Below are 205659 nucleotides of genomic sequence, written 5' to 3'. Positions count from 1 at the left end.
TTAACGTTGACGTTTACTATTTCGTTCAGTTTTCAAAGAACTCTTGTCTTAAAGCGACTCCTATATAATAACACTTTATAAGAATCATTGTCAACACTTTTATATAACTTTTTTTAAAACTACTAAAAAACTTATATGTGTTTTGCTGACTTTTTATATATTACCAAAATAAAAAGCCTATGGCAAGTTTTTTTACATAAAAAAAAGCCCCTGCTTTTTCAGGGGCTTTTTTTATTCTTCCGTTTCTTCAGCTTCAATTATTATATCTGTCTCTTCATGTTCATCTAATTCATCTAATACTTCGTCTTCATCTTCTGAAGTTTGTACTTTTGCAACCGTTGAAACAAACTCTTCGTCTCCTAAACGGATGACTTTGACACCTTGTGTGTTACGGCCCATTTGTGAAATATCTGAAACAGAAACACGGATAAGAACGCCGCTTACTGTGATAAGCATAATATCTTCTTCTTGAGATACGCATTTCAGTGCGACAACATCACCATTTTTATCAGTGATATTACATGTTCTTAAACCTTTACCGCCTCTTGTTTGTACACGATATTCCTCAATCGGCGTACGTTTTCCGTAACCATTTTTCGTAATGATCAAGATATCTGATTGTTCTTCGAGAATCTCCATACCGATTACTTCATCTTCTGAATCGAGAGTAATCCCTTTAACTCCAGTAGCTGTACGTCCCATTGAACGAACATCATTTTCATTAAAACGAATTAACATACCCTTCTTCGTTCCAATAACCATATCGCGCTTACCATCTGTCAATTTAACAGAAATCAATTCATCTTCTTCTCTTAAATTCAAGGCGATAAGTCCGCTATTTCGAATGTTCTCAAAAGAAGATAAAGGTGTACGCTTAGAAATTCCTTGTTTTGTAGTAAAGAATAGATACCAATCGTCTACAAATTCATCGACGCGAATGATGGCATTTACCCATTCACCTTTGTCTACTTCTAATAAGTTAATAATAGGTATCCCTTTAGCTGTTCTTCCATACTCTGGAATTTCGTATCCTTTCGTACGGTAAACTTTTCCCTTATTTGTAAAGAAGAGAATCGTATCATGAGTAGACGTTGTTAGAAGATGTTCAACGAAATCATCTTCGTTTGTATTCATTCCTTGAATACCTCTTCCGCCTCTTCGCTGACTCTTATACGTAGAAACAGGCAAACGTTTAATATAGCCGTTGTGCGTTAAGCTAATAACAATATCTTGGCGAGGAATCAGATCCTCGTCTTCGATAATTTCAGCTCCTCCGCTTACGATTTCTGTTCGACGGCCGTCATTGAATCTTTCTTTTACTTCTATTAGTTCTTCTCTAATAATTTCTAATACTTTTTCTTCATCTGCTAAAATAGCTTTTAATTCAGCAATTAGCGCTAATAAAGATTGATATTCCGCTTCAATCTTCTCTCGCTCTAATCCTGTTAAACGCTGCAGGCGCATATCCAAAATAGCTTGCGCTTGTTTTTCAGATAACGAAAACTGCGTCATTAATCCTTCACGTGCAATATCTGTTGTTTGAGAACCTCTAATTAAAGCAATAACAGCATCTAAATTATCAAGAGCAATCTTTAAACCTTCTAAAATATGCGCACGTGCTTCGGCTTTTCGAAGTTCAAATTCAGTACGACGACGAATCACCACTACCTGATGGTCTAAATAGTACTGTAGACATTGCTTTAAGTTCAATACTTTTGGCTGTCCATCTACTAATGCAAGAGTATTAATACCAAAACTTGTTTGAAGAGATGTCTGCTTATATAAGTTATTTAATAAAACATTTGCATTTGCATCACGTCTTACTTCAATAACAATACGCATACCCGAACGGTCAGACTCATCTCGTAAGTCCGTAATTCCATCAATCTTCTTATCACGAGCTAGCTCGGCAATTTTTTCAATTAGCTTTGCTTTATTTACTTGGTATGGAAGTTCATGAACAATAATAGTTTGTTTACCATTGTTTTGTTCTTCAATTTCTACTTTTGCGCGAACAATAATAGAACCTTTCCCAGTTTCATAAGCTTTACGAATCCCGCTGCGGCCAAGAATTTGTCCTGCAGTTGGGAAATCCGGTCCTGGAATAATCTCCATTAACTCTGCAATTGTGATATCAGGGTCTTGACTTACAGCTAAAACGCCGTCAATGACTTCCCCTAACTGATGCGGAGGAATATTTGTCGCCATACCTACCGCAATTCCGGCTGAACCGTTTACAAGTAAATTTGGAAATCTAGCAGGTAATACAATTGGTTCACGTTCAGAACCGTCATAGTTATCTTGATAATCAATTGTATCTTTATTGATGTCACGTAACAGTTCCATCGAAACTTTTGACATTCTTGCTTCTGTATAACGCATAGCTGCTGCTGCATCTCCATCAACAGATCCAAAGTTTCCATGACCGTCAATTAGCATATAACGATAGCTAAAATCTTGTGCCATACGAACCATTGTTTCATATACAGCTGAGTCACCGTGTGGGTGATACTTACCAATTACTTCTCCTACGATACGAGCTGATTTTTTATATGGCTTATCCGATCCCATACCTAAATCATTCATTGCATATAAAATACGACGGTGCACGGGCTTAAGTCCGTCTCTTACATCTGGTAAAGCACGCGATACAATTACGCTCATTGCATAATCTAAAAAGGATGCGCGCATTTCTTGACTAATATTTACTTCTCTTATTTGAGAGTTTGGTTTATCTGACATCGATAAGAACCTCCTTCGCGAAGTTCAGTATAGTAATTCATATATATGTAAACGCAGGATAGAACCTATCTCTATCCTGACGTTTATATACCCTTTATAAAAAATATAAAGGGTATTACCGTTCATTTAAATATCGAGATTTTTTACGTACTGAGCATTTTCTTCAATGAAATTACGGCGCGGTTCTACTTTGTCGCCCATTAAAATTTCAAATGTCTCATCAGCTTCAATTGCATCTTGCAAGTTCACCTGAAGAAGGGTACGGAATTCTGGATCCATTGTTGTTTCCCATAATTGTTCAGGATTCATCTCTCCTAAACCTTTGTAACGCTGAAGGTTTGGTTTTGCGCCTTCAGGGAAAGATGCTAATACCTCTTCTAATTGACGATCGTTGTACGCGTACTCTACTTTTTTACCTTGTGAAACTTTGTAAAGCGGCGGCTGGGCAATGTACACATATCCGTGCTCAATAATCTGTCTCATATAGCGATAGAAGAACGTTAGAAGAAGCGTACGAATATGCGCACCATCTACGTCTGCATCTGTCATAATCACAATTTTATGGTAGCGGGCTTTCGAAATATCAAAATCGTCACCAATACCCGTTCCTAGAGCGGTAATGATTGTACGAATTTCGTTATTAGATAAAATTTTATCTAAACGCGCTTTCTCTACATTGATAATTTTACCGCGCAAAGGCAAAATAGCTTGGAAATGGCGGCTTCTTCCCTGCTTAGCTGAACCTCCGGCAGAGTCACCCTCTACTACATAGAGTTCGCTAATAGAAGGATCTTTTGATGAACAATCTGCTAATTTACCCGGTAAGTTTGAAATTTCAAGCGCGCTTTTACGTCTTGTAAGCTCACGAGCTTTTTTAGCTGCCATTCTTGCTCTTGCAGCCATTAAACCTTTTTCAATTACCTTTTTCGCCACAATAGGGTTCTCTAGCAAGTAAGTTTCTAAGTGTTCTGCAAACACAGAGTCAGTAATTGTTCTTGCTTCACTATTTCCCAGCTTTGTTTTTGTTTGTCCTTCAAACTGCGGATCTGGGTGCTTAATAGAGATAATAGCTGTAATTCCTTCACGAACATCTTCACCCGTTAAATTGGCGTCACTATCTTTAAATACGCTGTTTTTACGTGCATAGTCGTTAATTACACGCGTTAACGCTGTTTTAAATCCTGCTTCGTGCGTTCCACCTTCATATGTGTGAATGTTGTTTGCGAAAGAATATAAATTACTTGTGTAGCTATCGTTATATTGAATAGCAATTTCTACAGAAATGTTGTCTCGATTACCTTCAATATAGATCGGCTCTTCGTGAATCACTTCTTTCGAACGGTTTAAGTGTTCAACGTAAGACTTAATTCCGCCTTCGTAATGGTATTCACGTCTTTTATCTTCTTCACGTTTGTCTTCAATCGTAATTTTAATGCCGCGGTTTAAGAAAGCTAACTCACGCAGACGATTAGCTAACGTATCAAAATCGTATTCAAGCGTTTCTGTAAAAATTTCACCGTCTGGATGGAATTGAATAACAGTACCTGTTTTATCTGTTTCTCCAACTACTTTTAAGTCAGCAGCCGGTACACCTCGTTCATATTTTTGATAATGAACTTTACCGTCACGATGTACGTGTACTTCCAAAGAGGTAGAAAGTGCGTTAACAACTGAGGCACCTACACCGTGTAATCCACCAGATACTTTATAGCCGCCGCCGCCAAATTTACCTCCGGCATGAAGAACCGTTAAGATAACTTCAACAGCAGGTCTGCCCATTTTTTCTTGAATACCAACTGGAATTCCACGACCGTTATCTTTGACTGTAATACTATTATCCTTTTCGATAATAACATTAATTTCATCGCAATAGCCGGCCAGCGCTTCATCAATACTATTATCTACAATTTCCCATACAAGATGATGTAAACCCTTTGCGCTCGTCGATCCAATATACATCCCCGGACGTTTACGAACAGCTTCTAATCCTTCTAATACTTGTATCTGATCAGCTTCATATGCTTGTACTTCTTTTTGTTCCATCGTCAAATGTATCACCTACACTTTTTTTTAACAGCAAACTGCTGTATTTATCATTTTGTATTATGTTTTTCGAATATTATGTGGAAATAATACGGAGCCTTTAATGTATTTGCCATTTGTTTACTTATGCACAAAATTTTCATAATCGAGGGTACGAGTTGAAATATATAGACTTAAAACTATAATGATATCATATTTCAGTTAGATTGCCTTGTGAAAAGTTTTTAGACAGATCAATTGCTATTTGACCTTTTGAATTTGGCCAGCTTCTACATGATATGTAGCGGCTTTTTCTAAGGTCTCGTGATGAATTCCTTCAATGCTCGTTGTCGTTACAAACGTCTGAACTTTTCCTTGGATGGTATTGAGCAAGTGTGATTGACGAAAATCATCTAATTCAGACAATACGTCATCTAAAAGCAAAATTGGATATTCACCTACTTCTTGATGAATTAACTCAATTTCAGCAAGCTTTAACGATAAAGCAGTCGTCCGTTGTTGCCCTTGTGAACCAAATGTTTGAACGTCTTTTTCATTAACGTAGAAAAGAAGATCATCACGGTGTGGTCCTGCTAAGGTGACACCTCTATCAATTTCTCTACTTTTTATTTTATCAAACTTTTGATGATATGCTTCTAACATTTTCGACAAATCTGCATCTTCTGATACATCAATTGAATTCTTATACTCAATTTTTAATGTTTCTAAGTCTCGACTGATCCCTTTATGAATAGGCTCTGCCCACTGTTGGAGTAACTGTAAAAACTCAAAACGTTTTTTTAAGATTTTCGCTGCCATTTCACTTAACTGTAACGTAAGTACGTCTAAAAGTGAAAGATCCGTTTGTTTTTTTGTCTGCAGCTGCTTCAAATATTGATTTCTTTGCTGCAAAATCTTTTGATACCTGCTTAGATCATGCATGTAAACAGGCGAAACTTGACCAATTTCCATATCGATAAATTTGCGCCTTACTTGCGGACTCCCTTTAACTAGGTTCAAATCCTCCGGAGCAAACATGACAGTGTTAATTGACCCTATATATTGACTGAGTTTTTTCTGCTCAATGTGATTATATTTTGCTTTTTTCCCTTTTGTTGAGATGACTAAATCCAGTGTAACGGGCCCTCTATGCTTTTCTACAATGCCCGATAGCTTTGCATACTCACAGTCCCATTTAATTAATTCTTTATCGTTGGACGTACGATGAGATTTAGCCATAGATAATACGAAGATCGATTCCATCACATTTGTTTTACCCTGTGCGTTTTCACCCAAAATGACGTTTACTTTATTTTCAAAGGGAATCGTTGTCTTCGTATAGTTTCGGTAATTTGTTAAAGTAATTTCTTTAATATACAAACGTTTCACCAACTTTAAGTAATAACAACAAATGATCCTGCAGCCGGTATATCTACTTCGTCATTTGCATATAATTTACGTCCGCGGCGCTCTTCTAGCTCCCCGTTCACATATACTTCGTGCTCACTTAAAAACCATTTTACCATTCCACCTGTTTGAATGACGTCTGCTAGTTTTAAAAACTGGCCAAGCGTAATGTATTCAGTTGAAATTTTAACCTCTGTTTTCATGCGACTCTCTCACTTTCTAATGATGTATCTCTATTTTACTAAATAATTCTTCTTGAGAAAAGAAAGCTACTAGTACGGCATGCTAGTAGCTTTCTGAGATTTAATATGTTCGCACTGGTAAAATCAGCTGCAGCATTGAATCATCCTCTAATGTTCGAATGACAAATGGACGCATCGCACCAGTGAAGTTAATTTTGATATCTGTTCCTTCGAGCGCTTTTAATGCGTCTAACATATATTTTGCGCTAAAAGAAATTTTTAATTCTTCTCCTGAGATAGACTGACTTTGTACCTCTTCAATGACTTTTCCGATTTCAGGAGAGTTAGAAGAAATTTCAACAATTCCTTCATCTAGCGTAGATAGTTTTACTACGTTGTTTCTTCCTTCACGAGCTAATAAAGAAGCACGGTCAATCGATTGTAAAAATTCTTTTACGTTCAATATAACATCCGTTTTACTATCGGCTGGGATCAATCTTGAAGTGTCAGGATAATTTCCGTCCAGTAATCTTGAGAAAAATAGTAAGTGTTTTGTTTTGAATAATACTTGATTTTCCGTGATAACGATGTCTACTAATTCATGAGAATCATCAAGGATCTTACTGAATTCACTTAAACTTTTACCTGGAATAACCACATTATACGTTGCTTCATTTCCAGTTTCAATGGTCGCTTTTCGCAAAGCTAGACGATGACTGTCAGTGGCAATACACGTTAATTCTTTGCCGTCGACTTTCCAGTTTACACCTGTCAAGATAGGTCGTGTTTCTGAGGTGGACACTGCAAAGACAGTTTGTCGAATCATGTTTTTTAATAAGTCTGTCGGTAATCTAAACATGTTGTTTTCTTCGATCTGTGGCAAATGAGGATACTCTTCTGCATCTAAACCATTTAAGTTAAATTCAGCTTTTCCTGAACGAATGATTGTTAAAAAGTGACTTTGGACGTCCAATTCTACGATGTCTTTAGGAAGCTTTTTGACGATTTCACTAAAGAAACGAGCTGGGAGAACAACGCTTCCTGGTTTTTGGATATCAACAATCTCTTTTCCTTCTTCCTCGTTTGGAATAAACGATTCAATAGAGATATCAGAATCACTTCCGGTTAAAGTAACACCTTCTTCAGTCGCTACAATTTTAATCCCTGTTAAAATTGGAATTGTTGTTCTAGAAGATACAGCTTTCATAACGTCTTGAACGCTTTGAACTAGGTAGTCTTTCTGTATGATAAATTTCATAATAATTAATCCTCCTTAAAAGTAGGTTTAAAAGCTTATTATTTATTATATTTTAAGATAGTAGTAGTAATAGGGGCTGTGGAAATGTGGATAACCCCTAAAAACGTGAGAACACAGCCTATCCACATGTGGACAGACTGTGTACAATCCTAACTCACTTATACACAAAATACAAGTAAAAAAAGCCTATATTTTTAGTGATTCACTTATTTCTTTAATTTGTTTTTGTAGGTCAGTATCTGTTTGAACAAGTTTTGAGATTTTTTCATGAGCATGGATGACCGTAGTATGGTCTCGCCCGCCAAACTCTTCTCCAATTTTAGGAAGCGAAAAATCCGTTAGTTCGCGAGAAAGGTACATGGCAATTTGTCGAGGAAACGCTACTGACTTTGTACGTTTCTTCGCTTTGAAATCATCTAATTTTATATTAAATTCTTGTCCAACAATCTGTTGAATATCTTGAATCGTAATAACCCTAGGTTTTGAACTAGGAATGATATCTTTTAATGCTTCTGCTGCTAAATCAGCGTTTATATCTTTATTAATTAGTGAAGAATAAGCTACTACGCGAATAAGTGCTCCTTCTAATTCTCTGATATTTGAATCAATCTGATTGGCGATATAAAGCATAACTTCATTTGGAATAACTAAGCCGTCCGCTTTTGCTTTTTTACGCAAAATAGCAATTCGTGTTTCCAAATCTGGTGGTGTGATGTCTGTAATAAGGCCCCATTCAAAGCGAGAACGAAGTCGATCTTCAAGTGTAGGAATTTCTTTCGGCGGTCGATCACTTGAGATGACAATCTGTTTGCTTTCTTCATGAAGCGTATTAAACGTATGGAAAAATTCTTCTTGTGTCTGCTCTTTACCCGCTAAGAATTGAATATCATCAATCAGTAAAACATCTACATTGCGGTATTTGTTGCGGAATTCTACTGCTTTATTGTCACGAATAGAGTTAATAAACTCATTTGTGAATTTTTCAGATGATAAGTACACGACTTTAGCAGCAGGATTATGATCTAACACATAGTGGCCTATTGCGTGCATTAAGTGTGTTTTACCTAATCCTACTCCCCCGTAAATAAAAAGCGGATTATACGCTTTAGCCGGCGCCTCTGCTACTGCTAAAGAAGCTGCATGGGCAAAACGATTCCCAGATCCGATAACAAATGTATCAAAGGTATACTTCGAATTTAGCATACTTTGAGGGAATTCTGCTCCTTCGTCTTTATTGACTTTCTTTTTAGGAGTTTGAATATCGAATTCTTCCTCGGCCTGGTTAGGAGGAATAATAAATTTCACATCTAACTCTTCCCCCGTAAGGTCGTAAAGTGTTTCAGCAATTAAATTAGAATACCTAGATTCTAACCAGTCCCGTGCAAAATCATTAGGCGCAGTAATAATGAGTGTGTCTCCTTGCAAAGCATGAGCTTTTGTCGATTTGAGCCAGGTTTCAAAACTAGGTTTGCTTAATTTTTTTTCAATTTGATCTAAAGCTCTGTTCCATAAATCATGAATGTTTTCCAACGAGTAACCCCTCCTTTTTCTAGTTTTCATGCGCTTTGTACAACCCTTGTACAACCTGTACAAAACCTTATGCATAAAAAATTTATATTTATACAATTGCTATTATGTGGGTAAATATATATTATAGAAGAAAGCCGACTATTCGACAGATTCCACATGGTGTGGATAACTTTATACAGTGATAGTGGAAATGATGTCCACAAGTTGTCCACAGTTTGTGGATAAAAACCAACTGTGGAAAAGTAATTAAGAGTGAAAACAAAAATATAATATCAAAGAATTCGGCATGATGCAATGAATTTTCGAAACTTATCCACAATCACTACACCTTGTGGAGAAAAGTTTTCCACAACACAAGATAGTGTGCATGAGTTGTCAATAAGAAATGGAAAAGTAGAAAAATGTCGAAAAAACTTATCCACAAAGGTTTAAGAGAAGAATTTGAATAAAAAAGAGGCTTTTTATAACATTTATTGTTGTAGTTTTGTTCAGTAACGATGCGATCGCAGCTGGTAGAGAAAGAAAAAGAGATGAAAAGGAAAAATTTTTTCTTTAATAAATCAATGAATTTTATTGATTAGGTATAGACAATTGGGTTATAAAGATATTAGAATGAAGAAGATTGAGTAAAACAGATAATGAAACCAAGAGATTGAAAATTTTATTTTTTAAATAACATTGACATCTTCTTAGTCTTTTCATTATAATTGCAAGGACTGTCTTTTTCAGTTATTCCTCGAGGAGGTGTTTATAGATGAAAAGAACTTACCAACCAAACAAACGTAAGCACAGTAAAGTACACGGTTTCCGCGCTCGTATGAGCTCAGCGAATGGACGTAAAGTTTTAGCTCGTCGTCGTCGTAAAGGAAGAAAAGTATTATCAGCATAATAGACCACTGACGCCAGTGGTCTTTTTTCGCTTTCTAAGGCTAAAATCACCTCTGTTCCTGTAGGGACTACATAAAAGCATGACCTGAAAAAGGGCAGGAGTTGTTAAAAATGAAAAAAAGATATCGTATAAAAAAGAATGATGAATTTCAAACCGTTTTTAAAAAGGGCAAGTCCGTAGCGAATCGCCAATTTGTCTTGTATGTTCTAGACAAACCGGATCAAGAACATTTCCGCGTAGGATTCTCCGTGGGCAAAAAGATTGGAAATGCCGTGACTCGTAATCGAGTTAAGCGCCTTGCTAAACAAATTATGTTTGAATTCACACCGTATTTAAAGCAAGACAAAGATTATATTGTAATTGCAAGGCAGCCTGCTGCAACAATGAGCTATGAAGAAATTAAAAGCAGTTTGCAGCATGTCTTTAAGCGTGGCAAATTACTTACACATAGACAAAACGATTAATAAACAATAGAAGAAAAGCCTTTAATAGCTGTTGTTTTTCTACCGCATCCTTATATAATGGATTTTGACGCACTTTCAGAATTGAAAGGTGAACATGTAGAAGGAGGAAAAACAGGTGAAGAAGAAGTTGTTTTTAGGGATAACGCTTATCTTTCTATTAACTGTTTTAGCGGGTTGTACGGAAATGAACCAACCTATTACAGATGATAGTAAAGGTTTTTGGAATGAGTATGTTGTGTATCCGCTGTCATTAGTCATTACGTATCTGGCGGAGGTATTTAAAAGCTATGGAGTTGCGATCATCGTTGTCACGATCCTGATTCGCTTACTTATTCTACCGCTTATGATCAAACAGATGAGAAACACGAAAGCAATGCAGATGCTTCAGCCCGAAATGCAGAAGTTAAAGGAGAAGTACAGTTCAAAAGATGCCCAGACGCAGCAGCAATTGCAGAAAGAAACGATGGCATTATTCCAAACTTACGGAGTAAATCCTTTAGCTGGGTGCTTCCCAATTCTAATTCAAATGCCCATTCTTATTGGGATTTTCCACGCGATTACACGAACTTCGGAAATCGCAAACAACAGCTTTTTATGGTTTGATTTAGGTGCGCGTGATCCGCTATTTATCTTACCAATTGTCGCAGGAATCACAACGTTTATTCAGCAAAAGATGATGATGGCCGGAAATGCAAATCAAAATCCTCAAATGGCTATGATGCTTTGGATTATGCCGATCATGATTGTGGTTTTTGCAATCAATTTTCCAGCCGCCTTATCTCTTTATTGGGTAGTGGGAAATCTATTTATGATTATTCAAACCTACTTCATTAAAGGGCCAGACTTAAAACAAGCGAATATTGAAGGGGTTAAAAAATGAACGAAATCACAATTACGGCCCAGACGATTGAAGCTGCTGTTCAAGAAGCATTAAATGCTTTAGAAGTAGAGCGAAATCAAACAAATGTAGAAATAATTGAACCAGGTAAAAAAGGATTTTTAGGAATCTTTAAGGGAAAACCCGCAGTTGTAAAAGTTACAAAAATAGTTGACCCTGTAGAGGAAGCGGTTCATTTTATTACAAATGTTAGCCGTGAAATGGGGATTTCGATTCATACGAACGTCAAAAAAACCTCCAGAAACTGCATAATTGAGATTAGTAGCGATTCAGCGGGAATGTTGATTGGAAAACATGGACAAACCCTCAATGCGCTCCAGCTTCTCACACAATTGGTAGCTAATCGATACAGTCAGCAATTTTTAAATGTTGTCTTAAATCCAGAAGGCTACCGAGAAAAACGAAAAGAAATGGTCGAAAAACTGGCATTAAAAATAGCTAATCAGGCGATTAAAACGAATCGATCTGTTCAACTAGAACCAATGCCTTCCCATGAAAGAAAAATGATTCACCAAGCGTTAGCTAAAAATTCTTTAGTTGAGACACAATCCGTTGGCAAAGAACCCAAAAGAAGTATTTTGGTTCAGCCAGTTGCCAAAAAGCACTAGCAAAATAAGCTAGTGCTTTTTTATATGCTTATTTTTATCGATCCAGCGTTCAAAAAAATCAAGATGCATACGTTGTTATTCACATGTGGATAAGTTAAAATAGTACATACTGCCTGTTTTTCTTGCTGTGCATAACAGAAGAACGTTAGAGATGTTCCAAATCGGTGAATTGTGGTATTCTATTTATTTGGTTCATACAAATCACGGGCCTTAAAATAGATGTTTTTGTTCGTAGAAAATTGTTAACGATGATAGTATATAACATCGTTTAAAATAAAAGGTTTATAAAATGAAATGAGGTGAAGTTGGTGCTAGATTTTGATACAATTGCGGCCATTTCTACACCAATGGGAGAAGGAGCTATTGCCATCGTCCGCCTGAGTGGTGAAGAAGCAATTACGATTGCAGATCGTATCTTTAAAAGCGTTTCGAATAAACGATTAACAGACGTAGCTTCTCATACCATTCACTACGGTCATATCGTAGATCCCAAGACGGAGCAAGTCGTTGAAGAAGTGATGCTTTCCATTATGAAAGGTCCCAAGACATTTACTAGAGAAGACATTATTGAAATTAACTGTCACGGAGGAATTGTATCCGTTAATCGTGTGCTGCAGTTAGTTATTGCAAATGGTGCCCGTTTAGCCGAGCCAGGTGAGTTTACAAAACGAGCATTTTTAAATGGTCGAGTAGACTTATCACAAGCAGAAGCTGTAATGGATTTAATTCGTGCCAAAACGGATAAAGCGATGAATATGGCAATTGGCCAAATGGAAGGGCGTTTGTCCAAGCTAGTACGTCATTTACGCCAGGAAATTCTCGAAACACTTGCCCATGTAGAGGTGAACATTGACTATCCAGAATACGACGATGTAGAGGAAATGACTCACCAAGTGTTGATCGAAAAAGCTTCAAATGTACGCCAAGAAATTGATAAGCTTCTTCAAACCTCTCATCAAGGGAAAATTTTAAGAGAAGGATTAGCTACGGTTATTATTGGACGTCCTAATGTAGGGAAATCTTCTCTTCTAAATAGTTTAGTGCAAGATGCAAAGGCTATTGTCACAGACATTCCTGGAACGACGCGAGATGTGATCGAAGAGTACGTTAATGTGCGAGGAGTTCCTCTACGATTAGTTGATACAGCTGGAATTCGTGAAACAGAAGATATTGTAGAACGAATTGGTGTGGAACGCTCCCGTCAGTATTTGAAAGAAGCGGATTTAATTTTGCTTGTGTTGAATTTCAATGAAGAATTAACGGACGAAGATAAAAAGCTATTTGAAGCTGTAGAAGGCATGGACGTTATTGTCATTGTGAATAAAACAGATCTTGAGCAAAAAATTAATCTAGAGGAAGTGCAGCAATTTGCTGGTGATCATCCAGTAGTGACGACTTCGCTTCTTCAAGAACAAGGAGTGGATCAGCTTGAAGAAGCAATCGCAGCTCTTTTCTTTGAAGGAACAATTGAATCTCAAGATTTAACATATTTATCTAATACGAGACATATTGCGCTTTTAACGCAAGCAAGAGGAGCTATCGATGAGGCCATCACAGGTATTGAAAGTGGTGTTCCAATCGATATTGTCCAAATTGATTTAACAAGAACGTGGGAACTATTAGGTGAAATTATTGGTGATGCTGTTCACGAAAGCTTAATTGATCAGTTGTTCTCTCAATTCTGTTTAGGAAAATAGATTATTAAAGGAGGCTACTATTATGCAATATGAAGGTGGACAATATGATGTTATTGTCATTGGAGCAGGTCATGCAGGATGTGAAGCGGCGCTTGCTTCTGCGCGTATGGGTGCTAAAACGTTAACATTGACCATCAACTTAGACATGGTGGCGTTTATGCCCTGCAATCCTTCTGTAGGTGGTCCTGCAAAAGGTATTGTCGTACGTGAAATTGATGCTCTTGGCGGAGAAATGGGTAGAAATATCGATAAAACTCATATTCAAATGAGAATGTTAAACACAGGAAAAGGTCCGGCTGTTCGAGCACTTAGAGCTCAAGCAGATAAATTTGCTTATCAGCATGAAATGAAAAAAACGTTAGAAAATGAAGAAAACCTAACCCTTATGCAAGGCATGGTAGAACAGTTAATCGTAGAAGACGGTGTATGTACAGGTGTTGTCACTCAAACGGGAGCTGTGTATAAAGCTAAAACAGTTGTTATTACGACAGGAACATTCTTACGCGGGGAAATTATTTTAGGTGAACTAAAATACTCAAGCGGTCCTAACAATCAACAACCGGCTATTAAGCTTTCTGAACACTTAGAGGAGTTAGGACTGGACATGGTCCGTTTTAAAACAGGAACTCCACCTCGTGTTAATAGCTCAACTATCGATTACAGCAAAACGGAGATTCAGCCTGGGGATGATGTGCCTCGTGCTTTCTCATATGAAACAACACAGTACATTACAGATCAATTGCCTTGCTGGTTAACATATACAAGTGAACAAACGCATCAAATTATTGATGACAACCTCCACTTATCCCCTATGTATTCTGGGATGATCAAAGGTACTGGACCACGCTACTGTCCATCTATTGAAGATAAGGTTGTGCGCTTTAATGATAAACCGCGTCACCAAATTTTCTTAGAGCCAGAAGGACGAAATACGCAAGAAGTATATGTTCAAGGACTATCAACAAGCCTTCCTGAGCACGTACAGCGTCAAATGCTTGCAACAATTCCTGGCCTTGAAAAAGTCCAAATGATGCGTGCGGGCTATGCTATTGAATATGATGCAATTGTTCCGACTCAGTTATGGCCAACGCTGGAAACGAAGAAAATTAAAAATCTTTATACGGCTGGACAAATTAACGGAACGTCTGGTTATGAAGAAGCTGCAGGCCAAGGTCTTCTTGCCGGAATTAACGCGGGAAGAAGAGCGCTGGAACAAGAAGAAGTCATCTTAGGACGTTCTGATGCTTACATCGGTGTATTGGTGGATGATTTAGTAACAAAAGGAACAAATGAACCGTATCGTCTGCTAACATCGCGTGCAGAATATCGTTTATTGCTTCGTCACGACAACGCTGATTTACGCCTCACTGAAATTGGTCGTGAACTAGGATTAATCAGCGATGAGCGCTATGCTAAATTTGAACAAAAGAAAGCGGAAATCGAGCAAGAGAAGAAACGTCTTTTCTCTTTTATTATTAAGCCGAATGAAGCTGTTCAACAACTGATTAAAGAAGCTGGCGGCAGCGAATTAAAAGATGGCATTCGTGCGACAGATTTACTTCGCCGCCCTGAAATGACGTATACTCATATTCATCAATTGGCACCAGCGGATGAGACGGTAGATCCTGAAGTAGCTGAACAAGTAGAAATTCAGGTGAAATACGAAGGATATATTCAGAAATCACTTCAACAAGTTGAACGCTTGAAGAAGTTAGAAAACAAAAAGATTCCTGATTATATCGATTATGATGCAATTAACGGTTTAGCTACAGAAGCCCGTCAAAAATTAAACCAAGTGCGTCCACTAACGGTAGCGCAAGCTTCACGTATTTCTGGAGTCAACCCAGCTGATATTTCAATCTTGCTTGTTTATATTGAACAAGGGCGCATCGCTAAAGTATCAAATGATTAAAACTCTTAGGCGCGAAGAAAGGGAAACTCAATGAATATTCAACAGTTTCAACAGCTATTAGAAGAAAAGGGAATTTCTCTTTCTTCTAAACAGCTGAATCAATTTGAAAAGTATTATCAAGTTTTAGTGGAATGGAACGAAAAAATGAATTTAACTGCTATCACTGATCACGGTGAAGTGTATGAAAAGCATTTTTACGATTCTATTTCAGCTGCTTTTTTTCAAGACTTTACAGAAATTGAATCCATGTGTGATGTAGGGGCAGGAGCAGGATTTCCAAGTATTCCGATCAAAATTTGTTTCCCGCATTTGCATGTAACCATTGTTGATTCGTTACAAAAGCGTATTACGTTTTTGACGCATCTTGTAAATGAGCTTGAACTAGACAATGTCACACTATGTCATGATCGAGCTGAAACATTTGGTAAAAAAGAAACGATTCGCGAGTCATTCGATCTTGTAACAGCAAGAGCCGTGGCACGTATCTCCGTTCTTAATGAATTTTGCTTACCGCTTGTTAAAGAACAAGGACGCTTTTTAGCAATGAAAGGTGCTTCTGCCCCTGAGGAATTAAAAAATGGGGAAAAATCATTTCAAGTATTAGGTGGAAAAGTGAAGTCGATTGAACATTTCCAATTGCCTTTGGAGCAAAGTGAACGTTACATTATTTTAATAGATAAAATAAAGAAAACGCCTAAAAAATATCCTAGAAAACCTGGTACCCCAGTTAAGCTTCCATTAGAGTAGGCGGTAAATAGATAGAGAAGAAAATGTTTCATATGAAACATTTTCTTCTCTATATTTTCTGTTTAGAAAGCAGGATATGATTAAAAAACATCGAATTAGTTTAAGGCGGGATTTTCCTGAAGGTGGTGTGGGACTATGAAATCTGCTTTTTCACGTTTTTTTAATTTAAAAGAAAAAGATGAGGATATTCATGTAGAGATTGAAACTGTCCAAGATGAAAATGTCGAAAAAGTTTTAAGAGATGAAGTAAAACAAATTAGGGTTTCAAGTATTATTCCGAATCGTTATCAGCCGCGTACTGTGTTTAATGAAGCAAAAATTGAAGAGCTAGCTCTTACTATTCATACACACGGTATTATTCAACCTATTGTGGTTCGACCGACTGAGGGCGAAGAATACGAATTAATTGCTGGAGAACGCCGGTGGAGAGCTGTACAAAGCTTAGGATGGGATACGGTTCCTGCAATTGTGAAACATTTTAACGATACAGAAACGGCCTCTGTGGCTTTAATAGAAAACTTACAACGTGAAGAGCTAACGGCTGTCGAAGAAGCACTAGCCTACGCAAAGTTAATTGAGTTACATAATCTTACCCAAGAGGCATTAGCTCAACGTTTAGGAAAAGGCCAATCCACAATTGCAAACAAGCTTCGTTTGTTAAAGCTTCCTGTTGAAATACAAGAAGCAATCAAACAAAAATTGATTACAGAGCGACATGCGAGAGCGCTCATTCCCCTCAAAAATCAAGAAAAACAACTTCAAGTATTAGCTGAGATTATTGAAAAACAATTAAATGTAAAACAAACGGAAGATCGAGTAGTTAAATTGTTAGAAACGCAGGTTAAAAAGCCAAAAGCAAAAAGAAAAGCGTTTAGTAAAGATACGCGTATCGCAATGAATACAATCCGTCAATCGTTGACAATGGTTAGTGACAGCGGTATTTCATTAAACACAGAAGAAGAAGAGTTTGATGAATATTTTCAGTTTACTATTAAGATTCCGAAAAAATAAAGAAATAGCCCTCATCTTTTTTTGATGAGGCTTTTTTATCAAAGTTTTTCGTCAGAAAATTCAATGAACAATAAAACTGTCTGGACAAATGGGATGGAAATGAAAGTAGGTGACAACATGGGGAAAATTGTGGCAGTTGCGAATCAAAAAGGCGGGGTTGGAAAAACAACAACCGCTGTTAATTTAGGCGCTTGTTTAGCTGAACAAGGAAAAAAGGTTCTACTTGTAGACGGAGATCCACAGGGTAACGCTACGAGTGGAGTTGGCATAGATAAAGCAGATGTAGATGAATGTATTTACAATGTAGTAGTGGAAGATATGGAAGCCAAAAACGTTGTGCGTTCAACAGCCGTCGAAAATTTATCAATCATTCCCGCGACCATTCAATTAGCTGGTGCAGAAATTGAATTAGTGTCGACTATTTCACGTGAAGTTCGACTTAAGAGAGCTTTAGAAACGGTGAAAGATCACTTTGATTATGTTATTATTGATTGTCCCCCTTCTCTTGGTTTACTGACATTAAATGCGTTAACTGCAGCTGATTCTGTTTTAATACCTGTACAGTGTGAATATTATGCGCTTGAAGGATTAAGTCAATTGCTAAATACCGTTAGATTAGTCCAAAAACATTTGAATAATCAACTGCGTATCGAAGGTGTATTGCTTACTATGCTTGACGCACGCACAAATTTGGGACTCCAGGTAACAGCAGAAGTGAAGAAGTACTTTCAGGATCGGGTTTATCAAACGATTATTCCTCGAAATGTTCGTTTGAGCGAAGCACCTAGTCATGGTGAACCAATTATCTTATATGATGCAAGATCTAGAGGGGCCGCAGTTTATACGGAACTTGCAAAGGAAGTGATTTATAATGGCGAAAGGATTAGGGAAAGGAATTAATGCCTTATTTTCAGGCTTAGATGCACAGGCTGATGATTCAATTCAGGAAGTTGCTATTCACGAACTTAGACCCAACCCCTATCAACCACGTAAAACGTTTAATAAAGAAGCAATTAATGAGTTAAAGCAATCCATTTTACATCATGGCATCTTACAGCCTATTGTAGCTCGCAAAAGCATTAAAGGCTATGAAATCTTAGCGGGTGAAAGACGATTTAGAGCTGCTAAAGAAGCTGACCTTGCTACTGTTCCTGTCATTATAAAAGACTTTTCAGAAAAGCAAATGATGGAACTAGCTTTGTTGGAGAATTTACAGCGTGAAGATTTGACGCCAATTGAAGAAGCAACGGCTTATCAATTGCTTATGGATAAGCTCGATATGACACAGGAGCAACTTGCTACACGACTAGGAAAAAGCCGACCTCATATTGCTAACTATGTTCGCCTCTTGCAACTGCCTGAGGAAATTCAAACCCTCATTTCTACTAATGAATTGTCTATGGGACACGGGCGTACGCTAGTCGGTTTAAAAAATAAAGCTCTTCTACCTAAAGTAGTTGAAAAAATACGCAAGGAACAATTAAATGTCAGACAGCTAGAGGCTTATATTGCTCACTTAAATAAAGCCGTTCCACGTGAAACATCAAAAACCAAAAAAGATAAAGATTTATTCATAAAACAAAGTGAAACACAGCTCCGTGAGCGCTTTGGTACCTCCGTTCATATTACACAAAGCAAGAAAAAAGGAAAAATTGAAATCGAATTTTTCTCTAAAGAAGATTTAAACCGTCTTCTTGAATTATTTAATGATCTTTCTCAGACCAATAAATCTTCTGTATAAAAAAGGTTGTCCTAGTTTTAGGACAACCTTTTTTATTGTTTATAGTGTCTTACAGTTTGGTAAACCGGAGAAGCATTAAACTCTTTCTCTCGTTCGTTGTGTACAGTCTCAATGCTTTTCGCAATTAAATCGGCAATGCACATAACAAGATGAAGCCTCGTATTTTGCAAGACGAAAAACTCCATAAATCCGCTCACGTTGACAACCCCTGTTATATGAATATCCCCGACTGGCGGCAATTCTTTATTAACCCCTGCTCCTGGTTTAACGGGTCCTATTCCAAGTGATGCAGAGCCTACGCTTTTCATACGACCTAAACAAGCATCAATTCCAATAATAAAAGGATTCGGGAAAAGCTTTTGAATATGTTTTAACGTTTCTTTCAAATTAACAGCATGAACAGGCTCTTCTAACGTTCCAAAAATATGAAAAGATGAAACCTTTTTTTCATTCAGTTTCGTTCCGACTAATGGACCCAATGAGTCCCCAGTTGAACGGTCCGTTCCAATACATACAAAAACAATTGGTCTGTCTTTCTGTGCTGGAAGTAAAGATAGTAACTGTGTACTCAGCTTCTTTATAGCAGATTCTTCATCATGAAATACGCGGGTTGAATGTTGTGTCTTCTCAAAGAAGGGAGATTTTAAATTCATAGGGTCCACTCCTTATACATAATAGTAACAGTATACGAAGATTTTGAAGATTCTATACATATATTTCATAGATTGGGGGAAAATCGATGTGGAGAGCAGGATGTAAATGGATATTCTTAATTATGGGAACCATGATAGGCGCTGGATATGCTTCAGGGAGAGAGCTATGGCAGTTTTTTGGCGAAGAAAGCGGACTTGCTATTTTTCTATTTTCTATTATTTTTGCGATTTCTTGCAATGTGATTATGCAAATCAGCTATCGCTATCGAACCAATCAATTTTACCCAGTACTAATTGAATTAATAGGAAAGAAATGGGCTGCAGCCTACGACGTTTTAATCGTTTTTTATTTGTTTACGACGACGGTGATTATGATCGCAGGCGGCGGGGCGACATTGGAAGTGTGGCATGTTCCTTACTGGTGGGGAATTGGTGCTCTTAGTGCGTTGATTGTCTTTGTTTTTTCAAGAGGATTAAGTGGACTGCTTTCTATCAATTCTTTCGTTATGCCAATCTTAATGATTGGACTAGCTGGCGTACTTCTTACATTTGTTTTACGTCATCCTGGAGTAACTAATTGGCATCTTCAGCATAATTGGCCTGCTGCTTTTACCTTTACGGCTTTGAATATTCTTCCTCTCGTCGCGGTATTATCTACAATTGGAAAGGAAATTAAAAGCAAAAAAGAGATTTATATTGCAAGTGTTGGCAGTGGTTTTTTATTAGGAGGTCTCTCCTTTATTTATAATGAATCACTTATTCAAGTTTCAGGGCTTCTTTCCTCTTATGAAATTCCATTATTCGCTATTCTTAAAGATTTTCCTTATATGATGACGTTTTTAATGAGCATTGTTTTGCTTATCGCAATTTATACGACAGCCGTTTCGGGAATTTTAGGATTGACCGCGCGTTTTCATACTGAAAAGGTGCAATCTCTTTGGAAACTGGCAGCCTGCTGGCTACTTTTAATGATTCCCTTTACAAAGGTAGGGTTTTCTACTTTGATTGCCGTTTTGTATCCAATGTATGGAATCGTCAATTTATTTCTAGTAACAGCCGTTCTGTTGTATCCATTTCGAAATCGCTACAAAAGTTCGTAGAAACTTGCTACAATAGGTTAAAACTTTCTCATATGCAGATTATGTTACGTTAGGAGCTACATGTAGTATGAATTCGTTGAAGTCGGTTTTTAAGAACGTGTTTGAGCCATTTTTTCAAGAAGAAACGTGGGCACATATTGGAGAGGGATTTATAAAAATTCTGTTGATTCTACTTATTTCCATGTTTTTAATTCGAATTGGAAAGAAAGCGTTAAATAAATTCGTAGAGGTTCGCACAAATAGCCCTCTGCGTATTTCTGAGCGACGAGAAGCTACGATGGTCCGTTTGCTTCAAAATATTTTTTCTTATGCCATTTATTTCGTTGCGGGAGTTATGATTTTAGAAACGTTATCGGTAGATGTCCGTGGATTGCTAGCGGGGGCTGGAATCGTAGGGCTCGCGGTAGGGTTTGGTGCTCAAAACTTAGTGAAAGACATCATCACGGGGTTTTTTATTATCTTTGAAGATCAGTTCTCCGTTGGCGATTATGTTCGAGTAGGAACATTTGAGGGGAATGTGGAAGAAATTGGGTTGCGCACAACGAAGATTAAGAGTTGGACAGGCGAAATTAATATTTTACCCAATGGCAGTATTGTAGAGGTCACTAATTTTTCGTTACATAACAGCGTAGCTTTCGTTGATGTAAGCATTTCTTATGAAGAAAACATACAAAAAGCAGAACAAGTGATTTTAGACCTGTTAGAAGAATTGCCAAGTCGCTATGAAGATATGGTGAAAACGCCTGAACTGCTGGGGGTTCAAAATATCCATGCAACTGAAGTCACAATGAGAATTACAAGCGAAGTAAAACCAATGAGACATTTCCATATTTCTCGTATGATTCGTAAAGAAGTGCGTACAAGGCTAAATGAACATGGAATTGAAGTTCCATTTCCACGTATGGTTATGTATAATCGTACAGAAGAAGCACGGCATTCGTCGACGTTGAAAGGGACATAAGGAGGAGAGAGCTGATGACGGAAAAAGAATTTGGTTTAAATGACGTTGTGGAAATGAAAAAACCTCATCCTTGCGGTACAAATGAATGGAAAATCATTCGAATGGGAATGGATATCCGTATTAAATGTGAAGGCTGCGGCCATAGCGTAATGATTCCAAGACGTGATTTTGCACGTAAAATGAAAAAAATTCTTGTAAAGCATGAGGAATAACCTCATGCATTTTCTATGTTTATGCCTTATACTGTAAGGTGGGACAAAATGAGGCACCTTAACCCCATGCGGTTAAAGGTTCTTTATCAAACTTGTATTTCAAAAGTTGACTCACTATAATTGTGACAGGTTAACTTGTTTCGGATATATAAAGAGGAGTGAATAAATATATGGCTTTAACAGCTGGAATTGTTGGTCTTCCTAACGTTGGAAAATCAACATTATTTAATGCAATTACACAAGCGGGCGCAGAATCTGCGAACTACCCTTTCTGTACGATTGATCCTAACGTAGGTATCGTAGAAGTACCTGATCATCGTCTTCAAAAACTTACAGAGCTTGTAAAACCTAAAAAAACAATCCCAACAGCATTTGAATTCACAGATATCGCTGGAATCGTAAAAGGTGCTAGTAAAGGTGAAGGATTGGGAAATAAATTCTTATCTCATATTCGAGAAGTAGATGCGATTTGTCACGTTGTGCGTTGTTTTGAAGATGAAAACATCACGCACGTTTCAGGAAAAGTAGATCCTATCTCAGATATTGAAACAATTAATTTAGAGTTGATTTTAGCAGATTTAGAAACGGTAGAGAAACGTATTGGCCGTGTTCAAAAAATGGCTAAACAAAAAGACAAAGAAGCAATGTATGAATACGAAATTCTAGAGAAACTAAAGAATGCATTTGAAAGTGATCAGCCAGCTCGTGCTGTATCATTTACAGAAGAACAAATGAAATTAGTAAAACAATTTCACTTGCTAACGATTAAGCCTATTCTTTATGTAGCAAACGTTGCTGAAGATGAAGTAGCCGATGCATCTGCTAACGAATATGTAGCAAAAGTGCGTGAGTATGCGGCAAGCGAAGGTGCAGAAGTAATTGTTGTTTGCGCACGCATTGAATCTGAAATTGCTGAACTTGAAGGAGAAGAAAAAGCAATGTTCCTTGAAGAACTAGGCATTGAACAGTCAGGTCTAGATCAGCTTGTACGTGCAGCGTACGATTTACTTGGATTAGCTACGTACTTTACAGCTGGTGAGCAAGAAGTACGCGCGTGGACGTTTACACAAGGTATGAAAGCTCCTGGGTGTGCAGGTATTATTCATACAGATTTTGAACGTGGATTTATTCGTGCAGAAACGGTGTCATACGAGGATTTATTAGCTGCCAAAACAATGGGAGCAGCTCGTGAAGCTGGAAAAGTACGTTTAGAAGGAAAAGAATACATCGTAAAAGACGGAGACGTTATGCATTTCCGCTTTAACGTATAAGATTAAAAGCCGAAAGAAGATATCTTCTTTCGGCTTTTATCGTTGGCGAAAATATTAGCGTATATTTACGAAACAGCCCGCAATGCATATTGCTTTGCCTAGGGTAGTGTGCTATAATTTTAATTCGTGAGTAATATTTTATTGCTCCTTGCCCGTTTCGGGCCGTTAGACCAAAAGGAGGTGACAGTGATGAGAAAGTATGAAGTAATGTACATCATCCGTCCAAGCATTGATGACGAAGCAAAGAAAGCATTAGTTGAGCGCTTCAACGGCGTATTAACTGATAATGGTGCTGAAATCGCAAATGTTAAAGAATGGGGTAAACGTCGTTTAGCATACGAAATCAATGATTTCCGTGACGGTTACTACATGATTCTTGACGTGGCGGCTACTTCAGAAGCAGTTTCTGAATTTGATCGTCTTGCGAAAATCAACGAAGACATTATCCGTCATATCGTTGTTAAACAAGAAGCATAATTAAACGTTTAAATAAATGGGTTTTATTTCCTTAAGGAGTGGTTCTGATGATGAATCGCGTAATTCTCGTAGGACGCTTAACCAAAGATCCTGAATTACGTTATACCCCGAGTGGAGCAGCGGTTGCAACATTCACTTTAGCGGTAAACCGCACATTTACAAATCAGCAAGGTGAACGTGAAGCTGACTTCATCAACTGTGTTGTATGGCGTCGTCAGGCTGAAAATGCAGCCAATTTCCTTAAAAAAGGAAGTTTAGCTGGTGTTGATGGTCGACTACAATCTCGCAGTTACGAAGGACAAGACGGTCGTCGTGTATACGTAACGGAAGTTGTAGCGGAAAGTGTGCAATTTTTAGAGCCGAAAAGTGGCGGTGGGGATACGCAACGCAGTAACTTTGCTAACACTGGAGGATCTGGACAAGGCTCTCCATTTGGAGATAATCAGAACCGTAACTCAGGTAATCAAGGTTATACTCGCGTTGATGATGATCCATTTGCAAATAATGGCGAGACAATTGACATTTCTGATGACGATTTACCGTTTTAATTCGCAGTAGATTATCCGGAGTATAAAATTTTATAGAAACTTTTAAGCGGAAGGAGGCGTATCAAAATGGCAGGTGGACGTAAAGGTGGACGCAACAGACGTCGTAAAGTTTGTTTCTTCACAGCAAACGGCATCACTCACATCGATTACAAAGATGTAGATATGCTTAAAAAATTCGTTTCAGAGCGTGGTAAAATTTTACCTCGTCGTGTAACTGGAACAAGCGCTAAATACCAACGTAAATTAACGATCGCTATCAAACGCGCTCGTCAAATGGCATTATTACCATATGTTTCTGGTGAATAATGAACGGTATAAAAAGAGGCAGTAAGGATTCCCTTACTGCCTCTTTTTACATTACATAGGTGCTCTTTTGTCAAATAGTTGCTTCTTATGAACTGAATCGATAAAATAAATAATAGTCTATATCAACGAGGTGAAGTTGTGAAAGGAATTCGATATATTACAGAAGGAGCAGCTCTTTTAGCGCTGTTTGTAGCGCTGATGTTAGCGTCCCTCTATGTACCTCTTTTGGGAGTGGTTTTGGCTTTCGTATTAGGTGTACCCTTTATCGTTTTTACTATGAGACATGGATTCGGAAAATCTGTCCTCTTTTTTATCGTAGCCGTCTTACTGACTGTTTTGTTTGGAACGTTAAAAGCATTGCCTATTACCTTTATATTTGGAATAGGGGGAACAATGATAGGTGTACTTTATGCTAAAAAGCAGTCAAGGTATATTACTTTATTAGGAGGTACCATTGCCTTCGCATTTGGATTTTTATTATGGTTTGTGTTAACTATTTCGTTATTACATATAAATCTTTCGGCTGATCAATGGGCCACTACAGTGAATGAGTCTATAGATCGAAGTATAAAGTTATCGGAAAGCTTAGGTCGGAGTGTAAGTCAGCAGCAAATTGAAAGAACAAAAGACTCTATTTCCATGTTAAAATATATAATCCCAACATTTTTGGTAGTCGTAGGTGCAGTATTTTCACTAATTACTCAGGCTATAGCTGCACCTATATTAAAGCGTTTAGGTCATGAAGTGGAAAAATTTCCTCCTATTCGTACATTAAAATTACCTAAAAGTATTCTTTGGTATTATTTAATTGCATTAATACTGACTTTTCCTATGTTTAATTTTGAACAAGGATCTTTTATGTATATTGTAATTTTAAATATGCTTGCACTGTTGCAAATGCTAGTCGTGTTACAAGGGATCTCTTTTATTTTCTATTTCTCACATCAAAAAGGGTATGCCAAAGCAATTCCAATTGTTGTAACAATTTTAGCATTAATTATTCCAATTATCCTTCAAATTGTGCGCATCTTAGGTATAATTGATTTAGGATTTAATTTAAGAAAACAATTAGACACAAAAAAGTAGATATTGTGGAACTTAAAAAAGTAGGAGCTGAAATGGATGCCTGTCTTTACAAAAAAGAACGTCATTCGCTATCCATTTTACTCATTGTATAGTATAGCCCTGATTTTAGTAGGTATCGTGACCTATCATAATTGGATCATAGGAATGATAGGCTTTATATTACTATTAGCCTGTCTTTTTCTATACATGAGAATGGAGCGAATGCTGTCCGATGAGTTTGAAACCTATATTTCAATGCTGTCTCATCGGTTGAAAAAAGTAGGCGAAGAGGCATTAATGGAAATGCCGATTGGGATTATGCTATTTAATGATGAATATCAAATTGAATGGACCAATCCTTTTCTAGCATCTTGTCTCGGTGAAGACACACTGGTGGGAAGATCATTATACGATGTGGCAGAGAGTATTATTCCACTGATCAAACAAGAAGTGGAAACAGAAGTTGTCACGTTGCATGATCGGAAATTCAAAGTGGTGATTAAACGAGACGAGCGCTTACTGTACTTCTTTGATATTACAGAGCAAATAGAAATCGAAAAATTGTATGAGGAAGAACGAACAAGTTTAGGCATTATCTTTTTAGATAATTATGATGAACTAACGCAAGGAATGGATGATCAAGTTAAAAGTAACTTGAATAGCCAAGTAACTTCTATGTTAAATAGTTGGGCTCAAGAATACGGTATTTTTATTAAACGTACGTCTTCTGAGAAATTTATTGCGATTATGAATGAACAAATCTTAATTCATTTAGAGCGAAGCAAATTTTCTATCTTAGACCAAGTTCGAGAAGAGACGTCTAAACAAAATATACCGCTTACATTGAGCATTGGTATCGGAGCTGGTGCTGCTGATTTACCTGAGCTGGGTGCTTTAGCTCAATCTAGCTTGGATTTGGCCTTAGGCCGAGGTGGAGATCAAGTAGCGATTAAACAGCCGAATGGAAAAGTGAAATTCTTTGGCGGCAAGACTAATCCAATGGAAAAACGGACGCGTGTGCGTGCCAGAGTTATTTCTCACGCGTTAAAAGAGCTCATTACAGAGAGTGGAAAAGTGATTATCATGGGTCATAAGTATCCGGATATGGATGCTGTAGGAGCTGCTATTGGGATATTAAAAGTAGCGCAAGTAAATCAGAAAGACGGTTTTATCGTATTAGATCCTGATCATATTGATACAGGTGTTCAGCGAATGCTAGAAGAGATTAAAAAGAAAGAAGGCCTGTGGGAACGATTTATTACGCCTGAAGAAGCCTTAAATCTTGTGAGTGATGATACTCTTTTAGTAGTAGTAGATACGCATAAGCCGTCGCTCGTTATTGAAGAAAGGTTATTAAATCGTATTGAAAATGTCGTGGTCATTGATCATCATAGACGAGGAGAAGACTTTATCGAAGACCCTCTTCTTGTCTATATGGAGCCATATGCTTCCTCGACAGCAGAACTCGTTACTGAGCTTCTTGAATACCAGCCAAAACGATTTAAAATTGATATGCTAGAAGCAACAGCACTTTTAGCCGGTATTATTGTCGATACAAAAAGCTTTACATTACGCACGGGATCTCGTACGTTTGATGCAGCGTCCTTTTTACGTTCTCAAGGCGCAGATACGGTTCTTGTTCAAAAGTTTTTAAAAGAAGATATTACGCAATATGTACAGCGAGCACGCTTCATTGAACATGCAGAGATTTATACAGCGGGTATTGCCATTTCACGCGCTGAACCGAACAAAATGTATGATCAAGTGTTAATCGCGCAAGCTGCAGATACGCTGCTTTCAATCAGTGGAGTGGTTGCTTCGTTTGTTATTTCTAAGCGACGGGATAATCTAATTGGCATTAGTGCTAGATCGCTTGGAGATATCAATGTACAAGTTATTATGGAAAGTCTCCAAGGCGGAGGCCACTTAACGAATGCTGCTACTCAGCTTCAAGACATTAGTTTGGATGAAGCTGAAGAAAGGCTTAAACAAGCAATTGATGAGTACTTAGATGGAGGTAAAAAATCATGAAAGTAATTTTCTTAAAAGATGTAAAAGGAAAAGGTAAAAAAGGTGAAGTGAAAAATGTTTCAGATGGTTATGCACATAACTTCTTATTAAAAAATGGTTATGCTGTTGAAGCTACGGGCGGTAATGTGAAAGTATTAGAAGCACAAAAAAATAGAGAGCAAAAAGATGCAGCTGCAGAACTGCAAGCAAACAAAGAGTTAAAAGCAACTCTTGAAGAACTGACAGTTGAATTAACAGCAAAATCTGGTGAAGGCGGCCGTTTATTCGGTTCTATCACAAGCAAACAAATTGCTGAAGAATTAAAGAAAAAACACAAAATTAAAGTAGATAAGCGTAAAATTGAATTAAATGATGCCATTCGCGCATTAGGCTACACAAATGTACCGGTTAAATTACATCCGGAAGTAACGGCTACTGTAAAGGTACACGTGACTGAACAAAAATAAACGTACGATTGAGAAATAAGTAAATAATATAAAGGGTTGGCGCGGACTTGTATTTGTTCGCGCCAACATTTATGATGAAAGAAAATACTGAAAGAATATAAGAGGGGCATAGAAATATGAGTGATCTTTTTGCTGATCGTCTTCCGCCTCAGAATATTGAAGCAGAGCAAGCGCTATTAGGGGCCATTTTCTTAGAGCCTTCTTCTTTAACCTTAGCATCTGAACTGCTGATACCTGAAGATTTTTATCGGGCATCGCACCAGAAAATCTTTACATGTATGCTGAAACTTTCTGACCAAGGTGAACCGGTTGATTTGGTAACGGTAACGTCTGAATTAGCTGACCAAAAAATCCTAGAAGAAGTTGGCGGCGTATCGTATTTAAGTGATTTAGCTAACTCTGTTCCAACGGCTGCAAACGTAGAATATTACGGTAAAATTGTAGAAGAAAAGTCGATTTTACGCCGTCTAATTCGTACTGCAACGCATATTGCTTCAGAAGGATATGCAAGGGAAGACGAAGTGGAAGTTTTATTAAATGAAGCGGAAAAAAACATTTTAGAAGTAGCACAGCGTAAAAACAGCGGTGTGTTTCAAAATATCAAAGATGTACTTGTACAAACGTACGATGATATCGAAGTTCTTCACAATCGAAAAGGTGACATTACAGGTATCCCAACTGGGTTTAGTGATTTAGATAGAATGACAGCAGGGTTCCAGCGAAATGATTTAATCATTGTAGCGGCGCGTCCATCGGTAGGTAAAACGGCTTTTGCCTTAAATATTGCGCAAAACGTTGCAACGAAAACGGATGAGAACGTAGCAATATTCAGTTTAGAGATGGGTGCTCAGCAGCTTGTTATGAGGATGCTGTGTGCCGAAGGAAATATTGATGCACAAAGGCTGCGTACAGGCTCGCTTACAGCCGATGACTGGGGAAAGCTCACGATGGCAATGGGATCTTTGTCCAATGCAGGGATTTATATTGATGATACACCGGGTATTCGAGTAGGTGAAATTCGTTCTAAGTGTCGTCGCTTGAAACAAGAAGGCGGACTTGGGATGATTTTAATTGACTACTTACAGCTTATTCAAGGTAATGGACGAAGCGGAGAAAACCGACAGCAGGAAGTATCTGAAATTTCGCGTGCGTTAAAAGCTTTAGCCCGTGAATTAGAAGTTCCTGTTATCGCCTTATCACAGCTTTCCCGTGGCGTAGAGCAGAGACAAGATAAGCGACCGATGATGTCTGATATCCGTGAATCCGGAAGTATTGAGCAGGATGCCGATATCGTAGCTTTCTTATATCGTGAAGACTATTATGAAAAAGACACAGAAAATCAAAATATTATCGAGATTATTATAGCCAAGCAGCGTAACGGTCCAGTTGGAACCGTACAGCTTGCCTTTGTAAAAGAATACAATAAATTCGTTAATCTCGAGCGGCGCTTTGATGACGCAGGAGTGCCGCCTGGTGCATAAAACCTCTCAATATGAGAGGTTTTATTTTATTGTTATCGCATTCGTTCTGCAAAATACGATATATTTGTAATAACTTTTGTTAAATCGTTCGGATTTAATTGACTTTAGTGTGATAAATTGATACACTTATCCATGGTTAAATTATGTCGTAGTGAGCTGTTGCTTACTAAGCGGAGGTGCTTAAGATATGTCTTCAGTCGTTGTAGTAGGAACACAATGGGGAGATGAAGGAAAAGGGAAGATTACAGACTTCCTATCAGAAAATGCAGAAGTGATTGCACGTTACCAAGGTGGGAACAATGCAGGTCACACAATTAAGTTTAATGGTGAAACTTATAAGTTACATTTAATTCCTTCAGGTATTTTTTATAATGACAAAACGTGTGTAATTGGAAACGGTATGGTTGTTGATCCAAAAGCACTTGTTCAAGAATTAAAATACTTACATGATCGCGGTGTAACAACAGAAAACTTACGTATTAGTAACCGAGCTCATGTGATTCTTCCATATCATTTAAAATTAGATGAAGTTGAAGAAGAACGTAAAGGTGAAAATAAGATTGGTACAACGAAAAAAGGTATTGGACCAGCTTATATGGATAAAGCAGCACGTGTTGGTATTCGAATTGCCGATTTACTAGACCGTGAAGTATTTGAAGCAAAATTAACACAAAACTTAGCTGAAAAGAATCGCCTTCTTGAAAAAATGTATGAAGTAGAAGGCTTTACATTAGAAGAAATTTTAGATGAGTACTATGAGTACGGTCAACAAGTTGCAAAATATGTTGTTGATACATCAGTAGTATTAAATGATGCGTTAGACGAAGGACGTCGTGTACTATTTGAAGGCGCACAAGGTGTTATGTTAGATATCGACCAAGGAACATATCCATTTGTTACATCTTCAAACCCAGTAGCGGGTGGAGTAACAATTGGTTCTGGTGTAGGTCCATCTAAAATCAAACACGTTGTAGGTGTATCAAAAGCCTATACAACTCGTGTTGGTGACGGTCCTTTCCCAACTGAATTAACAAACGAAATCGGTGATCAAATCCGTGAAGTAGGACGTGAATATGGTACAACAACTGGTCGTCCTCGCCGTGTAGGTTGGTTTGACAGTGTAGTTGTACGTCATGCTCGCCGCGTTAGCGGAATCACAGACTTATCTTTAAACTCAATTGATGTATTAACGGGAATTGAGACATTAAAGATTTGTGTAGCTTACCGTTATAAAGGGGAAGTTATGGAAGAATTCCCTGCTAGCTTAAAAACACTTGCAGAATGCGAACCTGTATATGAAGAGCTTCCTGGTTGGACAGAAGATATTACGGGTGTGAAAACATTAGATGAGTTACCTGATAACGCTCGCCACTACTTAGAGCGCGTGTCTCAATTAACAGGTATTCCTTTATCTATTTTCTCTGTAGGTCCAGATCGTACACAAACAAATGTATTACGTGGTGTATATAGCTAAATAAAAAGAGTTAGCTCTTCGTGAGCTAACCTTTTTTATTTATAATTGGTGCTTTTTTAACAAGATTAAAAAAAAGCTCAATAATAAAAAGAAAGTTTTAAAAAAACTATTGCATTTATATGAAATATCATGTTATTATAATAAGCGTCGCTAAGAGATATAACATGAGCCATTAGCTCAGTTGGTAGAGCATCTGACTTTTAATCAGAGGGTCGAAGGTTCGAGTCCTTCATGGCTCACTTTTGTTACAACGTGGCCCGTTGGTCAAGCGGTTAAGACACCGCCCTTTCACGGCGGTAACACGGGTTCGAATCCCGTACGGGTCATTTTTAATATTTTTAATACATAGCATATAGACTGAGGTCCCGTGGTGTAGCGGTTAACATGCCTGCCTGTCACGCAGGAGATCGCGGGTTCGATTCCCGTCGGGACCGCCATTTTGGCTCGGTAGCTCAGTTGGTAGAGCAAAGGACTGAAAATCCTTGTGTCGGCGGTTCGATTCCGTCCCGAGCCATCAAAAAGCATGACTTTATTTAAAGTCATGCTTTTTTCTTTTATTTACATTTAAAAGAAAACGTTATTTGCTTTGCATCTCTTTTATGGTAATATATTACTTTTGTATTTAGAGATGGTTGAAAATCATATATCTTCATGTATAGTAGAGGATGAACTTGTGACGTTTCAAGGGTTATCAAGTATAATAAAACTACGGTATTCAAACAGTATGAATACTATCTTTTATATTTTGCTTCAACTAATAAAGGAGAACGATGATCATGGATAAACGTATTTTAGTCGTAGATGACGAAAAGCCGATTGCAGATATTTTAAAGTTTAATTTGCAAAAAGAAGGTTACGAAGTATTTTGTGCTTATGATGGCGTAGAAGCACTTGAAAAAGTGGAAGAAGTACAGCCTGAAATGATTTTATTAGATATTATGCTTCCTCAGAAAGATGGAATGGAAGTTTGCCGAGAAGTGCGCAAAAAATATGATATGCCCATTATCATGTTAACAGCAAAAGACTCTGAAATTGACAAGGTTTTAGGTCTAGAATTAGGTGCAGATGATTATGTAACTAAGCCGTTCAGTACGCGTGAATTATTAGCACGTGTAAAAGCTAATTTACGTAGACATCAGCAGGTAGCTGTTCCAACAGAAGAAAGTGAAACGAATGAAATTACGATTGGAGCACTTGTTATTCATCCAGATGCTTATATTGTGTCTAAGCGCGGAGAAACGATTGAACTGACTCATCGTGAATTTGAGCTGCTGCATTATTTAGCGAAGCACATTGGACAAGTCATGACGCGTGAACACTTGCTTCAAACTGTATGGGGTTATGACTATTTTGGTGATGTGCGTACGGTAGATGTAACAGTTCGAAGATTACGTGAAAAAATTGAAGATAATCCAAGCCATCCAATGTGGATTGTAACAAGACGTGGAGTAGGCTATTATTTACGCAGCCCAGAGCAGGAGTAATTTTAGATGAAGAAAGTAAGGCTCCTGCAATCTATTCATTTAAAGTTTGTATTGATTTATGTGCTGCTTATTTTAATTGCGATGCAAATTATTGGGGTCTATTTTGCTCGACAATTAGAAAAAGAATTAGTTAACAACTTTCGAACGTCTCTTCAAGAGCGGACAGACTTGCTGACGTATAACATTGGACAAGAAATGGTGAAAAATCGTGATGATGATTCACCGACTCTTGAGGAAGACTTAAAGACTATTTTACGAGATTTTGCTTCAAGACCCAATTTAGCTTCAAATGATATGAATGACATCTCTGAAGTAAGAGTCATTGACCAAAATAGAAGAATCATTGCTACATCGAACTCAAATCCTCAACAGATCATAGGTAAAAAGACTAATGATTTAGCGATTACAAATGCGTTGTTAGCAGGAACGAACTCTGATAATGTATTTGTTGATCAAAGCGGGCAGCGAATCAGAGTTATGATACAGCCTATCCGTTTACAGGATAAAGTAGGTGCCAGTCAATCAAGTTCAACTAATAAAAATGGAAAAGTTCAGTCTAGCGAAGAAATCTTAGGCGCTATTTACTTAACAGCTTCCATGGAGCCTGTTTACGATCAAATGAGTAATATCAATCAGATCTTTAAGGCAGGTACGGTGATTGCTCTTTTTATCACAGCTATTTTAGGCGTGTTTTTAGCTCAGACCATTACTCGTCCAATGTCTGAAATGAGAAAACAAGCACTTGAGATGGCCAAAGGGAATTTTACGAGAAAAGCTAAGGTGTACGGGTATGATGAAATTGGTCAGCTAGCTCTCACATTCAACAACTTAACAAGAAAGCTTCAAGAAGCACAGGCAACGACAGAAGGGGAGCGCCGTAAGCTTAGTTCGGTATTAGCTCATATGACGGACGGCGTTATTGCGACGGATCGAAAGGGAAGAGTAATTTTAATTAATGATCCAGCCGCAGCTATGCTAAATGTTTCACGTGAAACGGTTTTGTCTGATCCAGTTGTTTCCCTATTAGATCTTGAAGAAACGCATACGTTTGAAAGCTTGCTTGCCAATCAAGAGTCATTAATTTTGGACTTTAGTACAAAATCGGATCCCTTTATTTTACGAGCTACCATTTCCGCTATTCAAAAAGAGACCGGTTTTATCAATGGGATTATCATTGTCTTGCATGACATTACAGAGCAGGAAAAAATTGATCAAGATCGCCGAGAATTTGTAGCGAATGTTTCACATGAATTGCGTACGCCGTTAACAACGATGCGCAGTTATTTAGATGCGCTTGCAGATGGTGCTTGGCAAGATAAGGACTTAGCTCCAACATTTTTAAATGTAACGCAAACGGAGACAGAGCGAATGATTCGTCTCGTTAACGACTTGCTTCAATTATCTAAGCTAGATAGCCAAGACTACCGATTTAGTCGTGACCCAATCAATTTTGTAAAGTTTTATCATTACATCATTGATCGCTTTGAAATGACAATTGAACAAGGTATTTCGTTCGTGCGCGACTTGCCAAATGAAGCAATCTATGTCGCTATCGATCAAGATAAAATTACACAAGTATTAGATAACATTATTTCCAATGCAATAAAATATTCACCTGAAGGCGGAACCATTACATTTTCAATTGCTCAGCATACGCATGAAATTGTTGTGAGCATTAAAGACCAAGGTATGGGAATTCCAAAATCAAATTTAGCTAAAATTTTCGAACGCTTCTATCGTGTAGATAAAGCACGAACTCGTAAATTAGGCGGAACAGGATTAGGGCTTGCTATTGCCAAGGAAATTATTGAAGCACATGATGGACGCATTTGGGCAGATAGTCAGGAAGGAAAAGGAACAACGATTTACTTTACTCTTCCGATTGAAAGTGAGAATGATGACGAATGGGAATGAGATATGAACATATCAAAACGGCCATCTTAGTTGTTCTCGTCGCTTCCAGTTTAATTATGACGTATCATATATGGACGTATCAGCCTTCTTATAAGGTCATTTCAAAAAATCAACATTTGCAAGAAGTTGAAGTTAGTTCAAAAAGTAAAATAGAAGATCATATTCTTCCAACAGAAGTTCTCTATCATCGAAACGACAATCACTACATGTCTCACGATGAAGATGATGTAAACAAATGGGTAAATGAAATGAAAAAGTGGAAATTTTCGAATGTGACGGACGTTTCGGATGCTATTTCTCCTGATGGATTTTTAAATTATGTACATGGAAGTAATTCTATTGAAGTGCTGTATCCAGACGCACTACCTTTGAAAACATTTCAACAGCTTTTTTCATTTTCTCAAACGTCTTTGCCTAATCAAACATTTGACCGTGTACTCATTAAAATTAAGCGTACACCTTCCTTTTTCGTGAGCGTGTATCTTGTGAATTATGAGCAAAAAAAGATTTATTCGGTTACAGTCAAGAATTTGGCCAAAGATGATATCAAAGAATTAGAAGATAAAATGAAGCGTACGTATGCCCCGAGCCTTGTATATAAAGAAAACAAAAATCGGTATATTTTCCTTCCGGAAAATAATATTACGATGAATAGTGAAGTCTACTATACGAGCATGAGGCATTTAGATATTGAAAAATATAAAGAAGCGCTTTTTAACAACCCAGACTATGCACGGAAAGAAACGTCTACAAACCGAGATGTCTACACTGAAGGTACAAAAGTAATCAATGTCAATACGAAGACAGATGTGATGGAATATGTGAATCTTGTAAATTCCACGACCGAGGTAATGGAAGATTATAATTTAATAAATCGCAGCTTTAGCTTCGTTAATGACCACGGCGGCTGGACAGAATCTAATTACAGGTTCAACAGCTGGAATCGCATTACAAAAGAAATTAGCTATCGTTATTATAAAGATAACTATCCAGTGTACAGCAATCAGGGAATGACTGAAATATATCAGAGATGGGGAAATGCGGAGATTTTAAATTACCGTCGTCCTCTTTATCGTTTTGTAAGAGTACAGGACTCGAGTGTAGAAAAGCTGCAGTCATCTCAAAAGGTGATTCAATTAATTGAAAAACATCAAAACTTTGACCCGAATCTGTTAAAAGATATTTCAATAGGCTATCAGCTAGAAGAAGTGTCACAGCAGCCGAAAACCGGCGAAAAGACGGTTGAGTTTAATTCTAATTCTGTCAAACTCGTTCCTTCTTGGTTCTATTATTATAATAGCAAATGGTATCGAATTGCACCGCCGACCGAAGGAGGCGATAACGATGGATTGGAATAGAACAAAAACCATCTTTATTTTCACTTTCTTGATTCTTAATATTTACTTAGGCTATCAGATTTTTAAAACTCATCAAGAAGATCAGTACTCTCTATTTGTGGAGTCGAGCGTGGAAGAACAATTAACGAGTGAAGGCATTGAATATAAACATTTACCTGTAGATGTGAAAGAAGCTTCTTCGTTAAATGCTAAAAGTAAGCTGTTTAAAGAAGAAGACTTAAAAAAGCTGAAAGAGCAAAAAGCAGCGCTGCTTGAGGAAAAAACAATTCGAAGCGTATTGGACAAACCTTTTTCAGTGCCTGAAAAAAATACAAAAGCAAAGCTAAGTCAATTTTTGAAACGATATGTGCTCTCCGGTGAAGATTATGAGCTATGGAACGTTAATAAAGAGAAAAAAACAGTTACATTCTTTCAACAATATAAGAAGCACAAAATCTATGACAATGAAAATGGCATGATCATTGCTCATTTAAATGATAAAGGTGAAATTGTTTCATATGAACAAACGATGCTAGGTTCCGTGAAAACGTTGGATGATGAGCAGGATGTTTTGTCTCCTTTAAAAGCATTGGAAAATTTGTTTTTGAAGGATGAATTGAAAAAGAAAGATTCTGTAACAAACGTAGAGTTTGGATACTATACGTTTGATCTGCCGTTATTAAATTCTCAAGTTTTAGCACCAACTTGGCACATTGTTGTAAATGGAGATACAAGTTATTTTGTAAATGCCTTTGAAGGACAGATCATTAAAAAAGGAAATAAATAAGTATTTGGAGTGAGATAAATGAGCCTGCATTTCAGCGTGCTAGCGAGTGGAAGCACAGGAAATGCGATTTTAGTAAGTGATGGAGAACATTCCTTACTAGTTGATGCAGGGCTGAGCGGAAAACAAATGGAAGCTCTCTTTCAACAAGTAAATCGCAATATCCCGGATTTATCAGGAATTTTAGTGACTCACGAACATAGTGACCATATTAAAGGACTAGGTGTTCTGGCACGTAAATATAAGCTCCCTATTTTCGCGAATGAAAAAACGTGGAACGCAATGGACGGCTTGATCGGCAACATTGATACGGAACAGAAGTTTCACTTTGAAATTGGCCAAACGAAATCGTTTGGTCAATTGGAAGTGGAGTCTTTTGGCGTTTCGCATGATGCTGCAGAGCCTATGTTTTATGTCTTTCATCAAGGGTCTAAAAAATTGACCCTTATTACGGATACCGGCTATGTAAGTGACCGCATGAAAGGTACAATTAAAAATAGTGATATGTACGTATTTGAAAGCAATCATGATGTTGAAATGCTGAGAATGGGGCGCTACCCTTGGAGCATTAAAAGACGAATTTTAAGCGACGTAGGACATGTATCAAATGAAGACGCGGCGCTTGCAATGGCAGATGTGATCGGAGATCAAACCAAACGCATTTACTTGGCGCATTTGAGTCAAGACAATAACATGAAGGAAATTGCCCGCATGTCGGTTGCACAAGTGCTACAACAAAAAGACATCAATGTAGAGGACAATATTCTTCTATGTGATACTGATCCAAAAAGACCAACTGATATTGTTTATGTATAGTCTCTAGAAAGGAAGCGAAAAATAACTTCATTTAGTACGTGAATGCAGACATTCACGATGATAAATGAAGGGTTCGGTGATAGTGTGGAACATTATGATGAAGGCCAAGAGCCGAATAGTCGGCCGCCTAAACGCCGCAGAGGATATTTCGCTTCTGCTCTGATTGGAGCTATTATAGGTGCACTTATTGTACTGCTTCTTATGCCAGCCTTGGTGAGGAACGGGATTTTGCCATACGGATGGATGAATGATGAAAACGGAGATGAACAAACAGGGTCTACGATACAAAAGTCAGTATCTCTTGACGTCACTACGGCCGTCACAAAAGCTGTTTCCGGAGTCAATGCAGCAGTTGTAGGAGTTGTAAACATTCAGAACTCTGAAAGCTTTTGGAATGATGAACGAACTGATGCCGGGACGGGCTCAGGTGTTATTTACAAAAAGCAAGGCAATAAAGCTTATATTGTGACAAACTATCATGTCATTAAAGGTGCTAACGAAATTGAAGTGAGCTTCAGTAACGGTACAAGGGTATCAGCTAAAATTCTTGGCAGCGATGATTTAATGGACTTAGCAGTTCTTGAAATTGATGCAGGTCACGTGACAAAAGTGGCTACCTTCGGAAATTCTGATAAGCTTAAAGCTGGTGAACCAGTGATTGCTATCGGAAACCCGCTAGGCCTTCAATTTTCTGGATCCGTTACACAAGGAGTTGTCTCAGGAGTTAACCGTGTCATTCCTCAAGATTTGAATGGCGATGGAAATCCTGATTGGCAATCAGAAGTCATTCAAACAGATGCCGCAATTAACCCTGGCAATAGCGGGGGTGCTCTTGTTAATATTGATGGTGAATTAATAGGCATTAATTCCATGAAAATTGCCCAAGAAGCAGTAGAAGGCATTGGTCTTGCAATACCAATTAACATGGCTAGGCCCATTATTAATGACTTAGAACGATATGGTGAAGTTAGACGTCCGTATCTTGGAGTTAGTACACTATCATTAAGTGAGGTATCAGGGTATCATTTAAAAGAAACCCTTAAGTTACCGCATGATGTAGTAAACGGAGTCGCTGTTCTAAAAGTCGAGCCAGGTTCGCCAGCCGCTAAAGCTGGGTTGAAGGAATATGATGTGATTGTCGAGCTAGATCACAGCAAAGTAAGAGATATTGCGACACTTCGCAAACACCTCTACATTGAAAAAGAAATTGGCGATAAAATGAATGTAACGTTCTATCGTGATGGCAAAAAGAAATCCACAGAAGTAAAATTAACGCGTCAAATGAAGTAAAAGAAAAGTTATCCACAGGGGATAAACTCCTGTGGTTTTTTAATGAAAAGAATAGAGAAAGGAAGATAAATACATGAAGATATATTGCTGTTTAGAACACACGGAACTAGCGCTGGATGTAATGGTAGATGAGATTGAGCTAGCACCTGTTTTTGAAAAAATAGAAAATTCAACTGACAAAAAAAGCTGCGAATATTGTGACAATGAAGCTGTATATGTAGTAGGGAACTAATATTCTTATACAAAATGTGGATATGACATGTGGATATGTGGATAATATCTGTGGATAAGGGATAAAGGAGAGGAGAATAGCCTGTGAATATCTCTATTATAACCATTGGGAAGTTAAAAGAAAAATACTTAAAACAAGGCATTGAAGAATATTTAAAGCGTTTATCAAGCTATGCAAAAGTAGAAATTATTGAGCTTGCAGATGAAAAAGCGCCCGAAAACTTAAGTGAATCTGAAATGGAACAGGTGAAACAAAAAGAAGGAGAGCGTATCTTAGCGAAAATCTCAGATGATACTCACGTGATCGCATTAGCTATCAACGGAAAACAAAAATCTTCCGAGGAACTGGCAAAAGAAATCGATTCATTAGCTACTTACGGAAAAAGTAAAGTAGCGTTTGTCATTGGCGGATCGCTTGGCTTAAGCAGCGAAGTAATGAAACGTTCAAACGCAGCTCTTTCTTTTTCAAAAATGACCTTTCCTCATCAGCTTATGCGCCTAGTATTAGTAGAACAGATTTACCGAGCTTTTCGTATTATTCGAAATGAACCTTATCATAAATAGAATGTGTGGATATTTTTTCATCAAAAGCTGAGGCAGAAGGAAATGTAGAACCTTCTGCCTCAGCTTTTATCATATGTGGATAAATAGCAAACGTCTATAAAATAGAACAATTGAGTTTAAGCAAACGAGCTCTTATTTAAGAAACAGAAAAACCTTCGTCTTCTTTCACTCCAGCTCTGTCTTTAAACTCATCAAGCAATGCACGCACTTCATCAGTCGTTTCCGTGCTCATGAGTAGATTTCTTAATTCACTTGCACCGCGGAATCCACGAACGTAAATTTTGAAAAAGCGTCGAAGCGGTTTGAAAGGGCGCGGCTCTAGCTCTTCAGAATATTTGTCATGAAGGTCTAGCTGCAGGCGAAGAAGTTCTAATAGCTCTTCGCTTGTGTGCTCTTTCTTTTCTTTTTCAAACGCAAACGGATTATGGAAAATTCCGCGTCCAATCATAATTCCATCAACGCCGTACTTCTCCGCAAGTTCAAGACCTTTCTGGCGGTCAGGAATATCACCGTTAATTGTTAGTAGCGTATGAGGCGCGATTTCGTCACGAAGCTTCTTAATCTCCGGAATTAACTCCCAGTGCGCGTCAACATCGCTCATTTCTTTTTTCGTACGAAGGTGAATAGAAAGGTTCACGATATCTTGTTCTAGAATGTGCTTCAGCCAGTCGTACCACTCATCAACTTGCGTATAGCCAAGACGAGTCTTTACGCTTACTGGAAGCCCTCCAGCTTTGGCTGCCTGGATAATCTCAGCCGCAGTATCTGGACGACGAATCAAACCAGAACCTTTTCCGTTTCCTGCAACGTTCTGCACAGGACAGCCCATATTAATATCAATGCCGCGAAAGCCCATTTCGGCCATGCCGATACTCATTTGACGGAAGTATTCAGGCTTGTCTCCCCAAATGTGCGCAACGATTGGCTGTTCATCATCTGTAAACGTCAAACGTCCTTTTACGCTATCTTTTCCTTTCGGATGGCAATAGCTTTCCGTATTCGTAAACTCTGTAAAAAATACGTCAGGTCGTGCTGCTTCAGTCACAACATGGCGAAAAACGACATCCGTCACAGCTTCCATCGGTGCCAAAATAAAAAACGGACGCGGCAACTCATGCCAAAAATTATCTTTCATCTTATATCTAAACCCTTTCTTTTAGGGAAAACATCTTCCCAAAATTAAAAAGTGTAATTTCTTTTATAAGGTTGAATGCTAGTATAAACTTCAACCAATATATACTTTAATGGTATGGAACGAAAAGTGCAAGGGAACGAGACATTTTGTTTAGCTGGAAATACTTATTGAAACGAATTTTATATCTAGCATTAGTGGGGCATAAGGGAGCCTGAAGGGATATACCGGATACTTACCAATAAATATGCTAACGCGTTTGGGGCTAGGCACTTTCTTTAAGGATATTATAAAGTATTCACCATAATTGTGGTTGCGATAAGCGGTTTTATAAATAACTTCTACTATATAAAAACCACGTCTGTCACTCACAACAGACGTGGTTTCATTACGTATTAATGCTTTTTGTAAGGAGCGCCGTCCTTAGAAGGCAGTCCAGAAATGTATCCGACACCACCAGTTTCTTGAATGCCAATGCTTTCTTTCATTGCATTAGCTAACTCTTCTTTATCAACAGCGGTAATATTTTTGTCGCTGATGTCCTCGCCCGGGTGCTGATAGTTGCTTAGTACGTAGCGAGAGTTTTTAATGTTTTCTACTGCACGAAGTCCCGTTGCTTCTGCTCCCACTGGAACCGAAAGGATGCGTGATAGTTTTTTGGTTTTTACATTATAGGCCCATACAAAGTTGTTTGTGTGCAGTGAGCTGTCTTCTCCGATAAACAGTGTATTTAAGTCATTTGAATACGTAAGGTTATCAGGGTTGGCAATTTTATTTGGATCCGCTGTATTGCCGTATGCATCTGCTTTTTCTAGGTCTTGTCCAATCAATAGCCCTTCCATACTTGCAGGAACGTAGCGGCTGTTAATCTTGCCTTTTGCTTGGTCTTTTTGATGCGAGCCTAAGTTCAGCTGGTAGGTCACACCAGACTCTAATTTTGGAAGCTGAATATCATCTTGTACAGCACCAGGCTCTTTTAGCATGGCACTATTTTGGTAAGAAATAGCCATATACGCTTTTTTGTCTTTTTTATTAACCGTTAGTCCTTCCATCTTGTTGAATTCAGACGTGGCACCTAGAATCGCACCGTATCTGCGTGATTCTAAAAAGGCAGCTGCTTTTTCCATGCCAGGCTTTACTTTTAAATATTCAACTTTTTTACTTGCGGCGGTTTTGACTGCTTTAAATCCTTTTGTAGGCTGGTCGGCTGTTTCAAAAATATCACTAAATTTTGTGCCTTTGTCGATTATTGTTTTCACTTCATTGTCTGTTGCATGGCCAAGCTTAATCCACTGAAGGTCGCCTTTCCCTCCATTTTTTGTGCTCGTTTGTTTAAACTTTGCGGCATAAAGAGTTCCTGCTGAGAAGTCTTTTTCCTTATCTGCTACATACATAAACATCATGGTATTAGAACCATCGTCTCCAAAAAGAGCGGTTTTATTATCTGGAAGTACCTGCATCATTTCATGTGAAAAACGGCCTGTGCTGTAATGTTTTACGACAGACGCATCGCCGCTTTCATCCACTGAAATTTCTGGAATCCAGCCGTAGTAGTAAGGGTTTGCTTTTGACGTGTCACCGAAATAAAGCTTAGCGAAGTTCGTAACGTCTTTATAAGAGCTAGATGCAGGGTCTTCAAAAGCGCGTGCATCAGGCTCGTATTCTTCTGAACCGAGGTGAGTACCCCAATCCGTTGTAGAGCCATTACACGGCGTCCACAAACCATTTACATTAGAAAAATCAATTTTTTTAGCATGGTTGACGGTTAGTTTTCCTGTTTTATCATCTCGATCAACTTGTGTAAGCGTCATGGAAGCAGGAAGACCGGAAATCTCTTTTCCAGCATTATTAACAGATTCGTATTCATAATGTGAAATAATATAAGACTTACCGTTAATGGTAATAAAGCTGTTTGAATCCGGCGCGTCTGATACGTACGGTGATGGCTGATCAGGAACGCTTCGGTCAATAATTGGATCCCCGTTTGCATCGATTGGTGTACCTGCGGCGATTAATTCTCCTTTATTATCGACAATTTTATCTTTTGAAAGAAAGAGTTGGTTATAGTTAAGCGGCGTTTTTTCCACACTTCCATCTTTATACGTTACTTTTACAGAGGCCTCTGTATACGTTTTAATCATATTCTCAATCGTAGTAGGTGCTTTCATTGGCTGAAACTCGACGCTTTTGATTTGTTTTGGATGTTGAACTGGATGATGCTCTGCTGCAAAAGCAGAAGCGGCGCTAGAAGCTAAGAGAGTGAGAGATAGTCCAAGAGATACTCGTTTTTTCATGGTTGATAACCTCCAAATCGTATTCATACATTTATTAAATCATTTGATTGTTGAGGAAATATGAAGAGAAGCATTGGATTTGTTGAGCTGTTGTTAAGAACGTTGAACATTTAGATGACAAGTTTAACTAGAAGTTATTCAGCTATCTTTCAGAATTTGTTCAGATAGCATTCAGCTGGGCTTCATAGTGAATTCATGTTCCGCTCTTAAAATAAACACATAGCTAAAGAGGACAAGAAGCGCTTTGGCTCGTACAGCAAAAGTGAAAGGTATTTTAGCAGAAAAAAACGTTACTCCAATGGCGCTATTTTGATAAATGACCGCTGCTAAAACCTTTAGCTTGTGCTGTAAATACATTGGAAATTACGCGGAGGTATAATCATGATTGGAAAAGTATTAGCAGGAAAAGCAGTAGTAGCAAAAGCCGTGGGAGGTGCCACAATTGGAACAGCTATCGCTCTTGGTTCAATGACAAGTGCATTCGCTTCAGACGGCCAGCACATTACTTCAACAAAAGCGTCGGCTCATACCGAAGCGGCCACATATACACAAGCTCAAGCAAAAACAATTGCCTTAAAGAACTGCGGAGGAACGGTTCAATCGGTTTCTTTTGAAAATAACGCCTATACGTTTTTAATTCACGGAAAAGATAATCAAGACCATCATGTGAAAGTAAATGCACACAGCGGAAAAGTGGTAAAGGTTGAAAAACTATCTTTTTCTCAAAGTGAGGCACAAGCAGTAGCGGTGAAAAACTGTGGAGGAACGGTTAAGTCGGTAGGCTTCAACGATGGAGTGTATACGTTCTTAATTCATGGAAACGATAGCCGTGACCACCACGTAAGAGTCAATGCACAAAGTGGAAAAGTGATTCAAATTCAAAGCCCTGCATTTACAAAAGCACAGGTTCAATCAATTGCATTAAAAAATTGCAGTGGAACGATTCAATCGAGTTCATATGTAAATGATGTATACACATTTTTAATTCACGGAAAAGATAACAAAGATCACCATGTGAAAATAAACGCTGAAACAGGAAAAGTAATCAAAGTCGAAGCGGTAAAGTTTACGCAAGAACAAGCTAAACAAGCTGCTCTTCAACAGCACAAAGGAACGGTTCAATCTGTTTCATTCAGTGAACAAGCGTACACGTTTGTGATCAAAGGAACAGACAATATAAAACATACTGTAAAAATCAGCCCTCAAACAGGAAAAGTATGCTGATTTGATAAAAAAGACGATTGCTTCAAGGCAATCGTCTTTTTTATGTCAAGGGCAATACGATTTCAAAAGCAGTTCCTGCATTCAATTTGCTTTCTACATGTATTTTCCCCCCGTGCAGCTCTATAATAGATGCGCTAATGGCCAAGCCTAAGCCCGCTCCTCCATATGCCCGAGAGCGTGAAGCATCAGCTTTGTAAAATCGCTCAAATAAATGAGGAAGGTGTTCTTGAGGAATACCATGACCGTTATCTTGTATTATTAACGAAAGTTCTTTCTCATTTATTTTTCCTATCACTTGAATAACTCCTGTAGTTGGATTTGTATGCTGTACGGCGTTGGAAAATAAGTTTAAAACAACTTGTTTAAATTGATCTTTGTTAATGTCTGATGGTAAACGGCTTGGAAAGTCGAATAAAACCTTTCTGTTCCCCGCCAATAGTATGAGTTGAGGTTTCATATCTAAAATCAACTCATCTACAAAACAGTATTCTTTTTGAAACGGTGGAAGTTGATCAAGCTGAGCAAGAAGCAGAAGATCCTGAATAAGTTTGTGCAGTCTTTTGGACTCTCCATACATGCTTTTTAATGCGTCGTTTAATTGTTCTGGATTACTGCTAGCCCCTCTTAATAAAACTTCTAAAAAGCCGTGAATAGATGTAAGCGGCGTTCGCAGTTCATGCGAAGCATCCGCAACAAAACGCCGCATTTGTTCTTTGGCTTCTGTTTCTGCTTTAAATGCTTTTTCAAGACGTTCAAGCATTTCATTAATAGAAAGAGAAAGGCGATCCATTTCGATTTGTCCTTGATTAACAGGCAAGCGGTCATGTAAGCTTCCGGCATTAATATGCTCTACTTTTTTAGTAGTAGTAAACAAAGGGACTAACGTCTGTTTTAAAACAGAAGAAAAAACAAAAAAAGCAATGGTCATTGCGGTAAGTGAAAGCATTAAAAAGATGAGCATTTGTCTGATTAAGAGGTCTCTTAATGATTCTGTGGGAGTATTAATTTGAATAACTCCCTGTATTTCTCCATCAAAGATAATGGGTTTTAAAACAACGACTTGCTCTTGATGACCATCCATTTTTTTTATGAGGCTCGTCGTGTTGTTCGGCTGGTTGCTGTTTTTCATTACTTGTTTGTATGCAGATGCAGAAAGCTTAGGGAAGTAAGAATGATGTGGATCCTTAGCCAGCCGTAAAAAGGTGCTTTTTTGATTGATAAAGGTAATATTAACGCCCGGGAAATAAACCATTGGTCTCGATGATTGTTTTACATTCTGGCTTGTTTCAATATCGTGCTTCCAGACATCATCGGGAATCAAGTGAATTTGGTCTTCGATGCTTCTAATTTTATTTGTGTAAATAAATTGCTTCATAAATACGTATTGAAAAACGCCTATCAGCATCAGTAAGCTCAAAATAACGAGTAAACTTCTAGATAAAAGCTGAAGGCGAAGAGAATTCAGATGAAAGAAACGTTTGTGCTTCATGAAATATCAATCCGGTATCCTACACCGCGAAGCGTTCGAATAACGGTTCGGCTATGGTCCTGTAATTTTTCTCTCAGTGATCGAATGTATACTTCAACAATGTTTTCTTCTCCTCCAAAATCATATCCCCACACTCGATCTAAAATGGTGGATTTACTTAGTACAAGACCGTGATTAATAACCAAGAATTTCAAGAGTGCATATTCAGTAGGGGATAAATCAAGTATGTGATTAAGGTATTTAATTTCTTTGCGGCGGTCATCAATTTTAAATGGACCGATTGATACCTCGTCTAATAGGTTGGGAAATTGATTGCGGATTCTAGCTTGAATGCGCGCAAGAAGTTCTTCAAAACTGAAGGGTTTGACCATATAATCATCTGCTCCAATAGTCAGTCCCTTTACTCGATCGTCCACTTGATCTTTTGCTGTTAGCATGATGACAGCTATATTCCCCATTTTCTTTAACAAACGGCATACTTCAAATCCATCCATTCCCGGAAGCATAACATCTACAATAGCGATATGAGGCTTGAATTCTTTTGCTATATTAATGCCTTCCATTCCGTCTCGGGCAGCTTTGATATCAAATCCTTCATTCGTTAACCCTAAAGATAAAAACTGTAAAATAGTTGGTTCGTCATCTATAAGTAAGACTTTAATTCCTTTTAGTTGATCCATCATGGTGAAAACTCCTTTGCTCCTCTACTTTCTATTATGCTTTTTTATCTGAAACAGCCCTGAATAATAGCTGAAAGCAAGCTGAAAAATAGTAGCTATTCTTATATCTTCAGCTAACTTTAAGCTTCTATTCGTCTTATTCTCAGAAATCTTTTGCATAATGAACGGCGTACTAGATAAAACGCCATAGACGGAAAGTCTAATGGTGAAGGAGGAGGAAATGTAAGGATGATTAAATGGGCAAAAGTATTGTCTACATCTGCTTTAGGAGCTGCAGTTGCATTTAGCTCTATTACAACGAGTCGCGCTGCAGAGATGAAGACAGCGAAAGCAGAGACAACTGAACATGTGAGTATCTCGCAAGCTCAGGCAAATGGCATTGCGCTGCAAGATTGTAAAGGGACGGTCACATCTACGGAATTTAAGCAGGAATCAAGTGTGTATTTGATTACAATTGCAACGAATAACCTTGAGCAAAGAATCGTAGAAGTAAGCGCAAGCACTGGAAAAGTAGTAAAGAAGCAAGACGTGAAGTTATGGACACAAAATCAAGTGAAAGAATCCATTTCTAAGCAGTATACAGGAGCGATTCAATCTATTACATTTAACAAAGAAACGCATGAATATACGTTAACTGTAGTAGATGGCAAAGTAGAATATACGCTAACCGTGGATGGTCTAACGGGGAAAGTCATTCATGAGAATAAAAAAGAGCTGCAGCTAATATCAGAGCAAAAAATAAAAGAAGCAATTGTTAAACAATATAGTGGTTACGTATATAGTCTAGAGTTTAAAGAATCCGCTAGTCAGTATGTCGCAGTGATTCTTAAAGATAGCACTCAATATACGGTAAAGTTAGATGCTTTCACAGGAAAAGTAGTTAATACTTCTCAGCAAGAAGTGAAGCTATTAACGAGACAAGATGCAAAAGATCTTGCATTGGCTACATATGCAGGTAAGGTGAGAATGGTAGAATATGATCAAAACGCAGCGATTTTCACAGTAAAAATAATCAAAGATAATACGGAATCCACAGTTACAATCGATGCGGTTTCGGGTGAAATCACACATGTAAAACATGATAAGCTTCAGCCGTTAACGGAGACCGCTGTGAAAGTTCTTGCTTTAAAACATCAAGAAGGAAAAGTAGAGCATATTGAGCTTATAACAGAAAACTCAATAACTGTATACGTGGTGACTTTAGTGAGCGGAAGCAAGCAGCAGACGCTTAAGTTCGATGCATATACTGGACAAGAGTGCTCATAATTTTTTATCTTAAAACATAAAACATACATTTCATTTTTCATTCATATCAAGCAGAGGGTGCTTCAAGGCATCCTCTGCTTTTCTATTTTGTAACTGGAAACATTACCGGTTATCTATGTTAAGATAAATGTAGATTATTCTCGTAAAATGGATAAAACTAGAATGAACTAAATTAAATAGATAGGGTGTACACATGAGAAAAGAAGTACAAGTTATAGCCAAAGAAGCTTTTATTAAAAAAGTGAATAAAGGTTATCCACTCATTGAAAAAGATGCGCTTGTTGATGGTCATAAACTGCAAGAAGAAGGCGTTATTATTAACTTAGTCACTCCAAAGAATCAATTCTTAGCCAAAGGCTATTATGGAAAACAAAACAAAGGCTACGGATGGATTCTGACGAAGAAGAAAAGTGAACAAATTGACGCGGCGTTTTTTGTACGAAAAATTCAGCGAGCTATTGCCTCTCGTCACGATTTTTATGCGTCTGAAGATACAACTGCTTTTCGTGTATTTAATAGTGAAGGTGACGGAATTGGCGGCTTAATCATTGATTATTATGACGGATATTACGTCACGAGCTGGTATAGTGAAGGAATTTATCAATTTAAAGAATACGTTATTGAAGCTTTAAAATCTGCGCCTAACTTTAAAGGGCTGTACCAGAAAAAACGTTTCAACGTAAAAGGGCAGTATATTGAAGAAGATGATTTTGTCACAGGAAATAAAGGTGAATTCCCTTTAATTGTAAGAGAAAATGGTATTCGTTTTGCCGTTTATTTAAATGACGGAGCGATGGTTGGGGTCTTTTTAGATCAGCGAGACGTCCGTAAAACGATTCGAGATAAATATGCAAAAGGAAAGACCGTTCTAAACATGTTTTCGTATACAGGCGCATTTTCAGTGGCGGCCGCTCTTGGAGGAGCTACGAAAACAACAAGTGTCGACTTGGCCAATCGCAGCTTGGCAAAAACAATTGAGCAATTTAGTGTAAATGGAATTGATCACGAAGCACAGGACATTATTGTGGAAGATGTTTTTAAGTATTTTAAATATGCAGTTAAGAAGAATATGACGTTCGATCTTGTGGTGCTAGATCCGCCGAGCTTTGCTAAATCGAAAAAGCATACGTTCAGCGCGGCAAAAGACTACAAAGATTTATTAAAAGAAGCCATTGCTCTTACAAAGCCAAATGGTGTCATTGTAGCTTCGACGAATGCAAGTAATTTTGATATGAAAAGATTTCATTCGTTTATTGAAAAAGCTTTTAATGAAAAAGGGGAACGCTACAAAATGATGGAGCAGTTCTCTCTTCCAGCTGATTTTAAAACAATAAAAGAATTTAAGTCAGGTGATTATCTCAAAGTCGTGTTTATTCAAAAAGTAAATCGTTAAATGCAAGGCTGCATGATGAACTCATGCAGCTTATTTATTTTGATGAAATAACGCTTACAAGCTATTTTGAAGGGAATAAAATGAAGGTGAAAGATAAAAATTGTCAATATGTATGATAAAATAATAAAGGAATTATGCTCAACACTTCACAAATTTACAATATCATCCTTATGAAACGTATTTTTACAATTATTTTATTTTAAATGGGACAAGTATTGGGTACGAAGGGGAAAGAGCATACTACTATTATTATTTAAAAACATGAAAGGAGAAAGATTATGGCTGAAACAACTAAAAAGCCTGCCGGCGAAGTGAAGTTTATTCCTTTATTAATTTGTCTGGCAATCGGACTTATTTTATGGTTTATTACACCTCCGTCCGGACTTGATGTGAAGGCTTGGCACTTATTCGCTATTTTTGTGGCTACTATCGTAGGTCTTATCATTAAACCATTGCCATTAGGCAGTGTAGCTATTTTATCTTTAACCATTATTGTATTAACTAATACATTAACACTTGAACAATCGCTCAGCGGTTTTCAAAATACAACGATTTGGTTGATCGTTATTGCATTCTTTATTTCTAGAGGTTTTATTAAGACTGGTCTAGGAACAAGGGTTGCCTATATCTTTGTCCGTTTGTTCGGTAAAAAGACGTTGGGACTATCGTATTCTCTTATCGTAAGTGATTTACTTTTATCACCTGCAATGCCGTCTAATACAGCACGAGCTGGAGGAATTATTCTTCCAATCATTCGTTCTTTATCTGAAACATACGGATCGAGAACTGGAGACGGTACGGAGCGCAGAGTCGGTGCTTTCTTAACAAAAGTATCGTTTCAAGGAGATATGATTACATCGGCTATGTTCGTAACGGCAATGGCGGCCAATCCTCTTGCTGTTAAAATGACAGAACAAATTACAGGAAAGACTATTTCATGGGTTGGATGGGCAGCGGCTGCAATCGTGCCTGGAATTATTAGTTTAATTGTTATTCCGCTCGTTATTTATAAGCTGTATCCGCCAGAATTAAAAGAAACGCCGGAAGCATCTGAAATTGCAGCAAAAAAACTAAATGAAATGGGTCCGCTAAAGAAAGAAGAATGGTACATGATTGGCGTATTTTTACTTCTTCTTGTGCTGTGGATCTTTGGCGCTAATTTAAATATTAATGCAACAACAACTGCTTTTATTGGTCTATGTGCGCTGCTTTTAACGCAAGTGTTAAGCTGGTCGGACATCAAAAAAGAACAGGGAGCATGGGATACATTAGTCTGGTTTGCTGTTTTGGTTATGATGGCAACTTTCTTAAATGATCTAGGCATGATTCCTTGGTTCAGTGATCTGATGAAAGGCACTGTTAGTCATATGTCTTGGATGACGGCGTTGATTGTACTAGCTATTGCATATTTTTATTCTCACTACTTTTTTGCGAGTAACACGGCTCACGTCAGCGCTATGTACGCAGCATTTTTATCTGTCATCGTGGCCGCTGGTGCGCCTCCGTTACTGTCAGCATTAATTTTAGCGTTCTTTAGCAATTTATTTGGCTGTTTAACTCACTACGGCAGTGGACCGGCACCGGTGTTCTTCGGTAGTGGATATGTAACGCAGCAAAAATGGTGGTCGCTCGGCTTTTTAATTTCAATTATTCATATTATCATTTGGATTGGAATTGGCGGCTTGTGGTGGAAACTGCTAGGTCTATGGTAAAAAAACAGTGGCGCAGGCCACTGTTTTTTTATGCTTCAGCCCAAACGGATACAGAGCCGCCATTTACAGGGAAGTGTCCGTAGCCGTCTTCTTCAATCACAACTTGGTCTTCTCGGTTCTTTGTGAAGTCGATCCACGTTTGTCCGCTTCGGTGTTCGCCGACGAACATTCTCTTTTCGCCGTCTTCGCCGTTTGACATCACCACAGCGCATCCAGACTTCTCAAATTCCTCTACACCATGCCTTACCCATCCAATGGTATTCGGGTGATCAAAATAATCGTCTTGCTGTCCGTATGCTTTGTCATAGCGTACGTGCAAGAGAGCAGAAATATCTTTTTCTTTTCCCTCAATTGGATGCTCTCCACCTATCCCAAAATAGTCTCCGTAAAATACACAAGGATAGCCGTCTTCACGAAGTAAAATTAGAGCGTAAGCACTTTGTTTGAACCAATCTTCTACCCAAGATTCTAAAGATTCATTTGGCTGAGAGTCATGGTTATCTACAAATGTGACAACATTCAACGGATGAGTCTTAACCAATGTATCATCAAAAATTGTGGTTAAATCAAAATCTCTTCCTTGCTGAGAGGCTTCATGCAGTTTGTAATGCAGCGATACGTCAAACAAATCAATTTGATAATCAATAACGTCTAAAAATTCCTGACAGGTTGTTAATTCTGGATTCCAAAACTCTCCCACAAAATAAAATGGCTTTTCTTGAGAAGAGGACAATTCGTGAGCAAACTCTTTAATAAAATCATGGTTAATATGTTTAATGGCGTCTAATCGGTAACCGTCGCACTGCAGGGTGTCTGCTAACCATTTTCCCCATTTGATCATTTCTTCTCGAACTTCAGGGTGGTCGTAATCAATATTCGCAAACATTAAATAATCGTAGTTGCCAAACTCTTGATCAACATTTTCGTTCCAGCTTTTGTTTTCCCCGGCAATACGAAACACACCTTCTTTTCCATTTTTATCATCGTAATCAGTGCCATTAAAATGATTAAAGTTCCATTTGAAAGAAGAATATTGATCGCCGCGCCCTTCAAATGTAAACTTTGTCCACCCTTCAATTTCAAAGGGTTCAGAAATCTCTTCTGTTCGGTTCATGGGGTCTACTTCAATGACGTGGAAGGTTTCTTTTTCATCCGCTGCAGCTTTATGATTCATCACAATATCAACATAGACATTAATTCCGTGATTATGACAGGCATCAATTGCTTCATGCAGCTCTTGCTTGGTTCCATACTTTGTACGAACGGTTCCTTTTTGATCAAACTCGCCAAGATCATATAAGTCGTAAACGCCGTAGCCATTATCCTCTGATGAAACACCTTTTGTAACCGGGGGAATCCACACGGAATCAATTCCTTGTTCTTTTAGTTGAGGAGCGAGCTCTTTGAGGCGTTTCCAATGCTCGCCATCAGCTGGCACATGCCATTCGAAAAATTGCATAATTGTATGATTCCGTTCCAAGTTAAATCATCCTCCTTTTAAATAAAAAGATATAATCGCTCACGGATAGTTCTTTAGAATCAAATGAGGAATTGATTATATTTTTTCTTTTAACGTTCCTGTTATCCCTATTCCTTAAACCTTTTTCAATATATGATGCTTAAGAAAATCTTAAGATTCCCCCTTCTTTTTTCTTAAGAAATGCAGTTTACAATAAAACCCATAGACGAAATGACCCATGATATACTTTTGAAAGGAGTGTGAGAAATCAATGAACGAATATGTGGTTTTAGTTGTAGATGATGAGCAAGAAATCCGCAATGGTATTGCTATTTATTTAAAAAATGAAGGTATTAAAGTCTTTACGGCCAAAGATGGAATCGAAGCCATAGAGATACTAAATAAAGAAAAAGTTCACTTGATTATTCTGGATATTATGATGCCAAGGCAAGACGGCATTTCAACAACGTTTAAAATTCGAGAACAAAAAAATATCCCGATTATTATGCTGAGTGCTAAAAGCGAAGATGCCGATAAAGTGCTTGGTCTGCAGGTAGGAGCAGACGATTATGTGACAAAACCTTTTAATCCATTAGAGCTGATAGCAAGAGTTAAATCACAGTTAAGAAGATATGTGACATTAGGTACCTATGAAGAAACAAAGACGATTAATATCCGAGGTCTTGTACTTGATATTGAGGCTAAGTCCGTCACTCTTGATGGGGAATTCATTAAGCTCACTCCCATTGAGTATAAAATTGTAGAATTATTAATGAAAAATGCAGGAAGAGTTTTTTCCATACATGATATTTATGAGCGCGTATGGAATGAACCCGGCTACAACGCAGAAAATACGGTAGCAGTGCACATTAGAAAAATAAGAGAAAAAATTGAGATTGAACCAAAAAATCCGAGGTATGTAAAGGTTGTGTGGGGACTTGGATATAAAATGGAAAAATAGCGTTATTTCAGCTATAGGTATTATCTTGTTTTTATTTGGTTTAGGAGCAACCATTTCTTCTATTGGCGGCATGCATAACCTAGTAAAAGCAAACTACTTACAAAAAAGTACCTATGTAAAATCAGAAGACTTCCAAAAAGAAATAGATCGTTTTACAAATGATCTTTACCTCTTAGAATTGACATCCAAGAATAAAAATACCGTTAACGCAAATACGATAACAGAAGAAGACATTGAGTCGTATCGATATGCAGAAGGAAACTTAACGGAACAAATACAAAACGTACACGATAAATATGAAGAAAAAATAGAAGACGCTAAGCAAGCAAAGAGTAAAAAAGTTGAAGATGCCTATGTAAAGCAGCGGGATCTAGAAGTTAAAAACATTCAAAAAAAGTTTCAAGATGATCAATTTGTTCGAGAAGAAATAGCAAAAAATAAAGAATTCGAAATAACGAGAATTTATGATGAAGCTTTTGATCGGCAAAAACCATTATCTCAATATAAAAAAGACATCATGTATTATTTGAAAGATAGAAACACACAAAAAATATATACGAACATCCAAAATGCAAGCAAGGAAAACGTTAATCAATTAGTAAAACAAAAAAATATGTTGTATAAACATACCTATTCAGCTCAATCACCCCTTGTGTTTCAACTAGATGAATATAAAAATTCATTGTTAAGCAGTGAGACAGACTCAGAGATTCCAAACCGGTATTTAAAGCAGAAGTTTACGGGTATAATTGCTGTTCCTGAAAAAGAAGCTTTCAGTAGTTCTTTATTTGATGAGTATAACTATTTTCATCATCAAAATGTAGTATTTCTCGTGTATGTATTGTCAGGGATAATAGCTCTGTTAATAGTTTACTTCATTTATAAAAAAACAATAACCGGACATTTAAAAGAAATAACAAGACAAACTGCCGTACAGAGGATTTATAAAAAAGTACCTTTAGATATGTGTATAATTGTTTTTCTTTTGTACTCATTTTTCACATCAAGTCTAGTTCTGAACGGCTATCCAACTTCTTTATTAGAATCATATAAGCATGTTGCTACATTTTTCTTTTATATGATAGCTATATCCATAGCTATTTGCCTGTGGGTACTTCAAGTATTTTTACTGTTTCAGCGTATGCGCACACTAGATGATATAAAAGAAGAATATAACAGAACGTGTGTTTATCAAGTCATTTATTTTCTTCAATCTATTTTTATTATCAGACATATTGGCATGTATATAATGGTTGTAGTACTGCTTTTAGTTTTTGCGGTATTTGCTGTTGCAGCTTTATTGACCAGTGGATCTATGTTTGTAGAACAAGTGTCTATACTATACTTAGCTGTCGGCAGTGTTATAGGAGTGGTTACTTTGATACTGCTTATGCTACGAATTAATTATTTAAATAAAATTATTATTTCCATTAATCAAATCGCCACAGCTGAGTGGAAAGAGCCGTTACCTATCAAAGGAAAATCAGCTTTAACTCAAGCAGCGATAGATATAAATCATATTCAGCAGCAAATTCAAACATCTCAGCATGTTCAAGTTAAAAGTGAACGCTTGAAAACAGAGTTAATTACCAACGTCAGTCACGATTTAAGAACACCATTGACTTCTATTATGACATATACAGCGTTGCTAAAGTCCCAAGATCTTACTTCGGACGAACAACATGCTTACGTTGAAATTATTGACCGTAAATCAAAACGTTTACAGACACTTATTGATGATTTATTTGAAGTATCAAAAATGGCAAGTGGAAATGTAGAATTGCATAAAGACACAATTGATATTAATCAGCTTCTTCATCAGGCTTTAGCTGAATATGATGAAGCAATTAAAGATTCAACTCTGCAATTTCGTATTCAAACTATCCAAAAGCCGATATTTGCTACTGTAGATGGTCAAAAATTATGGAGAGTATTTGACAATTTGATAGAGAACATATTGAAATATTCACTTGAACAAACGCGTGTCTATATTTCTGTTCAAGAAATAAACGAACAAGTGAAACTAACGTTTAAAAATGTAAGTAAATATGAGTTAAATGAGCAGGCAGACGAGCTGTTTGAACGATTTAAAAGAGGGGACGCCTCAAGACAAACCGATGGCTCTGGACTTGGTTTAGCTATTGCTAAGTCAATTATTGATTTGCACAGAGGAGAATTGAATATTGAAATTGACGGAGATTTATTTAAAGTAACGATTACTCTTTAATGTGAGTGAATATAAACAGCATATCTAGTAAAGAAGAGAAGCAACCTCATTATGCTGGTTGCTTCTCTTTTTTTAGCGTTCGTAATTTTATTCCGCAACCGCAAAGTGTACTGTGCTTTAGTACTTTTATTTCTCTATGACACTGATTACATCTTATTTCTTGTCCAATCATTTCTTCATCCCTTCCTCTTTTTACAAGAATTTAAATAAGTATCCATAAAATATGGATACTTATTTAGTGATAAAATGTTAAATTAATTGAGAATAAACGAGAATCTAAAATGAGAAAAACACCTTTATTTTCTCATTGGGAAAACTGATCTCTTTATTTTACTTGCTGTGGAACAGACAATCCTAAACCGTCTGCAACGCGTGTTCCATACTCTGGATCCGCTTTGTAGAAGTGCTGAATTTGACGCAGTTTAATCTCTTCTTTTTCTACAGGCTTCATAGCTTCAACGATGTTTGCAACTAGTCGTGTACGCTCGTCTTCGCTTAGAAGGCGGTATAAGTCACCTGCTTGCGTGTAATGGTCGTTATGATCATATGAAACACTATCGGCAACGCCTGAAACAGGGTATGCCGCTTGTTTGTTTTCATGAGATTCTGTCGGACCGCCAAAGCTGTTTGGCTCATAGTAAACAGAACGGCCGCCGTTATCGTCAAAGCGCATTTGACCATCACGCTGATAGTTATTTACTTCATTGCGCGGACGGTTAATAGGTAGCGCTTGATGGTTAGCACCCACGCGGTAGCGATGTGCATCGCTGTATGCGAATAGTCGACCTTGCAGCATTTTATCAGGTGATACGTCAATTCCCGGTACAAGCGTTCCAGGTGAGAATGTAGCTTGCTCCACTTCGGCAAAATAATTTTCTGGATTTCGGTCCAAGACCATGCGACCTACTTCAATTAACGGATAGTCTTTTTGTGACCAAACCTTTGTTACGTCAAACGGATCAAAGCGATACGTATCAGCGTCTTCTAATGGCATAATTTGAACGTACAGCTTCCATGAAGGGAAATCGCCTTTTTCAATGGCATTAAATAGATCTTCAGTATGATAATCTGGATTTTCACCAGCTAGCTTTGCGGCTACGTCTGGAGACAGATTTTTCACGCCTTGCTCTGTTTTAAAGTGATATTTTACCCAAACGCCATCTCCTTCGGCATTAACCCATTTAAATGTATGGCTGCCAAATCCATGCATATGGCGTAACGTTGCCGGGATACCGCGATCAGACATTAAAATAGAAACTTGATGCAAAGATTCAGGAGATAAAGACCAGAAATCCCACACGGCCGTCGGGTTTTTCAAATGCGTGCGTGGATCGCGTTTTTGTGTATGAATAAAATCGGGAAATTTAATCGCATCTCGGATGAAAAATACAGGTGTATTATTTCCGACTAAGTCGTAGTTGCCTTCTTCTGTATAAAATTTAACAGCAAATCCGCGAGGGTCGCGAACGGTATCTGCTGAGCCGTTTTCACCAGCTACTGTTGAAAAGCGAACAAATAGAGGTGTTCGTTTTCCTACTTCAGAAAGGAAAGCTGCTTTTGTATAGGCTGAAACATTGTTTGTCACTTCAAAATAACCGTGGGCACCGGCGCCTTTTGCGTGTACGACGCGTTCAGGAACACGCTCTCGGTTAAAATGGGCTAATTTCTCTAAAAGGTGAACATCTTGAATTAAAGTAGGTCCGCGTGAACCAGCGGTCATCGAATTTTGATTATCTCCAACCGGAGATCCCCAACTAGTCGTTAAGTTATTCTTGTTTGTTGTCATCTTAGAACCACCTCTTATTTGAATTTTATTATGTTAGAAATAATAATAACATTTTTAAATAAAAAATCAATACTAAATTATAATTATTATAATTTAAAGTGTTAATTTTGAGATGTAGTCAGTGGGGGTTATAAGCATGTGAAGTGTACGAACTATTTTAAAAATTTTCTGTATAGTATATTTAGTTTAATAATAAAAATGCCTGGTGTGCAATTATTTTGACCGGCTATTACCATATCAAAAACACGCTTGCTTATATAAGCAAGCGTGTTCGTTTTATATATTTTGTGATAAGTTTGCTTTCGCCGCTAGTTCAGCCTGAGGCGTGCGCCAAAGCTGCGTCCATTTTTGAATCGCGGCAATCATAATAATGAGACCGAGTATAAGCATGATGATTGAAAGAGTCGCATTTAATATGCTGTAACCTGCCGCAGCTTCATTTAAATACACATTCTTAACCATCCAATAACCCGCGTAGTTAACCGTTACGTAAAGGTAGGCTAGTGGAATAAGACAAGTAAGCATATAGGAGCGCTTATCTGCAATTCTAAGAATAACGGTTGCACCAATAATTAAACCAATGGATGCCATTAACTGATTCGATACGCCGAACAGCGCCCAAACTGAGCCAATATCTCCTGAGAACAATAAGTATCCCCACATAAAACAGGCTAGGGCACTTGCAAAAATGGACCCAGGAAGCCAGTCTACTCGCTTCAATGGCTTATAAAATTCACCGAAAAAGTCTTGAATTAAATAGCGGGAAACGCGTGTACCCGCGTCGATAGCAGTCAAAATAAACACTGCTTCAAACATAATAACGAATTGAAAAAAGTAAGAAGACAGGTGGCTGAACCAAGGAATTTCCGTGAAAATATACGTCATTCCTACAGCCAGTGTAACAGCGCCGCCTGTACGGCCTTCTAAGTTTAGGCCAATTTCTTGGCTAAGCTGAGGAAGAGCCGTTACGTTCATGCCAAGCGTTTTGAATACTTCAGGTGTAGAGTTGATTGCAAAATAGTCTCCAGGATGTAAAGCAGTTGCGGCAATTAATGCCATAATTCCTACTAAGCATTCGACTAACATCGCGCCGAAGCCTACAACTTTAATGTCACTCCAACGATCGAGCATCTTAGGGGTTGTTCCTGAACCAACAAATGCATGGAAGCCAGAAATAGCACCGCAGGCGATCGTAATGGAAATAAACGGCCACACAGGTCCTGCTAAAATAGGGCCGCCTCCGTGAATAAATTCAGTAACTGCAGGAAATGGAATTGATGGATTTACGAAAAACACGCCTACAATCAGCGCGATAAAGACACCAATTTTCATAAAGCTGCTTAAGTAATCTCGAGGTGCTAAAAGCAGCCAAACGGGCAAGGCCGCTGCAAAAAATGCATAAACGGGAAGAATAATTGAAAGTGTTTTAATATCTAGCGTTAAAAAATCTCCTAAAGCTGTTCCTTGAATATAAGGACCGCTAAATACGGCAATTAAAATTAAAATGAAGCCGACGGTAGAAGCCGCTTTTAAATTACCTGTTTTTTTGTGGTAAATACCTACCCCCATTGCGATCGGAATGGTAATTCCAACAGCGAATGTACCCCAAGGATTTTTCTCAAGGGCGTGTAACACGACCATAGATAAACCGGCCATTGTAATGGTAATGATAAAAAGCATAGCTAAACCTGTACAAAAACCAGCGACGGGTCCTAGCTCTTTTTTAGCCACTTCTGAAAGCGACTGGCCTTTTTGGCGCATAGATGCAAATAACACAACTGCATCGTGAACGGCTCCTCCGATTACAGCTCCGATTAAAAGCCAGAGCAGTCCGGGCAAATAGCCAAACTGAGCTGCTAAAATAGGTCCAACAAGCGGACCCGCAGCTGCAATAGCTGCAAAGTGATGACCAAATGTTACCCATCGATTGGTTGGCACGTAATCTTTTCCATCTTCAAGCTCATGTGCCGGCGTTTTTTGCGCATCGTTTAGTTTCAAGACCTTAACAGCCATGAATGTTCCATAAAGCCGATACGCAATCATTAAAATACAGATAGATCCAATAACAATCGTAACCGCATTCATTACAAATCCCCCTATCCCTTAGTTGTCTGATGTTTGTACTACTACACAACGTTATGTAATTGTGTGTTCCCCTTACAACTTTCATTATAAAAGAAGAAAGCGCTTTTATCACCAGTTTTTCCCTTAATTATTTAAAAAATTAGAAAGTTCAAATTCCCTTTGAAAAACTATAAGACTTTTCACATAATCTCTGCTATAATTTTTAAAAAAATTAGTACGCATTTAGGTGTTTTTAGTTAGGGAGATGAAATGAGTGAAGCATCGTCAAGAGTTACAAAATAGCAAGCGTATCGTAGTCAAAGTAGGGACATCTACGTTGACCTATGATAACGGAGATATTAACTTAGCACGCATTGAAAAACTAGCGCGTGTTTTATCTGATTTAATGAATGCAGGAAAAGAAGTTGTGCTTGTTACATCAGGTGCCGTTCAAGTGGGAGTAAAAAAACTAAAGTTAAAAGAAAAACCAACTTCTATTCGAGAAAAACAAGCAGCAGCCTCTGTCGGGCAGTGTGAGCTTATGCATATCTATAGTAAATTCTTTGGTGAGTATAGTCACATTGTTGGTCAAGTACTGTTAACAAAAGATGTAATCGAAGATGAACATGTGCGCAATAACGTTGTGAACACGTTTGAAAAATTAATTGAAGACAAAGTGATTCCTATTGTGAATGAAAACGATACAGTTGCCATCGATGAGATTGAAAACATCGTGCGTTTTGGAGATAACGATAATTTATCCGCCATTGTTTCAGTTTTGATTCACGCAGATTTACTTGTTATTTTATCTGATATTGACGGTTTCTTTGATTCAGATCCCACAAAAAACCCTAACTCTAAATTAATGAAAGTAATAGATGGCATCACGCCGGAGCTTGAGAATTTTGCTGGAGATAGTGGAACTGACGTTGGAACAGGCGGAATGGTCACAAAACTGACCGCTGCTAAAACAGCTACAAGTGCAGGCGTGAGCTTAATCCTAGCAAATGGGAAAGAACCAAGTATTTTGCGAGATATTATTGAAGGCCAAGAAATTGGAACGTTATTCTTAAAACAAGCTGAAGGAGTAATGAAATGAGTGAATTGCAGCTTAAAGGAAAGCAGGCAAAAGAAGCCTCTTATTTCTTAGGAAATGTAACGAGCGAACAAAAACAGCAGGCACTTTATAAAATGGCGGCTGCTCTATTGGATCAACAAGAGACAATTTTAAAAGCAAATGAATTAGACGTAGAAAAAGCCGTTCAAAAAGGCACGTCAAAAGCGATGTTGGATCGCTTATCTTTAAATGAAGGGCGGATTCATGGAATGGCAGACGGCCTGCGCCAAGTAGCTGCGCTTGCAGATCCGGTAGGAGAAGTGCTGTCTATGGCTAAACGACCAAATGGCTTACAAATTGGGCAGCAGCGTGTACCTATTGGTGTCATAGGAATTATTTATGAAGCGCGTCCAAACGTTACATGTGATGCAGCAGGCTTATGCTTAAAAGCAGGAAATGCGGTTATTTTGCGCGGAGGCAGTGAGGCATTTCATTCGAATCAAGCGATTGTTTCTGTATTATCCCAAGCTGCGGCAAGTGCAGGATTTCCTGAGCATAGCGTACAGCTTATTGAAGATACGTCGAGAGAAACAGCACTGGAGTTAATGAAGCTAAATGAATATATCGATGTATTAATTCCTCGAGGCGGTGCTGGTTTAATTGAAGCGGTGGTAAAAAATGCAACGGTTCCTGTTATTGAGACAGGAACCGGGAACTGCCACATTTATGTTGATGAAGAATATGACCGTGACATGGCAGCCAGTATTGTCATTAATGCAAAAACATCTCGTCCAGCGGTGTGCAACTCAGCCGAAAAGCTGATTATTCATGAACGGGCGGCTCATGAATTTTTGCCGATTATTGTTCAAGCGCTACGAGAGAAAGATGTAGAAGTACGCGGTGATGAACGTGCGCTCACAATCGTTCCAGATCTTGTTCCAGCAGGGGATGAGGATTGGAAGAAAGAATATTTGGATTTCATCATGGCAGTTAAAATCGTAGATGATATCGATGAAGCGATTTCCCATATTAATGTTCATAGTTCACATCATTCTGAAGCGATTGTAACAACAAATTATGCTCATGCTCAGCGTTTTTTACAGCGCGTTAATTCAGCTGCTGTTTATGTGAATGCTTCGACGAGGTTTACGGACGGAGAAGAGTTTGGTTTCGGGGCAGAAATCGGAATTAGTACACAAAAGCTTCATGCGCGTGGACCAATGGGATTAAAGGAATTAACAACATTAAAATATATTATTTACGGAGATGGACAAATTCGATAAAAAGAAGAGGCTGGGACGAAAGTATTTTAGACAAAGTAAAACCGAACCATTGATCAAAATTTTTGATTAGTGGTTCGTTTTTTTTGTTAGGGTGAACATAGTTTTCATCTGTTTAAATTCTTCTAGTAGTTGATTGGAGGGCGAGATGAAGACTCCCGCGGAAAGCGAAGTCTTGCACGGAAATCAACTACGGTGTCATAAGCCGTTTAGCTCATGTATCCCATTTGTTTTTCTTTAGATTGGATTCATTTAGATATACCCCAACCTCTTCCCTTACTTCCATATATGTTCAATTTCTTCAAGTGACTTTCCTTTTGTTTCTGGAACCCACTTCCATATAAACAAAAATGAAGCGATACACATAATCATAAAAGATAAAAAGGTAAAAGATCCTCCAGCTTTGTTCCAAAGAATAGGAAAAAACTGAGACACAAACCAATTAGCTATCCACAAGAAAAAGGTAGAAATAGACATTGCATAGCCTCTCGCATGATTAGGAAAAATTTCAGAAATCACAACCCATACAACAGGCCCCATAGAAATATTAAAAAGAAATAAATAAAAAACAATAAGTAAACTAGTAGTCAAGCCTTCAGTACCCTGTGAATGAAATCCAAAAGAAACGAGAAGCTGCGTAACGGCCATACCGGCTGTGCCAATAAGTAATAAAGCTTTGCGGCCAATCCGGTCGATAAGCCACATGGAACAAAGAACGCCTAAAAAGGCAGCTACACCAATCATAGACGTAACAAGGAGCGATAAATCTCCTCTAGCTCCAGCTGCTTCAAAAACTTGCGGGGCGTAATAAATAATGGCATTGATTCCGACAAGCTGTTGAAAGGCTGCAAGTAGAATACCAATAAGCAACGCTTTTCGAAGGCCTGCCTCTTTAAAAAGCGAAAGAGAAGCCGGTTGATTTTCTTTTAACGATTGCTCAATATGATACAGCTCTTGGCGTGCAATGTGTGTACCATTGATTTTAATTAAAATGTCCATAGCTTCTACAGTGCGGTTTGCTTTTACTAGCCACCTCGGACTTTCAGGAACAGGAGAAAGGATAAGAAGAAATAAAAGAGCTGGAATCCCAGAAGCACCGATAATGTAGCGCCATCCTGTGGAATTCTGCCATGCGTCTTCCCCAATAGATAAAATGTAGTCATTTACAAAATAGACAGAAACAATCCCAACGGCAACAGCAAATTGATAAAGAGAGCCTAAGCGGCCGCGCATGTGCGGAGGGGCTATTTCAGAAATATAGGTAATAGAAAGAACGGAGGCCATACCAATGCCTAGCCCTCCAATAATTCGAGAAATAATCACAAAAGAGATGGTTGAAGATAGCGCTTGCATAATTGCGGATACGATAAATAAAGAAGCTGCTAAAAGCAAGATACCTTTTCTACCGAATCGATCACTCAGTTTTCCTGAAGAAAGTACCCCAACGGCACCCCCGAGCAGCAAACTGGATACAACAAAACCTACCATCGTTGGACTGAGATTAAAATGCACTTCCATCAATCCAATAGCCCCTGAAATGACGGCTGTGTCATAGCCGTAAAGTAACCCTCCAAAAGCAGCTGCACATGAAATGAAAATAACAAAAAATAGATTTCCTTTTTGCTCTTTATACTCGTCAGAAGTTACTTTTACTATCCCCATATAAATTCCTCCTTTGAATCGCGTTCACTATTTTAATTTAAAAAAACGTTATACGTAAAACGTTTTCATAAAAGATGTTTTTATGTTAAACTAAAAATTGTAAATAATCAAACTATTTTTTAACTTTTATATGAATTATGTACGTTTTGTTATCAATCAATAGGGAAGAAAAAGTAAGGGGGAAGAGAAATATGGCGTTTATTCAATGTGATTTTTTTTCAGAAGTATTGCAAATAAGTACTTCAATGAACGTTTTGATACCGCAGCAAACAAAATCTCAGATTGGTTTACAAACTAATACAAGAAGTGAGAAACACCCTACGCTCTATTTATTACACGGTCTTTCTGATGATCATACGATATGGATGAGAAGAACTTCGATTGAACGCTACGCATCAGAATTAGGACTTGCAGTTGTAATGCCAAATGTAGATCGTAGCTTTTATAGAGATATGGCTTATGGAAAGAAGTATTGGACGTTTGTAACAGAAGAACTTCCTCAATTGGCTAGGTCATTCTTTCCGTTATCGGAAAAAAGAGAAGATAATTTTGTGGCTGGTCTTTCTATGGGAGGGTACGGCGCTTTAAAATGGGCGTTTCGCAAACCACATCAATTTTCTGCAGCTGCCAGTTTATCAGGAGTGATGGACATTGAAGGGCTTGGAGAGCGAGGGGAAGTTCAGTTCCTAGATTATCCTTTGATTTTTGGCATGCCGCCTGTTATTAGACCTGAGGATGATCTTTTCTGGCTGCTTGAAAATCGCCGGCGCTATGGAGAAGTGACTCCGCGTATTTATCAATGCTGTGGAACGGAAGATTTTTTATATCAGGAAAATAAACGTTTTTCCGAGCGATGTAAGCAAGAGCCTATTTGTTTTACATATGAAGAAGGAAAAGGAAGTCACGACTGGGCATATTGGGATCAAAAAATTCAAGATGTGTTAAAGTGGCTGTTTAGTGAAAAGTAGGGAAGGTAGTTTTGGGTGGTTCCGACTTCTAGTAGTATAATAAAGAAAAATGTTTACTTGGTCGATAGACTAAAAGGAAATAGGAGTCGGTACGAATGGGGAGAAAAAAAGTCACGATTACAGAAGTAGCAAAAGAAGCGGGTGTTTCATTAGCTACGGTATCAAGAATCTTCAATAATAAAGACGGTAAAATTAAAATCAGTGAAAAAACAAAACAAAAAGTACTAAAAGCAGCAGCTCATTTAGGGTATCAGACAAATCCATTTGCGGCAGCTCTGCGGGCCCAAAAAACAGGGATTATCGGGATATTAATTAGAGATTTAAAAGACCCATTTTTAATCGAGCTGTTAAAAAAGGTACAGCAGCAAGTTCAAAGTCGAGGGATGGACGTTCTTATTGGCCATACGGATTACCAAGAAACAACGGCTGAGCGTCAATTAAATGTGATGATGAATCATTGGTTTGATGGAGTCATTTTATTAGATTATGTAGCCGCTCCGCATCCGTTTGTAGACGTATTAAAACAATATCAAACGCCTTACGTTTCTCTTACAGGAGACGGCTCTTCTGCACTTTGGCCAATTGTACATGTAGATGATGCGGTGGGAATGCAATTAGCTGTTGCTCACTTAACGGACCTTGGCCATAATAATATCGGGTTCGTTGGAAAAGCTGTAAGCGGAGTGGAGCACCGTCTGTCTCTTTTTTATCAATATGTACCGTCAGCAAACGCAAAGTTTGTGAAAGAAGATATGAATAACTCAGATGAACTATATCAGTTTATAAATGAGCTAGCTCATCATCCAGAGCCCCCAACTGCGCTTATTTGTGCTACGGATTACATTGCTCTGAAAGTGATACACTGTGCGTGGCAAAACGGACTTCACGTTCCAGCGGATTTGTCTGTTATAGGGTTTGATGATATTACAGAAGCTAGTGAAGCGCAACCTCCGCTAACAACCATCCGTCAACCGATGGAAAAAATGGCTGAAAAAGCAGTAAACCTCTTACTTCAGCAAATTCAGGATCAGCAAGAAATAGATCAGGTACAGTATAAAATGGCACCTGTATTAGTAGAGCGTGAGACCACAAAACGTATGAATTGATAAGGAATGTATATACTATTCCTGAAAGTGTGAGACAAAAAGTCCACACTTTTTTGCATTAACCATTGCGTCCACTTCCCTCTTTCTTATACACTGTATGCTGTAGGGGAAAAAACCAAGCTTTAATATGTTTGGAGCGATTTGATGACACAACAAAAATTAGATAAATATGAAATTATGGACGTTAGCTTACTAGCAGGTAAAATTATGTTAGAAAGCGGAGCAGAAACGTATCGAGTAGAAGACACAATGATGCGGATTGCAGCGTCTTACGGTATAAAAAAATCCCACAGCTATGTGACGCCAACAGGGATTATGTTTTCACTTGAAACGAAAGAACCGACGAAAACGAAGTTAATTCGTATTTCCGAACGAACGACCGATTTAAAAAAAGTAACTATGGTAAATAGCGTCTCAAGAACTATCAGTCAAGGAAACATCTCCTTGGAGGAAGCGTATGAAATGCTACAAGAAATTGAAGCAACGAACGTAGCTTTTCCACTATGGGTTCAACTTGCAGCTGCATCCATTTCTAGCGGATGCTTTTTAATCATGTTTCAAGGTTTATGGACGGACTTTATTCCAGCGATGTTTTCAGGAGGTCTCGGATTTTTAACCGTGGTGTATTTCCACCGTCTTATTCCGATTCGCTTTTTTGCTGAGTTTACCGCTTCGTTAGTTATTGGACTTTTATCAGCTCTTTTAGTCGCTTCAGGACTAGGAACGCAAATTGATAAAATTATTATTGGATCCGTTATGCCTCTCGTTCCTGGGTTATCGATTACCAATGCAGTGCGAGATTTAATGGCGGGACATTTACTGTCTGGATTATCAAAAGGAGCAGAAGCGTTTCTGACGGCATTTGCTATTGGTGCAGGTATTGCCATTGTATTTACGCTTCTATAGAAGGGAGGCATCATATGCATATCGTAGAGCAGATAATTACAAGTTTTATTGCTTCAGCAGCGTTTGGGATTATTTTTAATGTTCCACGTGAATCATTATTAAAAAGTGGCTTTGTCGGAATGATTGGCTGGCTCATTTACTATTTGCTAACGTTCTATGGTGTAGATGAAATTCCAAGCACTGTAGCATCGGCCTTTTTTATTGCTATTATTAGTCAAATTTACGCAAAAATTTATCGTACGCCGATCATTATTTTCACGGTAGCAGGTATTATTCCGCTCGTTCCAGGGGGAACAGCATACGATGCCATGCGTAACTTTGTAGAAAATAATTATAATGAAGCGATTAGTCTTGCAGCAAAAGCCTTTATGATTTCAGGTTCAATTGCCATTGGTATTGTATTTTCTGAAGTCATTAACCAAATCATTCGTCAATCTAAATTAAATGCGAAAGCAAAATATCGACCGTAGAGAAGCAAGCTCAAATCAGAGCGTGCTTTTTTTATGAAAAAATAAAGAGATCCTGCCCTTTTTTGTCACAAGAAAGTCACGTTTTAGTCTAAAAACGTTCAAAAAATGTACGTGCACAGCTAAAAAAATAGACTATACTATGTAAATAGAAAGAGAGACATTACATATGTTTGTGAAATGTTGAGCATATTTCTCGAATTGTTATGCTCAATGTTTCACAATATAAGTAAAAGATGCTCAGGAATGAGCAAAGTATCTATGGAAATGATGAATGTTCTTATATATGAAAGGAGAAAGAAGATGGATACAGTCATACTATCACGTATTCAATTTGCATCAACGACGCTGTTTCATTTTATCTTTGTACCGCTGTCTATCGGCCTTGTCTTTTTAGTAGCGATCATGGAAACGATGTACGTAGTAAAAAAAGATGAACAGTATAAAAAGATGGCAAAGTTTTGGGGGCACTTATTCCTGATTAACTTTGCTGTCGGAGTCGTAACAGGTATTTTACAAGAATTTCAGTTTGGCATGAACTGGTCAGAGTACTCAAGATTTGTAGGAGATGTATTTGGTGCGCCGCTTGCTATTGAAGCACTGCTAGCGTTTTTTATGGAGTCCACGTTCCTCGGGCTGTGGATTTTCGGGTGGGATCGTTTGCCTAAATGGCTGCACTGTCTATGTATTTGGCTTGTTAGTCTAGGTACTATCTTTTCAGCGTTCTTTATTTTAACGGCTAATTCTTTTATGCAGCATCCGGTCGGAATGGAGCTAAATAATGGCCGTTTGGAAATGAATGACTTCTTTAAATTATTAACGAACGGTCAGCTGTGGGTCGAATTCCCTCATACAATTTTAGGTTCGTTTGCAACAGGCGCCTTTTTTATCACGGGTGTCAGCGCTGTTATGCTCTTGAAGAAAAAACATGTGGTTTTTGCTAAAAAATCATTTCAAGTTGCTATCCTTGTAGGGCTAGTTTCAGGTGTAGGAATTGCACTATCTGGGCATGAACAGGCCGGATATTTAGTTAAAACACAGCCGATGAAAATGGCCGCAAGTGAAGGATTATGGGAAAACAGCGGAAGTCCAGGTGCTTGGACAGTAACAGCAAATATTCACCCTGATGAAAAGAAAAATACGAGTGAAATCAAAATACCTTACTTATTAAGCTTCTTATCATACGGTAAGTTTTCAGGCTCCGTTCCTGGAATGAATGAGCTGCAGCAGCAGTATACGGCGAAATATGGAGAAGGAAATTATATTCCACCCGTTCGAACAACGTTTTGGAGTTTCCGCATTATGGCTGGTCTAGGTGGCGTATTATGTGCATTAGGCATTTGGGGTACGTACTTGCTTTCTCGTAAAAAACTTCAAGAAAGCAAACTATTTTTACGTATTATGACGATTGCCATCGCCTTTCCGTTCCTTGGAAGCTCAGCAGGTTGGATTATGACAGAGATTGGCCGTCAGCCTTGGGTTGTATTTGGCTATATGAAAACCGAAGATGCCGTGTCTCCTGGTGTAACAGCAGGCGAATTGCTATTTTCTATTATCTCGTTTTCGTTCTTTTACTTAATTTTAGCTGTGATTATGGTGTTCTTGTTCGTTAAAGAAATTAAAAAAGGTCCAGATCACGATCACGAAGCACATACAAAAGTAACATCAACTGATCCGTTTACAAAGGAGGGATACAATGTTTTCTCTTAATGAATTCTGGTATTTGCTAGTATCCATTCTGTTTGTTGGTTTTATCTTTTTAGAAGGCTTTGATTTTGGGATTGGAATGGTGTCTCGCTTTTTAGGAAGAAACGACTTAGAGCGACGAGCTTTTATTAATACAATCGGTCCTTTTTGGGATGCAAATGAAGTTTGGTTAATTTCAGCAATCGGTGCTATGTTTGCCGCTTTTCCAAACTGGTATGCAACGCTATTAAGCGGGTCATATGTTCTTTTTGTTCTTCTGTTGCTTTCGCTTATCGGACGCGGTGTAGCATTTGAATTTCGAGGAAAAGTTGAAAAACAAGCGTGGAAAAATGCGTGGGATTGGGTTATCTTCTTTGGAAGTCTTTTTCCACCGCTCATTTTCGGCATCTTATTTTCAGCACTAATGAAAGGATTGCCTGTTGAGCGCAACATGCAAATGAATGCCGGCTTTTCGGATATTGTGAATCTATATACCATAACGGGCGGCGTGACGCTAACGATGCTTTGCTTATGGCACGGACTTATTTTTGCGACGATCCGTACGATGGATGACATTAGAGATCGTTCACGAAAAGTTGCCATGAAACTTTTGCCTGTTAATGCCTTGCTGCTTCTTATTTTTTCAGGCATGACGTTTTTTGAAACAAATTTATTCAGCAACCATAGCCGCTTGATGCTATACACATTTTTTATCGGTATTTTCGTGTATTTACTAGCAGGATTTTTCCTTACACGGAAAAAAGACGGATGGGCCTTTGCTATGTCTGGCTTAATTTTAATTTTATCAATTTCCTCTATATTTGCAGGATTGTTTCCAACCGTTTTGGTTAGTTCAGTCAATGAAAGCTATAGTTTAACGATTCATAATGCAGCATCAGGGAATTATTCCTTGAAAATTATGTCTTACGCTGCTATTGCGTTACTGCCTTTTGTGTTAGGTTATCAAATTTGGAGCTACTACGTTTTTAGAAAACGTGTAGATCATAAGGAGCATATGGAGTACTAATGGGTAGAAATTTAATGGTTTACAACGGAGTAAAAATGGTTCTTGCCGTGTTAATAGGGCTTATTACTATTCAAAGTGTAGCCATTATTTTTCAAGCTAAGTGGCTTGCCGAAGTAATTACTGCTCTTTTTCATGGTGAAAGTTTAACTTCGCAGACAAAAGCAATCGGATTGTTTTTGTCTGCCTTTATGGTTCGTCAGATCGTAAGTTTTATAGTGAAAAAAACAGCATATCAATTTGGAGTCAAAACGACTCAGGAACTTCGTTTGACGGTCATGAAAAGCATTTTTGCACTCGGACCGCGCTTTACCAAAAATGAAGGGACAGGAAACTTGGTGACGCTCATCACTACAGGCCTACAGAAGCTTCGCGCTTATCTTGAGCTGTTTTTGCCTAAACTGGCCGCCATCAGCGTTACACCTTGGCTAGTGCTCGCTTTCGTTTGGTATCAAGATCGGCTCTCAGGCATTATTTTGCTTGTAACTATGCCCATTTTAATTTTATTTATGATTTTACTTGGACTGGCTGCCCAGAAAAAAATAGATAGTCAATGGGAGACATATCATGTGCTGTCCAATCACTTTGTAGATTCGCTTCGAGGATTAGAAACGTTAACATTTCTCGGGAAAAGTAAGGAGCATGCTGAAACGATTGGAAGAGTCAGTGACCGCTATCGAAAAGCGACAATGGGAACGCTCCGAATTGCTTTTTTATCTACGTTTGCTTTAGATTTCTTTACGATGTTATCTGTAGCCATCGTGGCTGTTATGCTCGGTTTGCGGCTAGTGAACGGTTCGATGACGTTAGAGCCTGCACTTATGATTTTATTGCTGGCGCCTGAATACTTCCTGCCGATACGGGAAGTCGGAAACGATTATCATGCAACATTAGACGGAAAAGAATCCGGAGATGCATTAATTAAGATTGTAAAGCAGGCTGAAAAACCGTCGGCTAAAGAAGAAGATGTCCCTGATTGGACGGAAAACAGTGAAATTCAATTGCGTCATATCACCTTAAAATATGACGAAGAGCAGCCGCCTTCTCTTGAAGATGTGTCACTTCATGTTAAAGGAAGTAAAAAAATTGGGATTATAGGAAAAAGCGGAGCTGGAAAATCGACGCTTATTGATATACTGAGCGGCTTTGTACAATTTACAGAAGGGTCTGCTGAAGTAAACGGCGTGCCGGTTGATTTACGCTCAGATGCTTGGCAAAAGCAGATTACGTATATCCCTCAGCACCCATTTATTTTTAATGGAACAGTGAAAGAAAATATTGAATTTTATCAGGATAGAGGCGGTTCTTATGATTATGAAGATGCTTTAACGAAAGCAGGACTTTTATCTACGATTCAACAGATGCCTAAGAAGGAAAATGAAGTGATAGGAGATGGAGGACGGCAGCTTAGCGGCGGCCAAGCTCAAAGGATTGCCCTAGCTAGGGCGTTTCTGAGCGATCGCCCTATTATTATGCTTGATGAACCAACGGCGCAAGTAGATATTGAAACGGAATATGAATTAAAGCAAGATATCTTAACGATGTTTCAAGACAAGTTATTTATTTTAGCTACGCACCGTCTGCATTGGATGAAAGATATGGACCTCATTGTTGTAATAGAGAACGGAAAGGTTGCAGAAGTCGGCAATCATCAAGAACTGATTCGAAAAAAAGGAGCTTACTATCAATTTTTACATGAAGAGGAGGAGATATGATGAAATATAAAAGTTGGATATGGCCCTACTTTAAAACGTATAAATATCGTATCTTTTCTATCTTATTACTAAGCTTGTTAACGATTGGTTCTGCTTGTGCGCTAATGTTCACATCAGGTTACTTGATTTCAGCTTCTTCCTTACGCCCAGAAACAATCTTACTGGTGTACGTTCCCATTGTGCTTGTGCGTACATTTGGTTTAAGTCGAGCCGCCTTTCGTTATGCGGAGCGTCTTGTTAGTCACGATTTTATTCTTCGCATTTTAGCTAAGATGCGTACACGTCTTTATCATTTGATTGAACCGTTAGTTGCTACATCCCGCTATCGAACGGGAGATGTTTTAGCGGTTCTCGCTGAAGATATTGAAAGTTTACAAGACTTGTTCTTGCGTACCATTCTTCCAACAATCTCAGCTGTTATTTTATACGTTATTTCGATTGTAGCTTTAGGATTCTTTAGCCTAAAGTTTGCATGTTTGATTGCCATCTATTTATTTTTATTAGTAGTAGTGATGCCGCTTTTTTCCCTTTGGCATATGAAAGCGGCCAATCAGCGATATAAATCAAGCAAAGCACAGTTATATGCTAAGGTCACAGACGGGTTTTTAGGAGTTGCTGATTGGGTGTTAAGCGGTCAGCAGCAGTCATTTTTTCATTCGTATAACAAAACAGAAGATGAGCTAGACCGCATGGATCGTAAGCTTAAACTATGGACGTATTACCGAGAATTGATTGGCCAAGTTATTGTAGCAGGTTTAATTGTCACAATGATTTGGTTTGGGGCTTCTCTTTTTGCAGATAAAGAGCTTGCAGGTGTTTTTATTGCTGCTTTTATTTTAGTAGTATTTCCTTTATCTGAAGCACTGCTGCCGGTATCTAATGCAGTAGAAAAAATTCCTCAATTTGAAGAGTCATTAAATAGAGTGCAGGAAATGGAAAAGAACTGGGAATCTGTGAATGGAAAGAAAAAACATACTCTTTCCCTACCTTACAAAGGTTCATGGGACTCGGTTAGCTTAAAAGTCGAGCATGTAAGCTTTCGCTATAGCAATGAGGAAGAGTCAGTCATTCATGATCTTTCATTTCAAGTCGAGCAAGGGAAAAAAATTGCGATTCTTGGCAAGAGCGGAGCTGGAAAGTCGACTCTGTTAAAGCTGCTGCAAGGCTCCTTATTGCCTACAGAAGGTACAGTTCAACTAAACGGTCAGTCTGTTGCTGAAGTTCGTGAAGATGTACCAAAACTCATCTCTGTATTAAATCAAAATCCTTATTTATTTAATACAAGCGTAGCAAACAATTTATTACTAGCTAATGAAGAGGCTACAAAAGAAGAGGTAATTGAGGCAATGAAGCACGTCAATATGCACTCCCTTGTGGAAGGTTTGCATCAAGGATATCAAACGTCCATGCTCGAAACAGGTCAGCGCTTTTCAGGAGGAGAACGTCAGCGGATTGCGTTAGCACGTGTTCTACTTCAGCGTACGCCAATTGTTATGCTGGATGAGCCAACTGCAGGGTTGGATACCGTGACTGAAAAGCGTTTGTTATCCACTATCTTTGAAACTCTTCACGACAAAACTTTAATTTGGGTTACACATAATTTAGTTGGGATGGAAAAGATGGATGAAATCTTATTCCTACAAGATGGAAAGATAGCCATTCGCGGAACGCATGAGGAATTACTTGCTACGAACAGTCACTATCAAAAGCTATATGAATTGGATCATCCGGCAAAAAGCCTTTAGTAGCAGCTAAAGGCTTTTTACTATTTTATACTAAAATGAAATTCGACAAACATGAGTAAGATATGTGTCGAACGAAGGAAAGTAGCTTGGATTCAAAGAGGGGAGAGGCGTTTAGCATTTTTGAAAAAGTGGTAAAACAAGGTAGTGTTTGTTTCTTCCTGTATAACATCGGTTTATTTTAGGGAAAATATATACACATTATGCGAACGAGAGAAGGAAGATACAATGGAACCTATGCTTGTACATATCACACTTGTAGTGGGACTAGGAGTTCTATCTCAGTGGCTGGCTTGGAGATTTAAGCTACCAGCAATTGTCGTGATGTCGATTATCGGACTGCTAACAGGCCCTATTTCAGGTTTAATTGATCCTAAAGCACAGTTTGCTCAGCTTTTTGATCCTTTTGTATCGATTGCTGTAGCTGTTATTTTATTTGAAGGCAGCTTGAACTTAGACATGAGAGAGGTAAGAGGAATCGAAAAGCCCGTGTTTCGCATTGTGACACTGGGAGCCATGCTAGCTTGGATGTTAGGCTCTTTAGCTGCTCATTATATAGCGGATTTATCCTGGGCGGTGGCAATTGTTATCGGAGGGCTTTTTATTGTGACGGGTCCAACCGTAATTTTACCTCTTTTACGACAAGCTAAATTAAAACCAAAACCAGCAGCGATTTTAAAATGGGAAGGTATTATTGTCGATCCATTTGGTGCACTGTTGGCCGTTTTTTCGTTTGAAATTGTTCAATTTTTAGTGCTGAGAGAAGTGAGTGGAAAAACAATTCTCTTTTTCTTCGTAGCCTCTATTATTGCCATTTTAATAGGATGGATTCTTGGCCGCGGAATAGGATGGATGTTTCAAAAGGGGCATATTCCAGAGTATTTAAAATCTCCGGTCGTATTTATTGTCGTTATTGCCTGCTTTACAGTAGCTGATGAAATTAAGCATGAAACAGGTCTTCTAGCAGTAACAGCGATGGGGATTACCCTTGCTAATATGCATATTTCGTCTATTAGTGATATGCGACACTTTAAAGAGAACATTTCGGTTCTATTAACTTCTACTATTTTTATCATGTTAACGGCTGGACTGACGATGAAGACCATTACTGAAATTTTTCATTGGAATATTATTTTGTTTGTTTTACTTATGCTGTTTATTGTCAGACCTGTCTCCATCTTTTTATCAACGGTAGGCACAGATTTATCTATAAAAGAAAAAATACTGATTGGCTGGATTGCCCCGCGCGGAATTGTGGCGTTAACGGTCTCGAGCTACTTTGCGAAAGTACTAATTGATGAAGGATTTAAAGATGCTTCCATCCTAACAACGCTGACATTTGCTTTAGTGTTTGCTACGGTTTGTGCACACGGTTTTTCTCTTTCATGGCTAGCTAAGAAGCTTGATTTATCAATTGGAGAAGAACCTGGTATTTTGCTTGTAGGAAGCAATGATTTTACGGTTGCCTTTGCAACGAAGTTAAAACAGCTAGGCTATCCAGTATTAGTTGCTGATTCTTCGTGGGAGCGGTTAAGAGTTGCGCGCAGAGCGGAGGTAAATGTTTATCACGGAGAAGTACTAGCTGAGCAAACAGAATATCATCTAGACTTAACTCCTTATGAATATGTGATTGCTGCAACTGAGTTAGATGCATATAATGCGCTTGTTTGTACTGCCTTTCTTCAAGATATGGGACGGAACAATGTTTTTCAATTGAGCATTCGTGACCAAGAAGATTCAAGAGAAGATGTTGATGAAATTATGCATACAGTAAGAGGACGTATGCTCTTTAAGAAAGGCATTACGTGGGAGTTTCTGCATCATAAAATGGAGCATGGATATACGATTTACAATACAAAAATCACGGATGAATATACGTACGAAACATATCTTGAGGAGAAAAGCGATGATTCTCTTTTACTAGCAGTGAGTACGCAAGGAAAGGCATTGAGTTTTTTTGCTCATGATCAAGAAATAAACGTCAATGCGGGCGATACGGTGTTAAGCCTTCAGCCATTAAAAAGATAAAAAAACAGGCCGTTAATGGCCTGTTTTTTTATGCTTGTCTTTGTTTAAAATGAATGACGAACAGATAAGCAGCAGCTGCTGCAAAATAGATGGTAACGGCTGGTGCTGTAAAGACATGCCCAGCTACAAAAGCAATTCCAAGAGCTAATACAATTGCTGTACTATACATCATAAAGCTTTCATCAAGAAGCTGTGATGGCTCTTTAAATAATCGAACCAATACGGTTAAACCAACTACTAGAAGTGGAAGAACCCATAGTAAAAATCCAATGATACCTAAAGAGAAAAACAAATCATAAAAATCCATTTCAATCATCTTTGGCGGAAGCTGTTTTGTATAGTCACCAGAAAAGCCCATACCTATCATTTTTCGTGCAATAGGTGCTTTTGCATACTCTTCCTTATGATGAGCTAAGAATTGCTCACGGCTGCTTAGAATCAGATTTTGAATATCTTTATCATCTAAATTTGATTCCTTTTGTTTTTTCTTTTTAGCCGGCTTTTCTTTTTCTTTCTTTTCCGGCTTTTCTTGCTTTGTTTTCTCTTTTTTAGCCTCTAACATATCGATGTGCGTATATGTGTTTTTATAAGCTGGAGAAATCGGAGTAGTTGCTCCGGTTACAATTAAAAGCAGAATTGAGATTACTAAGTTGGCTTTAATTAAGCTGCGTTTATTCGTAAATAATTTAGCAAATAAGACAACTGTTGCTACAACTAAAGAAAGAATAACGGCACCTAAGCCTACTTTCGTTCCAAGCATGATGGACGAAACGGCTAACAAGATAAAGGGAATCCAGTAATAAGCTTTTGAAAACGAACGTACTTTATCTAAAGCTAAAAGCAGTGTGAGAGGAAGCAAAATAGCAATGGTTGCGCCTAGCTCATTCGCTGCATAAAACCAGCCTTTAAACCCAATTTTATTATACTGATAACTCTCTAGTGCTGTACCCGTTAGCATTGTACCGATAAAAACAATACTGATGATGAGTGAAGCAGTTAATAAGTTTTTGCTCAGTATTCTTTTTACATCCACAGATGATCGATAATGTGAAAACATCACAATCATTCCAAGCAGCGTAACGTTCATATAAACAACTTTATTGAAAAATTTAATTTCTTGCCCAATATAATAAGGATCTTTCCATTGATGATTTAAGTAGATGTTGAGTCCAAGAAAGAGTGCAAAAACAATAAGGTAGATAATCGAATATCTAGCCCATTTTGATTGTTTGGCAAACACTAAAAGTAGGACACCTGCAAAAATCATATATAGAAAGCGAATAACAACCCCAATTGAGAGACCACTATCCATGTTCAAAACCATGTACGTCGTTAGCATATCAATAATCGGCTGAATTGAAATAAAACCAACGAACAGAAAAAATAACCAGTATGTGTTCTTCATATAGTACTCTCCTGTTTTACGTGAATTAACGTTTTCTTTTAACTAAAAGCATAACACCTTCTACTCTGCATAATAGCGTCGACATTAAGTATACTAAACCACCTGCAATACAGACAATACCAAATCGTAAGATAACATGTAATGAATTCAAAAATGCGATGTCCTTTAAGAAGAACATGACGATCGCAACAGGTACGGAAGCTAAAAGAATTTTTCCTGTTTCTTTCACTAGATATCCGTAATGGAAGTGATTGATTTGTTTTGCCAGCATAACGAATACGATAGCCGTATAGAAAAAGGCAACTACTGACATGGAAAGTGCTAATCCTTGGTATCCCATAAATTTAGTGAAAATCATGTTAAAGATGATATTTAACACAATGGATAATAAGCCTGCTCTCATAATAAGATAACCTTTTTGAAGAGAATAAAATCCTTTTGCAAGAACAGCTTGCAGGGAATAGAAAAACACCGAACCTAGGTAATAATAAGATACATCTGTTGTTTTTAACGTCGAATGTGCGTCAAATGCACCGCGCTGGTAAGCAATCATTACAATGTCTTTCATATAAAAGATCATGATAACAATCGTCGGAATCAGCAGCATCAGCATAAACGTAATCCCTTTTTCAATTCCTGATTTAAAGCGCTCTTCATCTTTTTCAGAAATGGCTCTTGCAATCAGCGGATAAATAATGGTTGCGACCGTAACCCCGAATATTGCCTGGGGAATACTTACAAGTCTGAAAGCATAATTCAAGTATGAAATAACGCCTTCACCAAAGGAACCGGCAAAGAAGAAGTTGACAGTTAAATTAATTTGACCGACCATAATGGTTACACCAACAGGGATGAATACTTTATAAAAAGCCACCACTTCATCACGGTCAATTTTTTGCTTCCATAACAGCAGATGCTGCGGTTTAAAATAGACAACTTTAATTAAGAAAGAAGCAATAGTTCCTATAAAATAGCCAAGAGCAATTGCATAGCCGCCCATAATTGAATGTAATAGGATTGTACTTAAAATTGTAAATAATACAACAACTGTTTGAGAAAACACAGAGAAAGAATATTGACTTCGTGCATCAAATACACCTTCGTATACGGCATTCACTCCAACTAGTGAAAGAGATAAGAAGTACATAACGCCCGTATAAATTCCTAGTTCAATTGCTGCTTTAGAAAAATTAGAATACGAAGCGGGAAAGTAAAAGAAAGCCGCAATTGATCCGAGAACCGAAATAATGAAACAAATAAGAAAGGTTGATTTAACAATATTAGTCAAATGAACCTTTCCTTTATTTTCTTTTTCATAACGTAAATAACTAGGAATAAACGCATCCTTCATCCCCGTTAACATAAATAAAATAAAAGCATTTGGAATAATCATTGCTGCGTTGTATGAATCGACAATATAACTTGTACCGAAATAGTTAGCAATAACTAAATCACGAATCATACTAGAAAATTTCAAAAATAATGTTGATATGAGCAGTAAAATGCTCGCGAATTTTAAGTTTTTCATGCGAAACTCCTACCTTTTCAAGTTATCTCATCAACTATTAGCAATAAAGAAGCATCCAACAATTAGAAGAATACAGCCGATAACTTGTTTTGTTGTAACTTTTTCTTTAATTAAAAAGTAACCGAATGTTAATGTCCAAATATACGTAATAGACGTGAGCGGAAATACAATAGAATAAGGTAACAGCGTTAAAACATACACATTAAGCAGAGCTGCCGCCCCGTAAAAAAGGCCGCCACCCACAAAACAAATAAGCGCTAGCTTTATCTTTTTTTCATTTAAATACGTAGAAATATACTTGAAAAAGACAGCGCCAACTGAACCTAAAAGAGTCATAATAATTAAAAGTGGGATACTATTCATCTTGGCCACCTACTAAAATTACACCTACGATAATAATAAGAGTACCGACCAGCTTCATAGGGCTAATGGTTTCATTTAATAGAAAGAAACCAAGAGCGATGCTGATGACATATCCTAGGCTTAAAAATGGATGAAGCAAGGAAACTCTTTCAAATTTAAAAGCGGCAATCATAAACACCGCTCCTAATCCATAAAGGAAAAAACCAATAATTAAATTTAAGTTAAATGAAGCTTCGGACAACTTCCAAAAAAGTTGTCCAACAGCTGTAAACAGGGAAGCCACGATAATGAGTGTGATTCCTAGCTTTTTGTTATAATTGCTCTCCATCAGGAGGTCACATCCTTTTCTTTCTGATCAAATCGGATAAAAGGAAGACCAATAAAGAAGAAAGACACAAATACGCTTGCTAATAAATATCGAAAATCTTGAGCCGGCAGTGCCGCAAGAACAGAAAGCGTGTTAAGTGCCCAAGGAATGACAATAATAAGGGACGTAATTCCTCTTCGAATCACTAGCATTAATGAAAATAATAAAATGACACAGTGATAAAAAGCTGGTTTCCATAAGAATGTAAAAACAGGGTGCTTAAAAATAGCTAAGTAAGCATTGGCAGTATGTGTAATAAACGGCTCGATTACTTTATTTTTAAGACCTAAATCATTGCCGTAATAAATGTTGGTTACGTACGTATCCGTGTAGCCATCTTTAAAAGGATTGATTTGCCATACTAAAGCTGTTTGTTTGAGAAAGCCTTCCGTTGCTAGATAAGGATTTTTGATGACAATGCTAGCATAGTTCTTAAAGTAAAGGCCTAAATCATTAAAAATAAACTCGCGGTCGTAGTATTTCCACGTGAATTTAATTGGATCGCTTTTGTATGGATTATACTTTTCTTTCCACAATTCAATAGGGAGCACTTTATTAAAATATTCGCGCTCTTCTTTTGACATCTCTCCATCATTTGAAATGATGTTTGCAATTTGTTGAGTTGGAATAGACAAAGCTTCATTTGGATCTGAAGGTTTTACATCAAGCCACGTGAACACAGGGCCTGTAACAATCTTTTGTAAAATAAAGACGACTAAGAAAATCGTGACAAGAGGTTTCCAATTTTTTCTGAATAAGACAATCATTAAAAGGAAAGTCAAAACAAATACAGGAAAACCATTATGTCTAAAGAAAGCTACTCCAAATGCGGAAAGTAAAAGTAAGAAAAAGCTCGCTTTACTTTTAACCCAAGCGCCTTTTGACAGATAAATTTTTGCAATGTTAACCGTAAAAAACAGCAGAAAAGCACTGTATAAAATGTCTTTCCAAATAATAATTGAAAAGATTAAAAAGCTTGGAATAATGACAATAATAGCTGTTAAAAGTCCAATCATAACAGGATGTGCTTTGCGTTTAATGAAAAAGTCAAATGTATAGGCGTATATGCTCACTACAACAACAATTTGCGTGAACGCTACAATTCCTGGGTTATCCCATATTTTTGTCAGCAGCATAATAAGCCAAGTAATCATAATAGGGTGCCAATCGTTAAATTCTCCGTTATGTGCCTGTCTCCACTGTGCTAATGAATCAGGAGTCATGGCCGCTGGGAAAAAGGCGAACCAGTAATATAGACTAACAGTTAAAATAAGAATCGTAACAATTCCTAGATAACGCTTTGGGTGTGCAAATGTATAGTGAAAATCGTTTATCTGTTTGATAGCGCTGAGTACAGCGGCCGTCAGCAGCATTGCCAATAAAGTACGGCTGATGGCATACAAAACGAGTGAAAAAATAGTTGAGCTCGTCATATGTAAGTTATCTAAAAGTGAAAACTGTACGATAAACGAAAAAACAATCAGCAATAGCCATTCTAGCGGTTTAAATGAAGCATAAGCTCTATTTTTATAAATAAAAATAGAGCTTATGATGGTAAATACAAGTGCAGCAAAAAGGGAAAGATAGTGAACACCGTCTGGATTACCAATACTTAAACCGATAAGAATAATTAAAGCTGTTACTGTAAGCAGTAAAATACTTTTTTTATTCTTCATCATTGTTATTCTCCTACTTGTTCAATCTGTTCAATTTTTTTATTTAGTTCTAATTCATATTGCTTGCGATTCAATGAAGCGATTGTATCTAGAATTAATCCACAGACGAAAGATAAAACACCTAACACCATCAATCCAGTTGCTAAGATAGATGAAGGTACTTTGGTAATAAAGCCTGTATCAAAAAATTCATAAAGTACCGGAGCACCAACAGCTAATCCTGCGACAATAAACAACACTGTCCAAATGGAGAAGAACTGAAGCGGCTTGTACTCTTTAAATAACGTAAAAATCATTCGTAACACTTTAAATCCATCAGAGAACGTATTAAGTTTCGATTCGCTGCCTTCAGGTCGATCGCGATAATCGATCGCGATTTCTTTTAGGCGGAATCGTTTATCTAACGCGTGAAGACTCATTTCTGTTTCAATCTCAAATCCTGGGCTCATCACAGGAATTGATTTTACAAATAATTTATCGTACGCACGATAACCTGTCATGATATCTTTAATGTTACTTTTGTACAGGCCGTTAATTAAAGAACGTACTAAGTTGTTACCAAAATTATGGAAAGCACGTTTGTTTTCTTCGAGATACGTTCCGTTTGATAAACGATCTCCAATGACCATGTTAGCTTCTCGATTTCTAATAGGCTCAATTAATTGATGAACAAATTCTGCAGGATACGTATCATCCCCATCTACCATGACATAACAATCTGCATCAATTTCTTGAAACATTGAACGTACAACGTTTCCTTTTCCTTGCTTAAATTCTTTTTTGACGATTGCGCCGTGTTCAAGTGCAATTTCACTTGTACGATCTTTTGAATTGTTGTCGTATACATAAATATCTGCACTAGGCAGTTCGCGTTTGAAATCGTCAATTACTTTTCCAATTGTTACTTCCTCGTTATAACAAGGAATTAAAACTGCGACTTTCATTTTTCCACCTCATCAAAAAAAATTGTTGGGAGTTGTTCAGCAATTACATCTACTGTGTAGCGGTTTGCTGTTTGTAACGCCTGTTGAGACATTTGCTGTTTCACATCTTCAGGAAGATTAATAAAAGCCTGTAGCTGTGAAGCTAGTTCATCTACATTTTTAGGCTCAAAGAATAGACCATTCTTTCCGTCTATAATGTAATCTTTTAGACCACCAATCTGACTCCCAATCACGGGTGCTCCGCAAGCCATAGCTTCGAGGCCGACTAAGCCCAAACTTTCTCCTTTTCTTACGGTCGGAAACACGAATGCTTCAATCGCATTATATACGTAAGCAAGAGACGACTGAGGAAGCAGAGGAAAATGGATGACTTTTCCCTCTAGGCCCAGAGTCTTGATCAATTCCTTAAATGCAGCTTCGTCTTTTCCGCTTCCAACGTATAAGTATTTGTAAGAAGTGGGCGTTTGTTGTTCAGCTTTTGCAATTGCTTGAAGGTAGTATTCCCATCCTTTACCCACATCAATGCGGCTTACACATCCAATATAAAGGATAGTAGGGTCCAAGTTTAGTTCTTGATAAGCTTTGCTTTTATCTGCATAAGGATGAAACAGATCTTTATTCACTCCTCCGCTTGGAAAAATATAGATTGGATTATGAACCTTATATTTCTCTTCAACGAGCCCTTTATAGTAGGGAGAAGGAGTAATAATTTTAGTGGAATGGTGCAATAAGTCATTTACTCTAGGCTGATATTTTTCCTGTGAAGCTACTTCAGGTACAACATCTGAACCATGCACGTTTGTCACAATCTTCACATTCTTCTTTAGCTTTTTGAGAATCAGCAGCGGAAGAGCATTATGAGATGCATAATGTACGTAAAGATAGTCGTAATTTTTTGTTAAGCCCGTCACAATGACATTAGCATAATGAGAAGCATAGCTAAAAAGCTTGCTTAATTTGCTTGTCTTTTTTTGCATGACAATTTTATCAACTTGAATACCATGTTGAACTAAAATTTTTTCAGTGTTTTGAACAAATACACCATAGCTCGGGAATTGTTCAGAAGGATACATATTTGAAATCAACAAAATTTTCATGATTGTTTCACACCTATTTTTCTTTATTAGTTTATGATAATGACAACGGGTGTTCATTTAAATAGAGCTTACATGTATCATCTTACTATTAAGTTGAGCGATTTCATTGATAAACATGCAAAAATGGGTTGCATATCGTCAACATCACAATATTATAGCACACCTACTTTTTAAAATGCGAAAGTTTATCGGACACTTCTAAAACGATAGATAAAGCAGTAAAGAAGATGATTTTTACATAATCATAATCACAAGAAAAAAGCGAACGCTATTCGTTCGCTTTATGTCACTTATTTCACTTCAACGCTTACCCCAAAATGGTCAGAAACAACGGGATAATGTATGCCGTTAAAAACTACAGTCGATGATTGAATATCCTGCGCATGACTCGATAGAATGAGATCAAGGCGCAGCGCCCGTTCATTATCATCCCATCCAGCAATGTTCCCTTGAACTGTAATACCGCTATCTTTTTTGTTCGATAGAGTATACGTATCATAGAGGCCTTGGCTCAACAGGTAGTCGTAACCTTCATGTCGTCTATGAGCGTCATTATTAAAGTCTCCAAGTAAGAAAAATGGGTTATCTTTGTGTACATGAGCTAGCAGCGTATCAACTTGCTGCTTGAATGGCTCTTCCTCGTCATCCCACCAGCCAAGATGACAAGAATAAAAAGTAAGGAGTTCTTTTTCATATTCGATTGTTGCTCCAACAATTCTTCTCGTTTTCCAATAGTCAATATTTGACGTTTGTGAAACAAAAAATGAATGCTCTTCAATAATCGGGTGTTTCGTTAAAATGGCAATTCCTTCTTCATACACTTCATAGCCTATATGAGATAAATCCCATACCAATTGATAGTCTTCACCTTGCTTACCCAGTTCTTTTGCTAAAAGCCAAGCGTAATTATCGCTGCGAATGTAGTCATATACATAAGGCGCGTCTATTTTTTGGCTTACTTCCTGTAAAGCAATGACATCATATTTTTCTTTTTTAATTACTTCAGCTAGACAAGATAACTTGTCTAGCTGATTTTCCTCTTGCCAAGAGTGGCAATTTAACGTTAATAGCTTCATTATATTAAGCTCCTAACAAATCTTGAATGTCGGATTTTAAAACATCCGCTTTAGGTCCATAAATAGCTTGTACCCCTTTATCTTTCAAGATTAAACCAAGGGCTCCGTTTTGTTTCCATTCACTTTCTCCTGCAACGGCATGTATATCTTTTACCGTTACACGTAAGCGAGTCATACAAGCATCCACGTCTTCAATATTGTTTTCTCCGCCAAGCAGTCTAATAATGACTGGGGCAAGCGAATCATTTTTCACCTGCTTGCTGCTTGTTGCAGTTGTTTCTTCATCGATATAGTTTCCGTTACGTCCCGGTGTTGGGAAGTTAAAACGTTTAATTAAGAAGTTTGCCACTCCAAAATTTAAGCCAAAAAATACAAGGCAGGCGATGACAAAGTTCATTAAGTCAGCCCATAGTCCGGCTTTGATAATCATTGGTGTACGTGTTAATAGTTCAATTACGCCAAATGAGTGTACGCGAACATGAACAATATCAACAATGGCAAAAGCCAGTCCTGTCATAATGGCGTATACGACGTATAGAAGAGGCGCCGCGAACATGAACATAAATTCAATCGGCTCTGTTACGCCTGTTAAGAAAACAGCTAGTCCAGCTGAAAAGAACATTGAACGATATTTCGAACGTTTGTCAGGATCTACGTTGCGATACATTGCTAAAGCAATTCCAATTAATGACGCACAAGATAAAATCATCTGTCCTACTTTAAATCGTGCAGGTGTAACGTCATGTAAGAGCTGCTTGTAGCTGTCCATATCTCCTGCAGCACGGAAGTTATTTAAGTCTGCAATCCAAGCAAGCCACAAAGGATCTTGACCGGCAACAGTGGAACCTGCTCCAGAACCCGTTAAAATTTTGTACGTACCGCCTAGCTCCGTATAGTTCATAGGAACTGTCAGCATATGATGAAGACCAAACGGAAGAAGGAGACGCTCTAATGCTCCGAAAATAAATGGTGCCAGAATAGGAGCTGTATCTCTAGATGTTGCAATCCACTGTCCGAAGCTGTTTAGCGAACCTTGGATGAACGGCCACACAATGGATAAAAGCAGTGCCGTTACAACTGAACCACCGATGACTACAAACGGTACGAAGCGCTTGCCGTTAAAAAACGAAAGGGCTTCAGGCAATTTATCATAATTGTAATATTTGTTGAATAAATTTGCGCCTAAGAAACCAGCGATAATTCCTACGAATACTCCCATGTTAAGAGCGGGAGATCCTAAAATAGATGTGAAGTAGTCTTTTACAACTAATTCTTGTCCAAACAGTGATTGAACCGTTGCTTTTGAATCTGAGAGCATTTCTGCTTTAACTCCAAAAATGGCTCCTGTAATTCGATTAATAAGAATGAATGCAATGAGTGCAGCAAATGCACCGCCAGCACGTTCCTTTGCCCAAGATCCCCCGATGGCAACTGCGAACAAGATGTGAAGATTTGTAATGATACCCCATCCTATATCTTCCATCACTCGTGCAATTGTTTGTACAGCAGTGATGTCTCCCCCAGTCATTGCAACTAGTTTTCCAAGTGAAATCATAATACCAGCTGCGGGCATAACCGCTACTACTACTAATAAAGCCTTACCAAACTTCTGCCAAAAATCAAATGAAAAGAACTTCTTCATAGTTTTTCCCCTTCCCCTATGTATGGGTTTTCATTTTATTTTTTGATAAACTATATTTTTAAGACAGTGCAACCGTTTGCATAAACCTATTGTAATAAAAGGGCTTTCATAATGCAATACTGTAATTTCTCTTTTTTTGAAAAATTTATTCATAAATTATAAATGATGAAAAAATTTTTATGATAAAGTGAACAATATCAACGGTATTTTAACATGGTGGGATGTAATAAAAGCATTTAAGTAATGGCATAAAGATAGGTACAGAGGAGGATAATATGAAAAAAGAAGAGCTACAAGCGATTATTTTTGATTTAGACGGTGTTATTGCAGATACAATACATTTATATTATAGAGCAAATAAAAAAGTAGCAGATCAACTTAACGTTTCGTTTTCTGAAGAACTAAATCAACGGCTGCAGGGAATCAGCCGGATGAGAACTGTAGAGCTCATTGCTGCGCAAGGCAATGTACACCTGACAGTGGAACAAAAAGAAGAGCTTGCTTATGAAAAGAATAAGCATTATCAGGCTTTAATAAGAGAAATGACAGAAGATCATTTACTTCCAGGCATTAAAATGTTGTTAGAAGATTGTAAAAAACAAGGCATTAAAATGGGAATTGCTTCTTCTAGTTCGAATGCAAATACTGTAATAGATGCGCTAGGAATACGCTCTTTTTTTGATTGTATTGTGGATGTGAGGAAAATCAAGAAGGGAAAACCAGATCCAGAAATATTTTTGACAGCTGCCGATCAATTAAAAGTAAAACCCGATGCATGTGTGGCAATAGAAGATGGAGAGGCAGGTATAAAAGCTATTAATCAAACAGATATGGTTTCAATCGGCGTTGGTAAGCATCTGAGGGAAGAGGATGTGAATTTTCGCGTATATTCAACAGCTGATTTGCATGTAAAGACGATCAAAGAGGTTTTCGAAAAAGCAAGAAAAGGAACAGATTATAACAGCGCGTATACAAAAAATTAGTAAATCTTTTACATGCAAGTAGCAAAGCGCTAAAAAACATATGCTAGAATAAAATAAGAGAGCAAAGATACATAGGAAGGGGTACATCATGATTAAATGTATTGCGATCGATATGGATGGAACGCTAGTAAATAGTGAACAAGTTGTAAGTAAAGAAAATGCCCAAGCGATTAAGACAGCTCAAAAGGCAGGGGTGGAAGTTGTTGTTGCTACGGGACGTTCTTATGAAGAAGCGCGTTATGTTTTAGAAGAAGCAGGACTTCATACATATTTAATTTGTGCAAACGGAGCAGAGCTTCGCAATCCACAAGGGGAAAAACAATATTCAGTAGGCATGACGATGGAAGCTATTCGTGAAGTAGAAGATATTTTTAAGAAGTTTCAGCTGTACTTTGAAGTCTATACAAGTGAAGGTACGTATTCAAATGACTATGAAAAAGCTTTGTCCGTATTAATGGATATTTATTTAAGTGCTAGCTTAAAAGATAATTATGAAAAATCGTTAGAAGCGGCAAAAGAGCGTTTCAATAGCGGCAGAGTAAAGCTTATTGAAGAGTATGAAGCGCTGTTTCAAGATCCAAACAAAGACATTTATAAGCTGCTTGCTTTCTCTTTTGATGAAGAAAAGTTAGAGCAGGCAAAAGTAGAACTTGTGAAGTTAGATTCTATTGCAGTCAGTGCATCTGGTAAAGAAAATATTGAAATAAATGATGAAAATGCTCAAAAAGGAATTGCGGTTACATCATTTGTTCAAGAACGCCATATTTCTTTAGAAGAAACGATGGCTATTGGAGACAATTATAACGACGTATCGATGTTTCAGCGAGTTGGACGTGCCGTAGCGATGGGAAATGCCCCTCAAGAAATTAAAGAGTTTGCCCATATCGTAACAGGAACAAATGACGAGCACGGCGTAGCTCAAGCTATCTTAAATGCGCTTGAAACAGTCAAACAATAAGCAAAATAGAAAAGCATGCCTTTAGGCATGCTTTTAGTTTGTTACTTTTTCTTTGTTACGACGGTATGCACCGTGATTTGTTGGTCCGACATATTGATTTAAAGCAAATGAATGGCGAATTGCTTCTGTAATAAACTCTTTTGCTGTATAAATAGCTTGTTTGACGTCACTGCCTTTTGCCAATTCAGCAGCAATCGCAGCTGAGTATGTGCATCCAGCACCATGTGTAAATGTCGTTTCAATACGTTCAGACTCTAAGATCTCAAATGTCTTTCCATCATAAAGCAAATCGATTGCTTTTTCGTGTGCTAATTTACTTCCACCTTTAATCAATACATATTTGGCACCAAGTTCAGAAATTTTCACGGCTGCTTCTTTCATTTGATCAACCGTTTTGATAGGGCCAAGTCCGCTTAATTGACTAGCTTCAAATAAGTTAGGCGTTACGACTGTTGCTTTTGGAACTAGTACATCACGCAAGCTGACAGTTGTTTCCGGATGAAGCGCTTCGTCTTCTCCTTTACATACCATCACAGGATCTACTACAACATTTTTTAAATCGTATTCTTCAATTGTTTTTGCCGCTAGTTCAATAATTTCCACTGAGCCAAGCATACCCGTTTTTAGAGCTTGTACGCCTACGCCTTTTACAATTGTTTTCAGCTGCTGTTCAACAGTGGAAGGTTGTTGTGGAAATACGTTATGAGACCAGCTGTTATCGGGATCCATTGTTACAATTGTTGTTAAAGCTGTCATTCCGTAAACACCAAGTTCTTGGAATGTTTTTAAATCCGCTTGAATGCCAGCTCCGCCGCTGCTATCAGAACCAGCAATGGTTAATGCTTTATTCATTGTCATAAAAAATCCTCCCGTATTTTAAGTTCATAGAGAAAATAGAGTAAAATTTCTACCGGGCGGCTTTTAGTTGCCCAATGTGTTTTAGATAAATTTCTTCCATTCACTTTTTCTTCTATTTTATCGCTTTTAATGTAGATATTCAATTTCTAAAAACTGTATGAATCCTACGTGTAATTTAGAATTATCATGACTGACTGTGAAGCATGAGTTAAATGAACGTTAGCGAATGAGATATAAGGTGGTTTGAACATTTACTTTACATAAACTTAAGAGTAACCACCTTCACAAGTAATCGCATGCTAAAAAACCTCTTATTAAAAGGCTTTTTACCTTATTGTACAAGCACTCTTTTTCTTAATGAATAAAATGAATAGAAACTTAAGAAAGGGTGATTCACATAAAAAAACATTATAATCATGACAGTTATAAAGATGCCCCGGATTCTTCTAATCAATCACAACTTCAAAAGAGAAATCACAAAGACTGTTATATAAAATCGAATTTAATGAGCGATAACTTCAAAACTGTTAAGACAGGTACTTTAAATGTTTGTATAATCGTATTACCAGGAGCTAAAGTTGATCGAAACTCTAAAGATAATCCGTCTACAGTTCCCAACCGTGTAAAAAGAGACATAGCGGCTGCTAATAGGATATGGAAACAATATGAGAAAAACCAATTAATCCAGGGGGTTACATTTACTATTACACGTTCATTTGTTTTTTTGGAAAACATCAGTGGCATTGTAAGTAATGCGGAAAATTTTCCAATTAGAGGAGCTAGTCATCTTACAATGGTACAAGCAATGCTTGAAACTGGCCGAAAAGTTTGTCAAGACGCTGATGTATACGTATTTTATATGAATGGAAATAGATTTGGGCCTGTTAATTTTGACTATTCATCGACTCTTGCTGTAACTTATAACTCTTTTCCACTTGTGATTATGACAAATGCAAGTACAGATGAGTATCTTCTTGCACATGAATTAGGTCACTTTATGTTTATTACGAATCGGTTTAACGAGACAGATGATCCTGAACCATTTCATGAATTAGATGGTAATCATAATAGAACGCCTAGCAACCTTATGTTTCCTACTCCTGAATTCTGGCCAATGGTACCGGAGATTACCGGTGAACAGATACACAAAGCTTTAAATAGTCGTGTTTTTTACAGCTAATTGCTGTTTATTCAAAATAAAAACGCCCTTAACAGAGGGTTAAGGACGTTTTTTACTATCTATTAAATAGAAGCTAATTCTTTTTCAAGAGCTACGTCTACTGATACATAATCATAACCTAAATCATGTGCAACTGCTTCGTACGTAATAGCTCCGTTTGCAACGTTCACTCCTAATTTTAACGCTTCGTTTTGAGCGATTGCTTTGTGAACACCTTTAGAAGCAATTTGAAGTGCGTAAGGTACCGTTACATTTGTTAAAGCAATCGTTGATGTGCGTGGAACTGCTCCTGGCATGTTCGCAACTGCATAGTGTACAACACCGTGCTTTTCATAAGTAGGCTGATCGTGTGTTGTAATGTGGTCAATTGTTTCAACGATACCACCTTGGTCGATTGCTACGTCAACAATAACAGAACCTGGCTTCATGGTTTTCACCATTTCTTCTGTTACGAGTTTTGGAGCTTTTGCACCTGGGATTAATACTGCACCAATCACTAAATCTGACTCTGCTACTGCATCCGCAATGTTATAAGGATTTGACACTAGCGTATTGATTTGGTTGCCAAAGATATCGTCTAATTGACGTAGGCGTTCAGGACTTAAATCAATAATCGTTACATCAGCACCGAGGCCGATTGCGATTTTTGCAGCATTTGTACCAACACCGCCGCCTCCAATAATCGTTACTTTTCCGCGGCTAACTCCAGGAACACCCGCTAATAAAATTCCTTTTCCGCCGTTTGATTTTTGAAGGAATTGTGCACCAATTTGAGCAGCCATACGTCCTGCTACTTCGCTCATAGGTGTTAATAGAGGCAATGTACGATTGACTGCCACTGTTTCATAAGCAATAGCCGTTACACCGCTATCTTTTAATGCTTTTGCCAGTGCTGGTTCAGCTGCTAAGTGAAGGTAAGTGAATAAGATAAGACCTGGTCTAAAATAGTCGTATTCACTTGCTAATGGTTCTTTTACTTTCATGACCATTTCAGCTTGTGCCCACACGTCAGCTGCTGTCTCAACAATTTCAGCTCCGGCTTTTACATAATCTTCGTTTGTGAAGTTACTTCCAATACCCGCTTCATTTTCAATTAATACACGATGACCTGTACCAACAAATGATGCTACGCCTGCTGGTGTAATCGCTACTCGGTTTTCGTTGTTTTTGATTTCTTTTGGTACGCCAATAATCATGATTAATTTCCCCCTTGGTCGTTTGTGTATCTTTAGTATAAAGAAAGTTTTGTGAAATTTCTTTGTCTAGAAAGAAGAATTGAAGAAGCGGTTTTTGTTTAAACACACAAATGTAACCGCTTACTTATCAGAATTTTTAATTTTTATGTCAGGTTATCTAACATTGTTAAGGGAAGAAAACATAAAAAAAGAGCTATTTATTTATCGGAAAATAAATAAATAGCTTTCTGTTAAAAAATATAACATTATCTGTTATTTTTTATATTTCATTAACTTAATATCAATATAAAGAGTCATTTTTTGATTAACATCCTTTAAATTGATATCACCAATCTCTGAAATTCGCTTTAATCGATAGCTAAGTGTATTCATATGCACATTTAATTCTTTGGCTGCTTCATTAATATTGTTATCATTATTTAAAAATACTTCAAGAGTCTCCACCAAGTTACTATTATGACGAAGGTCATAATCAGTTAGCTTCTTTAAAGAATGGTTTTCAAATTGATCTTGAATGCGCTTGTCTAAAATAACATCTAGAAATTGATAAATACCTAATTCTTGATAGTTAATAATCTCTTTTGTTTCTTCTGGAAACTTACTTTTCATATCTAATACGTTCAAAGCTTCTTTATAGCTTTTTTCGATATGATCGTGCGATGAATAAATACTGCTGCAGCTGGCTTTAATTTGAGTAACATCAAAGCGTTCATGCATGTTTCCTCTAAAATAGTCTACAAAATCTCGCTGTTCATCAAGAGGATTTTCAACCGCATCCAAAGAAAGCAGTAAGATTAAATCATTGCAATCAATCGTATAAAGAACGATTTTTAAGCGGTGCATTGTTTTCAACATATACGAAATTTGGCGTTCAGCTTCAGGCGTAATATCTTCTTGGAAGCGGAAGATAGCAATGGAAAACGCTGATGGAGCCGTAATTTGAGCTTCATAAAACGCTTCTGAAATTTCTTGGCGAGACTTAATGTGGCCAGTTAATAATTTCCAGAAAAATTCCTGTGAGCGCTCTTCTCGTTTGTATTTTCGAATTTGAAGCTGCAGCAATTTGTTTTTTAATACATTCGCAGCTTTTTTTAATAGCTCCACTTCTTCATCGCCTAAGGCTTTCTCAATTTCCACAGCCCAAATGAATCCTAGAACTTCTTCATTTTTCCAGATAGAAATGGCTATACGATCTCCAAGCCCGATTTCATTTATATTTTTCACACGCACAGGTTCATTTGTCTCAAGCAGTTTCGGAATAATGCCTTCTTTCCATAAGTTGTTAATGACTTTTTCCGGAACTCTTCTTCCAATAATCGTAGCAATACGCGCTTGGTCCGTTCTTTCATCATGGGTGCTGTAAGCTAGTAAGCGATGATTAGCATCTTCAATCGTAATAGGGCAGTTCAATACCTCGCTAATGCGATCAGCAAATTCTTCAAGCGTATCAAAATTTTCTTTGAACGGATCTTTGATTGGTTTTGTCATATATAAAATCCCTCTTCATAAAACAAAATAAGTACTAGTGCAGCTTTTTTAGCTACAGTAAATATAGTAAAACGGTAACAACCGTGTTGATCATCAATTCATTGAAATGATTAACTGCTTAATATTTTAACAAAAGTAATTGTTTAAGAAAATGTTAAAATGCGTCTAAAGGTAGTTAAGAATGCACGGATGATTAGTAACTGCGTTCATTTCACTTATTTTATCGAAATTTTCTTCAAAATAATCAATGTTCGGTGAGCATGATTCTTTTCAAATGTGTATAATAAAACGTATGATTATGGTTATATCAAACTTGAATCTGTAACTTTCTTTATGATATGTTCAGTTACGATTAGGTTGACCAATTCATATTACACATGAAGGGAAGAATTTAACATGGCAAAACAACAAATCGGTGTTATCGGTTTAGCGGTTATGGGGAAAAACTTGGCGCTAAACATTGAGAGCAGAGGCTATTCTGTTTCAGTTTATAACCGCTCTCCTGAAAAGACAGAAGAGTTCCTAAAAACAGAAGCAGAAGGTAAAAATTTTGCAGGTACATACAGTGTGGAAGAGTTTATTAATTCTCTTGAAAAACCGCGTAAAATTTTATTAATGGTTAAAGCTGGTGCTGCTACAGATGCAACAATTGATTCGTTAAAACCATACTTAGAAAAAGGCGACATTTTAATCGATGGCGGAAATACATTCTTCCAGGATACAATTCGTCGTAACAAAGAGCTAGAAGAATTAGGTATCCATTTCATCGGTACAGGCGTATCCGGCGGAGAAGAAGGCGCATTAAAAGGACCTTCAATCATGCCTGGCGGACAAAAAGAAGCATATGAACTTGTAAAACCAATCTTAACAGCTATTTCAGCGAAAGTTAAAGGCGATGATTGCTGCACATACATTGGACCAAATGGTGCAGGTCACTACGTAAAAATGGTTCATAACGGCATCGAGTATGGCGATATGCAGTTAATTTGTGAAGCATACTTCATCATGAAAAACGTATTAGGCTTAGAAACAGATGAATTACATGAAGTATTTGCTGAATGGAATAAAGGCGAGCTAGATAGCTACTTAATTGAAATCACAGCTGATATCTTTACGAAAAAAGATGAAGAAACAGGTAAAGCACTTGTAGACGTTATTTTAGATACTGCAGGTCAAAAAGGTACAGGTAAATGGACAAGCCAAAGTGCGCTTGATTTAGGTGTACCACTACCAATCATTACGGAATCTGTATTTGCACGCTTTATTTCAGCTATGAAAGAAGAACGTGTAAAAGCAAGCAAAGTATTGAGCGGTCCAAATGCAGCTTCATTTGAAGGCGATAAAACCGAATTAGTAGAAGCAATTCGTAAAGCATTGTACATGAGTAAAATTTGTTCATATGCGCAAGGGTTTGCTCAAATGAAAGCAGCTTCTGAAGAATATGACTGGAATTTACAGTACGGTGATATTGCGATGATCTTCCGCGGTGGTTGTATCATCCGTGCACAATTCTTACAAAAAATCAAAGAAGCTTACGATCGCGATGCAGATCTAACAAACTTATTGTTAGACCCATACTTCAAGGATATCGTAGAAGGCTATCAGTCGGCTCTTCGTGAAGTTATTTCAATTGCGGTTAAACAAGGTATTCCTGTACCAAGTTTCTCAAGTGCATTAGCTTACTATGACAGCTACCGTACAGAAACGCTACCAGCGAACCTTTTACAAGCGCAACGTGACTACTTCGGAGCTCACACATATCAACGTGTTGATAAAGAGGGCGTATTCCATACTGAGTGGTTAAAATAAAAAACAAGAAAAGCAGCTGTATACTACAGCTGCTTTTTTTGTTTACTCTTTAGGTGAGAAGTTGTCTTCTCCGACTGGCCACCAGTGGAAACCGTCTTCAGCAAGCAATGCGTCTGATTCTTTTGGTCCCATTGAACCTGATTCGTAGTTCGGGAAGTTTTGTGCTTTTGTGCTTTCCCATGCTTCTGAGATAGTATCAACAAATTTCCAAGAAAGGGCTACTTCATCCCAGTGAGTAAAGTTCGTTGCATCTCCAAGCATGCAATCATAAATAAGGCGTTCATAAGCTTCCGGTGTATTCATTTTATCTCCACAGTTATTGCAATAGTTCAAGTTAATCGGTGTGGATGATGTGGCACCTGGCGTTTTACGCGCGTTCAAGTGAAGCGTAATGCCTTCTTCCGGTTGGATATGAATGACAAGCAAGTTTGGATGAATTTCTTTATCTTTATTGAAGTACAGGTTCATTGGTAAGTCTTTGAACTGTACAACAATTGTCGTTGCTTTTTCTTTCATGCGTTTACCTGTACGGATATAAATCGGTACGCCAGCCCATCTGAAGTTATCAATCATAAGCTTACCAGATACAAATGTAGCGGTATTAGACTCAGGATCAACCGAGTTTCCTTCGCGATAGCCGATAACTTCTTCTCCTTCAAGTACACCTTTGCCGTATTGACCTCGTACAAAATAATCATCTACTTCATCCACTGATAAAGAGCGAAGAGCACGCAATACTTTTACTTTTTCACTGCGAATTTCTTCCGGTGTTAATTTAATCGGCGGTTCCATTGCAAGTAGGGCCACCATTTGAAGCATATGGTTTTGTACCATATCTCGAAGGGCACCTGAAGATTCATAGTAACGGCCACGGTCTTCTACACCAAGCGTCTCACTAGACGTAATTTGGATGTTTGAAATGTATTGGTTGTTCCACATCGGTTCAAATAGAGCATTTGCAAAACGGATAACTTCGATATTTTGCACCATTTCTTTACCGAGATAGTGGTCGATACGATAAATTTGATCTTCCTTAAATGCATGGCGAATTTGTTCATTTAATTCTTTAGCAGAAGGATAATCATGGCCAAACGGCTTTTCAATGACTAGGCGGCTCCAGCCTTCTGTTTGTGTTAAACCTTCATTTTTTAAATTCGAAGCAATCGTTCCGAAAAATTCAGGTGCCATTGCTAGATAGAAAATACGATTTCCAGGCACGTTGTATTGCTCATCAAGGCTTTCTGTTAGGCTTTTTAATTCTTGATAAGAAGCGACATCTGTTACGTCAAACGGTTGGTAATAAAAATGTGAAGCAAACTTTTCAATGTCAGCGTCACTGTTTTTGAAACTGCTCACTGATTTTTTTACATTTTCGCGTAATTCGTCATTAGTCCAAGGTCTTCTTGCGACACCAACAACAGCGAAATCTTCCGATAGTTTGTTCGCTTTATATAAGCGGAAAATAGAGGGGAATAACTTACGTTTTGCTAAATCACCTGTAGCGCCAAAAATTACGATAATGGATTTTGGTTGTACATTTGTCATTACTTCTAGGACCTCACTTTGTCGTAGTTACGTTCAATTTTTTTCCGCTTTAACAGACAACACTTAAATGAAATCTGGGGATTCATTGCCCGTTAAACTCGGCCTTTATAAACAAACGAATGATTGCTTGTTTACCTTTTCCTTTATGTATAGAACTACTAATAAATTGTAACGATTTTAAAGGGTTAACGCAAATAGATTAAAACAATTTGTAGTTATTATTCCATGTTTTTAACAAGTTTAAAAGTATTTTGTTTCGAATACGGAGAAAAAGCTACCGTTATTTTAACAGTAGCTTTTCTCATTTATTTATATTGATACAGGGAACCGATAGATTTTTTTGTTGAAAATGGCAGCTCAGGGCTATCGGCAATGATAAAAATAGGACAGTGCATTAAAAGTGGATGTTTTTCGAAAAAGGAAGCATCAGCGTGATAGATAGACGATAGAATAACAGGGAGTTGTTCTAAAAAGTGAAGGTAGCGTGTAATGGTTTCATCTGTTGATGTATGCGCACCGATGTAATAATACACAGTAAGGGAATAAAAACCTTTATCGAAGACGAAGGATGCTAAATATTCGTTCCGCTCTTTTTGCATATGATCGTAGGCAAATTCAATGCCGATTTGAATGGAAGGAACAGAAGTGTGTTGACCTGGGAAAACGGTGTATTTTCTTGGTATCATTGGTTCAACGGGTGTAACACCCAGGCTGTAGGTTACGTCTATTTGGTGGGGATTGCTGATGATCATATGGAATCCCTCCTTTAATATAAAAATACACTCTTTATAAGTGTATACAAAGTTTCATTGAACATGACAATATTAAAATATGCCCAGGCTCTCAGCGTATTTAAAGCAGGCAACGTTTGAGCAGGCGGCAGAGTTTACGATAAAATAACAAAAAAGATTATTATGAGGTGATAAGCAATGAGTATTTTAAAAAATGACTGGGCTCCTTTATTAGAAGAAGAATTTCAAAAAGACTATTACATACAGCTTCGAGAATTTTTAGTGGATGAATATAATCACCACACCATTTATCCTGATAAATATGATATTTTTAACGCTTTACACTATACGGATTATAAAAATGTAAAAGTTGTCATATTGGGACAAGATCCTTATCATGGACCAAATCAAGCGCATGGACTGAGCTTCTCTGTTCAACCAGGAGTCAAAACACCGCCTTCTTTAGTGAATATTTACAAAGAGCTGAAAAATGAAATGGACTATCACATTCCGAATAACGGTTATTTAGTCAAATGGGCAGAACAAGGTGTTCTTTTGCTTAACACTGTTTTGACGGTTAGAAGAGGGGAAGCGAATTCTCACAAAGGAAAAGGATGGGAACAGCTGACGGACCGCATTATTGAATTAGTGGCACAAAAAGAGGAGCCGGTCGTGTTTTTGCTGTGGGGCAAACATGCACAAGCTAAAAAAGAGCTCATTCATCATTCACACCATTTAATTTTGGAAAGCCCGCATCCTAGCCCATTTTCAGCTAATCGAGGCTTTTTTGGCAATAATCATTTTCAACGAGCAAATGAGTTTTTGCTCCAACACGGACGTCAATCCATCGATTGGCAAATTGATGATGTGTAAAAGTGAGCATTTCATGAAGATTAGCTTCAGACATAGCCTCCTATTTCATCTTTTGATAAAATAGCTGTATAAAGTCATATTGAATGTAAGATGAGGTGTCTACATGGATATAAAAATGGCGCAGCTCCTTGATAAAATTAGTGCAGAAGTACAAAAAGCGAAGCACCATTCGAATAGTGGGAACGTTCGAGATCAATTGGTTGCTATCAAAGCACTGTGTGAGCTTGCATTAGATCAAAATGGAGAGGTTTCAGCATCGAAACCTGTCTCGGTTTCAAAACCTGTTGTCATGTCTTCACCGGAAATTATGCAATCGCCTGAGATTATGCAGCAACAGATTATTCAGTCATCCAAACCTAATTTTGAAGGAACGAAATTGAAATCAGATGATGCAAACGGCGATAGTTTGTTTGATTTCTAAAGTGAGGAGAAAAAAATGAAACTATTTTTAATAATCGGTGCAATCAATGCGATGTTAGCGGTTGCTCTTGGTGCTTTTGGAGCACACGGGTTAGAAGGGAAAATCTCAGAGAAGTATTTAGAGGTATGGAAAACAGGAGTGCAGTACCAGATGTTCCATGCAATAGGACTATTTGTCATTGCGTTTCTATTAAGCAAATTTCCTCAGTCTTCTTTGTTAACAGCTTCGGGCTGGATTATGTTTGCAGGGATTGTGCTGTTTTCAGGCAGTCTCTATGTATTAAGTACGTCCGGTATTAAAGTTCTTGGCGCGATTACTCCGCTAGGTGGAGTTGCATTTATTGTGGCTTGGATTTTAATTGTTGTTGCAGCTGTAAAATGGCTATAAAAAAACCCCTGAAAAGGGGTTTTTTTAACGCGGAGAATAATTGCTCAACTGCTGTCCTCCACCGCTAAACGGATAATTATATTTGATTGGACCCTCAAAAGTAATGTAATCGAGATAAACCATAAGCAGTAAATAGCGGGTGCCAGTTTGCGGATCACTTAAAATGATATGATCGCGTCCGGCTGCTTCAATTTCTCCTCTAAAGACCTTCGCGTTCCACTGCGTATTATTTTCAAACGTCATATATACAGTCGCTATTTTTCCTCGATTCAAACGTAAAATATTTTCAATATATGATTCTTCAATGGGCAGTTGATTTGGGTCTTGCGGGGCACCACTGCCTCCAGAAGAGGTAGGGGGCGGACCTCCTTGGCTTTGCCCTTGAACCTGCTGGCCGCCTGGCTGGGGCTGCTGCGGCTGAGGCATATAATAAGGGTAGTTTGGACTCATATACGGATTTTGCATATATTGCTGTTGCGGTTGATTAGACTTTGGTTTTTTCATAGGAACCTCCTTCAAACAAAAAGAAATTAGTAAACTCCTGGACAATCAGCTTGAGTTGGTGCAAAGAAACAGTGAGATTTAAATCGTCCTGTGTTATTTTGGTTATACCATTGAGCAGGACAGTCGCCGCTGGGCTTGAAAAACCACAGTGAGTTTTCCGCGGGGTTAAAACGTTCCCCTCTTAATACACGTCGTGCAAGTGTAATTTCAGACTGGCGGGCACGCTGATAAAAGTAGCCTTTTTGAGTTGCTTCAAATCCGCCTGGGTTTTGAAATACCATCTGACGAATGGTTCTTATATTTCTAAAATCCAAACAGGGAGCTTTAGCGCGGTTCACGCCTACATTTCCTACCAGTAACATCCCTTGTTTTCCTTCACTTTCAGCTTCAGCTCGAATGAGTCTGGCTAGGAGCTTAACATCTTCTTCGTTGTGTGCAACGACTGCCATTATCCCACCTCGCTTACTTGTGACACTGTTGTATATATATGGTCCTGTAGATGCGAATATGCCATGGGTAGAAAATAAAAAAACCTGTTTCCAAGTGGAAACAGGTTTTTTATATACTAAATTTTATAAAAGAGATGAACGCTTTTACAACTTAGTTTAAACGTGTAAAAAGCGTGCAATAGCTTCTTCTTTTAATAAATTTCCGACAAAGAAGCTGCCAAATTCCCCGTAGCGAGCACTTACTTCGTCAAAACGCATTTCGTATACTAATTTTTTAAATTGAAGAACGTCATCTGCAAAAAGAGTAACGCCCCACTCATAATCATCAAACCCAACAGAACCCGTAATGATTTGCTTTACTTTTCCAGCGTATTGACGTCCAATCATTCCGTGGCTGCGCATTAAGCTGCGTCGTTCTTCCATAGGAAGCATGTACCAATTGTCATTTCCTTGACGACGTTTATCCATTGGATAAAAGCAAACGTGACTCGCTTTTGGTAAAGTTGGATATAGTCTAGCTTGGATTTGAGGATTTTCATAAGGATCCTCCCCAGCAGGTAAGTAGTTGCTTAATTCAACTACTGATACATATGAATAAGTAGGAATGGTAAACTCAGCAAGCTTTGTTTTGTTAAATTCTGTTTCAATTTCATTTAGTTCTTCCATAGTAGGACGAACAAGCATTAGCATAAAATCTGCTTTTTGGCCGACAATGGTATATAAAGCATGACTGCCTTGCTTTTCAGCTTCAGTTCCTTTCCATTTCTCAATCAAACCTAAAAATTCATGGATGGCCGCTTGGCGATCGTCGCTTGATAACTGCTTCCAAGCGCCCCAATCGATTGAACGGAAATCATGAAGTGCATACCAACCGTCTAATGTTTGTGCTGCTTCTGCCATTTCGTTTCACTCCTATTGTCCGATTATGATAAATTCCAATTCTACTATATCATAGTTTGTCCGAAGAACTGGAATGAAAAACCTGTGATTTTGTGACTAAACTTTAAACAATTGTTGCAAAGTAAAAACAGGTTTTATTTTGAGTGTTAGCGGAAAATTAAGAATTAAAAGACTTTTTCGTAATCATGGATTCTTGAAGGACATGCCTTTGATTTTTAAAAAAAGTGGAGTATCCTATTATGAGAAAAGTTTTTTACATATCGAGGAGGATTTACTTTGAGTGATTTATTTACAGGTTTAAAACAAAAAGTATCAGCTAGCGATGTATCAATCGTATTCCCAGAGGGATTAGATGAGCGCGTATTAGGTGCTGTTTCTCGTTTAGCTGCCGACAATATCTTAAAGCCTATCGTTGTTGGAAATAAAGACGCGGTAGCATCAAAAGCAGCAGAATTAAACGTAAAATTAGACGGTGTTGAGGTTTTAGATCCTCAAAGCTACTCTGAATTTGATGAAATGGTGGCAGCATTTGTTGAGCGTCGTAAAGGCAAAGCAACAGAAGAAGATGCTCGCAAAATTTTATTAGATGAAAATTATTTTGGCACAATGCTTGTTCATATGAACAAAGCTGACGGTCTTGTAAGCGGAGCTGCTCATTCTACAGCAGACACAGTGCGACCTGCTCTACAAATTATCAAAACAAGACAAGGTGTTAAGAAAACATCTGGCGTATTTATCATGGTTCGCGGCGATCAAAAATACGTATTTGCTGACTGTGCAATCAATATTTCACCTGACAGCCAAGATTTAGCTGAAATTGCTATCGAAAGTGCTCGTACAGCTGAAATGTTCGATATCGATCCTCGTGTTGCTATGCTAAGCTTCTCAACAAAAGGATCAGCAAAATCTCCGGAAACAGAAAAGGTAGCAAACGCAGTAGAAATTGCAAAAGAATTAGCACCAAGCGTAACATTAGACGGCGAATTCCAATTCGACGCAGCATTTGTTCCTTCTGTAGCTGAAAAGAAAGCACCAGGTTCAGTGATCAAAGGAGATGCAAACGTATTTGTATTCCCAAGCCTTGAAGCAGGTAACATTGGTTACAAAATTGCACAGCGCTTAGGAAACTTCGAAGCAGTAGGTCCAATCTTACAAGGTCTAAACAAACCGGTAAACGATCTATCTCGCGGTTGTAACGAAGAAGATGTGTACAAGCTTGCTTTAATCACAGCTGCTCAAGCACTTTAATAAAAAAACTCCGTCCTAGGGCGGAGTTTTTTTATTCGGCTAATGAACCCAACGCTTTTTCATTGCGGTCATACATGCGCTGCAGCTGCGTCTCAAACAGCATTTGTTCGGTAGCATTTAAAGGCATATTTACAAGAGAAGAGCTCATGCTATTCAGTGTTTGCAATAAAAGCAGCATGACATCAGAAACGGTTAAATCAATCTGTAATAGTTCAGATAGAGAAGCCATTGTATGAGGCTCGATATTTGGGTATGAAAATTTAGTTTCTGTGTTTTGGAGCCCTTTTTTGTAAAACTCTTGAATGAGAGAAGCGCGTTTAGAGCCGCTTCCGTTAACGCATAAGTAAATTTGTACGGCCACACCGCCGCGAACGCGTCGCTGTGAAATGCCTGCAAATTTTTGATTGCGAATGCTCAAATCAAAGCTGCCGGGACAATAGGATCCTACGATTTCCTTCGCTTCAATTGCGGTACCGTAAGATGCAAACATGGCCTTAATCAAATCAAACATGGCTTCATAGCCACGATCAATATCAATTCCTTTTTCTGCATCTGGAAAAATTAAAGAAATGTTTAGAACATCTTGATCAAGTACGACAGCGAGGCCGCCTGAATTGCGGACGATTGTTTTATACCCTTGTTCATGTAAATAAGCTGCACCTTCAGCCAGGTGAGGGAGCTTTGTATCTTGAATGCCTAATACAATCGTATCGTGATGCACCCATGAGCGCATGACAGCTGGAGATTCACCTCTTCCAACGGTTGTACAAAGCGTGTCATCGATGGCAAAAGAATGACGGGCATCAAAATGAGGACCTAGACTGGATTGATCAATAATACGCCAAGCGGGCTGTGCTAAAAGTTTCAAACTATTCTGCTGCATATCTCAAACCCCTTTATAAACAGTAAACGAACATATTATAGCATAAAGGCGTCAGGTCATTGTCTGTAAAATAGAAAAAGAAGAAAGCAGAGCCAAGTTGGACATCCCTCTTTCTTCGTTCGTGTAGCTTATTCAGCCATTTTCTCAAGATTTCCGTTACGATCCATTTTAAACGTAGTAGAAGAACGCTCTTCTTCATCAAATAGAGCTAACTTTCGCGCACGGTTCATGATTTGCATTAATGTTTCATAGTCTTCTTGAATAGTAGTAGCATTAGCTTCGAGATGTTTAATTTGTTTTTCCAACTCTGTGTTTTTCTTAGCTAACTCTGCATTTTCTTGCATCAAGCGTTTGTTTTCGCTTTGCAATGCTTGTAAATTGCTCGCTTGATTTGGCATTGTTTGCAAGAAGCGAATAACATCAGCCATTGAAAGCTCCTCACTGCTGCTTCTTTCTACGTGTGTTTCAGGTAAGTTATATGTTGCTGTAGGCGCAGACATCATTTGTTCCACATGCTCTACAGATGCTGGTGGCGTATATAATAATTTCTTTTTGCCTTGCTCTTGTCCAAGTGCACGCATACGCTGTTTTCGCTGTTTTTTAGCTAGCTGCAGTGCTTTTTCATACTGATGGCGTACAACAGCATTCCATCTGAATCCACATGCTGCTGAAGTTCGATTTAATTCATCTCCAACTTCTTCAAACGCATTCAACTGCGTACTTCCTTCGCGGACATGGCGCAATACTGTTTCAGCTAATAATAAGTCGTTTTCTTCTGTCCAAGCATCTTGTCTATCTTTCACTTTGTTCACTCCTCTATTTTCCATGACTCATAGTAATCATGTTTTGTAGTATCATCATGTACAAAAAATCCATACTTTATACCATTTCTTCTAGGAGTATGATAGATTTTGCTTCCTTCTTTAACTTGCATCGGACTTCAAATAGGGGTAAAATACCCCTTAGACAAAATGATGAACCAATTTTGAAAGGATTGTGTCAACATGGCAAATGAATTTAGAATTTGTGATGATTGTCAGGCAACAAACGTCAAAACGTTGTTACCTCGACTTAAAAAAATAGATGAACAAGCTGAAGTACAAATCGGTTGCCAGTCTTACTGTGGACCCGGACGTAAAAAGTCATTTGCATTTGTAAATAACCGTCCTGTAGCAGCGCCAACAGAGGACGAATTAATCGAGAAGATTGAAAAAAAAGTAAAAAAATAGATAGTGAAACAATAAATAGCTGCTTTTCTGCTACTTATTTGTCGAACGAGCTTCTTACAAACAGAATCGCCTTGTTTGTTAGGTAAATCACCTTGGTTGCTTGACAAGGTGATTTTTTATTCTGAATAGGAAAATAGGAAGTGAGTGTCGAAAAATTATAGCAACAACAAAGTGAAGATAGAGAGGTATGTAAATGACATATCCTAATGAAAAACTCAGTGAAGAAAAAGTATTTAAAGATCCTGTTCACCGCTATATCCATGTAAGAGATCGTGTTATTTGGGAGCTAATTGGGACAGCCGAATTTCAAAGGCTGCGTCGTATTAGACAGCTAGGAACGACATACTTAACGTTTCATGGGGCTGAACACAGCCGTTTTAGTCATTCCTTAGGTGTTTATGAAATTGTGCGCCGTATTATTGACGACGGTTTTCAAGGACGCCCTGAATGGAATGAAGATGAGCGTCTTCTTTGTCTTTGTGCTGCTTTACTGCACGATTTAGGTCACGGTCCGTTTTCACATTCATTTGAGAAGGTTTTCCACTTAGATCATGAAGAATTTACACAAGCCATTATCGTAGGTGACACGGAGGTAAATCAAGTGTTGACGAAAGTGGGAAAGGATTTTCCTAAAAAAGTGGCCGAAGTAATCGCGAAAACATATGAAAATAAGCTTGTCGTTAGTTTAATTTCCAGTCAAATTGATGCAGATCGCATGGATTATTTGCAGCGTGATGCGTATTACACAGGAGTAAGCTACGGTCACTTTGATATGGAACGAATTCTTCGTGTTATGCGTCCTCGGGAAGACCAAGCCGTGATTAAACACAGCGGTATGCATGCGGTTGAAGATTATATTATGAGCCGCTACCAAATGTACTGGCAAGTGTATTTTCATCCTGTTACGAGAAGTGCTGAAGTTATTTTGACAAAAATTTTACATCGCGCGAAAGAGCTCCATCATCATTACTATGAGTTCAAGCAGGAGCCCACTCATTTTTATTCGATTTTTGAAGAAGAAATATCGCTAAAAGAGTATTTGAAATTAGATGAATCTGTTATTTTATTTTATTTTCAAGCATGGGAAGAAGAAGAGGATGAAATTTTATCTGATCTATGCCGAAGATTTATGAATCGTCAGCTTTTTAAATACATTGAGTTTAATCCAAATTCACAAATGAAAATGTGGATGGAGCTTACAACACTTTTTAAAAAAGCGGGCATTAACCCAGATTATTATTTAGTCGTCGATTCTTCAAGCGACCTACCATACGATTTTTATCGACCGGGTGAAGAGGAAGAACGTTTGCCGATTCATCTGTTGATGCCAAATAATGAAGTGCGTGAATTATCACGTCAGTCGGAGATTGTTGAAGCAATTTCAGGGAAAAAGAGAACCGATCATAAATTATATTTTCCACAAGATCTCATTGATCAATTGTCGTCTAAGCGAAAAGTTAAAGATCAGATTATAAACTTACTAAAAGGAGATCAGAGTTAAATAGTATAGGAGTTGAAGGGGCTGTGTTAAACGATCACGCAAAGATTGTGAAAGTATTTTCCGCGGCGGGAGAAGTTGTTGGCAGAAAAAAGTTACAAAAGATGATATTTATCGGAAAAAAACTGAAGTTTCCTTTTTATGAAAAGTATAATTTTCACTTTTTTGGACCTTATTCTGAGGAATTAACGCTTCGAATTGAGGAGCTGTGTAACTTGGGCTTTTTAAGTGAAATTAAAGAGAAAAAAGGCGGGTATATGCAGTATCGTTACGTATTAACAGAAGCGGGAGAAGGATTTTTAAGTCACTATGACTTAGAGCTTCCTCACTTGCAGGAATGTATGAAGGATATGAACGAGCAAAGCTCTAAATTTTTGGAGCTCGTCTCTACGATTTTATATTTTGATAACTTACCTAAAGAAGAAGTAAAAGAAAAAGTGTTTACGTTAAAGCGTAAGCAAAACTATACAGAAGAAGACATTGCAGAAGCATACGAATATATTGAAAAACTTCAGGCAACTCTGTCTGTACATTAAAAAGATGCCATAGGTCAACTCCTATGGCATTTTTTTTTATGTAGGCGTTATTGATCGCTCATGCGCTTGCCCGCTACAGCGTAATGGTTTTTAGACATTTCTTCGATGATAATCGATACTTTTTCAGGTGATGCACCTGTTGTTTCTACAACAGCATCCGTTACTTTTTCAACAAGAGCTCTTTTTTGATCATCTGTACGGCCCTCAAGCATCTTAACAGTTACAACTGGCATAATGTGTACACTCCTTTTTGGTCAGTATATGATTAGTGTACCCGTTTTCTGAATAAAATGACAGTATGAGGTAGTGATGCAGGTCATAATCTGTAGTATACTTTTTATCATAACATCGATGCTAAAAACCAGGTGGGGCCATAGGGAGCCCATGTCTGGTTTTTGAGACCTTTGAGGCCATATTCAAGAAGTCTTGTATCCTTCTTCGTAAGCAAACGGTTTATTTAGTAGATATGATGTGTAGAAATTATTTTAAAATAAAGGAGATAAAGAGTGGAACATTTTTTAGCTTTTTCATTGCAAGACCTTCCTTACGTGGTGATGACCCTTATTGTTGCATTCACACTGCATGAGTTTGCACATGCGTATGTAGCTTATTTATTTGGAGACCACACGGCTAAAAAGCAAGGAAGGCTAACGCTTTCTCCGCTGGCACATTTAGATCCATTTGGAACGCTTTTGTTAATTATCGCAGGTTTTGGGTGGGCGAAGCCGGTTCCTGTTAATCGCTATTTCTTTAAAAAGCCTCGTTTAGCTGGTATTCTAGTATCGATAGCGGGACCGTTTAGCAACTTGTTGTTGGCATTTATCGGCTTGCTTATTTACTATTTGATGAACAATGCCGCAGTGGACAACGATGCGCTTTATCGTTTTTTTACATTATTTATTCAAATAAACCTAACACTAGGTGTATTTAACTTGTTGCCTTTTCCGCCTTTAGACGGCTACCGCGTGATTGAAGATCTCGTTCCGCCGTCTACGCGAGCCAAAATGACGCAGTATGAGTCTTGGGGTATTTTTGTATTTTTGATTCTTGTGATTACACCTCTGGATCGAATTGTAATCTGGCCGCTTCTAAACGGAGCAGCAACGTTTGTGATGAATATCTTTCAGCAGATATTAGCACCACTGATTTACTAAATAGAGGAGGCTTACTATGACTCAGCCAAAAAAGAAAAGTATAGGATTTAATATCATAAAAGACGATTCAACCGACGGCCACGGCGGCTACGGGGTTGGAGCGTTAAGTTTAGAAAACATTTCACCGGTTTTTGTTTGCCCAAGCGATGAAGAAGTATTTGTCGATATTGGTGCGATGCATGCCAGAAGTGTAGTAGAAAAAGGAATTAAGTTCTTACCGAATAAAGACGAGGTGCCAAACGGCAAGTTATATTGGCTTGTATGGGTAACGATTGATCGCAAGCAAGAAGGACCTTACTACGCAGGTATGACAGCATGTGAAATGACCGTTGATCGTGAAATTCGCCGCGGCTATAAGTCACTTCCTGAACATGTAAACAAAATGGATAAATCCTTAAAACGACGCATTATGGTAGAAGAAATGGATAACAAGTCTAAGGCTTTGCTTCGTGAGTTTTTGAAGTCTCATAATGAAGAAATCTGGACGTTATCTAATGATGACTTAAAAGAAGCGCTTCAAACATCGTAATGCTAAAAAAAGCTTAAGGCCAAGGCCTTAAGCTTTTTTTAATCAAACCATTTTGGGAACCAGTGAAATTTTTTACCTTCTGTTTCACGCTCTTTTTTCTTCGTTTTTACTGCATGATCGATGTGATCAGTACAATATGTTTTAGGCTGTGTTCCAGTTAAATAATAAGCTTTATATTGAACAGGACATGATTTGGATGCTAACTTTCCATTTTGAGGATTAATGTTGACGCTCATTAATCCGTTTGGTGCTTTAAACTTTTCTTTTTTCTTCCCTTTTAAAGCATCTTCCATAAATAGCGCCCACATTTTTTTTGCGTATCCTTTTTCAGCTACATCATCCATTGTCCTTCCTTGATCATATCCAACCCAAACGCCTGAAACGAGCTGAGGAGAGTAGCCAATCATCCAGCTATCCGTAGAGGTTGTGCCGGATTTTCCCGCGTAAGGACGAGATACATATTTAGAAATAGGCTTTCCTGTGACGGTTGTATAGCCATTTAGCTTTTGATTAAACATGCCTGTCATTAAATGGGTAGTAAGAAAAGCATAGCGTTTATCAATGACTTGTTTCCGTTCAGAAGGAGCTTGATAAACAACTTCTCCGTCATGGGTTTCAATTCGTTTAATAAATGTTGGACGAATTTCTTTTCCGCCATTAGCAAAGATGCCGTACGCATTAACCATATCAATGACTTTGACAGGTGAAGTTCCAAGAGCTAAAGATGGAACTTTCTTTAAAGGTGATGATATACCAAGTGTTTTAGCGGTTTCGATCAAGCGATTTTCCCCAATGAACAAATGCGTTTTGACCGCATAAATATTGTCTGAAAGTGCGATGGCTTGAGCCATTGTAATAGGCGCATCTGCATAATAATTGTGATAGTTACTAGGCGTGTATGTCGAAACACCATCTTCTAATTTGAACGTCGTTTCTTCACTTTTCATTGGAGTGGATTCAGTAAAACCATCTTTTAATGCCGCATAGTATAAAAATGGCTTCATCGTTGAGCCAGGCTGTCTTACTGCTTGAGTAGCGCGGTTAAACGGGCTCTTTTCATAATCTCTTCCACCAATAAGAGCTTTCACTTGTCCATTTTGAGGATTCATCGCAACAAATGCACTTTGTACGTCTGAAGAGCTGCTGATAACATCTTTCATTTTTTCTTCTGCCGTTCGCTGCATCTTTTCGTCCAGCGTTGTATAAACGCGAAGTCCATTTGTATAAACCATGGTTTCATCAATGCCTAAATCTTGCTTTAATTCTGCTAGCGCTGCATCCATAAAGTAAGAAGCGTCTTCTTTGTTAGGATCTTTTTCAGCAGGCTTTGAAAATGCTAGGGGAGTTACCAGCGCTTTTGTTGCTTGCTTCGACGTAATAATTCCATCCTCTTTCATGAGAGATAAAATGATATTTTGTCGTTTTTTTGCATTTTCCTGATGAATAAGAGGAGAGTAGTAGCTAGGGCCTTTTGGAATACCGGCTAACATACTCGCTTCACTTAACGTCAAATTTTTGGCGTGCTTATCAAAGTACAGCCTAGCTGCCGCTTCAATTCCATAAGCTCCATGGCCGTAGTAAATCGTATTCATGTAGCCTTCTAGAATTTGGTCTTTGCTATAATTCATTTCTAACCGAATCGTATACAGAGCTTCTTGAAGCTTTCGAGTCCACGTTTTGTCGTGCTCTAAAAACAAGTTTCGTGCATACTGCTGAGTAATAGTACTCGCACCTTGTACTTTTCCCATAGCTTTTATATCAGCTACAATTGCTCCGGCGATTCGATGCATATCAAAGCCGTGATGCTCATAGAAGCGCTTATCTTCAACGGCTAAAGTCGCATCTTTTACGTAAGGTGAAATTTGATTAAGTGAAACCCAGTAGCGCTTTTGTCCATTGTGAACTTCATCAAGAACTTTACCGTTTGCTGAGTAGAAAACAGCTGTTTGAGAAACGTTTAGCGGAGGGGGGCCAGCGATTTTGGCGTAGAGAAAGATGCTTATGTAGGCAAACAACAATAAAGCCCCCGCTAATATACCAAGGACGAGAAGAATTCGGAAGATGCGTCTTGCCTTTTTTAAATGTTCGGTTAATACCGTTTCCATTTCTATTCACCACCAATATGTGTCACTATGCACCATACATGTTGCTTTCAACAAAACAAAATTCTATTAAAAGAGCGGTGCAAGTAGATTCTAAAGCTTGTATCTATCATCAGTATGAAATAGAAAAGGAGGTTTTAAACCTCCATTGCTAAAAATTTTACTTGCTTTTTTGCTGAATTCATCTATACTTTTTTCATGTTTGTATAAATTATGTTAGGGTAATCTATGCATAGGTTAATTCTCAAAATAGAAGGGAAGATTTTGAAATGGAATTATGGTTCACAGAAAAGCAAACAAAGAACTTTGGTATTACAGCTAAAATTAATCGCACTTTACATACAGAGCAAACGGAGTTTCAAAAATTAGACATGGTTGAAACAGAAGAGTTTGGTAACATGCTCCTACTTGACGGTATGGTTATGACAACAGAAAAAGATGAGTTCGTTTATCATGAAATGGTTGCACATGTACCGTTATTTACGCATCCAAATCCAGAAAACGTACTAGTTGTAGGTGGAGGAGACGGAGGCGTAATCCGTGAAATCTTAAAACACCCAAGCGTAAAAAAAGCGACGTTAGTTGATATCGATGGAAAAGTTATTGAGTACTCAAAAAAATTCTTACCTTCAATTGCGGGTAAACTAGAAGATCCTCGTGTTGATGTACAAGTAGATGACGGATTTATGCACATCGCTAAAAGCGAGAACGAATATGATGTCATTTTAGTGGATTCAACAGAGCCAGTAGGTCCAGCTGTGAATTTATTTACAAAAGGATTCTATGCAGGTATCTCAAAAGCACTTAAAGAAGATGGTATCTTTGTTGCTCAATCGGACAACCCTTGGTTCACACCAGAGCTTATCTCAAATGTTCAGCGTGATGTAAGAGAAATCTTCCCGATTACACGTCTATACGTAGCAAATATTCCAACATACCCAAGCGGTTTATGGACATTTACAATGGGCTCAAAGAAACATGATCCATTGGAAGTAAGCGAAGATCGTTTCTTTGATATTGATACAAAATATTACACAAAAGAATTGCACAAAGCGGCATTTGCCTTACCTAAATTTGTGCAAGATCTTATTAAATAAGTTATCACATACAAGTGAGATGCCAGAGGTTTAAGGCTGGCATCTTTTCTATGAGTAATGAAGGAGGAACAAAATATGCGTTTTGATGAAGCTTATTCAGGTAATGTATTTATTGGCAGTCACCCTGTTTTTGAAGAAAGTGAAGCGGTTCTTTACGGAATGCCAATGGACTGGACAGTTAGCTATCGTCCAGGTTCACGATTTGGCCCAACTCGTATTCGTGAAGTATCAATTGGATTAGAAGAATACAGCCCGTATTTAGATCGGGAGCTAGAAGAAGTGAAATATTTTGATGCAGGAGATATTCCACTTCCATTTGGGAATCCTCAGCGCAGCTTGAACATAATTGAAGAGTATATCGACCAGCTTTTAGCAGCGGACAAGTTCCCATTAGGCATGGGCGGAGAGCATTTGGTTTCTTGGCCTGTTATGAAAGCTATGTATAAAAAATACCCGGATTTAGCCATTATCCATATGGATGCTCACACAGACCTTCGTGAAGAGTATGAAGGAGAACCACTTTCTCATTCCACTCCAATTCGTAAAGTTGCTGAACTAATCGGACCGGAGAATGTTTATTCATTTGGTATTCGTTCAGGAATGAAAGAAGAATTTCAATGGGCAAAAGAAAACGGTATGCATATTTCAAAATTTGAAGTTCTAGAGCCGTTAAAAGAGATTCTACCAACACTTGCAGGTCGTCCTGTTTATGTAACAATTGATATCGATGTATTAGATCCAGCGCACGCTCCTGGTACAGGAACAGTAGATGCAGGCGGTATCACATCAAAAGAGCTTTTAGCTTCTATTCACGCAATTGCTAAATCAGATATTCGTATTGTCGGAGGAGATTTAGTCGAAGTAGCTCCAATTTATGATCCGTCTGAACAAACAGCTAATACAGCAAGCAAGCTTATTCGCGAAATGATCTTAGGCTGGGTTCAAAAGAAATAAATAAAGTAAAAAGGCGGCCGCCTACGGCCGCCTTTTTTGTTTGAAATATGTGAGTACGTCAAACACAGTGAAAAAAGGAATTCTCGGCTTATCTATCATATTTCCTTTGAAGTATTATTGAATTCTTTCTTTAGAATGTTTATACTATTTAAGTTATAACGTATTCATTTTAATAAGGAAGTGTCTTTTGTGAGTAACGCTTCAGAAGTCAAAAAACCCATTGAAGTTAAAATTGTGACGGATATCCGTGATGGTCACCGAAAAGAGACAACATCGGTAAATGCAAAAGGTATGTATTATGAAAAAGGATCGAAAATTTATCTTACATACACAGAGCGCCAAGAGGAAATCGGAGATATTAGAACAATGGTAAAAATTAGCGAAGACGAAGTATCAATTAACCGAACTGGTGCTGTTCAAATGAAGCAATCGTTTCGTAAAAAGGTACAGATCGAAGGAACTTATATAAGCCCTTATGGACGTATGGATTTACTAACATTCGCTCATAACATTGAATATAAACAAATGACTCAAAAGGGTCGGTTATTTTTAACGTATGATCTAGAAGTACAGGGTCAGCCTACCGGGAAATATGCGTTAACCATTACATTCAAGGAGGAGAAAAAATGAACATCGTCGAACAAGTGCAGCAAAAATTAAAAGCTGAAATTCAAGATGCTGTGGTCAAAGCAGGACTTGCTGAAAAAGCAGAACTTCCAGAAGTTCTATTAGAAACCCCAAAAGATAAAACACATGGTGATTATTCTACCAATATGGCTATGCAGCTAGCTCGTATTGCCAAAAAAGCACCGCGTGTTATCGCTGAAGAGCTTGTAGCAAACTTCGATAAATCAAAAGCATCTATCGAAAAAATTGACATTGCAGGCCCTGGATTCATCAACTTTTATATGAATAACTCTTATTTAACAGAGCTTATTCCAACGATTATAAAAGCTGGTGAAGCATACGGTGAGACAAACGTAGGGAACGGACAAAAAGTACAGGTTGAGTTTGTTTCAGCTAATCCGACAGGAGATTTACATTTAGGACATGCCCGCGGTGCTGCAGTTGGAGACTCATTATGTAATGTTCTTGAAAAAGCAGGTTACGATGTGTCACGTGAATACTATATCAATGATGCTGGTAACCAAATTAATAACCTGGCTTATTCAGTAGAAGCACGCTACATGCAGGCTCTTGGTTTAGAGAAAGAAATGCCTGCAGACGGCTATCATGGTGCTGATATTATAAACATCGGAAAAGAGTTAGCAAAAGAGCACGGAGACAAGTATGTAAACGCCTCTGAAGAAGAGCGTTTTGAATTCTTCCGTCAATACGGATTAGATTATGAGTTAGCTAAATTAAAGCGTGATCTTGAACAGTTCCGTGTGAAATTTGACGTATGGTATTCTGAAACGTCTCTTTATAAAAATGATAAAATTTCAGTTGCACTTGAAACGTTAAAAAAACAAGGCCACGTATATGAAGAAGAAGGTGCTACGTGGTTCCGCTCTACAACATTTGGTGATGATAAAGACCGTGTGTTAATTAAAAATGACGGTTCATTTACGTACTTAACGCCAGATATTGCGTATCACCAAGACAAAATTCAACGCGGATTTGATAAGCTAATTAATATTTGGGGAGCCGACCACCATGGATATATTCCTCGTATGAAAGCGGCGATTCAAGCGCTTGGTTATGAAAAAGATACGCTGGAAGTAGAAATTATTCAAATGGTTCAACTGTATCAAAATGGCGAAAAAATGAAGATGAGCAAACGTACAGGTAAAGCAGTAACAATGCGTGACCTAGTAGAAGAGGTAGGCCTTGATGCAACTCGCTACTTCTTTGCGATGAGAAGTGCGGATACACATTTAGACTTTGATTTAGATTTAGCTGTTTCTCAATCTAATGAAAATCCTGTATACTACGCGCAATATGCTCATGCCCGTATTTGCAGTATTCTTCGTCAAGGTGAAGAGATGGGGATTCAATCAACATCTGGCGCCGACCTTTCATTAATTAGTGCAGAAAAAGAAATGGAACTGCTGAAGAAAATCGGAGAGTTCCCTCAGGCCGTAGCGGAAGCAGCAACAAAACGTATTCCGCACCGCATTACGAACTATGTATTTGATCTTGCTTCTACGTTCCATAGCTTCTATAATGCAGAAAAAGTATTAGACAGCGATAATATAGAAACAAGTAAAGCGCGTATTGAACTAGTGAAAGCTGTTCAAGTAACGCTTCAAAACTCCTTAAAACTAATTGGTGTTTCAGCACCTGAAAAAATGTAAATAAAAAAAGAGCCTCTTGGCTCTTTTTTTATTTAAAAAACAAGCGTGGCGCCTCCCGTACGCTTTACTCCTCTCATTGATGCTAAATCTTCCACTAATTTTAGCAGCGCTTTATCTTTTAACTTTGCTTCAATCATTACGTCAAAATCTTGTCCCATATCTTTAGCTATTTGCAAAAAAGGTGCGATGAAATCAGTTGAGACATAATCAGAGTGACTTCTAAATTCTTTTTCAGATTTAGGAGAAGAGATATGTACTTTTGGTTTTAATCCGATATGTTTCCACGTGTCAAAGATACGAGGGAGCAATAGGTCAAGAGGTTCTTCTCCTTCATTTGCTTTATGGTGGTGATAATCAAAGAGGAGAGGGACTTTCTCTTTTTCGCATACGGCTAATGTTTCTTCAGTTGTGTATGTTTTATCATCGTTTTCAAGAGTCATGCGCTTTTTAATGGCAGGCGGCAGCGTTTGAATGTTTTCATGAAATCGACCAATCGCTTTTTCTTTATTGCCATAAGCTCCTCCTACATGAATATTAATAAGAGCTTGATCAGCTACTCCCATCGCTTCAAGCATTCTATAGTGATAATCCATATCTTTTACCGCATTTTCTGTAATGTGTTTTTTGTCGCTTGTAAATAATGTGAACTGATTGGGGTGAAAACTCACGCGCAGCTGATGATTCCGAATCAATTCTCCTATCTCTGACCAGTCTTCTTGGAACGCATCAATGTAATTCCAAGCTACTTCAGGATGAGTAGCTAAAGGGACAAGAGAAGATGACAATCGATACAGCATAATTTCGTGGGCAATATTAAAATGCAAAGCGCGCTTAGTATGATTCAAATTTTGTTTTGTGACGTGATGAAGCTTATCCAGCCTCTCATCTTTTTTCATTTTTCCCCATCTAGTAAACGTGAGGGTTTTAGCAGGTGAGCAGTCCCAAAGCGACAGGGCATGTGATACATAGCCAAATCTAATTTTCATGATAAATCTTCCTCTTTTCGTTCATTAAAGTAATGGAGAAATAAAGGTTGCAAATCCTTGCTTTAGTTTTTCACTCCATTTTCGGTTTTTGACATCTTCTAAAGACAAAATTGGGCATTCCCCCATACAAGCTTTAAAGCTGTTCTTTACTTCTTCAATATACGTTGCATCATAGATTAAACAGTTGATTTCAGCATTTAAGAACAAGCTTCTTTTATCAAAATTAGCCGTTCCTACATCGCAGATAACATTGTCTGCAATTAATACTTTGGCATGGTAAAAACCGTAATAATATTGATAAATCATACAACCTGCTTGAAGTAATGTGGGAAGATAAGCAAACGCAGCATGATGAACAAGCGGTTGATCTGCACGCATTGGAATTAAAATATGAACTTTTACTCCCCGTGCACGAGCTTGGAGTAAAGCATTCATCAAAGGTTCACTTGGAATAAAATAAGGAGTACCTATGTACAATTCCCTATTGGCTTGGTTGATAATCGATAAAAAGCTTTCTTCAAGTGAAAAACCTTCAGTCGACTTTAGCTGAATAACATAGTCTCCTTCAGATGTTGGTGGAAAGTATCTTTCCACTTTACGCAGGTCTAAGCCGGTAGCAGCATACCAGTCGCTCAATAGTTGCATTTGAAGGTCTTGTATACCTTCCCCTTCCATACGCAGGTGGTAATCTTTCCACACCCCAAGCTTGGCGTCGAGTCCTAAATATTCTCTTCCAATATTAAAACCGCCAATGTAGCCAACTTTCCCATCAATAACGGCCATTTTACGGTGATTGCGTGCGTTGAGTGTATAAAACAAATAAGGCCACCGTAGCGTTCGACTGTAAGCAAAATGAACACCTTGTTTCTTTAAGAATGCAATTTTGTTTTTCTTGATTTTATAGCTTCCTACACGGTCTACCAATAATCTGACTTCAACATTTTGCTGTGCTTTTTGGACTAGTAAATCTAAAAATTCTTGGCTAATTTCATCATTTTGTACAATGTAAAACGATAAATGGATAAATGAAGAGGCATTTTCTATTTCGTGAAATAAATCTTTATACAAGACATTCCCGTCTGCGAACAAAAAGAGAGAAGCACGGCGTTTTGGAAAAGTATTTTCAGCCTGGGAAAATACTTTCTTTCCAACACCAAGGTCAATTGCAAGCCAAGCAATAAAAATAATAAAAAGTAAAATCACAATCATGCCGCTCATCATGTCACCTCTTTTCCCGATGTAAATACATTTTATGTTGTTCTTAGTGTCACCTTGTTTAAATAGAATATGAACAAAAGAACGAAAAGATATTGACTGAATGCTCATTCATTATATACAATGAAAACAGATATATTATCAGAAAATTTAGTCGTCAGGAGGAAAGAAAGGTAACAAATTATTCAAGGAGGGGACGAGATGACAGGGTTGCTGTGGGTGAATTTTCTCTTTTTTATTATTGTAACCGCTTACGCTATCTCTTTGTTTGTATATTTAATTCGCACACGCATTGAGTACATTCAATTAGGAAAAAAAGTTGAATTTGATCAGCGGTTAAAAGAAAGGCTGCAAAAAATTTGGGTGAATGTGTTTGGACAAAAGAAACTGTTAAAAGATAAAAAAAGTGGAATTATGCACGTCATGTTTTTTTATGGGTTTATTTTAGTTCAGTTCGGCGCGTTAGACTTCATTATAAAAGGTTTGCTTCCAGGTAAACATTTGCCGCTTGGACCTTTATATCCCGGCTTTACATTTTTCCAAGAAATTGTGACGTTTTTGATTTTAGTAGCAGTTGTCTGGGCTTTTCACCGTCGCTATGTAGAAAAGCTTGTGCGTTTAAAAAGAGGATTTAAATCTGGTTTAGTACTGATTTTTATTGGAGCACTTATGCTGTCAGTGCTTGTTGGAAACGGCATGTCAATCATCTGGCATAATCATGAACCAGCATGGACAGAACCGATTGCGTCATCTATTGCCATCTTGTTTAAGGGAATCAATGATACTGCCGCTATCTCCATTTTTTATGTTTCATGGTGGATTCACTTAGCCGTATTATTGACGTTTTTAGTATATGTTCCTCAATCAAAACATGCTCATTTACTGGCTGGACCGGCTAACGTATTTTTTAACCGTGTTTCTAAGCCAGGTAAGCTTGAAAAGATTGATTTTGAAGATGAGACGCAGGAGACGTTTGGGGTTGGTAAGATTGAAGAATTCACGCAGCATCAGCTCATTGATTTATATGCCTGTGTAGAATGCGGTCGATGTACGAATATGTGTCCGGCAACGGGTACGGGGAAAATTTTGTCTCCAATGGATTTAATTTTGAAGATGCGCGATCACTTAACAGAAAAAGGAGCGGTTGTGACATCTAAGGCTCCTTGGGTTCCTACGTATGCATTCTCTAAAACAAAAGGAAATCAGCTGGCGATGATGGCGGCCAGCCAAGGCGGAGCAGAAGCCGCAGCAACAGCGGAATATAATCCCGCCCTAATTGGAGATGTCATTACGGAAGAAGAAATTTGGGCATGTACAACGTGCCGAAACTGTGAAGATCAATGTCCCGTAATGAACGAGCATGTAGATAAGATCATAGATTTACGACGTTTTTTAGTATTAACCGAAGGAAAGATGGACGCGGATGCTCAGCGTGCCATGACGAATATTGAGCGTCAAGGAAACCCTTGGGGATTAAACCGAAAAGAGCGTGAAGAATGGCGACATGTAAGAGAAGATGTTCACATTCCGACTGTTAAAGAAGTAAGTAAAGCGGGTGAAACGTTTGAGTATTTGTTCTGGGTAGGTTCGATGGGATCTTATGATAACCGCAGTCAAAAAATCGCTCTATCGTTTGCTAAGCTTCTCAATGAAGCTGGTGTTTCATTTGCGATTTTAGGAAATAAAGAAAAAAATTCTGGTGATACGCCCCGCAGGTTGGGCAATGAATTTTTATTCCAAGAGTTAGCTTCTAAAAATATCGCTGAATTTGAAAAAAATGAAATCAAAAAAATTGTTACGATTGATCCACATGCTTACAATATCTTCAAAAATGAATATCCAGATTTCGGTTTTGAAGGAGAAGTGTATCATCACACAGAATTATTAGCTATGTTGATGAAAGAAGGTAAGCTGACACCAAAACATGCGGTTAATGAAAAAATTACCTTCCATGATTCCTGTTATTTAGGAAGATATAACGAAGTATACAGTCCACCAAGAGAAATTTTGAAAGCGATTCCAGGTGTTAGTTTGATTGAAATGGATCGCAACCGTGAAAATGGTATGTGCTGTGGAGCAGGAGGAGGGTTAATGTGGACGGAAGAAACGACCGGCCAGCGCATTAACGTAGCGCGCACGGAACAAGCCTTAGCCGTTAATCCAAGCATTATCAGTTCAGGTTGTCCGTACTGCTTAACGATGCTAAGTGACGGAACAAAAGCAAAAGAAGTAGAAGAAAAGGTTCATACGTATGACGTAGCAGAACTGCTTGAAAAGTCAATTTATGGTGACGTGCAAGAACAGGTTTCATAAAGGAGAAGTAGAGATGGTATTCATCTCTACTTTTTAAAGAAAGGAAATTGAGCAAGCGTTCAATCGGCAAGGACAAAGAGTAGGAAAAAGGGGAGGAAACAATAGTGGGGAAAACAGTTATTGTGAGTGCAGTTCGAACACCTTTTGGAAAATTAGGTGGCAGCGTAAGCGGACTAAAAGCGGCAGAACTAGGGGGGAGAGCGATTCAAGCAGCATCAAAGGGACGTACAGAAATTGATTCCGTTATTATGGGGTGCGTGCTGCAAGGGGGCCAAGGACAGCTACCTTCTAGGCAAGCCATGCATTATGCAGGTTTACCGTGGCAAGTAGAGACGGAAACCATTAATAAAGTTTGTGCATCGGGTATGCGCAGTATTACAACTGCTGATCAGCTGATTCGATTAGGAGAAGCAAAAACAATCATTGCAGGTGGAATGGAATCGATGAGTAACGCGCCGTATCTTCTTCCAAAAGCAAGATGGGGATTCCGGATGGGAGATAGCGTGGTGACGGATTTGATGGTTCATGACGGTTTAACATGCAGCTTTACAGGGGTGCAAATGGGTACGTATGGAAATCAAATAGCTTCTGAAATGAATATTTCCCGAGAAAAGCAGGATGAATGGGCGCTTCGCAGTCATCAATTAGCGGTAGAGTCAGAAGAAAAAGGGAGATGGGATGCAGAAAGAATTTCAGTTGATATTCCGTCTAAAAAAGGAACGATAACGGTTCAAAAAGATGAAGGACCAAGAAAAGATACGTCGTTAGAAAAACTCTCGTCTCTTCGGCCTGTATTTGGCCACAGTGGAACCATTACAGCAGGAAATGCACCTAGCGTGAATGACGGAGCAGCTGCGCTCATGCTAATGGATGAAGATGTGGCGAAAGCAAATGGCTATGAGCCGTTGGCTACGATTATAAACCATACTTCTCTTGCGATGGAGCCAAGGGAATTTCCGAAAACGCCTGGGTTTGCTATTAACAAGCTACTGCAAAAAACAAAGAAGACAGTAGACGATATTGCGCTGTTTGAAATCAATGAAGCTTTTTCAGCAGTAGCATTAATGAGTATGGAGATTGCAGGGCTTCCGGCTGAAAGAGTAAATGTGAACGGCGGGGCAGTGGCACTTGGACATCCGATTGGAGCAAGCGGCGCCCGTATTGTTGTAACGCTCATTCATGAATTAAGACGACGAGGCGGCGGACTAGGCATTGCTTCTATTTGCAGCGGCGGCGGCCAAGGTGATGCCATCATGGTAGAAGTGTAAAAGGGGGAAATCAACTTGAATATTGAAACAGTTATGGTTATTGGAGCAGGTCAGATGGGAGCAGGCATTGCGCAAGTATTTGCTGCGAGCGGATATCAAGTTTCTTTGTATGACGTTGATCAAAAAAATACACAAAAAGGAATAGAAGGTATTGATAAACGTCTGAAAATACAGGTGGAAAAAGGTTCTCTCTCAGCTAAGGAATATGAAGGGATTATGGAGCGCCTTCACTTGGCAAATGAAATAACAGCAGCACAAAAAGCAGATTTAATCGTCGAAGCGGTTGTGGAAAAGATGGAAGTCAAGCAAGCCATTTTTGCGGAGTTGGATTCGTTAGCCCCGAGTCATACTATTTTAGCAACCAACACGTCTTCGCTTCCTATTACTGAAATTGCAGCTGTGACCACTCGACCTGAAAAAGTAATTGGCATGCACTTTATGAATCCTGTTCCCGTGATGAAGCTCGTTGAAATTATTAGAGGGCTGGCTACTGCTGATGAAGTGTATCAAGCAGTCTATGAAACAACAAAAAAATTAAATAAAACCCCGGTGGAAGTTCATGATTTTCCAGGGTTTGTTTCAAATCGAATTTTAATGCCAATGATTAACGAAGCTGTGTTTACGCTCTATGAAGGTGTAGCAAACGAAGAGGATATTGATCAAGTGATGAAACTAGGAATGAACCATCCAATGGGACCTTTGACATTAGCAGATTTCATCGGCCTCGATACATGTTTGTTTATTATGGAAACGCTCCATAAAGGGTTTGGTGATGACAAATATCGTCCTTGTCCATTGCTTAGGAAATATGTAAAGGCAGGATGGCTTGGTCGAAAAACAGGAAAAGGATTTTTTACGTACGAAACATAAAGGAGTGGCAAAATGATCTTTTTTACGTCTGAACAACACATGATTAAAAAGATGGTAGCTGATTTTAGTGAAAAAGAAGTCGCTGCGGCTGTGCCAAACATGGAAAAGGGTGAATTTCCTCGAGGTTTATTAAAGCAGATGGCTGATCTTGGCCTGATGGGCATTCCCGTTCCTCAAACATACGGAGGAGGTGGACTGGACTTTGTGTCATACATGATTGCCATCCACGAAATATCAAAAGTAAGTCCAGCCCTCGGCGTCATTTTGTCTGTTCATACTTCTGTAGGTACGAATCCTATTGTCGTATTTGGGACGGAAGATCAAAAACAAAAGTATGTAAAAAAACTTGCGACAGGTGAATATTTAGGTGCTTTTTGCCTAACAGAACCTAGTGCAGGGTCTGATGCCGCAAGCCTAAAAACAAAAGCAGAACGAAAAGGAGACCACTATCTTTTAAATGGGTCAAAGCTTTTCATTACAAACGGGGGAGAAGCGGATACATATATTGTATTTGCTAAAACGAATCCCGAACGCGGGTCGAGAGGGATGAGCGCCTTTATCGTTGAAAAGACGATGGAGGGATTTTCAGTAGGAAAAGATGAACATAAGATGGGTCTTCACGGTTCTCGAACGGTTCAACTGCACTTTGAAAATATGCAGGTGCCTGTAGAAAATCGTCTCGGAGAAGAAGGTGAAGGATTTCGAATTGCTATGGCTAATTTAAATGCTGGAAGAATTGGTATTGCTGCTCAGGCGGTAGGAATTGCTGAAGGTGCGTTAACAGCAGCCAAAAACTATGCAAATGAACGATATCAATTTGGAAAGCCGATTTTATCTCAGCAGGGAATTGCCTTTAAGCTGGCTGATATGGAAACGGCTGTTGAATCAGCGAAGCTTTTAATGTACAGAGCCGCTTTTTTATATGATCAAAAACTTCCTTGCAAAAAAGAAGCCTCAATGGCGAAATTGTTTGCTTCCCAGACGGCTATGAATGTAGCAATCGATGCGATTCAAGTTTTGGGAGGCTATGGTTATATGAAAGATTATCCAGTAGAGAGGTATTTTCGTGACGCCAAAGTGTGCGAAATCTACGAAGGTACAAGCGAAATTCAGCGCATTGTCATTAGCAGTCAACTATAGGGGGAATAATCATGTTTTTTAAACTTTCAGAAGAGCACGAAATGATTCGAAAAATGGTGCGAGACTTTGCCAAAAACGAAGTGGCTCCGACAGCTGCACAACGAGATGAAGAAGAGCGTTTTGACAGAGGAATCTTTACACAAATGGCTGATCTAGGATTAACAGGTATTCCATGGCCAGAGCAATACGGAGGAATCGGCAGTGACTATCTAGCTTATTGCATTGCCGTTGAAGAACTATCTAGAGTATGTGCATCAACAGGCGTTACGTTGTCGGCTCATACTTCTCTTGCCGGCTGGCCAATCTATACATTCGGAACAGAAGAACAAAAACAAAAATACCTGAAACCTATGGCAACGGGTGAGAAAATAGGTGCTTATGGGTTAACGGAACCGAGTGCTGGATCAGACGCAGGAGGAATGAGAACGCTCGCTGTAAAGGACGGAGAAGATTATATTTTAAATGGTTCTAAAATCTTTATTACAAACGGCGGCGAAGCGGATATTTACGTCGTATTTGCTCGCATCGATCCTAATGAAAAACGCACGAGCGCTTTTATTATTGAAAAAGATATGCCGGGATTTTCAGTTGGTAAAAAAGAAAAGAAACTGGGCATTCGCTCTTCACCTACCACAGAAATTATTTTCGAGGATTGCCGTGTTCCAAAAGAAAATTTGCTAGGAAATGAAGGAGAAGGATTTAAAGTTGCCATGATGACGCTAGATGGCGGCCGAAATGGTATTGCAGCGCAGGCGGTAGGAATTGCTCAAGGAGCGTTAGATGCGGCGGTGGCTTATGCAAAGGAACGTCAGCAATTTGGAAAGCCCATTATTTCTCAGCAAGGAATTGCGTTTAAGTTAGCCGACATGGCCACGAGTATAGAAGCTGCCAGACTGTTAACCTATCAAGCTGCTTGGCTCGAGTCTCAAGGGCTGCCATACGGCAAAGAATCAGCCATGTCAAAATTATATGCTGGGGATACAGCAATGAAAGTAACGACAGAAGCTGTTCAAGTATTTGGAGGGTACGGTTATACAAAAGATTATCCAGTAGAACGTTTTATGAGAGATGCAAAAATCACGCAAATTTATGAGGGTACACAAGAAATTCAGCGTCTCGTCATTTCTAGGTATCTTGCTAAATAAAACACTTGTTGTAGGAGAGGTGAAAAAATGAAAAAGAGAGAAGTTCTCACATCCATTAAAGATGAAAAGCTGATTGTAGAGCGTCGTAATCAAATGATTAAAGGGGCCGTCACGCTATTTAAGGAAAAAGGTTTTCACCGAACAACAACAAGGGAAATTGCCAAAGCCGCTGGGTTCAGTATCGGTACACTTTACGAATATATTCAATCTAAAGAAGATGTTTTATATCTTGTATGTGACAACATTTACGACGAAGTGAGAGAGCGATTAGAAGAGATGGTAGTGGATCGTTATACAATCGCTGAGCTTCAACAAGCGATTCAACACTATTTTAAAGTTGTAGATGAGCTTCAAGATGAAGTATTAGTCATGTACCAAGAAGCGAAATCGCTGTCTAAAGATGCGCTTCCATATGTATTAAAAAAAGAGCTGGATATGGTTGAAATGTTTAAGGTTATTATCGAAGGCTGCGTAGAAAACAATCAATTTGCACTTACGGATAAAGAAATTTCGCTGTTTGCTCATCATTTATTTGTTCAAGGTCAGATGTGGGCATTTCGCAGATGGTGGCTGCAAAAGCATTATTCACTAGAAGAATATACAAATATGCAGTTGGATTTTTTACTTAAAAATTTTTCATTTCAACAACTGTGTGAGGGGGAGACAGTTTGAATACAAGCAAAAGACCGCTTCGTTTTTTAACCGCTTCTAGCCTGTTTGACGGCCACGATGCGTCTATTAATATTATGAGACGGATTCTTCAAGCCAAGGGGGTAGAAGTCATTCATCTGGGGCATAACCGATCTGTCGAAGAAGTTGTTAACGCTTCCATACAAGAGGATGTTCAGGGGATCGCCATTTCTTCTTACCAAGGCGGCCATGTAGAATATTTTAAGTATATGTACGATTTACTCCAAGAACAACAGGCTTCTCATATTAAAATTTATGGCGGCGGCGGCGGGGTAATTATTCCGAGTGAGATTCAAGAGCTTCATGATTACGGCATCTCTAAAATCTTTTCTCCGGAAGATGGACGAAAAATGGGGTTAGAAGGCATGATTCAATTCATGATCGATGATTGTTATTACACAAATCCCCCTGCACTGCCGAATGATCGAACCTTAACGCCGGCTAATGACCGTTTAATTGCCCAGCTTATTACATGTGCTGAAAATGAAGCCTATGAATACACAAAAGAGCATGCAGCCGCTCTTGAAGAAATACGAGAAAGTGTAATCGACAGCGAGACAGATCAAAAAATACCGGTTATTGGAATCACAGGAACAGGAGGAGCGGGGAAAAGTTCGCTTACGGATGAATTAGTAAGAAGGTTTATTGAACATATTCCAGATATTCATGTAGCTGTTTTATCCGTTGATCCAACTAAACAAAAGACCGGAGGAGCGCTTCTTGGGGATCGAATTCGCATGAACATCGCAGCGTCTCCTCGTGTGTATATGAGAAGTTTGGCCACGCGTTCATCTGGACATGAGCTATCGGCGGCCATTCGAGATGGAATTGCCGTCGTGAAAAAAGCGGGCTTCGACATTATCATTGTCGAAACAAGCGGCATCGGGCAAGCTGATGCTCAAGTTAAAGATATTGCAAACGTCTCTCTTTATGTCATGACAAGCGAATTTGGCGCGCCGTCGCAGTTAGAAAAGATTGAAATGATTGATTACGCAGACTTTATTGTCATCAATAAATTTGAAAAAAAAGGTTCCGAAGACGCAAAAAAACAAGTGCAGCGTCAATATCAGCGCAATCATCAGCTGTTTGAAAATAGTCTCTCTACGATGCCAATTTACGGAACAATCGCGAGTCAGTTCAACGACGGGGGAACAAATATTTTATTTGAAGATCTTGTAAATCATCTGCATCAAACATACCGTACGTCTTGGCACGTAGAAAAATCATCAGAGCGCGTAAGTGAAAAGAAATATACCATCATTCCTAATGATCAACAGCAATATTTACAGGAGATTGTAAACAGCGTTCGCTCTTATCACCGCAATACGGACGTTCAAGCGCAAACAGCGCGTAAATTTTATCAGCTAGAGGGTGCTCTCGAAGAAGTGGAAACAGAAACAGCCAAGCAAGAGCTCACTCAGCTAAAGGAGAAATATCAAAAACAGCTAACGGCCGAATCGATTGAAAAGCTGGAAAACTGGCCTAAATTAAAAAGTCAGTATCGGCAAGAAGAACTTATTACAAAGGTAAGAAATAAAGAAATTAAAACGTCTTTGCAAGTTGATACGCTATCAGGACTGCGTATTCCGCGCGTGGCCCTTCCAAAGGTTGATGAATACGGGGAAGTTCTTCGTTTTCTTTATAAAGAAAACGTGCCAGGTGCATTTCCATACACAGCAGGTGTTTTTCCGTTCAAACGAAAAGGTGAAGATCCTAAGCGTCAATTCGCAGGTGAAGGAACACCAGAACGAACCAATCGCCGCTTTCACTATTTGTCAAAAGATGATGAGGCCAAGCGTTTAAGTACAGCGTTTGATTCTGTAACGCTTTATGGAGAAAATCCGGATCCAAGGCCGGATATTTTCGGGAAAATTGGCGAAAGCGGCGTAAATGTCTGTACGCTTGATGATATGAAACTTTTGTATAAGGGATTTGATCTTTGCCATCCTTCGACTTCCGTTTCGATGACGATTAATGGGCCGGCTCCGATATTATTAGCTATGTTTATGAATACAGCTATCAGCCAGCAGGTAGAAAAGAAAGAAGAAGAATTAAAGCGTCCTTTAACGGAACAGGAATACGAGGAAGTAAAATCGGGTACGTTGAAACAAGTAAGAGGAACCGTTCAAGCGGATATTTTAAAAGAAGATCAAGGCCAAAATACGTGTATTTTTTCCACAGAATTTGCGTTAAAAATGATGGGAGATATTCAGCAGTACTTTATTGACGAGAAAGTGCGCAACTATTATTCTGTGTCTATTTCAGGCTATCATATTGCTGAAGCAGGGGCGAATCCAATTTCTCAGCTCGCGTTTACATTAGCCAACGGTTTTACGTACGTGGAATATTACTTAAGCCGAGGGATGCATATTGATGATTTTGCTCCTAATTTATCGTTTTTCTTTAGTAATGGACTTGACCCTGAATACACGGTTATTGGACGTGTGGCAAGAAGAATATGGGCAATTGTGATGCGTGATAAATACGGCGCAAATGAACGCAGTCAAAAGCTTAAGTATCATATTCAAACATCCGGCCGATCGCTTCATGCACAGGAAATTAATTTTAATGATATACGTACGACGCTGCAAGCCTTAATGGCTCTTCATGACAACTGCAACTCTCTTCATACCAATGCGTATGATGAAGCAATTACAACACCGACAGAGGAATCTGTACGTAGAGCGATGGCCATTCAACTAATCATTACAAAAGAGCATGGACTCACTAAGAATGAAAATCCATTACAGGGCTCTTTTATTATTGATGAACTAACAGACTTGGTAGAAGAAGCGGTATTGGCTGAATTTCAACGCTTAAATGATCGAGGCGGCGTTTTAGGTGCGATGGAAATGCAGTATCAGCGAGGTAAGATTCAAGATGAATCGATGGAATACGAGATGCAAAAACATACGGGAGCTTTACCTATTATAGGAGTAAATACGTATATTAATCCAAATGAAGAGGAAAGTTCCTCAGTTGATGACATGCAGTTAGCCCGCGCATCAAAAGAAGAAAAAAATCATCAAATTAATCAGCTTCAGAAGTTTCAACAGCAGCATGAAGAAAAAAGAGAAGACGCGCTGAAAAGGTTAAAGAAAGCTGCAACAGAAGGAGAGAACATTTTCAAAGAGTTAATGGAGACTGTTAAAGTAGCCAGCTTAGGAGAAATTACGCGAGCTTTATATGAATGCGGTGGGCAATATCGTCGAAATATGTAATAATGTATCGTTAGTATATAGTGATATATTAAAAGCCGCGATGACTATTTTTGGTCATCGCGGCTTTTATAGACTTAACCCTAACGGACTCAGAATAACTGATGGTGAATTCCTTTTGGTCAAAGGATACTGTTGGTGTATCAAGTAGAATGTATTATAGTAATAAAATGTCTATTTTTTCGTTGTTTTATGCGAAATTCTCGAGAATTTTAGAAACGAGGCTAGCATAAATGTATTGAATTTGTTTATAATGAATGGTATGTATTTATTCGTTTCCATCATTTACACATATGATGAATTGATTTAATAGATTTTCGATATACATAGCCATAGAAAGGATGTGCCAGATTTGAGTTTAGCACAGTACTCAAAAACGGATTTAAAAGAAATGTCGATGATTGAGATTGCTTACGCGCTTCTAGAAGAAAAAACAGATCGTCAAGCAATGTCATTCCAAGAAATTATTGCTGAAATTAAAGCAGCAGCGGAAATGTCAGATCAAGAATTAAAAACGAGATTAGCTCAGTTTTATACAGATATTAATATTGATGGTCGCTTTTTAACAGTAGGGGACAACCATTGGGGTCTTCGTGGATGGTATCCTTTTGACCAGGCTGAAGAAGAAGTTATTCCGGTTGCAAAACCTAAAAAGAAAAAAGCGAAAAAAGCTGTTGTTGAAGAAGTTGAAGACTTTGATGATCTAGAAGAAGATTTAGATTATGAAGATGTTGACGATCTAGACGAAGAAGAAGATTTTGAAGACATCGACGAGCTAGAAGAAGATGAAGATGATCTTGCAGAAGACGATTTTGACGATTTAGAAGATGATCTAGACGATGATGAGGAAGATGAAGAAGACGATTATGAGGACGAAAAAGAAAAATAATCCTTCTTGACTTTTTCAAGCGAAGTAGGTAGAATCTTTTTTGGGCTCTTTAAACAAGCATTTAAAAAGTTTTTATTTAAAATAGACTATTGCTCCCAATCCAGTTTTGGTATTGGGAGCAATTTTTTTATTTTATTTATCAATGTTTTACACCCCGATATGTTCTTATAAATCCTTGATAGAAACTTTCTTTTGGTTCTTGAACGTTTCACATTCATAAGGTTTCTTATAATTTCGCATGCACAATGAATGAATTGTGATTGTTTATGTGAAAACTTTTAATATTGTACAGTTCAAATTATTTAGAGGGGGAAGTATAGATGACAAAGTATATTTTCGTAACAGGCGGTGTTGTATCATCTCTAGGAAAAGGGATTACAGCAGCTTCTTTAGGCCGTTTATTAAAAAACCGTGGGTTGAACGTAACGATTCAAAAGTTTGATCCATACATTAACGTAGACCCAGGAACAATGAGTCCATACCAACACGGTGAGGTATTCGTAACAGATGACGGCGCGGAAACAGACTTAGACTTAGGTCACTATGAGCGTTTTATCGATATCAACTTAAATCGCTACAGCAATGTAACAACAGGTAAAGTATATTCAACAGTATTGAAAAAAGAGCGTCGCGGTGATTATTTAGGCGGAACAGTTCAGGTTATTCCGCACATCACAAATGAAATTAAAGAACGCGTTTTCCGTGCAGGCAAAGAAACAAACGCAGATGTTGTTATTACTGAAATCGGCGGAACGGTAGGAGATATTGAATCACTTCCTTTCCTAGAGGCTATTCGTCAAATCAAAAGCGATATTGGCCGTGACAACGTTATGTATATTCACTGTACACTTGTGCCATATTTAAAAGCGGCTGGTGAAATGAAAACAAAACCAACACAGCATAGTGTAAAAGAATTACGTAGCTTAGGTATTCAGCCAAACGTGATTGTTGTTCGTACAGAAATGCCAATTTCTGAAGATATGAAAGATAAGCTAGCTTTATTCTGCGACATTGATCCAAAAGCAGTTATTGAGTGTGCAGACGCTGAAACATTATATGAAATTCCACTATCTCTACAAGAGCAGCACTTAGATCAAATCACATGCGATCACTTGAAATTAGATTGCAAAGAGGCAGAAATGACTGAGTGGAAAGCACTTGTTGAGAAAGTAAAAGGACTTTCAAACACAACAAAAATTGCATTAGTTGGTAAGTATGTAGAGCTTCAAGATGCTTATATTTCTGTTGTAGAAGCAATGAAACATGCTGGATATGCATTCGATGCAGATGTAAATATCAAGTGGGTAAATTCTGAATTTGTAACAAAAGAAAATGTTCAAGATTTACTTGGTGATGTAGACGGTATCTTAGTTCCAGGTGGATTTGGGGATCGTGGAATCGAAGGTAAAATTGTGGCAACACAATATGCACGTGAGCAAAAAGTTCCATTCTTAGGTATTTGTTTAGGTATGCAGCTAGCATCAGTTGAGTTTGCACGCAATGTATTAGGATTAGAAGGCGCACATTCAGCAGAAATTGCACCTGAAACAAATTATCCAATTATCGACTTATTACCGGAACAAAAAGACGTAGAAGACTTAGGCGGTACATTACGCTTAGGATTATATCCTTGTAAATTGTCTGAAGATACGCTTGCATATGAAGCATATCAAGATGAAGTGGTGTATGAGCGTCATCGTCACCGCTATGAATTTAACAACGAATATCGCCAGCAAATGGAAGAGAAAGGCTTTATCTTCTCTGGTACAAGCCCGGATGGCCGTTTAGTTGAAATTGTAGAGCTTAAAGACCACCCATGGTTCTTGGCTTCACAATTCCACCCAGAATTCACGTCTCGTCCAACAAGACCGCAACCATTGTTCAAAGAATTTATTCGCGCATCAATGGAGTCAGGCCAAAACAAATAAGTGAAATAAAAACACGCTGTCTTTAGACAGCGTGTTTTTTATTCATATTCTTCTACGATTTCTTTTAATGTAAAAATTAAACCGTAGTACGCGTATAAAGCGACCATCATTGCTGGAAAACCAAATCTTGAGCCGTCTTCTCCAGGAATAAGGGGCTTTAACAATTTTGTATCAATATGAGCATCTGCGAGTGCTGTTAAAGAAGGTTCGGTTATTTCTTTAGGGACAGCAGCAATGCTGACAAATGGAATATCGCGTTTCTTTAAACGTTCAGCTATTTCCACAGCTTTGTGATCTGTTGAAAATCGAGAGACAAGCAGTACGCGATCGACGCTAGTCAGCTGATCCAATTCATGTAAAGGCAAAGGTTTTGCCTGACTTAAAGGTTCTGCACTGCTTAGTGCTTCTAGTGTAACGGCATGCATTTCTTCTACACCATAAATATAGATAAATCCTTCTCCGACAGAGGCCTGTGCTAAAATACGCGCGGCATCTTCAAATTGGAATTCTTCTTGTTCTTCAATTCGTTTAAAAAAACCTGAAAGTTGAGTTGTGAAAATTTTAAGCATAGAATCTCCCTTCGATTTAAGCGGCTAAAGCCGTCTATCTACACATTATAACGAAAAAAGCTATCTGTATTCTATCTTGAAATGAGCTACAATGAAAGTAAAGTGCAATGAAGTTAGATGGATGACAAAAAAAGCTATGTTTTGTAACAATTTCTCTAATTAGCAGGGATTTTTGTTTTAAAGGCGAAATACATATGTTAGTTTTGTCTGTAGAAGAGGAATATAAAAGGTGGGATTATATTGGCAGAGAAAATTTTAATTGTTGATGATCAGTATGGTATACGTATTTTATTAACGGAAGTGCTGCAAAAAGAAGGCTATACGACATTTCAAGCGGCGAACGGCTTCCAGGCGATTGATATTACAAAAGAGCAAGCACCGGATCTTGTCTTATTAGATATGAAAATTCCAGGAATGGATGGAATCGAAATTTTAAAAAGGTTAAAGCAGCACGATGAAACGATTAAAGTCATCATTATGACCGCTTATGGTGAATTGGATATGATTCAAGAAGCAAAAGATCTAGGAGCGTTAACTCACTTTGCAAAACCTTTTGATATTGATGAAATCCGCAAAGTTGTTAGGGAATATATACCAGTAAAGTCGAATTAAGGTTTTGGTAGGGTTTTCATCCTAACAAATTTTGAATATCAGCCTAAAAATGTTGCTGTTTTCATTGTTAGTTGGTATCCTAATTACTGTATTCATAATTCGACAATCTATTATGTAAAGATGCGCGTTGTTTCTACATGAAACACTCAATTCAAGAGCATACTATTTGAGTGTGCCTTTTGGTTAGCATCTAATCTAAGGTTGATTTTAAGGAGGATTTCAATATGCCTTTAGTATCAATGAAAGAAATGCTTATTACAGCAAAAGAACAAGGCTATGCAGTAGGTCAATTTAACTTAAATAACTTAGAGTTTACTCAAGCTATTCTTCAAGCAGCAAAAGAAGAAAACTCTCCAGTTATTCTTGGTGTATCTGAAGGTGCAGCACGCTACATGGGCGGTTTCAAAACTGTTGTAGCAATGGTTGAAGCTCTAATCGAAGATTACGACGTTCAAGTACCAGTTGCAATTCACTTAGACCACGGTTCAAGCTTTGAATCATGTGCAAAAGCAATCCATGCTGGATTCACTTCTGTAATGATCGATGCTTCTCACCACCCATTTGAAGAAAACATTGCAATTACTTCTAAAGTAGTTGAACTAGCTCACTTCCACGGAGTATCTGTAGAAGCAGAACTAGGAACTGTTGGTGGACAAGAAGACGACGTTATTGCTGAGGGTGTTATCTATGCAGATGCTAACGAGTGTGAAGAACTTGTTAACCGTACAGGTATCGATTGCTTAGCTCCAGCATTAGGATCAGTTCACGGACCATACAAAGGTGAACCAAACCTAGGTTTTGCTGAAATGAAAGAAATCGGAGATCGTACAGGCTTACCATTAGTTCTACACGGTGGAACTGGTATTCCAACAAAAGATATCCAAAAATCAGTTTCTTTAGGTACTGCTAAAATCAACGTAAACACTGAAAACCAAATTGCTTCAGCTAAAGCTGTTCGTGAAGTATTAGCTGCGCAACCTGAACAATATGATCCACGTAAATACTTAGGACCTGCTCGCGAAGCAATCAAAGAAACGGTTCAAGGTAAAATGCGTGAATTCGGTTCTTCTAACAAAGCATAATTTGAAATCTTCGGATGGCCTGTTTGCAGTTAGTTGAGTCTGAAAAATAAAACCGTCTTATTTTTATTGTAAGGCGGTTTTATTTTTACTATAATTTTCTTATCATTCTGAATACATAACACAGGGGGATGGCATTCATGAAGTTTTTTATTGATACGGCTAATTTAGACGAGATTAAGGAAGCGCATTCATTAGGTTTGTTAGCGGGGGTTACAACAAATCCTAGTTTAGTAGCTAAAGAGAACATCACGTTTGAAGATCGTCTTCGTGAAATTACAGAGTTCGTTGAAGGATCTGTAAGTGCAGAAGTGATTGCGCTTGATGCAGAAGGCATGATTCGCGAAGGAAAAGAGCTTGCTGCGATTGCGCCGAATATTACAATCAAGGTACCGATGACTCCAGATGGCTTAAAAGCAGTAAAAGAATTTAATAGTTTAGGTATTAAGACAAACGTTACGCTTATTTTCTCAGCTAACCAAGCGTTAATGGCAGCAAGAGCAGGTGCTACTTACGTATCGCCTTTCTTGGGAAGGTTAGACGATATTGGTTTTAATGGCCTCGATTTAATCTCAGATATTGCAGATATTTTTGCAATTCATGACATTCCATCCGAAATTATTGCAGCATCTATTCGTCATCCGATGCACGTAACAGAAGCTGCAAAAAATGGAGCACATATTGCGACAATTCCTTACAAAGTTTTAATGCAATTGTTCAAACATCCGTTAACAAATGCAGGAATTGACCAATTTTTAGCAGATTGGGAAAAACGAAATGTCTAAACATGTATAAATTTGTGTGGCATTTACCATCCTGACAGGTGAATGCCATATTTTTCTTTTATCTTGTCGAAACTATACATGATTTTTTCATTTTCGTGTACACTAGTAGGTAATAGGAAAAATAACCATTCTTTTAGGTATTCTTTGTACCAAAATTTTCCTCAATTACTAGGTGAGAAACTTTCTTTCACTAGAAGGGAGCTATAAATGGAAAAGTTAAAAATACAAGGTGGCTTTACCTTAAGTGGATCCGTCCGCGTCAGTGGTGCTAAAAATAGTGCCGTTGCGCTTATTCCAGCAACAATTTTAGCCGAGTCACCTGTTACAATTGAAGGTCTGCCTGATATTTCAGACGTGCAGTTATTAGGGGATTTAGTTGAAGAAATTGGTGGGAAAGTAACCATTGATAACGACGAATTAACAGTAGATCCATCCGGAATGGTTGCAATGCCTTTACCGAACGGAAAAGTAAAAAAATTACGCGCTTCTTATTATTTAATGGGGGCGATGTTGGGACGCTTTAAAAAAGCGGTAGTTGGTCTTCCAGGAGGCTGTTACCTTGGTCCAAGACCAATCGATCAGCACATTAAAGGCTTTGAAGCTCTTGGTGCGAAAGTAACAAATGAGCAAGGAGCTATTTACATTCGAGCTGATGAACTGATTGGTGCTCGAATTTATTTAGACGTTGTGAGCGTAGGAGCAACAATCAATATCATGCTAGCTGCTGTGAGAGCAAAAGGGCGTACCGTTATCGAGAATGCTGCTAAAGAGCCTGAAATTATCGATGTAGCTACGTTACTGACAAGTATGGGTGCCCGTATTAAAGGTGCAGGGACGGACGTTATTCGAATTGATGGCGTAGATCAATTAAAAGGATGCCGTCATTCCATCATTCCAGACCGAATTGAAGCAGGCACGTATATGATTATGGGAGCGAGTATGGGAAAAGAAGTTGTTGTTGACAACGTTATCCCTCAGCACCTAGAGTCATTAACGGCTAAAATGCGGGAAATGGGTATTCATATCGAAACAAGCTCAGATCAGATTCTCGTAGCGACTCGTCAGCTGTTGAAGCCCGTAGATATTAAAACGTTAGTATATCCAGGTTTTCCAACTGATTTACAGCAGCCATTCACGACGCTTCTAACAAGAGCATCAGGTACAAGCGTTGTGACAGATACAATTTACGGTGCAAGGTTTAAGCATATTGACGAGCTGAGACGAATGAATGCATCTGTTAAGGTAGAAGGACGTTCAGCTATTATTAATGGTCCCATTCACTTACAAGGTGCACGTGTGAAAGCGTCGGACTTACGAGCAGGAGCAGCCCTTGTAACCGCAGGCTTAATGGCCAAAGGGATTACAGAAGTAACGGGTTTAGAGCACATTGACCGAGGTTACAGCCATTTAGTAGACAAGCTATCGGATTTAGGGGCAATGATTTGGCGTGAAGAGATGACTCAAGAAGAAATTGAACAATTTCAAAATTCATAGAGGCAAATTGCACAACAGTCAGGAAAGCAAATTCTAGAAATGAGCCGTTAAATAAGCTACACAGGTGTAGGAACGTTCTTCTATGTCTGTGTAGCTTATATATTTATGAATAGGGTAAATAGATAAAAAGGGGAAGCTAAAAGATAAATTTCACTTCTTATTTTAACGTCCAGTTTATTTCCTTTAATGTGAAATTATGAAAAGGTTTTCCTTGCTTCTCTTAAGCTATTAAATTTCCTTTTTTTTATTCATCTTCTAAAGTAAAAAAAGATTGATTAAAAAGATAGAAAAAGGTTAGAATATAAATTGCTACGTTAAATTTATCAAGATAATATAAATGGTTTTATGTCGGAATTATTCTTCTAAAAGTGTATGGTTAATCAATTGATTCTACTTATTATACTTCAAAGGTTATATTCTCCATTTTCACAGATTTATTCCATCCATATCATCTCTCAATTTTATATTTGAATTTAATATGGGAGGAACGGTTAAAAATTATTCATTATAAAGCGTGGTGTCCTAATGAACTTAACATTATCCAGTTTAGAAAATATGAAATTAAAAGAGCTATATGAACATGCTCGTGAGTATAAAGTTTCGTACTATAGTAAATTAACGAAAAAAGAACTTGTCTTTGCTATTTTAAAGGCTCAAGCTGAACAAGATGGGCTTTTATTTATGGAAGGCGTTCTTGAAATTATTCAGTCAGAAGGATTCGGTTTCTTACGACCAATTAACTATTCACCGAGTTCAGAAGATATTTATATCTCAGCTTCACAAATTCGTCGCTTCGATCTGCGTAATGGAGACAAGGTATCGGGGAAAGTTCGTCCTCCGAAAGAAAATGAGCGCTACTACGGGTTACTGCATGTAGAAGCAGTAAACGGAGAAGACCCAGAAACGTCAAAAGAACGCGTACATTTTCCAGCACTAACCCCGATTTATCCAAATGAGCAAATGCTGCTGGAAACTCAGCCAAGAAGTTTCTCTACGCGTATTATTGACTTGATTTCACCAATTGGATTTGGGCAAAGGGGACTAATTGTTGCGCCGCCAAAGGCAGGTAAAACGATGCTGTTAAAAGAAATTGCCAATAGCATTACAACCAATCATCCTGATGCGGAATTGATTGTTCTTCTTATTGATGAGCGTCCTGAAGAAGTAACGGACATTGAGCGTTCGGTTGACGGTGATGTTGTCAGTTCTACATTTGACGAAGTGCCAGAAAATCACATTAAAGTAGCGGAACTTGTCCTTGAACGTGCGATGAGACTTGTCGAACACAAAAAAGATGTTGTCATTTTGATGGATAGCATTACAAGACTTGCTCGTGCTTATAACTTAGTTATTCCACCGAGCGGTCGTACACTATCAGGGGGTATTGATCCAGCTGCTTTTCATCGTCCAAAACGATTCTTTGGAGCTGCGCGTAACATTGAAGATGGAGGCAGCTTAACCATTCTAGCAACAGCCTTAATTGATACAGGCTCTCGTATGGATGATGTTATTTATGAAGAATTTAAAGGTACAGGTAACATGGAACTGCATCTAGATCGTTCACTAGCTGAAAAACGTATCTTCCCTGCGATTGACATTCGTCGTTCAGGCACACGTAAAGAAGAGCTGTTAATTCCAAAAGAGCATTTAGACCACTTATGGGCAATTCGCAAATCAATGGCAGATGCTCCTGATTTTGCAGAAAAATTCTTAAAACGTTTACGTCAAACAAAGACAAATGAAGAGTTCTTTTCGATGTTAACGGAAGAGAAAAAAACGCTTCTAGCAAATAAACGATAAGTTATAAAACATGTGGTTGCAAAAGCATACAACCCTTGTTATAATTTCATCATGTGTGTTGATAAAGTACACAGTGAAATAGTTATTATTTCATCACTATCTTTATCAATAAACTCTGTTTCAGAATGATTCAGGGCGGAAGGAGATGAAACGAATGAAAACAGGAATTCATCCAAACTATAAAACAGTTATGGTTAAATGTACTTGCGGAAACGAATTTGAAAGTGGTTCTGTAAAAGAAGAGATCCGCGTTGAGACTTGTTCTGAATGTCACCCATTCTACACTGGTCGTCAAAAATTCGCTGAAGCTGGTGGCCGTGTTGATCGCTTCAACAAAAAATACGGTCTTAAATAATCACATTGTCGAAACAAACAGGCAAGTAGCTTAACTTCTTGCCTGTTTTTTTGCTTAAAAAAGTAGAAAAACAGTGTCTGCTTGATAAAAAAGTGGGTACTTTATCATAGGAATAAGATCTACATAGAAGACGTAGATTAAGTTAGTAGCGGTTCGCTCAGAAACGGAACGAGAAGAAGGGAGAGTCCCGCAGTGGTGTACGTAATGAAACAAAGCGGTTGGATAGAAGTAATTTGTGGCAGTATGTTTTCAGGGAAATCAGAAGAGTTGATTCGACGTGTGCGCCGTACGCAGTTTGCTAAACAAAAAGCACAAGTGTTCAAGCCTGCAATTGATAATCGATATAGTGAAGAAGCTGTCGTTTCACATAATGGTACATCTGTTATGGCTTATTCAATCTCAGCATCGCGCGATATTTTAAAGCGAGTAAATGAAGAGACAGACGTAGTAGCGATAGATGAAGTACAGTTTTTTGACACAGATATTTTAGAAATTGTTCAATCTTTAGCAGATCAAGGCTTTCGTGTGATTGTAGCAGGGTTAGACCAAGACTTCAAAGGTGAACCTTTTGGACAAATGCCCCAGTTAATGGCTATTGCAGAATCGGTAACAAAGCTACAGGCCGTATGCGCTTCATGTGGCTCTCCTGCGAGCCGTACGCAGCGTTTGATTAACGGTGAGCCTGCTTCTTATGACGACCCTATTATTTTAGTCGGTGCGTCTGAATCGTACGAACCAAGATGTCGTCATTGCCACGTTGTGCAAAAGTCCAAAGGACAGGCTGTGTCTGTGGACTCAAGCGAAATGGTCGAAAAATAAAGCAAGAATTTTATGATGATAAAAACAGAACGCGCAGTTCTGTTTTTTTGTTCATATACGTGTATTAACAAGGTTTTGACTCTATTTTAAAGCTATACTATAATTACAATGTTATGGATAAAGAATGAGGTGAATGACGTGTTTGATCGTTTAGAAGCGGTAGAGGCGCGCTATGAGAAGTTAAACGAACTTCTGAGTGACCCTGAGATCGTAAACAACCCCTCTAAGTTGAGAGAATATTCGAAGGAACAATCAGATATACAACAAACGGTAGCCGCTTATCAGGAATACAAAGATGTAAAAGAGCAGTTATCAGAAGCGAAAACGATGCTTGAAGATAAGCTTGATGCAGATATGCGCGACATGGTCAAAGAAGAAATTGCCGAGTTAGAAACGCAGCAAGAAGAGCTAGTTGAAAAGCTACGTATTTTATTAATTCCAAAAGATCCAAACGATGATAAAAACGTAATCATGGAGGTTCGTGGAGCGGCTGGTGGAGATGAAGCAGCGTTATTTGCAGCTAATTTGTACCGCATGTATTCTCGTTTTGCTGAATCACAAGGCTGGAAAACAGAAGTAATGGAAGCAGCGACTACTGGAGTAGGGGGTTATAAAGAAATTATCTTTATGATTAACGGTAAAGGTGCGTACTCAAAGATGAAATTTGAAAACGGTGCACACCGTGTTCAGCGAGTTCCTGAAACAGAATCAGGCGGTCGTATTCATACATCTACAGCAACAGTAGCATGTCTTCCTGAAGCGGAAGAAGTTGAAGTGGATATTCATGAAAAAGACATCCGTGTAGATACATTTGCTTCAAGTGGACCTGGTGGCCAAAGTGTTAATACGACGATGTCGGCAGTTCGTTTAACACATTTACCAACAAATACAGTGGTATCATGTCAAGATGAAAAGTCTCAAATTAAAAATAAAGAAAAAGCAATGAAAGTATTGCGTGCTCGCGTGTACGACAAATTCCAGCGAGAAGCACAAGCAGAGTACGATGCAACGCGCAAACAAGCAGTTGGATCAGGAGATCGCTCTGAGCGTATCCGTACGTATAATTTCCCGCAAAATCGCGTAACGGACCACCGTATTGGTCTGACGATTCAAAAGCTAGATCAAATCTTAGAAGGCAAGCTTGATGAAATCATCGATGCATTAGTAATGGAAGACCAAGCGCGCCGAATGGAAGATTCGAACTAATGAAAGTATTTGAAGCCCTTAAGTGGGCTTCTTCTTTTTTGAAAGAGGCAAAGCGAGATGAAAACGCGGGAGAACTCTTGCTTCGCCATCACTTACAGATGACGAGAACTCATTTGCTAGGTGCTCTGCAGGAAGAACTAGAAGAAGAAACGCTAAAAAGATTTGAACAAGATGTCCATGCTCATAAAGCAGGGATGCCTGTACAATATCTCATCGGGACAGAAGAATTTTACGGACGTTCATTTATTGTAAACGAACATGTATTAATTCCAAGACCGGAAACAGAAGAGCTCGTATATGGAATGATTTCTCGAATGAAAAAAGAATTTCAACACCAGTCTATTGAGCTTGTCGATATTGGAACGGGAAGTGGGGCGATTGCTATCACTTTAGCGTTGGAGCTTGACAGCGTCAATGTTACAGCAACAGATATAGCTATAGAATCTTTAAATGTAGCCAAGAAGAATGCTCAAAATCTGGACGCTGCTGTCACGTTTATACAGGGAGATTTATTACAACCATTCCTATCATCAAATCAGAAATTTGATGTAATTGTGTCTAATCCGCCTTATATTCCAGCAGATGATGAATTGTCCACAGTGGTAAAAGATCATGAGCCAAATCGAGCTCTTTTTGGTGGAAAAGATGGTCTGGATTTTTATCGACGTTTTATGGAAGAGTTGCCATATGTGACGAAGTCAAACAGTATTATTGGATTTGAGGTCGGGGCCGGACAGACAAAAGATGTAGCTGAGATGCTGCAAAAAACGTTTCCGACAGCTTTTGTAGAATGTGTATATGATATTAATGGAAAAGATCGAATGGTTTTTGCACAACTTCGTGATAACTAAAAAAATCAGAGGGAATGATTTTCCCTTTGGTTTTTGAAAATCATGCATTTTTTTACTAAATTACTAGTTTAAGATATCTTGCTTTCGGCCATACTGTTCCTATGAAAGGGCGGTGGCCGAAATGAAGAAATATGCTATCATTTATTTTATTTTATTAATTATTGGAGCAAATGCTCAACTTATATATACACATAACCAAGTGCAGGCAGATCAGCCTGCAGTCATTCCAGACGAGGCAATTCGACTGCGTATTTTAGCAAACAGCGACGGTGAAAAAGATCAGTACGTAAAACGTCTGATTCGTGACCGTGTGAACGAACAAATTACAGAATGGGTAAAAGATTTAACATCTGTAACTGTAGCTCGAAAAACAATTAAAGAAAATTTGCCAGCGCTTGAGACAATTGCGAAAGAAGTGCTAAAAGAAGAAGGCGTAAATGAATCTGTTCACGTTAAATTCGGAAAAGTAGAGTTTCCTACTAAGTTGTACGGTCAGTTTTTATATCCAGCAGGTGAGTATGAAGCCGTGCTTATTACTCTTGGTAAAGGAGAAGGAGCAAACTGGTGGTGTGTACTATTTCCTCCTTTATGCTTCTTAGATTTTTCAAACGGTGAAGCGGTAAAAGCGCCAGAGCCATCTGAAGAAGAACCAAAGGTAGAAAAAGAAAAACCAGCAGCTTCTGAATTAAAATCTGCAGACAAAACAGATGATACGTCGGCTGAAAGTAAAGAACCCGCAGTGAAGACAGAAATTCAATCTGCAACTATTACATCGGATTCTATTAAGCAGAAAGCTGAGGAACCTTCTCAACCAACGGCATCTTCTAAAGAAGCAGCTGCAAAGGATACAAGCAACACAGCGAAAGAAGAAACAAGCGCTAAGGCTGAGAAAAAGGAAAGTAAGGAAGCTGAAAAGTCTGTTTCATCTAAGAAAAAAGCTGATGCTAAATCGAAAGAAGATTCTGTAGAAGTTAAGTTTTTTGTAGTAGAATGGATATCGTCCGTATTTAATTAATAGAATCATTAAAAATAAAATTCAGTTCTACTTTTTTTAACCATCTCATAGATTTGTTACTAGAAAACAAGTTGAGGTGATTAAAATGAGAGAACAATTAAAAATTGCCAGTGAAAATGATTATATTCGAATTCAGAAGTTTTTACAAAAAGCGGGTATTAGCACAGCGGGTGTAGAAGAATATATTCATCAATTTGTCATCATGGAAAGTGAAGAAGGCGAGCTGCTAGCAACAGTTGGGTTTGAAAAAGAAGGCATGGACGGAATTCTTCGCTCCCTTGTCGTGTCACCTTCTTTGATGCAATCTGATATTCTGCTGCTATTTAAAAGTATCGTTCAGCTGGCTCAAAAGCATGGTGTGAAGCAACTATATTTACTAACAAATAAGGCATCCTCTCTGCATTTTTTTCAAATGATGAATTTTCAGCAAACATCTTATAGTGCTCTACCTGATTTGTTAAAAGAACATTCGTATTTAAAACAGTTACCAAATCCTAAGGATGTCTACGTGATGTTTTATGCAGCTAGTTAAAAGGAAATGTGGATAAATCATTTTAATGGGGTATCCACAATGTTATTCACAAAAACCTAAGCTTTATCCACATTTTGTGGATAAAGCTTGTTTGCTGATATAATGAATACATGTATTTTACTGTTTTTGATACATATTGTACTTTTAAAGTAAAAAAAACCTAGATATAGAAAGAAAAAGGAGTTGAAGAAGATGGAAACTAAGTTATGGGTTGTGGATAATTTTATGAACGAAAAAGATATTTATCCACAGATAGAAGAAGCAGCAGATTTGCTGCGCAACCACGAAGTGGTTGCTTTTCCTACAGAGACGGTGTATGGATTAGGAGGAGATGCAACATCGGATAAAGCTGTGGATAAAATTTTTGCAGCGAAAGGACGTCCTAGTGATAACCCTCTTATTGTTCATATTGGAGATAAAGAGCAGCTGCATACATTTGTAGAGTCAATTCCTTCAAAAGCAGAGAAAGTGATTGATGCTTTTTGGCCAGGTCCTCTTACCGTGATATTACCTAAAAAAGATCAAGTTTCAGATAAGGTTACGGCTGGTTTAAACAGCATTGCAGTGAGAATGCCATCACATCCGGTAGCTCTTGCATTATTGAAAAAAGTGGCTTTGCCTATCGCAGCTCCTAGTGCAAACCTCTCCGGCAAGCCAAGCCCCACTTTAGCTCACCACGTGATGAATGATTTAGAAGGGCGTATTAGCGGAGTTGTAGATGGAGGAGCGACAGGGGTAGGAGTAGAGTCGACTGTCCTTGATTGTACTGAAGAGATTCCTATTATTTTACGTCCAGGCGGCATTACTCAGAAAGAGTTAGAAAGTGTAATTGGTCCCGTAAAAGTAGATCGAGCGTTAATAAGTGATAAAGAAGCGCCAAAATCTCCAGGTATGAAATATACGCATTACGCACCTGATGCACCGCTTGTCATTGTTGACGGCAGTTCAGATTTTTTCCAATCTATTATTGATCACTATCAAGATCAGGGTAAGCGAGTAGGGGTATTAACGACATCTGAACATGAAAATGTGTATAAAGCCGATGCCGTCATTACATGTGGATCTCGCTCAAATTTAGAGACGGTTGCTAGCCACTTATATGAGTCTCTTCGTTCATTTAATGAGTGCGATGTAGATATTATCGTTAGTGAAAGTTTTTCTGAAGAAGGAGTCGGTCATGCCGTTATGAATCGATTAATGAAAGCTGCAGGACATCACGTGATTAAGCAATAAAATTCATCTTCTAAACCTTTTCGAATGTGCATATTTTGAAATAGGAGCACGTCCGAGGAGGGTAAAGATGAATGTATCTCAGTTAATTAGTGAAATGATCACGTTAGTCATTATGGCGTTTGCCTTAGGAATGGATGCTTTCTCAGTTGGTTTGGGAATGGGGTTAATTCGTTTACGCTTTCGCCAAATTTTCTACATTGGTGTTGTTATCGGTATATTTCATATTTGGATGCCGCTATTGGGCATGTTTATTGGACGACTTTTGTCTGATAAACTTGGAATGTTTGCTACCTATGGCGGTGGAATTTTATTGCTGATTCTTGGGGCGCAGATGATTTATTCCTCCTTTAAGCATGACGATACGCCGTTTATCAAACCAGTTGGCTTTGGACTATTATTTTTTGCGCTCAGCGTGAGTCTAGATAGTTTTTCTGTTGGACTTAGCTTAGGTATTTTTGGGGCAAGAACGTTTTTGACCATTATTGTTTTTGGCGTAGTGAGTATGCTATTAACTTGGTTAGGACTGTTGCTTGGCAGAAGAGTACAAGGCTGGCTTGGTTCATATAGTGAGGCACTGGGCGGGAGCATTTTATTAGCTTTTGGCATCAAATTGCTATTACCTTTTTAACTATATATAAATAGGTAAAGGATCATGACCATGCAGGTTATGGTCTTTTTTTGCTTCTTTTAAATTACAGCAATAAAAAAAGGAAAGCGAAGGTGTTTTTTTCAAGATAAATAAAGAGATCATGGATAAAAAACACCCAAAAAAGCTAACTGGATTTATGCAAGCAATAGAGATACAATAGGGTGGAATATCAACATAGTCGCACATAGTGAAAGCAAGGGAGGATGTATCTTGAAAAACATCTTATTTGTATGTACAGGAAACACGTGCCGCAGCCCTATGGCAGAAGCGTTGCTGAAAGCTAAAAAAATAGATGGAATAAACGTGAAGTCTGCAGGTGTATTCGCTTCAAATGGAAGTGAAGCTTCTGTTCATGCACAAGTTGCCCTTCAACAGAAAGGCATAGCTTGTTCTCATGCTTCGGCAGCATTAACGGAAGAACAATTGATGTGGGCTACTTATATTTTTACGATGACGGAGCAGCATAAAATGCTAATTTTGAACCAAGCTCCATACGTAAGTGATAAATTATTTACGCTAAAAGAATTTGCCGGCGAGCAAGGTGAAGTATCTGATCCGTTTGGCGGATCATTACAGACGTACGAACAGACTTTAGAAGAGTTAGAGCGTATGATTAACAAAATAGTCGACAAATTATAAAAGGTCCCATAAATTTTTGCAGACTTAAACTGAACAAAAATTAATAGAAGATGAAGGTATGTATGAGGAGGAAACAAAGATGAAAGTAGCTATTGCATCTGACCACGGCGGTATAAATTTACGACAGGAAATTATCTCTTTAATGGAAGAATTAAATATTGAATATGTGGATTTAGGGTGTGAATGCTCAGCATCTGTCGATTATCCGGATTATGCACTTCCCGTTGCTCAAAAAGTGGCGAGCCAAGAAGTAAGTCGAGGCATTCTTATTTGCGGAACAGGCATCGGTATGAGCATAGCAGCTAATAAAGTAAAGGGAGTTCGCTGCGCTCTAGTGCATGATACGTTTAGTGCAAAAGCCACAAGAGAACATAATGATAGCAACATTTTAGCAATGGGTGAACGCGTCATTGGGCCGGGACTTGCACGTGAAATTGCGAAAATTTGGTTAACGACAGAATTTGAAGGCGGGCGACATGAAAATCGCGTGAATAAAATTAAACAGTATGAGCAGCAAAGTGATGCAACAGTAACGGCATAATGTGAACGTATTCAATGGAAGAAAGGAAGAAAAACGTGTCTGAACTTACGAAATGGAAAGAGCAGTTGGAAACAGTTTTATCTGATTTTTCAGCACAAGTGCAGTTATCTTCAGAACATACACTTGTCATTGGATGCAGTACAAGCGAGGTAATTGGTGAAAAAATAGGAACCGCAGGCGCAATGGAAGTTGCAGAAATGATCTTTGATACACTAGCAGATTTTCGAAAAAAAACGGGTGTCCACTTAGCATTTCAATGCTGTGAACATCTTAATCGAGCACTGGTAGTAGAAAGAGAATTAGCTCGTAAAGAACGCTTAGAAATCGTTAGTGTTGTTCCTATTCATAAAGCAGGTGGAGCGATGGCTACACAGGCCTATGGCCAGCTTAAAGATCCTGTTTTAGTAGAGTTTATTAAAGCTGATGCTGGGATTGATATTGGAGATACATTCATTGGTATGCATTTAAAGCATGTCGCAGTACCCGTTCGTTGTACGTTGAACGCAGTTGGACACGCTCATGTTACTTTAGCAAAGACGCGTCCAAAACTAATCGGTGGAATGAGAGCGTTTTACGAACTTTCGTAATTAAATATATTAAAATAATACACATTTTTTCTTTTTTATTCTAAATAAATCATGTTACAATGTAGTTGAATTAACAAATAACGAACATTGCGAATACGAAACGAGGAGAGGATTTTGATGGAGAAACAACTAATGCAACAAGATCCAGCAGTTTATAATGCGATCAAGGATGAATTACAAAGACAACGTACTAAGATTGAGCTAATTGCTTCAGAAAACTTTGTAACAACAGCGGTAATGGAAGCACAAGGTTCAGTTTTAACAAATAAATATGCTGAAGGCTATCCAGCTAAACGTTACTACGGTGGTTGTGAACACGTGGATGTAGTAGAAGACTTAGCTCGTGATCGTGCAAAAGAAATTTTCGGAGCAGAGCACGTGAACGTTCAACCTCACTCAGGTGCACAAGCAAACATGGCTGTATACTTCACTGTTTTAGAGGCTGGAGACACAGTACTTGGTATGAATTTATCGCACGGCGGTCACTTAACGCACGGAAGTCCTGTTAACTTTAGTGGTGTTCAGTACAATTTCATCGAATATGGTGTAGATCGCGAAACACATCGCATTAACTACGATGACGTATTAGAAAAAGCTCGTACACACAAACCAAAATTAATTGTGGCTGGTGCAAGCGCATATCCACGCGCAATCGACTTCAAGCGTTTCCGTGAAATCGCTGATGAAGTAGGCGCTTATTTAATGGTAGACATGGCTCATATTGCTGGTCTAGTAGCTGCAGGACTTCATCAAAATCCTGTGCCACATGCTCATTTCGTTACAACTACAACACATAAAACACTACGCGGGCCACGCGGCGGTATGATTTTATGTAAAGAAGAATTTGCGAAAAAGATTGATAAGTCGATCTTCCCTGGTATTCAAGGTGGTCCATTGATGCACGTTATCGCTGCAAAAGCAGTAGCATTTGGTGAAGCATTACAAGATGAGTTTAAGCACTATGCTCAAAATATCATCGACAATGCTAATCGTTTAGCAGAAGGATTAAAGAAAGAAGGATTTGCTCTTGTATCTGAAGGAACAGACAATCACCTTGTGTTAATCGACGTAAGCTCAATGAATTTGACAGGTAAAGTAGCTGAAAAAGCGCTTGATGATGTAGGTATTACAACAAACAAAAATACAATTCCTTATGATGAGCAAAGCCCATTTGTAACAAGCGGTATCCGTATTGGTACAGCTGCGGTTACAACTCGCGGATTTGGCTTAGAAGAGATGGATGAAATTGCTTCTATCATCGGATTAACGCTTAAAAATATTGAAGATGAAGAAAAGTTAGCTGAAGCTAAAACACGCGTTGAAGCTTTAACAAGCAAGTTTGGAATGTATAAATCACTTTAAGAGAGACAGGCCTTTGTGCCTGTTTTTTTATGGAGAAAGTGGTAGCAATCCAATCATTTTTTGAATAATGCTTGAACTCAAAAACTTTTTTCTGTAAAATGAATGCAATGTATAAATTTAATTAGCAAGAGATATGTTTTTACTAGTACGTACCATTCAATTCGTTGAATGGTATTTTAATGTGTACATCTTTATATATAAGGAGAGATATCAATGGGCAAAGTATACGTATTTGATCACCCGCTTATTCAACACAAATTAACTTACATACGCGATGTAAAAACGGGAACGAAAGAGTTTCGTGAATTAGTTGATGAAGTGGCAAGCTTAATGGCTTTTGAAGCAACACGTGATTTACCGCTAGAAGATGTTGAAATTGAAACACCGGTTTGCAAAACAAAGTCAAAAGTTATTGCAGGGAAAAAGCTTGGTATCGTTCCAATTCTTCGTGCTGGTATCGGCATGGTAGATGGATTTTTAAAACTAATGCCAGCTGCTAAAGTTGGACACGTTGGCTTATATCGTGATCCAGAAACATTACAGCCTGTTGAATATTATGTAAAGCTACCTAATGATGTAGAAGAGCGTGACTTTATTGTAGTAGATCCTATGCTTGCAACAGGAGGGTCAGCTGTAGAAGCAATCAACTCTCTGAAAAAAAGAGGCGCTAAAAACATTAAATTTATGTGTTTAATTGCTGCTCCTGAAGGCGTGGAAATTGTAAAAGAAGCACACCCTGACGTAGATATTTACATTGCAGCATTAGATGAAAAATTAAATGACCATGGATATATTGTTCCAGGTTTAGGTGATGCAGGGGATCGTTTATTCGGTACAAAATAATTTGTAGATTTGGGTGATGAACATGAAGCAGCCAATTAAAGTAATGACGATATTCGGGACAAGACCAGAAGCAATTAAAATGGCTCCTCTAGTATTAGAGCTTAAAAAGCGACCAGAAGAGTTCGAAGCAATTGTTACAGTAACGGCTCAGCACCGTGAAATGTTAGACCAAGTATTGAGCATCTTTGACATTCAGCCTGACTATGACCTGAACATTATGAAGGATCGCCAAACCCTTATGGACGTAACGACCAGAGGATTACAAGGCTTGGACGACGTAATGAAAAAAGTAAAGCCGGACATGGTACTTGTACACGGTGATACAACTACGACGTTTATTGCTGGGCTAGCAGCTTTTTATAATCAGATTCAGGTCGGGCATGTTGAAGCAGGTTTGCGCACATGGAATAAATATTCTCCATACCCGGAAGAAATGAACCGTCAGCTTACAGGTGTTCTCGCTGATTTGCACTTTGCTCCAACAGATAAGTCTGCAGCTAATTTGCAAGCAGAGAACAAAAAAGAAGAGCGAATCTTTGTGACTGGAAATACAGCTATCGATGCGTTAAAAACAACAGTAAAAGAGACATATGAGCATGAAGTGTTAACGAAATTGGGAGATGATCGTCTTATTTTGTTAACGGCACATCGCCGCGAAAATTTAGGCGAACCAATGAAAAATATGTTCCGTGCTGTTAAGCGTATTGTAGATGAACATGAAGATGTGCAAGTTGTGTATCCTGTTCATTTGAATCCAGTAGTTAGAGAAACAGCAAACGATATCTTAGGAAATGACCCGCGCATTCATTTAATTGAACCGTTAGATGTAATTGACTTCCATAACTTCGCTGAGCGCGCTCATATTATTTTGACAGATTCGGGCGGTGTTCAAGAAGAAGCTCCTTCATTAGGCGTACCTGTATTGGTACTTCGCGATACAACAGAGCGCCCGGAAGGAATTGAAGCAGGAACGCTCAAACTAGCAGGCACGGAAGAAGAAACGATTTATACGCTAGCAAAAGAGCTGTTAATAGATGAAGGCGTATATAAGCAAATGTCACAAGCATCGAATCCTTACGGAGACGGCTTAGCTTCTAAACGCATTTGTGATGCTATTAGCTACTATTTCAACCGCCGTGAAAACAGACCGGAAGCTTTTAATCCGCTTTCGTAAGATTTCTAAACACCTTTCACATGAAAAGCGTCTCTTTGAGACACGATAGTGTGAGAGGTGTTTTTTTATGTGGATTAAATGGTTAATGATTAGCTTTATATTGGGGAGTGGGGGAGGGCAAATGTCGCTCAATCCGACATTTCCTTCTATAAAACAAGAAATGAATCATCAGGAAAAATCAATCATTGTGATGATTAAAAAAGAAAAATTCACGAAATTTAAAAGTCAGCTACAAAAAAATTATCCTAATATAAAGATTAAGAGCGAATTTCACACGGTGTTTACAGGACTTTCATTAAACGGCTCCATCTCTGATTTGGAAAAACTATCTCAGAATCCATCTATTATTAGTTCACATTCTATTAAAAACTATCAGGTTACAGAAGAAAATAGCGTAACGTTCATTGGCTCAGAACAGGTAAGAGGCTTGTTTGATACTCACAATCAGCGCTTAACAGGAAAAGGGATCAAAGTAGGCGTTATCGATACGGGGGTTGATTATTCTCATCCTGATTTAAAACAAACCTACAGAGGGGGTTACGATGTAATAGATGAAGATTATGAGCCGATGGAAACCACTCGTGAGCAAGGAGAACCGACTCTGCACGGTACTCATGTAGCTGGTATTATTGCAGCGAATGGGAATATTACAGGCGTAGCACCCCAAGCGGAAATCTATGCATACCGAGCTCTTGGACCTGGAGGAGCTGGAACGTCTGAAAGTGTTATTCTAGCTATTGAAAAAGCAATTCAAGATGATGTAGATATTATTAATTTATCATTAGGAAATGATGTGAATGGCCCTGATTTACCAACAAGCTTAGCGTTAGATCGAGCTGTTGAAAAAGGAATTGTAACGGTTACATCTAGCGGCAATTCAGGTCCAGGTTTATGGACGGTGGGCTCTCCGGGTACAGCGGGAAAAGCTATTTCCGTTGGCGCTTCTGTTTCTCCGACAACAGTTCAATTTCTAACAATTGGATTTAACAAAGAAAAAATTATGATGGCGCCAGTAGAAGGGTCTCATCCATGGACGTTTAATCAAACGCTGCGTGTAATAAATGAAGAAGATTCCAAAGAGCAAAAGCATGCGTCGGGTAACGTCATTTTGCTAAAAGCAGAAGGAAATGCGGTTCAAAAAAAGATTAAACAAGCTGAACAGGCGGGAGCAAAAGCGGTTATTTTATATAGCCCGACAGAAAAAAGCATAGTCAGTAAACTAAAAGAGTCAGTAAATATTCCCGTGATATGGGTAAGTAAAAAAAGCGGTGACACCATTAGCCAACACATTCAGTCTCAACAACCGTACTTACGCACTGGGCAGCAAGTGGTGCAAGACTTGCTCACATCTTTCAGTTCAAGAGGGCCTGTAACGACTACTTGGGGAATCAAACCAGACGTCGTCGCACCAGGTTACTTCATTAATAGTACAGTTCCTGGAGGATATGAACGCATGCATGGCACAAGTATGGCTGCGCCCCATGTAGCTGGAGCGTGTGCGCTGATTTTACAAGCTCACCCGAACTGGTCTCCTGAACAAGTCAAAGCTTCATTGATGAACACCAGTAAAATAATGCAGCAGCTAAACGGTCAAACGTATCGCGTATATGAACAAGGAGCGGGAAGAATTCAAATAGCAAAAGCCGTCACAGCAGAATCTTTGTTTTATCCATCTTCTTTATCTTTTGGTATTTTTACGCGTCCATCAAAGAAAGTTTTATCTTTTAAAATTGATAACCAGTCTGATAAAGCAAAAACGTATCGCTTAAACGTTCCAAAAAAGGATGAAGGAGTGAACTGGGATGTTCCATTACCCGTCACGGTGCCACCCCGTCAGACAAAAGAGATAGCTGTCACTTTATCGGTGCAGCCCCGTTTTAAAAATAAAGGTATATATGACGGATATTTGGAAATAAATGATTCACGTGAAACATTTTCGCTTCCCTATATGTACATGATTAGCATTCCAGATTATCCTCGTGTCATGGGATTGCAAGTAGCAGCGGAAGAAGAGAAAAATACGTATAGCTATGAACTGTTTTTGCCTGAAGGAGCAGATCAGTTAGGCGTCGCTCTTTTTGATAAGCAGTCTTTACAGTTTGTATCGTATTTAGATGTTGACGTGGATGTAGAAAGAGGCATGAGAAAACGAAAAATAACGATTGACGAATCGCTTGTACCAGGAGTGTACCAAATATTTGCATTTGTGAAAAAGCATAGACAAGAGCAGGTTGTACACAGTACAATAACGATTGAATGAACCTCTTTAAATGTTTTCATTTGAAGAGGTTTTATGTGTGGCAGAAATGTGAACAATAAGAAGAGATTGTGAAGTTTTTAGCTTAAACACATTGACATTAAATATACGCTATTGTATGCTTACAGGGAATATAAATGATAAGGTTTTCAACCTGTGAAAACCGTTGATATTTCTGCGTATTTTATTAGCTGTTTTTACCTTTTTTAGCAATTTTTTTTGCCTTTCTATCATATATTGAGCTATGAAAACGATAGAGAATTCGGAAAAAAGAAAATTTTGCAAAAGGGGTATGAGCTTATGAAAGATCGCAACCGTCATCCTTTGCAAGCGATGGCATTAGTGTCAATCATTCTATCACAGTTAGCAGGTTCAGTCTTAATTGGCTTATTCTCTGGAAGATGGGCTGATCAATGGCTTGACACCGAACCACTATTTTTGATTTTAGGCCTTCTTTCAGGGCTAGCAGCAGGTGTTTTTATGATGCTGCGGACAGTCCACCATTTTTTTTCAGGAGATTAATAATTCATGCAGGATTTGCAGCACGTTTTTCCAAGACTTCGTTCATACATATTGTATTTGTTAGCATTATACGTTCTCGGCTGGGGATTTACAAGTTATAAGGCTGTTTTTGCAGGTTTAATTTTAGGAACCGCCCTGAGTTTGTATAATTTGTGGAACTTAGTAAGAAAGTTTGAGCAGTTTGGACAGGCGTTGGATGAGGGGAAAAAGCCCCGTTCAATTGGGACTGTTGTAAGATTTGCAACAGCTGCTCTCGCAGTTGTGATTACCATCTCTTATCCAAAAACCTTTCATATTATTAGTGTAGTTGTGGGATTAATGACGTATTATGTTGTCATTATCATAGATTTAGTTGTTCAAAATATGCGTAGAAGATAGAAAGAGAGGTGAACACAGTTGGGTCATGAATCACCAACTATAGAGTTTCTAGGCCTTACTTTTAGTCAAAGTAACTTGCTTATGGTTACCGTAGCTTCTGTTATTGTATTCTTAATTGCAGTTTTATGTACTCGTACTCTTGCTATGAAGCCAAGCGGTGCACAAAACTTTATTGAATGGGTCTTAGATTTTGTTAAAGGACTCGTTAATAGCAATATGGATTGGAAAACAGGTGGCCGCTTTTTGACGCTAGGTGTAACTTTACTTATGTACATTTTTGTGTCAAATATGTTGGGTCTTCCATTCGCCATCGTGATTGACCATAACTTATGGTGGAAATCGCCAACCGCTGATCCAGCAATTACGCTGACGTTAGCCGTTATGGTAGTTGTACTATCACATTATTATGGTATTAAAATGCGAGGTTTCTCTGCATACACGAAAGATTACTTCAAGCCAATGGCATTTTTATTCCCGCTTAAGATTATCGAGGAGTTTGCCAATACGTTAACGCTTGGCCTTCGTCTTTACGGTAATATTTATGCTGGGGAAATTTTGTTAAGCTTGCTAGCTGGTTTAGCAACAACAGGCTTCCTAGGTACAATTGGAGCTGCTATCCCAATGCTTTTATGGCAAGGATTCAGTATTTTTGTAGGCGCAATTCAGGCCTTCATTTTCACAATGTTAACGATGGTTTATTTATCTCACAAAGTGAGTAGCGACCATTAATTTATAAAGCTTTGTTCAAGTAATACCCAATTTGGACAAAACAAAACTTAGTTAAACAAAATCATATATATTAAGGGAGGACTTTATAAAATGGGTTTAATAGCATCTGCAATTGCGATTGGTTTAGCGGCACTAGGTGCTGGTATTGGTAACGGTCTTATCGTTTCTAAGACGATTGAAGGCACAGCTCGCCAACCAGAAGCACGTGGTACATTAACTTCAATGATGTTCGTTGGGGTTGCCTTAGTTGAGGCGCTTCCAATTATCGCCGTAGTTATTGCATTCATGGTACAAGGTAAATAATAATGTGTTACATGTGGCGAAGATCATTCAAAAGAACCTTCGCCATTACTTTATGTCTTTAAGAAGTAAATTATATATGTGGAGTCTCTGAAGGGAGTGAACATGGCCGTGTCGAACATGTTTGTGTTAGGAGCAGCAGGCATTAATGGTGGAGATATTCTTTTCCAATTAGTGATGTTCCTTATCCTACTTGCGTTACTTCAAAAATTCGCGTTTGGTCCTGTAATGGGAATCATGAAAAAACGTGAAGAGCATATTGCCGGTGAGATTGATGAAGCAGAAAAGCAAAATGAGGAAGCGAAGAAGCTTGTTGAAGAGCAGTGTGAAATCTTAAAGCAATCTCGTCAAGAAGTGCAAGTAATGATGGAAAACGCTAGAAAGTCTGCAGAAGATAAAAAAGAAGAAATCATTGCAGCAGCACGCGAAGAGTCTGAGCGTCTAAAAGCTGCAGCAAAACAAGAAATCGAACAGCAAAAAGATCAAGCAGTTGCTGCGTTACGTGAGCAAGTTGCTTCATTATCTGTTTTAATTGCGTCGAAAGTTATTGAAAAAGAACTTTCTGAACAAGATCAAGAGAAGTTAATTCATGAATATATCCAAGAAGTAGGGGATGTACGATGAGTCAACCAGCTGTAGCCAAGCGCTATGCACTAGCTCTTTTTCAATTAGCAACAGAAAAACAGATGATCGATGAAATGCAAGACCAGCTACAAATCGTTGAAGAGGTGTTTGCTAAAACACCTGAATTAATGGATGTATTAACTCATCCAAAAATTACAATTGAGCGAAAAAAACAGTTTGTAAGTGAGGCATTTGCTGAACTTTCACCAACTGTTCAACATACGGTTCTTCTATTATTAGAGCGTCACCGCATTCAAATTGTTAGCCAAATGGTGCAAGAGTATCGTTTCCTAGCGAACGAAGTACGTGGCGTGGCAGACGCAACTGTTTATTCTGTCAAACCTTTAAGCGCAGATGAGAAACGAGCAATCTCGCAATCATTTGCTTCAAAAGTTGGAAAACATACGTTAAATATTTCAAACGTAGTAGATAAAAGCCTAATCGGCGGCGTGAAGCTTCGCATTGGTAATCGTATCTATGATGGCAGCATTAGCAGCAAATTAGAAACGATCCACCGAGGACTTCTTGCACACAGATCGTAGATAGGGGTGAAATTCATGAGCATCAAAGCTGAAGAAATTAGTGCGCTGATCAAGCAGCAAATTGAAAACTATCAGTCTGAGATTAAAGTGAGTGATGTAGGTACTGTTATCCAAGTTGGGGATGGTATCGCACGTGCTCATGGCCTCGACAATGTCATGGCTGGAGAACTGGTTGAATTTTCAAATGGTGTCATGGGAATGGCACAAAACTTAGAAGAAAACAATGTAGGTATCATTATTTTAGGACCATATACAGAAATTCGTGAAGGTGACGAAGTTCGCCGTACAGGACGCATCATGGAAGTTCCAGTAGGGGAGCAGTTAATCGGTCGTGTTGTTAACTCATTAGGTCAGCCAGTAGACGGCTTAGGCCCGGTAGAAACAACAAAAACACGTCCAATTGAAGGTGCTGCACCTGGCGTTATGGATCGTAAATCAGTACATGAGCCGCTTCAAACAGGTATCAAGGCGATTGACGCACTTGTGCCGATCGGCCGTGGACAGCGTGAGTTAATTATCGGTGACCGTCAAACGGGTAAAACATCGGTAGCAATCGATACAATCTTAAACCAAAAAGATCAAGATATGGTATGTATCTATGTAGCGATTGGCCAAAAAGAATCAACAGTTCGTAACGTAGTAGAGACATTACGTAAACACGGTGCTCTAGATTACACAATCGTTGTAACAGCATCAGCTTCACAACCAGCTCCACTATTATTCTTAGCACCATACGCTGGAGTAACAATGGGTGAAGAGTTTATGTATAACGGTAAGCACGTACTTGTTATTTACGATGACTTAACAAAACAAGCATCAGCTTATCGTGAACTTTCATTACTATTACGCCGTCCTCCAGGTCGTGAAGCGTATCCAGGGGATGTATTCTATCTGCACTCTCGTTTATTAGAGCGTGCGGCAAAGTTATCGGACGCAAAAGGTGGAGGTTCATTAACAGCTCTTCCATTTATTGAAACGCAAGCAGGAGACGTATCTGCTTATATCCCAACGAACGTAATTTCGATTACAGACGGACAAATTTTCTTACAGTCAGATCTATTCTTCTCAGGCGTACGTCCTGCGATTAATGCTGGTCTTTCTGTATCACGTGTAGGGGGATCTGCACAAATTAAAGCGATGAAAAAGGTAGCAGGTACACTGCGTCTAGACCTTGCATCTTATCGTGAGCTTGAATCGTTTGCTCAGTTCGGTTCTGATCTTGACCAAGCAACTCAAGCAAAATTAAATCGAGGAGCGCGTACAGTTGAAATCTTAAAACAAGGTTTACACAAACCGCTTCGCGTAGAAAAACAAGTAGCTGTGCTTTACGCATTAACAAAAGGCTTCTTAGATGATGTTCCAGTATCAGATATTACACGCTTTGAAGACGAGTACTTAACATGGTTAGAATCAAACCGTAAAGAAGTACTTGAATCAATCCGTACAACTGGTGGCCTTCCTGAAGCTGGCGTATTCGAATCAGCACTTGAAGAATTCAAGAAAACATTTATTGCATCTGAATAATATATTGTCAGCATGGTATGTTAAGACAATCTTTCAATAAGGTGAAGGTGAACATTTGTTCACCTTTCATACCACGTGATCTTCTAAAACAAGGTGGTGAAACCTTTGGCATCATTACGTGATATACAAACTCGAATCACATCGACGAAAAAAACGAGCCAGATTACGAAAGCAATGGAAATGGTTTCAGCTGCAAAGCTGAATAGAGCGGAACAAAATGCAAAATCGTTTGTTCCATATATGGAAAAAATTCAAGAGGTAGTCTCAAGTGTAGCCCTAGGCAGCAGAGGCGCTTCACATCCAATGTTAACTGCGCGTAGCGTGAAGAAGACTGGTTATATCGTAATCACTTCAGATCGCGGTCTAGCAGGAGCATATAACAGTAATATTTTGCGAAAAGTATCTCAAGCTATTGAAGAACGCCATCAATCACCTGATGAATACGGTGTGATTGCAATTGGACGAGTAGGGAGAGATTTCTTCGTAAAACGCGGTATTCCGGTTTTGCTTGAAATCACAGGCTTAGCAGATCAGCCAGCTTTTGCTGACATTCAAGGAATTGCTTCACAAACAGTTCAAATGTTTGCGGACGGTACGTTTGATGAACTTTACTTATACTACAATCACTTTATCAATACGATTTCACAAGAAGTGACGGAGAAGAAGCTATTGCCTCTAACAGATCTTCAACCTTCTGGTAAACTTGTTGGTTATGAATTTGAACCATCACAAGAAGAGATTTTAGAAGTATTACTTCCTCAGTATGCAGAGAGTTTAATTTACGGCGGCCTGCTTGATGGAAAAGCAAGTGAGCATGCTGCTCGTATGACAGCGATGAAAAGTGCAACAGACAATGCAAAAGATCTTATCAATAATCTTACATTGTCATATAACCGTGCACGTCAAGCGGCAATTACCCAGGAAATTACGGAAATTGTTGGCGGAGCGGCAGCGTTAGAATAGAAAGTTTAATGGAAAAGCAAGTTAGGAGGGAACACGATGACAAAAGGACGCGTTACTCAAATCATGGGTCCAGTTGTAGACGTAAAGTTTGACAACGGACACCTTCCGGCAATTTATAACGCCCTTAAAATTTCACATAAACCGAGCAGTGCAAGTGAAGTTGCAATCGAATTAACATTAGAAGTTGCGATTCACTTAGGTGATAACACAGTTCGTACAGTAGCAATGTCATCCACTGACGGCTTAGTTCGTGGATTAGAAGTAGAAGATACAGGTGCAGCAATCTCAGTACCAGTTGGTGACGTTACGTTAGGTCGTGTATTTAACGTATTAGGTGAAAAAATCGACTTAGACGCCCCAATCGATGCAGGTGCACGTCGTGATCCGATCCACCGTCAAGCACCAAAGTTCGAAAATCTATCTACACAAGCTGAAATTCTTGAAACAGGTATTAAAGTAGTAGACTTATTAGCTCCTTACATTAAAGGTGGAAAAATCGGTCTATTCGGTGGTGCCGGTGTAGGTAAAACAGTATTAATTCAAGAGTTAATCAATAACATTGCTCAAGAGCACGGCGGTATTTCGGTATTCGCTGGTGTAGGTGAGCGTACGCGTGAAGGTAATGACTTATACCATGAAATGACAGACTCTGGTGTTATTAAGAAGACGGCTATGGTATTTGGACAAATGAATGAGCCGCCTGGTGCACGTCAGCGTGTTGCATTAACAGGATTAACAATGGCAGAATACTTCCGTGACGAACAAGGTCAAGACGTATTATTCTTTATCGATAATATCTTCCGTTTCACACAAGCGGGTTCAGAAGTATCAGCATTACTTGGCCGTATGCCATCAGCAGTAGGTTATCAGCCAACATTAGCGACAGAAATGGGTCAGCTTCAAGAGCGTATCACGTCAACAAGCGTAGGTTCTGTAACATCGATTCAAGCGATTTACGTACCAGCCGATGACTATACGGATCCAGCTCCAGCGACAACATTTGCTCACTTAGATGCAACAACAAACTTAGAGCGTAAATTATCAGAGATGGGTATTTACCCTGCGGTAGATCCATTAGCATCTACATCTCGCGCTTTATCTCCTGAAATTGTTGGAGAAGAGCACTATGCAATTGCGCGTCAAGTTCAACAAACGTTACAGCGTTATAAAGAGTTACAAGATATCATTGCAATCCTAGGTATGGATGAGTTATCTGATGAAGATAAACTTGTTGTACAACGTGCTCGTCGCGTTCAATTCTTCTTGTCTCAAAACTTCCACGTAGCAGAACAATTTACAGGTCAAAAAGGTTCTTATGTTCCTGTAAAAGAAACTGTTAAAGGATTTAAAGAGATCTTGGAAGGTAAATACGATCATTTACCTGAAGATGCGTTCCGTTTAGTTGGTCGCATTGAAGAAGTTATTGAAAATGCGAAACGTATGGGAGTAGAAGTTTAATTTAAGGGACATAGGAGGTTTTTTAAATGAAGACAATCCATGTCAGTGTAGTGACTCCTGATGGCCCAGTTTACGAATCAGAAGTGGAAATGGTAAGTACCCGAGCACAGAGCGGTGAGCTTGGTATTTTACATGGCCATATTCCGATGGTTGCTCCTTTACAAATTGGAGCCGTCCGCTTGAAGAAAGCAAGCAGTACAGAACTTGTGGCTGTTAGCGGAGGATTTCTTGAAGTAAGACCTGACAAAGTAACAATTCTTGCACAGGCTGCTGAAACAGCTGAAGCGATTGACGTAGCTCGTGCAGAAGAAGCGAAAAAGCGCGCTGAAATGCGCCTTGATAGCAAACAAGACGACGTTGATGTTAAGCGTGCTGAAATTGCCTTAAAACGGGCAGTCAATCGTTTAGATATTAGTCAACGTAAGTTCTAAAAAAAGCCCTCTCAAACGAATGAGAGGGCTTTTTTGCTCTATTATATAAAAGAGGAAGAGCAAATAGCATTCGTCTATGATTATATATTCCATTTAACTAAGCCTATCCGTTTTCTTTATTTTTTTTAATAATGGAAAAGGATCTTAAAATAGGGAATAAAATAAATGTTTTTCATGTTACCGTTTACGAATTTGCATAAGTGTGCTTTAATATGAAAAGAAGAGACGATGATCGTCTCTTCTTTTCATATGGTGTTTAAAAGGAGTGCTTTTATTGTTTGGAGGAATTGAGCAGCAAACGTTACTAACCATGATTTCACATTTGATTTTTATTGTGATTACTTGGTATGCTTTGCAAGGCTTTCAAATTGAAAAGCTGATGAAACCTAATCATGTGTTTCAAGCAAAATTAATGCTTATTTTATTGACCATTACGATTTCATCAACAGTAAGTAATTTCTTTTTGGATTATTTATTTTGGTCACAGCGCATCCCCTCATTTTTTCAATGATTGGCAAGCTATGAGTCTATGATAAAATAGACGTTCATTCGTTGAAGATATACGAATTTATACCCTAATGTATGTCGCTATGTCTAAATATGATGACCCTTTTCATGTATGTATCATCGCCTTCTGGAAAGACTGATGAGTACGGAGAGGGAGTGGCGAAATGTTTAAAAAAATTAGTGTCTTTTTGGCTATTTTCATTACTGGCTTATTCGTATATCATGGAAGTTATGTGAGCAATGCCCAAAACAATGAAACTACTATTGAGAAGATTGTTCACACCTTAAATAAGCAGCATGTTTCGTTAACTGAAGTATCGTTGTATGCAAGAGAAGAAGTAAAAGCTGTTACTGACCAAAAAACCTTTTATTCGCAAGCTAAAAGTATTAAAAGTAATTTTAGAGGTTTTAAATGGGAAGTAAAGAGGGAAAGAGACCTATGGAAAGCAATAGGTACACGCAAAAGTGAAGATGTGAACGAAGTCATTCTGTTAACTTATGCGATCGATGAACACAGCAATGCGTACATATCGTATCATGTAACGGGACAAGGTTTAAAAGAAAAAAATATGACCCATTTTCAAAATGTATTTCAGACAAATTATGAAAAAATTTTCCTGTCAGAACCCATAATTTTCTCTTGTGCAACAGGGGAAATCAATGATAAGATGGAAAGTGTTTTGTCTGTTGAAATTCAAGACCTATTACGAGCTTTCAATGCTAAACCAGTGGAATCTCTAGTGGAAGAGTCATTTACCTCTGTTTCAGCATATACTGGACTGTGGAAAGAAGCTCTTCAAACGAAAAAGCAGGAAATGAACTTACAAATTGCATTACGCAAGACAAGAATGGGCGGTCAAACAACCATAGTTGTTGGCACACCTATCATTACGTCTGAATATTAATATAGAGAAAATGGACGCGGAGGGGAATACCTTGGAAAAAATCATCGTCCGCGGTGGAAATAGATTAAGCGGTACAGTTAAAGTTGAAGGAGCAAAAAACGCCGTTTTACCTATTATCACTGCAACCTTATTAGCTAGTGAAGGAAAAACAATTCTAAATGATGTACCAGCTCTCTCCGATGTATTTACGATTGGCGAAGTTTTAAGACATCTGAATGCAGAAGTAGATTTTGAAACAAATCGTGTAGTTGTAGATGCATCAAGAGAGTTAAAAACAGATGCACCTTTTGAATATGTAAGAAAAATGCGCGCTTCAGTACTTGTAATGGGTCCTTTATTAGCGCGTATGGGTGAGGCTCGTGTAGCTTTACCTGGTGGATGTGCGATTGGATCAAGACCGATTGATCAGCACCTTAAAGGCTTTGAAGCAATGGGTGCTAAAGTTCAAGTAGGAAATGGTTTTATTGATGCAAAAGTTGAAGGAAGACTAAAAGGTGCTAAAATTTATTTAGACTTCCCAAGTGTAGGTGCCACAGAAAATATTATGATGGCAGCAGCATTAGCGGAAGGCACTACAATTATGGAAAACGTAGCAAAAGAACCTGAAATTGTCGACTTAGCAAACTTCTTAAACGCAATGGGCGCTAAAGTTCGCGGTGCAGGAACTGGTACGATCCGTATTGAAGGTGTTAATAAATTATATGGTGCAGAACATGCAATTATTCCAGATCGTATCGAAGCTGGAACATTCATGGTAGCAGCAGCTATTACAGGTGGAAACGTACTTGTACGCGGTGCAGTAGCAGAGCACATCAGTTCACTTGTTGCTAAAATGGAAGAAATGGGTGTTGAAATTACTGAAGAAGGCGACGGCTTACGTGTTGTAGGACCTGAAAAGCTAAAATCAGTAGATATTAAAACAATGCCTCATCCAGGGTTCCCTACGGATATGCAATCTCAAATGATGGCATTATTATTAGCAGCAGAAGGCACAAGTATGATTACAGAAACAGTTTTTGAAAACCGCTTTATGCACGTAGAAGAGTTTCGCCGCATGAACGCTGATATTAAAATTGAAGGACGCTCTGTTATTATTAACGGACCTTCTCAACTACAAGGCGCTGAAGTAGCAGCAACAGATCTTCGTGCAGCAGCAGCGTTAACATTAGCAGGACTTGTAGCAGACGGTTATACGCGTGTAACGGAATTAAAACACCTTGATCGTGGTTATGTAAATTTCCACAATAAATTAGCCGCTTTAGGCGCTGATATTGAACGTGTAAATGACGAAACAAAGCAGGTAGAACAAACTCAACAGGCTTCAGACGTCAAGTAAATATGTCATAAAAAAGCATCTCATAGCGAGATGCTTTTTTTGTCGTTGGACGACCCTTATGGCCGGTTTGCTGTCATAAAAGGTTGTCCACCTCCATACATATGGAATATAGGGATATAGGTGTTCCTTGTCAAAATAATAGATATGGAGGCTAGGCGTTCATGAAACAAGCAAAGCCAATCGTCGTACTAGGAGTCATCTTTTTTTTCATTGTGTTACTCATCCCAACACTTCTCGTTGTTCCTTTTACTGAAAAGACAGATGGAAAGCTACATGAAAATGTCAAACAGACCCCAAAAACCGAAAAACTACAAAAAGTGACAGCGTCTCCTCTTGATGTCAGTGTTTATCGTACGGAAACGAAAAAAGTAGAAAAACTGCCGCTCGAAGACTATCTTGTAGGGGTAGTAGCAGCTGAAATGCCTGCTACTTTTGAACTTGAAGCACTTAAGGCTCAAAGTTTGGCAGCCAGAACCTATATTGTGCAAACTATGATGAATGGAAATAGTCATCTTCCCCAAGGAGCGGATGTGACTGATACCGTAGAGTACCAAGTATATTTAAATAAAGATGAGCTAAGAAGCCGATGGAACAAAGACTATGATTGGAAAATCAAAAAAATTCAAGAAGCAGTGAAGGACACCCAAGGTCAAATTCTTACGTATAAAAATAAGCCAATTAATGCTACGTTCTTTTCTACCAGCAATGGTTACACTGAAAATTCAGAAGCGTATTGGAAGAATTCCATTCCTTATCTAAAAAGTGTAGCTAGTCCATGGGATAAAAAGTCTCCTGAATTTACAAATCAGAAAGTAATGTCTGTTGCTAGCTTTGAACAGAGGCTTGGAGTGAAATTAACAAACAGTGGATCAGTAGGTGAAATCGTCTCTAGAACGCCGGGGCAGCGCGTAGATTACGTAAAGATAAACGGTAAAGAACTGTCGGGAAAAGATGTTCGGGAAAAACTGGATTTATCGTCAGCCGACTTTCATTGGACAAAAAAAGGGAATGAAATTATCATCAATACAAAAGGATATGGACATGGTATTGGGATGAGTCAGTACGGAGCAAATGGTATGGCACTGGAAGGAAAAACGTATAAAGATATTGTTACTCATTATTATACAGGTGTTGCAATTACTCCTAACGATCAGTTTGTTGCACAATTGACAGCTAAACGCTAATTCAACGACCCTTATAGCAGGGTCTTTTTTATGTTTTTCACTTTTTTTAAATAAAATGTATATTTTAGATTCATCTGTTGAAAAATAATCGAAAAAAATTTTTTATCGCTGTGTATATATTCATTCAATTGTGTTCAGACTGATTTCTGAGGTGATGATATATGAGAGAGGAAGAAAAGAAACGTACTTCTCCAAAATCGAAAGTTCAAAAATTAGTTAGAAAGCGTTGGGTGTTCCCGGCTATCTATTTAGCGAGTGCAGCAATTATTCTTACAGCAGTCCTTTGGTTTCAAGCTAATGGAAATGATATTAGCAAAGAAGACAAAAGCGGCTATAGCCAAGACGGTACGGCTTATCGAGACGACGCTGTAGAGGTAAATGCTTCGCTTGAAAATTTAAAAATGCCAGTTGCTAGTGAAGCATCAGCTATCGTGAAAAAGCCTTTCTACGACGATCAAGCATCTGAAAAACAACAAGAAGAAGCACTAGTTTTCTACAACAATACGTATCATCCAAACACAGGTGTTGATTTAGCTGTTAAGGGAGATAAATCATTTGATGTTGTAGCAGCAGCTAGCGGTACAGTAACAAAAGCAACAAAAGATCCTTTACTAGGTTATGTAGTAGAAATTGATCACAAAGATGGTTTAGTAACACAGTATCAATCTCTTGAGAAAGCTGATGTAGAAGTAGGAGATATTGTTAAACAAGGCCAAACGATCGCAAAAGCTGGAAAAAGCTTATATAATCAAGAAGCAAAAACACATGTGCACTTTGAAGTTCGTAAAGATGGTGTAGCAATTAATCCAAGCAGTTATTTTGGAAAATCGGTTAGTTCTATCAAAGAAGTCAAAGCAGCTGAAGTGACAGAACCAAAAGACGACTCTTCTTCTGAAGAATCAAAGGATAGCGAAAAATCATCTGATGAAAAGACTAAAGAAGATAAAGATTCAAAACAACCTTCAACAGATACGTCTAAACCAAATGCATAAAGCAAGACCATAAATACGAAAAGAAGCTGGATAAAACCGAGCTTCTTTTTTTATGAATTTTTCTAAAATGAGATGCATTATGTTAAAAAAGTAAATAAAAAACACTAAATTTTCAAAAAATATAAGAAATCACTTGTCCTTACTGACTTTTCTAGCATATATCTGCACACAAGCTAATAAACTGTTACAAACCTATAAAGAGAATGTTAGAAAAGGGATAATATATACATTCCCTTGGATACTTCTCATATCCAATTTGGGGAGGGCGAGTAGTGTGCACGATTACATCAAAGAGAGAACTATCAAGATTGGAAAGTATATTGTAGAAACAAAGAAAACAGTTCGTGTAATTGCGAAAGAATTTGGCGTTTCGAAAAGTACTGTCCATAAAGATTTAACAGAGCGTCTACCAGAAATAAATCCTGAGTTAGCAAATGAAGTAAAAGAAATTCTTGATTACCATAAATCTATTCGGCATTTGCGTGGAGGAGAAGCAACAAAATTAAAGTACAAAAAAGAAGAAGAAACTGTAAAGTAAAAGAATGCCCGATATTGCCTTTTTTATAGAGGTAGTATAGGGCATTTTAATTTTTGGATAAAATAGGTATATAATAAATATTTTTGCTAATAACAACATACATATACAAATTGTGATAAAATAGTAAATTAGGAAAAAAGAATGGTTATCATGCAAAGATATGTAAATAGAAGGAGGATTTAAGGTATGTTAGCAAAAGACATTGGTATCGATTTAGGTACAGCTAACGTCTTAATTCACGTTAAAGGCAAAGGAATTGTGTTAAATGAACCGTCTGTTGTGGCGATTGATAAAAATACAAATAGAGTGCTAGCAGTAGGGGAAGAAGCGAGACGTATGGTAGGAAGAACGCCCAGTAATATTATTGCCATTCGTCCATTAAAAGATGGCGTTATCGCTGACTTCGAAATTACCGAGTCTATGCTCAAACACTTTATTAATAAATTAAATGTAAAAGGTTTTTTATCCAAGCCTCGTATTTTAATTTGTTGTCCAACAAATATTACCTCTGTTGAACAAAAAGCAATTCGCGAAGCTGCTGAAAAAAGCGGTGGAAAAACCATTTATTTGGAAGAAGAACCAAAAGTCGCGGCTATTGGCGCTGGAATGGATATCTTTCAGCCGAGCGGAAACATGGTCGTAGATATTGGTGGAGGTACAACCGATGTGGCTGTCCTTTCAATGGGCGATATTGTAACAGCAGCTTCTATTAAGATGGCTGGTGATCGTTTTGATGCGGAAATTTTGCAGTACATTAAACAAAAATATAAGCTCTTAATTGGAGAGCGTACAGCAGAAGAAATTAAAGTGAAAATTGGCACAGTGTTTCCTAAAGCTCGTAATGAAGAGCTGGACATTCGAGGGCGAGACATGGTTTCAGGCTTACCTCGTACGGTTACTGTTTATTCTGAGGAAGTAGAGGAGGCACTTAGAGAGTCTGTCAGCGTCATTGTACAAGCTTCGAAAAGTGTATTAGAGCGTACACCTCCCGAACTTTCTGCCGATATTATAGACAGAGGCGTTATTTTAACTGGCGGTGGAGCATTGCTTCACGGTATGGATCAGCTGTTAGCGGAAGAATTAAAGGTGCCTGTGCTAATTGCAGAAAATCCAATGGGTTGTGTAGCTGTTGGAACAGGTATTATGCTTGATAATATTGATAAACTATCTCGTCGCAATATTGTTTAAATAAATGAAGACTCCTCTATTGGCTCGTTTCATACAGAGGAGTCTCTTCTTTTATTTATTATACTCTGTCAGCCGGCTATAACGAACAACGTTTACTTGTAAGGAGGATGAAGTATGTTTAAAGGGTTTTACACGGCAGCAGCGGGTATGCTGTCTCAGCAGCGTCAAACTGACTTATTAACGAATAACATAGCAAATGCTAATACGCCAGGATTTAAAGCAGATCAAGGTACGTTAAAGGCATTTCCTGATATGTTACTGCAGCGAATGGAATCTGAAGATTTACCCACTGACCGTAACATCTCTGTTCAGAACAAAAAAGACATAGGTACAATTAATACGGGTGTGTATATGCAAGAAACAGTTCCAAATTTTACACAAGGTAATCTTCAGCAAACGTCTCAATCAACTGATATTGCATTGATGGAGCAAAATATGCCTACAAAAGAGGGCGGCCTATTTTTTGTGGTACAAAGCCCTAATAATACGCCTCAATATACAAGAAACAGTAATTTTACATTAGATCAAGAAGGGTTTTTAACTACGTCTACGGGAGCTTATGTATTAAATACAAATAATCAGCCAATTCAACTGAAAAGTGAAAACTTTACAGTTGATTCACAGGGTAACGTAACGGAAAATAATCAGCAGATTGCACAAATCGGTATTGCTTATTCTAGTGATTTACAAACGATTAAAAAGGCAGGGAATGGATTGTATGAAACGTTGAACAATCAGTCCTTGCCTTCAGCAAGAAATAATCCAGGCATTTCTTATCAGTTAAAGCAAGGATTTGTTGAACGTTCCAATGTAGATGCTGCTCAAAGTATGACGGATTTACTAACAGCTTACAGAGCTTTTGAAGCAAATCAAAAAATAATGCAAGCTTACGATAGAAGCATGGATAAAGCGGCAAATGAAATTGGACGTGTGCGCTAAAAGCAACAGGGGAGATGAGGAGAATGAACCGTACAATGATAACAGCGGCTAATACAATGGGGCAGCTACAGCAGCAGCTTGATGTCATCAGTCACAATTTATCTAATACAAATACGACAGGATATAAATCGAGAGACGCTTCATTTAACGATATGCTGTATCAACAAGTAAATAATCAAGTAGACCATGGAACAGAAAAGCGGCTTACACCGTCTGGAATTCGACAAGGTTCAGGAGCTTATCTAGACCAAACACGCTTAAATATGACGCAAGGTGCTTTTGAAAATACAGACAAACCATTAGATGTAGCTGCATCAAATCCAAACGTTTATTTTCAAGTTGCCGTAAACGATTCCGAACAGCCTGTACAATATACGCGAGATGGTTCATTTCACCTTAGCCCTGAAGGCCCCAACAATGTTAAATTAGTAAACGGTTCTGGCCAGGATGTGCTGGGGGAAAATGGTCAAGCTATTATTTTCAGTAACGCATTTAAAGATATACAGATTGATGGAAGTGGAACGATAACGGTTACTACGAATACGGGCGTTGACCAGTTTACCCTTGGGTTAACAAATGTCCAAAAGCCGCAGGAGCTAGAAGCTAAAGGAGAAAATCTATTTGCTTTTCCAGGTGGGATGAACCAACCGAATATGTTTACAGATCTGACTGGAAAAGCTCGAGAAACAGCAGGCGTAGATCAAGGGAAATTGGAACAGTCAAATGTAGATTTGAGCAAAGAACTCACTGATATGTCCATTGCCCAACGTGCGTATCAGTTTAATTCCCGCTCTATTTCAATTGCAGACCAAATGATGGGCTTGGTGAATGGAATCAGAGCTTAAGCAAGTAGTTGCTTCTCAATTGAGCATTCTGTATATTGATAATAGTATCGTATGTTACATGCGGTTTGAAAGGAGACTTATTTATGCTTGATATTGAACAAATTAAAGAAATTATTCCACACCGATATCCATTTTTATTGGTCGATCGTATTTTAGAAGTGGAAGAAGGAAAGAAAGCAGTTGGTTTAAAAAACGTATCTGCCAATGAAGAATTTTTTAACGGGCATTTCCCTGACTATCCTGTGATGCCAGGGGTTTTAATTGTAGAAGCTTTGGCTCAGGTAGGAGCAGTAGCTATGCTAAAAAAAGAGGAAAATCAAGGACGTTTAGCATTTTTTGCAGGCATTGACAACTGCCGTTTTAAAAAGCAAGTAAGACCTGGTGATCAACTGCGTTTAGAGGTTGAAATTGTACGTGCGCGTGGATCTATTGGTAAAGGAAAAGGTATCGCAACTGTAGATGGAGAGTTAGTCTGCGAAACAGATATTATGTTTGCTTTAGGCGATAAAAAAGAATAGTACATAAGAGCTGCTGATGCAGCTTTTTTTATTGGCGCTGCAAAGCAGAAAAAAGTTTCTTTAATAAAGGTATAATATCCGTTAGCAACTCTTTTTGAAGAGTTGGTGACAGAGATGAAAATTGTAAGAGCACATGTTTTAATAAGGGCTGTTTATCTATGAGGGTTAAAATGGTATTTTCCTGTGAATCCGATTCACGTTTTCTTGTTAAGTAAAGAAGTTGGAAGTCATGTAAATAATCTTGTTTATAAGAGGAAGGCTCAATAAGTTGGTCGAGCGTAATTTGAAAACAATTACATAGAGATAGAAAATCAAAAATGGAAGGCGTTTGTTTCGAACATTCCCATTTTGAAATAGTTGTACGAGAAACATTCAACTGATTTGCTAATTCTTCTTGTGAAAATCCTCCTTTTAGTCTGAAATGTTTAATTCTTTCTCCAAAATCTTTCATATGCATCACCTGATTTCGTAAAGATAAGTATATGTCTTATTGTTCGAATGTAGTTCATGTTCTTTGTAACATGCTTAATTTGCACAATATGAAACATATACACTTTACTTTCTGCAATAGAGGGAATAAAACCTGTTTTTATTTCTTTTTTTTTCTCTAAAAAGATTCATTTTTCTGCATGGATATAAAAAAAAGAACAAAAATAGAGGTTTTTATAGTAAAAAAATCCTATTTTTTGTTCGGTATATTGAAAAAAATGGTTGAATAACGGGGAAAAATGCATTAATATACGAATTACAAAGAAAAAGGAGTGAAAAAATGACAAATTTTTATTTGAAAAGGCAAGGTGCTCGCATAAGAGATAATCGCTTCAAACGTTCTAGTCATGCACATTTATTTTTAGGAAAAAAAGAAAGGTACCTCTCCAGTGAGTTCTCTTTTCTTTACCCTTCTCATGGACCAACGAAAAAGACCTCAAACAATAATCCTCTCTTTTAAATCCAGACACCTTGAGATGACTTGACTTATTTTTTAGATGTACTTTTTACCGGTCTGTTTCGAAGCTGCAGTTTGAACTGTTGAAGTAAATCTTGACCTGATAACCCTTGGTTAATTAAATCCTCTAAGAGCATTTCAGCATAATGAAGTCTCCGTTCTTTTAAAACACCTTTCATCAACAAACTAATACGATTTTCACCAATTGAAGTAATGGAAGCCACGGTAGCTATAAAGGTAGCTGGATCATTTGTTTCTTTCGTAATTTTAGCTTCTACCGTCACTTTTTGTTTATCTTTCAACAAAACATGAAATTCATCGTACCATTTCTTATCGATAACTGCTTCTAAAATCCAGTTATTTTCGCCGTCTTCTTTATTAATAATAAGGCCATTAGTTAGTGAGACAGACTGACGCTTTTCTTGATTATCAACCAATTGAAATGACACAAGTTTAAATGTTTTCATTGATGTTTCCTCCTTTACGTAAATAGTAGGTTATCCATATTATAACATGAATGAGCTTAAAGATTCCCATTATTCAATCAGTTGGAGTGGTAGACTATGATTAACCATATTGTTCTTGTAGGAAGACTGACAAAAAAGCCGGAGCTTCGATATACCCATGAAGGGATTGCCGTATCTACTATTACGTTAGCAATTAATCGAACGTTTCGAAATGTTGAAGGTGAATATGATGCTGATTTTGTCAACATTACTCTGTGGAGAAAAAATGCAGAAAATACAGCTGCTTACTGTGATAAAGGAGCGGTTGTAGGTGTGGTAGGGCGTGTACAAACGCGCACATTTGAAAATAATCTTCAGCAACGAGTATATATGACCGACGTTGTGGCTGATGCGGTTAAATTTTTAAGTGGAAAGCCATCTGATTCTTCTTCATTTGGTTCAAATCAACAAGAAGAATAAAGTGATCTAGTATGAAAGGGGGTGATTAGTTCAGCTAAGGTTTTAATTCCCCTTATCTATCATAATAGAAGATAGATCCTCCTTAAGAGCAAGGCTCTTTCTATATTCTCAAGAGAGAAAATTAAAGTATTCGCTATCCCCGAATTATTCCTCTATTTCAGCCGTTAAATTATTTAACGGTTTTTTTAATGAAAAGATCCGAACGAGTTTGATTCTCCATCAAGAATCAAACTCATTCGGATCTTCCTTCAGCTAACATACTCTTGTCTCAGCTTCTATCAGTTATTTAGCAAACCTTTTTGCACCTAAGTAGCGCTTGCTCCAGTAGCTGTTATCTAAGCTTGCAATGGTTACACCGGTAGAAGATCCAGCATGAATAAATTGACGATTACCAAGGTAAATGCCCATATGTGTAGGGCCGCTAGAATATGTATTAAAAAACACTAGGTCACCAGGCTGTGGATTACTTACGGGTGTTGATACACTCCAATAACCAGCCGTCGTATAGCGCGTTGTAGAAATTTGTTGTTTCATTACGTAATAAATGAATCCGCTGCAGTCGAAACCAGAAGGAGTTGTGCCACCCCATTTGTAAGGAACACCCATATAACGTTTTGCATCTGAAATCATTTGCGATACATTTAATGTTCCGCTAGAAGTTGAAGGTGTTGATGTACTTGGTTTTGTTGTTGGCGTAGTTGTTTGGGCGCTTTTTGATACCTTTAATTGTTGATTTACATAAATCGTATTAGACGTTAATCCATTTATTTGTTTTAATTCGCTGACGCTCATGTGAAATGCCGAAGCTATTTTAGACAGGCTATCTCCACGCTGAACTTTGTAAGTTCCGTTTGCATCCTTAGAAGGAGTTTCTGCTGGTTTACTCGTAGTTGGAGTCGATGCGCTGTTGCTTCCATTTACTTTTAACGTTTGGTTAATATAAATGATGTTGGAAGAAAGAGTGTTCAAACGTTTTAATTCTTCTACGCTCATATTAAAACGAGTAGCCACTTTCCAAAGGGTATCGCCGCTTTGAACTTTATAGGTTGAACCAGTAGCAGTAGCTGAAGGCTTTTCTTCCTTATTAGATGGTTGAGAGGTTGAAGCAGAAGGAATCGATAACGTTTGTCCTATGTGAATTGTATTTGAAGATAACTTATTTACGCTTTTTAAAGCTTCTACCGTTGTATGATATTTAGTAGATAACGACCAAAGTGTATCTCCAGCTTTCACTTGAACAGTTGAAGCAGATGCTTCAGCTGAAGCTTGATATAAGAATGTCCCGCCAACAATGGCGCCTAGAGATAAAGCGAGCTGCCTTTTTTTCATTAATAAATCCCCCTAATTATGTAAATGTTTCGTGTTTATTTTTCCAATATGTCTATTAAATTACAAAAATATTATATGTATAAATATGCTGGAATTTAAAGAGAAAGTAAAGGGTCTTTTTCGCTATAAAAATACCTTTTTATTCAAAAAACGATATTTATCGCGTTTTTTGTATCTTTATCAGTAGTTGAAGAACGATTTACACTTATTTTTTTGTGTCGAATGATCTAATAAAAAAAGAGGACAAGTAAAAAAGTCCTCTTTTTGGTAACGGTGTAACACATTTTATAATTTTTCTTATTCATTTCTGTAAGCAAGAAGCTCTTGTAGCTCTTTATTCGAAAGTTCTGTTACCCATTGATCTCCTTGGATGAGTTCATTGTTGAGATGTTGTTTTTGATTGATCACTTCATCAATTTTTTCTTCAATCGTTCCTCTTGTAATGAATTTATGAACATGAACAAATTTATTCTGACCAATGCGATGGGCCCGATCGGTTGCCTGGTTTTCAACGGCTGGGTTCCACCATCGGTCAAAATGAATAACGTGATTTGCAGCTGTTAAATTCAATCCAGTTCCACCTGCGCGAAGAGAAAGGATAAAGATGGCTTTTTTCCTTGCTTGAAATTGAGCAACCATTTCATCTCTTTGCTCTTTTGACAAACTTCCGTGAAGGAATAAAACCGGCTCGTTGATTTCTTTTTCTAAGGTTCGTTGTAGCATGAGTCCTGTTTCAATATACTGAGTAAAGATTAAACAGCTTTCTTGCTGTGTGCGAATGCTCTCTACGAGTTCAATAATTTTTTCACTTTTATGAGATCGCCGTACCGTTTGTTTAGCTGCACTTTCCTTTAAGTACAAAGCTGGATGATTGCATAATAATTTTAGCTTATTTAGTGTTTGCAAAATCATGCCTTTTCGTTCAAATCCTGTTTTTTCCTCTGTTTCTTGAAGCATTTCTTGAACTAGCTCCTGGTAAAGTGAAGCTTGTTCCGCTGTCAGCGGGATATATTCTTTTTGTTCTTGTTTATCAGGCAGTGAGCGGGCGATGCTTTTATCTTGTTTTGTTCTTCTCAATAAGAAAGGTTGAATGAGTGCTTTAAGCTCAACAGTTCGTTCAGGTTTCTCGCCTTTTTCAATGCCGGCTACAAATCGGTTTTTAAATGAATTGATTGTTCCTAAGTAACCGGGATTGATGAATTCAAATAATGACCATAGTTCCAGCAGACGGTTTTCAATTGGAGTTCCAGTAAGCGCAATTTTGTGTCTTCCTTGCAGCTGACGAATGGCTCTCGCCTGTTTAGTCTGCGGGTTTTTAACATGTTGCGCTTCGTCTAAGGAAATGCTGTTCCATATAAACCCTTTCAACAATTCGACATCCAAAAGGGCAACTTGATAAGTCGTAATCACCACGTCAGTACTTTCACATATCTTCTCAAATGCATCTCCGCCGGTTCTTTTCGGCCCGTAATGAACATGAACACGAAGAGAAGGGGCAAATTTCTGTAATTCTTTTTCCCAGTTTCCAATTAAAGAAGTTGGGCAAACGATAAGAGAAGGAAAGCTATGTAACTGATGAATGTTTGTTAAATAACTAATTAATTGAATGGTTTTACCTAGCCCCATGTCATCTGCTAGACATCCTCCTAAGTTAAACTTTCTCAAAAACATGAGCCAATTCAAGCCTTGCTGCTGATAAGGTCTTAATATCCCTTTAAATTCAGAGGGAGGCAGCACTTCCGGCAGCCGTTCTAAATCCGTTAAGGATGTAATAAATGATTGAAAGGAAGCGGGGAGTTGGAATTCAACTTTTACCTCTTCTTCATCAGTTTTACTGTCTGCCATGTAGGTTAGCTTCGTTTTTAAAATTTCATGAATTGAGACGCCTTTTTTACTAGCTTCTTTAACAATTTTCTGCGCTTGTTTAATTAATCTAGAATCCAGTTGAATCCACTGTCCGTTAATAGATAATAATCGGCGTTTTTGTTCGACTAATTTCCGAAACTCTTCTTCTGAAAAAGTTTGATCGCCAATAGAAAATGACCAGCGGAAGCTGCTGATAGCTTGTTTACCAAACAATGCAGATGAAGTATTTTCTATAGCGCCAGATACTTTTATGGTGGCTTTTTTTAATGATTCCCACCAGCTTGGCAAATGGATAGAGACACCTTGTTCAATTAATGCTGCACTATCTTGAGTTAGAAATTCCCATACTTCCTCATCTGTTAGGACAGACTGAATAAACGCTCCTTTTTGGTATAAAGTAGGAGCCAATGCTTTCCATCGTTCGTGTTCGTAAGCGATATATGATTCGTAGTGATTCCACTCTTTAGGAAGTGTTCTTCCCAGTATAAAAGGTTCTTTGGCTTCATCGTGGGGAATCACAAATGTTTCAGCCGTCCATACATCTCCATCGGTCGTTGGCTCTACAACACGCAATGAAAGGTCAAAGGGAGGATTATAGCTCTCGCCTCCTATGCTTATTAAAAAGTCTTTTCCTTCTTTTTTTAATAGGCTCTCTTTAATTTGTGCTCGCCACTCTTGCTCATCAGCTTGTGAAAGCGATCCAGTCATTTGTTTTTTTAAAGGAAGAGAATGAAATTTCCCTTGGATAATCTTCTTTGTCATATCGACTGCAATTTGCTGATAATCTTCCGCTGAAGCGGACAAAGCCGGTTTCAACACATGCTGTTGAATAGGTGATTGTATGAAAGTGAACATTTGCCATGCAGAAAGAAGAATTCCTTTTTTTCCATTAATCTCAACCTGTGTAGCTTCACTTCCGTAATAGGTCTGTTCATGCCACAGAAACAGCGCATCTTTCCATGTATCAGGGAGCAAAATTTGGCCGCTAGGTGATACACAGTAGAGAAAAAAGTCATCGTGTACAGGTTCGACTTCAAGTGTTAAATGAAACAAATCAAACATTCAGTAAATCTCCTTTTTCTAATAGTTGTTGAAATGCGCGCTGTTTCTTCGTTTTTATCGCTAATTCTTCTATATAATGTTCCCATAGTAGAGAGCGATTCATTTGTAGATAAAGTCTTTTTAATTCTTGTAAGTAGATATAGGCTTCTTGATAACTGCTTTTCTTTTTTTCATAAATCAGCTTTGAAATCATTTGATGATAAAGAGGAATAACCAGCTTTTCATCTTTTTGTTTTAAGGCCTCTATCGTTTGTTCGTCATATTTGATGCTGTCATATTGAAGAAGCACCTGTAATTCAACCCATTTTTTTAATTGGTTAGAAGCATATAGAAAATCACTGTATTCAATAAAACTATAGGGAAGTAATGTTTGCAATGCTTCAGTATACAAAGTTTGCTCGTTCGTTAAGTCTTTATAGTGCTGAAATAAATTTACAATCATGGAGACCATATTTCGGCTTCCTTGATAAGTAGTTGGAACGGTGCGTACGTAATCTCCTATATAGGTCATTATATAAGAGCCCCACTGAGCAAAGCGGTCAGTTTCTTTTTCGTGCAATAAATCATTTAACCAAGGGATAAGATAGGGAATCATTTGTAATGTTCCATCGCTCAAACGTTCTTTTGCTTCTCTATCTTTTTCTTGAAGAAATAAAAGATAGGAAAGAGCTGTATTATTTATAAAAGAACCATGCTTGGCTTTTAATTCGCGTTCCTCATTTTTTCGCCATCTTTCTAACGTGAAGACTTTTTGCCAAATAACGCGATAAATTTCAATACGCTCATATTGTAAAGGTATATCATTATGCAATAATTCTCGGATGTATGGGATGCTGTCCTCTATAATAGATAATGCATCCCGATCGTATTTCGTTTGCTTTAATGAATCAGCGGTAGCATAAATTTCATTTGTTATTTTGTAGACGTGACTATATACGAATGATTCCTCGATGTTAGTAGAAAGCTGATGTGCCTGTAATTGAGCTGATAGTTTATAAAATGTATGAACCGCTCCATAGATACAAAATAAAGCATAAAGCAATGGATGCTCAGGAGCTTTTTTCACTAAAGAACGGTAATAGTACTGATAATATTCATGATAAATGGACCGGTCATTTTCGTTCCGCCCCTGCATAAAAAGCGTATACTGCTCCTCAAAAGTTTGTCTCCACTCTTGAAAAGTTGCCTTGGGTTTTTTTAACACTTGTTTGGCAGATAGCATAGTCAAAGCTTCTTTCTCATGGTTTCGCCATTCTTTGAATAGGGGCGAAAGCGGTTCTATTAATGAATACATATAAAAAAACGCTGCAAAGCAGTGTTCACAAAATCCGTTATGCTGACAAGAACAGGTACTTTCAGGGAGCAGCTGTTTGTTTAGTTCAACATAAAACGAATCGATTTTAACGTTTAATATCTGTTCATCATTGTGCAAAATGAAGAATGAATGGGTACGGTAAAGGTCTAGTCCTGCTTGGGCATTTGTACGATAGCGTGCATCACTGTACGGGAAATGATGTATAAATTGGTGCTGTAAGTGATCTGAAAACGAACTCATAATCCCATTCCTTTCTATACATAAGTGGAACATAAAATTATATTTATAAGTGATTAATTTTCTTTTCATTATAAATGATAAAAATAGAATTATACAAAATCTTTTGTTATGATAAAGCAGAATCCAACATGACTCTTTATAAAAAGAAATGGATTCAACATGACTTTGTGTACATACTCAATCGAAGACTTACTATACTATAACCAATAAGCACGATTGACATTGACAGGAGGAAAAGTAAGTGAAAATTCGTAAAGCTATTATTCCAGCAGCTGGATTAGGGACACGCTTTTTGCCGGCTACAAAAGCACAGCCTAAAGAAATGCTGCCAATTGTAGATAAACCAACGATTCAATACATTGTGGAAGAAGCAGTAGCATCAGGTATTGAAGATATTTTAATTGTAAGCGGTCGCGGAAAACGAGCAATCGAGGATCATTTTGATAAATCATATGAGCTAGAAGAAACATTAGCGGCAAAGGAAAAGTGGGACATGCTTGAAGAAGTGCAGGGGATTTCGAATTTGGCTAATGTTCACTACATTCGTCAAAAGGAACCTAAAGGATTAGGTCATGCCATTCACTGTGCAAGAAGTTTTATCGGAGATGAACCGTTTGCTGTTATGCTAGGGGATGATGTAGTTCAATCAGAAACACCTTGTTTGAAACAGTTAATGGACGTATACGAAAAATATGAATGCGCTGTAGTTGGTGTACAGGAGGTGCCTAGGAAAGAAACCTCAAAGTACGGAATTGTAGGCCCTAAAGGAGAGCCTCTTGAAAAAGGATTATTAGACGTAGAAACGCTCGTTGAAAAACCGAATCCAGAAGATGCCCCTTCAGGCTATGCAATTATGGGGCGCTATATTTTAACACCGGAAATTTTTGATATCTTAAGCAGAGAAGAGATTGGTGCAGGTGGAGAAATTCAATTAACAGATGCTATTTTACGTCTGAATGAATTTCAACGTGTTCTTGCTTATTATTTCGAAGGAAAACGTTATGATGTTGGAGATAAATTTGGATTCATTAAAGCAACAATTGATTTAGCCTTACAAAGAGAACCGCTGCGAGAAGAGTTAGTGAGCTATTTTAGAGAAATTGTCGAAAAAGAAGGGCATATGTAAAAATAGATTTACTAGGAGAACTATTGGGAATCATGGAGATTTTCAATAGTTCTTTTGGGTTAGAGCCCGTTGTACAAAAGATGGTTATATCGTTTATTGATGAATTCTCATAAAATGTTACATAATAATAAGTAAAAGAAATTATTTCATGTTTTTATATAAATGCTATCATGAAATGACATTTTTCGATATAATATCAGATAGGTTTTATTTATTAAGCATGTCATATAAAGGAGATTTTCTGCAATGACAAAGAAATTGTGTGTAGTTGGTTTAGGATATATAGGTTTACCGACAGCTGTTATGTTTGCCAATCACGGCTTATATGTACATGGTGTTGACGTAAATGAAAAAGCAGTAGAATTAATTAAAAATAAGCAACTTCATATAGAAGAAAATGGCTTACAAGAACGTTTAGAATCAGCAGTTGACAACGGCCACTTTACGGTAGGCACAACAGCTGAAGAGGCGGATATTTTTATTATTGCTGTACCATCACCAATTAATGAAGATAAAACGGCAAACTTGAACTATGTTCGAGAAGCGACAAAATCAATTGTTCCTTACGTTCGTAAAGGAAATTTAGTTATTTTAGAATCCACAGTTCCTCCGCGTACAGTAGAAGACGTTATGCTACCTGTGCTAAAAGAAACTGGTTTAGAATTAGGCAGTGAGTTATTTGTTTCTCACTCACCTGAACGTGTTATTCCAGGAAAAGTATTTGAGGAACTAGTAAATAATGACCGTATTGTCGGTGGTATTAACGAAGAGTCCAGTCGCTTGACTGTTGAGCTTTATAAAACATTTGTAAAAGGAAATATTCACGTAACGGATGCTACAACAGCTGAAATGGTGAAAGTAATTGAAAACACATATCGTGATGTGAACATTGCCTTTGCAAATGAGCTGGCAAAAATCAGTGAAAAAATTGGTGTAAATGCGTGGGAAGCGATTAAGTTAGCGAACTATCATCCACGTGTAAACATCCATTTACCAGGTCCTGGTGTAGGCGGCCACTGTATTGCTGTTGACCCTTGGTTCTTAACGGAGCTTCAGCCAGAACTTGCGAAAATTATTTCTCTTTCTCGTCAGACAAATGATTCAATGCCTGAATATACAGCATTAAAAACGAAAAGCCTACTAGATGAGAAGGGCATTCAACATGGACGTGTAGCTGTTTTAGGTTTAGCTTTTAAAGGAAATATTGATGATATGCGTGAAAGTCCATCAACGGATGTGCTTCATCACTTAGAAAAGCTAGGTGTTGATTACACAGCATTTGATCCTCATATCAAAGAGAATAAAATCGAACGTCAGACGCAAAGTTTGGATGAAGCTGTTGCACATGCAGATGTGATTCTTATTTTAACAGATCATAATGAGTTCAAAGAGCTTCTTCCATCAGCTGTTGAAAATCATATGCGTACAAAGATTATTTTTGATACGAAAAACTGCATTCAGCGTGATCAATGGAAAGCAGCAGGCTTTGACGTAGTGTTACTTGGTGATTCAAAAGTTTCTACTTTATAAAAAGACGGGCTGAACAGCCTGTCTTTCGTTTGTAAAAAACTAAAAAATCAACATACGGGTGATTTAATGAAGGAAAACATCTTAGGAATAGACGTTTGTAGCGACACGTACGATGAGCTAGCGGCAAAGTTACTTCAGGATATAGATAAAGGCCGAAAATCATTTATTGTAGCAATCAATCCTGAAAAAATTATGAAAGCACAAGAAGATCAGGAACTAAAGTCACTGTTAAATCAAGCGACTTATCAAATTCCAGATGGAATCGGTGTGATTTTAGCTTCAAAGCTCAAAAAGGGACGTATTCGTGAGCGTGTAACGGGTATTGATATGATGCTGAAGCTGTGCAAAGAAGCAACTAATAACGGTAAAAGAATTTTTTTATACGGAGCCAAGCCCGGCATTGCAGATGAAGCCAAAGCTAAATTGGAAGAGATGTTTCCAGGGATTTTAATTGTTGGAACATTAAATGGCTATGAAAAAAATGAAGAAGTCATTGAACGTACGATTAATGATTCAGGAGCAGAAATTGTGTTTGTCGCTTTAGGCAGTCCAGCGCAAGAAAATTGGATTATTGCTCATAAAGAAAAACTCAATCCTTCTGTTTATCAAGGCGTAGGCGGCTCGTTTGATGTTATTTCAGGACGATTGAACCGGGCACCGGCTGTTTTTCAAAAATTTGGTTTAGAGTGGCTTTATCGACTATTAAAAGAACCATGGAGATGGAAGCGTCAGTTAGAATTGCCTAGGTTTCTTCTTCGAGTGTTAAGAGGTTAAAAAAGCATGCGGATGATATCCGCATGCTTTTTATTTTTAGATATCTTCTTTTTTGTTTTGTTGCTTGATTTCATCCGTTAGTTCGTGCAAGCTCTGGCGCACATTTCCTTTTCCAGAAAAGTTCTCAATCAATTCCTTTACATCTATACCTGAGGATGCTTTCAGCGATTCTTGAAGAGAAGACATTAAGTTTGTTGCATAACCAGTCACTTTATTAGCTCCGCTGTTTTCACCGTTGCTTCCTGTATCCACAACCGTAATTTTATCGATATTTGCTAAAGGACTTGCAACTTGTTTTGCATATTCAGGAAGCATTTTGATAATCATATCTAAAATAGCCGCTTGACCAAACTGCTCGAATGCTTCCGCAACTTTTTGTTTAGCCTCTGCTTCTGCTAAACCTTTTAAGCGGATAATCTCAGCTTCAGATTCACCTTGGGCACGCTGAGCGTCAGCTTTTGCTAAACCATCAATTCGAACGCGTTCAGCTTCAGCTTTAGCCATTGCTTCAATTCGATATTTGTTGGCGTCAGCTTCCGCAAGCTGTTTTGCTTTTTCAGCTTCTGCGGATTGCTCAACAGAGTAACGATCTGCATCTGCTTTCTTTTTTACTTCAGAATCGTATTGACGCTCACGACGAAGAATTTCTTTTTCTTCTAATTCAATTTGTTTCTGACGTTCAATAATGCGGATTTGCATTTCTTGTTCTGTTACATCTTGTTTCGCGCGAGCTGTTTCTAGATCATACGCTTGGTCAGCACGAGCTTTGGCAATATCTTGTTCGCGACGATATTCAGCGGTTTTTAATTGATTCATTTTTTCAGCTTCCGCGATTTCTGTATTTCGCTCAAGCTCCGCTTTTTGGGCATCTTTATGAGCCTCGGCACGCTTGATTCTTGTTTCTTTTTCAGCTTCCGCTGTTGCAATGTCAGCATCTCGCTTAACTTGAGCAATACGAGGCTTCCCTAGCGATTCTAGATAGCCGTTCTTATCCCGAACGTCTTTAATTGTAAACGATACAATAATTAATCCCATTTTAGCTAGATCTTGTGAAGCTACGCGCTGTACTTCTTGAGAGAATTTTTCACGGTTTTTATAAATTTCTTCGACCGTCATAGAACCAAGAATCGAACGAAGGTGACCTTCTAAGACTTCTCTAGCTTCGGTTTCACGATCTTCTTTTGCTTTGCCCAAAAACTGCTCAGCGGCCGTTGCGATTTCTGAAATAGAACCTCCAATTTTGATGATTGATACCCCATCAGCCATAACTGGAACACCTTGTTCTGTATATACTTCAGGTGTAGATACTTCCAGTTTGCTTGACAACAAGCTCAGAGGCTCAGCCTGCTGAAAAACTGGCAGCACAAACGTACCGCCGCCGCGAACAATTTTAATGCGGTTTCCGGATTCATCGACGTGCACGTTTTTATTTCCGAGATAGCTCCCTGTTACAATTAACGCTTCATCTGGACCTGCTGTACGGTATTTTGTAATAAATACGGCAATCAGCGCAATTAATAAAAAAACAACAATTCCAACGACAACTAATATAGGTGTTGAAAACATAAAACTCCCCCTAATACTATTTATAATGAGTGATTGGTCATAACTTCTTCGTAAATCACAACGAGTGCGTTGCCCCTTTGTATATCTACCACAAGCACTTTGCTGCCTAAAGGTATAGCAGTGTTTTTAAAGCTGGCAGCGGGTTTGGAGATCGTGCCGCTAACCCCTTCGATAAATACTTCTCCATAACCATCTGCAGGAACAGAAGTAATAATGGTACCAAGTCTTCCTTTTAACGAATCTTCAGTAAAAGCAAGAGACTCTTCAGCCGATGATAAAGGAATCAATACGAAAACGTTGAGCAAAATAACGAGTAGAAGGGCAATAAGAGCGGAAATCGAAATAATCCAATAATTTTGCAATGACGTATAGGTGAACAAATATCCACTGGCACTAAAGAATGTTAAAAAAGAAAAAAGAAGAGTGGGGTTAAAAAAAGGTATCGCTTCAGATAATCCATCTAACAAATCGCTAAATAAAATGTATAAGAAGGTGAGACTTCCGCAGATAATTAATCCATACAAATACACTGTTTGAACAGATAGACCAAACATAGTTCATTCAACACCCCCTTTATGTAAGATGAATGATACTGTTTCTACTATGTATTACGAACCGTATCAAAAAAAGTTTCATTTTTTTTGATAAAATTCCTTTTTTTGTTTAATTTTATCTCTGTCCATTTCACTATATTTTAACTTTTAAATGATATAAGATAAGGACAACGATTCAGCGAATGTGGTTTGAAGTAGTGGACATGCATAGGTCAAAAGTTTGTTCATATAATGAGTGGGGCCATGTGAAATAAAAATAAAGGTTTAAATATGCTTAATAAAAAGGAAAAAGAGTTAAAGATGACGAATAAATTAGACGAAAAGGGGGGAGTTCGCTTATATTTTAATAAAATATAGTAAAGAAAATGTTCTACATAAAATAACCACATAAGAATAAAGTAAATCAGCTGTTTATACACCAAAAAATACAGTTCTTTTCTATTAATAGTTTGTAAATGTGCTAATTTTTGAGAATAAATTTCTATTTAAGTAGTAGAATCATTGTGATATAATCCATTTTGGGAATAAGTAAGTAATTATTGTTATACGCAATTTGAAATACTATCCAATTATATAAAGTTGGATACATTTTTTATGGTTTTGGTTAACATAAACCTGAGGAGGGTCTCCATGCTATATTTGACCTTGTTTATTTGTTTTATTACATCTATTCTGATCACTCCGCTGGTTAAGAAGCTGGCGTTTAAAATAGGTGCAACGGATAAACCAAATCAACGAAAAGTTCATCAAAAAATTATGCCTCGCCTTGGAGGTTTGGCGATATTTTTTAGTTTTCTTATTGGATACCTCGTTTTACAGCCTGACAGTAAATATGCGCTGCCGATTTTAATCGGAAGCATCATTATCATCATTACCGGTGTCTTAGATGATATGATTGAGCTATCCGCTAAAATCAAATTAGGCGGTCAGCTAGTAGCGACATTAATTGTTGTTGTATACGGTGGAGTCCAAATTGACTTCATTAACTTGCCGTTTGGCGGAAAATTAGAATTCGGAATGTTAAGTATTCCAATTACGGTATTATGGATTGTAGGAATTACCAATGCTATTAATTTAATTGATGGATTGGATGGATTAGCTGCCGGCGTTTCCTCTATTGTATTGATTACCATCTCTGGTATGGCTATTATGATGGGTAATGTGTTTGTGACAAGCATGGGTTTCATCGTATTGGGAAGTACGCTTGGATTTTTGTTTTACAACTTTCACCCCGCTAAGATTTTCATGGGCGATACAGGAGCACTATTTTTAGGCTATATGATTTCTGTATTGTCTCTGTTAGGATTTAAAAATGTAGCGGTTATTTCCTTCATTGTTCCAGTTATTATTTTAGGGGTACCAATTTCAGATACGTTCTTTGCTATTATTCGCCGAATCGTAAAAAATCAACCGCTATCGGCTCCTGATAAATCTCATTTGCATCATTGCTTGTTGCGCTTAGGGTACAGCCATAGACAAACGGTTTTAATTATTTATGGAATGAGTGCGATATTTGGCTTAGCGGCAGTTATCTTTTCAAAGGTACAAACAATGTGGGGGTCTTTTCTTGTACTAGCTATCCTCCTTGTGGCGATTGAAATTATCGTTGAAAAAATAGGATTAGTTGATAAGACATATAGGCCAATTCTTAACATGGTTCGTGGGCTTCGTTTAAAAAATTAATTAAAAAGACCTCTTGGATATCCAAGAGGTCTTTTTAATTATTCTGTTGTATCTGAAGTTGATTCAATGCCTAAATGCTTGCGGAGCTTTTCACTTACTTTTTCCACTGAATCATTGTCTAGTTTGAAGTAGTAAACGCCGTTAATTTTTTCATCGCTACCGTCTAAGTTAATGGTTTCGATGTCTACTTTTTTTGAAGCGTAATCATAAAACGAAAGCATTTCACCGAACATTAAATTCGTTTTCATATTATCGCCAACAGCTTCGATAAGATTGCCATATTTATTAAGTGATCCAATGGAAGCAGTTTTTTTAATCATGGCTTCGATCAACTGCTGCTGTCTTTTTCCTCGCTCAATATCGTTGTCTTGTTTTCGTGTTCGAGCAACAGCTAACGCTTCTTCACCATTTAAATGTTGGTTTCCTGGTTTTAAGACAATAGCATTATGACGATCTTTTGAGTCCTTTTCACTCATCGCATAAGGTACATCAAAATCGATTCCCCCAAGTGAGTCTACAATGTCTGTGAAAGCTTTAAAATTCACTTTAACATAGTAATCAACAGGGACATTAAACAGCTGTTCTACCGTTTCTACAGTTGCTTTTGGACCTCCGTACGCATGCGCATGCGTAATTTTATCTTTTTTGTTCACTTCAGGTATATAAACCCGCGAATCTCGAGGTATGCTTACAAGCTTTACGGTTTTATTTGTTTCGTTAAAGGTCGCCAAAATCAAAGCATCTGTACGGGCTGATTTTCCGAACTTCCTGGTTTCACTGTCATCTACGCCCATAAATAAAATGGATATATCATCTTTTTTGGGATCGATTTTACGATCACGCATAGGAGAGTTATCGCGATCTCCAAGTCCTTCATAAGAATCAGAAGCTACTGTTTTAGCCTTAACAAATAAATAAGAGCCATAAGCGGTTGCAGAAAGCCCTAAAATAAGGATAGGTAACAGAAAAAATGTAAAAAGCCTTCGTTTTCTTTTCCGTTTGTTTACTCTTTTTTGAAAACGTCTATATTGAGCCATACGGTTTCTCCTTTTATTCGTATATTCGAACACTTATTGTGACACTTAGTATGTGTTATAAATTGGAATGTATGAATCAAACTCGTCAAAGCTATGCGTCTTTACGAGGTTTTTAATCATTGACAAGTAGCGCAACCATCAGAATAGTTGCGCTATTTATCAATTGTACAATGTTTTTTAATAAGAGTAAATAATTCATTCTACATCTTCTTCTAAATAAGTCGTCTCACCTGCTCGAATATCTGCTTGGCCGTTTGTTAGCTCGGTCATCCATTCAGTAAATGCTTCTGTTTGAGCTTCCTCTACAAATGTTTCAATCTCCACCATGTCTGCGTAGTGGATTTCTTTTAATAGATAAACGGAACTGCGAAGCTCATTTTCTAATTTTCCAAGCCATGTATAGTCGACGGTTGTATGCATAACCGCCATGAGAGTTCGTTTGACTGTACCTAATTCATTTAACGCTTCGGAAACGGATTTTCCATACGTGCGCACCAATCCACCTGCGCCCAATTTAATACCTCCGAAATAGCGCGTAACGACGACTACCGTATCTTTTAAGCCTCTCTTTTTAAGCACTTCTAACATTGGTACGCCTGCTGTTCCACTTGGTTCTCCATCATCGTTTGCTTTTTGAAATTGATTTCGTTCTCCAATTAGGTAAGCTGAACAGTTATGAGTAGCATTCCAGTGCTGTTTTTTAATGTCTTGAATAAATTGCTGAGCTTCTTCCTCAGTTGTTACACGTTTCATATGACAAATGAATCTAGATTTTTGAATAGTGATTTCATGTGAACCTTCTTGTTTTACGGTATAATATTGTGATAACAATCAAAAAATCCTCCTTAGCGTTATAAATAGAAGAAAAACGGGTATTTACGTACTGTTTACTTGCTATTAGTATAAAATGTTTATGAAAAGACATCAATTAATCAAATTCAACATCACTTAAACAAGCCATACAGAATATACGTTATAATAAAATAGTGTGCAGGCTTGTATAGCTAAATAATGAAATGATTTAAACAGGCAGTTAGTCACTGTTGAAGAGTGAGCGTAAATGGTAATCTATTCAAATAACGCGAGTCAAGCGTCGATTGATGTCGAGTTTGAGGGTACTAAAACAACCGTTACTTTTTGGATATAAAAAGTCAGATAGGGAGAAAATATGGATCTTATCCTCACAATTCAGATAGGTCATACGAATACTATATATAGCATGAACGTATAGACATTTCTCCGAATGTGAGTATAGTTTGGGGTGAGTAAATGTCGAAACATAAATTAACAAGCAAGGCACTTGATGAAATTTTTGAGAAGATTATTGGCACAGTGGGAGATAGTAAAAATGAAGTCTATCGCCTTTCTGAAGATGCCAGACAAGAATATCAGCAAATTAAAGAAGAGTTAGAAGTGTTAAAAGGAAAAGTTCTTGAGACGATAGAGCAAGGTGATAAATTAGAAACTCAGGCAAGGTTGGCTCGAAAGCGTTTGTCTGATGTGAGCCGACATTTTCAAATTTATTCAGAGCCTGAAGTAAAAGACGCTTATGAAAAAGCACACGAATTACAAACCAAGCTGCTGATGAATCAGCAAAGCGAATATCAGCTGCGTAATCGTCGAGATGAACTAGAAAGACGCTTGCTTACATTGGAAGAAACGATTAAACGTGCCGATCACTTAGTAGGTCAAATTTCCGTTGTGTTAAATTATTTAACAAGTGACTTAAAACAAGTAGGGGAAATAGTAGAAGATGCTATTCAAAAAGAGTATTTTGGCTTTCGGATTATTGAAGCTCAGGAAGAGGAACGGAAACGTTTGTCAAGAGAGATTCATGACGGCCCAGCTCAAATGCTTGCAAATGTTATGATGAGATCAGAATTAATTGACCGAATTTACCGGGAACGTAGTGCAAAAGAAGCAATGGAGGAAATTCGAGATTTACGAAAAATGGTTCGTTCTGCCCTATACGAAGTACGTCGAATTATATATGATTTAAGACCGATGGCACTTGACGACTTAGGTCTAATTCCGACGCTGCGTAAATATCTTGATACAATCGAAGATTATAATGAAGGCAAGCCTCGGATTACGTTTATTTCCATTGGACAAGAGAAGCGAACTGCTTCAAAATTAGAAGTAGCACTGTTTCGTCTAGTGCAAGAAGCTGTAACGAACGCATTAAAACATGCAGACGCGACGGAAATCCAGGTGAAGATAGAGTTCAACAATGAGCACGCTATTTTGCTGGTCAAAGATGACGGCTGTGGTTTTAATCAAGAAGAGAAAAAAGAGAATTCGTTCGGCTTAATAGGAATGAAAGAGCGTGTTGATTTGTTAGATGGGACTATTTCTGTTCATTCGAAAATTAACCAAGGCACGCTTGTTATGATTAAAGTACCGATTATAGCCGCTTAAAAAGGCAGAGATATGTATATAAATAGGGGTCAATATAGAGTAAAACATTTGTTGTTCGATTTGGGGAGGAATCAAACATGCAGACAAGAATTATCATAATCGACGATCACCAATTATTCCGTGAAGGAGTAAAAAGAATTTTAGATTTCGAAAAAGATTTTGAAGTAGTTGCAGAAGGTGACGACGGTAGCGAAGTTATTGACCTTGTAGAAGAACATCAACCTGATGTTGTAATCATGGATATTAACATGCCGGCTGTGAATGGTGTAGAAGCTACGAAAAAGCTTGTAGAAGTAAATCCGGATGCTAAAGTTATTATCTTATCTATTCATGATGATGAGACATATGTAACTCATGCCTTGCAAACAGGGGCACGAGGCTATCTGCTAAAAGAAATGGATGCGGATGCGTTAATTGAAGCGGTGAAAGTAGTTGCAGAAGGTGGTTCATATTTACACCCTAAAGTAACACATAGTTTAGTAAAAGAGTACCGTCGACTAGCAGCTCAAGGACAGTCGTCTTCTTATCCGCACGAACCAATTGAGATTCGCCGTCCACTGCATTTGTTAACACGTCGTGAGTGTGAAGTGCTACAATTGTTGGCTGATGGTAAAAGTAACCGAGGAATCGGAGAAGCATTATATATTAGTGAAAAAACCGTTAAAAACCATGTGAGTAATATTTTGCAAAAAATGAATGTAAATGATCGCACGCAAGCTGTTGTTGTGGCAATCAAAAACGGTTGGGTAGAAGTAAGATAAGTTCAAAAGTCCGATATACCACTAGGTATATCGGACTTTTTTTTTCTTTTTATAACTTTTTTTGAAATTGTGGGTAAAAAGTCATGTGTAATGAGAGAGGAAACCAACCGATAAGTTAAGGGAAGAAGATATCTTCTAGGAAGGCGAAGGGTGATACCTCTGTGCATTTACTCGTCCTTCAACTTTCGACAAAAGCATCCATACCTCAAAACAATGTCCATCCATTTGATGCAAGCTCTTGTAAAGGAAGGTCTTCAATACATTCAGATACATATGAGGTCGTAAAAGAATTTATTCAAACCTCAACTGGTATACTTTAAAAATTTAAGAGTTATAGCGCAACACATAGAAAATGGATTTAAAGAAGGCAAGAAGGTGATGAAGCTGAATTTTATAACGGAAGAATTAATCTATCATAAATCTCCTCAAGAGCTAACAGCTATGATGTATGAAAAATTTATTCAAAATATTGATGAAGCTGTTAGAGCAATTCAACACAGCGATTATTTTACAGCGAATGAAAAAATTAAACAGTGCAACGATATTTTATATCGTCTAGGAATTGGCTTAACATATCAAGCAGGTATTATTGCAGAGCAGTTAGATACCCTTTACAACTATATGTCTGAGAGATTAATTATGGCTAATTTAAAAAAAGATACGTTTATTTTATGTGAAGTTCAACAAATGATGAAGATGCTTTCTAACGCTTGGAATGAAGTGTTAAAAGAGACGCCTAAAGTTACCTCTTCGCCCCGCAAAAACAAGCTGTCTTCTTATGAACAGCACATACGTATTACTCTTAGCTAAAGGATAATCATCATATCCACGCATCAGATGCCTCTCGAAACTTTTCAGCTAATCAAGCAAGCACATCTAAAAGTCTAAACTGAATGAAGTGTATACTAACAGAGAAAGGAGAGATACATAGTGGAGTTACAGCGAATTAACGGTCTTTCTTCTTCCGTGAATCTCATTAGAGAAAAAGAAGTAAGTAGTTCGGCTTCATTTACAGGAGTAATGGTAAAGAAACAAAAAGAACTGACCTATGAACATTTAACTCAAGTGATAAATAAAATTGAAGAACAGGGAAAGCAGTTAGTAAAAAGTCAAACTATTGATTCTTTGCGGAAATACAAGACGCTTGTGAAGCAGTTTATGAACGAAGTCGTTAAAAATGGTTTTGAACTGCATGAAGAAAGAGGATTTAACCACAGAGGAACGACTAAAGTATATAAGCTAGTGAAAGAAGTGGATACGAAACTAGTTGACTTGACAAATGATATCCTTCAAAAAGAAAAAGACAGTTTAAATTTACTCAAGCAGGTAGGGGAAATTCAAGGTTTGTTAATTAATATGTATACGTGAAGGAGCTTTTACTAATAGGTAAACCTCTCGTTACATGCATTTTAATCCTAAATGTTGTAGAATAGAGTCAAATTATTTTATATAACAAAGGATGGATCCCTATCTTATGAAAACAGCAATTATTACAGATAGTACCGCCTATATATCAGAGGAAATTCGATCAAACTATCATATACATATGGTACCGCTAAGCGTTATTTTTGGTGAAGAAACATATCGTGAAGAAGTAGATATGACTGCAAATCAATATTTTGAAAAAATTAAAGAAGCAAAAAATCTTCCAACCACTTCTCAGCCTGCTATTGGAGAATTTGTAGAGTTGTTTGAACAGTTAAAACGAGATCAGTTCGATGCTGCTATCGTTATTACGTTATCTAGTGGAATTAGCGGAACGTATCAGGGTGCTTTGACGGCAGGTAGCATGGTAGAAGACTTTGATGTGCACGTATTTGATTCAGAAATCAGCTGTATGGTTCAGGGCTTTTATGCGATTGAAGGAGCCGAGATGGTCCGATTAAATAAACATCCTGACGAAATCATTGCGCGTTTCGAAGAGATGAAACTATCAATGCGTGCGTATTTTATGGTAGATGATTTATCTCACTTACAGCGCGGAGGTCGCCTAAATGCTGCTCAGGCTATTATTGGCAGTCTTCTTCAAGTGAAGCCCGTGCTCCATTTTGAATCTAAAAAAATCGTTCCGTTTGAAAAAATTCGTACGCGTAAGCGAGCATTAAAACGAATTATCGAGCTTCTTGATGAAGATGCAAAAGAAAACGTACCTATGAAAGCTGTAGTTATTCATTCTAATCGTGAAAATGAAGCAAAAGAAATTCAACGAGACTTAGAACAAGAATATCCTCATATTGAATGGAGCCTTTCTTATTTTGGGGCTGTCATTGGCACGCATTTAGGTGAAGGTGCCATCGGTATAGGCTGGTATAAAAAGTAATCGAAAACCAAATCATTTGATTTGGTTTTTTTTGCAGGAAAAAACACCTTTTTTTGCGTATATAGATGTGTACGATAAAAATGGAAAGGAATGAAGAGATGCTTTTTACTGTTAAACAAGAACTGCTAGATCCCGTTCAAGTGCCTAGTCCTGATGCTTTTCCTCTCTCTCAAATCGATACGTGGAGAACTCCACCTTTAAATCCTTCATACCCTTACTCTTTAGATCTTCAGCGCTCTTTAAGCGGAAAGCAGCTGCTACTCAATCAGACTCCCTATCCTTTACCCCTCATTCATGAACATTACCTAAACGGATATATTTCCTATCAAAAAGCAATAACCCAAAAAGAAAATCGATATAGATGCAACCGGTGTGGAAGTGATAGCCCTTTTTATTTCGCTTCATTTCCATGCAGTAGATGTCACCAGAACTGCTACTATTGCCGAGCATGTATTGTAATGGGCAAAGTAAGTGAATGCACACCCTTTATAAACTGGGAAGGGCCAGCAAGTAATGTCCTGCCAAAAAGCAGCGTGATGAATTGGAAAGGCACGCTGTCTAAAGCTCAAGAACGTGCTTCAAATGAACTCATTCAAGCTATAAAAAAGGATGGAGAGCTGTTAATTTGGGCTGTTTGCGGAGCAGGAAAAACGGAAATTTTATTTAAAGGTATTGAATCCGCGTTGAACAGCGGAAAGAAAGTCTGTATTGCTACTCCAAGAACAGACGTGGTTATTGAGTTAAAGCCAAGAATTCAATCGGCATTTCCGGATATATCTGTGCTGGCTATGTATGGAGGCAGCGAAGACCGTTTTCATGAATCCTCTCTTATTATTTCCACCACTCATCAACTTTTGCATTATTATCAAGCATTCGATGTGCTGATTATTGACGAAGTAGATGCATTTCCGTATTCAACAGAGCCTATGCTGCACTATGCTGTTGCAAAAGCAGCTAAACACGTTGCGTCAAAGATTTATTTAACAGCGACTCCAAGTGAATCATTAAAAAAAGACGTTGAGCAAGGAAAAAAACAAGTAGTTAAAATTCCAGCCCGCTATCACCGAATGCTTATTCCTGTTCCTCGGTTTGAATGGTGTGGCAATTGGAAGAAAAAAATAAAAACAGATACCTTGCCTGCTAATGTTGAGAAATGGGTAAAAAAAAGAATAGATGAAGGGAAACAATGCTTTGTCTTCGTCCCGCAAATTAAGTGGATTGCTCCGATCACAGACATGATTCGAAAGCTGACCGAAAAGGTAGACGGTGTCCATGCTGAAGATTCCCAGCGAAAAGAAAAAGTAATGAAATTTAGAGAAGGGCAGCTCGTTATTTTAGTAACGACAACCATATTGGAGCGAGGCGTAACGGTTCCCAACATAGATGTTGCAGTATTGGGAGCAGAAGAAACGATTTTTACTGAAAGTGCTCTTGTGCAGATTTCAGGAAGGGTGGGGAGGAGTGCTCAATTTCCAACGGGAGACGTGGTCTTTTTTCATTATGGACAATCTCTGTCTATGCGAAAAGCAAAAGGACATATTGAACATATGAATGCTCTAGCTTATAAGGAAGGGCTGATTGATCGATGACAATATGTCTGATTTGTTTTGAACCTCTTGTCTCTTCTTTCGATTGGAGGTCATTGTTAAAATCTTCTTCAACGGATAGGATTTGCACTGTTTGCTTGCAAAGATGTCCCATCATCACCAGTAGCGTTTGCAGGGGATGCGGCCGCTCTCTTGCAGACCTGGCTCCTTCTCATTATGAGCTAGACACATGTAAGGACTGTCAGAAATGGAATGATGCTTCTTTTTTTAACCGTTCTCTTTATACGTACAGTGATTTTATGCAAAGCATAATAGAGCGTTTTAAATTTCAAGGAGACTATGAAATTATCCAAGCATTCAAGGAGCAGTGGTATAAGTTCTATAAGAAAGAATGTAATCCAAAAGCTATACTAGTTCCTGTACCTTTAACGGAGGAGAGATTATACGAAAGAGGGTTTAACCAATCTTTAGCACTAGCTGAACTGATCAGTGACAAAATAGAAATGCCTCTTGTTCGTTGTTCAGGAACAAAGCAATCAAAGAAAAATAGGCGAAGTCGGCTGACAGAAAGGCTGGAATTTAAAGTAGTCGACTCCTCAATGGTTACGAATCAAGAATTTCTCTTGATTGATGACATTTATACAACAGGAGCAACCGTGCGCCAAGCGGCAAAGTGTTTGCAGGAAGCTGGGGCACGTTCAGTTCGTTCGCTCACTTTAATTCGTGCATGAAGATGTATAATTTAAAACTTTGACCGATAGTAAAATAAAAAACAAATGAGGAGTTTCGAATATGGGAACGTTAGATAATTGCAGGGAATGCGGTCATTTATTTGTAAAAATTGGATCAATAAATATATGTAAATCATGTTTTGACAAAGAAGAAGCTCTGTTTCAACGTGTTTCTTCATTCTTGAAGAAAAGAGCAAATCGTACAGCAACGACTTACGAAGTGATGAAAGAAACGGGCGTTTCAGATTTGTTAATTCATCAATTTATTCGACAAGGTCGCTTAGTGTTAGCTAACTTTCCAAATATAAGCTATCCATGCATGCAATGCAACGCTCAGATTCGGGAAGGGAAACTTTGCCATTCATGCTCTCAAGAAATTAAACATGGGTTAGAAAAGCATAATCGTGAGATGATTCGTTCAAATGAAGAGCCCACGCGTCCCACCTATCGTTCTAACGAAAGGAAAAAAGAGTAAAAGTGTGCTGAATGTTTGCAGACTCTCTATCTATAGACCTATGTTTAAGGTGGACTGTGAAAATGGTCTCAACTTCCTTGCGGATGCTAAAGGTTTAGGTGGAAATTCCGATATAATGAATAGAGATAACGGATACAAATATAAAAAGAGGTGAGAGAGATGAAAATTAACCCATCGAACTTATTTGGAATAAATCCGTACAAAAAACAATCAGAAAAAACAGAACAGGTCTCTAAAAAAAATCCACAAGATCAGATTCATATTTCATCTGAGGCGAAGAAACTTCAGGGAAATGAACCATCTCCAGAAAGACTTGAAAAATTGGAGAAGCTCAAACAGCAAATTAACAGCGGAACATACGAAATTAACGGAAAAGAAATTGCTAAAAGTATTGTAGATTTCTATAAAAAATAAAAGGACTGACATTGATTGAACGTGCAAGAAATTCAAACGATACTAGAAAAACAAGTAACGCTTCATAAAAGTTTGTATGTCATTGTTAAAGAGAAAACGAATTTTATTATTAAACAAGATGTAAAGGCATTGACGGCTTCTTTGCAAAAAGAGCAATCTCATATAGCTGCTATTTCTGCACTGGAAACAAAACGTATAGAAGCAATGGAAAAAAGCGGACATACTGCTCGCTCCATTGAAGAAATAGCAGGCTCATTCTCTGAATACTCCATCTTGATACCCTTTCAAAAACAGCTAATAGATATCATTCAAGATATAAAGTATGCAAATGACTTAAACAATCAGCTGCTCACACAGTCTTTACAGCTGATTCATACCGAACTAGACCTTCTTGTTCCATCGAAGCGAGAGGATTCGTTCAATTACACAAAAACAAATAATAGATCGTTTCAGTCCAACTCTATTTTTAATTCGAAGGCATAAAGAACGGAGGAAAGCAGAATGAGTTCAACATTTCATGGTTTGCAGGTGGCTAAACGAGGAATGGATGCCCAACAAGCGGCTCTTTACACGATTGGCCATAACGTATCTAATGCAAATACGCCGGGCTATACGCGTCAGCGAGTAAGTTTAGAAACGTTCCCAGCTTATCCGGCCCCAGGGATGAATCAGACTGGGACTGCGGGTCAAATAGGAATGGGAGTAGAAGCCAGCACGGTAGAGCGAATACGTGATACATTTTTAGATACCCAGTATCGAGATGAAACCATTAAAGTGGGGTATTGGGATGCACGCGCTGGTGCTCTTGAAAAAATGGAGGAAATTATGAATGAACCTACTGAAGATGGACTTTCAGCTGTTTTTAATCAATTCTTTGAGGCCATTCAAGATGTAGCTTCACACCCTTCAGAAGCAGGAGCCAGGTCTGTTATGATTGAACGAGCTGAAGCAGTAGGCGATACTTTCTCTTATTTATCTACTTCTTTAAAAACGATTCAAGGTGATTTACAAAACGAGCGTGACGTAGCCGTAACACAAGTAAATTCGTTGCTAGAGCAAATAAATAATGTGAACCAACAAATACAAAACGTAGAACCAAATGGCTATTTACCTAATGATTTGTATGATGAAAGAGATCGGCTGCTAGATGAGATTTCTAAATTTATGCCGGTTTCTTTAGAGTATACAAAAAGCAGCGGGAACGCTTCTGCAACGTCAGAAGGAGTGGTAACGGTTCAGCTTCAAACGTCTCAAGGACCTATTACTCTTTTAGATGGGAAAACTCATCAAATAAATGCCATCAGTTTGACAACAAATCAAGATTCCTATGTGACGGGCATTCATATAGGGGATGAGATACGGAACCCTGAGTCATTTCCTCAAGGAAAACTTAAAGGGTTAATTGAGGCTTCTGGATATATAGATAATAGTGGTAATAGAACTGGTGTTTACGCTTCAATGATTGATGATTTAGATGAAATGGCATATGAATTTGTGAACTGGTTTAATGATAAGCACAAACAAGGTGTCACGCTAGATGGTGAGAATGGTGTGTCCTTTTTTAATGAGATTTCTCAAAAAGAAGGAGCTGCAACTGGAATTGTTATTGCTGATAAAATCAAACAAAACACAAACAATATCGCTGCTGCTTCTTCGGCCTCTTCTGAAGATGATGGAACTGGCCGCAAAGGAGATGGACAAAATACTCAGCTGTTGTCTCAATTTCGTCAAAAGGTGCTTATTAATTCCGGAAACGGAGCTGTTTCATTAGATGGATTTTATCAATCTGTCATTGGCCAAATGTCAGTAGATGCCCAACAAGCCAACCGCTTAAAAAGTAATTCAGAAACTCTCCAAGGAGCTGTGGAGCAAAGGCGCCAGTCTACCAGTGCAGTTTCATTGGATGAAGAGATGACCAATATGATTCAGTTTCAGCATGCATATAACGCTAGTGCCCGTATGGTGACTATGATTGATGAAATGCTTGATAAAATTGTAAACGGTCTTGGAACTGGAGGAAGGTAAAGATGCGTGTCACACAAGGAATGTTAGCGGCTAATTCGTTAAAACAGATTAGCAATAGCTATAATAAGCTGGAAACCCTTCAAAACCAATTATCAACGGGAAAGAAAATTACTCGTCCTTCCGATGACCCGGTAGTCGCTACGAAAGGAATGGCGTATCGGTCTAATCTTTCTGAAGTAAATCAATATAAACGTAATTTAACAGAAGCTCAGTCTTGGTTTGATAGTTCAGAATCAGGACTTGAACAAGTCAATTCCATTCTTCAGCGCACTAAAGAGCTGGTCGTGCAAGGGTTAAACGGTACGAATGAAAGTGATGACCGACAAGCGATTGCACGTGAAATTGAACAGTTAAAGCTGGATTATATGCAAGTCGGCAATACGCAGGTGGCAGGAAACTATATCTTTAACGGTGTAAATGTAGGAGCGCCACCTGTTAGTGAGGACGCAAGTGGTACAATCAAGTCAACTATTAACCTGGATCCTTTTTCGGTTGAGGTATCAAAAGGTATCCAGCTGAGAGTCAATATTCATCCTGAAAACATCTTTGGACAAGGTGCATTCGACTTAATGAACAATGTTCAAACAGCTTTTGAACAAAACGATGTAAACTCACTAAAAGATCTTTCTACACAGGTAGACACGCAGCTGTCTACGCTATTAGCGGAGCGATCTGAATTGGGAGCAAGGAGCAATCGGCTTGAGCTGATCGAAAACCGCCTTGATTCACAGGAAATTACGGCTACTAAGATGCTTTCAAATAATGAAGATGCAGATATTGAAAAAGTCATTACGGATTTAACCGTACAAGAAAGCGTGCATCGTGCTGCTTTGGGAGTAGGGGCTCAAATTATTCAGCCTACGCTGCTAGATTTCTTGCGTTAAAAAGCTCCTTCTAAACAGAAGGAGCTTTTTTATAATGAAAAAAGATAACAAGAAAAAATTAATTAGCAAAGGTGTGATGAGATGAAAATTTCCACAAGCTATCATGGAGATATAGAAATAGATAATCAGCAAACACTGACATTTAATCAAGGGATTCCAGGATTTTTGGAAGAAACTGAATTTGTTATTTTACCACTTCCGGAAGCCGAAGCTTTCCAAGTTCTGCAGTCTATTCAAACCAAAGAATTAGCTTTTATTATCACGGATCCATTTCAGTTTTTTTTAGATTATGATTTTCAACTAGAACCTCAGGAAATCGAAAAGCTTCAATTACAACAAGCGGAAGATGCAGCTGTTTACGTATTGCTTACGATGTCAGATTCTGTGGAAAAGATAACGGCTAATTTGCAGGCTCCTGTTATTATTAATACAAAGCAACAGCTTGCTAAGCAAGTGATTTTAATGAATACAGCTTACGAAACGAAGCACAGGTTATTTGAGTAAGAGGAATAGATAAGGAGTGAGTCCATGCTTGTTTTAACACGAAAGTTACATGAAACAATCAAAATAGGTGATGAAATTGAAGTGACCGTCCTTGCAGTTAATGGTGATCAAGTAAAGTTAGGAATTCAAGCTCCAAAGTCTGTAGATATTCATAGACAAGAGATTTATGAAGAAATACGTAACGAAAATAAAAGTGCTTCTCAAATTACATTACATGCTATTGATATGCTGAAACAATTACCGAAAAAGAAATAAAACAATCAGGTTGAAAATAATTAAAAATATACCGTATAAATAATATCTAAATCGGGAAAGATAAACATATAGTATTCCCCACTATGTCTTAAGCCTTTCTCTTTAAGAGAAGGCTTCTTTTTTATCAAAAAATTGAACTGAATTTCTGTTTTTTTCCTTTTTATCGTGTATCATTAAATTTATTAAGTATAATTCAAATAAATTTAACAAAAGAGGAGAAGAGTAAATGAGTGATGTTCAAGAGTATCATGATTTATTAAAAGAAGCCGAAGATGTGGTTGTCAGTGCTTTAGCTGATACGATGGATTTATATGGTGTTACACCTTCAGTAGGAAGGCTGTATGGCATGCTTTATTTTATGGATGAACCTGTTACATTAGATCAAATGAGTGAAGAATTGGGTATGAGTAAACCAACGATGAGTACATCTATTCGTTCACTGCAAAATATTGACATGGTCCACAAAGTGTGGAAAAAAGGTGTTCGAAAAGACTTATATGAAGCAGAAAAAGATTTTTCTAAGTCCTTTTTTTCATTTTTCTGTAAGAAGTGGCAAAGAGAAATTTCAGTTAATTTAGAGGCAATCGAAGAAGCGGAAAACAAGCTGCAGATTCTTTTAAATGATGAAGATGTACCTGAGGAGATCGCAGTAAAAGCAAAGCGTAATTTAGCGCAGATTATAGAGTCCAAACATTATTATCATTTCTTGAAAAAAGTAGTGAAAGTTTTTGACGACCGAAGAATCATCGATATTTTAAATGAAGAATTAGCGAAAGAGTAACATAAAAAAGGCTGTTGAAAAATCAACAGCCTTTTATCATTTTTATACGGTTAATGGTGTAGCTTCAAAACAGCGGTTATAAATCCATTCGTAACTTTTTACAGTTAAATCACGAGGATTCCCAACTGTTTGAGGATCATTAAATGCTTCTTGCGCTAAGCGAGAAACCGCTTCTTTTGGAACACCTTGTTCTTCTAAAGAAGGGATTTGTACATCTTTAACTAATTGATATACTTCACGAACAGCTGCTTGAGCTGCTTCTTCAAGTGTTAGTTCATGTGTATTGACCCCTAGAGCTTGAGCTATGCGCGCAAATTTCTCAGGCTCACCCATCCAGTTATACTCCATTACAGGACCTAGCATTGCTGCTACGCAAGGGCCATGGGCAATTGGATAAATGCCTCCTAATGTTTGAGCCATCGCGTGAGCTGCTCCTGCAGATTCACTTCCATATGAAAGGCCAGCAAGCATAGCTGCATGCGCCATTCCATAGCGTGCTTCGATATCCTGTCCATTTGCAACTGCACGTCGTAAGTATTTTCCAACGTACTCAATAGCCAATAAAGCAACAGAGTCTGTCATTGGTTGCGCAAAGTGGCATGTATAACACTCAATTGCATGAGCTAATGCGTCAATTCCTGTACCGGCCGTAATATGTGAAGGCATAGATACGTGCAGTTCTGGATCAATAATTGTTAAGTGAGCAGCAATTAAAGGTCCACCTGTATTAAACTTAAACTCACGAACAGGATCCGTAATGACGGCCCATTGTGTGACTTCGCTTCCTGTACCCGCAGTTGTAGGGATTGTTGTTAAAGGAGGGATACGTTTTGTTAAAGGTTTTTTTCCTTCAGCTGCTTCATAATCTAAGACGGGAGCATTATGAGCTACTTCTACACCAATAGCTTTTGCCGTATCCATTGAACTTCCGCCTCCAACAGCTACTAGTCCGTTGCATCCATTTTCCTTGTACATTTTTGTGCCGTCTGCTACTACGTGAATAGAAGGGTTGGCTTCTACTTGGTCAAATAGAATAACGTCTACGTCCGCTTCTTTTAAACTAGCGATTACGGGATCTGCTAAACCTACTTTTTTTACACCAGGATCTGTTACTAATAAAACTTTAGACACACCTAGGTTTTTTACTTCCTCTCCAGTATGTTTTACAGCACCAATTCCATGTTTTACAACCGTTGGCATCTCAAAACTTTTTAAACGTTCCATTCTTTCAAATCGCATAAACATCTTTAAATTCCCCCTTAATTTTTATTGAAACCAGCGCATTGGCTGTGGATTTGTATTGGTATAAATATGTTTAATTTCCGTATACTCTTCTAGACCGATATGGCTAAGCTCTCTTCCAATCCCAGATTGCTTATAACCTCCCCAAGGAGCCTGCGGGAAGTAGGGATGATAATCGTTAATCCAAGTTGTTCCCATACGGAGTGCTTTCACTACACGTTCAGCTCGGTTCATATCACTTGTCCAAACAGCTCCAGCTAATCCATAGATCGTATCGTTAGCAAGTGCGACTGCTTCTTCTTCAGTACTGAAGCGCTCAATTGTCATAATCGGACCAAATGACTCTTCTTGGACAACTTTCATGTCTCCATGACAGTTTGTAAAAATAGTTGGTTCGATAAATAAGCCTTTTTGTAAAGAATCCTGAGTCGGACGCTTGCCTCCTAAAACAAGAGAAGCACCTTCTTGTTTCCCTAGCTCAATATAATGTTCCACTTTAGCTAGATGTTCTTTTGAGATAACGGGTCCCATTTGAGTGGCTTCGTCCATGCCGTCCCCTAGCTTAATTTTTTTGGCTTGTTCAATAACTGCTGAAACAAATTTATCGTGAATATCATCTTGAACGAGTAATCTCGCACCAGCTGAACAAACTTGACCAGCATGAAAGAAGACCGCATTTAATGCATAGTCAACCGCAGTGTCAAAGTCAGCGTCAGCAAAGACGATATTCGGATTTTTCCCTCCGAGTTCAAGAGCAATTTTTTTAAAGTTGCCTGCGGCAGCCTGCATGACTTTACGTCCAGATACTCCGCCACCTGTAAAGGAAACTAAATCTACTAAGTGACTCTCTGCCATTTCTTGTCCAGCGGTCGCACCTGGACCGAGCACAATGTTAATGACGCCTGCTGGAAAGCCAACTCTTTCAAAAATTTTCATCATATGAATAGTTGTTAAAGGGGTGATTTCGCTTGGTTTAATAACAATTGTGTTCCCAGCAGCAAGTGCGGGAGCCAATTTCCAAGAGGCTTGCAATAACGGGTAATTCCAAGGAGTAATTTGGCTGCACACGCCTACAGGCTCACGGACAACGCGGCTAACAGAATCGGGATTAGGTGACTCAATCATCTGTCCGCCATCTTTATCTGCTAATCCAGCATAGTATTGAAAGACATCAGCAATTCCATCCATGTCTGCTAGGCTTTCAACGAGGGTTTTTCCGGTATTTAAGGTTTCAAGCTTTGCTAGTTCCTCGCGATCATTGCGAATTTCTTCCGCTACTTTAAATAACAAAGAACCTCTTTCGGCCGCTGTAAATTTAGACCATTCACCTGCATCAAAAGCTTTTCTAGCTGATTCAATGGCTTCTATGGCATCAGCACGATTTCCTTCTGTAACGACAGCGATAACCTCTTGATTAAAGGGGTTTACAATTTCTCTTTTCTCGCCGCTGCGTGCTTCAACCCATTGGCCGTTTATGTGCATTTTCTCAAGCATAAGTGTTTGTTCCAATAGCATCGACCTCCAAATAATAGAATTTGTTAAATTTATATTTAACGTTCTTAACAATTTTAATTATAGCATCGGCCATTTAATTTAGTCAAATCTAAAAACTTTAAATGTTCTGAATTTAAATTGATTTTCTTCTCTATTAAGAGCTGATTATTCGGATATTAAGAAAAAATTTAACAAAAAGTAATTAAAAAATACTGATTGCTATGTCCCTTGATACAAAAGGTTTTTTTATGTATGAGCTATGAGAATATTATTCTTTTTTTATATGAAAACCCTTAAACTTTTTTGACAATATCCTAAACATTCAGATATATTAACCATAGTACGATATCTGCTTGCATACAAACCTTGAGAAACAAAGGATTTTGAATGTGAAAATTAAGAAAGGAGTTTAGAGAGAAGATGAAAATAATTATGAATTTTTAGCTGAATAATAAAATAAGTCAATTTAAATTATTTTAATATAATTATATAAACGTAATTTCTCCCCTTCGTATTGGTATTTATAATCCAACTATTTATAGTTTATTCTAAAAAAATCTATTTTTAGGTTTAATTGTATGCTGGTAGGAAAAAGGAATAGAGGACAGTTATGTCTTTAGATTTCTTTATCAATTTAAAGGATGTGAGACGATGCAAAATGCTAAAAAGCCATTTCGTTCAGACACACAACAAGCCAGGCCTGAAAAGTCGAATGAGACTTCTGACTTTTCAGGGAAATCAAACAGAAACAACCGTCTACTAACCCCCTTATGGACAACTATTATAGGATTTTTCATCTTTATGGTTGTCGCATTTATCTATTCTCTCTATAATCCAGATCTCTATTGGCCAGGCCTCATTTTAATGTTCATTATGTATGGTGTTATCTACTTTATTGGTGCTCGAGCTGCTGCAAGTAAAAAAGGAAAATCAGATGATATGCTTGTTGCGGGAAGATCTATGCCGCTATGGATTTCAATGTTCACAATGACCGCTACTTGGGTAGGTGGAGGGTATATTGCTGGAACGGCCGAAACTGTTTATTCCTCAGGACTGACTTGGACGCAAGCGCCATGGTGTTATTCAATCAGCTTAATTTTAGGCGGTATCTTTTTTGCTAGAAAGATGAGAAGGTTTGAGTTTATGACAATGCTCGATCCTCTAGAATCTCGTTTCGGTAAGAAAATGGCTACGGTTCTTTATTTTCCAGCTATATTAGGAGAGCTGTTTTGGAGCGCAGCTATCTTAACTGCTTTAGGAACAACATTCGGTGTGATTTTAGGCCTCAGTTTTTCAATTTCCATCATTCTTTCCGCACTTATTGCCATTGCATACACCGTGATTGGCGGCTTGTGGGCAGTAGCACATACCGATATCTTACAGCTTTCTATTATGTTTTTAGGATTATTTCTGGTGCTTCCTTTTGCATTTTCGAATACGGGAGGGGTGGGAGCCGTTTTTTCTACTTATTCAGAAGGTATGACTGGTTCTCTTCATTTATTTCCTCCATTAAAAGGCTGGGAAGATCCAAAATGGGGAAATACATATTGGCAATGGTGGGATAGCACATTTTTACTTATTTTTGGTGGTATTCCATGGCAGATTTATTTTCAGCGCGTGTTATCTGCTAAAAATGAAAAAGCAGCAATGTGGCTATCTATTACAGCCGGCATTTTTTGCGCTCTAGCGGCCTTGCCTCCAACTTTAATAGGAATGATTGGTTACAGTGCGGACTGGTCTTCATTTGGAGCGTCAAGCCCTGAGAGCGCGTCTATGATTTTAACATACGTATTTAAATATCTAACGCCTGATTTAGTAGGAGCGATTGCGCTTGGAGGACTAGCTGCTGCCGTCATGGCTGCAGTAGCGGCTTCGTTACTTTCAGCTTCGGGAATGGCAGCTTGGAACGTGTATCGTCCGATTGTAAAACCAAATGCGACACAGGCGCAGTTAGATAAAGTTATTAAACGTTCTATCATTATCATTGGAACTGGAGCAACTTTAATTGCTTTAAACTCTGAGAGTGTCTACTCCTTATGGTATTTATCAGGGGACCTAGTGTATTGTATTCTTTTTCCACAAATGGTTTGCGCTTTGTTCTTTAAAGGAGCAAACTGGTACGGATCTTTGGCTGGATTCATTGTGTCTCTTGTTCTTCGAATCGGTGGAGGGGAACCGCTGCTTCATTTAAAAGCGCTGCTTCCGTATCCGATGATAGAAGACGGGGTGGTCATGTTTCCATTTCGTACATTTGCGATGGTAGGCGGGTTGTTAACTATTTTTATTGTTTCTTACGCAACGCGACGCATTTGCCCTCCTCAGCCGCTTCGAAACCTTCATCGTGACATATCGGTTGAGAAATAATCAAAAACAAAATAAAAAAAGCCGCATCTGCGGCTTTTTTTATTTTGCAATATTTTCTGACTTGGAAAATTGATCGTCAGGTCGCTTGTTATTTGTTTTTTTGATGAACGAGTATGAAAGAAGAACAACAGCGGTTAATCCAAGAGTTAAGAAAAACTGTGAGCGCATCGAATCAATAAATGCCATTGATAAGAAGATCACGGTAATAACAGCAATTGTTACGTATGTTAAATACGGGAACAACCACATTTTCATTCCTTTAATTGGCTGGTTGGCTTGAATCATTTTCTTACGCAGGCGTAAATGCGAAATAGCGATAGCTAAGTACACAATAAGAGCAATGGCTCCTGATGCGTTAACTAAGAATAAAAAGAGTTTATCCGGCGAAACGAAGCTAAAGATAGCACATACATATGCGGCAGCTGTGCTAATCCATACGGCTCTTGCCGGCACGCCTGATTTGCTTACCTTTGCTAAAGCACGAGGAGCTTGTCCTTTTTGAGCTAATGATAAAATCATTCGCGAGTTCGTATATAAAGCAGAGTTTAAGCAAGACAAAACGGATACTAATACGACTAAATTCATAATTTGTGCAGCTGCTGGAATGTTGACCATTTCTAACATTGTTACGTACGGACTTTTTAGTAAATCAGCTGAGTTCCAAGGTAAAAGAGTTACTAAAATAGCAACTGAACCAATATAGAAAATTAAAATTCGCCATACGACACTGCGAATAGCAGTTGTAATAGCTTTTGCTGGATTTTCTGATTCACTAGCTGCAATAGCCGCAATTTCAGCTCCAAAATAAGAGAAAATAACGGTAATAACTCCTAAAAAGATAGAGTTCGTACCTTTTGGCATAAAGCCTCCGTGCCCCGTTAAATTAGCTAAACCAGGTGAAGATGTACCTGGGATTAATCCGAAAATAATAGCTAAACCGATTCCCATAAAAGCAACGATTGCCACAATTTTAATCATTGCAAACCAATATTCAAATTCTCCAAATGATTTGACAGAGAATAAGTTTGTTAAGGTTAATGCAAAGGTTAAGATTAAGCTTAAAAGCCAAATTGGTACGGAAGGGAGCCATTCATGAACAATTGCTCCTCCTGCAGTGGCTTCGATTGCAATTACAATTAGCCAGAAAAACCAGTAAAGCCATCCAACAGCATAACCTGCCCACGGGCCAATTCCTTGCTGAGCATATGTCGCGAATGAACCTTTATCTGGATTTACCATAGCCATTTCACCGAGCATACGCATTAATAGAACGACTAACAGTCCGGCTGCTGCATATGAAACTACTGCTGCTGGGCCTGTTGCGTTAATAACGGATCCGCTTCCTACAAACAAGCCGGCCCCGATAATACCTGCAATGGAAATCATGGAAACGTGACGTTGCTTTAACTTTCCGTGTGATTCTGTTTTGTTTCCCATCGTATTCACTCCTTTAGAATTATCGAAAGACTATTAGAAAATAAATTAAATTCTGAAAATATAAATAGAAATTCCTCCCCTTACCTTTATAATAAGCAAGAAGTGTGCCAATTATCAAATTCCTATAAAAATCGACTTTAAGTTACTAAAATCGACGCATTTTAAGTCGAAAAAGACTCGTTTTATTCACTATAGACTTATTCGCCATTTGGGATGTCGAGTATATACGTACATTTTATACAAGTTTTCGACATACATCTTATTTATCTTGTATGATAAAAGATAAATCGGTATTATGTTCCAAGAAGAATGTTTGAAAGGGTGCGTGTGTTTGAGAAAATTTATAGCTGTTATTTTTCTATTTATTATCCTTTTATTTGGGTTGTATTTTTTCGTTAGTCCAGTTAGAAATGTTGAAAAGCTTGATCAGACTGCTTCATTATCTTCACTAGCACAAGAAAAGTCCGCTCGTGCGACGTCGCTAGAACTGAACGGAGGCTCCCCTATTTTAGGCTACCGATTGAGTGAGAGCGATGTTAACGATTATTTGCGCAGCTACCTTTATGAAAATGATGAAACGGTTGAGGGAGCAGAAGTGGAGTTGCTTCCGGAACATATAAAATTTTATATTAATAAACATGTAGTATCTTTTATGGAATCACAGTTTGTAGTTGATGTAACACCAAATGCCGAGAATGGAAAGCTTGTTTTGAAGGTGAATAGTGTGCATTTAGGAAGAATGCCGATTCCGAGGTCTCTTGTATGGGATCGCTTAAATATTAACGAGTCTTCTGATGTCACGGTCGATAAAGAAATGAATGAAATTACTCTGCTCAATAATTTGCCAGATTCCATTTCGTTTGAGCAAGCAGATACAACGGATGAATATATAAATTTATCTGCCTCTGTAACCATTGATTCGTTACGAGATATTATAAATCTAGCACCATACCTTATTCCTAAGGATATTCAAAGGAATTTATCCCAGAAACTGAACTTGTTTGGCCAATAATAAAAAGCTCACTTATTGTAAAAAAATAAGTGAGCTTTTTCTATCTTGCACCATTTGACCTATGAAAAAAATGTTCGTTTTACCGATACAAAATAGGAAGTGGTAAACCCATGAACGAATAGGGAGATTCGAAAAAATATACTTATATTTTATGGCTAACAGTTGATGGATAGATGAATAAAAAAACGGTGGTGATGGTAAGTGGTAAGAGTAAGTGGATTAGCAAGCGGGATGGATATTGATCAAATCGTCAGTGATTTAATGAAGGCTGAACGAATGCCTATTGATAAGATGAAAAAACAAAAGCAAACGTTAGAGTGGCAGCGCGACGATTATCGCTCTATGAATTTGCTGTTATCAGACTTTAATAATCTTGCTTTTAATATGACCTTGCAGTCTTCTTATTCGTCTAAAACGGTATCTTCAGCAGATGAAACGAAAGTAAAAGCAACTGCAACTTCCTCAGCAGGAAACGCGTCTTATACCCTTTCAAACGTGACAATGGCGACTGCTGCTCAGAGTATTAGCTCTGAGAGTATTGCTTCTAAGATTGATCCAACGAAAAGCTTGTGGTCTCAACGGAATTTAATAGAAACTGATTCAAGTGTGTGGACTGAGAAAACAGTGGAACAAGCGGCTATAACGTTAAGTGCTGATACTAGCACAATAAAATTAGCTAAGGGTTCTGTTTCTGCTGTAAATCAGGGCACAGGCACTTTATCTGTTACCACTGATGGTATAAGTGAAGCGTATACCATAAAAATAGGAACAAAGGCGGAAACATTAGGCTCTGATGAAGTCTTCATTAACGAAGACACAGGTGAAATGACGTTTGGTACCACATTAACAAGCGGCAGCACAATTGAAGCGTTTTCCTATCAGCAAAACGTGCTGAATTTTTCTATTACAACTTACGACAGCAATGGAAAAGCCACAGGAGATGGTCCAGACGGCAGCACTGTATTTGAATTTGACGGTTCAACTTCATTAAACAACGTTCTCACACAAATCAGCAATTCGAAAGCAGGCATTTCAGCTTTTTTTGATGAAGGAACGAATAAAGTTGTCATGACTCGTAAAGATACGGGGAATTTATCTTCTGCTAACAGTGTGGAGGGTGCAAATATGGTTTTTTCAGACGGGTTTTTGACGGACTTTTTGCAGCTCAAAAGTGAAGTCAAAGGAACAGATGCAACATTTACGCTAAACGGTCTAGAAACAACTCGTAAATCCAATACATTTACAACGGGAGGCGTTACCTATACCCTTCAAAATAATTTCACAGGAGATGTGCGCGTTAACGTAAGCAATGATACGCAAAAAGTATTTGATACAATCAAAGATTTTGTGACTAAATATAATGAGCTGATTGAGAAAATTAATGGAAAGATTACCGAAGAAAGAGACCGAAACTATCAGCCTTTGACGGATCAAGAAAGAGAAAAGCTAACGGACAAACAAGCTGAGCAGTGGGATGATAAAGCAAAAAGCGGTTTGTTAAAAGGAGACACAATTTTATCAAGCGGGCTGAATCAAATGCGTTCTAACTGGTATGCCTCTGTATCAGGAGTGAGCGGAGCATTTTCACAGCTAACGGACATCGGTATTTCAACTAGCGCAAACTATAGTGATCGAGGCAAGCTAGTGATTGAAGGTGACGGGACTAAATTAAAAGAAGCAATTGAAAAAGACCCGCAGTCTGTTATGGATTTATTTATGAAAAGTGGAAGTACAACAAGTGAAAAAGGGATTGTACGACGTTTACGAGATACGATTACTCAAACCGTATCCAAAGTTGAGCAGCGCGCTGGCCGTTCAACATGGACAAGTGAACAATTTTTGCTTGGGCGGAATTTAAAAAGCGTAAACAGCCAAATTACTAGTTTTGAAAGCAGGCTCACACAAGTAGAGGACCGGTATTATCGTCAGTTTACAGCAATGGAGAAAGCCATTCAAAATGCAAATGCTCAAAGCGCGCAGTTATCGCAATATTTTAGTTAAGAAGGAGTGAACGTTTATGGCAGCAAATAATCCATATCAAGCGTATCAGCAGGGAGCTGTTCAGACTGCCTCTCCAGGAGAGTTAACGCTTATGCTGTATAACGGGTGTTTGAAATTTATCAAACTTGCACGAACAGGCATACAGGAAAAAAATATTGAGCTAAAAAATACGAATTTGTTAAAAGCACAAAATATTATTCAAGAATTAATGATTACCCTTGATACAAACGTGCAAGTTGCTAAGTCTATGATGACTATGTATGACTATATCAACCAGTGTTTAATTGAAGCGAACACAAAAAATGACATAGAGAGCTTGGATGAAGCCGAACAATATGTAACAGAGTTCCGCGATACGTGGAAGCAAGTTGTGCAGCTTCATCGCCAGCAAGTCCATGGAAGCGGCGGCCAAGCATAAATATGATAAACGAACTGTATCAGATAACTGACGAGATTTACCGACTTACTCAAATATTTTCTGACAAAAATCGAGAAGAGGACATTCAGAAATTAGAGTATCTTCTATTAAAAAGACGTGACCTCATGGAGAAGCTGCCGCCAAAAAGTAGAGATCATGAATGGATGGGTAAGAAAATTGTCGAAATGAATAAGACGATTGATCAAAATCTGATCTTCATCCGGCATCGAATCATGGAAGATCTCCGTTTGCTAAAAGTGAAAAAAAAGCATAATGACAGCTATGTAAACCCTTACGAAATGAAATCGTTTGATGGGATGTTTTACGATAAAAAAAATTAATTTTGCGTAAAAAATACAACCCTTCTTCTTATGAAGAAGGTCTATTTTTTTTGGTTTTTTCATAAACTTTTCTCAGGTTCCAAAAATTTTCACTAAATTTTCTAAAAATTTTAATAGTTTAGGAAGGGATTGTGTCGGGTATTGTAGAATTGTAGAGGTATAGCAATGGATTAAAGGAGGAGTTCGAACATGATGTATAACATTCGCGGTGAAAACATTGAGGTGACTCCAGCAATTAGGGAATACGTAGAGAAAAAGCTTGGTAAGTTAGAGCGTTATTTCGACGAGACACCAACTGCTGACGTAAATGTAAACTTAAAAGTCTACAATAACGATCAAAAAATAGAAGTCACAATCCCAATGAATGATCTCGTATTGAGAGCTGAAGAGACCCACAGTGATTTATACGCAGCTGTCGATCTTGTCCTAGATAAATTAGAGCGTCAAATTCGTAAACATAAAACAAAAGTGAATCGAAAAATGCGTGAAAAAGGTGCTGAGAAGTATCTATTTGCAGCATTAGAAAGTGAAGCGAACGTAGCTGTTGCAACTGAAGAGGATGAATTAGAGCTAGTTCGTACAAAACGATTTAATTTAAAACCAATGGATAGCGAAGAGGCTATTTTACAAATGAATATGTTAGGACATAGTTTCTTTGTATTTACAAATGCTGAGACAAACATTACAAACGTTGTGTACCGAAGAAAAGATGGCCGATATGGATTGATTGAACCAAACTAAAGGTTACAGTCTTTCTTAAATAAGAGCAGTAAAATAAAAGCAGCGTGCTTCCGCACGCTGCTTTTTTAGCTGTTTAAAAAAATAGCTCCATAACTACATAGCGTGTAGAAGATTTGGTGAATACACGCGTGGTTTCTTTCATTTTGAATGCCTGATAAAAAGATACTTTATTTTCTCGTGCGTTACACCAGACCCTTCGTAGCCCAAGATTCTTGAGTTTGAACAAAACTTCTTTTAGCAAATGACTGCCGTACCCTTTTCCTTG

191 protein-coding genes and 4 tRNA genes (1 of these 195 running past the window's edge) are annotated in these 205659 nt (G+C 38.1%); 143 read left to right on the top strand and 52 right to left on the bottom strand.

From position 1 onward, the window contains the following. Positions 1-231 precede the first annotated feature (231 nt). From gyrA to dnaA, 6 genes are all read right to left on the bottom strand, one after another. A complete protein-coding gene (gene gyrA, locus ACNHOZ_RS21545; RefSeq protein ID WP_028411909.1) occupies positions 232-2742 on the bottom strand; it encodes a DNA gyrase subunit A in 2511 nt (836 codons plus the stop codon). A gap of 126 nt (positions 2743-2868) precedes the next feature. Next, positions 2869-4785, bottom strand: coding sequence for a DNA topoisomerase (ATP-hydrolyzing) subunit B (gyrB, locus tag ACNHOZ_RS21540; protein ID WP_028411910.1), 1917 nt, complete (start codon positions 4783-4785; stop codon positions 2869-2871). A gap of 240 nt (positions 4786-5025) precedes the next feature. Further along, a complete protein-coding gene (gene recF, locus ACNHOZ_RS21535; protein ID WP_013054823.1) occupies positions 5026-6144 on the bottom strand; it encodes a DNA replication/repair protein RecF in 1119 nt (372 codons plus the stop codon). 14 nt (positions 6145-6158) lie between these two features. Further along, positions 6159-6374, bottom strand: coding sequence for a S4 domain-containing protein YaaA (gene yaaA, locus ACNHOZ_RS21530; protein WP_013054822.1), 216 nt, complete (start codon positions 6372-6374; stop codon positions 6159-6161). A gap of 100 nt (positions 6375-6474) precedes the next feature. Next, the gene (gene dnaN, locus ACNHOZ_RS21525; protein WP_013054821.1) at positions 6475-7611 is read right to left on the bottom strand and encodes a DNA polymerase III subunit beta; all 1137 of its coding nucleotides are present in this window, start codon (positions 7609-7611) and stop codon (positions 6475-6477) included. 186 nt (positions 7612-7797) lie between these two features. Continuing rightward, the gene (dnaA, locus tag ACNHOZ_RS21520) at positions 7798-9141 is read right to left on the bottom strand and encodes a chromosomal replication initiator protein DnaA (protein ID WP_028411911.1); all 1344 of its coding nucleotides are present in this window, start codon (positions 9139-9141) and stop codon (positions 7798-7800) included. Between the two features lie 754 nt (positions 9142-9895). Between dnaA and rpmH the strand changes: the two genes are divergently transcribed. The 10 genes from rpmH (at position 9896) to ACNHOZ_RS21470 (ending at position 19108) form a co-directional block, all read left to right on the top strand. Further along, positions 9896-10030 carry a 50S ribosomal protein L34 gene (gene rpmH / locus ACNHOZ_RS21515; RefSeq protein WP_013059930.1) on the top strand — a complete coding sequence of 45 codons (135 nt, stop codon included), beginning with the start codon at positions 9896-9898 and terminating at the stop codon, positions 10028-10030. Between the two features lie 110 nt (positions 10031-10140). Then, entirely contained in the window at positions 10141-10494 is a 354-nt protein-coding gene (gene rnpA / locus ACNHOZ_RS21510; RefSeq protein WP_013059929.1) for a ribonuclease P protein component, read from the top strand. A gap of 115 nt (positions 10495-10609) precedes the next feature. Continuing rightward, positions 10610-11374: a YidC family membrane integrase SpoIIIJ gene (gene spoIIIJ, locus ACNHOZ_RS21505; RefSeq protein WP_028411912.1), complete on the top strand. Its 765-nt coding sequence runs from the start codon at positions 10610-10612 to the stop codon at positions 11372-11374. Beyond that, a complete protein-coding gene (jag, locus tag ACNHOZ_RS21500) occupies positions 11371-12000 on the top strand; it encodes an RNA-binding cell elongation regulator Jag/EloR (protein WP_028411913.1) in 630 nt (209 codons plus the stop codon). The genes spoIIIJ and jag overlap by 4 nt, the downstream gene beginning before the upstream one ends. Before the next feature lie 308 nt (positions 12001-12308). Beyond that, positions 12309-13697: a tRNA uridine-5-carboxymethylaminomethyl(34) synthesis GTPase MnmE gene (mnmE, locus tag ACNHOZ_RS21495; protein ID WP_028411914.1), complete on the top strand. Its 1389-nt coding sequence runs from the start codon at positions 12309-12311 to the stop codon at positions 13695-13697. Positions 13698-13719: 22 nt separating this feature from the next. Further along, the gene (gene mnmG, locus ACNHOZ_RS21490) at positions 13720-15609 is read left to right on the top strand and encodes a tRNA uridine-5-carboxymethylaminomethyl(34) synthesis enzyme MnmG (RefSeq protein WP_013059925.1); all 1890 of its coding nucleotides are present in this window, start codon (positions 13720-13722) and stop codon (positions 15607-15609) included. A gap of 30 nt (positions 15610-15639) precedes the next feature. After that, positions 15640-16356 carry a 16S rRNA (guanine(527)-N(7))-methyltransferase RsmG gene (rsmG, locus tag ACNHOZ_RS21485; RefSeq protein ID WP_013085565.1) on the top strand — a complete coding sequence of 239 codons (717 nt, stop codon included), beginning with the start codon at positions 15640-15642 and terminating at the stop codon, positions 16354-16356. Positions 16357-16491: 135 nt separating this feature from the next. Then, positions 16492-17367 carry a nucleoid occlusion protein gene (gene noc / locus ACNHOZ_RS21480; protein WP_013059923.1) on the top strand — a complete coding sequence of 292 codons (876 nt, stop codon included), beginning with the start codon at positions 16492-16494 and terminating at the stop codon, positions 17365-17367. 117 nt (positions 17368-17484) lie between these two features. Next, entirely contained in the window at positions 17485-18267 is a 783-nt protein-coding gene (locus ACNHOZ_RS21475; protein ID WP_013059922.1) for a ParA family protein, read from the top strand. After that, positions 18239-19108 carry a ParB/RepB/Spo0J family partition protein gene (locus tag ACNHOZ_RS21470; protein ID WP_013059921.1) on the top strand — a complete coding sequence of 290 codons (870 nt, stop codon included), beginning with the start codon at positions 18239-18241 and terminating at the stop codon, positions 19106-19108. Before ACNHOZ_RS21475 ends, ACNHOZ_RS21470 begins: the two co-directional genes overlap by 29 nt. A 32-nt stretch (positions 19109-19140) precedes the next feature. Here ACNHOZ_RS21470 and yyaC read toward each other — a convergent pair whose 3' ends face one another. Then, a complete protein-coding gene (gene yyaC, locus ACNHOZ_RS21465) occupies positions 19141-19761 on the bottom strand; it encodes a spore protease YyaC (protein WP_028411915.1) in 621 nt (206 codons plus the stop codon). Positions 19762-19847: 86 nt separating this feature from the next. Here yyaC and ACNHOZ_RS21460 point away from each other — a divergent pair, with 86 nt between their 5' ends. From ACNHOZ_RS21460 to rlmH, 24 genes are all read left to right on the top strand, one after another. Continuing rightward, a complete protein-coding gene (locus ACNHOZ_RS21460) occupies positions 19848-20861 on the top strand; it encodes a YkvI family membrane protein (protein WP_048021646.1) in 1014 nt (337 codons plus the stop codon). Between the two features lie 67 nt (positions 20862-20928). After that, positions 20929-21822: a mechanosensitive ion channel family protein gene (locus tag ACNHOZ_RS21455; protein WP_048021648.1), complete on the top strand. Its 894-nt coding sequence runs from the start codon at positions 20929-20931 to the stop codon at positions 21820-21822. Between the two features lie 14 nt (positions 21823-21836). Continuing rightward, entirely contained in the window at positions 21837-22034 is a 198-nt protein-coding gene (locus ACNHOZ_RS21450) for a DUF951 domain-containing protein (protein WP_013059917.1), read from the top strand. A gap of 170 nt (positions 22035-22204) precedes the next feature. Beyond that, the gene (ychF, locus tag ACNHOZ_RS21445; RefSeq protein ID WP_048021650.1) at positions 22205-23305 is read left to right on the top strand and encodes a redox-regulated ATPase YchF; all 1101 of its coding nucleotides are present in this window, start codon (positions 22205-22207) and stop codon (positions 23303-23305) included. A gap of 189 nt (positions 23306-23494) precedes the next feature. Beyond that, complete coding sequence (gene rpsF / locus ACNHOZ_RS21440) at positions 23495-23782, top strand: 30S ribosomal protein S6 (RefSeq protein ID WP_013059915.1); 288 nt, start codon at positions 23495-23497, stop codon at positions 23780-23782. 47 nt (positions 23783-23829) lie between these two features. Next, on the top strand, positions 23830-24330 hold the full coding sequence (gene ssb, locus ACNHOZ_RS21435; RefSeq protein WP_013059914.1) for a single-stranded DNA-binding protein: 501 nt from the start codon (positions 23830-23832) through the stop codon (positions 24328-24330). 66 nt (positions 24331-24396) lie between these two features. Further along, positions 24397-24636, top strand: a complete 240-nt coding sequence (rpsR, locus tag ACNHOZ_RS21430) for a 30S ribosomal protein S18 (protein WP_013059913.1) — start codon at positions 24397-24399, stop codon at positions 24634-24636. 138 nt (positions 24637-24774) lie between these two features. Continuing rightward, positions 24775-25722: a YybS family protein gene (locus tag ACNHOZ_RS21425; protein ID WP_048021652.1), complete on the top strand. Its 948-nt coding sequence runs from the start codon at positions 24775-24777 to the stop codon at positions 25720-25722. Positions 25723-25758: 36 nt separating this feature from the next. Next, a complete protein-coding gene (locus ACNHOZ_RS21420; protein ID WP_025752414.1) occupies positions 25759-27732 on the top strand; it encodes a DHH family phosphoesterase in 1974 nt (657 codons plus the stop codon). Then, a complete protein-coding gene (gene rplI / locus ACNHOZ_RS21415) occupies positions 27729-28178 on the top strand; it encodes a 50S ribosomal protein L9 (protein ID WP_013059910.1) in 450 nt (149 codons plus the stop codon). The genes ACNHOZ_RS21420 and rplI overlap by 4 nt, the downstream gene beginning before the upstream one ends. A gap of 116 nt (positions 28179-28294) precedes the next feature. Further along, positions 28295-29659, top strand: coding sequence for a replicative DNA helicase (dnaB, locus tag ACNHOZ_RS21410; RefSeq protein ID WP_013059909.1), 1365 nt, complete (start codon positions 28295-28297; stop codon positions 29657-29659). Positions 29660-29846: 187 nt separating this feature from the next. Further along, positions 29847-31133: an adenylosuccinate synthase gene (locus tag ACNHOZ_RS21405; protein WP_013085553.1), complete on the top strand. Its 1287-nt coding sequence runs from the start codon at positions 29847-29849 to the stop codon at positions 31131-31133. Between the two features lie 166 nt (positions 31134-31299). Then, positions 31300-31372: transfer RNA gene (locus ACNHOZ_RS21400), tRNA-Lys, on the top strand. Positions 31373-31387: 15 nt separating this feature from the next. After that, positions 31388-31459 (top strand) — tRNA-Glu (locus ACNHOZ_RS21395). 35 nt (positions 31460-31494) lie between these two features. Beyond that, a tRNA-Asp gene (locus ACNHOZ_RS21390) sits at positions 31495-31570 on the top strand. Positions 31571-31574: 4 nt separating this feature from the next. Further along, positions 31575-31647, top strand: a tRNA-Phe gene (locus ACNHOZ_RS21385). 262 nt (positions 31648-31909) lie between these two features. Further along, on the top strand, positions 31910-32617 hold the full coding sequence (gene yycF, locus ACNHOZ_RS21380) for a response regulator YycF (protein ID WP_013085552.1): 708 nt from the start codon (positions 31910-31912) through the stop codon (positions 32615-32617). A gap of 6 nt (positions 32618-32623) precedes the next feature. Next, positions 32624-34531 (top strand): cell wall metabolism sensor histidine kinase WalK, encoded by a 1908-nt coding sequence (walK, locus tag ACNHOZ_RS21375; RefSeq protein WP_033580358.1) that lies wholly within the window; start codon positions 32624-32626, stop codon positions 34529-34531. Further along, positions 34522-35889 carry a YycH family regulatory protein gene (locus ACNHOZ_RS21370; protein ID WP_028411920.1) on the top strand — a complete coding sequence of 456 codons (1368 nt, stop codon included), beginning with the start codon at positions 34522-34524 and terminating at the stop codon, positions 35887-35889. The genes walK and ACNHOZ_RS21370 overlap by 10 nt, the downstream gene beginning before the upstream one ends. Next, positions 35876-36655, top strand: a complete 780-nt coding sequence (locus tag ACNHOZ_RS21365; RefSeq protein WP_034263964.1) for a two-component system regulatory protein YycI — start codon at positions 35876-35878, stop codon at positions 36653-36655. The genes ACNHOZ_RS21370 and ACNHOZ_RS21365 overlap by 14 nt, the downstream gene beginning before the upstream one ends. An 18-nt stretch (positions 36656-36673) precedes the next feature. Then, on the top strand, positions 36674-37468 hold the full coding sequence (locus ACNHOZ_RS21360) for an MBL fold metallo-hydrolase (protein WP_014457688.1): 795 nt from the start codon (positions 36674-36676) through the stop codon (positions 37466-37468). A gap of 57 nt (positions 37469-37525) precedes the next feature. After that, positions 37526-38758 (top strand): S1C family serine protease, encoded by a 1233-nt coding sequence (locus ACNHOZ_RS21355; RefSeq protein ID WP_255906591.1) that lies wholly within the window; start codon positions 37526-37528, stop codon positions 38756-38758. A 73-nt stretch (positions 38759-38831) separates the two neighbouring features. Then, entirely contained in the window at positions 38832-38990 is a 159-nt protein-coding gene (locus ACNHOZ_RS21350; RefSeq protein ID WP_013059901.1) for a CxxH/CxxC protein, read from the top strand. A gap of 83 nt (positions 38991-39073) precedes the next feature. Beyond that, positions 39074-39553 carry a 23S rRNA (pseudouridine(1915)-N(3))-methyltransferase RlmH gene (gene rlmH, locus ACNHOZ_RS21345; protein WP_028411923.1) on the top strand — a complete coding sequence of 160 codons (480 nt, stop codon included), beginning with the start codon at positions 39074-39076 and terminating at the stop codon, positions 39551-39553. Positions 39554-39689: 136 nt separating this feature from the next. On the opposite strand, the gene ACNHOZ_RS21340 is transcribed toward rlmH, so the two are convergent. Both ACNHOZ_RS21340 and ACNHOZ_RS21335 read right to left on the bottom strand, forming a co-directional pair. Next, positions 39690-40688, bottom strand: coding sequence for a tRNA dihydrouridine synthase (locus tag ACNHOZ_RS21340; RefSeq protein ID WP_014457691.1), 999 nt, complete (start codon positions 40686-40688; stop codon positions 39690-39692). Positions 40689-41080: 392 nt separating this feature from the next. Then, positions 41081-42979: a PhoX family protein gene (locus tag ACNHOZ_RS21335; RefSeq protein WP_048021655.1), complete on the bottom strand. Its 1899-nt coding sequence runs from the start codon at positions 42977-42979 to the stop codon at positions 41081-41083. A gap of 381 nt (positions 42980-43360) precedes the next feature. Between ACNHOZ_RS21335 and ACNHOZ_RS21330 the strand changes: the two genes are divergently transcribed. After that, positions 43361-44203 (top strand): PepSY domain-containing protein, encoded by an 843-nt coding sequence (locus ACNHOZ_RS21330; protein ID WP_255906588.1) that lies wholly within the window; start codon positions 43361-43363, stop codon positions 44201-44203. A 40-nt stretch (positions 44204-44243) separates the two neighbouring features. On the opposite strand, the gene ACNHOZ_RS21325 is transcribed toward ACNHOZ_RS21330, so the two are convergent. Beyond that, on the bottom strand, positions 44244-45692 hold the full coding sequence (locus ACNHOZ_RS21325) for a sensor histidine kinase (protein ID WP_255906586.1): 1449 nt from the start codon (positions 45690-45692) through the stop codon (positions 44244-44246). After that, a complete protein-coding gene (locus ACNHOZ_RS21320; protein ID WP_255906670.1) occupies positions 45689-46372 on the bottom strand; it encodes a response regulator transcription factor in 684 nt (227 codons plus the stop codon). The genes ACNHOZ_RS21325 and ACNHOZ_RS21320 overlap by 4 nt, the downstream gene beginning before the upstream one ends. 228 nt (positions 46373-46600) lie before the next feature. On the opposite strand from ACNHOZ_RS21320, the gene ACNHOZ_RS21315 reads away from it, so the two are divergent. From ACNHOZ_RS21315 to ACNHOZ_RS21305, 3 genes are all read left to right on the top strand, one after another. After that, a complete protein-coding gene (locus tag ACNHOZ_RS21315) occupies positions 46601-47638 on the top strand; it encodes a PepSY domain-containing protein (RefSeq protein ID WP_255906585.1) in 1038 nt (345 codons plus the stop codon). A gap of 193 nt (positions 47639-47831) precedes the next feature. Continuing rightward, on the top strand, positions 47832-49031 hold the full coding sequence (locus ACNHOZ_RS21310) for a class I SAM-dependent rRNA methyltransferase (protein WP_255906584.1): 1200 nt from the start codon (positions 47832-47834) through the stop codon (positions 49029-49031). 278 nt (positions 49032-49309) lie between these two features. Then, positions 49310-50743, top strand: coding sequence for an anion permease (locus ACNHOZ_RS21305; protein ID WP_028409745.1), 1434 nt, complete (start codon positions 49310-49312; stop codon positions 50741-50743). 28 nt (positions 50744-50771) lie between these two features. Here the strand turns inward: ACNHOZ_RS21305 and ACNHOZ_RS21300 are convergent, their stop codons facing one another. Continuing rightward, positions 50772-52223, bottom strand: a complete 1452-nt coding sequence (locus ACNHOZ_RS21300) for an alpha-amylase (protein ID WP_048021665.1) — start codon at positions 52221-52223, stop codon at positions 50772-50774. Positions 52224-52473: 250 nt separating this feature from the next. Here ACNHOZ_RS21300 and ACNHOZ_RS21295 point away from each other — a divergent pair, with 250 nt between their 5' ends. Further along, positions 52474-53163: a response regulator transcription factor gene (locus ACNHOZ_RS21295; RefSeq protein ID WP_028411932.1), complete on the top strand. Its 690-nt coding sequence runs from the start codon at positions 52474-52476 to the stop codon at positions 53161-53163. Beyond that, positions 53141-55390: a sensor histidine kinase gene (locus tag ACNHOZ_RS21290; RefSeq protein ID WP_255906582.1), complete on the top strand. Its 2250-nt coding sequence runs from the start codon at positions 53141-53143 to the stop codon at positions 55388-55390. The genes ACNHOZ_RS21295 and ACNHOZ_RS21290 overlap by 23 nt, the downstream gene beginning before the upstream one ends. 325 nt (positions 55391-55715) lie before the next feature. Here ACNHOZ_RS21290 and katA read toward each other — a convergent pair whose 3' ends face one another. Both katA and cstA read right to left on the bottom strand, forming a co-directional pair. Further along, positions 55716-57176 carry a catalase KatA gene (gene katA / locus ACNHOZ_RS21285; RefSeq protein WP_063248443.1) on the bottom strand — a complete coding sequence of 487 codons (1461 nt, stop codon included), beginning with the start codon at positions 57174-57176 and terminating at the stop codon, positions 55716-55718. 276 nt (positions 57177-57452) lie between these two features. Next, positions 57453-59261, bottom strand: a complete 1809-nt coding sequence (gene cstA / locus ACNHOZ_RS21280; protein ID WP_048021669.1) for a carbon starvation protein CstA — start codon at positions 59259-59261, stop codon at positions 57453-57455. Positions 59262-59514: 253 nt separating this feature from the next. Between cstA and proB the strand changes: the two genes are divergently transcribed. Both proB and ACNHOZ_RS21270 read left to right on the top strand, forming a co-directional pair. Then, positions 59515-60339 (top strand): glutamate 5-kinase, encoded by an 825-nt coding sequence (gene proB, locus ACNHOZ_RS21275; RefSeq protein WP_048021671.1) that lies wholly within the window; start codon positions 59515-59517, stop codon positions 60337-60339. Beyond that, the gene (locus ACNHOZ_RS21270; RefSeq protein ID WP_034263707.1) at positions 60336-61580 is read left to right on the top strand and encodes a glutamate-5-semialdehyde dehydrogenase; all 1245 of its coding nucleotides are present in this window, start codon (positions 60336-60338) and stop codon (positions 61578-61580) included. The genes proB and ACNHOZ_RS21270 overlap by 4 nt, the downstream gene beginning before the upstream one ends. A gap of 273 nt (positions 61581-61853) precedes the next feature. On the opposite strand, the gene ACNHOZ_RS21265 is transcribed toward ACNHOZ_RS21270, so the two are convergent. Then, positions 61854-63239: a sugar porter family MFS transporter gene (locus ACNHOZ_RS21265; protein ID WP_048021674.1), complete on the bottom strand. Its 1386-nt coding sequence runs from the start codon at positions 63237-63239 to the stop codon at positions 61854-61856. Positions 63240-63430: 191 nt separating this feature from the next. On the opposite strand from ACNHOZ_RS21265, the gene ACNHOZ_RS21260 reads away from it, so the two are divergent. The 9 genes from ACNHOZ_RS21260 (at position 63431) to ACNHOZ_RS21220 (ending at position 74881) form a co-directional block, all read left to right on the top strand. Continuing rightward, positions 63431-64207, top strand: a complete 777-nt coding sequence (locus ACNHOZ_RS21260; protein WP_047749562.1) for an alpha/beta hydrolase — start codon at positions 63431-63433, stop codon at positions 64205-64207. Positions 64208-64302: 95 nt separating this feature from the next. After that, positions 64303-65313, top strand: coding sequence for a LacI family DNA-binding transcriptional regulator (locus ACNHOZ_RS21255; RefSeq protein WP_048021676.1), 1011 nt, complete (start codon positions 64303-64305; stop codon positions 65311-65313). A 144-nt stretch (positions 65314-65457) separates the two neighbouring features. Beyond that, complete coding sequence (locus ACNHOZ_RS21250; protein WP_013085528.1) at positions 65458-66219, top strand: threonine/serine exporter family protein; 762 nt, start codon at positions 65458-65460, stop codon at positions 66217-66219. 14 nt (positions 66220-66233) lie between these two features. After that, on the top strand, positions 66234-66689 hold the full coding sequence (locus tag ACNHOZ_RS21245; RefSeq protein ID WP_013059882.1) for a threonine/serine exporter family protein: 456 nt from the start codon (positions 66234-66236) through the stop codon (positions 66687-66689). Positions 66690-66989: 300 nt separating this feature from the next. After that, the gene (locus ACNHOZ_RS21240) at positions 66990-68396 is read left to right on the top strand and encodes a cytochrome ubiquinol oxidase subunit I (protein ID WP_048021678.1); all 1407 of its coding nucleotides are present in this window, start codon (positions 66990-66992) and stop codon (positions 68394-68396) included. Continuing rightward, positions 68383-69399, top strand: coding sequence for a cytochrome d ubiquinol oxidase subunit II (gene cydB / locus ACNHOZ_RS21235; RefSeq protein ID WP_028411941.1), 1017 nt, complete (start codon positions 68383-68385; stop codon positions 69397-69399). Before ACNHOZ_RS21240 ends, cydB begins: the two co-directional genes overlap by 14 nt. Continuing rightward, positions 69399-71111 (top strand): thiol reductant ABC exporter subunit CydD, encoded by a 1713-nt coding sequence (cydD, locus tag ACNHOZ_RS21230; protein WP_255906578.1) that lies wholly within the window; start codon positions 69399-69401, stop codon positions 71109-71111. Before cydB ends, cydD begins: the two co-directional genes overlap by 1 nt. Next, the gene (gene cydC, locus ACNHOZ_RS21225) at positions 71108-72856 is read left to right on the top strand and encodes a thiol reductant ABC exporter subunit CydC (RefSeq protein ID WP_053074091.1); all 1749 of its coding nucleotides are present in this window, start codon (positions 71108-71110) and stop codon (positions 72854-72856) included. Before cydD ends, cydC begins: the two co-directional genes overlap by 4 nt. Before the next feature lie 225 nt (positions 72857-73081). Next, a complete protein-coding gene (locus tag ACNHOZ_RS21220) occupies positions 73082-74881 on the top strand; it encodes a cation:proton antiporter (protein ID WP_048021684.1) in 1800 nt (599 codons plus the stop codon). 28 nt (positions 74882-74909) lie between these two features. Here the strand turns inward: ACNHOZ_RS21220 and ACNHOZ_RS21215 are convergent, their stop codons facing one another. From ACNHOZ_RS21215 to ACNHOZ_RS21175, 9 genes are all read right to left on the bottom strand, one after another. Then, on the bottom strand, positions 74910-76286 hold the full coding sequence (locus tag ACNHOZ_RS21215; protein ID WP_028411945.1) for an O-antigen ligase family protein: 1377 nt from the start codon (positions 76284-76286) through the stop codon (positions 74910-74912). A gap of 25 nt (positions 76287-76311) precedes the next feature. Then, positions 76312-77814 carry a murein biosynthesis integral membrane protein MurJ gene (gene murJ, locus ACNHOZ_RS21210; protein WP_013059875.1) on the bottom strand — a complete coding sequence of 501 codons (1503 nt, stop codon included), beginning with the start codon at positions 77812-77814 and terminating at the stop codon, positions 76312-76314. A gap of 30 nt (positions 77815-77844) precedes the next feature. Next, the gene (locus ACNHOZ_RS21205; protein ID WP_014457712.1) at positions 77845-78177 is read right to left on the bottom strand and encodes an EamA family transporter; all 333 of its coding nucleotides are present in this window, start codon (positions 78175-78177) and stop codon (positions 77845-77847) included. Then, positions 78170-78505: an EamA family transporter gene (locus ACNHOZ_RS21200; RefSeq protein ID WP_013059873.1), complete on the bottom strand. Its 336-nt coding sequence runs from the start codon at positions 78503-78505 to the stop codon at positions 78170-78172. Before ACNHOZ_RS21200 ends, ACNHOZ_RS21205 begins: the two co-directional genes overlap by 8 nt. After that, complete coding sequence (locus ACNHOZ_RS21195) at positions 78505-80223, bottom strand: DUF6020 family protein (protein ID WP_033580378.1); 1719 nt, start codon at positions 80221-80223, stop codon at positions 78505-78507. The genes ACNHOZ_RS21200 and ACNHOZ_RS21195 overlap by 1 nt, the downstream gene beginning before the upstream one ends. 2 nt (positions 80224-80225) lie before the next feature. Continuing rightward, on the bottom strand, positions 80226-81164 hold the full coding sequence (locus ACNHOZ_RS21190) for a glycosyltransferase family 2 protein (protein WP_013059871.1): 939 nt from the start codon (positions 81162-81164) through the stop codon (positions 80226-80228). Next, positions 81161-82261: a glycosyltransferase family 4 protein gene (locus ACNHOZ_RS21185; protein WP_048021687.1), complete on the bottom strand. Its 1101-nt coding sequence runs from the start codon at positions 82259-82261 to the stop codon at positions 81161-81163. The genes ACNHOZ_RS21190 and ACNHOZ_RS21185 overlap by 4 nt, the downstream gene beginning before the upstream one ends. 290 nt (positions 82262-82551) lie before the next feature. Continuing rightward, positions 82552-83337 carry an endonuclease/exonuclease/phosphatase family protein gene (locus tag ACNHOZ_RS21180; protein WP_028411950.1) on the bottom strand — a complete coding sequence of 262 codons (786 nt, stop codon included), beginning with the start codon at positions 83335-83337 and terminating at the stop codon, positions 82552-82554. A 4-nt stretch (positions 83338-83341) separates the two neighbouring features. Beyond that, complete coding sequence (locus ACNHOZ_RS21175) at positions 83342-84979, bottom strand: PTS transporter subunit IIBC (RefSeq protein WP_048021688.1); 1638 nt, start codon at positions 84977-84979, stop codon at positions 83342-83344. Positions 84980-85254: 275 nt separating this feature from the next. Here ACNHOZ_RS21175 and pgmB point away from each other — a divergent pair, with 275 nt between their 5' ends. Both pgmB and ACNHOZ_RS21165 read left to right on the top strand, forming a co-directional pair. Next, positions 85255-85962, top strand: coding sequence for a beta-phosphoglucomutase (gene pgmB, locus ACNHOZ_RS21170; protein ID WP_048021690.1), 708 nt, complete (start codon positions 85255-85257; stop codon positions 85960-85962). Between the two features lie 88 nt (positions 85963-86050). Next, positions 86051-86920 carry a Cof-type HAD-IIB family hydrolase gene (locus tag ACNHOZ_RS21165; RefSeq protein ID WP_033580381.1) on the top strand — a complete coding sequence of 290 codons (870 nt, stop codon included), beginning with the start codon at positions 86051-86053 and terminating at the stop codon, positions 86918-86920. A gap of 33 nt (positions 86921-86953) precedes the next feature. Here ACNHOZ_RS21165 and pdxK read toward each other — a convergent pair whose 3' ends face one another. After that, positions 86954-87778: a pyridoxine/pyridoxal/pyridoxamine kinase gene (pdxK, locus tag ACNHOZ_RS21160; RefSeq protein ID WP_033580382.1), complete on the bottom strand. Its 825-nt coding sequence runs from the start codon at positions 87776-87778 to the stop codon at positions 86954-86956. Between the two features lie 793 nt (positions 87779-88571). Between pdxK and ACNHOZ_RS21155 the strand changes: the two genes are divergently transcribed. Beyond that, positions 88572-88958, top strand: coding sequence for a hypothetical protein (locus tag ACNHOZ_RS21155; protein ID WP_224980621.1), 387 nt, complete (start codon positions 88572-88574; stop codon positions 88956-88958). A 62-nt stretch (positions 88959-89020) separates the two neighbouring features. On the opposite strand, the gene ald is transcribed toward ACNHOZ_RS21155, so the two are convergent. After that, complete coding sequence (gene ald / locus ACNHOZ_RS21150; RefSeq protein ID WP_048021694.1) at positions 89021-90154, bottom strand: alanine dehydrogenase; 1134 nt, start codon at positions 90152-90154, stop codon at positions 89021-89023. A gap of 252 nt (positions 90155-90406) precedes the next feature. Continuing rightward, entirely contained in the window at positions 90407-91642 is a 1236-nt protein-coding gene (locus ACNHOZ_RS21145) for a PucR family transcriptional regulator (protein WP_048021696.1), read from the bottom strand. Between the two features lie 396 nt (positions 91643-92038). Between ACNHOZ_RS21145 and gndA the strand changes: the two genes are divergently transcribed. Next, positions 92039-93451: an NADP-dependent phosphogluconate dehydrogenase gene (gene gndA / locus ACNHOZ_RS21140; RefSeq protein ID WP_048021698.1), complete on the top strand. Its 1413-nt coding sequence runs from the start codon at positions 92039-92041 to the stop codon at positions 93449-93451. 42 nt (positions 93452-93493) lie between these two features. Here the strand turns inward: gndA and zwf are convergent, their stop codons facing one another. Both zwf and ACNHOZ_RS21130 read right to left on the bottom strand, forming a co-directional pair. Continuing rightward, entirely contained in the window at positions 93494-94996 is a 1503-nt protein-coding gene (gene zwf, locus ACNHOZ_RS21135) for a glucose-6-phosphate dehydrogenase (protein WP_013085508.1), read from the bottom strand. 305 nt (positions 94997-95301) lie between these two features. Beyond that, the gene (locus ACNHOZ_RS21130; protein ID WP_013085507.1) at positions 95302-95748 is read right to left on the bottom strand and encodes a staygreen family protein; all 447 of its coding nucleotides are present in this window, start codon (positions 95746-95748) and stop codon (positions 95302-95304) included. A gap of 177 nt (positions 95749-95925) precedes the next feature. Here ACNHOZ_RS21130 and ACNHOZ_RS21125 point away from each other — a divergent pair, with 177 nt between their 5' ends. The 3 genes from ACNHOZ_RS21125 (at position 95926) to ACNHOZ_RS21115 (ending at position 97408) form a co-directional block, all read left to right on the top strand. After that, a complete protein-coding gene (locus ACNHOZ_RS21125; RefSeq protein ID WP_028411955.1) occupies positions 95926-96600 on the top strand; it encodes a uracil-DNA glycosylase in 675 nt (224 codons plus the stop codon). A 103-nt stretch (positions 96601-96703) separates the two neighbouring features. Further along, entirely contained in the window at positions 96704-97021 is a 318-nt protein-coding gene (locus ACNHOZ_RS21120; RefSeq protein ID WP_048021701.1) for a YwdI family protein, read from the top strand. A gap of 15 nt (positions 97022-97036) precedes the next feature. Then, positions 97037-97408 carry a DUF423 domain-containing protein gene (locus tag ACNHOZ_RS21115; RefSeq protein WP_034264472.1) on the top strand — a complete coding sequence of 124 codons (372 nt, stop codon included), beginning with the start codon at positions 97037-97039 and terminating at the stop codon, positions 97406-97408. A gap of 24 nt (positions 97409-97432) precedes the next feature. Here ACNHOZ_RS21115 and gerQ read toward each other — a convergent pair whose 3' ends face one another. The 3 genes from gerQ to hemQ all read right to left on the bottom strand — a co-directional run bounded on the left by gerQ (position 97433) and on the right by hemQ (position 99261). After that, positions 97433-97912: a spore coat protein GerQ gene (gene gerQ, locus ACNHOZ_RS21110; RefSeq protein ID WP_013059855.1), complete on the bottom strand. Its 480-nt coding sequence runs from the start codon at positions 97910-97912 to the stop codon at positions 97433-97435. Positions 97913-97938: 26 nt separating this feature from the next. Beyond that, positions 97939-98361 carry a cell wall hydrolase gene (locus ACNHOZ_RS21105; RefSeq protein ID WP_016765947.1) on the bottom strand — a complete coding sequence of 141 codons (423 nt, stop codon included), beginning with the start codon at positions 98359-98361 and terminating at the stop codon, positions 97939-97941. A gap of 156 nt (positions 98362-98517) precedes the next feature. Next, positions 98518-99261 (bottom strand): hydrogen peroxide-dependent heme synthase, encoded by a 744-nt coding sequence (gene hemQ / locus ACNHOZ_RS21100; RefSeq protein ID WP_013059854.1) that lies wholly within the window; start codon positions 99259-99261, stop codon positions 98518-98520. Positions 99262-99537: 276 nt separating this feature from the next. Between hemQ and pta the strand changes: the two genes are divergently transcribed. Then, complete coding sequence (pta, locus tag ACNHOZ_RS21095; RefSeq protein ID WP_013059853.1) at positions 99538-100509, top strand: phosphate acetyltransferase; 972 nt, start codon at positions 99538-99540, stop codon at positions 100507-100509. A gap of 31 nt (positions 100510-100540) precedes the next feature. On the opposite strand, the gene ACNHOZ_RS21090 is transcribed toward pta, so the two are convergent. Together ACNHOZ_RS21090 and ACNHOZ_RS21085 are read right to left on the bottom strand one after the other, a co-directional pair. Beyond that, positions 100541-101392 (bottom strand): lipoate--protein ligase family protein, encoded by an 852-nt coding sequence (locus tag ACNHOZ_RS21090; protein ID WP_048021703.1) that lies wholly within the window; start codon positions 101390-101392, stop codon positions 100541-100543. A gap of 128 nt (positions 101393-101520) precedes the next feature. Next, entirely contained in the window at positions 101521-102195 is a 675-nt protein-coding gene (locus ACNHOZ_RS21085) for an RsfA family transcriptional regulator (protein WP_048021705.1), read from the bottom strand. 201 nt (positions 102196-102396) lie between these two features. Between ACNHOZ_RS21085 and ACNHOZ_RS21080 the strand changes: the two genes are divergently transcribed. The 3 genes from ACNHOZ_RS21080 (at position 102397) to ACNHOZ_RS21070 (ending at position 104655) form a co-directional block, all read left to right on the top strand. Beyond that, positions 102397-102621 (top strand): DUF1450 domain-containing protein, encoded by a 225-nt coding sequence (locus ACNHOZ_RS21080; protein WP_013059850.1) that lies wholly within the window; start codon positions 102397-102399, stop codon positions 102619-102621. 193 nt (positions 102622-102814) lie between these two features. Further along, positions 102815-104122, top strand: a complete 1308-nt coding sequence (locus ACNHOZ_RS21075) for an HD domain-containing protein (protein WP_013059849.1) — start codon at positions 102815-102817, stop codon at positions 104120-104122. 23 nt (positions 104123-104145) lie between these two features. Continuing rightward, on the top strand, positions 104146-104655 hold the full coding sequence (locus ACNHOZ_RS21070; protein ID WP_013085498.1) for a YwgA family protein: 510 nt from the start codon (positions 104146-104148) through the stop codon (positions 104653-104655). A gap of 47 nt (positions 104656-104702) precedes the next feature. Here ACNHOZ_RS21070 and ACNHOZ_RS21065 read toward each other — a convergent pair whose 3' ends face one another. Continuing rightward, entirely contained in the window at positions 104703-104888 is a 186-nt protein-coding gene (locus ACNHOZ_RS21065; protein ID WP_013085497.1) for a 2-hydroxymuconate tautomerase, read from the bottom strand. Positions 104889-105161: 273 nt separating this feature from the next. Here ACNHOZ_RS21065 and ACNHOZ_RS21060 point away from each other — a divergent pair, with 273 nt between their 5' ends. Both ACNHOZ_RS21060 and ACNHOZ_RS21055 read left to right on the top strand, forming a co-directional pair. Next, on the top strand, positions 105162-105809 hold the full coding sequence (locus tag ACNHOZ_RS21060; protein ID WP_028411960.1) for a site-2 protease family protein: 648 nt from the start codon (positions 105162-105164) through the stop codon (positions 105807-105809). A 16-nt stretch (positions 105810-105825) separates the two neighbouring features. Further along, positions 105826-106338, top strand: coding sequence for a YwhD family protein (locus tag ACNHOZ_RS21055; protein ID WP_013085495.1), 513 nt, complete (start codon positions 105826-105828; stop codon positions 106336-106338). A gap of 38 nt (positions 106339-106376) precedes the next feature. On the opposite strand, the gene ACNHOZ_RS21050 is transcribed toward ACNHOZ_RS21055, so the two are convergent. Then, complete coding sequence (locus ACNHOZ_RS21050; protein WP_048021707.1) at positions 106377-108443, bottom strand: transglycosylase domain-containing protein; 2067 nt, start codon at positions 108441-108443, stop codon at positions 106377-106379. Between the two features lie 266 nt (positions 108444-108709). On the opposite strand from ACNHOZ_RS21050, the gene speE reads away from it, so the two are divergent. The 4 genes from speE (at position 108710) to argS (ending at position 112788) form a co-directional block, all read left to right on the top strand. Then, on the top strand, positions 108710-109537 hold the full coding sequence (gene speE, locus ACNHOZ_RS21045; protein WP_013059843.1) for a spermidine synthase: 828 nt from the start codon (positions 108710-108712) through the stop codon (positions 109535-109537). Between the two features lie 75 nt (positions 109538-109612). Next, positions 109613-110491 carry an agmatinase gene (speB, locus tag ACNHOZ_RS21040; protein ID WP_047749572.1) on the top strand — a complete coding sequence of 293 codons (879 nt, stop codon included), beginning with the start codon at positions 109613-109615 and terminating at the stop codon, positions 110489-110491. 189 nt (positions 110492-110680) lie between these two features. Then, complete coding sequence (locus ACNHOZ_RS21035; protein WP_014457736.1) at positions 110681-111121, top strand: DUF1934 domain-containing protein; 441 nt, start codon at positions 110681-110683, stop codon at positions 111119-111121. Further along, the gene (argS, locus tag ACNHOZ_RS21030; protein ID WP_033580387.1) at positions 111118-112788 is read left to right on the top strand and encodes an arginine--tRNA ligase; all 1671 of its coding nucleotides are present in this window, start codon (positions 111118-111120) and stop codon (positions 112786-112788) included. The genes ACNHOZ_RS21035 and argS overlap by 4 nt, the downstream gene beginning before the upstream one ends. 32 nt (positions 112789-112820) lie before the next feature. Here argS and uvsE read toward each other — a convergent pair whose 3' ends face one another. Continuing rightward, positions 112821-113774 (bottom strand): UV DNA damage repair endonuclease UvsE, encoded by a 954-nt coding sequence (gene uvsE / locus ACNHOZ_RS21025; RefSeq protein ID WP_034263994.1) that lies wholly within the window; start codon positions 113772-113774, stop codon positions 112821-112823. A gap of 24 nt (positions 113775-113798) precedes the next feature. Beyond that, complete coding sequence (gene cls, locus ACNHOZ_RS21020) at positions 113799-114992, bottom strand: cardiolipin synthase (protein WP_051137078.1); 1194 nt, start codon at positions 114990-114992, stop codon at positions 113799-113801. Positions 114993-115190: 198 nt separating this feature from the next. Between cls and ACNHOZ_RS21015 the strand changes: the two genes are divergently transcribed. The 9 genes from ACNHOZ_RS21015 to ACNHOZ_RS20975 all read left to right on the top strand — a co-directional run bounded on the left by ACNHOZ_RS21015 (position 115191) and on the right by ACNHOZ_RS20975 (position 128450). Next, a complete protein-coding gene (locus tag ACNHOZ_RS21015) occupies positions 115191-117302 on the top strand; it encodes a (Fe-S)-binding protein (RefSeq protein ID WP_028411967.1) in 2112 nt (703 codons plus the stop codon). 104 nt (positions 117303-117406) lie between these two features. Beyond that, the gene (locus ACNHOZ_RS21010) at positions 117407-118570 is read left to right on the top strand and encodes an acetyl-CoA C-acetyltransferase (RefSeq protein ID WP_028411968.1); all 1164 of its coding nucleotides are present in this window, start codon (positions 117407-117409) and stop codon (positions 118568-118570) included. Positions 118571-118585: 15 nt separating this feature from the next. Beyond that, positions 118586-119440 (top strand): 3-hydroxybutyryl-CoA dehydrogenase, encoded by an 855-nt coding sequence (locus tag ACNHOZ_RS21005; protein WP_243495275.1) that lies wholly within the window; start codon positions 118586-118588, stop codon positions 119438-119440. A gap of 12 nt (positions 119441-119452) precedes the next feature. Beyond that, the gene (locus ACNHOZ_RS21000) at positions 119453-120580 is read left to right on the top strand and encodes an acyl-CoA dehydrogenase (RefSeq protein ID WP_028411970.1); all 1128 of its coding nucleotides are present in this window, start codon (positions 119453-119455) and stop codon (positions 120578-120580) included. An 11-nt stretch (positions 120581-120591) separates the two neighbouring features. Beyond that, on the top strand, positions 120592-121725 hold the full coding sequence (locus ACNHOZ_RS20995; protein ID WP_013059833.1) for an acyl-CoA dehydrogenase: 1134 nt from the start codon (positions 120592-120594) through the stop codon (positions 121723-121725). 27 nt (positions 121726-121752) lie between these two features. Beyond that, a complete protein-coding gene (locus ACNHOZ_RS20990; protein WP_014457745.1) occupies positions 121753-122397 on the top strand; it encodes a TetR/AcrR family transcriptional regulator in 645 nt (214 codons plus the stop codon). After that, positions 122394-125636 carry a fused isobutyryl-CoA mutase/GTPase IcmF gene (gene icmF, locus ACNHOZ_RS20985; protein WP_034263990.1) on the top strand — a complete coding sequence of 1081 codons (3243 nt, stop codon included), beginning with the start codon at positions 122394-122396 and terminating at the stop codon, positions 125634-125636. The genes ACNHOZ_RS20990 and icmF overlap by 4 nt, the downstream gene beginning before the upstream one ends. A 349-nt stretch (positions 125637-125985) precedes the next feature. After that, positions 125986-126522, top strand: coding sequence for a DNA-directed RNA polymerase subunit delta (gene rpoE, locus ACNHOZ_RS20980; RefSeq protein ID WP_033580392.1), 537 nt, complete (start codon positions 125986-125988; stop codon positions 126520-126522). Between the two features lie 320 nt (positions 126523-126842). Further along, entirely contained in the window at positions 126843-128450 is a 1608-nt protein-coding gene (locus ACNHOZ_RS20975) for a CTP synthase (protein WP_033580393.1), read from the top strand. Positions 128451-128488: 38 nt separating this feature from the next. Here ACNHOZ_RS20975 and ACNHOZ_RS20970 read toward each other — a convergent pair whose 3' ends face one another. Next, positions 128489-129019, bottom strand: coding sequence for a DUF2529 family protein (locus ACNHOZ_RS20970; RefSeq protein WP_033580394.1), 531 nt, complete (start codon positions 129017-129019; stop codon positions 128489-128491). A gap of 237 nt (positions 129020-129256) precedes the next feature. Here ACNHOZ_RS20970 and ACNHOZ_RS20965 point away from each other — a divergent pair, with 237 nt between their 5' ends. From ACNHOZ_RS20965 to fabZ, 40 genes are all read left to right on the top strand, one after another. Beyond that, positions 129257-129631, top strand: coding sequence for a response regulator (locus ACNHOZ_RS20965; RefSeq protein ID WP_087944205.1), 375 nt, complete (start codon positions 129257-129259; stop codon positions 129629-129631). Between the two features lie 224 nt (positions 129632-129855). Next, complete coding sequence (locus ACNHOZ_RS20960) at positions 129856-130713, top strand: class II fructose-bisphosphate aldolase (protein WP_013059826.1); 858 nt, start codon at positions 129856-129858, stop codon at positions 130711-130713. Positions 130714-130850: 137 nt separating this feature from the next. Next, on the top strand, positions 130851-131495 hold the full coding sequence (gene fsa, locus ACNHOZ_RS20955) for a fructose-6-phosphate aldolase (protein ID WP_063248430.1): 645 nt from the start codon (positions 130851-130853) through the stop codon (positions 131493-131495). 207 nt (positions 131496-131702) lie between these two features. After that, positions 131703-132989, top strand: a complete 1287-nt coding sequence (locus tag ACNHOZ_RS20950; protein WP_028411974.1) for a UDP-N-acetylglucosamine 1-carboxyvinyltransferase — start codon at positions 131703-131705, stop codon at positions 132987-132989. A gap of 525 nt (positions 132990-133514) precedes the next feature. Continuing rightward, positions 133515-134789 (top strand): transcription termination factor Rho, encoded by a 1275-nt coding sequence (gene rho / locus ACNHOZ_RS20945; protein ID WP_014457752.1) that lies wholly within the window; start codon positions 133515-133517, stop codon positions 134787-134789. A gap of 154 nt (positions 134790-134943) precedes the next feature. Then, the gene (rpmE, locus tag ACNHOZ_RS20940; RefSeq protein ID WP_013085477.1) at positions 134944-135144 is read left to right on the top strand and encodes a 50S ribosomal protein L31; all 201 of its coding nucleotides are present in this window, start codon (positions 134944-134946) and stop codon (positions 135142-135144) included. A 204-nt stretch (positions 135145-135348) separates the two neighbouring features. Beyond that, positions 135349-135963, top strand: coding sequence for a thymidine kinase (locus ACNHOZ_RS20935; protein ID WP_153252841.1), 615 nt, complete (start codon positions 135349-135351; stop codon positions 135961-135963). A gap of 138 nt (positions 135964-136101) precedes the next feature. Beyond that, positions 136102-137169: a peptide chain release factor 1 gene (gene prfA, locus ACNHOZ_RS20930; RefSeq protein ID WP_447697286.1), complete on the top strand. Its 1068-nt coding sequence runs from the start codon at positions 136102-136104 to the stop codon at positions 137167-137169. Then, entirely contained in the window at positions 137169-138020 is an 852-nt protein-coding gene (gene prmC, locus ACNHOZ_RS20925; RefSeq protein WP_048021720.1) for a peptide chain release factor N(5)-glutamine methyltransferase, read from the top strand. The genes prfA and prmC overlap by 1 nt, the downstream gene beginning before the upstream one ends. Positions 138021-138141: 121 nt before the next feature. Next, the gene (gene spoIIR, locus ACNHOZ_RS20920; protein ID WP_447697285.1) at positions 138142-139035 is read left to right on the top strand and encodes a stage II sporulation protein R; all 894 of its coding nucleotides are present in this window, start codon (positions 138142-138144) and stop codon (positions 139033-139035) included. Between the two features lie 85 nt (positions 139036-139120). Beyond that, on the top strand, positions 139121-139567 hold the full coding sequence (locus ACNHOZ_RS20915; protein WP_447697284.1) for a GNAT family N-acetyltransferase: 447 nt from the start codon (positions 139121-139123) through the stop codon (positions 139565-139567). Positions 139568-139759: 192 nt separating this feature from the next. Continuing rightward, the gene (locus ACNHOZ_RS20910) at positions 139760-140800 is read left to right on the top strand and encodes an L-threonylcarbamoyladenylate synthase (protein WP_028411978.1); all 1041 of its coding nucleotides are present in this window, start codon (positions 139760-139762) and stop codon (positions 140798-140800) included. Between the two features lie 67 nt (positions 140801-140867). Next, the gene (locus ACNHOZ_RS20905; RefSeq protein WP_028411979.1) at positions 140868-141428 is read left to right on the top strand and encodes a manganese efflux pump MntP; all 561 of its coding nucleotides are present in this window, start codon (positions 140868-140870) and stop codon (positions 141426-141428) included. Positions 141429-141659: 231 nt separating this feature from the next. Further along, positions 141660-142088 carry a low molecular weight protein arginine phosphatase gene (locus ACNHOZ_RS20900; RefSeq protein ID WP_028411980.1) on the top strand — a complete coding sequence of 143 codons (429 nt, stop codon included), beginning with the start codon at positions 141660-141662 and terminating at the stop codon, positions 142086-142088. Between the two features lie 79 nt (positions 142089-142167). After that, a complete protein-coding gene (rpiB, locus tag ACNHOZ_RS20895) occupies positions 142168-142629 on the top strand; it encodes a ribose 5-phosphate isomerase B (RefSeq protein WP_063248428.1) in 462 nt (153 codons plus the stop codon). A 35-nt stretch (positions 142630-142664) separates the two neighbouring features. After that, positions 142665-143216: a TIGR01440 family protein gene (locus ACNHOZ_RS20890; RefSeq protein WP_028411982.1), complete on the top strand. Its 552-nt coding sequence runs from the start codon at positions 142665-142667 to the stop codon at positions 143214-143216. A gap of 117 nt (positions 143217-143333) precedes the next feature. Further along, positions 143334-144578 (top strand): serine hydroxymethyltransferase, encoded by a 1245-nt coding sequence (locus ACNHOZ_RS20885; protein WP_447697283.1) that lies wholly within the window; start codon positions 143334-143336, stop codon positions 144576-144578. 213 nt (positions 144579-144791) lie between these two features. After that, a complete protein-coding gene (gene upp, locus ACNHOZ_RS20880; protein ID WP_013059810.1) occupies positions 144792-145421 on the top strand; it encodes a uracil phosphoribosyltransferase in 630 nt (209 codons plus the stop codon). A gap of 22 nt (positions 145422-145443) precedes the next feature. Beyond that, a complete protein-coding gene (wecB, locus tag ACNHOZ_RS20875) occupies positions 145444-146595 on the top strand; it encodes a non-hydrolyzing UDP-N-acetylglucosamine 2-epimerase (protein ID WP_063248427.1) in 1152 nt (383 codons plus the stop codon). A 67-nt stretch (positions 146596-146662) separates the two neighbouring features. Continuing rightward, positions 146663-148855, top strand: coding sequence for a S8 family serine peptidase (locus tag ACNHOZ_RS20870; protein WP_255906563.1), 2193 nt, complete (start codon positions 146663-146665; stop codon positions 148853-148855). A 297-nt stretch (positions 148856-149152) separates the two neighbouring features. Next, entirely contained in the window at positions 149153-149374 is a 222-nt protein-coding gene (locus ACNHOZ_RS20865) for an AtpZ/AtpI family protein (RefSeq protein WP_013085464.1), read from the top strand. Between the two features lie 6 nt (positions 149375-149380). After that, positions 149381-149752: an ATP synthase subunit I gene (locus ACNHOZ_RS20860; RefSeq protein WP_013059806.1), complete on the top strand. Its 372-nt coding sequence runs from the start codon at positions 149381-149383 to the stop codon at positions 149750-149752. Between the two features lie 18 nt (positions 149753-149770). Continuing rightward, positions 149771-150481 carry a F0F1 ATP synthase subunit A gene (atpB, locus tag ACNHOZ_RS20855; RefSeq protein ID WP_013059805.1) on the top strand — a complete coding sequence of 237 codons (711 nt, stop codon included), beginning with the start codon at positions 149771-149773 and terminating at the stop codon, positions 150479-150481. A 90-nt stretch (positions 150482-150571) separates the two neighbouring features. After that, positions 150572-150784 (top strand): F0F1 ATP synthase subunit C, encoded by a 213-nt coding sequence (atpE, locus tag ACNHOZ_RS20850; RefSeq protein ID WP_013059804.1) that lies wholly within the window; start codon positions 150572-150574, stop codon positions 150782-150784. Positions 150785-150886: 102 nt separating this feature from the next. Beyond that, on the top strand, positions 150887-151405 hold the full coding sequence (locus tag ACNHOZ_RS20845; RefSeq protein WP_197226004.1) for a F0F1 ATP synthase subunit B: 519 nt from the start codon (positions 150887-150889) through the stop codon (positions 151403-151405). Further along, a complete protein-coding gene (locus ACNHOZ_RS20840) occupies positions 151402-151947 on the top strand; it encodes a F0F1 ATP synthase subunit delta (RefSeq protein WP_028411987.1) in 546 nt (181 codons plus the stop codon). The genes ACNHOZ_RS20845 and ACNHOZ_RS20840 overlap by 4 nt, the downstream gene beginning before the upstream one ends. 15 nt (positions 151948-151962) lie before the next feature. Next, positions 151963-153471, top strand: coding sequence for a F0F1 ATP synthase subunit alpha (gene atpA / locus ACNHOZ_RS20835; RefSeq protein WP_013085461.1), 1509 nt, complete (start codon positions 151963-151965; stop codon positions 153469-153471). A gap of 105 nt (positions 153472-153576) precedes the next feature. Beyond that, on the top strand, positions 153577-154434 hold the full coding sequence (locus ACNHOZ_RS20830; protein WP_013059800.1) for a F0F1 ATP synthase subunit gamma: 858 nt from the start codon (positions 153577-153579) through the stop codon (positions 154432-154434). 36 nt (positions 154435-154470) lie between these two features. Then, positions 154471-155892: a F0F1 ATP synthase subunit beta gene (atpD, locus tag ACNHOZ_RS20825; protein WP_013059799.1), complete on the top strand. Its 1422-nt coding sequence runs from the start codon at positions 154471-154473 to the stop codon at positions 155890-155892. Between the two features lie 26 nt (positions 155893-155918). Then, positions 155919-156323, top strand: a complete 405-nt coding sequence (locus ACNHOZ_RS20820; RefSeq protein WP_028411988.1) for a F0F1 ATP synthase subunit epsilon — start codon at positions 155919-155921, stop codon at positions 156321-156323. A 274-nt stretch (positions 156324-156597) separates the two neighbouring features. Further along, entirely contained in the window at positions 156598-156834 is a 237-nt protein-coding gene (locus ACNHOZ_RS20815; protein ID WP_013059797.1) for a DUF1146 family protein, read from the top strand. A 160-nt stretch (positions 156835-156994) separates the two neighbouring features. Further along, on the top strand, positions 156995-157735 hold the full coding sequence (locus ACNHOZ_RS20810) for a YwmB family TATA-box binding protein (RefSeq protein WP_013059796.1): 741 nt from the start codon (positions 156995-156997) through the stop codon (positions 157733-157735). A gap of 31 nt (positions 157736-157766) precedes the next feature. Next, a complete protein-coding gene (gene murA, locus ACNHOZ_RS20805) occupies positions 157767-159071 on the top strand; it encodes a UDP-N-acetylglucosamine 1-carboxyvinyltransferase (protein WP_028411990.1) in 1305 nt (434 codons plus the stop codon). Between the two features lie 161 nt (positions 159072-159232). Beyond that, positions 159233-160255, top strand: a complete 1023-nt coding sequence (gene spoIID, locus ACNHOZ_RS20800; protein ID WP_168761644.1) for a stage II sporulation protein D — start codon at positions 159233-159235, stop codon at positions 160253-160255. 161 nt (positions 160256-160416) lie between these two features. Further along, positions 160417-161247, top strand: a complete 831-nt coding sequence (locus ACNHOZ_RS20795) for a M23 family metallopeptidase (RefSeq protein WP_028409695.1) — start codon at positions 160417-160419, stop codon at positions 161245-161247. A gap of 274 nt (positions 161248-161521) precedes the next feature. Beyond that, complete coding sequence (gene spoIIID / locus ACNHOZ_RS20790) at positions 161522-161785, top strand: sporulation transcriptional regulator SpoIIID (protein WP_013059792.1); 264 nt, start codon at positions 161522-161524, stop codon at positions 161783-161785. A gap of 186 nt (positions 161786-161971) precedes the next feature. Beyond that, positions 161972-162973 carry a rod shape-determining protein gene (gene mreB / locus ACNHOZ_RS20785; protein WP_013059791.1) on the top strand — a complete coding sequence of 334 codons (1002 nt, stop codon included), beginning with the start codon at positions 161972-161974 and terminating at the stop codon, positions 162971-162973. A gap of 114 nt (positions 162974-163087) precedes the next feature. Next, complete coding sequence (locus ACNHOZ_RS20780; RefSeq protein ID WP_255906561.1) at positions 163088-163912, top strand: flagellar hook-basal body protein; 825 nt, start codon at positions 163088-163090, stop codon at positions 163910-163912. A gap of 23 nt (positions 163913-163935) precedes the next feature. Then, on the top strand, positions 163936-164757 hold the full coding sequence (locus ACNHOZ_RS20775) for a flagellar hook-basal body protein (protein ID WP_168761651.1): 822 nt from the start codon (positions 163936-163938) through the stop codon (positions 164755-164757). Positions 164758-164840: 83 nt separating this feature from the next. Continuing rightward, entirely contained in the window at positions 164841-165275 is a 435-nt protein-coding gene (fabZ, locus tag ACNHOZ_RS20770; protein ID WP_013059788.1) for a 3-hydroxyacyl-ACP dehydratase FabZ, read from the top strand. Positions 165276-165303: 28 nt separating this feature from the next. On the opposite strand, the gene ACNHOZ_RS20765 is transcribed toward fabZ, so the two are convergent. Next, positions 165304-165726 (bottom strand): helix-turn-helix domain-containing protein, encoded by a 423-nt coding sequence (locus tag ACNHOZ_RS20765; protein WP_028411995.1) that lies wholly within the window; start codon positions 165724-165726, stop codon positions 165304-165306. Positions 165727-166250: 524 nt separating this feature from the next. Further along, positions 166251-166688, bottom strand: a complete 438-nt coding sequence (locus ACNHOZ_RS20760; protein ID WP_048021732.1) for a YwpF-like family protein — start codon at positions 166686-166688, stop codon at positions 166251-166253. Positions 166689-166784: 96 nt separating this feature from the next. On the opposite strand from ACNHOZ_RS20760, the gene ssb (ACNHOZ_RS20755) reads away from it, so the two are divergent. Then, a complete protein-coding gene (gene ssb / locus ACNHOZ_RS20755) occupies positions 166785-167147 on the top strand; it encodes a single-stranded DNA-binding protein (RefSeq protein ID WP_028411997.1) in 363 nt (120 codons plus the stop codon). Between the two features lie 282 nt (positions 167148-167429). Here ssb (ACNHOZ_RS20755) and ACNHOZ_RS20750 read toward each other — a convergent pair whose 3' ends face one another. From ACNHOZ_RS20750 to ACNHOZ_RS20740, 3 genes are all read right to left on the bottom strand, one after another. Further along, positions 167430-168476, bottom strand: coding sequence for a C40 family peptidase (locus ACNHOZ_RS20750; protein WP_048021734.1), 1047 nt, complete (start codon positions 168474-168476; stop codon positions 167430-167432). 297 nt (positions 168477-168773) lie between these two features. Further along, positions 168774-171404 carry a DEAD/DEAH box helicase gene (locus tag ACNHOZ_RS20745; RefSeq protein ID WP_049166295.1) on the bottom strand — a complete coding sequence of 877 codons (2631 nt, stop codon included), beginning with the start codon at positions 171402-171404 and terminating at the stop codon, positions 168774-168776. Continuing rightward, positions 171397-172959, bottom strand: coding sequence for a hypothetical protein (locus ACNHOZ_RS20740; protein ID WP_048021738.1), 1563 nt, complete (start codon positions 172957-172959; stop codon positions 171397-171399). The genes ACNHOZ_RS20745 and ACNHOZ_RS20740 overlap by 8 nt, the downstream gene beginning before the upstream one ends. Positions 172960-173200: 241 nt before the next feature. On the opposite strand from ACNHOZ_RS20740, the gene galU reads away from it, so the two are divergent. The 3 genes from galU to ACNHOZ_RS20725 all read left to right on the top strand — a co-directional run bounded on the left by galU (position 173201) and on the right by ACNHOZ_RS20725 (position 176389). Continuing rightward, positions 173201-174085, top strand: coding sequence for a UTP--glucose-1-phosphate uridylyltransferase GalU (gene galU, locus ACNHOZ_RS20735; protein WP_028412001.1), 885 nt, complete (start codon positions 173201-173203; stop codon positions 174083-174085). 246 nt (positions 174086-174331) lie between these two features. Further along, positions 174332-175615, top strand: coding sequence for a nucleotide sugar dehydrogenase (locus tag ACNHOZ_RS20730; RefSeq protein WP_028412002.1), 1284 nt, complete (start codon positions 174332-174334; stop codon positions 175613-175615). A gap of 66 nt (positions 175616-175681) precedes the next feature. Continuing rightward, positions 175682-176389, top strand: coding sequence for a WecB/TagA/CpsF family glycosyltransferase (locus tag ACNHOZ_RS20725; protein WP_028412003.1), 708 nt, complete (start codon positions 175682-175684; stop codon positions 176387-176389). 36 nt (positions 176390-176425) lie between these two features. Here ACNHOZ_RS20725 and ACNHOZ_RS20720 read toward each other — a convergent pair whose 3' ends face one another. Together ACNHOZ_RS20720 and ACNHOZ_RS20715 are read right to left on the bottom strand one after the other, a co-directional pair. Then, a complete protein-coding gene (locus ACNHOZ_RS20720) occupies positions 176426-177955 on the bottom strand; it encodes a flotillin family protein (RefSeq protein ID WP_028412004.1) in 1530 nt (509 codons plus the stop codon). A gap of 20 nt (positions 177956-177975) precedes the next feature. Continuing rightward, a complete protein-coding gene (locus ACNHOZ_RS20715; RefSeq protein WP_013059777.1) occupies positions 177976-178509 on the bottom strand; it encodes an NfeD family protein in 534 nt (177 codons plus the stop codon). 630 nt (positions 178510-179139) lie between these two features. Between ACNHOZ_RS20715 and ACNHOZ_RS20710 the strand changes: the two genes are divergently transcribed. Beyond that, the gene (locus tag ACNHOZ_RS20710; RefSeq protein WP_013059776.1) at positions 179140-180192 is read left to right on the top strand and encodes a glycosyltransferase family 4 protein; all 1053 of its coding nucleotides are present in this window, start codon (positions 179140-179142) and stop codon (positions 180190-180192) included. Between the two features lie 38 nt (positions 180193-180230). Here ACNHOZ_RS20710 and ACNHOZ_RS20705 read toward each other — a convergent pair whose 3' ends face one another. Next, a complete protein-coding gene (locus ACNHOZ_RS20705; RefSeq protein ID WP_048021740.1) occupies positions 180231-181229 on the bottom strand; it encodes an LCP family protein in 999 nt (332 codons plus the stop codon). A 195-nt stretch (positions 181230-181424) separates the two neighbouring features. After that, positions 181425-182060, bottom strand: coding sequence for a YigZ family protein (locus ACNHOZ_RS20700; protein ID WP_275210639.1), 636 nt, complete (start codon positions 182058-182060; stop codon positions 181425-181427). A gap of 438 nt (positions 182061-182498) precedes the next feature. Here ACNHOZ_RS20700 and ACNHOZ_RS20695 point away from each other — a divergent pair, with 438 nt between their 5' ends. The 15 genes from ACNHOZ_RS20695 (at position 182499) to cudC (ending at position 194344) form a co-directional block, all read left to right on the top strand. Then, on the top strand, positions 182499-183647 hold the full coding sequence (locus ACNHOZ_RS20695; RefSeq protein WP_013059773.1) for a sensor histidine kinase: 1149 nt from the start codon (positions 182499-182501) through the stop codon (positions 183645-183647). A 77-nt stretch (positions 183648-183724) separates the two neighbouring features. Next, positions 183725-184408, top strand: a complete 684-nt coding sequence (locus ACNHOZ_RS20690) for a response regulator (RefSeq protein WP_013059772.1) — start codon at positions 183725-183727, stop codon at positions 184406-184408. A gap of 378 nt (positions 184409-184786) precedes the next feature. Then, positions 184787-185218 (top strand): flagellar export chaperone FliS, encoded by a 432-nt coding sequence (gene fliS, locus ACNHOZ_RS20685; RefSeq protein ID WP_080968679.1) that lies wholly within the window; start codon positions 184787-184789, stop codon positions 185216-185218. A gap of 120 nt (positions 185219-185338) precedes the next feature. After that, positions 185339-185776 (top strand): YaaR family protein, encoded by a 438-nt coding sequence (locus ACNHOZ_RS20680; protein WP_033580405.1) that lies wholly within the window; start codon positions 185339-185341, stop codon positions 185774-185776. A 106-nt stretch (positions 185777-185882) separates the two neighbouring features. Further along, entirely contained in the window at positions 185883-186728 is an 846-nt protein-coding gene (locus ACNHOZ_RS20675) for a DegV family protein (RefSeq protein ID WP_048021751.1), read from the top strand. A 98-nt stretch (positions 186729-186826) separates the two neighbouring features. After that, entirely contained in the window at positions 186827-188317 is a 1491-nt protein-coding gene (locus ACNHOZ_RS20670) for a DEAD/DEAH box helicase (RefSeq protein ID WP_028412010.1), read from the top strand. Next, positions 188314-189006, top strand: coding sequence for a ComF family protein (locus ACNHOZ_RS20665; RefSeq protein WP_155404487.1), 693 nt, complete (start codon positions 188314-188316; stop codon positions 189004-189006). The genes ACNHOZ_RS20670 and ACNHOZ_RS20665 overlap by 4 nt, the downstream gene beginning before the upstream one ends. 61 nt (positions 189007-189067) lie before the next feature. After that, positions 189068-189481 carry a TIGR03826 family flagellar region protein gene (locus ACNHOZ_RS20660; RefSeq protein ID WP_048021753.1) on the top strand — a complete coding sequence of 138 codons (414 nt, stop codon included), beginning with the start codon at positions 189068-189070 and terminating at the stop codon, positions 189479-189481. A 159-nt stretch (positions 189482-189640) separates the two neighbouring features. Beyond that, entirely contained in the window at positions 189641-189895 is a 255-nt protein-coding gene (gene flgM, locus ACNHOZ_RS20655; RefSeq protein WP_014457790.1) for a flagellar biosynthesis anti-sigma factor FlgM, read from the top strand. Between the two features lie 21 nt (positions 189896-189916). Then, positions 189917-190378 (top strand): flagellar protein FlgN, encoded by a 462-nt coding sequence (locus tag ACNHOZ_RS20650; protein ID WP_223546706.1) that lies wholly within the window; start codon positions 189917-189919, stop codon positions 190376-190378. 18 nt (positions 190379-190396) lie between these two features. Further along, the gene (flgK, locus tag ACNHOZ_RS20645; RefSeq protein WP_048021755.1) at positions 190397-191920 is read left to right on the top strand and encodes a flagellar hook-associated protein FlgK; all 1524 of its coding nucleotides are present in this window, start codon (positions 190397-190399) and stop codon (positions 191918-191920) included. Positions 191921-191922: 2 nt separating this feature from the next. Then, on the top strand, positions 191923-192804 hold the full coding sequence (flgL, locus tag ACNHOZ_RS20640) for a flagellar hook-associated protein FlgL (protein WP_034264317.1): 882 nt from the start codon (positions 191923-191925) through the stop codon (positions 192802-192804). Between the two features lie 81 nt (positions 192805-192885). Beyond that, entirely contained in the window at positions 192886-193308 is a 423-nt protein-coding gene (fliW, locus tag ACNHOZ_RS20635; RefSeq protein WP_045293745.1) for a flagellar assembly protein FliW, read from the top strand. 24 nt (positions 193309-193332) lie between these two features. Next, entirely contained in the window at positions 193333-193563 is a 231-nt protein-coding gene (csrA, locus tag ACNHOZ_RS20630; RefSeq protein ID WP_029714345.1) for a carbon storage regulator CsrA, read from the top strand. 226 nt (positions 193564-193789) lie between these two features. Beyond that, positions 193790-194344, top strand: a complete 555-nt coding sequence (cudC, locus tag ACNHOZ_RS20625) for a choline uptake/conversion transcriptional regulator CudC (protein WP_028409671.1) — start codon at positions 193790-193792, stop codon at positions 194342-194344. Between the two features lie 42 nt (positions 194345-194386). Here the strand turns inward: cudC and ACNHOZ_RS20620 are convergent, their stop codons facing one another. Further along, positions 194387-195589, bottom strand: a complete 1203-nt coding sequence (locus ACNHOZ_RS20620) for an iron-containing alcohol dehydrogenase (protein WP_016765895.1) — start codon at positions 195587-195589, stop codon at positions 194387-194389. Positions 195590-195610: 21 nt separating this feature from the next. Then, on the bottom strand, positions 195611-197101 hold the full coding sequence (gene betB / locus ACNHOZ_RS20615) for a betaine-aldehyde dehydrogenase (RefSeq protein WP_196299099.1): 1491 nt from the start codon (positions 197099-197101) through the stop codon (positions 195611-195613). 630 nt (positions 197102-197731) lie between these two features. On the opposite strand from betB, the gene ACNHOZ_RS20610 reads away from it, so the two are divergent. After that, positions 197732-199444 (top strand): sodium:solute symporter family protein, encoded by a 1713-nt coding sequence (locus ACNHOZ_RS20610; protein ID WP_048021760.1) that lies wholly within the window; start codon positions 197732-197734, stop codon positions 199442-199444. A 39-nt stretch (positions 199445-199483) separates the two neighbouring features. Here the strand turns inward: ACNHOZ_RS20610 and ACNHOZ_RS20605 are convergent, their stop codons facing one another. After that, complete coding sequence (locus ACNHOZ_RS20605) at positions 199484-200881, bottom strand: amino acid permease (protein WP_048021762.1); 1398 nt, start codon at positions 200879-200881, stop codon at positions 199484-199486. Between the two features lie 331 nt (positions 200882-201212). Here ACNHOZ_RS20605 and ACNHOZ_RS20600 point away from each other — a divergent pair, with 331 nt between their 5' ends. The 5 genes from ACNHOZ_RS20600 to hpf all read left to right on the top strand — a co-directional run bounded on the left by ACNHOZ_RS20600 (position 201213) and on the right by hpf (position 205394). Further along, entirely contained in the window at positions 201213-201893 is a 681-nt protein-coding gene (locus ACNHOZ_RS20600) for a hypothetical protein (RefSeq protein ID WP_048021764.1), read from the top strand. 201 nt (positions 201894-202094) lie between these two features. Further along, a complete protein-coding gene (gene fliD, locus ACNHOZ_RS20595) occupies positions 202095-203894 on the top strand; it encodes a flagellar filament capping protein FliD (protein WP_048021766.1) in 1800 nt (599 codons plus the stop codon). 16 nt (positions 203895-203910) lie between these two features. Continuing rightward, positions 203911-204312, top strand: a complete 402-nt coding sequence (fliS, locus tag ACNHOZ_RS20590; RefSeq protein ID WP_028412023.1) for a flagellar export chaperone FliS — start codon at positions 203911-203913, stop codon at positions 204310-204312. 2 nt (positions 204313-204314) lie between these two features. Beyond that, positions 204315-204653 carry a hypothetical protein gene (locus tag ACNHOZ_RS20585; RefSeq protein ID WP_048021767.1) on the top strand — a complete coding sequence of 113 codons (339 nt, stop codon included), beginning with the start codon at positions 204315-204317 and terminating at the stop codon, positions 204651-204653. 189 nt (positions 204654-204842) lie between these two features. Further along, positions 204843-205394 (top strand): ribosome hibernation-promoting factor, HPF/YfiA family, encoded by a 552-nt coding sequence (gene hpf, locus ACNHOZ_RS20580; protein ID WP_013059750.1) that lies wholly within the window; start codon positions 204843-204845, stop codon positions 205392-205394. Between the two features lie 73 nt (positions 205395-205467). Here the strand turns inward: hpf and ACNHOZ_RS20575 are convergent, their stop codons facing one another. Continuing rightward, positions 205468-205659: the end of a GNAT family N-acetyltransferase gene (locus ACNHOZ_RS20575; RefSeq protein WP_048021769.1), read on the bottom strand. 213 nt of this gene lie beyond the right edge of the window; 192 of the gene's 405 nt are visible here — the last part of the coding sequence; its start codon lies beyond the right edge, outside the window; it ends in the stop codon at positions 205468-205470.

Source organism: Priestia sp. D51, assembly GCF_053345675.1.
The sequence above is the reverse complement of the archived record's forward strand: the minus strand, read 5'-3'. Positions and strand labels throughout refer to the sequence as shown.

Coding starts and splice junctions, on each gene's coding strand:
- ACNHOZ_RS20730 (WP_028412002.1), top strand. CDS start 174,332: ATGACAAAGAAATTGTGTGTAGTTGGTTTAGGATATATAGGTTTACCG.
- ACNHOZ_RS21130 (WP_013085507.1), bottom strand. CDS start 95,748: ATGATCATCAGCAATCCCCACCAAATAGACGTAACCTACAGCCTGGGT.
- ACNHOZ_RS21325 (WP_255906586.1), bottom strand. CDS start 45,692: ATGAAGCACAAACGTTTCTTTCATCTGAATTCTCTTCGCCTTCAGCTT.
- cls (WP_051137078.1), bottom strand. CDS start 114,992: ATGAGCGGCATGATTGTGATTTTACTTTTTATTATTTTTATTGCTTGG.
- rpsR (WP_013059913.1), top strand. CDS start 24,397: ATGGCAGGTGGACGTAAAGGTGGACGCAACAGACGTCGTAAAGTTTGT.
- wecB (WP_063248427.1), top strand. CDS start 145,444: ATGAAGCAGCCAATTAAAGTAATGACGATATTCGGGACAAGACCAGAA.
- ACNHOZ_RS21255 (WP_048021676.1), top strand. CDS start 64,303: ATGGGGAGAAAAAAAGTCACGATTACAGAAGTAGCAAAAGAAGCGGGT.
- ACNHOZ_RS20725 (WP_028412003.1), top strand. CDS start 175,682: ATGAAGGAAAACATCTTAGGAATAGACGTTTGTAGCGACACGTACGAT.
- ACNHOZ_RS21330 (WP_255906588.1), top strand. CDS start 43,361: ATGATTGGAAAAGTATTAGCAGGAAAAGCAGTAGTAGCAAAAGCCGTG.
- atpD (WP_013059799.1), top strand. CDS start 154,471: ATGACAAAAGGACGCGTTACTCAAATCATGGGTCCAGTTGTAGACGTA.
- ACNHOZ_RS20660 (WP_048021753.1), top strand. CDS start 189,068: ATGGGAACGTTAGATAATTGCAGGGAATGCGGTCATTTATTTGTAAAA.
- rho (WP_014457752.1), top strand. CDS start 133,515: ATGAACTTAACATTATCCAGTTTAGAAAATATGAAATTAAAAGAGCTA.
- prmC (WP_048021720.1), top strand. CDS start 137,169: ATGAAAGTATTTGAAGCCCTTAAGTGGGCTTCTTCTTTTTTGAAAGAG.
- pgmB (WP_048021690.1), top strand. CDS start 85,255: ATGAAAAAAGAAGAGCTACAAGCGATTATTTTTGATTTAGACGGTGTT.
- ACNHOZ_RS21125 (WP_028411955.1), top strand. CDS start 95,926: ATGAGTATTTTAAAAAATGACTGGGCTCCTTTATTAGAAGAAGAATTT.
- ACNHOZ_RS20585 (WP_048021767.1), top strand. CDS start 204,315: ATGATAAACGAACTGTATCAGATAACTGACGAGATTTACCGACTTACT.
- ACNHOZ_RS21190 (WP_013059871.1), bottom strand. CDS start 81,164: ATGAAAGTCGCAGTTTTAATTCCTTGTTATAACGAGGAAGTAACAATT.
- gyrB (WP_028411910.1), bottom strand. CDS start 4,785: ATGGAACAAAAAGAAGTACAAGCATATGAAGCTGATCAGATACAAGTA.
- ACNHOZ_RS20690 (WP_013059772.1), top strand. CDS start 183,725: ATGCAGACAAGAATTATCATAATCGACGATCACCAATTATTCCGTGAA.
- ACNHOZ_RS21250 (WP_013085528.1), top strand. CDS start 65,458: ATGACACAACAAAAATTAGATAAATATGAAATTATGGACGTTAGCTTA.
- gerQ (WP_013059855.1), bottom strand. CDS start 97,912: ATGAAAAAACCAAAGTCTAATCAACCGCAACAGCAATATATGCAAAAT.
- ACNHOZ_RS21455 (WP_048021648.1), top strand. CDS start 20,929: ATGAATTCGTTGAAGTCGGTTTTTAAGAACGTGTTTGAGCCATTTTTT.
- ACNHOZ_RS20960 (WP_013059826.1), top strand. CDS start 129,856: ATGCCTTTAGTATCAATGAAAGAAATGCTTATTACAGCAAAAGAACAA.
- rpiB (WP_063248428.1), top strand. CDS start 142,168: ATGAAAGTAGCTATTGCATCTGACCACGGCGGTATAAATTTACGACAG.
- ACNHOZ_RS21370 (WP_028411920.1), top strand. CDS start 34,522: ATGGGAATGAGATATGAACATATCAAAACGGCCATCTTAGTTGTTCTC.
- spoIIR (WP_447697285.1), top strand. CDS start 138,142: ATGAAGAAATATGCTATCATTTATTTTATTTTATTAATTATTGGAGCA.
- gndA (WP_048021698.1), top strand. CDS start 92,039: ATGGCAAAACAACAAATCGGTGTTATCGGTTTAGCGGTTATGGGGAAA.
- ychF (WP_048021650.1), top strand. CDS start 22,205: ATGGCTTTAACAGCTGGAATTGTTGGTCTTCCTAACGTTGGAAAATCA.
- ACNHOZ_RS20715 (WP_013059777.1), bottom strand. CDS start 178,509: ATGTTTGGTCTATCTGTTCAAACAGTGTATTTGTATGGATTAATTATC.
- ACNHOZ_RS21205 (WP_014457712.1), bottom strand. CDS start 78,177: ATGAATAGTATCCCACTTTTAATTATTATGACTCTTTTAGGTTCAGTT.
- murJ (WP_013059875.1), bottom strand. CDS start 77,814: ATGAAAAACTTAAAATTCGCGAGCATTTTACTGCTCATATCAACATTA.
- argS (WP_033580387.1), top strand. CDS start 111,118: ATGAACATCGTCGAACAAGTGCAGCAAAAATTAAAAGCTGAAATTCAA.
- hpf (WP_013059750.1), top strand. CDS start 204,843: ATGATGTATAACATTCGCGGTGAAAACATTGAGGTGACTCCAGCAATT.
- flgL (WP_034264317.1), top strand. CDS start 191,923: ATGCGTGTCACACAAGGAATGTTAGCGGCTAATTCGTTAAAACAGATT.
- ACNHOZ_RS20905 (WP_028411979.1), top strand. CDS start 140,868: ATGAATGTATCTCAGTTAATTAGTGAAATGATCACGTTAGTCATTATG.
- ACNHOZ_RS21200 (WP_013059873.1), bottom strand. CDS start 78,505: ATGGAGAGCAATTATAACAAAAAGCTAGGAATCACACTCATTATCGTG.
- ACNHOZ_RS21405 (WP_013085553.1), top strand. CDS start 29,847: ATGTCTTCAGTCGTTGTAGTAGGAACACAATGGGGAGATGAAGGAAAA.
- rpmH (WP_013059930.1), top strand. CDS start 9,896: ATGAAAAGAACTTACCAACCAAACAAACGTAAGCACAGTAAAGTACAC.
- cydB (WP_028411941.1), top strand. CDS start 68,383: ATGTTTTCTCTTAATGAATTCTGGTATTTGCTAGTATCCATTCTGTTT.
- ACNHOZ_RS20885 (WP_447697283.1), top strand. CDS start 143,334: ATGGAGAAACAACTAATGCAACAAGATCCAGCAGTTTATAATGCGATC.
- cudC (WP_028409671.1), top strand. CDS start 193,790: ATGAGTGATGTTCAAGAGTATCATGATTTATTAAAAGAAGCCGAAGAT.
- ACNHOZ_RS20865 (WP_013085464.1), top strand. CDS start 149,153: ATGAAAGATCGCAACCGTCATCCTTTGCAAGCGATGGCATTAGTGTCA.
- ACNHOZ_RS20675 (WP_048021751.1), top strand. CDS start 185,883: ATGAAAACAGCAATTATTACAGATAGTACCGCCTATATATCAGAGGAA.
- ACNHOZ_RS20810 (WP_013059796.1), top strand. CDS start 156,995: ATGTTTAAAAAAATTAGTGTCTTTTTGGCTATTTTCATTACTGGCTTA.
- yaaA (WP_013054822.1), bottom strand. CDS start 6,374: ATGAAAACAGAGGTTAAAATTTCAACTGAATACATTACGCTTGGCCAG.
- flgK (WP_048021755.1), top strand. CDS start 190,397: ATGAGTTCAACATTTCATGGTTTGCAGGTGGCTAAACGAGGAATGGAT.
- dnaB (WP_013059909.1), top strand. CDS start 28,295: ATGAGTGATCTTTTTGCTGATCGTCTTCCGCCTCAGAATATTGAAGCA.
- walK (WP_033580358.1), top strand. CDS start 32,624: ATGAAGAAAGTAAGGCTCCTGCAATCTATTCATTTAAAGTTTGTATTG.
- upp (WP_013059810.1), top strand. CDS start 144,792: ATGGGCAAAGTATACGTATTTGATCACCCGCTTATTCAACACAAATTA.
- ACNHOZ_RS21015 (WP_028411967.1), top strand. CDS start 115,191: ATGACAGGGTTGCTGTGGGTGAATTTTCTCTTTTTTATTATTGTAACC.
- rplI (WP_013059910.1), top strand. CDS start 27,729: ATGAAAGTAATTTTCTTAAAAGATGTAAAAGGAAAAGGTAAAAAAGGT.
- ACNHOZ_RS21165 (WP_033580381.1), top strand. CDS start 86,051: ATGATTAAATGTATTGCGATCGATATGGATGGAACGCTAGTAAATAGT.
- ACNHOZ_RS20745 (WP_049166295.1), bottom strand. CDS start 171,404: ATGTTTGATTTGTTTCATTTAACACTTGAAGTCGAACCTGTACACGAT.
- ACNHOZ_RS21360 (WP_014457688.1), top strand. CDS start 36,674: ATGAGCCTGCATTTCAGCGTGCTAGCGAGTGGAAGCACAGGAAATGCG.
- ACNHOZ_RS21080 (WP_013059850.1), top strand. CDS start 102,397: ATGGCAAATGAATTTAGAATTTGTGATGATTGTCAGGCAACAAACGTC.
- ACNHOZ_RS21175 (WP_048021688.1), bottom strand. CDS start 84,979: ATGAAGAAGTTCTTTTCATTTGATTTTTGGCAGAAGTTTGGTAAGGCT.
- ACNHOZ_RS20740 (WP_048021738.1), bottom strand. CDS start 172,959: ATGAGTTCGTTTTCAGATCACTTACAGCACCAATTTATACATCATTTC.
- speB (WP_047749572.1), top strand. CDS start 109,613: ATGCGTTTTGATGAAGCTTATTCAGGTAATGTATTTATTGGCAGTCAC.
- ACNHOZ_RS20620 (WP_016765895.1), bottom strand. CDS start 195,589: ATGTTTATGCGATTTGAAAGAATGGAACGTTTAAAAAGTTTTGAGATG.
- gyrA (WP_028411909.1), bottom strand. CDS start 2,742: ATGTCAGATAAACCAAACTCTCAAATAAGAGAAGTAAATATTAGTCAA.
- fliS (WP_028412023.1), top strand. CDS start 203,911: ATGGCAGCAAATAATCCATATCAAGCGTATCAGCAGGGAGCTGTTCAG.
- cstA (WP_048021669.1), bottom strand. CDS start 59,261: ATGAATGCGGTTACGATTGTTATTGGATCTATCTGTATTTTAATGATT.
- ACNHOZ_RS21155 (WP_224980621.1), top strand. CDS start 88,572: ATGGTACAAGCAATGCTTGAAACTGGCCGAAAAGTTTGTCAAGACGCT.
- cydC (WP_053074091.1), top strand. CDS start 71,108: ATGATGAAATATAAAAGTTGGATATGGCCCTACTTTAAAACGTATAAA.
- ACNHOZ_RS21260 (WP_047749562.1), top strand. CDS start 63,431: ATGGCGTTTATTCAATGTGATTTTTTTTCAGAAGTATTGCAAATAAGT.
- flgM (WP_014457790.1), top strand. CDS start 189,641: ATGAAAATTAACCCATCGAACTTATTTGGAATAAATCCGTACAAAAAA.
- ACNHOZ_RS21420 (WP_025752414.1), top strand. CDS start 25,759: ATGCCTGTCTTTACAAAAAAGAACGTCATTCGCTATCCATTTTACTCA.
- ACNHOZ_RS21075 (WP_013059849.1), top strand. CDS start 102,815: ATGACATATCCTAATGAAAAACTCAGTGAAGAAAAAGTATTTAAAGAT.
- ACNHOZ_RS21335 (WP_048021655.1), bottom strand. CDS start 42,979: ATGAAAAAACGAGTATCTCTTGGACTATCTCTCACTCTCTTAGCTTCT.
- ACNHOZ_RS20840 (WP_028411987.1), top strand. CDS start 151,402: ATGAGTCAACCAGCTGTAGCCAAGCGCTATGCACTAGCTCTTTTTCAA.
- pdxK (WP_033580382.1), bottom strand. CDS start 87,778: ATGACAATGAATAAAGCATTAACCATTGCTGGTTCTGATAGCAGCGGC.
- ACNHOZ_RS20950 (WP_028411974.1), top strand. CDS start 131,703: ATGGAAAAGTTAAAAATACAAGGTGGCTTTACCTTAAGTGGATCCGTC.
- ACNHOZ_RS20990 (WP_014457745.1), top strand. CDS start 121,753: ATGAAAAAGAGAGAAGTTCTCACATCCATTAAAGATGAAAAGCTGATT.
- ACNHOZ_RS20605 (WP_048021762.1), bottom strand. CDS start 200,881: ATGGGAAACAAAACAGAATCACACGGAAAGTTAAAGCAACGTCACGTT.
- fsa (WP_063248430.1), top strand. CDS start 130,851: ATGAAGTTTTTTATTGATACGGCTAATTTAGACGAGATTAAGGAAGCG.
- uvsE (WP_034263994.1), bottom strand. CDS start 113,774: ATGAAAATTAGATTTGGCTATGTATCACATGCCCTGTCGCTTTGGGAC.
- atpE (WP_013059804.1), top strand. CDS start 150,572: ATGGGTTTAATAGCATCTGCAATTGCGATTGGTTTAGCGGCACTAGGT.
- ACNHOZ_RS21240 (WP_048021678.1), top strand. CDS start 66,990: ATGGATACAGTCATACTATCACGTATTCAATTTGCATCAACGACGCTG.
- ACNHOZ_RS20775 (WP_168761651.1), top strand. CDS start 163,936: ATGAACCGTACAATGATAACAGCGGCTAATACAATGGGGCAGCTACAG.
- ACNHOZ_RS21055 (WP_013085495.1), top strand. CDS start 105,826: ATGACTCAGCCAAAAAAGAAAAGTATAGGATTTAATATCATAAAAGAC.
- ACNHOZ_RS20765 (WP_028411995.1), bottom strand. CDS start 165,726: ATGAAAGATTTTGGAGAAAGAATTAAACATTTCAGACTAAAAGGAGGA.
- ACNHOZ_RS20705 (WP_048021740.1), bottom strand. CDS start 181,229: ATGGCTCAATATAGACGTTTTCAAAAAAGAGTAAACAAACGGAAAAGA.
- hemQ (WP_013059854.1), bottom strand. CDS start 99,261: ATGGCAGAAGCAGCACAAACATTAGACGGTTGGTATGCACTTCATGAT.
- ACNHOZ_RS20845 (WP_197226004.1), top strand. CDS start 150,887: ATGGCCGTGTCGAACATGTTTGTGTTAGGAGCAGCAGGCATTAATGGT.
- fabZ (WP_013059788.1), top strand. CDS start 164,841: ATGCTTGATATTGAACAAATTAAAGAAATTATTCCACACCGATATCCA.
- ACNHOZ_RS21050 (WP_048021707.1), bottom strand. CDS start 108,443: ATGGAAACGGTATTAACCGAACATTTAAAAAAGGCAAGACGCATCTTC.
- atpA (WP_013085461.1), top strand. CDS start 151,963: ATGAGCATCAAAGCTGAAGAAATTAGTGCGCTGATCAAGCAGCAAATT.
- ACNHOZ_RS21310 (WP_255906584.1), top strand. CDS start 47,832: ATGAGAAAAGAAGTACAAGTTATAGCCAAAGAAGCTTTTATTAAAAAA.
- noc (WP_013059923.1), top strand. CDS start 16,492: ATGAAATCTGCTTTTTCACGTTTTTTTAATTTAAAAGAAAAAGATGAG.
- ACNHOZ_RS21460 (WP_048021646.1), top strand. CDS start 19,848: ATGTGGAGAGCAGGATGTAAATGGATATTCTTAATTATGGGAACCATG.
- ACNHOZ_RS21000 (WP_028411970.1), top strand. CDS start 119,453: ATGATCTTTTTTACGTCTGAACAACACATGATTAAAAAGATGGTAGCT.
- fliW (WP_045293745.1), top strand. CDS start 192,886: ATGAAAATTTCCACAAGCTATCATGGAGATATAGAAATAGATAATCAG.
- ACNHOZ_RS21180 (WP_028411950.1), bottom strand. CDS start 83,337: ATGAAGCTATTAACGTTAAATTGCCACTCTTGGCAAGAGGAAAATCAG.
- jag (WP_028411913.1), top strand. CDS start 11,371: ATGAACGAAATCACAATTACGGCCCAGACGATTGAAGCTGCTGTTCAA.
- ACNHOZ_RS21185 (WP_048021687.1), bottom strand. CDS start 82,261: ATGAAAATTTTGTTGATTTCAAATATGTATCCTTCTGAACAATTCCCG.
- ACNHOZ_RS21270 (WP_034263707.1), top strand. CDS start 60,336: ATGAGTGAATTGCAGCTTAAAGGAAAGCAGGCAAAAGAAGCCTCTTAT.
- ACNHOZ_RS20995 (WP_013059833.1), top strand. CDS start 120,592: ATGTTTTTTAAACTTTCAGAAGAGCACGAAATGATTCGAAAAATGGTG.
- yycF (WP_013085552.1), top strand. CDS start 31,910: ATGGATAAACGTATTTTAGTCGTAGATGACGAAAAGCCGATTGCAGAT.
- ACNHOZ_RS21090 (WP_048021703.1), bottom strand. CDS start 101,392: ATGCAGCAGAATAGTTTGAAACTTTTAGCACAGCCCGCTTGGCGTATT.
- ACNHOZ_RS20970 (WP_033580394.1), bottom strand. CDS start 129,019: ATGCTTAAAATTTTCACAACTCAACTTTCAGGTTTTTTTAAACGAATT.
- ACNHOZ_RS20975 (WP_033580393.1), top strand. CDS start 126,843: ATGACAAAGTATATTTTCGTAACAGGCGGTGTTGTATCATCTCTAGGA.
- zwf (WP_013085508.1), bottom strand. CDS start 94,996: ATGACAAATGTACAACCAAAATCCATTATCGTAATTTTTGGCGCTACA.
- speE (WP_013059843.1), top strand. CDS start 108,710: ATGGAATTATGGTTCACAGAAAAGCAAACAAAGAACTTTGGTATTACA.
- ACNHOZ_RS21105 (WP_016765947.1), bottom strand. CDS start 98,361: ATGGCAGTCGTTGCACACAACGAAGAAGATGTTAAGCTCCTAGCCAGA.
- ACNHOZ_RS21115 (WP_034264472.1), top strand. CDS start 97,037: ATGAAACTATTTTTAATAATCGGTGCAATCAATGCGATGTTAGCGGTT.
- ACNHOZ_RS21320 (WP_255906670.1), bottom strand. CDS start 46,372: ATGGATCAACTAAAAGGAATTAAAGTCTTACTTATAGATGACGAACCA.
- ACNHOZ_RS21145 (WP_048021696.1), bottom strand. CDS start 91,642: ATGACAAAACCAATCAAAGATCCGTTCAAAGAAAATTTTGATACGCTT.
- rpsF (WP_013059915.1), top strand. CDS start 23,495: ATGAGAAAGTATGAAGTAATGTACATCATCCGTCCAAGCATTGATGAC.
- ACNHOZ_RS20670 (WP_028412010.1), top strand. CDS start 186,827: ATGCTTTTTACTGTTAAACAAGAACTGCTAGATCCCGTTCAAGTGCCT.
- ACNHOZ_RS20870 (WP_255906563.1), top strand. CDS start 146,663: ATGTGGATTAAATGGTTAATGATTAGCTTTATATTGGGGAGTGGGGGA.
- ACNHOZ_RS21305 (WP_028409745.1), top strand. CDS start 49,310: ATGGCTGAAACAACTAAAAAGCCTGCCGGCGAAGTGAAGTTTATTCCT.
- ssb (WP_028411997.1), top strand. CDS start 166,785: ATGATTAACCATATTGTTCTTGTAGGAAGACTGACAAAAAAGCCGGAG.
- ACNHOZ_RS20780 (WP_255906561.1), top strand. CDS start 163,088: ATGTTTAAAGGGTTTTACACGGCAGCAGCGGGTATGCTGTCTCAGCAG.
- ACNHOZ_RS20665 (WP_155404487.1), top strand. CDS start 188,314: ATGACAATATGTCTGATTTGTTTTGAACCTCTTGTCTCTTCTTTCGAT.
- mreB (WP_013059791.1), top strand. CDS start 161,972: ATGTTAGCAAAAGACATTGGTATCGATTTAGGTACAGCTAACGTCTTA.
- cydD (WP_255906578.1), top strand. CDS start 69,399: ATGGGTAGAAATTTAATGGTTTACAACGGAGTAAAAATGGTTCTTGCC.
- yyaC (WP_028411915.1), bottom strand. CDS start 19,761: ATGAATTTAAAATCTCCCTTCTTTGAGAAGACACAACATTCAACCCGC.
- ACNHOZ_RS21355 (WP_255906591.1), top strand. CDS start 37,526: ATGATAAATGAAGGGTTCGGTGATAGTGTGGAACATTATGATGAAGGC.
- ACNHOZ_RS21475 (WP_013059922.1), top strand. CDS start 17,485: ATGGGGAAAATTGTGGCAGTTGCGAATCAAAAAGGCGGGGTTGGAAAA.
- ACNHOZ_RS21295 (WP_028411932.1), top strand. CDS start 52,474: ATGAACGAATATGTGGTTTTAGTTGTAGATGATGAGCAAGAAATCCGC.
- ACNHOZ_RS20695 (WP_013059773.1), top strand. CDS start 182,499: ATGTCGAAACATAAATTAACAAGCAAGGCACTTGATGAAATTTTTGAG.
- ACNHOZ_RS20750 (WP_048021734.1), bottom strand. CDS start 168,476: ATGAAAAAAAGGCAGCTCGCTTTATCTCTAGGCGCCATTGTTGGCGGG.
- ACNHOZ_RS20710 (WP_013059776.1), top strand. CDS start 179,140: ATGCTATATTTGACCTTGTTTATTTGTTTTATTACATCTATTCTGATC.
- ACNHOZ_RS21350 (WP_013059901.1), top strand. CDS start 38,832: ATGAAGATATATTGCTGTTTAGAACACACGGAACTAGCGCTGGATGTA.
- ACNHOZ_RS21215 (WP_028411945.1), bottom strand. CDS start 76,286: ATGAAGAACACATACTGGTTATTTTTTCTGTTCGTTGGTTTTATTTCA.
- ACNHOZ_RS21315 (WP_255906585.1), top strand. CDS start 46,601: ATGATTAAATGGGCAAAAGTATTGTCTACATCTGCTTTAGGAGCTGCA.
- ACNHOZ_RS20910 (WP_028411978.1), top strand. CDS start 139,760: ATGGAAACTAAGTTATGGGTTGTGGATAATTTTATGAACGAAAAAGAT.
- ACNHOZ_RS21340 (WP_014457691.1), bottom strand. CDS start 40,688: ATGAAAGATAATTTTTGGCATGAGTTGCCGCGTCCGTTTTTTATTTTG.
- ald (WP_048021694.1), bottom strand. CDS start 90,154: ATGATTATTGGCGTACCAAAAGAAATCAAAAACAACGAAAACCGAGTA.
- rnpA (WP_013059929.1), top strand. CDS start 10,141: ATGAAAAAAAGATATCGTATAAAAAAGAATGATGAATTTCAAACCGTT.
- ACNHOZ_RS20760 (WP_048021732.1), bottom strand. CDS start 166,688: ATGAAAACATTTAAACTTGTGTCATTTCAATTGGTTGATAATCAAGAA.
- dnaN (WP_013054821.1), bottom strand. CDS start 7,611: ATGAAATTTATCATACAGAAAGACTACCTAGTTCAAAGCGTTCAAGAC.
- spoIID (WP_168761644.1), top strand. CDS start 159,233: ATGAAACAAGCAAAGCCAATCGTCGTACTAGGAGTCATCTTTTTTTTC.
- ACNHOZ_RS21450 (WP_013059917.1), top strand. CDS start 21,837: ATGACGGAAAAAGAATTTGGTTTAAATGACGTTGTGGAAATGAAAAAA.
- ACNHOZ_RS21265 (WP_048021674.1), bottom strand. CDS start 63,239: ATGGGGATAGTAAAAGTAACTTCTGACGAGTATAAAGAGCAAAAAGGA.
- katA (WP_063248443.1), bottom strand. CDS start 57,176: ATGACAACAAACAAGAATAACTTAACGACTAGTTGGGGATCTCCGGTT.
- ACNHOZ_RS20860 (WP_013059806.1), top strand. CDS start 149,381: ATGCAGGATTTGCAGCACGTTTTTCCAAGACTTCGTTCATACATATTG.
- ACNHOZ_RS21120 (WP_048021701.1), top strand. CDS start 96,704: ATGGATATAAAAATGGCGCAGCTCCTTGATAAAATTAGTGCAGAAGTA.
- ACNHOZ_RS21365 (WP_034263964.1), top strand. CDS start 35,876: ATGGATTGGAATAGAACAAAAACCATCTTTATTTTCACTTTCTTGATT.
- csrA (WP_029714345.1), top strand. CDS start 193,333: ATGCTTGTTTTAACACGAAAGTTACATGAAACAATCAAAATAGGTGAT.
- ACNHOZ_RS21220 (WP_048021684.1), top strand. CDS start 73,082: ATGGAACCTATGCTTGTACATATCACACTTGTAGTGGGACTAGGAGTT.
- ACNHOZ_RS20795 (WP_028409695.1), top strand. CDS start 160,417: ATGAGAGAGGAAGAAAAGAAACGTACTTCTCCAAAATCGAAAGTTCAA.
- rpmE (WP_013085477.1), top strand. CDS start 134,944: ATGAAAACAGGAATTCATCCAAACTATAAAACAGTTATGGTTAAATGT.
- ACNHOZ_RS20915 (WP_447697284.1), top strand. CDS start 139,121: ATGAGAGAACAATTAAAAATTGCCAGTGAAAATGATTATATTCGAATT.
- ACNHOZ_RS20820 (WP_028411988.1), top strand. CDS start 155,919: ATGAAGACAATCCATGTCAGTGTAGTGACTCCTGATGGCCCAGTTTAC.
- ACNHOZ_RS21195 (WP_033580378.1), bottom strand. CDS start 80,223: ATGATGAAGAATAAAAAAAGTATTTTACTGCTTACAGTAACAGCTTTA.
- ACNHOZ_RS20720 (WP_028412004.1), bottom strand. CDS start 177,955: ATGTTTTCAACACCTATATTAGTTGTCGTTGGAATTGTTGTTTTTTTA.
- mnmG (WP_013059925.1), top strand. CDS start 13,720: ATGCAATATGAAGGTGGACAATATGATGTTATTGTCATTGGAGCAGGT.
- ssb (WP_013059914.1), top strand. CDS start 23,830: ATGATGAATCGCGTAATTCTCGTAGGACGCTTAACCAAAGATCCTGAA.
- betB (WP_196299099.1), bottom strand. CDS start 197,101: ATGCTATTGGAACAAACACTTATGCTTGAGAAAATGCACATAAACGGC.
- ACNHOZ_RS20935 (WP_153252841.1), top strand. CDS start 135,349: ATGAAACAAAGCGGTTGGATAGAAGTAATTTGTGGCAGTATGTTTTCA.
- ACNHOZ_RS21470 (WP_013059921.1), top strand. CDS start 18,239: ATGGCGAAAGGATTAGGGAAAGGAATTAATGCCTTATTTTCAGGCTTA.
- ACNHOZ_RS20610 (WP_048021760.1), top strand. CDS start 197,732: ATGCAAAATGCTAAAAAGCCATTTCGTTCAGACACACAACAAGCCAGG.
- ACNHOZ_RS21245 (WP_013059882.1), top strand. CDS start 66,234: ATGCATATCGTAGAGCAGATAATTACAAGTTTTATTGCTTCAGCAGCG.
- fliS (WP_080968679.1), top strand. CDS start 184,787: ATGAAGCTGAATTTTATAACGGAAGAATTAATCTATCATAAATCTCCT.
- ACNHOZ_RS21065 (WP_013085497.1), bottom strand. CDS start 104,888: ATGCCAGTTGTAACTGTTAAGATGCTTGAGGGCCGTACAGATGATCAA.
- rsmG (WP_013085565.1), top strand. CDS start 15,640: ATGAATATTCAACAGTTTCAACAGCTATTAGAAGAAAAGGGAATTTCT.